At 34.5% G+C, this 230,686-nt stretch carries 228 protein-coding genes, 5 pseudogenes, 2 riboswitches and 4 other annotated features (2 of these 239 running past the window's edge); of the genes and pseudogenes, 56 read left to right on the top strand and 177 right to left on the bottom strand.

The annotated features are described in order from the left end of the window. From AC0ONG_RS08015 to AC0ONG_RS07990, 6 genes are all read right to left on the bottom strand, one after another. A protein-coding gene (locus tag AC0ONG_RS08015; protein WP_000382788.1) for a branched-chain amino acid ABC transporter permease crosses the window boundary here: on the bottom strand, window positions 1-606 show its 5' portion. The gene continues 255 nt to the left of window position 1, outside the view; only the first 606 of its 861 coding nucleotides appear in the window; the start codon lies at window positions 604-606; its stop codon lies beyond the left edge, outside the window. Window positions 607-627: 21 nt separating this feature from the next. Then, window positions 628-1,329 (bottom strand): ABC transporter ATP-binding protein, encoded by a 702-nt coding sequence (locus AC0ONG_RS08010; protein ID WP_001196715.1) that lies wholly within the window; start codon window positions 1,327-1,329, stop codon window positions 628-630. Further along, a complete protein-coding gene (locus AC0ONG_RS08005) occupies window positions 1,307-2,080 on the bottom strand; it encodes an ABC transporter ATP-binding protein (protein ID WP_000149309.1) in 774 nt (257 codons plus the stop codon). Before AC0ONG_RS08005 ends, AC0ONG_RS08010 begins: the two co-directional genes overlap by 23 nt. 90 nt (window positions 2,081-2,170) lie before the next feature. Further along, a complete protein-coding gene (locus AC0ONG_RS08000) occupies window positions 2,171-3,388 on the bottom strand; it encodes a substrate-binding domain-containing protein (RefSeq protein ID WP_000061996.1) in 1,218 nt (405 codons plus the stop codon). A gap of 263 nt (window positions 3,389-3,651) precedes the next feature. Continuing rightward, complete coding sequence (locus AC0ONG_RS07995) at window positions 3,652-4,575, bottom strand: CobW family GTP-binding protein (RefSeq protein ID WP_001044926.1); 924 nt, start codon at window positions 4,573-4,575, stop codon at window positions 3,652-3,654. Between the two features lie 106 nt (window positions 4,576-4,681). Next, window positions 4,682-6,118, bottom strand: coding sequence for a flavin monoamine oxidase family protein (locus AC0ONG_RS07990; protein ID WP_000528028.1), 1,437 nt, complete (start codon window positions 6,116-6,118; stop codon window positions 4,682-4,684). A gap of 200 nt (window positions 6,119-6,318) precedes the next feature. On the opposite strand from AC0ONG_RS07990, the gene AC0ONG_RS07985 reads away from it, so the two are divergent. Next, the gene (locus AC0ONG_RS07985; protein WP_000715322.1) at window positions 6,319-7,263 is read left to right on the top strand and encodes an L-lactate dehydrogenase; all 945 of its coding nucleotides are present in this window, start codon (window positions 6,319-6,321) and stop codon (window positions 7,261-7,263) included. A gap of 88 nt (window positions 7,264-7,351) precedes the next feature. Here the strand turns inward: AC0ONG_RS07985 and AC0ONG_RS07980 are convergent, their stop codons facing one another. The 7 genes from AC0ONG_RS07980 to AC0ONG_RS07950 all read right to left on the bottom strand — a co-directional run bounded on the left by AC0ONG_RS07980 (window position 7,352) and on the right by AC0ONG_RS07950 (window position 13,331). After that, the gene (locus AC0ONG_RS07980) at window positions 7,352-8,365 is read right to left on the bottom strand and encodes an AI-2E family transporter (RefSeq protein ID WP_001006602.1); all 1,014 of its coding nucleotides are present in this window, start codon (window positions 8,363-8,365) and stop codon (window positions 7,352-7,354) included. 182 nt (window positions 8,366-8,547) lie between these two features. Then, window positions 8,548-10,158 (bottom strand): amidase family protein, encoded by a 1,611-nt coding sequence (locus AC0ONG_RS07975; RefSeq protein WP_127725751.1) that lies wholly within the window; start codon window positions 10,156-10,158, stop codon window positions 8,548-8,550. Between the two features lie 111 nt (window positions 10,159-10,269). Then, window positions 10,270-10,401, bottom strand: coding sequence for a hypothetical protein (locus AC0ONG_RS07970; RefSeq protein ID WP_000997344.1), 132 nt, complete (start codon window positions 10,399-10,401; stop codon window positions 10,270-10,272). Between the two features lie 126 nt (window positions 10,402-10,527). Next, entirely contained in the window at window positions 10,528-11,130 is a 603-nt protein-coding gene (locus AC0ONG_RS07965) for a nitroreductase family protein (protein WP_001277013.1), read from the bottom strand. Window positions 11,131-11,187: 57 nt separating this feature from the next. Next, window positions 11,188-11,838 carry a DsbA family oxidoreductase gene (locus AC0ONG_RS07960; RefSeq protein WP_000216666.1) on the bottom strand — a complete coding sequence of 217 codons (651 nt, stop codon included), beginning with the start codon at window positions 11,836-11,838 and terminating at the stop codon, window positions 11,188-11,190. Window positions 11,839-11,909: 71 nt separating this feature from the next. Beyond that, window positions 11,910-12,341: an Rrf2 family transcriptional regulator gene (locus AC0ONG_RS07955; RefSeq protein WP_000704085.1), complete on the bottom strand. Its 432-nt coding sequence runs from the start codon at window positions 12,339-12,341 to the stop codon at window positions 11,910-11,912. 120 nt (window positions 12,342-12,461) lie between these two features. Then, window positions 12,462-13,331: a LysR family transcriptional regulator gene (locus tag AC0ONG_RS07950; protein WP_000156761.1), complete on the bottom strand. Its 870-nt coding sequence runs from the start codon at window positions 13,329-13,331 to the stop codon at window positions 12,462-12,464. Between the two features lie 97 nt (window positions 13,332-13,428). Here AC0ONG_RS07950 and AC0ONG_RS07945 point away from each other — a divergent pair, with 97 nt between their 5' ends. Continuing rightward, the gene (locus tag AC0ONG_RS07945; RefSeq protein ID WP_127725750.1) at window positions 13,429-14,334 is read left to right on the top strand and encodes a DMT family transporter; all 906 of its coding nucleotides are present in this window, start codon (window positions 13,429-13,431) and stop codon (window positions 14,332-14,334) included. Between the two features lie 42 nt (window positions 14,335-14,376). On the opposite strand, the gene AC0ONG_RS07940 is transcribed toward AC0ONG_RS07945, so the two are convergent. The 5 genes from AC0ONG_RS07940 to AC0ONG_RS07920 all read right to left on the bottom strand — a co-directional run bounded on the left by AC0ONG_RS07940 (window position 14,377) and on the right by AC0ONG_RS07920 (window position 19,803). After that, entirely contained in the window at window positions 14,377-14,997 is a 621-nt protein-coding gene (locus AC0ONG_RS07940; protein WP_000821388.1) for a YcnI family copper-binding membrane protein, read from the bottom strand. Between the two features lie 34 nt (window positions 14,998-15,031). Next, window positions 15,032-16,681, bottom strand: a complete 1,650-nt coding sequence (locus tag AC0ONG_RS07935; RefSeq protein WP_002083252.1) for a copper resistance CopC/CopD family protein — start codon at window positions 16,679-16,681, stop codon at window positions 15,032-15,034. A 329-nt stretch (window positions 16,682-17,010) separates the two neighbouring features. Continuing rightward, on the bottom strand, window positions 17,011-17,430 hold the full coding sequence (locus AC0ONG_RS07930; protein ID WP_000750851.1) for a VOC family protein: 420 nt from the start codon (window positions 17,428-17,430) through the stop codon (window positions 17,011-17,013). A gap of 83 nt (window positions 17,431-17,513) precedes the next feature. Next, window positions 17,514-18,872: a branched-chain amino acid transport system II carrier protein gene (gene brnQ, locus AC0ONG_RS07925; RefSeq protein WP_001284783.1), complete on the bottom strand. Its 1,359-nt coding sequence runs from the start codon at window positions 18,870-18,872 to the stop codon at window positions 17,514-17,516. Between the two features lie 238 nt (window positions 18,873-19,110). After that, window positions 19,111-19,803: an FMN-dependent NADH-azoreductase gene (locus AC0ONG_RS07920; RefSeq protein ID WP_000522502.1), complete on the bottom strand. Its 693-nt coding sequence runs from the start codon at window positions 19,801-19,803 to the stop codon at window positions 19,111-19,113. A gap of 293 nt (window positions 19,804-20,096) precedes the next feature. Here AC0ONG_RS07920 and AC0ONG_RS07915 point away from each other — a divergent pair, with 293 nt between their 5' ends. Continuing rightward, window positions 20,097-21,062, top strand: coding sequence for an arsenic resistance protein (locus tag AC0ONG_RS07915; protein WP_000103813.1), 966 nt, complete (start codon window positions 20,097-20,099; stop codon window positions 21,060-21,062). 204 nt (window positions 21,063-21,266) lie between these two features. Here the strand turns inward: AC0ONG_RS07915 and AC0ONG_RS07910 are convergent, their stop codons facing one another. Together AC0ONG_RS07910 and topB are read right to left on the bottom strand one after the other, a co-directional pair. Further along, window positions 21,267-22,514 (bottom strand): DUF4153 domain-containing protein, encoded by a 1,248-nt coding sequence (locus AC0ONG_RS07910; protein ID WP_474203549.1) that lies wholly within the window; start codon window positions 22,512-22,514, stop codon window positions 21,267-21,269. A gap of 205 nt (window positions 22,515-22,719) precedes the next feature. Continuing rightward, window positions 22,720-24,864: a DNA topoisomerase III gene (gene topB, locus AC0ONG_RS07905; protein ID WP_127725749.1), complete on the bottom strand. Its 2,145-nt coding sequence runs from the start codon at window positions 24,862-24,864 to the stop codon at window positions 22,720-22,722. 333 nt (window positions 24,865-25,197) lie between these two features. Here topB and AC0ONG_RS07900 point away from each other — a divergent pair, with 333 nt between their 5' ends. Then, on the top strand, window positions 25,198-25,737 hold the full coding sequence (locus tag AC0ONG_RS07900) for a hypothetical protein (RefSeq protein WP_000458542.1): 540 nt from the start codon (window positions 25,198-25,200) through the stop codon (window positions 25,735-25,737). 51 nt (window positions 25,738-25,788) lie between these two features. On the opposite strand, the gene AC0ONG_RS07895 is transcribed toward AC0ONG_RS07900, so the two are convergent. Continuing rightward, complete coding sequence (locus AC0ONG_RS07895) at window positions 25,789-27,429, bottom strand: multicopper oxidase family protein (protein WP_000820011.1); 1,641 nt, start codon at window positions 27,427-27,429, stop codon at window positions 25,789-25,791. 356 nt (window positions 27,430-27,785) lie between these two features. On the opposite strand from AC0ONG_RS07895, the gene AC0ONG_RS07890 reads away from it, so the two are divergent. Continuing rightward, window positions 27,786-28,421 (top strand): pentapeptide repeat-containing protein, encoded by a 636-nt coding sequence (locus tag AC0ONG_RS07890; protein WP_000687269.1) that lies wholly within the window; start codon window positions 27,786-27,788, stop codon window positions 28,419-28,421. 95 nt (window positions 28,422-28,516) lie between these two features. On the opposite strand, the gene AC0ONG_RS07885 is transcribed toward AC0ONG_RS07890, so the two are convergent. After that, window positions 28,517-29,800 (bottom strand): aminopeptidase P family protein, encoded by a 1,284-nt coding sequence (locus tag AC0ONG_RS07885; RefSeq protein WP_000842963.1) that lies wholly within the window; start codon window positions 29,798-29,800, stop codon window positions 28,517-28,519. A gap of 189 nt (window positions 29,801-29,989) precedes the next feature. Here AC0ONG_RS07885 and AC0ONG_RS07880 point away from each other — a divergent pair, with 189 nt between their 5' ends. Beyond that, window positions 29,990-30,220 (top strand): DUF896 domain-containing protein, encoded by a 231-nt coding sequence (locus AC0ONG_RS07880; RefSeq protein ID WP_001179614.1) that lies wholly within the window; start codon window positions 29,990-29,992, stop codon window positions 30,218-30,220. A gap of 47 nt (window positions 30,221-30,267) precedes the next feature. On the opposite strand, the gene AC0ONG_RS07875 is transcribed toward AC0ONG_RS07880, so the two are convergent. The 13 genes and pseudogenes from AC0ONG_RS07875 to AC0ONG_RS07815 form a co-directional block, all read right to left on the bottom strand. Continuing rightward, complete coding sequence (locus AC0ONG_RS07875) at window positions 30,268-30,747, bottom strand: CcdC family protein (protein WP_000561074.1); 480 nt, start codon at window positions 30,745-30,747, stop codon at window positions 30,268-30,270. Window positions 30,748-30,762: 15 nt separating this feature from the next. Next, window positions 30,763-31,158, bottom strand: a complete 396-nt coding sequence (locus tag AC0ONG_RS07870; RefSeq protein WP_000794056.1) for a DUF2871 domain-containing protein — start codon at window positions 31,156-31,158, stop codon at window positions 30,763-30,765. 104 nt (window positions 31,159-31,262) lie between these two features. Beyond that, window positions 31,263-31,406: pseudogene (locus AC0ONG_RS07865) on the bottom strand (transposase); the annotation flags it as partial. Between the two features lie 260 nt (window positions 31,407-31,666). Next, a complete protein-coding gene (locus tag AC0ONG_RS07860) occupies window positions 31,667-32,281 on the bottom strand; it encodes an immunity protein Imm33 domain-containing protein (protein ID WP_000849723.1) in 615 nt (204 codons plus the stop codon). Next, complete coding sequence (locus AC0ONG_RS07855; protein ID WP_000056137.1) at window positions 32,265-33,884, bottom strand: T7SS effector LXG polymorphic toxin; 1,620 nt, start codon at window positions 33,882-33,884, stop codon at window positions 32,265-32,267. Before AC0ONG_RS07855 ends, AC0ONG_RS07860 begins: the two co-directional genes overlap by 17 nt. After that, a complete protein-coding gene (locus AC0ONG_RS07850) occupies window positions 33,881-34,243 on the bottom strand; it encodes a DUF3958 family protein (protein WP_063675222.1) in 363 nt (120 codons plus the stop codon). The genes AC0ONG_RS07855 and AC0ONG_RS07850 overlap by 4 nt, the downstream gene beginning before the upstream one ends. 40 nt (window positions 34,244-34,283) lie before the next feature. Next, entirely contained in the window at window positions 34,284-34,559 is a 276-nt protein-coding gene (locus tag AC0ONG_RS07845; protein ID WP_016082052.1) for a TIGR04197 family type VII secretion effector, read from the bottom strand. A 348-nt stretch (window positions 34,560-34,907) separates the two neighbouring features. Next, window positions 34,908-35,303, bottom strand: coding sequence for a cytidine deaminase (locus AC0ONG_RS07840; protein WP_079245343.1), 396 nt, complete (start codon window positions 35,301-35,303; stop codon window positions 34,908-34,910). A 32-nt stretch (window positions 35,304-35,335) separates the two neighbouring features. After that, window positions 35,336-36,637, bottom strand: a complete 1,302-nt coding sequence (locus AC0ONG_RS07835; RefSeq protein ID WP_001983022.1) for a pyrimidine-nucleoside phosphorylase — start codon at window positions 36,635-36,637, stop codon at window positions 35,336-35,338. A gap of 36 nt (window positions 36,638-36,673) precedes the next feature. Beyond that, on the bottom strand, window positions 36,674-37,855 hold the full coding sequence (locus AC0ONG_RS07830; RefSeq protein WP_000876177.1) for a NupC/NupG family nucleoside CNT transporter: 1,182 nt from the start codon (window positions 37,853-37,855) through the stop codon (window positions 36,674-36,676). A 99-nt stretch (window positions 37,856-37,954) separates the two neighbouring features. Continuing rightward, complete coding sequence (gene deoC, locus AC0ONG_RS07825; protein WP_001017441.1) at window positions 37,955-38,626, bottom strand: deoxyribose-phosphate aldolase; 672 nt, start codon at window positions 38,624-38,626, stop codon at window positions 37,955-37,957. A gap of 306 nt (window positions 38,627-38,932) precedes the next feature. Further along, window positions 38,933-39,880, bottom strand: coding sequence for a sugar-binding transcriptional regulator (locus tag AC0ONG_RS07820; RefSeq protein ID WP_000409784.1), 948 nt, complete (start codon window positions 39,878-39,880; stop codon window positions 38,933-38,935). A gap of 263 nt (window positions 39,881-40,143) precedes the next feature. Then, on the bottom strand, window positions 40,144-40,734 hold the full coding sequence (locus AC0ONG_RS07815) for a TetR/AcrR family transcriptional regulator (RefSeq protein WP_000169651.1): 591 nt from the start codon (window positions 40,732-40,734) through the stop codon (window positions 40,144-40,146). A gap of 639 nt (window positions 40,735-41,373) precedes the next feature. Here AC0ONG_RS07815 and AC0ONG_RS07810 point away from each other — a divergent pair. Continuing rightward, window positions 41,374-42,027 (top strand): CPBP family intramembrane glutamic endopeptidase, encoded by a 654-nt coding sequence (locus tag AC0ONG_RS07810; protein WP_001009305.1) that lies wholly within the window; start codon window positions 41,374-41,376, stop codon window positions 42,025-42,027. Between the two features lie 91 nt (window positions 42,028-42,118). Next, window positions 42,119-42,430: a heavy metal-binding domain-containing protein gene (locus tag AC0ONG_RS07805; RefSeq protein ID WP_000637518.1), complete on the top strand. Its 312-nt coding sequence runs from the start codon at window positions 42,119-42,121 to the stop codon at window positions 42,428-42,430. A gap of 306 nt (window positions 42,431-42,736) precedes the next feature. Here AC0ONG_RS07805 and AC0ONG_RS07800 read toward each other — a convergent pair whose 3' ends face one another. From AC0ONG_RS07800 to AC0ONG_RS07765, 8 genes are all read right to left on the bottom strand, one after another. Next, window positions 42,737-43,360, bottom strand: a complete 624-nt coding sequence (locus tag AC0ONG_RS07800; protein ID WP_001071938.1) for a GNAT family N-acetyltransferase — start codon at window positions 43,358-43,360, stop codon at window positions 42,737-42,739. A gap of 62 nt (window positions 43,361-43,422) precedes the next feature. Then, on the bottom strand, window positions 43,423-44,007 hold the full coding sequence (locus AC0ONG_RS07795; protein WP_000710979.1) for a TetR/AcrR family transcriptional regulator: 585 nt from the start codon (window positions 44,005-44,007) through the stop codon (window positions 43,423-43,425). A 405-nt stretch (window positions 44,008-44,412) separates the two neighbouring features. After that, window positions 44,413-45,783, bottom strand: coding sequence for an alpha/beta hydrolase family protein (locus AC0ONG_RS07790; protein WP_136996478.1), 1,371 nt, complete (start codon window positions 45,781-45,783; stop codon window positions 44,413-44,415). 146 nt (window positions 45,784-45,929) lie between these two features. Continuing rightward, complete coding sequence (locus AC0ONG_RS07785; RefSeq protein ID WP_000141970.1) at window positions 45,930-47,159, bottom strand: aminopeptidase; 1,230 nt, start codon at window positions 47,157-47,159, stop codon at window positions 45,930-45,932. Window positions 47,160-47,782: 623 nt separating this feature from the next. After that, window positions 47,783-48,862: a non-hemolytic enterotoxin NHE subunit C gene (gene nheC / locus AC0ONG_RS07780; RefSeq protein ID WP_001171999.1), complete on the bottom strand. Its 1,080-nt coding sequence runs from the start codon at window positions 48,860-48,862 to the stop codon at window positions 47,783-47,785. A 107-nt stretch (window positions 48,863-48,969) separates the two neighbouring features. Next, on the bottom strand, window positions 48,970-50,178 hold the full coding sequence (nheB, locus tag AC0ONG_RS07775; protein WP_000162968.1) for a non-hemolytic enterotoxin NHE subunit B: 1,209 nt from the start codon (window positions 50,176-50,178) through the stop codon (window positions 48,970-48,972). A gap of 37 nt (window positions 50,179-50,215) precedes the next feature. Beyond that, window positions 50,216-51,376, bottom strand: a complete 1,161-nt coding sequence (gene nheA, locus AC0ONG_RS07770) for a non-hemolytic enterotoxin NHE subunit A (protein ID WP_000751828.1) — start codon at window positions 51,374-51,376, stop codon at window positions 50,216-50,218. Window positions 51,377-51,974: 598 nt separating this feature from the next. Beyond that, on the bottom strand, window positions 51,975-53,801 hold the full coding sequence (locus AC0ONG_RS07765) for an APC family permease (RefSeq protein ID WP_000254886.1): 1,827 nt from the start codon (window positions 53,799-53,801) through the stop codon (window positions 51,975-51,977). Between the two features lie 144 nt (window positions 53,802-53,945). Next, window positions 53,946-54,092, bottom strand: a riboswitch (cyclic di-AMP (ydaO/yuaA leader). 140 nt (window positions 54,093-54,232) lie between these two features. Between AC0ONG_RS07765 and AC0ONG_RS07760 the strand changes: the two genes are divergently transcribed. Next, window positions 54,233-54,361 (top strand): hypothetical protein, encoded by a 129-nt coding sequence (locus tag AC0ONG_RS07760; RefSeq protein WP_000031873.1) that lies wholly within the window; start codon window positions 54,233-54,235, stop codon window positions 54,359-54,361. Window positions 54,362-54,425: 64 nt separating this feature from the next. Here AC0ONG_RS07760 and panE read toward each other — a convergent pair whose 3' ends face one another. Next, a complete protein-coding gene (gene panE, locus AC0ONG_RS07755) occupies window positions 54,426-55,370 on the bottom strand; it encodes a 2-dehydropantoate 2-reductase (RefSeq protein ID WP_001221905.1) in 945 nt (314 codons plus the stop codon). Window positions 55,371-55,545: 175 nt separating this feature from the next. On the opposite strand from panE, the gene AC0ONG_RS07750 reads away from it, so the two are divergent. Then, window positions 55,546-57,021, top strand: coding sequence for a hypothetical protein (locus tag AC0ONG_RS07750; RefSeq protein WP_000387459.1), 1,476 nt, complete (start codon window positions 55,546-55,548; stop codon window positions 57,019-57,021). A 157-nt stretch (window positions 57,022-57,178) separates the two neighbouring features. On the opposite strand, the gene trhO is transcribed toward AC0ONG_RS07750, so the two are convergent. Next, window positions 57,179-58,138, bottom strand: a complete 960-nt coding sequence (trhO, locus tag AC0ONG_RS07745) for an oxygen-dependent tRNA uridine(34) hydroxylase TrhO (RefSeq protein WP_000246235.1) — start codon at window positions 58,136-58,138, stop codon at window positions 57,179-57,181. A gap of 479 nt (window positions 58,139-58,617) precedes the next feature. Here trhO and AC0ONG_RS07740 point away from each other — a divergent pair, with 479 nt between their 5' ends. Next, window positions 58,618-59,913: an Nramp family divalent metal transporter gene (locus AC0ONG_RS07740; protein ID WP_001030674.1), complete on the top strand. Its 1,296-nt coding sequence runs from the start codon at window positions 58,618-58,620 to the stop codon at window positions 59,911-59,913. A 60-nt stretch (window positions 59,914-59,973) separates the two neighbouring features. On the opposite strand, the gene AC0ONG_RS07735 is transcribed toward AC0ONG_RS07740, so the two are convergent. From AC0ONG_RS07735 to AC0ONG_RS07725, 3 genes are all read right to left on the bottom strand, one after another. Next, complete coding sequence (locus AC0ONG_RS07735) at window positions 59,974-60,834, bottom strand: M23 family metallopeptidase (protein WP_000265527.1); 861 nt, start codon at window positions 60,832-60,834, stop codon at window positions 59,974-59,976. Window positions 60,835-60,905: 71 nt separating this feature from the next. Continuing rightward, window positions 60,906-62,006 (bottom strand): HAMP domain-containing sensor histidine kinase, encoded by a 1,101-nt coding sequence (locus tag AC0ONG_RS07730; RefSeq protein WP_114365417.1) that lies wholly within the window; start codon window positions 62,004-62,006, stop codon window positions 60,906-60,908. After that, the gene (locus AC0ONG_RS07725; RefSeq protein ID WP_000414529.1) at window positions 61,972-62,670 is read right to left on the bottom strand and encodes a response regulator transcription factor; all 699 of its coding nucleotides are present in this window, start codon (window positions 62,668-62,670) and stop codon (window positions 61,972-61,974) included. Before AC0ONG_RS07725 ends, AC0ONG_RS07730 begins: the two co-directional genes overlap by 35 nt. Before the next feature lie 142 nt (window positions 62,671-62,812). Here AC0ONG_RS07725 and AC0ONG_RS07720 point away from each other — a divergent pair, with 142 nt between their 5' ends. Continuing rightward, window positions 62,813-63,343 carry a GNAT family N-acetyltransferase gene (locus AC0ONG_RS07720; RefSeq protein ID WP_000483974.1) on the top strand — a complete coding sequence of 177 codons (531 nt, stop codon included), beginning with the start codon at window positions 62,813-62,815 and terminating at the stop codon, window positions 63,341-63,343. Window positions 63,344-63,394: 51 nt separating this feature from the next. On the opposite strand, the gene AC0ONG_RS07715 is transcribed toward AC0ONG_RS07720, so the two are convergent. The 8 genes and pseudogenes from AC0ONG_RS07715 to AC0ONG_RS07680 all read right to left on the bottom strand — a co-directional run bounded on the left by AC0ONG_RS07715 (window position 63,395) and on the right by AC0ONG_RS07680 (window position 71,577). Continuing rightward, window positions 63,395-65,023 (bottom strand): peptide ABC transporter substrate-binding protein, encoded by a 1,629-nt coding sequence (locus AC0ONG_RS07715; protein ID WP_000823502.1) that lies wholly within the window; start codon window positions 65,021-65,023, stop codon window positions 63,395-63,397. Between the two features lie 155 nt (window positions 65,024-65,178). After that, on the bottom strand, window positions 65,179-66,504 hold the full coding sequence (locus tag AC0ONG_RS07710; protein ID WP_002083246.1) for a bifunctional S-methyl-5'-thioadenosine deaminase/S-adenosylhomocysteine deaminase: 1,326 nt from the start codon (window positions 66,502-66,504) through the stop codon (window positions 65,179-65,181). A 53-nt stretch (window positions 66,505-66,557) separates the two neighbouring features. After that, on the bottom strand, window positions 66,558-66,917 hold the full coding sequence (locus AC0ONG_RS07705; RefSeq protein WP_000342908.1) for a YunG family protein: 360 nt from the start codon (window positions 66,915-66,917) through the stop codon (window positions 66,558-66,560). Between the two features lie 27 nt (window positions 66,918-66,944). Continuing rightward, a pseudogene (locus AC0ONG_RS07700) lies at window positions 66,945-67,388 on the bottom strand (GNAT family N-acetyltransferase). Between the two features lie 237 nt (window positions 67,389-67,625). Then, on the bottom strand, window positions 67,626-69,140 hold the full coding sequence (locus AC0ONG_RS07695; RefSeq protein ID WP_000429791.1) for an acetyl-CoA hydrolase/transferase family protein: 1,515 nt from the start codon (window positions 69,138-69,140) through the stop codon (window positions 67,626-67,628). A 127-nt stretch (window positions 69,141-69,267) separates the two neighbouring features. Then, complete coding sequence (locus AC0ONG_RS07690) at window positions 69,268-69,912, bottom strand: LytTR family DNA-binding domain-containing protein (RefSeq protein WP_000389698.1); 645 nt, start codon at window positions 69,910-69,912, stop codon at window positions 69,268-69,270. Between the two features lie 81 nt (window positions 69,913-69,993). After that, window positions 69,994-70,599 (bottom strand): pentapeptide repeat-containing protein, encoded by a 606-nt coding sequence (locus AC0ONG_RS07685; protein WP_136996480.1) that lies wholly within the window; start codon window positions 70,597-70,599, stop codon window positions 69,994-69,996. A gap of 54 nt (window positions 70,600-70,653) precedes the next feature. After that, window positions 70,654-71,577 (bottom strand): alpha/beta hydrolase, encoded by a 924-nt coding sequence (locus AC0ONG_RS07680; RefSeq protein WP_136996481.1) that lies wholly within the window; start codon window positions 71,575-71,577, stop codon window positions 70,654-70,656. Window positions 71,578-71,782: 205 nt separating this feature from the next. Here AC0ONG_RS07680 and AC0ONG_RS07675 point away from each other — a divergent pair, with 205 nt between their 5' ends. Beyond that, complete coding sequence (locus AC0ONG_RS07675) at window positions 71,783-72,544, top strand: DODA-type extradiol aromatic ring-opening family dioxygenase (protein ID WP_474203548.1); 762 nt, start codon at window positions 71,783-71,785, stop codon at window positions 72,542-72,544. A 52-nt stretch (window positions 72,545-72,596) separates the two neighbouring features. Here the strand turns inward: AC0ONG_RS07675 and AC0ONG_RS07670 are convergent, their stop codons facing one another. From AC0ONG_RS07670 to AC0ONG_RS07660, 3 genes are all read right to left on the bottom strand, one after another. After that, window positions 72,597-73,811, bottom strand: a complete 1,215-nt coding sequence (locus AC0ONG_RS07670; protein ID WP_000179292.1) for a multidrug efflux MFS transporter — start codon at window positions 73,809-73,811, stop codon at window positions 72,597-72,599. 167 nt (window positions 73,812-73,978) lie between these two features. Continuing rightward, window positions 73,979-74,830: a GNAT family N-acetyltransferase gene (locus AC0ONG_RS07665; protein ID WP_000393443.1), complete on the bottom strand. Its 852-nt coding sequence runs from the start codon at window positions 74,828-74,830 to the stop codon at window positions 73,979-73,981. An 18-nt stretch (window positions 74,831-74,848) separates the two neighbouring features. Then, complete coding sequence (locus AC0ONG_RS07660; protein ID WP_000236050.1) at window positions 74,849-75,565, bottom strand: DUF554 domain-containing protein; 717 nt, start codon at window positions 75,563-75,565, stop codon at window positions 74,849-74,851. A gap of 218 nt (window positions 75,566-75,783) precedes the next feature. On the opposite strand from AC0ONG_RS07660, the gene AC0ONG_RS07655 reads away from it, so the two are divergent. Further along, complete coding sequence (locus tag AC0ONG_RS07655) at window positions 75,784-76,887, top strand: CapA family protein (RefSeq protein ID WP_000854497.1); 1,104 nt, start codon at window positions 75,784-75,786, stop codon at window positions 76,885-76,887. A gap of 52 nt (window positions 76,888-76,939) precedes the next feature. Continuing rightward, window positions 76,940-77,167 carry a hypothetical protein gene (locus tag AC0ONG_RS07650; RefSeq protein WP_000910225.1) on the top strand — a complete coding sequence of 76 codons (228 nt, stop codon included), beginning with the start codon at window positions 76,940-76,942 and terminating at the stop codon, window positions 77,165-77,167. Between the two features lie 90 nt (window positions 77,168-77,257). Here the strand turns inward: AC0ONG_RS07650 and ilvA are convergent, their stop codons facing one another. Genes ilvA through ilvE form a run of 6 tightly spaced genes read right to left on the bottom strand, consistent with a single transcriptional unit; the run spans window position 77,258 to window position 84,158 of the window. Further along, entirely contained in the window at window positions 77,258-78,520 is a 1,263-nt protein-coding gene (gene ilvA / locus AC0ONG_RS07645) for a threonine ammonia-lyase IlvA (protein ID WP_000250342.1), read from the bottom strand. Between the two features lie 31 nt (window positions 78,521-78,551). Then, the gene (gene ilvD / locus AC0ONG_RS07640; protein WP_001255822.1) at window positions 78,552-80,225 is read right to left on the bottom strand and encodes a dihydroxy-acid dehydratase; all 1,674 of its coding nucleotides are present in this window, start codon (window positions 80,223-80,225) and stop codon (window positions 78,552-78,554) included. A gap of 46 nt (window positions 80,226-80,271) precedes the next feature. After that, on the bottom strand, window positions 80,272-81,279 hold the full coding sequence (ilvC, locus tag AC0ONG_RS07635) for a ketol-acid reductoisomerase (RefSeq protein ID WP_000861150.1): 1,008 nt from the start codon (window positions 81,277-81,279) through the stop codon (window positions 80,272-80,274). Window positions 81,280-81,293: 14 nt separating this feature from the next. Then, on the bottom strand, window positions 81,294-81,524 hold the full coding sequence (locus tag AC0ONG_RS07630; RefSeq protein ID WP_000019916.1) for an ACT domain-containing protein: 231 nt from the start codon (window positions 81,522-81,524) through the stop codon (window positions 81,294-81,296). Continuing rightward, entirely contained in the window at window positions 81,521-83,236 is a 1,716-nt protein-coding gene (gene ilvB, locus AC0ONG_RS07625; RefSeq protein WP_000813469.1) for an acetolactate synthase large subunit, read from the bottom strand. The genes AC0ONG_RS07630 and ilvB overlap by 4 nt, the downstream gene beginning before the upstream one ends. A 22-nt stretch (window positions 83,237-83,258) precedes the next feature. Next, window positions 83,259-84,158: a branched-chain-amino-acid transaminase gene (gene ilvE, locus AC0ONG_RS07620; protein WP_000528163.1), complete on the bottom strand. Its 900-nt coding sequence runs from the start codon at window positions 84,156-84,158 to the stop codon at window positions 83,259-83,261. A gap of 151 nt (window positions 84,159-84,309) precedes the next feature. After that, window positions 84,310-84,549: a binding site (T-box leader), on the bottom strand. Between the two features lie 67 nt (window positions 84,550-84,616). Beyond that, window positions 84,617-84,862 (bottom strand) — a binding site (T-box leader). A gap of 224 nt (window positions 84,863-85,086) precedes the next feature. Here ilvE and AC0ONG_RS07615 point away from each other — a divergent pair. Then, on the top strand, window positions 85,087-85,845 hold the full coding sequence (locus AC0ONG_RS07615) for an SDR family oxidoreductase (RefSeq protein WP_000911802.1): 759 nt from the start codon (window positions 85,087-85,089) through the stop codon (window positions 85,843-85,845). 90 nt (window positions 85,846-85,935) lie between these two features. Beyond that, window positions 85,936-86,472, top strand: a complete 537-nt coding sequence (gene msrA, locus AC0ONG_RS07610) for a peptide-methionine (S)-S-oxide reductase MsrA (protein WP_001291896.1) — start codon at window positions 85,936-85,938, stop codon at window positions 86,470-86,472. 163 nt (window positions 86,473-86,635) lie between these two features. On the opposite strand, the gene AC0ONG_RS07605 is transcribed toward msrA, so the two are convergent. From AC0ONG_RS07605 to AC0ONG_RS07585, 5 genes are all read right to left on the bottom strand, one after another. Next, window positions 86,636-86,836, bottom strand: coding sequence for a hypothetical protein (locus AC0ONG_RS07605; protein WP_000919316.1), 201 nt, complete (start codon window positions 86,834-86,836; stop codon window positions 86,636-86,638). A 222-nt stretch (window positions 86,837-87,058) separates the two neighbouring features. Continuing rightward, complete coding sequence (locus AC0ONG_RS07600) at window positions 87,059-87,946, bottom strand: RCC1 domain-containing protein (RefSeq protein ID WP_136996485.1); 888 nt, start codon at window positions 87,944-87,946, stop codon at window positions 87,059-87,061. Window positions 87,947-88,088: 142 nt separating this feature from the next. After that, complete coding sequence (locus AC0ONG_RS07595) at window positions 88,089-88,730, bottom strand: FusB/FusC family EF-G-binding protein (protein WP_000387066.1); 642 nt, start codon at window positions 88,728-88,730, stop codon at window positions 88,089-88,091. Window positions 88,731-88,840: 110 nt separating this feature from the next. Next, a complete protein-coding gene (locus AC0ONG_RS07590; RefSeq protein WP_001015968.1) occupies window positions 88,841-89,527 on the bottom strand; it encodes a DUF421 domain-containing protein in 687 nt (228 codons plus the stop codon). A 178-nt stretch (window positions 89,528-89,705) separates the two neighbouring features. Next, window positions 89,706-89,969 carry a CD3324 family protein gene (locus AC0ONG_RS07585; RefSeq protein ID WP_000878325.1) on the bottom strand — a complete coding sequence of 88 codons (264 nt, stop codon included), beginning with the start codon at window positions 89,967-89,969 and terminating at the stop codon, window positions 89,706-89,708. A 324-nt stretch (window positions 89,970-90,293) separates the two neighbouring features. On the opposite strand from AC0ONG_RS07585, the gene AC0ONG_RS07580 reads away from it, so the two are divergent. Beyond that, window positions 90,294-90,998, top strand: coding sequence for a polysaccharide deacetylase family protein (locus AC0ONG_RS07580; protein ID WP_001227581.1), 705 nt, complete (start codon window positions 90,294-90,296; stop codon window positions 90,996-90,998). 43 nt (window positions 90,999-91,041) lie between these two features. Here the strand turns inward: AC0ONG_RS07580 and AC0ONG_RS07575 are convergent, their stop codons facing one another. The 7 genes from AC0ONG_RS07575 to hflX form a co-directional block, all read right to left on the bottom strand. Then, window positions 91,042-92,379 (bottom strand): sodium-dependent transporter, encoded by a 1,338-nt coding sequence (locus AC0ONG_RS07575; RefSeq protein WP_001088185.1) that lies wholly within the window; start codon window positions 92,377-92,379, stop codon window positions 91,042-91,044. Window positions 92,380-92,677: 298 nt separating this feature from the next. After that, window positions 92,678-92,900 (bottom strand) — a binding site (T-box leader). 244 nt (window positions 92,901-93,144) lie between these two features. After that, on the bottom strand, window positions 93,145-93,720 hold the full coding sequence (locus AC0ONG_RS07570; protein ID WP_000505549.1) for a hypothetical protein: 576 nt from the start codon (window positions 93,718-93,720) through the stop codon (window positions 93,145-93,147). Between the two features lie 23 nt (window positions 93,721-93,743). Next, entirely contained in the window at window positions 93,744-94,571 is an 828-nt protein-coding gene (locus AC0ONG_RS07565; RefSeq protein ID WP_000523177.1) for a DUF4037 domain-containing protein, read from the bottom strand. 92 nt (window positions 94,572-94,663) lie between these two features. Beyond that, window positions 94,664-95,176, bottom strand: a complete 513-nt coding sequence (locus tag AC0ONG_RS07560) for a GNAT family N-acetyltransferase (protein ID WP_127725742.1) — start codon at window positions 95,174-95,176, stop codon at window positions 94,664-94,666. Window positions 95,177-95,254: 78 nt separating this feature from the next. Further along, window positions 95,255-96,172 (bottom strand): cysteine synthase A, encoded by a 918-nt coding sequence (cysK, locus tag AC0ONG_RS07555; protein ID WP_000762276.1) that lies wholly within the window; start codon window positions 96,170-96,172, stop codon window positions 95,255-95,257. A gap of 10 nt (window positions 96,173-96,182) precedes the next feature. Further along, the gene (locus tag AC0ONG_RS07550; RefSeq protein WP_001149399.1) at window positions 96,183-97,394 is read right to left on the bottom strand and encodes an MFS transporter; all 1,212 of its coding nucleotides are present in this window, start codon (window positions 97,392-97,394) and stop codon (window positions 96,183-96,185) included. A 211-nt stretch (window positions 97,395-97,605) separates the two neighbouring features. Next, window positions 97,606-98,865 carry a GTPase HflX gene (hflX, locus tag AC0ONG_RS07545; protein ID WP_016077874.1) on the bottom strand — a complete coding sequence of 420 codons (1,260 nt, stop codon included), beginning with the start codon at window positions 98,863-98,865 and terminating at the stop codon, window positions 97,606-97,608. A gap of 685 nt (window positions 98,866-99,550) precedes the next feature. Between hflX and AC0ONG_RS07540 the strand changes: the two genes are divergently transcribed. Further along, window positions 99,551-100,537 carry a ketoacyl-ACP synthase III gene (locus AC0ONG_RS07540; RefSeq protein ID WP_016098209.1) on the top strand — a complete coding sequence of 329 codons (987 nt, stop codon included), beginning with the start codon at window positions 99,551-99,553 and terminating at the stop codon, window positions 100,535-100,537. Window positions 100,538-100,583: 46 nt separating this feature from the next. On the opposite strand, the gene AC0ONG_RS07535 is transcribed toward AC0ONG_RS07540, so the two are convergent. The 4 genes from AC0ONG_RS07535 to AC0ONG_RS07520 all read right to left on the bottom strand — a co-directional run bounded on the left by AC0ONG_RS07535 (window position 100,584) and on the right by AC0ONG_RS07520 (window position 105,347). Further along, entirely contained in the window at window positions 100,584-101,858 is a 1,275-nt protein-coding gene (locus AC0ONG_RS07535) for an MFS transporter (protein WP_127725740.1), read from the bottom strand. A gap of 208 nt (window positions 101,859-102,066) precedes the next feature. After that, window positions 102,067-103,815, bottom strand: a complete 1,749-nt coding sequence (locus AC0ONG_RS07530; protein WP_474203547.1) for an MFS transporter — start codon at window positions 103,813-103,815, stop codon at window positions 102,067-102,069. 36 nt (window positions 103,816-103,851) lie between these two features. After that, complete coding sequence (locus AC0ONG_RS07525) at window positions 103,852-104,391, bottom strand: PadR family transcriptional regulator (protein ID WP_000678344.1); 540 nt, start codon at window positions 104,389-104,391, stop codon at window positions 103,852-103,854. 152 nt (window positions 104,392-104,543) lie between these two features. Beyond that, on the bottom strand, window positions 104,544-105,347 hold the full coding sequence (locus AC0ONG_RS07520; RefSeq protein WP_127725738.1) for a polyphosphate kinase 2 family protein: 804 nt from the start codon (window positions 105,345-105,347) through the stop codon (window positions 104,544-104,546). Window positions 105,348-105,750: 403 nt separating this feature from the next. Between AC0ONG_RS07520 and AC0ONG_RS07515 the strand changes: the two genes are divergently transcribed. Beyond that, complete coding sequence (locus AC0ONG_RS07515) at window positions 105,751-106,215, top strand: hypothetical protein (RefSeq protein WP_000823339.1); 465 nt, start codon at window positions 105,751-105,753, stop codon at window positions 106,213-106,215. 214 nt (window positions 106,216-106,429) lie between these two features. On the opposite strand, the gene AC0ONG_RS07510 is transcribed toward AC0ONG_RS07515, so the two are convergent. Then, entirely contained in the window at window positions 106,430-107,692 is a 1,263-nt protein-coding gene (locus AC0ONG_RS07510; RefSeq protein ID WP_001161166.1) for an MFS transporter, read from the bottom strand. Window positions 107,693-107,829: 137 nt separating this feature from the next. Between AC0ONG_RS07510 and AC0ONG_RS07505 the strand changes: the two genes are divergently transcribed. After that, the gene (locus AC0ONG_RS07505) at window positions 107,830-108,315 is read left to right on the top strand and encodes an 8-oxo-dGTP diphosphatase (RefSeq protein WP_001130579.1); all 486 of its coding nucleotides are present in this window, start codon (window positions 107,830-107,832) and stop codon (window positions 108,313-108,315) included. Between the two features lie 36 nt (window positions 108,316-108,351). Here AC0ONG_RS07505 and AC0ONG_RS07500 read toward each other — a convergent pair whose 3' ends face one another. The 3 genes from AC0ONG_RS07500 to AC0ONG_RS07490 are packed head-to-tail and all read right to left on the bottom strand — an operon-like array spanning window position 108,352 to window position 111,501. Further along, a complete protein-coding gene (locus AC0ONG_RS07500; RefSeq protein ID WP_016098205.1) occupies window positions 108,352-109,971 on the bottom strand; it encodes a YndJ family protein in 1,620 nt (539 codons plus the stop codon). Window positions 109,972-109,976: 5 nt separating this feature from the next. Continuing rightward, window positions 109,977-110,588 carry a DUF4166 domain-containing protein gene (locus AC0ONG_RS07495; protein WP_000002624.1) on the bottom strand — a complete coding sequence of 204 codons (612 nt, stop codon included), beginning with the start codon at window positions 110,586-110,588 and terminating at the stop codon, window positions 109,977-109,979. A gap of 4 nt (window positions 110,589-110,592) precedes the next feature. Continuing rightward, complete coding sequence (locus tag AC0ONG_RS07490) at window positions 110,593-111,501, bottom strand: DoxX-like family protein (RefSeq protein ID WP_000823949.1); 909 nt, start codon at window positions 111,499-111,501, stop codon at window positions 110,593-110,595. A gap of 193 nt (window positions 111,502-111,694) precedes the next feature. After that, window positions 111,695-111,881: riboswitch (Lysine riboswitch) on the top strand. Between the two features lie 203 nt (window positions 111,882-112,084). On the opposite strand from AC0ONG_RS07490, the gene AC0ONG_RS07485 reads away from it, so the two are divergent. Next, a complete protein-coding gene (locus tag AC0ONG_RS07485) occupies window positions 112,085-113,314 on the top strand; it encodes an aspartate kinase (protein ID WP_000448034.1) in 1,230 nt (409 codons plus the stop codon). Between the two features lie 229 nt (window positions 113,315-113,543). After that, window positions 113,544-113,996 (top strand): VOC family protein, encoded by a 453-nt coding sequence (locus tag AC0ONG_RS07480; protein ID WP_001107268.1) that lies wholly within the window; start codon window positions 113,544-113,546, stop codon window positions 113,994-113,996. Between the two features lie 62 nt (window positions 113,997-114,058). On the opposite strand, the gene asnA is transcribed toward AC0ONG_RS07480, so the two are convergent. Next, window positions 114,059-115,042, bottom strand: a complete 984-nt coding sequence (gene asnA / locus AC0ONG_RS07475; protein WP_000284912.1) for an aspartate--ammonia ligase — start codon at window positions 115,040-115,042, stop codon at window positions 114,059-114,061. 70 nt (window positions 115,043-115,112) lie between these two features. Beyond that, window positions 115,113-115,371 (bottom strand) — a binding site (T-box leader). A gap of 406 nt (window positions 115,372-115,777) precedes the next feature. Between asnA and AC0ONG_RS07470 the strand changes: the two genes are divergently transcribed. Further along, window positions 115,778-115,912 carry a DUF3934 domain-containing protein gene (locus tag AC0ONG_RS07470; protein ID WP_000047588.1) on the top strand — a complete coding sequence of 45 codons (135 nt, stop codon included), beginning with the start codon at window positions 115,778-115,780 and terminating at the stop codon, window positions 115,910-115,912. 101 nt (window positions 115,913-116,013) lie between these two features. Here AC0ONG_RS07470 and AC0ONG_RS07465 read toward each other — a convergent pair whose 3' ends face one another. The 6 genes from AC0ONG_RS07465 to AC0ONG_RS07440 form a co-directional block, all read right to left on the bottom strand. Beyond that, window positions 116,014-119,208 carry a DEAD/DEAH box helicase gene (locus tag AC0ONG_RS07465; RefSeq protein ID WP_136996489.1) on the bottom strand — a complete coding sequence of 1,065 codons (3,195 nt, stop codon included), beginning with the start codon at window positions 119,206-119,208 and terminating at the stop codon, window positions 116,014-116,016. Between the two features lie 118 nt (window positions 119,209-119,326). After that, window positions 119,327-120,259, bottom strand: a complete 933-nt coding sequence (locus AC0ONG_RS07460) for a response regulator (RefSeq protein ID WP_000500302.1) — start codon at window positions 120,257-120,259, stop codon at window positions 119,327-119,329. Between the two features lie 2 nt (window positions 120,260-120,261). Then, window positions 120,262-121,560: a sensor histidine kinase gene (locus tag AC0ONG_RS07455; RefSeq protein WP_074595886.1), complete on the bottom strand. Its 1,299-nt coding sequence runs from the start codon at window positions 121,558-121,560 to the stop codon at window positions 120,262-120,264. Between the two features lie 64 nt (window positions 121,561-121,624). After that, window positions 121,625-123,337 (bottom strand): oxaloacetate-decarboxylating malate dehydrogenase, encoded by a 1,713-nt coding sequence (gene malS / locus AC0ONG_RS07450; protein ID WP_016117558.1) that lies wholly within the window; start codon window positions 123,335-123,337, stop codon window positions 121,625-121,627. Window positions 123,338-123,411: 74 nt separating this feature from the next. Then, a complete protein-coding gene (aspA, locus tag AC0ONG_RS07445; protein ID WP_000224190.1) occupies window positions 123,412-124,851 on the bottom strand; it encodes an aspartate ammonia-lyase in 1,440 nt (479 codons plus the stop codon). 24 nt (window positions 124,852-124,875) lie between these two features. Continuing rightward, complete coding sequence (locus AC0ONG_RS07440) at window positions 124,876-126,147, bottom strand: cation:dicarboxylate symporter family transporter (protein WP_000713291.1); 1,272 nt, start codon at window positions 126,145-126,147, stop codon at window positions 124,876-124,878. A gap of 376 nt (window positions 126,148-126,523) precedes the next feature. Between AC0ONG_RS07440 and pyrH the strand changes: the two genes are divergently transcribed. Next, the gene (gene pyrH, locus AC0ONG_RS07435; protein ID WP_001248060.1) at window positions 126,524-127,267 is read left to right on the top strand and encodes a UMP kinase; all 744 of its coding nucleotides are present in this window, start codon (window positions 126,524-126,526) and stop codon (window positions 127,265-127,267) included. A gap of 54 nt (window positions 127,268-127,321) precedes the next feature. On the opposite strand, the gene AC0ONG_RS07430 is transcribed toward pyrH, so the two are convergent. The 6 genes from AC0ONG_RS07430 to AC0ONG_RS07405 form a co-directional block, all read right to left on the bottom strand. Then, entirely contained in the window at window positions 127,322-128,533 is a 1,212-nt protein-coding gene (locus AC0ONG_RS07430) for a phospholipase D-like domain-containing protein (RefSeq protein WP_000591942.1), read from the bottom strand. Between the two features lie 110 nt (window positions 128,534-128,643). Continuing rightward, window positions 128,644-129,789, bottom strand: a complete 1,146-nt coding sequence (locus AC0ONG_RS07425; protein WP_000651861.1) for an ABC transporter permease — start codon at window positions 129,787-129,789, stop codon at window positions 128,644-128,646. Window position 129,790: 1 nt separating this feature from the next. Then, complete coding sequence (locus tag AC0ONG_RS07420) at window positions 129,791-130,900, bottom strand: ABC transporter permease (RefSeq protein WP_474203546.1); 1,110 nt, start codon at window positions 130,898-130,900, stop codon at window positions 129,791-129,793. 37 nt (window positions 130,901-130,937) lie between these two features. Further along, entirely contained in the window at window positions 130,938-131,876 is a 939-nt protein-coding gene (locus AC0ONG_RS07415) for an ABC transporter ATP-binding protein (protein ID WP_098829746.1), read from the bottom strand. 136 nt (window positions 131,877-132,012) lie between these two features. Next, on the bottom strand, window positions 132,013-133,113 hold the full coding sequence (locus tag AC0ONG_RS07410; protein ID WP_016077885.1) for a sensor histidine kinase: 1,101 nt from the start codon (window positions 133,111-133,113) through the stop codon (window positions 132,013-132,015). A 4-nt stretch (window positions 133,114-133,117) separates the two neighbouring features. After that, on the bottom strand, window positions 133,118-133,756 hold the full coding sequence (locus AC0ONG_RS07405) for a response regulator transcription factor (protein ID WP_000694093.1): 639 nt from the start codon (window positions 133,754-133,756) through the stop codon (window positions 133,118-133,120). Between the two features lie 283 nt (window positions 133,757-134,039). Between AC0ONG_RS07405 and AC0ONG_RS07400 the strand changes: the two genes are divergently transcribed. Genes AC0ONG_RS07400 through exsE form a run of 4 tightly spaced genes read left to right on the top strand, consistent with a single transcriptional unit; the run spans window position 134,040 to window position 136,978 of the window. After that, complete coding sequence (locus AC0ONG_RS07400; RefSeq protein ID WP_001195483.1) at window positions 134,040-134,522, top strand: RNA polymerase sigma factor; 483 nt, start codon at window positions 134,040-134,042, stop codon at window positions 134,520-134,522. Then, window positions 134,519-134,962, top strand: a complete 444-nt coding sequence (locus AC0ONG_RS07395) for a hypothetical protein (protein ID WP_000972351.1) — start codon at window positions 134,519-134,521, stop codon at window positions 134,960-134,962. Before AC0ONG_RS07400 ends, AC0ONG_RS07395 begins: the two co-directional genes overlap by 4 nt. Then, the gene (locus AC0ONG_RS07390; RefSeq protein WP_001039098.1) at window positions 134,955-136,025 is read left to right on the top strand and encodes a hypothetical protein; all 1,071 of its coding nucleotides are present in this window, start codon (window positions 134,955-134,957) and stop codon (window positions 136,023-136,025) included. Before AC0ONG_RS07395 ends, AC0ONG_RS07390 begins: the two co-directional genes overlap by 8 nt. After that, window positions 136,022-136,978: an exosporium protein ExsE gene (gene exsE / locus AC0ONG_RS07385; RefSeq protein WP_001261414.1), complete on the top strand. Its 957-nt coding sequence runs from the start codon at window positions 136,022-136,024 to the stop codon at window positions 136,976-136,978. The genes AC0ONG_RS07390 and exsE overlap by 4 nt, the downstream gene beginning before the upstream one ends. Before the next feature lie 32 nt (window positions 136,979-137,010). On the opposite strand, the gene AC0ONG_RS07380 is transcribed toward exsE, so the two are convergent. Both AC0ONG_RS07380 and AC0ONG_RS07375 read right to left on the bottom strand, forming a co-directional pair. Further along, the gene (locus AC0ONG_RS07380) at window positions 137,011-138,258 is read right to left on the bottom strand and encodes a DUF445 domain-containing protein (protein WP_000058309.1); all 1,248 of its coding nucleotides are present in this window, start codon (window positions 138,256-138,258) and stop codon (window positions 137,011-137,013) included. 154 nt (window positions 138,259-138,412) lie between these two features. Continuing rightward, window positions 138,413-139,744 carry a D-serine ammonia-lyase gene (locus AC0ONG_RS07375; RefSeq protein WP_000658546.1) on the bottom strand — a complete coding sequence of 444 codons (1,332 nt, stop codon included), beginning with the start codon at window positions 139,742-139,744 and terminating at the stop codon, window positions 138,413-138,415. Window positions 139,745-139,894: 150 nt separating this feature from the next. Between AC0ONG_RS07375 and AC0ONG_RS07370 the strand changes: the two genes are divergently transcribed. Next, window positions 139,895-140,440 carry a helix-turn-helix domain-containing protein gene (locus AC0ONG_RS07370; RefSeq protein WP_000427637.1) on the top strand — a complete coding sequence of 182 codons (546 nt, stop codon included), beginning with the start codon at window positions 139,895-139,897 and terminating at the stop codon, window positions 140,438-140,440. A 39-nt stretch (window positions 140,441-140,479) separates the two neighbouring features. Here AC0ONG_RS07370 and AC0ONG_RS07365 read toward each other — a convergent pair whose 3' ends face one another. Further along, window positions 140,480-140,656, bottom strand: coding sequence for a hypothetical protein (locus AC0ONG_RS07365; protein WP_003309331.1), 177 nt, complete (start codon window positions 140,654-140,656; stop codon window positions 140,480-140,482). Between the two features lie 143 nt (window positions 140,657-140,799). Between AC0ONG_RS07365 and AC0ONG_RS07360 the strand changes: the two are divergent. Together AC0ONG_RS07360 and AC0ONG_RS07355 are read left to right on the top strand one after the other, a co-directional pair. Further along, window positions 140,800-141,894, top strand: a pseudogene (locus AC0ONG_RS07360) (response regulator aspartate phosphatase). Then, on the top strand, window positions 141,894-142,031 hold the full coding sequence (locus AC0ONG_RS07355) for a hypothetical protein (protein ID WP_000724012.1): 138 nt from the start codon (window positions 141,894-141,896) through the stop codon (window positions 142,029-142,031). Before AC0ONG_RS07360 ends, AC0ONG_RS07355 begins: the two are co-directional and overlap by 1 nt. 123 nt (window positions 142,032-142,154) lie before the next feature. Here the strand turns inward: AC0ONG_RS07355 and AC0ONG_RS07350 are convergent, their stop codons facing one another. The 6 genes from AC0ONG_RS07350 to AC0ONG_RS07325 all read right to left on the bottom strand — a co-directional run bounded on the left by AC0ONG_RS07350 (window position 142,155) and on the right by AC0ONG_RS07325 (window position 145,930). After that, a complete protein-coding gene (locus AC0ONG_RS07350; RefSeq protein ID WP_000454851.1) occupies window positions 142,155-142,835 on the bottom strand; it encodes a prolipoprotein diacylglyceryl transferase family protein in 681 nt (226 codons plus the stop codon). Window positions 142,836-142,852: 17 nt separating this feature from the next. Next, on the bottom strand, window positions 142,853-143,407 hold the full coding sequence (locus AC0ONG_RS07345) for a TlpA family protein disulfide reductase (RefSeq protein ID WP_000733184.1): 555 nt from the start codon (window positions 143,405-143,407) through the stop codon (window positions 142,853-142,855). An 18-nt stretch (window positions 143,408-143,425) separates the two neighbouring features. Further along, window positions 143,426-144,139 carry a cytochrome c-type biogenesis protein CcdA gene (gene ccdA, locus AC0ONG_RS07340; RefSeq protein WP_000990435.1) on the bottom strand — a complete coding sequence of 238 codons (714 nt, stop codon included), beginning with the start codon at window positions 144,137-144,139 and terminating at the stop codon, window positions 143,426-143,428. A gap of 54 nt (window positions 144,140-144,193) precedes the next feature. After that, complete coding sequence (locus AC0ONG_RS07335) at window positions 144,194-145,006, bottom strand: M56 family metallopeptidase (protein ID WP_016077887.1); 813 nt, start codon at window positions 145,004-145,006, stop codon at window positions 144,194-144,196. Between the two features lie 4 nt (window positions 145,007-145,010). Next, window positions 145,011-145,424 (bottom strand): BlaI/MecI/CopY family transcriptional regulator, encoded by a 414-nt coding sequence (locus AC0ONG_RS07330; RefSeq protein WP_000495050.1) that lies wholly within the window; start codon window positions 145,422-145,424, stop codon window positions 145,011-145,013. A 110-nt stretch (window positions 145,425-145,534) separates the two neighbouring features. Next, a complete protein-coding gene (locus tag AC0ONG_RS07325; RefSeq protein WP_000347524.1) occupies window positions 145,535-145,930 on the bottom strand; it encodes a DUF3942 family protein in 396 nt (131 codons plus the stop codon). 392 nt (window positions 145,931-146,322) lie between these two features. On the opposite strand from AC0ONG_RS07325, the gene AC0ONG_RS07320 reads away from it, so the two are divergent. Then, a complete protein-coding gene (locus tag AC0ONG_RS07320) occupies window positions 146,323-147,021 on the top strand; it encodes a peptidase E (RefSeq protein ID WP_000762125.1) in 699 nt (232 codons plus the stop codon). A gap of 57 nt (window positions 147,022-147,078) precedes the next feature. On the opposite strand, the gene AC0ONG_RS07315 is transcribed toward AC0ONG_RS07320, so the two are convergent. Continuing rightward, window positions 147,079-148,488: an MATE family efflux transporter gene (locus AC0ONG_RS07315; RefSeq protein WP_000804121.1), complete on the bottom strand. Its 1,410-nt coding sequence runs from the start codon at window positions 148,486-148,488 to the stop codon at window positions 147,079-147,081. A gap of 97 nt (window positions 148,489-148,585) precedes the next feature. Next, window positions 148,586-149,350, bottom strand: a complete 765-nt coding sequence (locus AC0ONG_RS07310; RefSeq protein WP_000014491.1) for a DUF2087 domain-containing protein — start codon at window positions 149,348-149,350, stop codon at window positions 148,586-148,588. 213 nt (window positions 149,351-149,563) lie between these two features. Between AC0ONG_RS07310 and AC0ONG_RS07305 the strand changes: the two genes are divergently transcribed. After that, on the top strand, window positions 149,564-149,797 hold the full coding sequence (locus AC0ONG_RS07305; RefSeq protein WP_002083208.1) for a hypothetical protein: 234 nt from the start codon (window positions 149,564-149,566) through the stop codon (window positions 149,795-149,797). A gap of 342 nt (window positions 149,798-150,139) precedes the next feature. Continuing rightward, entirely contained in the window at window positions 150,140-150,562 is a 423-nt protein-coding gene (locus AC0ONG_RS07300) for a PH domain-containing protein (protein WP_000669083.1), read from the top strand. Window positions 150,563-150,657: 95 nt separating this feature from the next. Here AC0ONG_RS07300 and fumC read toward each other — a convergent pair whose 3' ends face one another. Further along, window positions 150,658-152,046 carry a class II fumarate hydratase gene (gene fumC / locus AC0ONG_RS07295; protein ID WP_000456611.1) on the bottom strand — a complete coding sequence of 463 codons (1,389 nt, stop codon included), beginning with the start codon at window positions 152,044-152,046 and terminating at the stop codon, window positions 150,658-150,660. Between the two features lie 191 nt (window positions 152,047-152,237). On the opposite strand from fumC, the gene AC0ONG_RS07290 reads away from it, so the two are divergent. After that, a complete protein-coding gene (locus AC0ONG_RS07290) occupies window positions 152,238-152,948 on the top strand; it encodes an SDR family NAD(P)-dependent oxidoreductase (RefSeq protein ID WP_000759560.1) in 711 nt (236 codons plus the stop codon). 16 nt (window positions 152,949-152,964) lie between these two features. Then, window positions 152,965-153,345: a MerR family transcriptional regulator gene (locus AC0ONG_RS07285; RefSeq protein ID WP_000291857.1), complete on the top strand. Its 381-nt coding sequence runs from the start codon at window positions 152,965-152,967 to the stop codon at window positions 153,343-153,345. Window positions 153,346-153,384: 39 nt separating this feature from the next. On the opposite strand, the gene nhaC is transcribed toward AC0ONG_RS07285, so the two are convergent. The 4 genes from nhaC to AC0ONG_RS07265 form a co-directional block, all read right to left on the bottom strand. Continuing rightward, window positions 153,385-154,788 (bottom strand): Na+/H+ antiporter NhaC, encoded by a 1,404-nt coding sequence (gene nhaC, locus AC0ONG_RS07280; protein ID WP_000843986.1) that lies wholly within the window; start codon window positions 154,786-154,788, stop codon window positions 153,385-153,387. Window positions 154,789-155,251: 463 nt separating this feature from the next. Then, window positions 155,252-155,911, bottom strand: coding sequence for a class I SAM-dependent methyltransferase (locus tag AC0ONG_RS07275; protein ID WP_001104666.1), 660 nt, complete (start codon window positions 155,909-155,911; stop codon window positions 155,252-155,254). A gap of 112 nt (window positions 155,912-156,023) precedes the next feature. Then, complete coding sequence (locus tag AC0ONG_RS07270) at window positions 156,024-156,908, bottom strand: TIGR03943 family putative permease subunit (protein WP_000409942.1); 885 nt, start codon at window positions 156,906-156,908, stop codon at window positions 156,024-156,026. Between the two features lie 13 nt (window positions 156,909-156,921). Next, a complete protein-coding gene (locus tag AC0ONG_RS07265) occupies window positions 156,922-157,914 on the bottom strand; it encodes a permease (RefSeq protein WP_003277678.1) in 993 nt (330 codons plus the stop codon). Window positions 157,915-158,082: 168 nt separating this feature from the next. On the opposite strand from AC0ONG_RS07265, the pseudogene AC0ONG_RS07260 reads away from it, so the two are divergent. Beyond that, window positions 158,083-159,270: pseudogene (locus AC0ONG_RS07260) on the top strand (GTP-binding protein). 35 nt (window positions 159,271-159,305) lie between these two features. Here the strand turns inward: AC0ONG_RS07260 and AC0ONG_RS07255 are convergent. Beyond that, window positions 159,306-159,536, bottom strand: a complete 231-nt coding sequence (locus AC0ONG_RS07255; RefSeq protein WP_102981840.1) for a DUF3784 domain-containing protein — start codon at window positions 159,534-159,536, stop codon at window positions 159,306-159,308. Window positions 159,537-159,544: 8 nt separating this feature from the next. Between AC0ONG_RS07255 and AC0ONG_RS07250 the strand changes: the two are divergent. Next, a pseudogene (locus AC0ONG_RS07250) lies at window positions 159,545-159,643 on the top strand (GntR family transcriptional regulator); the annotation flags it as partial. Window positions 159,644-159,716: 73 nt separating this feature from the next. Here AC0ONG_RS07250 and fbpA read toward each other — a convergent pair. Both fbpA and AC0ONG_RS07240 read right to left on the bottom strand, forming a co-directional pair. Beyond that, the gene (fbpA, locus tag AC0ONG_RS07245; RefSeq protein ID WP_000098300.1) at window positions 159,717-159,887 is read right to left on the bottom strand and encodes a Fur-regulated basic protein FbpA; all 171 of its coding nucleotides are present in this window, start codon (window positions 159,885-159,887) and stop codon (window positions 159,717-159,719) included. A gap of 193 nt (window positions 159,888-160,080) precedes the next feature. Continuing rightward, entirely contained in the window at window positions 160,081-160,980 is a 900-nt protein-coding gene (locus tag AC0ONG_RS07240) for a cation diffusion facilitator family transporter (protein ID WP_000510030.1), read from the bottom strand. Between the two features lie 211 nt (window positions 160,981-161,191). Here AC0ONG_RS07240 and AC0ONG_RS07235 point away from each other — a divergent pair, with 211 nt between their 5' ends. Continuing rightward, window positions 161,192-162,265 carry a WD40/YVTN/BNR-like repeat-containing protein gene (locus AC0ONG_RS07235; protein ID WP_000825316.1) on the top strand — a complete coding sequence of 358 codons (1,074 nt, stop codon included), beginning with the start codon at window positions 161,192-161,194 and terminating at the stop codon, window positions 162,263-162,265. A 41-nt stretch (window positions 162,266-162,306) separates the two neighbouring features. Here AC0ONG_RS07235 and AC0ONG_RS07230 read toward each other — a convergent pair whose 3' ends face one another. Next, on the bottom strand, window positions 162,307-163,413 hold the full coding sequence (locus AC0ONG_RS07230; protein ID WP_000653118.1) for a DUF4179 domain-containing protein: 1,107 nt from the start codon (window positions 163,411-163,413) through the stop codon (window positions 162,307-162,309). Next, on the bottom strand, window positions 163,410-163,976 hold the full coding sequence (locus tag AC0ONG_RS07225; protein WP_000840029.1) for a sigma-70 family RNA polymerase sigma factor: 567 nt from the start codon (window positions 163,974-163,976) through the stop codon (window positions 163,410-163,412). The genes AC0ONG_RS07230 and AC0ONG_RS07225 overlap by 4 nt, the downstream gene beginning before the upstream one ends. Window positions 163,977-164,237: 261 nt before the next feature. On the opposite strand from AC0ONG_RS07225, the gene asnB reads away from it, so the two are divergent. Further along, on the top strand, window positions 164,238-166,061 hold the full coding sequence (gene asnB, locus AC0ONG_RS07220; protein ID WP_033668884.1) for an asparagine synthase (glutamine-hydrolyzing): 1,824 nt from the start codon (window positions 164,238-164,240) through the stop codon (window positions 166,059-166,061). A 42-nt stretch (window positions 166,062-166,103) separates the two neighbouring features. On the opposite strand, the gene AC0ONG_RS07215 is transcribed toward asnB, so the two are convergent. Continuing rightward, a complete protein-coding gene (locus tag AC0ONG_RS07215; RefSeq protein ID WP_002083203.1) occupies window positions 166,104-166,931 on the bottom strand; it encodes a PP2C family serine/threonine-protein phosphatase in 828 nt (275 codons plus the stop codon). Window positions 166,932-167,052: 121 nt separating this feature from the next. On the opposite strand from AC0ONG_RS07215, the gene AC0ONG_RS07210 reads away from it, so the two are divergent. The 3 genes from AC0ONG_RS07210 to AC0ONG_RS07200 are packed head-to-tail and all read left to right on the top strand — an operon-like array spanning window position 167,053 to window position 168,669. Beyond that, window positions 167,053-167,463 (top strand): MarR family winged helix-turn-helix transcriptional regulator, encoded by a 411-nt coding sequence (locus tag AC0ONG_RS07210; protein ID WP_001059787.1) that lies wholly within the window; start codon window positions 167,053-167,055, stop codon window positions 167,461-167,463. Then, a complete protein-coding gene (locus AC0ONG_RS07205; RefSeq protein ID WP_000545623.1) occupies window positions 167,447-167,776 on the top strand; it encodes a DUF3147 family protein in 330 nt (109 codons plus the stop codon). Before AC0ONG_RS07210 ends, AC0ONG_RS07205 begins: the two co-directional genes overlap by 17 nt. Beyond that, window positions 167,737-168,669: an alpha/beta fold hydrolase gene (locus tag AC0ONG_RS07200; RefSeq protein ID WP_002083200.1), complete on the top strand. Its 933-nt coding sequence runs from the start codon at window positions 167,737-167,739 to the stop codon at window positions 168,667-168,669. The genes AC0ONG_RS07205 and AC0ONG_RS07200 overlap by 40 nt, the downstream gene beginning before the upstream one ends. Window positions 168,670-168,690: 21 nt before the next feature. Here the strand turns inward: AC0ONG_RS07200 and AC0ONG_RS07195 are convergent, their stop codons facing one another. The 6 genes from AC0ONG_RS07195 to AC0ONG_RS07170 form a co-directional block, all read right to left on the bottom strand. Further along, window positions 168,691-169,062, bottom strand: coding sequence for a hypothetical protein (locus AC0ONG_RS07195; protein ID WP_000461779.1), 372 nt, complete (start codon window positions 169,060-169,062; stop codon window positions 168,691-168,693). A gap of 89 nt (window positions 169,063-169,151) precedes the next feature. Then, complete coding sequence (locus AC0ONG_RS07190; protein ID WP_000208260.1) at window positions 169,152-169,727, bottom strand: histidine phosphatase family protein; 576 nt, start codon at window positions 169,725-169,727, stop codon at window positions 169,152-169,154. A 152-nt stretch (window positions 169,728-169,879) separates the two neighbouring features. After that, window positions 169,880-170,509, bottom strand: a complete 630-nt coding sequence (locus AC0ONG_RS07185) for a DUF3885 domain-containing protein (protein WP_000894372.1) — start codon at window positions 170,507-170,509, stop codon at window positions 169,880-169,882. Window positions 170,510-170,577: 68 nt separating this feature from the next. Next, window positions 170,578-171,669: a serine hydrolase gene (locus AC0ONG_RS07180; RefSeq protein WP_016077891.1), complete on the bottom strand. Its 1,092-nt coding sequence runs from the start codon at window positions 171,667-171,669 to the stop codon at window positions 170,578-170,580. Between the two features lie 239 nt (window positions 171,670-171,908). Next, on the bottom strand, window positions 171,909-172,070 hold the full coding sequence (locus tag AC0ONG_RS07175; RefSeq protein ID WP_000108702.1) for a hypothetical protein: 162 nt from the start codon (window positions 172,068-172,070) through the stop codon (window positions 171,909-171,911). A gap of 65 nt (window positions 172,071-172,135) precedes the next feature. Next, a complete protein-coding gene (locus tag AC0ONG_RS07170) occupies window positions 172,136-172,252 on the bottom strand; it encodes a hypothetical protein (RefSeq protein WP_002011946.1) in 117 nt (38 codons plus the stop codon). Window positions 172,253-172,292: 40 nt separating this feature from the next. Here AC0ONG_RS07170 and AC0ONG_RS07165 point away from each other — a divergent pair, with 40 nt between their 5' ends. Both AC0ONG_RS07165 and AC0ONG_RS07160 read left to right on the top strand, forming a co-directional pair. Then, complete coding sequence (locus tag AC0ONG_RS07165; protein WP_000214590.1) at window positions 172,293-172,739, top strand: YfmQ family protein; 447 nt, start codon at window positions 172,293-172,295, stop codon at window positions 172,737-172,739. Between the two features lie 267 nt (window positions 172,740-173,006). Further along, window positions 173,007-174,455, top strand: a complete 1,449-nt coding sequence (locus AC0ONG_RS07160) for a serine hydrolase domain-containing protein (RefSeq protein WP_474203545.1) — start codon at window positions 173,007-173,009, stop codon at window positions 174,453-174,455. Between the two features lie 285 nt (window positions 174,456-174,740). On the opposite strand, the gene AC0ONG_RS07155 is transcribed toward AC0ONG_RS07160, so the two are convergent. The 5 genes from AC0ONG_RS07155 to AC0ONG_RS07135 are packed head-to-tail and all read right to left on the bottom strand — an operon-like array spanning window position 174,741 to window position 180,532. Next, entirely contained in the window at window positions 174,741-175,574 is an 834-nt protein-coding gene (locus AC0ONG_RS07155) for a hypothetical protein (RefSeq protein WP_016077893.1), read from the bottom strand. A 20-nt stretch (window positions 175,575-175,594) separates the two neighbouring features. Next, a complete protein-coding gene (locus tag AC0ONG_RS07150) occupies window positions 175,595-176,857 on the bottom strand; it encodes an MBL fold metallo-hydrolase (protein ID WP_474203544.1) in 1,263 nt (420 codons plus the stop codon). Beyond that, entirely contained in the window at window positions 176,854-178,524 is a 1,671-nt protein-coding gene (locus tag AC0ONG_RS07145; protein ID WP_000248135.1) for an ABC transporter permease, read from the bottom strand. Before AC0ONG_RS07145 ends, AC0ONG_RS07150 begins: the two co-directional genes overlap by 4 nt. A gap of 12 nt (window positions 178,525-178,536) precedes the next feature. Continuing rightward, complete coding sequence (locus AC0ONG_RS07140; protein WP_016077894.1) at window positions 178,537-179,562, bottom strand: ABC transporter substrate-binding protein; 1,026 nt, start codon at window positions 179,560-179,562, stop codon at window positions 178,537-178,539. Beyond that, on the bottom strand, window positions 179,540-180,532 hold the full coding sequence (locus AC0ONG_RS07135) for an ABC transporter ATP-binding protein (RefSeq protein ID WP_016077895.1): 993 nt from the start codon (window positions 180,530-180,532) through the stop codon (window positions 179,540-179,542). Before AC0ONG_RS07135 ends, AC0ONG_RS07140 begins: the two co-directional genes overlap by 23 nt. 162 nt (window positions 180,533-180,694) lie before the next feature. Between AC0ONG_RS07135 and AC0ONG_RS07130 the strand changes: the two genes are divergently transcribed. Next, window positions 180,695-181,588, top strand: a complete 894-nt coding sequence (locus AC0ONG_RS07130; protein WP_136996984.1) for a LysR family transcriptional regulator — start codon at window positions 180,695-180,697, stop codon at window positions 181,586-181,588. 40 nt (window positions 181,589-181,628) lie between these two features. On the opposite strand, the gene AC0ONG_RS07125 is transcribed toward AC0ONG_RS07130, so the two are convergent. Beyond that, the gene (locus AC0ONG_RS07125; RefSeq protein ID WP_000736417.1) at window positions 181,629-182,153 is read right to left on the bottom strand and encodes a DUF4398 domain-containing protein; all 525 of its coding nucleotides are present in this window, start codon (window positions 182,151-182,153) and stop codon (window positions 181,629-181,631) included. A gap of 118 nt (window positions 182,154-182,271) precedes the next feature. Then, window positions 182,272-183,540 carry an MFS transporter gene (locus tag AC0ONG_RS07120; protein WP_016077896.1) on the bottom strand — a complete coding sequence of 423 codons (1,269 nt, stop codon included), beginning with the start codon at window positions 183,538-183,540 and terminating at the stop codon, window positions 182,272-182,274. A 119-nt stretch (window positions 183,541-183,659) separates the two neighbouring features. Between AC0ONG_RS07120 and AC0ONG_RS07115 the strand changes: the two genes are divergently transcribed. The 5 genes from AC0ONG_RS07115 (at window position 183,660) to AC0ONG_RS07095 (ending at window position 188,556) form a co-directional block, all read left to right on the top strand. Beyond that, window positions 183,660-184,874, top strand: coding sequence for a helix-turn-helix domain-containing protein (locus tag AC0ONG_RS07115; protein WP_000212346.1), 1,215 nt, complete (start codon window positions 183,660-183,662; stop codon window positions 184,872-184,874). Between the two features lie 66 nt (window positions 184,875-184,940). Beyond that, complete coding sequence (locus tag AC0ONG_RS07110; protein WP_001025734.1) at window positions 184,941-185,120, top strand: H-type small acid-soluble spore protein; 180 nt, start codon at window positions 184,941-184,943, stop codon at window positions 185,118-185,120. Window positions 185,121-185,337: 217 nt separating this feature from the next. Beyond that, complete coding sequence (locus AC0ONG_RS07105) at window positions 185,338-187,563, top strand: glycosyltransferase (protein ID WP_136996985.1); 2,226 nt, start codon at window positions 185,338-185,340, stop codon at window positions 187,561-187,563. A gap of 70 nt (window positions 187,564-187,633) precedes the next feature. Then, a complete protein-coding gene (locus AC0ONG_RS07100; protein WP_000799455.1) occupies window positions 187,634-187,969 on the top strand; it encodes an antibiotic biosynthesis monooxygenase family protein in 336 nt (111 codons plus the stop codon). A 2-nt stretch (window positions 187,970-187,971) separates the two neighbouring features. Beyond that, a complete protein-coding gene (locus AC0ONG_RS07095) occupies window positions 187,972-188,556 on the top strand; it encodes a dienelactone hydrolase family protein (protein WP_000660112.1) in 585 nt (194 codons plus the stop codon). 79 nt (window positions 188,557-188,635) lie between these two features. On the opposite strand, the gene AC0ONG_RS07090 is transcribed toward AC0ONG_RS07095, so the two are convergent. The 18 genes from AC0ONG_RS07090 to AC0ONG_RS07005 all read right to left on the bottom strand — a co-directional run bounded on the left by AC0ONG_RS07090 (window position 188,636) and on the right by AC0ONG_RS07005 (window position 202,963). Then, window positions 188,636-188,806, bottom strand: coding sequence for a DUF3951 domain-containing protein (locus tag AC0ONG_RS07090; protein WP_000602229.1), 171 nt, complete (start codon window positions 188,804-188,806; stop codon window positions 188,636-188,638). A gap of 62 nt (window positions 188,807-188,868) precedes the next feature. After that, the gene (locus AC0ONG_RS07085; RefSeq protein WP_000425944.1) at window positions 188,869-189,180 is read right to left on the bottom strand and encodes an AzlD domain-containing protein; all 312 of its coding nucleotides are present in this window, start codon (window positions 189,178-189,180) and stop codon (window positions 188,869-188,871) included. After that, the gene (locus tag AC0ONG_RS07080) at window positions 189,171-189,896 is read right to left on the bottom strand and encodes an AzlC family ABC transporter permease (protein WP_000030479.1); all 726 of its coding nucleotides are present in this window, start codon (window positions 189,894-189,896) and stop codon (window positions 189,171-189,173) included. Before AC0ONG_RS07080 ends, AC0ONG_RS07085 begins: the two co-directional genes overlap by 10 nt. Further along, a complete protein-coding gene (locus AC0ONG_RS07075; RefSeq protein WP_000343356.1) occupies window positions 189,889-190,725 on the bottom strand; it encodes a TrmB family transcriptional regulator in 837 nt (278 codons plus the stop codon). The genes AC0ONG_RS07080 and AC0ONG_RS07075 overlap by 8 nt, the downstream gene beginning before the upstream one ends. A gap of 17 nt (window positions 190,726-190,742) precedes the next feature. Further along, on the bottom strand, window positions 190,743-191,453 hold the full coding sequence (locus AC0ONG_RS07070) for an alanyl-tRNA editing protein (RefSeq protein WP_000844967.1): 711 nt from the start codon (window positions 191,451-191,453) through the stop codon (window positions 190,743-190,745). 138 nt (window positions 191,454-191,591) lie between these two features. Then, window positions 191,592-192,890 carry an NtaA/DmoA family FMN-dependent monooxygenase gene (locus AC0ONG_RS07065; protein ID WP_136996987.1) on the bottom strand — a complete coding sequence of 433 codons (1,299 nt, stop codon included), beginning with the start codon at window positions 192,888-192,890 and terminating at the stop codon, window positions 191,592-191,594. Window positions 192,891-193,059: 169 nt separating this feature from the next. Then, entirely contained in the window at window positions 193,060-193,833 is a 774-nt protein-coding gene (locus tag AC0ONG_RS07060; RefSeq protein ID WP_001013934.1) for a flagellar basal-body rod protein FlgG, read from the bottom strand. 42 nt (window positions 193,834-193,875) lie between these two features. Further along, complete coding sequence (gene flhF, locus AC0ONG_RS07055) at window positions 193,876-195,186, bottom strand: flagellar biosynthesis protein FlhF (protein WP_000446178.1); 1,311 nt, start codon at window positions 195,184-195,186, stop codon at window positions 193,876-193,878. 14 nt (window positions 195,187-195,200) lie between these two features. Next, the gene (gene flhA, locus AC0ONG_RS07050; protein WP_016077898.1) at window positions 195,201-197,267 is read right to left on the bottom strand and encodes a flagellar biosynthesis protein FlhA; all 2,067 of its coding nucleotides are present in this window, start codon (window positions 197,265-197,267) and stop codon (window positions 195,201-195,203) included. 23 nt (window positions 197,268-197,290) lie between these two features. Further along, complete coding sequence (flhB, locus tag AC0ONG_RS07045; protein ID WP_001040120.1) at window positions 197,291-198,337, bottom strand: flagellar type III secretion system protein FlhB; 1,047 nt, start codon at window positions 198,335-198,337, stop codon at window positions 197,291-197,293. Between the two features lie 10 nt (window positions 198,338-198,347). Further along, window positions 198,348-199,109, bottom strand: a complete 762-nt coding sequence (locus AC0ONG_RS07040; protein ID WP_001055718.1) for a flagellar biosynthetic protein FliR — start codon at window positions 199,107-199,109, stop codon at window positions 198,348-198,350. 15 nt (window positions 199,110-199,124) lie between these two features. Then, window positions 199,125-199,400 (bottom strand): flagellar biosynthetic protein FliQ, encoded by a 276-nt coding sequence (locus AC0ONG_RS07035; protein WP_001098080.1) that lies wholly within the window; start codon window positions 199,398-199,400, stop codon window positions 199,125-199,127. Window positions 199,401-199,433: 33 nt separating this feature from the next. Continuing rightward, window positions 199,434-200,192, bottom strand: a complete 759-nt coding sequence (locus AC0ONG_RS07030) for a flagellar type III secretion system pore protein FliP (protein ID WP_001220582.1) — start codon at window positions 200,190-200,192, stop codon at window positions 199,434-199,436. Beyond that, entirely contained in the window at window positions 200,189-200,509 is a 321-nt protein-coding gene (locus tag AC0ONG_RS07025; protein WP_000121178.1) for a hypothetical protein, read from the bottom strand. Before AC0ONG_RS07025 ends, AC0ONG_RS07030 begins: the two co-directional genes overlap by 4 nt. A gap of 12 nt (window positions 200,510-200,521) precedes the next feature. Next, window positions 200,522-200,881, bottom strand: a complete 360-nt coding sequence (gene fliN / locus AC0ONG_RS07020; protein WP_000680010.1) for a flagellar motor switch protein FliN — start codon at window positions 200,879-200,881, stop codon at window positions 200,522-200,524. Window positions 200,882-200,891: 10 nt separating this feature from the next. Next, window positions 200,892-201,878: a flagellar motor switch protein FliM gene (fliM, locus tag AC0ONG_RS07015; RefSeq protein ID WP_000012361.1), complete on the bottom strand. Its 987-nt coding sequence runs from the start codon at window positions 201,876-201,878 to the stop codon at window positions 200,892-200,894. Window positions 201,879-201,892: 14 nt separating this feature from the next. Next, a complete protein-coding gene (locus tag AC0ONG_RS07010; RefSeq protein WP_000775712.1) occupies window positions 201,893-202,117 on the bottom strand; it encodes a flagellar motor switch protein FliN in 225 nt (74 codons plus the stop codon). Between the two features lie 60 nt (window positions 202,118-202,177). Continuing rightward, a complete protein-coding gene (locus tag AC0ONG_RS07005; RefSeq protein WP_136996989.1) occupies window positions 202,178-202,963 on the bottom strand; it encodes a lytic transglycosylase domain-containing protein in 786 nt (261 codons plus the stop codon). 257 nt (window positions 202,964-203,220) lie between these two features. Between AC0ONG_RS07005 and AC0ONG_RS07000 the strand changes: the two genes are divergently transcribed. Together AC0ONG_RS07000 and AC0ONG_RS06995 are read left to right on the top strand one after the other, a co-directional pair. Then, a complete protein-coding gene (locus AC0ONG_RS07000) occupies window positions 203,221-204,342 on the top strand; it encodes a flagellin N-terminal helical domain-containing protein (RefSeq protein ID WP_016077900.1) in 1,122 nt (373 codons plus the stop codon). Window positions 204,343-204,598: 256 nt separating this feature from the next. Next, complete coding sequence (locus AC0ONG_RS06995; RefSeq protein WP_136996991.1) at window positions 204,599-205,399, top strand: flagellin N-terminal helical domain-containing protein; 801 nt, start codon at window positions 204,599-204,601, stop codon at window positions 205,397-205,399. A 95-nt stretch (window positions 205,400-205,494) separates the two neighbouring features. Here the strand turns inward: AC0ONG_RS06995 and AC0ONG_RS06990 are convergent, their stop codons facing one another. The 22 genes from AC0ONG_RS06990 to AC0ONG_RS06885 form a co-directional block, all read right to left on the bottom strand. Then, entirely contained in the window at window positions 205,495-206,442 is a 948-nt protein-coding gene (locus AC0ONG_RS06990; RefSeq protein WP_136997003.1) for a DNA-binding domain-containing protein, read from the bottom strand. Between the two features lie 740 nt (window positions 206,443-207,182). Then, window positions 207,183-208,091 (bottom strand): chemotaxis protein, encoded by a 909-nt coding sequence (locus tag AC0ONG_RS06985; protein WP_000075943.1) that lies wholly within the window; start codon window positions 208,089-208,091, stop codon window positions 207,183-207,185. A 123-nt stretch (window positions 208,092-208,214) separates the two neighbouring features. Then, on the bottom strand, window positions 208,215-208,700 hold the full coding sequence (locus AC0ONG_RS06980) for a hypothetical protein (protein WP_016077903.1): 486 nt from the start codon (window positions 208,698-208,700) through the stop codon (window positions 208,215-208,217). 298 nt (window positions 208,701-208,998) lie between these two features. After that, window positions 208,999-209,334 (bottom strand): DUF3964 family protein, encoded by a 336-nt coding sequence (locus AC0ONG_RS06975; protein WP_000198167.1) that lies wholly within the window; start codon window positions 209,332-209,334, stop codon window positions 208,999-209,001. 49 nt (window positions 209,335-209,383) lie between these two features. Next, window positions 209,384-210,607 carry a flagellar hook protein FlgE gene (locus tag AC0ONG_RS06970; protein WP_000588324.1) on the bottom strand — a complete coding sequence of 408 codons (1,224 nt, stop codon included), beginning with the start codon at window positions 210,605-210,607 and terminating at the stop codon, window positions 209,384-209,386. A 16-nt stretch (window positions 210,608-210,623) separates the two neighbouring features. Then, the gene (locus tag AC0ONG_RS06965; RefSeq protein WP_001143485.1) at window positions 210,624-211,202 is read right to left on the bottom strand and encodes a flagellar hook assembly protein FlgD; all 579 of its coding nucleotides are present in this window, start codon (window positions 211,200-211,202) and stop codon (window positions 210,624-210,626) included. A gap of 3 nt (window positions 211,203-211,205) precedes the next feature. Further along, on the bottom strand, window positions 211,206-212,315 hold the full coding sequence (locus AC0ONG_RS06960) for a flagellar hook-length control protein FliK (RefSeq protein ID WP_016077905.1): 1,110 nt from the start codon (window positions 212,313-212,315) through the stop codon (window positions 211,206-211,208). A 10-nt stretch (window positions 212,316-212,325) separates the two neighbouring features. Continuing rightward, window positions 212,326-212,736 carry a hypothetical protein gene (locus AC0ONG_RS06955; RefSeq protein ID WP_000360855.1) on the bottom strand — a complete coding sequence of 137 codons (411 nt, stop codon included), beginning with the start codon at window positions 212,734-212,736 and terminating at the stop codon, window positions 212,326-212,328. Window positions 212,737-212,852: 116 nt separating this feature from the next. After that, on the bottom strand, window positions 212,853-214,157 hold the full coding sequence (fliI, locus tag AC0ONG_RS06950) for a flagellar protein export ATPase FliI (RefSeq protein WP_061666845.1): 1,305 nt from the start codon (window positions 214,155-214,157) through the stop codon (window positions 212,853-212,855). Continuing rightward, on the bottom strand, window positions 214,154-214,843 hold the full coding sequence (locus AC0ONG_RS06945; protein ID WP_000051697.1) for a FliH/SctL family protein: 690 nt from the start codon (window positions 214,841-214,843) through the stop codon (window positions 214,154-214,156). Before AC0ONG_RS06945 ends, fliI begins: the two co-directional genes overlap by 4 nt. After that, window positions 214,830-215,834 (bottom strand): flagellar motor switch protein FliG, encoded by a 1,005-nt coding sequence (gene fliG / locus AC0ONG_RS06940; RefSeq protein ID WP_000883364.1) that lies wholly within the window; start codon window positions 215,832-215,834, stop codon window positions 214,830-214,832. The genes AC0ONG_RS06945 and fliG overlap by 14 nt, the downstream gene beginning before the upstream one ends. 13 nt (window positions 215,835-215,847) lie before the next feature. Beyond that, the gene (fliF, locus tag AC0ONG_RS06935) at window positions 215,848-217,425 is read right to left on the bottom strand and encodes a flagellar basal-body MS-ring/collar protein FliF (RefSeq protein ID WP_086397926.1); all 1,578 of its coding nucleotides are present in this window, start codon (window positions 217,423-217,425) and stop codon (window positions 215,848-215,850) included. Window positions 217,426-217,447: 22 nt separating this feature from the next. Further along, on the bottom strand, window positions 217,448-217,747 hold the full coding sequence (gene fliE, locus AC0ONG_RS06930) for a flagellar hook-basal body complex protein FliE (RefSeq protein WP_000701672.1): 300 nt from the start codon (window positions 217,745-217,747) through the stop codon (window positions 217,448-217,450). Window positions 217,748-217,763: 16 nt separating this feature from the next. Beyond that, window positions 217,764-218,177, bottom strand: a complete 414-nt coding sequence (flgC, locus tag AC0ONG_RS06925; protein ID WP_000484685.1) for a flagellar basal body rod protein FlgC — start codon at window positions 218,175-218,177, stop codon at window positions 217,764-217,766. Between the two features lie 21 nt (window positions 218,178-218,198). Further along, on the bottom strand, window positions 218,199-218,606 hold the full coding sequence (flgB, locus tag AC0ONG_RS06920; protein ID WP_016077909.1) for a flagellar basal body rod protein FlgB: 408 nt from the start codon (window positions 218,604-218,606) through the stop codon (window positions 218,199-218,201). A 367-nt stretch (window positions 218,607-218,973) separates the two neighbouring features. Then, window positions 218,974-219,246: a hypothetical protein gene (locus tag AC0ONG_RS06915; RefSeq protein ID WP_001058090.1), complete on the bottom strand. Its 273-nt coding sequence runs from the start codon at window positions 219,244-219,246 to the stop codon at window positions 218,974-218,976. After that, a complete protein-coding gene (locus AC0ONG_RS06910; RefSeq protein ID WP_016077910.1) occupies window positions 219,236-219,604 on the bottom strand; it encodes a flagellar export chaperone FliS in 369 nt (122 codons plus the stop codon). Before AC0ONG_RS06910 ends, AC0ONG_RS06915 begins: the two co-directional genes overlap by 11 nt. 22 nt (window positions 219,605-219,626) lie before the next feature. Continuing rightward, on the bottom strand, window positions 219,627-221,006 hold the full coding sequence (locus AC0ONG_RS06905; RefSeq protein ID WP_016077911.1) for a flagellar hook-associated protein 2: 1,380 nt from the start codon (window positions 221,004-221,006) through the stop codon (window positions 219,627-219,629). A 19-nt stretch (window positions 221,007-221,025) separates the two neighbouring features. Then, entirely contained in the window at window positions 221,026-221,889 is an 864-nt protein-coding gene (locus tag AC0ONG_RS06900) for a flagellar hook-associated protein 3 (protein ID WP_105434182.1), read from the bottom strand. 41 nt (window positions 221,890-221,930) lie between these two features. Beyond that, window positions 221,931-223,229 (bottom strand): flagellar hook-associated protein FlgK, encoded by a 1,299-nt coding sequence (gene flgK, locus AC0ONG_RS06895; protein ID WP_136996993.1) that lies wholly within the window; start codon window positions 223,227-223,229, stop codon window positions 221,931-221,933. A gap of 17 nt (window positions 223,230-223,246) precedes the next feature. Further along, complete coding sequence (locus tag AC0ONG_RS06890; protein ID WP_098506782.1) at window positions 223,247-223,699, bottom strand: hypothetical protein; 453 nt, start codon at window positions 223,697-223,699, stop codon at window positions 223,247-223,249. Window positions 223,700-223,714: 15 nt separating this feature from the next. Then, on the bottom strand, window positions 223,715-224,179 hold the full coding sequence (locus AC0ONG_RS06885; RefSeq protein WP_000946323.1) for a YaaR family protein: 465 nt from the start codon (window positions 224,177-224,179) through the stop codon (window positions 223,715-223,717). A gap of 143 nt (window positions 224,180-224,322) precedes the next feature. On the opposite strand from AC0ONG_RS06885, the gene AC0ONG_RS06880 reads away from it, so the two are divergent. Then, entirely contained in the window at window positions 224,323-224,820 is a 498-nt protein-coding gene (locus AC0ONG_RS06880) for a flagellar motor switch protein FliG (protein ID WP_136996995.1), read from the top strand. Window positions 224,821-224,859: 39 nt separating this feature from the next. After that, window positions 224,860-225,642: a protein-glutamate O-methyltransferase CheR gene (cheR, locus tag AC0ONG_RS06875; protein ID WP_044783890.1), complete on the top strand. Its 783-nt coding sequence runs from the start codon at window positions 224,860-224,862 to the stop codon at window positions 225,640-225,642. A 30-nt stretch (window positions 225,643-225,672) separates the two neighbouring features. Here cheR and AC0ONG_RS06870 read toward each other — a convergent pair whose 3' ends face one another. The 4 genes from AC0ONG_RS06870 to AC0ONG_RS06855 form a co-directional block, all read right to left on the bottom strand. Continuing rightward, entirely contained in the window at window positions 225,673-226,389 is a 717-nt protein-coding gene (locus AC0ONG_RS06870; protein ID WP_000403964.1) for a hypothetical protein, read from the bottom strand. A gap of 27 nt (window positions 226,390-226,416) precedes the next feature. Continuing rightward, the gene (locus tag AC0ONG_RS06865) at window positions 226,417-227,829 is read right to left on the bottom strand and encodes a transglycosylase (RefSeq protein ID WP_136996996.1); all 1,413 of its coding nucleotides are present in this window, start codon (window positions 227,827-227,829) and stop codon (window positions 226,417-226,419) included. Between the two features lie 29 nt (window positions 227,830-227,858). Continuing rightward, window positions 227,859-229,496, bottom strand: coding sequence for a flagellar motor switch protein (locus AC0ONG_RS06860; protein WP_001115006.1), 1,638 nt, complete (start codon window positions 229,494-229,496; stop codon window positions 227,859-227,861). A 173-nt stretch (window positions 229,497-229,669) separates the two neighbouring features. Next, window positions 229,670-230,686 carry the 3' portion of a chemotaxis protein CheA gene (locus tag AC0ONG_RS06855; RefSeq protein ID WP_001192626.1) on the bottom strand. Its footprint extends 987 nt past the window's final position, so only the last 1,017 of its 2,004 coding nucleotides appear in the window; its start codon lies beyond the right edge, outside the window; it ends in the stop codon at window positions 229,670-229,672.

The following is a 230,686-nucleotide window of genomic DNA, read 5'->3' as shown; positions in this document are numbered from 1 at the left end:
TCCCAAAGCTGCCATCCCTGCTCCTAATAAAAAGACGAAAGAAAATATCGCTTTTACATTAATACCAAGCGCTTGAACCATTTCTTTATCCATTACACCAGCACGGATCATAAGACCTATCTTCGTCTTTTTGAGTAATAATAGTAGTGCAATGTAAATAATTATCCCAATCAAAATAACGAATAGACGATATTTAATTAATATAATACCTCCGGATGTAAAACTTCCTTGTAACCATAACGGTAATTTTGCACTAATAGGGTTTGGCCCCCAAAATATTTTAATACACTCACTAAGAACGAGCATTCCTCCAAGCGTAACGAGCAGCTGTCGAACATGATTTCCATATACCGGTCTAATAAGAAACCTTTCTAAAATAAATCCTAGGAACATTCCCATGGCTACTGCTCCAACTAAAGCTAATATATAACTTCCTGTCATATTAAATAACCAAACACCTGTAAATGCTCCCCATGCAAATAAACCACCGTGTGCAAAGTTTAAAACGCTCATTAGACCGAAAATAAGTGAAAGACCTGATGCTAACAAAAAAATGAGCATCCCTGTTGAAATCCCATTTACAAATAAATTTATTAACACATCCATCCTTTTCACCTCGGATTCATGTTAAGAGATTCCTAAATATTTATGACACATTTCCTTATCCTTTTTTAATTCATTCATAAAACCGTTATGAACAATTCGTCCGTTATCCATAATGTAAAAATAATCGCCAATTTGACTAGCCATCATAAAATTTTGCTCAACAAGTAAAACTGTTGTTTTCTCTTTCATCTTCAAAATAGCTACCATTAATTTCTCCACCATTATCGGGGATAGCCCTTTGCTCGGTTCATCAATAAGTAATAATCCATCACTATTAATAAACGCTCTTGAAATAGCCAACATTTGCTTTTGCCCTCCGCTCAAGAGCCCACTTTTCTTATTCCAAAACTGCTTTAAATCCGGAAATAGTTCCAGCATCCACTCTATTTTCCCTTCTACTTCTTCACCTTTTCCCCTAGCAAGAGCGAATGTTTCTTCTACTGTCAAATCATGAAAAATACCTTGATTTTCTGGTACATACCCTATTCCTTTCCTTGAAATTAAATGTGTAGGTAATCCACTTACTTTTGCACTATCATAATAAATTTGACCATCTGTAATCCGGTGAAACCCCATAACTGAACGTAATGTCGTTGTTTTCCCTGCCCCGTTTCTACCAAACAGTACAGTAATCGTCCCTTTCTCAACAGTAAGAGATACTCCTTGCAAAATATGAAACTGATCTAAATACGTTTCTATATTATTCACTTGTAATAGTGCCACTATATAATCCCCCTAAATAAGCACTTTGTACACGCTCATCTTTCATAATTTCTTCTGGCAATCCTTCAGCCAATAACTCTCCATGAAATAAAACGATAAGATGATCTGACAAACCTAGTATCATATCCATTTTGTGTTCGATAAGTACAATTGTGCTCTCTGGATGTTTCTTAATATTTTCAATCACTTGTAATATAGCAGGGACTTCCTCAACCGAAATACCTGCCGTCGGCTCATCAAGTAATAACACATCCGTTTTTAAAGCTAATAACATCGCAAGTTCTAGCTTTCTTTTCTCTCCATGTGCCAAATCTTTCGCTAATACGTTCTCTTTCTCGTGAAGTAATACTGTTTTTAAGAAACGTCTCGCCTCTCCAACTTGTTGCTTTAATTTTGCTGGATTCGGGAAAAAGCTATAGTAATCTTGTACGAATGATTGAACACTTAAACGGACATTTTCAAGTACCGTTAATTCTGGGAATATGTTTGTAAGCTGAAAAGAGCGACCGATTCCTAAGCGTGTTCGATCTGAAATCGATAGTTTTGTAATATCTTGCCCTTTAAAATACACTTCACCTGTTGTGGGTGAAATCTGTCCACTTAGTAAATTAAATAATGTTGTCTTCCCCGCACCATTTGGCCCGATAATAGAAATGAGTTTTCCTTTTTGGACAGTTAAATTTACATCTTTAATAACATGATCTTCACCAAAAGATACGCTAAGATTTTTCGTCTCTAACAAATGTGTCACGAAATCCCCTCCCTTTAAAGCCGTGAGTATGAAAGAAATATGTATAAAGAGGGTCCCCCCTCTTTATACAAAAACAACAGAAAATTCAGTCTATTTATTTTGAACTGGTGGTTCTGTTTCTTTCATCGTTAATTCTCGCTCTAACACTGGCACCGGATAATCAACACCGTCTTGCTTTTTCAATGTGATAGAATACAGTGTCTGCATCGCTTGGTGATCCTTCTCTCTAAACTTCATCTTTCCTTTTGGTGTATCAAATTCCATTCCTTCCATTTTCTTAATCAAGGTATCTACATCTGTATCACCTTTTGTTTTCTTTAAGGCTTCTACAATAGAAATTGCTGCTGACATTCCTCCCGCTGTAAACAAATCTGGCACTGCACCATTAAAACGTTTTTTATGCTCTTCAACTAGCCAATCATTCACTTTATTTTTTGGAAGTGTGTGATAATATACAGAAAAACCTTGCATACCTACTAATGCATCCATTGTTTTTAATGCTGGTATATCTGGCGCACCTGTAGAAATTTTAATACCTTGCGCTTCCACATTCATATCTTTCAACTGTTTCCAAGGTGAATTTGCCCCTGCCCAAACGATAAATAAATAATCTGGTTTTGAACTAATGATATTTTGAATATTCGCTGTAAAATCTGTTGAATTTGTATCCGCGTATTGCTCATTCACAATGTTCGCACCTAATTTTTTCGCACCCGCTTTAAATGCAGCAATCCCTTCACGACCAAAAGCGTTATCTGGGGCAAATGTCGCAATCTTTACATCTTTTTTCGCAATTGCTGCTGCTCCTGCAATCGCATCTTGTGAGGAACTTCTTCCAGTTCTAAAAATATATTTATTCCAGTTCTTCCCGGTAATACTATCCGCAACTGCCGGTTCTACAACCATAATCTTTTCATATTCTTCTGCCAGTGGTAAAACCGCTAACGTATCACTTGAACTAGACGATCCAACTAAAAAATCAACTTTCTCTTCTTCTAATAACTTCGTAGCTTTCTTCACTGCTACATCCGCTTTCGTTTCTGTATCTTCTACAACAAACTTAATCTTTTTCCCATCTACTTTCCCAGTCCCACCAGTTGCATAGTCTAACCCTAATTCAAATCCGTTCACTGTTTGTTTTCCATACGATTCTAGCGGTCCTGTTAAAGAAGCAAGGACTCCTACCTTAATCGTTTTTTCATCTTCTGTACTTGTTTTCTTTCCTGAACAAGCTGCCGTTATTAATAACGAACCTAAAACACAACCAGTAAACATTGTCTTTAGCCACTTACGTTTTTTCATCGACATTGTGATCCTCCCCATACTTTACTTTCTGATAGAATCAAACACGCCAAAATCCCCTGTCCGTAATCATGACTAACTAATACGATAGATAATGGAAAACTCTTGTAGTACCCTCTACATTCGGCACAAATATATAATCACCTTCCTATGTAATGGAAACGGACATACAATCAATATATATTCTGCAATCCAATTGAAAATACTGTTTCATTTTAGTAATGGCCATACAAAAAGACTAACTTATTTTTTAAGTTAGTCTTTTCACCTTAATTAGAGTTAAGTTCTACTTTCTCTAACCCTTCAGCCAATCGTTTCTTATCTATTCCTTCTCCAATTACTACTAAGTTTGTTGGGAAACCGAAATCTTGTTCCAGTAAAGTCGGTACTCCGAACGAATATTGGAATAGGTGAGGGTATTTATCTCCATGGAATTTCACAAAGCCTTTCACTCGATAAATACTATCTGGTAAATTCGAAAGCCATTCATATAATTTGTCTTGATCAATCGGTTTCGTAAATTGATACGTCATCGTTTGTATATGTAAATGCTGTTTAACGTGTAGTGTCTCATGTTCCTCATCATTTGGAAATTCTGCTTCTTCTATATCTTTTAAAGATATATTACAATACTTTGTCTCATACATTTTCGCATGATCATTTATTGTCTTTACTTCTTCAAGTACTATGTTCTTATCTTCATCTGTTAGTAAATCTGCTTTATTAACAAGAATGTGACTACCAAATTTCAGTTGCTCATGCAATAGCTGTTGTACATTTGCACTTAATATACTTTTGTTTAACCACCTTACTGCATCTAAAACGACTACAATTGATTTCACTTCCAGGAAAGGAGCTAAAATTGGCGAGACACACGCGTCTAACACTTCAATTGGATGCGCAACACCTGTCGTTTCTATATAAATGACATCTGGTCTTTCTTGTTGGTATAACGAATGTAATTGTATTTCAAGCTCTTCTTTTAACGTACAACAAATACAGCCTTTAAGAAGTTCTCTTAAAACATTCTCTTTTCCAATAATATCTGTATCTACCGAGTATTCACCAATTTCATTCATTAATACTGCAACTTTTCTATTCTTCTTTTTCTCTGCTAACAATAAATTTTGTAATAATGTTGATTTTCCACTACCTAAAAAACCACCTAATATATGAATCTCCACTTTATTCATTCAACCGACCATCCATTTCTTTATTTCAAATGTATTCAAAGCGTAATAATTACGATTTATATTTATCATTTTATTAAAAGAATGACCATTTGTAAATATAAGAGATTCACTGCTCATTTACTTCATATGCAACTCTAACTCCAGACTCAATTGCTCCTTGCATCCATCCATGTGTTAATGTCGTATGCTCTCCTGCAAAGTGTACTTTTCCAGATGGTGGTGTAATATACGGAAATAACTCGAGCTCTTGGCCTGGTTCAAAAGCTGTAAATGCACCGCAAGAATACGGATTTTTACTCCAGCTAAAAGATGTTCCAGTGACAAACTCACTATAGACGATGTCACCGTATATTTCCGCTAAATTTTTTAATGCGTAACGAATACGATCTCTCTGGGGGAGACTATCCCATGTTAACGCCTCATCTGCCCACGTATAACTAGCCAACACAACAGCTGGTCCTGGAGTATGAATGCCATAACTCGGATAGTATGTAAACCGTATCGGTAAATCAGTAATAGATTTCCCACCACACTGTCCCGCTTTCTCCCAAAATCTACTTTTAAACTCTATTGCAATTTTAGTTGCAGCAATATAATTTAATTCACGAATTGCTCTTCTTTTAAAATAAGAGAATAAATAGTATGGCTGAACTTCTACAAATCTTAACGCTGAAAACGGAATTGTAATAATAGCAAAATCACTTGTTATTGTAAATTGCTCTAACGTTTGCTCATGGTTTCCTTGTAACATTACTTTATTATCTTCTTGTATGATTTTATCAACCTTATACGGCATTAAAATATGCTCTCTTAATTGTGGTAAGAATGCATTCGATAACTTATCCATTCCACCAGTTATTTCATAATATTTCGTTGTTGAAGTAAAGAAGATCATTTCACGTAATACTTCAATTAAGGACATTCCCATATAAGCTTCCATATCAAGAAGTACCCCGATTATATCTATTGCAACATCTGAATAATACTCCATTAAAAATGAACCAAGCGAATACGTTTTATACTTTTTTTCAACAATAAGCCAGTTTTTATCAGGTTCCTTCTTAATATAATTTAGTATTGGTTCTAATACCTCAATCATTAACTCTTCTGCCGTTTTTCCTCTTTCTTTATCCAAAACCGGATATTCAAGTACACTTGGATCATTTTCAAACACATTCAATCTCGTTTGAATGTTATTCGTGTAAATGATATCTGCAAAAGTTTTATTTATAAAAAGGTTTAAAGGTAGTTTAAATTTATAAATATACGCTAAGGTTAACTTATGGGTATCAGGGATTCTCATCGGTCCCGCATTAAAATATAAACCCACACTAAATGGTTCCCGAATCGTATACACCCTGCCACCTATTCTGTTATTTGCTTCTATAATCGTTACTTCGTGCCCAGCCTCTTTTAATAAAGAACCTGCAACTAATCCAGAAATCCCTGCACCGGCAATGGTAATCCGTTTTGGGTTATTCTTTTTAACAAGCCCTGCATGAATAATATGAAGCATTTCTTCCATTGTTAATGGGTTCCCCATGCCATTTCCCCTTTTACAAAGGATTTTACTGAATTATATTCAGTTACCTTCATTCCTATGTTTTGGGCAAGGAATTACACGGATACATTTTCAAATACTTGAATATCTTTTATAAAATGTAATAAACTAGATATGATTCTATAGAAGTAAGACGTATTATCTTACATAACAAAACCAATGAAATTGCGAGGAATTTTGAAATGAAAAAAGGTATTAACCGTGTTGTATTAGTAGGAACAGGAGCAGTTGGATGTAGTTATGCTTACTGCATGATTAACCAAGCCGTAGCTGAAGAATTTGTTTTAGTCGATGTAAATGAGGCAAAAGCTGAAGGAGAAGCAATGGATTTAAGTCATGCTGTTCCATTCGCACCAGCTCCAACTAGAGTATGGAAAGGCAGCTACGAAGATTGTAAAGATGCTGACCTTGTAGTTATTACAGCTGGATTACCACAAAAACCAGGCGAAACACGTTTAGATTTAGTTGAGAAAAACGCTAAAATCTTTAAACAAATCGTTCGCAGTATTATGGATAGCGGATTTGATGGCATCTTCTTAATCGCAACAAACCCTGTAGATATTTTAACTTACGTAACTTGGAAAGAATCTGGTTTACCGAAAGAACGTGTAATCGGTTCTGGTACAACGCTTGATTCTGCTCGTTTCCGCTATATGTTAGGTGAGTACTTCGATATTGGTCCACACAACATTCACGCTTATATTATCGGAGAACACGGCGATACTGAACTTCCTGTTTGGAGTCATGTTTCCGTTGGTATCCAAAAACTACAAACACTGCTTGAAAAAGACAACACGTATAATCAAGAAGATTTAGACAAAATTTTCATAAACGTCCGTGATGCAGCTTACCATATTATTGAGCGTAAAGGCGCAACTTATTATGGTATCGGTATGTCACTTCTACGTGTTACAAAAGCAATTTTAAACGACGAAAATAGTGTATTAACTGTATCAGCTTACTTAGAAGGTCAATATGGTCAAAAAGATGTTTATATCGGGGTGCCTGCTGTTTTAAATCGCGGCGGTGTTCGTGAAATTTTAGAGGTTGAATTAAGTGAAGAAGAAGAATTAAAATTCGATCACTCTGTTCAAGTATTAAAAGAAACAATGGCTCCGGTTCTTTAATTAAGATAAAAAAGCAATCCAATTTATTTTGGATTGCTTTTTTATCTTAATTATCCCCTATGACCTTTTAATGATTTTCTATCATTTCTTATTTTTTAGTCGCATCCTCATTATTTATATCAAGTACATCTAATAAAAAGATAAAGATTGGTATCCCGATAATAAGCCCCCATATTCCGAGGAAATGCTCTGAGAAGATGAGAATCATAAATGTATAAAAGATTGGTAAATTTGTTTTTGCAGACATAAACTTCGGATTTAAAAAATAACTTTCAAGAGCGTGGATTACTGTTATGAACACGAGTATGTATACTACGTACATAACTCCGCCTACGTTGTAAGCAATGATACAAAGTGGAAACAAAGAAATAATCACACCTGCAACAGGAATCAACCCTAGTAAGAAAACCATAACAGCTAATACAAGTAGCTGTGGAAATCCTAAAACAATTAATGCAATGACAGTAAGAATACAATTTACAACGGCAATTAAAAACTGAGCTTCAATTACTTTTCCGAACGATCTTGCAAATCTTTCACCAAAATATGCAATTTCCTCATAAAAGATTTTTAACTTACTATCTTTAAACTTAGATGTAAATGTAATAATACGCTCTTTTTCTAATAAGAAAAATAAGCTTAAAATTAGAGATAATAATATTTGTAAACTTACCTTCCCTATATTTGCTATTGATTGATATATAACATCTACACCTTGTTCTATATATTTTGATACTTCCATCCCATTAATTGTCGAAAGTACATATTTAACGATTTCATTATCAGGTGGATTTTGAAAAAACAGTTTAAATTGATAAATTAATTGTGAAATTTGTATCGTCAGCACAGGTAAATATTTATATAACGTTGTGCCTATAAAGGAAACTAGTATTATATACAAACATGCAATAACAATTTTCCGGTTTACTTTCAATTTTCTTGAAATAAAACGTTGAAATCGATCCATTAAAAACGTCAGTATAAACGTAATTAATATTAAATTGATCATACTTTTTAATGCATATAATACAAGCGCTACTATTATTAAAACGAGAAACCGTTGAAACCCTCTACTTCGAAAAAAACTCTTTACTTCATTCATTAAAAATTAACCTCCCCCTTCAATGGATGGAAATTGAATATATTACATTTTATGAACTCCTATAGACAATCTTTCTTACTAATTAAGAAGAATCCTTTTTTTCTTTTCATATTGTTAGATTCGTTTAACTGGAATCCACCAACATATTTCGGTGGACTCCAGTTATTTTTCATATAATCTTTTTATAAACTAGGTGATTTTCTATTTTTAGACTGCTGTTCATACGCATATCCCATATTGAAAAGCTCTCTTTCACCAAACTGTTTCCCTACAAACACTACACCGATTGGTTCTCCATTTTTATCATATCCAGCAGGAACCGCTAATTCCGGATAACCAGCTACAGCTGATAGAAGAACTTCATCGTTATTAATCATAACTAGAGCATCCAAACCTTGTTCTACTAAATACCTATCTAGCTCTTTTTTTGCATTTGCTTGACTCGTTTGTACTACGTTTTCGAACTCTTCTTTCGTTATAGCAGATTTTTCAGACCCCTCAATTAATGTTTGTCCGTACTTTATTCGTCTTTTACTATCCTTTTTATTAAACGCTAAAATCTCTTCTAACGATTTTACCGGTACATTCTTTTGCTGTGAAAGATAGTCGTTTACATTATGCTTGAACTCATATTCTGAAGTTTGCAAATTATCTACACCCCCATTGTTTAACTGAATATAATCAGTCAATATTGCACCTGCATCTTGAAGGTCTTTTTTTATTTTTTCTGCTACTGTTTTTCTATTTTCATCTTGTTGGTCTACAGAAAAAAGAAGCCCTATCTTTTTCCCTTTTAATCCATCTATTGATAAATCCTTTGTATAATTAATTCTTTCTATATCTTTCATTTTTTCTGTCATAACATCTTTTTCGTCATAACCTATCATTGCATTAAATAACGTTGCTGCATCTTTTACTGTTCTTGCCATAGGTCCTGCTGTATCAAGAGTTTCAGCTAATGGAATAATTCCTGTTCTACTTACCATACCTAAAGATGGACGTAACCCAACTACTGATTGCTGCGCCGCTGGTGCAACAATCGATCCCGTCGTTTCTGTTCCAATTGCAAGCGGCGCAAAATCCGCCGCAACTACTGTAGCAGATCCTGAACTTGATCCTGAAGTATCGAATGTAATCGGACCGTACGGGTTTAAATTTTGTCCTTTTTTCCCGCTATACCCGCTTGGCATTGTAAAAGATAAATAGTTCGCCCACTCAGACATATTCGCTTTTCCTAAAACAAATGCTCCTTCTTCTTTCAACTGCTTCACAATTGTTGCGTCTTGATCTGCAATCCAATCTTTTAATACATAAGTTCCTGCACTAGTCGGCATCACTTTTTCCGTCTGTACATTATCTTTTACAACGACAGGAATACCATATAAATTCGAATTTTTGTTTCTACCCCGCTCTTGATCTAACTTTCTTGCTTCTTCCATCGCATTAGGATTTATCTCTGTAACAGAATTTAATGTTATTCCATTTTGATCATGTTCTTGTATTCTAAAGAGATAAATACTCGTTAATTCTTCATATGACAACTTTCCATCATCAATCATTTTTTGAAGCTCATCTACAGTCGCATTTACGACTTCTTTTTCTTTTATCTTTACATTTTCTATATTGATTCCTTTAAGCTGATTATGTATCGGTTGTAGCACTCTTTCTTTATCATATACAATACGCTCAGGTTCCTTTGGAAAATAATTTTTATACACGTAATATCCGCCGGCACACGCTAATAAGACAATGCCTCCAGTGATAGACAGCGTTACCTTTACCCATTTCTTCATGTTGCTTCCTCCACTCTATAAGATGCTTAGCTATACAAAAAAGAGAGTTACCTTTTACTTAACTCTCTCCAATCAAAATGCTAAATGAAAAAATGAAAGATTTCAATCTAATTACTTCTTTTTTTGCATTTGCTTTGCTAACATTTCTTTCACTTGATTATACGTTAATCCTGAATTTTTATTTAAACGCTTTACTTCCTCAACATCAGTACCTACCACTGTATACTTTTTCTCATCATTCATTTTTCTAATTCCCTTCTCACCGGATTATTTCTTATATTTCTTCCCTAAATGCACATAAATTAACACCACTACAAAAAAGGAAGCTGTTTTTCAGCACAGCTTCCTTCTCGTTACATATTGTATTTCTTAATAAAATTTCACTACATCTTCAGTAGGCAAGAACGTTCTTTCTGCTGGTTGTTCGTTTGGTTCACCAAATGGCATTTGACCTACTAAGCTCCACTCTGCTGGAATGTTCCAAGTTTCTTTCACTTCAGCATCTACGATTGGGTTGTAATGTTGTAATGACGCTCCAATTCCTTCAGCAGATAATAGCATCCACACAGTATGTTGTAACATCGCATTTCCTTGATGAGACCAGAATGGGAACTGATCTTTATATAATGGCGCATTTTCTTGCATTTTTTGTACAGTTGCTTGATCTTCAAAGAATAGAACTGTTCCTACACCTGCATGGAAGCCTTTTAGTCTTTCTACAGTCGCTTCAAAGTTTTCTGCTGGTACGCGAGCTCTTAGTGTTTCTTTAACAATATCCCAAAACTTTTCATGCTCTCCATCCATTAATACAACCATACGACCACTTTGCATATTGAAAGATGTTGGTGCGTGTAAAGCTGTTTTTAACACTTCTTCAATTCTTTCTTTCGTAATTGCATCGTTTTTTGCTACTTTACGAATTGAACGGCGATTCACAATTGCTTCTTTTAAGTTTGTTGTAGTTGCTGACATTTTAATTCCTCCAAATGTTTGTTTTATAATTTATTTTGTTATTTCATAACAAGCGAATTAGCAATATCCATCGGTATTACATTGCATACCTTCAAATGAATTTGTTTTATCCTTTTCAATTTCTTTATCAATGACCCTTTCTAGTGTTTCTTTACTAGCAAGCCCTTGAATGACTTCATCTCCAATCATGACAGTTGGAACAGCCATAATATTCGCTTCATCATATGCGTGTTGAATTGCTTCTTGATGCTTTTCTTTATATTTACGAATTACTAAAGCATCTTTAAATTCCGCCTCAGGAAGTCCTACTTCTACCGCTAATTTTGTTAACACATCAATATCTTCAATGTTTTGCTCTTCTTGGAAAAATGCTGTGAATACGCGGTGATGATACTCATTACCTAGTCCACGTTCTTTCGCAAATTGACATCCTTCGAAAGCTAAATGTGTATATGGATGTGGTGAAACACGTGGCAAGCGCATATCAATTCCTAACTTCTTCGCTGTCGGAAGAATGAAAGCATCCCATGAACCTAATTTTTCTGGTTCATTCCATGGATCTATTTTTGAATATGGACTTGGACGTAATTCAAATGGCATCCATTCAATCTCTACATCTTTCTCTTTCGCTACCTCATCTAATGGACCTTTTGCTAAAAAACAAAACGGACATATAAAATCTGAGTATACTTTCATTTTTACAGTCATAACTTTTACACCTTACCTTTATTGTTGTAATCAAATCAGTTACATTAATGACAAAAAAATATAAATAGGATTTAAGCATTCATTTTTTCTTGCAAAGTTTCAAACAACTGCCCCATTGTAATATTTCTCAAAACTTCTTCCATCGCGGATTGTGCTTGAATTAAAATAATTTCTAACACCGCTTGAATATTCGCCCCAATTGGACAATCTGGATTCGGTTGCTCGTGAATATGAAATAGCTTGTCTTCTTCGACTACGTTCACTGCATGATACACATCTAACAATGTGATTTCATATAAATCCTTTAGTAATCCCGCGCCACCCGGTCCACGATTTACGTAAACAAAGCCAGCTTGTTTCAAGTACGACATGATTTTACGAATGACTACTGGATTTGTATTGACACTCTCAGCCATATAGTCTGAAGTACAAAGTGAAGATGGATTGTTTTTCAAAATAGATAAAATATGAACAGCTATGGAAAAGCGGCTACTAATTTTCATCGTAATCACCACCTCGATGTAATCATTATAGTTACAACTAAAAAATAAGTCAATCCTTTTCATAGATTTTTTATAAGTAAATTAAAAAGTGTCCCATTATGATATATGAGACACCTCTTTTTATTCTGCAAATAGCGATTGAAATTCTTCAATAAATAGCTGCACAGCGATTGAAGAATCCTTTAATGAAGGAACAGCTAAAGCAATTTCTCTCCATACTTGTGGTTCCAATTCTCTCGTTTGCACATTTTTTGGTAAATTCGTTAAAGATAATTCAGCTAATATTGCAATGCCCAATCCTTCTTGAATCATATTTAAAGCTGTAGTAACTGTCGAAATTACATATTCAGCCCGAAGTGGTACGTTTGCTTGTTTAAACATATCAATAATGGGTGGTTCGTATCCACCCTTACATAATATGATCGGTTCATTCTCTAAATCACAAATTGTAAGAGCGTCCTTCTTACAGAGAGGATGATCCTCTCTTAAGATAGCAACCATTTTCCCCTTCGTTAATGGAACAATCTCCATATCTTTATTAGGCAAAATAACAATTCCTATATCAATAACCCTCGATACTAACCAATCTTCAACTTCTTTAATCGTTCCTTCACAAAGAACGACTTCTAAGTTCGGATACTTCTCCTTAAAAAGGTTTATCATTTTGGGTAAGAAATGTGCAGAAGCGCTCGGAAAACTCCCAATTCGAATCGTCCCAACTTCGTGCCCTTTCTCCATCGCAACTTCTTGTTCAATCTTCTCTACACCGTTCAAAATCTCTCTAATATGTACAAGAATTCTGTTTCCTACATCCGTAACAATTAATCCTTTTCGTTTATCACGTATAAGAATCGTAACTCCTATCTCTGACTCAATACTTGAAATCGCATGACTAACAGCTGGCTGCGTCATATTTAACACCCGAGCTGCCTTCGTAAAACTACCTAACTCAACGGTTTTTATTAATACTTGCAGTTGTGTAATGGTCATAACTAATCACTTATACTCCCCATAAAAAAGATTCATTTTATTTATTACAGTCGATATCATATCATAGTGAAATGAATAACAACAAGGAGGTCTTACCGTGACACAGCTTTCTCGAACTAAGACGGCCATAATCCTTACCTTTCTCGTTTTCATGTGGGGAATCAATTGGCCTTTATCTAAGTTTGCCCTGCATTATACACCACCCGTTTTATTTGCAGGCGTTCGAACTTTAATTGGAGGATTCATTTTACTCCTTTTCGCATTACCGAAATACAAAGAGTTACACTTAAAAGAAACTTGGCATTTATACGTTATTTCTTCTTTACTTAACATCATTATATTTTACGGATTACAAACTGTAGGCCTTCAATATATGCCAGCTGGGTTATTTTCCGCCATTGTATTTCTACAACCTGTTTTACTCGGCATTTTCTCATGGATTTGGCTTGAAGAATCTATGTACAGCTTAAAAATTTTTGGGCTTGTTCTTGGATTTATTGGCGTGGGTGTCATTAGCTCTAGTAGTTTAACTGGACATATCTCTATTATCGGAATCCTTCTCGCGATAGGATGCGCTATTGGCTGGGCACTTGGAACAGTATTTATTAAGAAGACTGGGCACCGCGTTAATTCCATTTGGATGGTAACACTTCAGCTCATTATTGGCGGGCTTTGCTTAATTGGATTTGGTTCAGAGTTTGAAAGCTGGTCTAGTATCGCTTGGAGTATACCATTTGTTAGCGTACTTCTCTTTATTTCGTTCTTCGTTATTGCAATGGGGTGGCTTGCATACTTCACACTTGTTGGAGCTGGTGAAGCAAGTAAAGTTGGGGCTTATACATTCCTCATTCCACTAATCGCTATTATTGTAAGTTCAATTTTCTTACATGAGGCCATTACAATGAGCTTATTTATTGGGCTATTATTTATTGTTGTGAGCATTTGTTTTGTAAATATAAAACCAAAAGCACTTGCTATAAGGCAGCAAGTTGAATTGAAATAAACGTAAGAAAGAGCCTACTGTTTGTAGGCTCTTTCTTACGTCTTACTTTTTACGACGTACTACAAAAACACACGCACCAACCGACGATACAATCGCCAAAATAGATAAGACAATCGCTATTACTTGCATATTACTAGTGCCTTCATTCTTTTCTACACTAGACACTTCACCATGTTCTCCTGTTAATGACGTACCTTTTGCAATTGTAGTAAGTGAATGTGGTTTTTCAGCTTTTTCATCGCCTGTCCATTCAACAATTTCTCCATCTTTATATTGTTGATATGCGTCCCAAGCTATTTTTTGCTCTTTATCCGGATTTTTAGCGACGAAAGTAAATCGTTGGAATTGACCGGTTAAAATCCCTTCTCCTGTCGCTTCCCATACTACAGTTTTCACTTTTCCAGCACTATCTTTTTGCGCTTCCACTTTCCACCCTGGCACTGGCTCATACTGTTGAAACTCAACGCCAGACGGTATTTTTAGTGTGACTTTTGTTGTTGCTATATTTTTTTCAACTGGTACCTTTATTGTGTAAGTCTCCCATGAATTAACATCAGAAGTTTCTGGCTTTACCGTCACATGAGCACTAACAGGTAACGAAAAGATTCCCATTGCAATTATTGTTGCGATCATTGTTGTTCCTAATTTTTTTATACGTTTCATTTTCTATTAACTCCCTTTCATCTATAACGCCTCTTTATCTGCCACCTACAATAAATTTATAATCTGTATCGAAGCTATCCAGAGATTTTGTTAATCCATGAACATGTATATTCCAGTTTCCTGTCATGTTAATATACATACCTTCTGCTTCATATTCTCCCGGTGAAACTGCTGAAACTTTAAATGAACCTTTTCCCATATTCATATCTAATGATTGAGTAGTTAAAATAATTTGCTCCATATCAGTAACAGGTTGTCCGTTTTCATCCTTTAAAGTAATATGAAATGTATTTTGTCCTACTTTATTAGGACTTACATGTAAAGTAAGTTCATACCCATTATCCAGTTGCTTACTTTCTGTAAAAGGTCCAGTAGGAGGCATCGGTGGTGTTTGTACGTTTGTCATAAAAGCTACAATGACAAAAATGATAATTCCGATGATAAACTCTACTTTCACCGTAGCGCCTAATCCCTTCTGCGCTCTCATTTTCCCTTTCACATAATGTACAATTCCCAATATCCCCATGAAAATGAATAAAAGTATTTTTGCTAATAAAGCTAATCCATACTTCGTATCAAATAAAGAGTGGATTGTTGGAATAAAAAATGTACTGTTAAAAAGACCTGTTATTAAAATCACGATGACAGCACCTGTTGCCCACGGTGAAAAACGCTTAATCATATCCCAATACATACTCCACTTGTCATCCTCTTTACGTAAAAGAAGAATAATGGATGATAGACCGCCAATCCATAATGAAGCTGCAAATAAATGCAGAAAATCCATAACGACAGCAATCTCTTTAAACTTCAAACCATATGCATGACTATTAAAGGCTTTCATAACAAGTATCCCGATAAACAATACTATTGGAATACTCCATACTTTAAACGACGATAGCTTCCCACACTTCATCGCAAAATACGTAACAATTATAAGTGAACTAATAAGAACCATTTGAGTAATCCATACATATCCAAAAACAGAAAGCTGTAACGTTTCTTTTAAGAGTAAAGGATTGAATGCTTCTAGCCATGAAACATCTGCATTTATTTTTGCTTGTAGTGGTAGATTGAATAACAAGCTAATAAATATCCCAAATAAGGAAATCCATATTATGTTCTTACTCCTTGATCGAACCGAGGTTGCATTCCCTTTATACATAATAAGATTAAAGAATAGCACTCCTATAAATAGTGAGAAACTTGTATATAGAACCCCACGTTCCATAATCATATCTATTTGCGGGACATACCCCATCTCTTCTACTTGTACATCATCTGCTCCCGCTTCCGCTGACCCAATTCGGAACGGAATAACTCCTTGAATTGGATGTCCATCAGCTGAAATCACTTTCCACTGAATAGAGTAGAGTCCGTTTTTCAGATTTTCTTTTAACCCTGCTTCTAATAGTTTTTTGTTTTTTTTATCAATATGAGCATCTTTCAAATCGACCCTTTTACCTGATGTATCCCTCACGTACAATGTATTAAAACTTGAAACTTGTATGTCCTCATCGAATTCGATTTTCACAACAGATGGTGCCTTCTTCAAAGTTTCATTTTCAACAGGGTTTGATTTCACAACGTACGCATGAGCAGATGTACTTTTCGGTATCGATATGATAAGCACACATGCAATTAATAACCATGTCCCTAACTTTCTCATTACTTTCACAATCACTTCACTTCTTTCTTACTCATCGCTATACTTCCATTCCTTTAACTTTCCAAGTTTGATTATCGGGCGAAATATTAACCTTATTAAATATAATCTTCTATACAGTATAACTATTTATTTCTCTCTCACCTCTAAACTTCCAATATAATAGTAACTACCTTCATAGATACTACTTACATTTTTAAAGTCGATTGTTATTATATCATAAAATATATTTACGTAAGTTCCTGAAGAAGAAAAGTTATCGTGAATCATTTGTGAAGAAAGTGTGAAATACATAAATAAAAAGGTATTACGTTATTACGTAACACCTTTTAAAAAATATCCCTCTTCTATTTCTCTTCCGGATAATCACAATACTCTATGATTGTTCCCTCTGTATCCGCTGGGTTAAGATAGATTAATCTTCTGCCGTGTTTATTAATTCGAAGTGTATGCTTTAACGTTCGAATACCTTGTTCTTTCAATTCCTCTAAAGCCACATCTAAATCATCTACTCGATACGCAACGTGATGAACACCTTTACCTTTTTGTTTAATAAAACGGGCAATTGGAGATGTCGTATTATTCGTCGGTGCAAGTAATTCAATTCTATCTCCATCCACTTCAAGAATGGCTACTTCGCTTTCCACACCAGGAGCTTCACTTACGTAACGATCTATTAAAGTTCCTAGTAACACATTTTCATAAAAACGTATCGTACTATCTATATCACGAACTGCGATTCCGATATGATCAATTGTTTTTTTCATTTTATTTCCCCTACTACTTTATTTTTTCTCATTATTAATAGTAACAAAAAAAGCTATAGAAACAAGTCTATAACTTTTTTTATTTAACCTATTTTCTTATCTGCTCTAGTTGCTGGTTGAACTTGGTTTTTCACTTTTAAAATGCTAATGCCATATCCGATAAATCCACCGATAATCGCTGGGAAGATCCAGCCTAGTCCTACTTCCTGCATCGGAAGGAATTTAGTGAACACTTGGCTTACTACTTCAATGTTAACTCCAGCTGCACTTAATCCATCGAATAAGCTGATGATAAATGTTACGATCAAGCTTACTTGATAAACTTCCGCTCTTCCTTTAAATAATGAATGGAAGAATGTTAAGAAAATCAATACGATTGCTAGTGGATAAATTGCTGTTAATACTGGAACAGAAACTGCGATTAATTGTGTTAATCCTACGTTTGCAACAATGGCACTAAATACACAGAGCGTGATTGCAATTGCTTTGTAAGGAACATTTGGGAATAACTTATGGAAGAATGAAGAACATGCTGATACAAGTCCCACACTAGTTGTTAAACACGCTACTGTAATCATTAATCCTAATAATACTCCGCCGTATGATCCAAAATAGTAGTTAGAAACTTTCGCTAATACTTCTCCACCGTTCTCTAAATGTCCAAGCTTTGCAACACTTGAAGCACCCATATAAGAAAGAGCTGTATAGATAATTGCTAAAATAGATGCTGCAATTATGGTCGCTTTTGCACAAACGACCATAATTTGTGTTTTCGTTTTTGCACCTTTTTCTTTAATTGCATTAATGATAATAATCCCGAATACGAATGATGCGAGCGTATCCATCGTTAAGTATCCTTCTTGGAATCCTTTAAAGAATGCATGTGATGTATAAGCTTCCACTGGTGCTTGCATATCTCCAATCGGATGTATAAAAGCAACGATTACTAAAATACCGATGAAAGTCAACTTAATTGGCGTTAAAATTTTTCCAACAATATCGACAATTTTCGCGGGATTTAGCGAAAAAAAACAAGTGATGCTAAAGAATATAATTGTGAAAAGAATTAAAGGTGTAGAACCTACTCCCTCTGGCATAAACGGCTTAAGACCAATTTCATAAGATACATTTCCTGTTCTCGGTATTGCAAATAACGGACCGATCGCTAAGTATAAAACTGTTGTAAACACAATCCCGAACACTGGGTGAGCGCGACTTGCTAATGACTGCAAATCATCTTTACCTGAAAAACCAAATGCTAGTACACCTAGTAATGGTAGTCCAACACCAGTTACTAAAAATCCAGCGTTAGCAATCCATACATTCTCTCCTGCTGATTGACCAAGCATCGCTGGGAAAATTAAATTTCCCGCTCCAAAAAATAGTGCAAATAACATTAATCCAATAACTACTATGAACGAAAACGGTACTTTATTCGCCATAATATAACCCCCATTCAAATTTCCTTATCTCATTTTCCAATTTTAACTAATTGAATTTTCTGAATATTTAATTTAAGTATCAACTATTCTTGAACTCATTATAGTTTGCTATATAATATTTTGCAATACTATTTTCGAACTTTTCTTTTATTTTATAAATATACATTTTTTAACATGAAAAATAGACTAAAAAACCAACATGGTCATCCATGTTGGTTTTTCCATTTACTATCATGAATTAAAATTTCGCTGCTACTTTTTTAACGTTTTCTAGACCTTCTTCAACAATTTGTTGTGAACGATCTGGATATTGATTGTGCCCTTCAATTACAACTGTCTCTGGATTTGTAATTCCCCAGAATCCAAGTACAGTTGTTACGTAATTAACTGCCATTTCCATAGGAGCCATTTGTTCTGAAGAGTAATCTGAACCACGAGCACCTAACACAACTACTTTTTTACCACCAACTAAACCTTCTGGGCCATTTGCTGTATATTTAAACGTTTTTCCAGCTTGAGATAAGTATGAAATATATGTGATTAATGGTGCTGGTACTGTAAAGTTCCATAATGGGAATGCAAATACAACCTTATCAGCTTCTAAAAACTGATTTAAATATTGATCTACTGTAGCAACTGCCTTCTCTTCTTCAGCTGTTAACTCCATGCCTTGGCTACGTTTATATCCACCTGAAATCGCGATATTTCCGTAATAAGGAAGATCTAATGCAAATAAATCTAATTCCGTAATTTCTGTATTTGGATTTGCTTCTTTATAAGTACTTACAAATGTTTCATACATTTTTGAACTAACTGCTTGCTCCGCTGGACGATCGTTTGCTTTTACAAATAATACTTTTGACATTTTTTTATTCCCCTCTACATTCTTATTTTCTTCTTTTTTACCAAATAACGAGCTAAATAATCCCATTTTCTTCACCTAAACTTTCTTATCATATTCATTATTCATCATCATAAAAATTCTTATTCTAATAAAAAGTTCCAATTGATACCTTAAGTAAAGCCAATCAAAACTTTTTGTTATTTAATTACCTTATGTAAGTGATTGTAATATAGCAACTTACTTTAGTCAAGTAACTTTTAATAAAAAACAAAATCTCAATTTAAAAATATTAACTAAAATACAATTGAACACCAAATACATCTTTATTACTTGTATAATAAACTTAGAGAGGAAAATTCATATATAGAAAGGATTTATTCATGAGCACTATAGAAAAGATTCAAACTTTTATTATTCTTTTTGCTGTTACATGCGGCATCGTACTCGGACAATTTAATATGATACATACGTATTCAGACAAGTTTATTGTTCCCTTCTTATTTTTTATGCTATATGGATTATTCCTCAGCATCCCATTAAAAGAAATAAAAAACGGATTTCGCAATTTAAAATTTGCTGGAACAAGTCTTACTATTAACTTCTTATGGACACCTTTACTCGCTTGGGGGTTAGGGGCACTATTTCTTTCAGATCATCCAGCACTTTGGGTTGGATTTATAATGTTAATGGTTACTCCATGCACAGATTGGTACTTAATCTTTACTGAAATAGCGAAAGGAAATGTAGCACTTTCTACTGCAATTTTACCTGTAAATTTAATTTTGCAAGTTCTACTCCTTCCAATTTATTTATTTTTATTTGCTGGTGTCATGAAAACTGTAGCGGTTTTTGTTTTAGTAGAAAGTATTGTTATCGTAATCGTCTTACCATTTATACTTGCACACGCTACAAAATTCATTATGAATAAAATGAAAAAAGCTGAAACTCTCGAGAATAAACTCATTCCGTTTTTCAGCTCTGCTCAAATTGTATTTTTAAGTTTAGCAATAGTAGCGATGTTTGCATCACAAGGTAAATATTTACTGCAAAATATGAATGTCGTTTTATTATTACTCGTTCCTGTTCTATTGTTCTTCATCATTAATTTTTTACTAGGACAATTTATCGGGCGCATGATGCATTTATCTTACAAAGATACAGTAAGTCTAAGCTTAACAACGTTAGCAAGAAACTCACCTGTTGCACTCGCTATCGCTGTGACCGCTTTTCCAGATGAGCCTCTTATCGCACTTGCACTCGTTATTGGACCATTGATTGAGTTACCAGTACTAGCTGGTGTGTCACAAGTTTTGTTGCTTATTAAGAAAAAACGGCAATACGCATAATAAAAAACGTCCCATTTTGGGACGTTTTTTATTATGGAAAGATTACATACAACACTTATTTCTTATTTATCATTACAAATGAAATTACCGAAACTACAAACATAATAATACCAATTATAATAAAGTGAAACTTTAATCATTGGGGGTTTTGTTCATCCCCCAATGATTATTAGCCCTCACCACTCCCGCATTAACAGATCCTTTCTAATTAAAAATGATAGGAAACGTAAATATGACGAAAGCTGCCCAAAGTCCGTATATTGGCAAATACTTCGTAACGGCATCTTGGATAGCTTTTGGTCCTGATTTATTTTGCAAGAAACGCATATAGGAAAACATAATCCAAATTAGATTTGCCCAGATCAGTATGTTTACACCTAAAACAGCTAGTCTATTAGGTGTAATCCCGTAAGAAGAAAGTCTAAATACGATGGCTGACAATGCAACAGTATCAATAATAAGTGCCAGAACAATTAAGGCAAAATTTATATAATCTGAAATACTCTTTTTCTCGTCTGAGTCACTCTCAACGATAGAAAATATAGTAACAGCCAATACACCAAGCAGTATTCCGTTGAAGGCCATTAGGAAATTGCGATCCAAGAATGGATTTTTCCCGACCAAAATTACCGTTATAAGATAGATAAGCAAGGTAATCAGGACGAGAGGACTAAAAATTTTAGATATGTATGGTGTAATATTTTTAGCAAGCTTAAGATTCATTGATACTAAGTATGCAGTCACAATAGCGAGAGCCGCTGCTCCAAATAAAACAACATTACTAAAATAGAATTCTCCTATATCTAAGTCAACAAAGCTAAATAAACGCATGGTGAATATTGCTAGTATCATTCCGCTCACTGCCATGCTCCCGTAGAGAAGACAATATTCTAAATTAAATTTAATATAGGCTAATCTTGTACTGCCTTTTGAATATTCATTTCCTGTAAATGCAAGCCCTACTAAGACCCATAAAAATATAGGAAGATGTAAATACGCAAGGATGGTACTGTCTTTATAATTTATTGGCAACGTATTAAGATACACCCCGGAAACTAGGAATAACGCTATAAGGGAATAAATAATACTTTTTTCCGGCTTATTATTGTAAACAAAATAAGCAGCAATAAAGGGAATTACACCAAAAGCCAAATTAATTGGAGCAATTGCTTCCTGCTCAACAAAGTGGAAAATGATTCTAGTGCTTATGCCGGCCAGAATAGCTAAAAGGCCCATGAATAAGAAACCTTTTTGAAACAAAGATGTTTTTTCTTTATTTACTTTCTCCTTAAAATGCAACCTTTCATACCAAGCACCTAGAATTTGAGAATCAGGGTTTTGGTCCCATGCTTGTGAGAATGCTTTTTTAAAAGCTTTCGGATCTTTTCTATACATCTTCTCCAACTCATGGGGGTTATCCATATGTTTAACAATCAAATTGTTAATGTTCATAGTTATACCTCCTCTAATTTTAAAAATAAGGTTGTTACCTTTTAACAAAAGCACCTCACTCATTTATTATGATTTTGATTTTAATACAAAATTTATCGTTTTACAATAAAAAATTATTATTTAAAGGATTTTTTTTATCGTTAAATTTTATATAAAAGAAAAAACAAAAGAGCATGACATAAAACTGTCATGCTCTTTTAACAAATTAATTCTCAAATACAAAATTAATCTTATTATCTTTCCACTCTAATTTCGCATCAAACGTTTTCTCGCCCTTTTTAAAGCCTTTAATTAAATCAGTCTTTTCACCTTTTAAGAGCTTTGTCATATTCTTTTGCGAAATTGTTTTACTTAATATCTTCTTTGAAATGGTGAAATCACATTGCGTTGTATTATAGTTAGAACAACCGTAAAACGTTGTCTTATCAATTACATCGCCATCACATTTTTTACAGCTACCAACCTTTTTACCCGTTGTAAATTTCGATCCTTTTCGTTCAATCGATTCAACATGTAGTCCCGTGAAATCCCACTTCTCAGACATTTCCACTGCGTCTTCAATAATTTTAGCTGATAGCTTTTTCGTCTGTTCCATAAATGTAGCTGGTGAAGCTGTACCTTCACCAATTTCCGCAAGACGTTGTTCCCATTTCGCAGTCATTTCCGGTGAAGCTAGTATTTTGTCACCAATTGCGGTAATTAATACTTTTCCTTTATCAGTCGCATACACTTGGTTTTTCTTTACATCTATATATTTACGGTCTTTCAGCATCGTAATAATACCCGCGCGGGTCGCTTCCGTACCTAAACCTTCTGTTTTCTTCAATACCTTCTCTAGCTCTTCATTCTCTAAATACTTACCGGCTGTTTTCATTAACGTAATAAGTTGTCCTTCTGTATAACGCTTCGGTGGCTGTGTTTTTCCTTCTTTCACTTTCACCTTTACAACTTTTCCTTCTTCACCTTCAGCTACAATTGGAAGAATGGTTTCGTCATCTTTATCGTCTTGGAAAATAACTTTACGCCAACCTTCTTGAATTTGCTGTTTTCCTTTCGAAATGAACGCAGCACGTTCGTCTACAAGAGTTGTAATCGTTGTATAGTCAAAAATCGCTACTTCATAATGCGCCGCAATTAGTCTTCTTACGATCATATCGTAAATTTTCTTTTCATCACCTGATAGTTTGCTTGGATTTGTAACTTGCTCTGTCGGTATGATCGCGTAGTGATCTGTTACTTTCTTTTCATTTACATAACGCTTATTGTTCATAATGGATTCAACCGGAGCCGGTAATAAACCTTTATATTCATCAAACTGACTTAACTTCTGTAAAATATCAGGGAAAGTCGCTGCTTCTCCTTGAGTAACATAGTTAGAATCTGAACGTGGATAAGAAACAATCCCTTTTTGATAGAGTGCTTGCGTTATATCAAGCGTCTTTTTCGGTGAAAACTTAAAGGCTTTATTTGCCGTTGCTTGCAGTGATGATAAGTTGAATAAAAGCGGCGGCTGAAACTCTTTACGCTCCGTTTTCATTTCCTTCACAACAGCCGGTTTCCCTTGGCAAAATGCCGCAATTTTATTCGCCATATCAGGGTCTTTTAAGCGGGATTCATTATCCTTCTCCCATTTCCCGTCATATTTCTTTCCTTCTATATTAAAGGTTGCAAACACTTCCCAGAAAGGCTCTGACTTAAAGTTTTCAATTTCTTTCTCACGCTTTACAATCAATGCTAACGTTGGTGTTTGGACACGACCAGCAGAAAATACATCATTCATTCCTTTTTTCTTTAACAAAATACTAAACACACGTGATGCATTCATGCCAACAACCCAGTCAGCACAAGATCTTGTGTATGCTTCGTAATACGTATTAATTGTATCTGATTCATCAAGTAAATTTTTAAACCCTTGATAAATTGCTTGCTTCGTTAAAGACGAAATCCATAGACGCTTCATCGGCTTTTGCACGTTACAAAGATTAATAATATTTCGTACGATCAGTTCCCCTTCACGCCCAGCATCGCCTGCGTGAATAATTTCTGTTACCTGTGGATTATGTAACAGCTGTTTCACAACGTTAAATTGCTTATACTTTGACTTTGTAACTTCAAATTGAAAACGCTCTGGAATCATCGGTAACGTATTAAGTGACCATTTTTTCCACTCTGCGTGATAATGCTCTGGATTACATAACTGCGTCAAATGACCAATTGCCCATGTACAGTACGCTCCATTTGGAAATAACTCATTCGCTTCTACTTCTAAATATCCATCTTTCCGGCGATATTTAAACTGTGAAACAAGAGCCAACCCTTGATCTGGTTTCTCGGCAATAATTAATTTCATTTTATAACTCCCTATCTGTATTCCAGTGTTACTTTCATTGTATATATGTTTAGAAGCGATGATAAAACAACAATCTTATTTATCATTCGCGGTTTGTCTCGCAAATGTGAGACCTATAATATTATACGCTTATTCTTTATGGCTTCACAATAGAAACTCATAATATAACAATTTCTTTCACATGCTTACAATTAAAAAAGACGCCCTAAAAAATCAAGCGTTCCTTTGCTTACATCTATGAAATTGTGCAGATAATATGCAGATATTAATAAGCATAAGTACTCTCCATATAAACATATGATGAAATGAACGATAGGACAAGGAGGTATCATAATGTTTGCTTATACGTTAACTACCTTAACACTTTGCTGTACCTCGATTCTTATTACATCCTATATTTCTAAACGTAAGGGTACCCTAATGGAGTATATGGTATTTATTATGTCTTTTAGTATGAGTATCGGTTTAAGTATTGGTTTTTATTTAGGCATTCTCTTTAAGGGGGAATTACTATATTCTACTTTACTTGCTATTTTAATTAGTGGTTTTATCGGTTTTTTAGTGGGTCTACGTTTTCACCTATATACTGCTTTAGAAGGAATGTTCTCTGGATTAATGGCAAGTATGATGGGAGCAATGATTACAGAAATGTTAAACGCTCAACAAGCTCATAGTATATTGTTCATTAGCCTTTTACTTACTATAACGATTACTATGTCCTGTGTGATTCAATTGTTATCGGAGAACTTTTCTACTTTTATCCAACAGCGTTTTTTGTTATTACTTTCAATTAGTGTAGTAATTATCGTTGCCGTATTCGCGACATTCCCAGATCATACTCCTGCACCTGGGCATAATCAACATATACATTAGTACTTGCAACAAAAATGAATAAGCAGCTATCCATAGGATAACTGCTTCCTATTATTCTGGCTTATTAGGAATGTTTTGGTTTGGAACATAGTCAGATTTATAATCTGTATAGTTCACTTCCGTTACCATCCCTGCTGAAGCATGATGTAGGTCGTGACAGTGGAACATCCACTCACCGGGATTGTCTGCTACAAAGGCTACTTCATATTCTTCTCCTGGTTTTAAGTTCAATGTATCTTTTACAATTGGAGAACCTTTTATCGGTTTTCCATCTTTACTCAACACCTGAAAGAAGTGCCCGTGTAAATGCATTGGGTGATCATCCATTTTAGAACGATTTACCAACTTCACTTTTACTAAATCACCCTTTTTTACTTGAATTGGGTCAATATCCGGAAATACCTTTCCGTTAATTGTATATACCATTTCATTTCCATTCATTTGCGTATTTAAGTCCATATTATATGTGGCAGTATACTCTTGATTTAACGTGAAACTACCTAATTTTTTAGTACCATATTTCATTATATCTACTTTCGGTAATTTTTCTTTTTCGTCTGCTTTATCTTTCATCTCTTTGCTGCCATCATATTCAATAACAGCTTTCATTCCTTTTGCACCTTTATTTTTCGAATGGTCTTCAACATACCATTTCCCAGTTTTATTAGCAGTAAATTCAATATCATAACGTTCGCCCGGTGCGATTGAAATTACTTTATCCTTTATAACTTTTGGATCGTTTATTGGTTGACCATCTGTCGCAATTACTTTTATATCATGACCGTGAACATGTATATCATGTGATAGATAACCAGCATTAACGAGTCGAAAACGAACTTTATCTCCCTTATTCACTTTCAATGGCACTACTAAATCACCGCTTTTTCCATTGATTGTGAATAAATCATACATACTCATATCATGACCTTCCATCTTCATATTTCCATGGTCCATTCCTTCCATATTACTAGAGTCTTTTTGATCACTGCCCACGTCCATACCAGAATGATCCATGCCGTTCTTATCATCATTCTTTTCCTCATTTTCATTACCTTTAGATTTATTACCTATTTGCCCTTTTGTCATTTCTTTTAACTGCTTATTCATTTCTTCTTTATCTGTAACCCATTCATCCAACATTAATGTGTAATCTTTATCATATTTTTCCTTTGTATCTTCTACAATGAGCGCTCCATACAAACCTCTATCTAATTGATTTACAGAATCTTGATGCGAGTGATACCAGTACGTTCCTGGTACGTTCGCTTCAAATTCGTAAGTGAAACTTTTTCCTGGTTCAACTGCATCTTGTGTCACGCCTGGAATTCCATCCATGTTATTTGGGACAGGATATCCATGCCAATGAATAGATACTGGTGCAGATAATTCATTTTTTAATGTCACTTTCACCTTTTCACCTTTTTTCACCCGAATTTCTGGACCAGGAGATGATCCATTAAATGTCCAGACTGGAACAATAACACCGTTACTTAACTTTTGCTTTTCTTCTTTCGCTATTAAAGTAACTTCTGGTCCTTTTTCAACCTTCAATGGTTTTGTAGCTGTTTCAGTCTGTATTGTTTTTTTATCTTTCATATTTTTATGATCATTTGTTGTATTTGTGGCCAAAGAACATGCAGCAATTAAAAATATTACAGAGACCGTAACAGCTTTTAATACAAATCGCTTCATGGAAAATCCCTCCTTTTTCAAAATCATTATAGAAGTTGATTTTCAAGAAAATAAGGAGATGTAATTAGATTTTACGTAAGCTAATTGGAAGATTACTAAAAGTGGAGACATTACAAGAGGCGAATATTTTAGAAATACAAAATGCTTTCCTTGTAGCGACTATATTAGCCGTTCTCGTATTTGTTTTGACGTTATTTCTTAAGAAACAATAACACTTCTATTATTAAATAAGAAAAATGTAGCTAAAATGCTCTTCACAAAAGAACTTAGATTTTTGTATAATAAGAACTAATGTTCTTCACAGACAATAGACTCAAATTACACAAATATATCAAATAGAAGAGGATTGATATACGATGAAAATTGATAGACCAAAAATTTCACCAGAGTTATCTTCAAAGAATTTTCAAGATATTTTTTATGAAGAAGATCCAACATTGGAAGTGTGTGAAATTATAGACTCCACTTTCGAAAATGAATCTGTAGATAGAGTACGATTATATGATGCGGTGATAAAAAACTGTAAGTTTACTAATACAGACTTTAGCAATATTGATATTACAGATGTTTGTTTTGAAAACTGTGATTTATCAAATGTTAATTTAAGCAATTCTTCTGTTCACAGAGTCGAATTTAAAAACAGTAAATTAATCGGAGTAAATTTCACAGAATCTAGCTTAGGAAATGTTAAATTTGAGAATTCAATTTTGAATTTAGCGGCATTTGGAAATTCCAAACTAGAAAAAATCATCTTCAATGAAACTTCATTAAATATTGCAGATTTTTTTGACTGTAAACTTAAAAAAGTTGAATTCCAATTATGTAGTCTTGATGAAGCTAATTTTGATCAGACATCACTGAAGGGGATAGATATTAGTTCTTCTAGCTTTGATACGCTTACAGTTTCAGTGAACGATTTAAGAGGATGTAAAGTATCAACATATCAAGCTGTTCAGTTTGCAACTTTATTAGGATTAATAATTAAAGATTAGTATTTCGAAGATAAAAGAACCCTATCCCGAATCATGGATTTTTTAATTGTCCGCCATTCGAGATAAAGTTCAAATAAATTAGTGATGACTTTTTATTATTTAACTACAGCTTGGTTTCCTTTTACATGTTCATTATTTATACTCATAAATTCTTCAATTTCTTCAACTTCTCTAATGATATCTTTTGACAAGTTTTCATACCCGTCTTTCGTTACAAGAATATCATCTTCTATTCGAATACCAATTGACTCTTCCTCAATATAAAGACCTGGTTCAATTGTTATAACCATACCTTCTTCTAACACTCTATCTTTATATGTTCCTACATCATGTGTATCTAAACCAAGGAAATGGCTGACACCATGATAATAGTATTTTGATAACTCTTCATCTTCTTGAATTAAACCAATTGCTTTACACTCTTCTGCCAGTACCTTTTTTGTATGCTCATTTAATGCAGCGAACTTTAATCCTGGCTTAATAATCTCTGTTGTTTCTTTTAATGCTTTTAATACAATATTATAAATTTGTTTTTGGCGACTAGAGAATGTTCCATTTTCCGGGAATGTATAACTAATATCAGCGTTATAGTAGTCTTTTTGAGCGCCTAAATCTAGCAATACTAAATCACCATTTTGAATTTGTGCATCATTATCTTCATAATGAAGAACTGTAGCATTTTTCCCACTCGCCAAAATTGTATTGAATGCATGGTGCTTAATGCCAGATGATTTCAGTGTAAAATCAAATTGTGCTTCTAATTCATACTCCATCATGTCTGCTTTTGCATGCTTAAGTACGTTGTAAATACCGTCTTTCGTTATAGCAATCGCTTCTTTAATAATTTCAATTTCTTCTTCTGTTTTAAATACTCGTAATTCACAAATGTTCGGATATACATTACCAATTGTTACGTGTGGGTATTTTTCTCTTACATGTTTAGCAAATGCTAATGTTTTTGTCTCCATACCATTCCACTCACGACTTTCTATATCTAAATATAGATGCTTCGCATTTTCTGTAAAAAGTATATTTGACATTGTCTTTTCAAAGCTATCTAAATATACAACTTTCTTTATACCTGAAATTCCCTCTGCTTCTTCGCTAGAAACTGTTTTCCCAACCCATTTTTCCATTACTGGATCTGATTTTTCAATGAAAAGTGTCTCTTCTACACTATTCCCAAACTTTTTCAGCATAAAAATAACATTTGGTTCACCGATTCCCGTTAAGTAGTAAAAATTACGATTCGGTACAAATTTATAATGTGCATCGGCTGACATATGAGGTGCTTGTCCAGCAAATAAAATCGTAATGGATTCCTCTGGTAATGTGTTTGCTAATCGTTCTCTATTTTGAGCAAAAAATGTTGATTTCATAATAATCCCCCTAGCGTTTTATGTATAATTGTGAAACTAATTATTCAATACACTTCATTCTATTATTGTTATAATTTTTCGTCAATTTTTAACTAAATTTTAGATAGTATTGACACAGACAACTAAACAAGTTACAATAACTATAAATTAGTAAGTTACTAATTTAAATTTAAATAAGAGGTGAACAAAATGCAAAACATTTTATTCCGTATTAACGAATTGTCAAAAAAAGAAAAAGCAACTGGATTAACAGTTGATGAAAAACAAGAACAACAAATGTTGCGTCAAAACTATACACAAACATTTCGTGGAAGCTTAGATTCCATTTTATTAAACACAAAAATTGTTGATCAAAATGGTCTTAACGTTACACCAGCCGCATTACAAGATGCTCAAATACGTTTAAAATTAAGCAAATGAGTTCCGCGCTAAAGAATTTTAATAAAACATAAACAGAGCTGGATTTCCTATATAGAAATTCCAGCTCTGTTTATTGTCTTTTCTAATTTAGTAAACGAGCGATACATCGCAATTCTCCACGACACAATCATCGCAAATGCAAGTAAGAAAAACATTCCGCTTAACTCTGCCAAATCAATTGATTGGCTTAAATATGACTTTAATGCCACGCGTACAGCTAATAAGCCTACTAAAATGAATATGAATGCTTTTGACGGTTTCATAAATATATGTTCGCCTTTTATTTCGAACTTAGTTGTTTTAATAAGAAAAATAGAGAAAATAAGCCCTATACTAATTGCCTCGACTATTTCTAACGATGTTAATCGAAACTCTGGTAAAAAGTACATCATCGCGCCTGTACTCATAAAAATTGGCGGCAATATAATTTTCTTTTTCGTTACCGGCTTTTTCGCTGCTTTAAAACGTAGAAACATTACCCCAACAGCCATACAAACTGCTACGACACTTGATAAAAGTGCTATCATACTTTCCACTCCTATCTATTTAAATGACTTTTTTAACAAAACCATAAACCAAATGAGCCCTACACTTATAATAACGTGACCTACCCCAGCCATATGGCTTAAACCGTTAAAGTCAGTTCCGTTTACTTGTAATAGACCTCTAAATAGCATTGTTGCAATATTAAAAATTAATCCTACATTATAAACAATAAACCATGCACGAAAGCTCTTTGTTTCTTGTACATGAAACACTTTACATAAAGCGAAAGCAATTAAAAAAAATAAGAAACCAAGCACTAGTACATGTGTATGTACTAATTGCAACATTGTGGATCCTTTAATTCCTTGTGCTTTCGAATACTCTCTTGCAAATACTCCTGATAATAAACCGATAATTAAGTAAATGAATGATGCATTATATAAATTCTTCATTTTATTCCTCCTATTGTAAACTTTCCATATTCGCTACAATCATTTTACGGAAAGTTTATGAACGGAATATGAATAAAATATTACATCCTATTTTCAAATAAAAAACCATTTTGTTTATATTGGTTTACCCATTTCAAAATTACGGTGTCTCTTATATCAATAGCTTTACTAATTTCTCGGTAACTTTCATTTCCGTTCAAATAACGTTGAACGATGTATATTTTTTCATCAGTTGTGAATTTAACCATAGAAAAACTGCACCTCCAATTGTTAGACTGTGTCTAACAATTGGAGGTGCAGTTTTTAATGGTGGGATGCTCTTTTATAATTTATTCATTATTGATTATTTTCCATCCTGTAAGTTTCTAGTTTAATTTAAACCATTGCTTCAGTTTCTATAATTACTAAAATTACCCTTTTCTCATAACCGTCTAATATTCCTAGAATTTCCGGGATTTTTGAGTTCATGCGGTTAAGCCCTCTCAATTATTTTAGAACTTAACTAATCTCAGTTTGCAACTCCATTCCAAACATCGACATCATTATCATCTAAAATGGCTTTGATTTTATCTTTCTCAAAAACTACCAGATATTCATAAGGTAAGGCTAAAACTTGAATAATTGAAGGTCTAATTTTTAGTAGCTGATATGCGTAATATGCTTCTAATTCACCGTCAGTTTCTTCTGTTTCATCGACAGGACCGATATACCAACCAGAATCACCTTTATCACAATCCCTAGCTCTTTGTAAATAAACCTCATCTAGTTGTAACACATTTTTTGAAGTCACTATTTTATCGCTAAACTTTATTGTTTCACCGTCAATATTTAACTGACGTAAACAATGTACTTGTTCTAATTGCACCCATAAAGCAATTGTTAGATCATCTGTAGTATCCTTAAATGGATTTTTTGTATAATCTGGGGCAATAATGTGATACCCATCTTCACGTTTGGATAGAACAAAAATAGACCAACCAACTTGCATAGAAAATCTATCAACTAATTTATTATCTTCTACTTTAGTTAGCAAATACAATAACTTTTCTATCTGGGGGCCTAAATGTTCTTCTGCTGTAGCTATTATCTTTTTACCACCTATATTTTTAACTATTGTTTTCAATGGGTTGTAACCTCTCTTTTATTGATTTTTTCAAAGCTTCTCTAGCCACTGCTTCACGTTCTAACATTTCTAGTCTTATAATTTCCGGAACCTTACCGTATTTAGGGTGCCCCGGCCATGTACTCCAATCTTTTGCATTCTTAGAAGCATTTGTTGGTTTTCCAAGTCCAACAAAGTTTACATCCATATTAAGCACTTCTATTTGTTGTTCTCTCGGTAATAGGTCAAAACCTTCCATGTCCGTTATTTCTTTCATTGAAACAATGTGGTCAGCTTCAAGTTTTTCCACTTCATAACCATATACAGGGTCAATTTTGGGTACATCTGTATTTACGCTTTTTCTTATCCTATTATTGGGTGTTCTCTTTCTTAAATCTTTATATTCCTCTTTTGAAACCGCAAATTGATTTAATAAGTCTTTCGCTTCTTGGTATGCCCCACCAAGTTCATATTTTATAGAACTTCCTCCAACATCAGCATAAGCCAAACGGTTTCCAGTGTTCAACTTAAAATCAGTTAATACATTTCTATATGCAGCAGAATTAGTCATAAACGACTTTCCTTTTGCTAGGTTGCCAGCGATTGCTAACTTCCCTGCTTGTCCTGCTTTACTAAGACCTTTATCACCAATAAAACCTGTTAATAATGATGCTACACCATAGGCAGCATAGTGCTCTCTACTTTCCATATCTCCGTTCCAGAAATCATTAATGAATGAATCTGATAAAGTATTCCATGCAGCAGGAAGTGTTTCTTTATAATTAATAATTGCATCTCGCATGTTTAACCACGTTTCTTTATCGCCTAAAGCTACGAATCCTTCCCATGCATCTACAGCACCATCTACAAAACCTGTAGAAATACCAGTCCATGCATCACTTAGATCCTTTTTCTCTCTTTCCCAAGCCTTTTCGAAGTCAGATTTAGGCGAAATTTTACCGCACATTGCACCTTCTTCAATTGAATTATCAGCCTGACGATTCCTATCTTCTGTAATCGCCTGGATAGAAGTCGTCCACTCCATATTCAATCCTTGTGTACTAAATATACCACTTGCAGGACTAAAACCTTTTCCACTTTGTACTTCTGCAAGACCTGTAGCAATACTAGTAGCTAATTGAATTGCTGTAGCATAGTTATTGCTAGACGTTTGATTAAATTCATGTAGATGGTCTAACTTTTCTTGAAGTTTTTTCCTCATGACAGTAAAAAGATTTGCCATAGCGTCTATACCTGGTATTGGCATAGTTTGAGTAATGGCTTCCATACTTGCTTTCATTCGGTCAATCTCTCGAATTTGTTCTAATATTTCTTGTTCAATTACATCTGCCTGAGCTACTTGTGATTGAAATTGACTTGGAAATGCATCGTTCTGACGGATTAATTCTTCACATAAGTATATGATTCCTTGTGCTAAAGGGCGAAAGGTTTCTGCGAAAAATGCTTTTGCACTATCGTAAGTTTGCCCTTGTAGAACGGTATCACTTGTAAAAGCATCAATCGATTGAATGGCTTGTTCCATACCTTGAATGGTAGCTGTACATACAGCATTCATGCTTTGAGTTTGGCTTTGTACTTCTCCCAAATACATATTTAAACTCATGCATTGACCTCCCTTGCTAATTGTTGTTGCTGGTAGGATAGGTCGTTTTCTGAATCACTAAGGTCTCGTCTTTCTTTAAGTAATGTTTCTTTTTGATTTTCTAATTTAAATGTAAGTTTTCGCTCAATGTGTTGTGCTTCTTGACGGATATTTATAAAGAAATGAGATAACTCTTTATCGTTGTGCCAAGTTTCTAAAATACGGTTAAATAAGCGGTTGCTTCGATTTTTCAATTCGTGAAAATCAGCTTCCGCTTGTTCCTGAGTTCGAAGCGCGGATTGATTTCGGTCCTGTTCTTCAAATACACTTCGTAATTTTTGATTTAACTGTTTAATTTGGTTTTTGATATCTCGATCCATTTTTTCCTCCTACCGTTTTATCTTTACGAAGGTGGTCATATTAGCGGAAAGTATTGTGAAGCTCGTGATCCATTCTCTCAAACTCTTTGGCTACCGAATGAATATTATCGACCGCTTGTTGAAAGACGGTGGAAAATTGTTTCGTCAAATCTAAAACTTGTTGGTTCGCTTCTTGTGCTTTTGAATTAACTGAAAGCGTAGTACGTGTCGCCTTTTTTATAGAACGATTTGTTGCGTTTTGGATTGTATCTGAAGCTGCCCTCATTTGCGTTGCGATTTGTGTAGCGCTTTGAAAATTACTTTGAAATTGTCCCATCGTATAAACCCCTTCTATACTTAATAGAGCATGAAAATTATACCATATTAGTATAGATTTTTATATTGATAGAGAACCTTTGTTGGTAGGGCATTTTTTAGAGTACGAAAGGTAATTCAATTATAAAAATAGCCTATCATCTTTTAATATTAATTGGGAATTTATATTGTACTTACACTACATTAATATTTAATATTTATTTTTTAAAATTTCACATGTGGTAAAATAATAAATTGATGAAAAAGGGGACGAAATATCAGTAAATAATTCACCGCAATATAAAGTAAAAAACTGCACCTCCAATTGTTATTCGTGTCTAACAACTGGAGGTGCAGTTCACTTTTCAACTTATTTTAAATCTTCTATTGAGAAAGCACCTGGAAGTAATTGCTCAACAGTCACTTCCTTTTCATCACCTTTTACATTCGTTAGTAAAACTTGCATTTTCGGTTCACAGAATTCAGCAATTACTTGTCTACAAGCACCACATGGTGAAATCGGTCCGTCTGTTTCGCCTGTAATAACTAAGTAACTAAAGTCACGCTCCCCTTCTGATACTGCTTTAAAGATCGCTGTTCTTTCTGCGCAGTTACATAGACCGTAAGAAGCATTTTCTATATTACAACCAGTATAGATTTTACCTTCTTTCGTAACTAATGCTGCACCAACAGGAAATTTTGAATACGGAATATATGCTTTTGCTAACATCTTATTTGCTTCTTCAATATATTTTTTCTTATCCATATTATTTCCCCCTAAAAATAATGTAATGATGATTAGTCAGTAATAACTGTATGAACTAATTTAGGAGCCACTGCTGTTTCAGCGATAGAAATGTTCTCATAGATTTTTGCTTTTACATCTTCTACATTTTCACGGTTTGCATAGATTGTTACGAATGGCTCGCCTTCTTTTACTGCATCGCCAACTTTTTTACGTAACATTAATCCTACCGCTAAATCGATTTCATCTTCTTTTGTCGCGCGGCCAGCACCTAGTAACATAGCTGCGATACCGATTTCATCTGCAACAATGTTAGAAATAACACCTGAAGTTTTTGCAGGTACATCAATTACATACTTAGCTTGTGGCATTTTTTCTGGATTGTCTACAATCGAGCTGTCTCCGCCTTGATTGCTTAAGAACTCTTTAAATTTCTCAGTTGCTTTTCCGTTTTTCATCACTTCAATTAGCATTTCACGAGCTTCTTCTAACGTATTTGCTTTTTTCGCAAGTACGACCATTTGGCTACCTAATACAAGTACTAATTCTGTTAAATCTTCTGGACCTTCACCTTTTAACGTGTCAATCGCTTCTTTTACTTCTAGAGCGTTACCAATCGCAAAACCAAGCGGTTGTGACATGTCCGAAATAACAGCCATAGTTTGACGTCCTACATTATTTCCGATACGTACCATTGCATGTGCTAATTCTTTTGCATCTTCTTCTGTTTTCATAAATGCACCAGCACCTGTTTTTACATCAAGTACAATTGCGTCAGCACCAGCTGCAATTTTTTTACTCATAATTGAACTTGCGATTAAAGGAATTGAGTTAACAGTTCCTGTTACGTCGCGTAATGCATAAATCTTTTTATCTGCAGGTGTTAAGTTTCCTGTTTGTCCAATAACAGCTACTTTGTCACGGTTTACAATATCAATGAATTGTTCTTTCGTAATTTCAACGTGGAATCCTTCTACCGCTTCTAATTTATCAATTGTTCCGCCTGTATGTCCTAAACCACGACCAGACATTTTTGCTACTGGTACATCTAAAGCAGCAACTAATGGTCCTAATACTAAAGTTGTTGTATCACCAACACCGCCAGTTGAATGTTTGTCTACTTTAATTCCTTCAATTGCTGATAAGTCGATCGTTTCTCCAGACTCAACCATCGCCATCGTTAAATCTGCACGTTCGCGATCTGTCATATCTTTAAAGAAGATTGCCATTGCAAGCGCACTCACTTGATAATCAGGAATACTTCCGTCTGTATATCCATTAATAAAGAATTTGATTTCTTCAGTCGTTAGTTCTTTGCCGTCACGTTTTTTTGCGATAATATCTACCATTCTCATTACAATCACCATTCCTTTTTATATTATATGAATCTATTAAAATAATAAGCCAACGATTGTTGCTGATAAGAAACTTACTAACGTTGCACCGAATAGTAATTTCAAACCAAATCTTGCGACTACATTCCCTTGCTTTTCATTTAAGCTCTTAACTGCACCTGCAATAATTCCAATTGAAGAGAAGTTTGCAAATGAAACTAAGAATACAGATATAATTGCTGTCGTTCTATCTGAGAAATTAAAGTTTCCTTGTGCTAAATCTGTCATTGCGACAAATTCATTTGATACTAATTTTGTTGCCATAATATTTCCGGCATTAACTGCTTCATGCCAAGGTACACCCATAATAAATGCAAATGGTGCAAATGCATAACCAAGAATTTCTTGGAATGAAATACCGATTACACCTTTAAATACTGCATTAATGAATGCGATAAGAGCAACGAAACCGACTAACATAGCTGCTACTGTAATCGCAACTTTAAATCCATCAATAATGTATTCCCCTAATACTTCAAAGAAGGTCTTTTTCTCTTCTTCTTGTACTTCTAACATATCTTCTTCCTCAGTAACTTCATACGGGTTAATGATAGAAGCGATGATGAAGCCACCGAATAAGTTAAGCACTAAAGCGGTTACAACATATTGTGGTTTTAATAACACCATATATGATCCAACGATAGACATAGAAACTGTAGACATTGCCGATGCACATAATGTATACATTCTTTTCTCTGGCAATAACCCTAGTTGTTTCTTAACTGATATAAATACTTCAGATTGTCCTAAAATCGCAGAAGCAACAGCATTATATGATTCTAGTTTCCCCATTCCATTTACTTTACTTAATGCTAGACCGATAGATTTCACAATAATAGGTAATACTTTAATATGTTGCAAAATACCGATTAAGGCTGATATAAATACGATTGGCATTAATACACTTAAAAAGAACGAAAACTCTTTTTGATTTACTAATCCACCAAATACGAAATTCACACCGTCAGCGGCATATTTTAATAACTCTCCAAAACCATCTGCTATTCCGCTAATTAATATATTCCCTATACTTGTATTTAATAATAGAAACCCCAAAATGAATTGTAATATAACCATCGTTATGATTGGACGATATTTGACTTTCTTTCTATCATTACTAGCAAGCCAAGCGATACCTAAAATCAATACGAGGCCAAAAACACCGATTAAGTATTTCATAAGCCGTTTCCTCCCATTCGTATCCGCTTACATTTTCTTTAATTGTTAAAGCAATAGATATACTTTAAACGTATATCTATTGCTTTAACCTTTTATCGATTAGTAGTTATCTGTAGCACCTTTTGCATCATTTAATACGATTGCAACACTAGCACTTGCTCCAACGCGAGAAGCTCCAGCAGCTACCATTTTATCTGCATCTTCACGTGTACGAACACCGCCAGATGCTTTTACACCAACGTTTGGTCCTACTGTTTTACGCATTAATGCGATATCTTCAGCAGTTGCTCCGCCAGTTGAGAATCCAGTTGAAGTTTTTACGAAGTCAGCACCAGCTTTTACTGATAATTCACAAGCGCGTACTTTTTCTTCATCTGTTAATAGACAAGTTTCAATGATTACTTTTACAAGAGCTTTTCCTTTTGCTGCTTGTACTACTTCATAAATATCTTTTTCAACAAGTTCGTTGTCGCCATCTTTTAAAGCGCCTACGTTGATTACCATATCAACTTCAGTTGCACCTTTTGCGATAGCATCTTTTGTTTCAAATGCTTTTGTTTCAGTAGTGCTTGCTCCTAATGGGAAACCGATTACAGTACAAACGTCTACATCATGTCCAGCTAGTTCATCAGCCGCTAATTTTACCCATGTTGGGTTAATACAAACAGAAGCGAATTTATATTCCTTTGCTTCTTCGATTACTTTCATAACATCTTCTTTAGTAGTATTAGCTTTTAAAATTGTATGGTCAATTAACTTTGCAATGTTCATTATCTTCACTCCTCATATCTTTTAACAACTTCATTCTAACTCTTAGTTGAACAAATGTAAATACACTTTTGAAATTTTGTTCATTCTTTTTTAAAAGGAATTTTCTTGTAGTAAATAAAGCGCATTCTAACTAAGAAACAATTCCTATTTAAAATCAAAACTTTTATATTAACAATGGTAGTATGTATCTCCATATCCATAATTATTTTTAAAAAGGCAATTTGTGTTCAAAAAAACACCTATCATTCATACATAACAAAATAAAAGGCGTTCTCAAAATTAACATTTTGAGAACGCCTTTTATTTCTAATCTTTTTGATAATGTAACAATTCTTTTGCTGTATGCTGATCGATAATTAATACATTTGCATACCCGCCACGTAACGCACCATCAATTGCTTTTATTTTTCTATTACCACCTGCAACTAAAATAGAGCGTTTCTTTAATTTCAGTTCCTCTAACTCAATTCCAATGGTCCGCTTATTAATTTCTTCACTACTAATATTTCCGTCTCCATCAAAGAAACGTGAACAAATGTCACCGACCGATTGTTTTTTGAGTAAACTTGTTTCCTCCTTATCGAAATAACCTAATCGGAATAATAGCGCTTCATCTCGCACTGTTCCTACAGTAAAAATTGCAATATTCGCTTGCTTCCCCATTTCGATAATGTGATGAATATGTCGATCCTGCTCTACTAATTCTTTTGTCACTGCATTATCAAATATAACTGGAAGAGGTAGATTTCTTGGCGTCGTTTGAAAAGCATCTGCAAATAAAGCTATCGTTTCATTCGCATATGTATTTACACTTGAATGACTAATACCACCTTTTAGCTGGACAACCTCTACCCCTTTTACATGTTGCGGTACGATTTTTCTAGCGATTTCATACATAGTCATTCCCCAGCTTACACCAACAATATCACCATTTTTAACTGTCTTTTCCATATACTCAGCAGCATATTTACTTATATACTCTGTAATCGTTGCATATTCCGGTACTGGAGAAAATACAACATGTGCCTCTAACAAGTTGTATTTTTCTTTCAGTAAATTCCCAACGTTATCTAAATCCGCAAATGGATCGGCGATGCTAATTTGAACAAACCCTTTTTCTTTCGCGTACTTTAACAATCTAGAAATCGTCGGTCTTGAAATATTTAATTTGTTAGCAATTTCTTGCTGACTATAATCTGATTGATAATATAATCTTGCAACTTCAACGCTTAATTGTTGTTTATCTTTTTCCATAGTAACTCATTACAAATCCCTTCCTGTATTTCCCTTTCGTTACAAGCATTATACAGCTTTATGCAAAAAAATTCGACTACCGAATTTTATCTAACTGAACTTATATTCCACTTATTATATACAATGAAACCGTTCAATAAGAAACATAAACCATCGTCTAAAAACTATTCAAATACCCCTTATAAACAGAAGATACTGGTTATAAGGGGTATGTATTCAATTTAATTTTATAAAAATTGGATGAAAACAATGCAAGTTCCCACTTATTTAGAATAAGTGAAAAGATGATGTTTTATTTGTTCAATAAAATAATGATGGTGTATATTATCGTTAGATACTCGACTTGCCATAATAGCCCCCTCCATTGAAGATGCAAGAAAGGAAGCAAGTGATATAACCTCTATATCTTCTTTAAGTTCTTGTTTCTCTATTCCTTCTTTTATGAGAGAAGCCATTAACATTACTGTATCATCATAACCTTTTGCTGCTGCTTTTTGTAATTCTGGAAATACTCCAGTACTTTCAATTGCGCTATTAAGTAATGGACAGCCTCCAGCAATAGGAGGATTATTAGCTGCATCTTGATATACAAGGAAAATTGCAAGGATTTTATCGATTGCTGTCTTTTTATTTTCCATTGCTTTATGAAAATGACTCCACATAATCTCACCACTTTTGTCGTAGGCAGCAAGGACAATTTCTTCTTTACTTTTGAATCTACGATAAATAGATCCTTTAGGTAGTTCAGTAGCTGTCATTATATCCTGGATGGATGTGCGAGTTATCCCATTAGTATTAAATAAATATAAAGATGTTTCAATAATTTTTTCTTTAACCTTATCAACTTTAGTCATGCTTTGTAATCCTCCTAATAAAAACGAGCTTAATATTCCAGGTGATATTTACCATCTATTTTCTTGAATTTTTTTGTAAGTATAAAGAAGTTTGGAGCGAAAATATCTTATCAACCCCTATATTATGTGAACCTCAAACAATACAGTTTGAAAAGAGATTAATCAAATTGTATTATCTATATCATTCAAATGAATTTTCTGTCAAAATTAACATGACCAATTATTTAATTCAGTCATGTTATACAACTAATTTCACCTAACTTCGTAGTAGGTGTAAAAATATATAGTTAAATTTAACGTATAGACATATGATTATTATATATAATTTTGATTAATATGTTTAGCTAAAGTGTTTGAACTATCCCCACTTTCACTTCATTCTATAAAAGGGTAATCATTAATGATTACTGGAATTAAATTGTACCAAAGAAACTGAGATATAAATATATTTGCTTTTTTTCCATTTGGATTTTGTTAATACTTTATAAAAAGGGTTTAAAAAACTAGAAACTTATAGTATCATTAGGTTCCGGACCGAACCGTCCGGTTTATAATCTTATATAAATATATTTAGAAGGAGAACGTTATGCAGAGAGAAAAATCAAAAATTATAGGTAATTTAATTATGGGGGCAATACAGTGAACTTTATAAAAATGAATAAAAAAGAAATCATTATGCTCATAATCTTTACAATGTTTGTACCATTTCAAATTGGCTTGTACATATTATTTGGCATATCACTTTTAGCTAATGTCAATTTAGTTGAATCAGAATTTGTTCTTAGTGCCATCGGTTTTACTGTACCTGCTATTGTAGGAATCATTTTCTTTAGGAAAGAAATTATTGAAAGTTTTACTTATTTTAAAGAGAAGACAATTTTGAAAATAGTAAGTATTCCTATGGTAGTTTTATTTACGGTAATTGTGGAACAGTGTGTTATGCGTTTTCTAGCAACTGGTCAACCAGAGAACCAAGAGCAGCTCCTTGAAACGGGTGCGGAGGTACCTCTTGTATTTACATTGCTTGTATTTGGTATTCTGGGTCCAATACTTGAAGAAATTGTGTTTCGTCACATATTAATAAATCGTTTTTCTTACCATATTGGTACTGCTATTGCATCTATCATTTCGATTATGATTTTTACACTTCTTCATACGAACCAACTTTCGGATATTGCTATTTATTTACCTGGATCGTTGATACTTACTGCGGCTTATCTTATTTCTAAAAGATCCATTGCATATGTTATAGCGATACACATGTTAAACAATTGCCTTGGTTTCATTCTGTAAGAAACTAGACTTGTTTCTGGTGCCAAAAATACTTTTTCTATGGCATAAGAAAGCTAATCAAAAATTATAAGATATTAGGAGAGTGTCAGTCATGATTGTAACAACAACTTCTGGAATTCAAGGTAAAGAGATTATTGAGTATATTGATATTGTAAATGGTGAAGCTATTATGGGTGCAAATATTGTCCGCGATGTATTCGCTTCCGTTCGTGATGTTGTCGGTGGCCGTGTTGGTGCTTATGAAAGTAAGCTAAAAGACGCTCGTGATATTGCAATGGGCGAAATGAAAGAACTTGCAAAAGAAAAAGGTGCGAACGCTATCGTTGGTATTGACGTAGATTACGAAGTTGTTCGTGATGGAATGTTAATGGTTGCTGTCAGTGGTACAGCTGTACGTATATAAGTAAATAAAAAAAACGGTTCCCCTTGGAATTTATACTTTGAGGGGAAATCCTGGTTCTGTTGCAGATTTTAAAGAATAATAAGAGATGTTGGTAAATCATTGTACGTCGAAAAACACAGTTTGAGTGTAAACTGTGTTTTTTTATATAGAGGCCCCATCCCATCACTATCAAGCTAAAATTTTTTAGTGCCTCCAGAACGAAATTTTGTATTAACTTGTAACAAAAAGTTCATTTTTATTTTGTTGATAATTCAGAATATTTCGGTTGATAGGTATGTGGCAGTACCCTGATACGGTACAAATTTTTTATAAACGGTTGTAAGATTCTACGTTTTTGACCATTCTGTACAACGATAACTTTGGTTTATTAATTTCGCCTGTAATCTGGTAGCCTATCCTCTGATACAATTTAATGGCAAGTTGATTCTCTTTCTTTACCGTCAGAGAGCATTTGGCAAAGCCTTGCAGGGAAGCTTGTTCCTCGGCAAACTTAAGTAGTCTGGTACCTATCCCTAGTCCTCGACTTTCGGGCAATAAGGCAATTGTTCCGATGTGAAACTCGTCATCTTCTCCCTCCTTCAAGGTAAACATGGAATAAAGCATTTTGATATTCAAAATGTTATAAATAACAAAACCCAGCTTTCGGAATGAAAGCAGCTGTTTAAAAGTGGACCAGGCAAGACGGTTTAAAACGGGTATGGGATAGCAAGTAATCATCCCTAAAGTTTTCCCGTCCATTTGAGCTTCATAAGCGTATTGATGACTAAAACGGTTGTTCTCCTGCCGCCAGAGCTTACAAAATGTCCCTTCGACTGTGTTCTTCTCCTCAGATCCTGCAAGTGGAAACGCCATGTATTCCAATGCCATTACATTTAACTGGGCGCCGACCATGGATTGATGAACAGCCTTTACAATAGAGATTTGATTCATTTCCCAGTCCTCCTTTTCGCTTTCTGTATTATTGATATTAATTATCATGGATTTGAATCAGTTCACTTACCTCTCAAATCATCCTTAGCTTTAAAACCATAATAAAATGTATTTAAAACAAGCTCTGCAGCAGATTTTTTAGCCACATTTCCTTCATGTACCTGTTCCCAAGTATGGAAAAGCAGAGCATAAAGCGTATTCAAAATCCATTCGCTGCTAACCGTTTGCTGAAAATAACCTCTTTGTTGTAACAGCTCAATAACGCGTCGTAAGGGTTCCCTCAGCTTCTCTTCTGCTTCACCTAATTCTTTGTTGTTAAATACAGATGCATCATGACCTAGAAAATAGATTTTGTCACCTAAAGGGATTAACGCTTCAATGAGTTCCGGGATATAGTTTTCGCTTCTTTCCTCATCCAGTGGAATCTGGTTTACAGTATCACTTACCAGTTGTATAGCCCGATGGCCTAAGAACAGCATCAATTTCTCCCTGCTTTCGACGTAGCGATGGAGTGTAGCAATTCCAATTCCCGCATATTCCGCAATTTCATTCATCGAAGCAGTAGGATTTTCAACAAGCAATATAGTAGCCGAATCAAGAATTGCATTAAATCTCGCTTCCTTCAACGCTGACAAGTCTTTCTTCATCGTCAATCTCTCCCTTTTTCTGTATAAATTCGTCATTTTTGATAGAAAAATATATCATTTGATATTATAATAAACAATCTCAAATAAAGTGTCCAGATGCTGAATGTAGCTTTTCAAAAAGAATTATATTACTGAAACTGATAGTACTTTGAATGTTTCATTTTTAGCATTTCATTATTTAGATAACGATGAAGAAATTAAATTATTTAATGTAATAAATACAAGAACCAAAGGAAATGGTTCGAATCGCTTTCTTAGTAGAGAAATTGATTACCTTATCTAGGTTTTTTAAACTATTTTTCATGACGCATTAATACTTATAGTAATTTTTCTACTTTTATTAAATCCGGTTGCACTTCATTTAATTACTGAATATTTTATAATGAAGCTTCTTTCTGCATAAAGTTATCGGTTTACTTTCAAATTCACTTCCGGGTATTTGGTCATCAGCCTTTTAAGGGTTGAGCCGTCATCCTTCTGTTTTACATACTGGTCAAAAAATGCCAGGCTGAATTCGTTGATAATACGATGAACTTCCTTTGGGTTTTCACCTGGGCTCTGCAACAGAGGGGAGAACAAATGTAAATCAGTGAGGCTTGTATGATCCGTATGAGGTATGACCATTGACATACCACCACCAGCTAACCCACGTCCATATCGCTCCCTCACTTCATAGGGATCTGCTTCATCAGGCTCTTCTGCACTCATGAGTAGAAATGGTTTTCCAATTCCACTTTCAGGAAAGATTTCTCCATACAATGTACCATCCATATTGATAGCTGCTTTGACACGAGAATCTTTTGCAAGTATTTGTGCTGCGGTAGCTCCACCGTAAGAGTGACCAAACATTCCAATTCGCGAAGTATCCATTCTTCCTGTAAAGAAGCCGATCTCATCGTTTTGATTAAGTTTCTCTATCTGATTAAGGACAAAGCTGACATCTTCCTCCCATAATTTTATGTGGCTATCCCCTTCATCAGTTAAATTGATGGGCTGTACGTAAGCAGTTCGACCATCTGGAAAGACGGTAGCTGCAGCATCAAAGGTATGATCGATACTTAGAACAATATATCCTTGACTAGCCAACTCCTCAACTTGAAACGTGTTTTGATTACGAAAACCATTAAAACCATGAGAGAAAAGTAATATGGGATAATGATTCTCTGAATCTGAGAGTTGTAAATCCATAAACGAATGAGATTTTACCAATTCCATGTGGCTGAATGCAAATGCAGGAATGGACAATGTTTTTTCCAATCCCTTGGAAAGCTCATTTATGTTACGAATATAAAGTTCTGGATCCCCTTTACTTTTTTCAGCTGTAGGATACCAAATTTGCACCATCAGTTCGCGCCGATCGGTTGGATTTTTCGAATATGGTTCATTTCTCTGATGATCAATCCAATGATATACCTTCGTACCGATCCTATGTGGGCCGGTTGGTTCTTCAAATGAAAATACTGGCATAAGTAAGGGTAGCGCCACTGCTACAGACAAATAGATACATAGCAACGAGGTCTTAACTATGAATATACCCCAACTTCTACAGCCCTTTTTCCGCCCAGTTAATAAATAGCATAAAATTAAGATAACTGGGGATACATATGCCGGAATCATCTGCCACCTAAAACCTTCTGCCAATAACTGAACTGTAACCATTACAACGGCAATCAAAGTAGCTAATTTAGACCACTTTTTCGTTTCTCTGCCTATTAACAGTATCCAACTCAATAGACTAAAATTCACTACTATCAAAACAACTTCCCAGAAATTCATTGGCCTATCTCCTTTGAATGTATTTTACTTCTAATTAAAGAGGTAGTTTTCAGCCTAAGCAAAAGCAGATGAACCCCCTATATAGTTGCACCAATTATGCTTAGTAACCGTTTCATCCACTCTACTCCTTTCTTCAAATTAAAAACTTAAAATGCCCAGCTACCTTTACGGAAAATTGGTTCTACAGTTCCATCTGGTAGAATACCGTCGATGTCCATCTCACTGCTGCCAATCATAAAATCCTCATGTGTTACTGAAATATTTGCACCTAACGTTTCAAGCTGATCGTTTTCTAAATCTCTTCCATCCTCTAAGCAAGTTGGATAAGCTTTACCAATCGCTAAATGGTTCGATGCATTTTCATCAAACAATGTATTAAAATATAAAATTCCCGATGCTGAAATTGGTGATTCATTTGGTACAAGTGCTATCTCACCTAAATAGCACGAGCCTTCATCCACATTAATAAGCTCCTGTAATAAATCATGTCCTACCTGTGCTTCAGCTTTAACAATTTTTCCTTCTTCAAATGTCAGTTTAAAGCCGTCGATAATATTCCCTTGATAAACTAATGGTTTTGTATTGCTTACATAGCCATTTACACCTTGTTTCATCGGTAACGTATAAACCTCTTCGGTCGGCATATTAGCCATAAAGATAGTATCATCAGGAGTTTTACCACCTCCAGTAATCCATTTATGCTGTGGTGCTAATGCAATTGTTAAATCAGTACCTGGCGCTGTATAGTGAAGCTTTATATATTTTTTATTGTTCAGTAGGACCGCACGAGATTCTAAATTTTTTACATGTTCACGCCATTTTTCAATAGCACTGCCTTCACCAATACGAACAGCTTTAAAAATAGCCTCCCATAATGCTGGTACTTGATCCTCAGCTGCTAAATCCGGGAACACCTTCGATGCCCACTTTGGTGAAGGAACTGCTACCATAGACCAAGCTACTGAATCCTTCATTACGGCGTTGCGATTGTTGCTCAGAGCAGCTCCTGCTACCTTTTGATAGGTAGCTAGACGATTAGATGAAATACCTGTAAATTTATCAGGATCTGTAGCATCTATCATTAATAATGCTCCTTTACATTCGATCAGCTCATCATTCATTTTGACTATCCACTCTGGGAAGCGATTAAATTCTTCATCTGAGGCATAATCAAAGTAAGCACGTTCCATTTCTTCATCCGAGAAATTAACATGAACACGCCCTGCCCCAGCCTTATAAGCCTCTTTCACAACTATACGGGCGAAATCCAATGCATCCACTGATGTATTGACTAATAAGTATTGCCCTGGTTGAATATTCACACCGATTTTCACCGTAAGTTCTGCATATGCTTGTAATTTTTCTTCAAAAGTCATATTATTTACCTCACTTTTATCAAATTGGTTTTGAATTCCCATCACTAACTTGCTTTCATACCATACTTTCTGAACAGGTTTTCTCAGAATTTTTCTTGCCTATTTTTTATGTTTTTCATCAAGACATGATAACAACTAATGGCTATTTTCTACTACTCATATATTTAATTTCTAAACTTTGATTCAATTAATATTGGTTTGTTTTTAAAAAAAATCTAATCAAAGGGCATCAAACACTACATAAAGTTATAGAGTTCTTTATTGTGAAAGCTCACTCATTTCTTCCCAATCTTTTCAATGTGGTTGCACCTAAAGGCTTACCATCAATGGGGCGTTTAACATTCTCAATCACTCCTTTATCTTTACAAAAGCATTTTTGATAGATAAATATATCATTTGACATAAGATTAAATCATTTTAAACGAATTATCAAGCCGTAAAATTTAATTTTTAAAAAATTCGGTAAAAAACCTATGTGAAAATGGATTCTATCAAAGGGAGCGATAACAAAAAGATTTTTTATACACACATGGATAAAACACATGAAAACTTATATATAAAATTACAAGTTCAACTCTCACAAAAAAACGGAATAAAAATAAACAGCGGAACTAGCCCACTGTTTACTTTGCCACACCTTCATGTAATTTTTCTGTATAATCCTTTACATCTTTCCAGCTATCTTTCGCTGTATGTAAATCTTCTTTTATAAACGTAAACTCTTCCGGACTAATTCCTTTTACGTTTTGTAGTAAATTATTATATTTTGCACCTACTGTATACCATTGGTTTGATATGTTTTGTAGTGCTGTAATTGCTGCATCAATTGTTTCCGTCATGTTTGTTGTTTTATTTTTTACATCAGTCAAAATTACGATTTCTGCTTGTGCTCCTGAAATTCTATCTTTTAAATTAGCTATCTCTCTTTCTGCATTTGCGATATCTTTTTTTGCAACCGCAATCATCGGCCCGCCAGCAAGACATGTTATTAGCGCTACGCAAAGTACGCCACCAGCAATGACCATATCATTACTCTTTTTAATCGAATCGTTATATGTATTTATTTGTTGCTCTAGAGCTGGAATACCAGCATTCGTACTTGCCAATATCGCTGTTAACTGATTTGTATCCTCTTTGAAACTATTTGTATCTTTCGCCATTCTATCGCGAAAAGCTTTCAAATTTCCTAATAATCCATCTACCTCATTTTGATTCTTTACAATATCCGCATACAACTTTTCTAAATCCGCTTTTAATTTTCCGCTATCCTTTTGGTCAATCGCTATTAACATGTCGTTATAATACGATTGAAAAGTATTATTGTAATTTATAATATTTTGATCCGTTTTCATAATTTGAGGCTTCATATTATTTAACCAATATGCTGCATTAATTTTTGCATCTCTTTGATGCTGAATCATATTCCCTTTAAATTCACTATTAATCGAACTTATTTTACTTAAATCCGTCTCTTGTTGATTTTGAATTAATTTTGCATATGAATCCATTGCAAATATACTCGATGTCGTTTGTGCCATTACATCTTGGAATCCAGCTGGTCCAAGAGAATAGTTTTTCACATTTTCTTGTAGTACCTTTACATTTTGTTCTGCTGCAAAAGGATGTAAAGGAGATACGTTACTCGTTGCCACCCCAGCAATCATTACCGCTAAAAGACATTTTTTATAAAATCTTTTCTGCATACTTTTCACCTATTTTCTTTATAAGAGTATAAAAAGCTCCTGCTCACAACTGAACAGGAGCTTCAAATCATTCATCAACACTTAACGCTCTAACGATTCGTATTCAATTATGCTTTTTTCGTATCTACTACTTTAATATCTTCAGCATAAATCTTTTCTGCATAGTCTTTAATATTTTTCCAGCTATCTTTCGCAATGTTTAAATCTTCTTTAATGAAAACAAGGTCGTTTGGACTAATTGAATCCACATTTTGAAGTAAAGAATTATATTTTGATCCCATTGTGTACCATTGGTTTGAAATATTTTGTAACGCTGTAATTGCAGTATCAATTGTATTTGTTAAATACTCTGTTTGTGTTTTAATGTTCGTTAATCCAGCTACTTCTAATTGCGCAGTTGTAACTTGTCCTGTTATCTTTTGAATTTCTGCTTGTGCATTATCAAGCTCTTTCTTCGCTAATACGATTCCAGCTGTACCACCGCCTACAGCTGCTGCACCACCTGCAATTAATGCTACTCCTAGCGGTGTTCCTGCGCCCGTAGCAATAACTACTGCACCACCGATAATTGCAATTGGTCCTAGAGCTGTCGCAACAGATGAACCGATAATAATTGCATTATATTTACTAATTGCTTCATTGTACGTTGTAATTTGATTTTGTAATAGCGGAATTCCTGCATCTTGACTAGCTAATATAGATGTAATTTGATTTGCATCACCCTTGAAGTTTTGCGTATCCGAAGTCATTTTATTTCGGAATTTCTTCAAGTCTTCTACTAACTGATCCACTTGTGCTTTATTTTCATTAATACTACTTGATAATCTAGTTAAGCCTTTCGTAAGAGTCGCTTTATCCTTTGCATCAACTGCAGCAACTAAAGTATCATAATAGTTTTGGAATTTCGTATTGTAGTTAATGATATTTTGATTCGTTGAAATAAGCTGTGGTTTTAATACATCTAACCATTGCTTCGCATTTCCTCTAGCTGTATCTTGGTGCTGAATTACTTTCCCTTTTAAAGCCGCATCAACAGACGATACATTTCCAAAGTTAACATTACCTTGTTTAATAATTGTTAAAGCGTACAGATCCATTACTAAAGCATTTGAACCTGTTCTTTCCATTGCATCTTTTAGGCCTTCTGGTCCTAATGAATATTCTTCATAGTCATTATAAGCTTTTGCTACCGCATGAACTGGAGCTTGTTTCACTGTACTTTCAGCTGCATACGTATGAGCCGGCATAATATTTCCTGCTGCAAATACTGCCATAAGTGCTGATAGAGCCATTACTTTATAAGGTTTTTTTGTCATTTTTCTTCTCTCCCTATATCGCTAATTATTTTTCTGTTTAATGTACTTCAACGTTTGTAACGTAATCTTCAAATTGATTTGTTTGCTTATTCATTTCATCACTTACTTTTTTAATTTGATTGAAATGTTTTTGAAGTAAACTACTGTCTGTATACGTGCCTTCTTCGACATTTGTTTGAATTTGAATCATATTATTATTTAAAACTTTCCAATCCGTTAATAACGTTTCTAAAGTTGTAATTTGACGATCAATTAATTCTGTAAAGCTATTTACTTGATCTTCAACGAATGTAATTTGAGTCGCCTCTGCTTCAGTTTGTGATAACTTTTGAATAAGTGGCAATAACTCCTTTTGCTTTTGTTGAATGCGAAGAGCTGCTTCCCTCGTTTGACTATCTGCAGCATTTACAATTTCATTACTTAAAGTACCGATAGAAACAAAATCGATTGTTTTCGTTTGTGCAGTTTGATTTGTGATTGTAAATACTTGTTTACCAATATTAATAGAACCTTTAATGATTTCTTGAGGTCTATTCAAAATAGTAGTTAATTCAGCTTGAATTTCACCTTGAATTCTTTTAATATCTTCTCTTAATTTCACAATATCTCCACTTGATCCTTGCAGTGTTTTTATTGCTTCATCGGCTTTAATTGATAAGTTGTTACTATCTTTGTCTAATACTGTTTTAAATCGATTTAACTCTAATAAATCTTGCTCCATACTCTCTTGGATGCTTTGTACTTGCAATTGTAATTTTCCATATGCACTCATAAAATCTGCTTTTGCTTGCTGATCTTCATTTACGTTTCCTGCTAATTCATAGAGCTTACTATAATAGCTATTAAATCTAGTGCTGTATCTCATCATCTCTTGATTTAAGTCAATTAGCTTCGGATTATATTCATCAATCCATTCTCGTACATTCGCCTTTGCAAACTTTTGATGATTCGTTAAGCTACTCATCGCATTTACCTTAATATCTGGCTGTTGTAAAATAATTAATCCGTATGCTTGAATAAGCGGTGATTGTGATCCTAACATTCTAATTGAATTGGATAATGTATTTGGAGCAATTACATTTTGTGCATATACTGTTTTCACTTCCGTTTGCCCCTCCTTAGCGTAAGCGCTTACAGGAATGAAGCAACTCGTAGATACTGCTGTAACCAATAACCCTGTAATTAAAGTCTTTTTCACTTTAACTCCTCCTATGTATTAGCAACTATTACTATCGCATTTTATTATTCTATTTTCTTACCTATAATTTGAGATGGTTAAAATAGAGAACGTTCTCACCGCGATCCATGTACGAACCACCTCTCTCGTATTGCTACAGTACTTACTTATCATCACAAAACATTTTATTATTTTTCATATGTGTTTAGTATGAATAATATTGTATAAATTTTCTATTTCATCGAAATCCCCACATTCACACAGTGAATATATTACATAAAAATATTATTCATTTTAAACTAAACAACATACGTAAATATGAAATTTCGTTTTGTTTTCATATATGTTTTGTACTGTAAGGTCATTTAAACACAGCTGTTTATATAACGTAAAGAAGTATTTTCATTCCCTTTATTTTCAAGCTTTCGTGTCCTTATTTCAAAATATAATCCGATTCACTTTATAGATTGAAATATCTACATATCACAACAGAAAACACTACTTGAAAATAACTGATAAAATTATATAAATATAATTTTCGAGCCCATATGCAATTATGCATAGCATATACACAAAAAGGATAGCTTCATTTTCACGAAGCTATCCTAAAAAAATCTTCTTATTTTTTCAAATGATATGGAACTGTCGTAATAACAACATTTCTTTTATAAAGTAAATACGCACGTATGAGTAAACTGGATTGATTATGAAGAATGTTATGCCAACCTTTTTTTGGAATGAACTGTGGTATAACGACCGTAACGCGGTAATTCGATTCACTTGCCTTATATTGCACTGTATCGATGAACTTCGTTAGCGGCTGGATAATACTTCTATAATGAGAATGTAATGTAACAAGCCTAACTTCAGGTTGCCACTTTTTCCATTTCTCTTCAAATTTCTTTTCCTCTTCCCTGTCAAAAGCAACATATACAGCAATAACTTGATCTGCCGAAAGAGCCTTAGCATAGTTCAATGAATTTTCTACTACGTGAGTCATACCAGCTACCGGAACGACGATTACATTTCCCTTAATCGGAACAAGTGGTTCACAAGTTTTTAAACTTAACTGATCACCTACCGCATCATAGTGCTTCTTAATTCTGTGGAATAAGAATATGATTGCAGGTAAGAAAATAAGTATCGACCAAACTTGTGCAAATTTAGTTAAAAAGAACATGCTCATTACGATAAAACTAATAACTGCACCAATTAAATTAACCGTTAATCTTAAAGCCCATCCTTCAGGTTTTTCCCGAAGCCATTTTAATACCATCCCTGTTTGAGAAAGTGTAAATGGAATAAATACACCTACTGCATATAGTGGAATTAAATGTTCTGTTTGTCCTTGGAAAGCTACAATTAAAATAATCGAAGCAACTCCAAGTATAATAATACCGTTTGAGTAACCTAAACGGTCTCCTCTAATCGTAAACATTCTCGGTATGAATTTATCTTTTGCAAGGTTAACCGCTAATAAAGGAAATGCAGAATAGCCTGTATTAGCAGCGAGAATTAATATTAAAGCTGTTGTACCTTGTATGAAATAGTACATGAAATTACGTCCAAATGTTTGTTCAGCAATTTGAGAAACAACTGTTACTTCTTTACTCGGAGTCACTCCGTAATAATAAGCTAAAAATACAATTCCTGAAAATAACACAGCAAGTAATGCACCCATTGCAAGCAATGTTTTTGCAGCATTGTTTGGCGCAGGATCTTTAAAGTTCGGAATTGCATTTGAAATTGCTTCAACACCTGTTAAAGCAGAACTACCTGATGCAAATGCTCTTAGTAATAAAAATAAACTAATTCCTGCAACTGGTGTTCCAATCGGCGCATGTAAAGTAGGTGAAACATGACCAGTTAAAATATTATATATGCCCACACCAATTAATATAAATAGTGCTAAAACGAATAAATAAACAGGATATGCTAGCACGGAAGCTGATTCCGTTACTCCTCTTAAATTTAATATCGTAATTAATATAACAAATATAACCGCAATAATTACGTTATGTGCATGTAAGCTAGGAAACGCAGAAGTAATTGCATCTGTACCCGCGGACACACTTACCGCAACAGTTAAAATATAGTCAACTAATAAAGATCCTCCAGCAATTAAGCCTGGATTCATCCCTAAATTTTCTTTTGATACAACATACGCTCCCCCGCCATGCGGATAAGCAAAAATAATTTGACGATAAGATAAAATAAGGGCTGTCAATAATACTAATACCCCAACAGCGATCGGAATGGAATACCAATAGGCGATCGCTCCAACACCTGCTAAAGCAATTAAAATTTGCTCTGGACCGTAAGCAACTGATGACAATGCGTCAGAAGATAAAATAGCTAAAGCTTTCGTTTTATTAAGCTTTTGTTCTCCAAGCTCCGTTGATTTTAACGGTCTTCCAATTAAAAATCTTTTAATAGATGAAACCAATGCTGTCCACTCTCCAATAATTTTGTACGAACTTTTCTGCTTGTTACAGCCAGTAAACTATTTCTTCAGAAAACAAAAAATGTCTACAAGCCATAGCGAAATAGACTTGTAGACATTATTTTTTTTGTCGCACAAGCTCCACCTTCCTTCTCAATATAACGCTTACGAGGTTAGCTGTCGGATTCGGGCCTATGAGTAGCCCTACCTTTTTCAAGGATTCACCCCATCGGATTATGTACTAATCCGTAAAAACGGGTCCCCCGTACCATGCGGTTTCAGCGATTTAGAAAATTGAAACTGTGGATTATAATACTCCTTTATTTTCAAAAAGTAAACAAAAATTTTTAATAAGAAAAAAATTAAAATGATTGCGCATAATCCGCTGAGAAATATACATAATGAATACTAAAAAATCCACAAAGGAGACCCATATGTCTAAAGAAAAGAAGCCTATTTTTTCCGATTCATATTTAGATGCAGTAGCAAATGAAATTAATCAGTTATATGGTAAACGTGAACAGGAAATAAATTTGACAGATAGAACGAAAAGAAATAAATGATTTGTCATACAAAAAAATAAAAAAGATAGCAATACACTTATATATTGCTATCTTTTTTATTTTTTCATACATCTAATTCTATTACAGATTTGTTAAAGGTCATCTCTTCATACACCTTTAAATTTTGATATATAGTTCCTAATAATGGTGCCGCTATAGAAAATTTCTCTGCTACATCCAGTAAATATCCTTGCAAGTGCTTCCCTTCAATAAATGAACCCTTTTCCATATCACGCTGCATCGATGACTTCATATCATACGAAATTTTATCAATCGTTTTCATATGTTCCTGGGCAATATTTTCCTTTACTGGAGCTCCTAATACTCTCATGATTTGTACAGATTCCTCAAACACATTACGGATAAAATCACGGCCGCCTTCACTTTCACGGATTGGTCCAATTGGTGCACGCATTAACGTTGTCACACCTGACATTACAGTAATAAATAAATATTTATGCCACATATCTTGCGTAATATTTTCACTTAAAACAAAACTAGACTTCGTACCTGCAAATGCTTTAGAAATATGCTTTACTCTCTCTGAATTTTGAGACTTAATTTCTCCAAACACAAGTCTGTTGGCAGCACTAGTTTGTACAATTTCTCCTTGATCGTTTAACGTCGTCTCGATAAAGCATAAACCGCCAATTACTTTTTCTTCGCCGAATTCTTTTTGTAGTAGTGATAAATGAGCGATACCATTTAACAATGGAATGATTACAGTATTTTCGCCAACAAACGGCTTCAAATCTTGAATAGCCTCGTTTAAGTGATACGCTTTTGTTGAAAATAAAATGACATCAAATGGAGAAGTTCTCTCTTCTTTCGTTATTAATTTCGGTTGGAAGGAAAAATCCCCGTTAACACTTCGGATTACAAGTCCTCTTTCCTCTAATTGTTTTTTCCGTTTACTACGAACAAGAAATGTAACATCTTCTCCCTTTTCGACTAATCTGCCACCAAAAAACCCTCCGACTCCACCAGCGCCTAATACTAAAATCCGCATACAGCATCCCCCTTTTCAAAATACAATTTTACAACTTTTAGTATACATAACATTATACATGTCCTCTGCTAAATAAGCTGAATTTTCACTCTCAATTGAGTATAAAACAGTGGTTATTTTCAAATAAATTTGGGCATGTTGTTTCTATAGCATATATGGAAAGGAAACAATGTAGATGGAGGCAATACAAACAATTGAGGAAAAAGGTGTAGCAACAGCTATATTCCAATTTATATTCCCGTTTTCGTTTAAAACTGGATATGAACAAAATATGTTCCCTTTCTTACAAAAAAACGATTTTCGTCCTTTTCGGCTCGATCATCTCGATGATGAAAATACATATTATGGGGAGTTTAAAGTTTCACATCAAAATATGGAAGCATACTATCTCTCATTTACAAATAAAATTCTCTTTCCTCACTCAGAGCATCAAAAGGGCTTGCAACGTTATTCAAAAGATCTTAACTTAACTGGACATTTAACAACAAACCTTATTTCAATTCCATTCAAGATACACTCTATTGATGTAACACTTTGTCCTTATGAACTTGGCTTCTTAACAATTCGAACAGAAGTAAACACTGCTCCAAACATGACTTTATCTGAAGCAATCGAATTCGCAGATCGCTTCCGTGTACTTGAAACTAAAACTGATACAAATGAGTCTATTTGTATTGAATGTAACGGAAAAAAGTATTCCCAAGTTGAAAAATTCATTTTTGGTTATTTATTTCATGGCGTAACTGATTTCTTTGAAAAGAAGAGATTAAGAAGTTCATACTTTCAAACCTTCCCTTTCTTTGAAGACCAGAGAATGTACGTCCAAACTTTATTGTCACTAAAAGAAGGTATGGAACTTAATGAAGTGGATGTTTATCGTACTTCCAGTCTTTCCGGATTAACAAGTGATGGTAAGCCATATGTGAGTGCAAGTAACCTTCCTTACATTCATAACTATTTAAAAAAACACGCTTACCAGAGATGGGCTCCAAATCGTTATTTCATTATGGAAGAACATATTTTTACATGTGTAACAAATGAAGGAGAACGCGAAATCGATAAACTTGCTAGTCAAATGTACGGAGAATTTTATTACGCTTTATTATTAAACCTATTCCATAAAATTGTTTTATTAAAAATGGCAAACGCCTATGCTGAGCTAAATATTGAACAAGATACTAATGAAATAGAGAAATTAATTTATTCGATTAATTCGTTCACTGCTAATTATTTTTCTTTAGAATTAGTATCTCAATCACAAAGTGAAGATATTTTCTTCCGCTTAAGAAAACTTTTTAATATTGAGGTTTTATACTCGAACGCGAAACAAAATCTTGATAGTTTGTTTAAATATCAAGAAAATGTCGCCTCAAAAAAAGATAGTCTCTTATTATTAATTTTAACGCTCTACTCTGTAGTAGGCCAAATGTTAGGGTTTACTATGATCGATCTTCTAAGAAACACCGATTCAAACAAAATATCGTCACCTCTTGAATTTTTCGCTCTATTAATTGCGATTAGCGGCATTGTCATTTCACTTATTTTAGGGGCTCAAGGGTTATACCAATGGGCTGTGCAGCACAAAAGAAGAAAAGCATGGGTAAAACAAACTGTACTGTCTGCTGTAAAAGAAAAAGAGGATAAAAATTAAAGAAGGTTATTTCCAAATATGTGGTATGCTGCAGTAAATGAAATTTTTATCAGCGATTTTTCAAATATATCGAATTACCGACAAATGACAGAACCGTATAACAAAAAAGGTACTCCAAAATAAAGCTTGGAGTACCTTTTTATTATACGAATTCAGCTTACTTCCCTGCTTCGATTTTCTCTAATGCAGCAGCTACTTGCTCTTCCGTTAATTCATGTTGTATTACGTAGCGGTTACGTGGACTTACACGACATTTATGAGAACATGCACGTAAATATTTCGCTTCGTTTTCTTCAGAACATAAAATTTTCTTATTACATTCTGGATTTGAACAGTTTACATAGCGCTCACATGGTTCACCTGTAAAGTGGTCTTTACCAACGATAACATGTTCTTTTTGATTTACTGGTACAGCGATACGCTCATCAAACACGTAACATTGTCCATCCCAAAGCTCACCTTGTACTTCTGGGTCTTTTCCGTACGTTACAATTCCGCCGTGAAGCTGACTTACATCTTCATAACCTTCACGAACTAACCAACCTGAGAATTTCTCACAACGAATTCCGCCTGTACAATAAGTTAAAATCTTTTTACCTTCAAGTGTTTCTTTGTTTTCTCTAATCCAATCTGGTAATTCACGGAATGATTCAATATCAGGTTTAATCGCACCTTTGAAGTGTCCTAAATCAAATTCATAATCATTTCGTGCATCAATGATAACTGTATCTTCTTGTTTCATTGCCTCATAAAAATCTTTTGGCTCTAAATACTTCCCAGTTATTTCGTGTGGGTTAATGTCATCTTCTAGACGAAGTGTAACTAATTCTGGACGAGGACGTACGTGCATTTTCTTGAATGCATGCCCTTCTTCTTCATCTATTTTAAATACGATACCATCAAAACGTGGATCATTGTTCATTGCTTCCATGTATTTTTCTGTTTGCTCTACAGTTCCAGAACAAGTTCCGTTAATACCTTCTTTTGCTACAAGAATTCTTCCTTTTAATTCAAGTGAATTACAAAATTCTAAATGCTCTGCCGCGAATTCTTCTGGATTTTCAATTGTTGTGTACATGTAATATAGTAATACTCTGTATGGTTTTGTAGTTGCCAATGTATTTCTACCACCTATCTAATTTTTAAAATCATGTATAAGTTAACGTTCATATCAAAACATATATAATAAGAAAATGAATCCCATTTTCTTTTCTTTATACTATTTTCTATCAGTTAACAAAAATAAAAAAACAAGATTACACATCAAAACACTATGGTTATGTTGTAATCCCAATATATTATATATCATACAAATGCAATTCCATCAATTAATATGCTGTATTATCGGCTTTATGTTCACATAAATTTCAAAAACAGCCCTTTAATTCACTATGTTTCCCCATGTCATCACACCATAAACTCCCAATTCATTTTACATTATCACACCATCCATTGCATAAAGGCATATAATTTGCATTAAGGAAACTTTCGTGTTCAAATGAAATTATCACATAACATATTTAAATGTATTGAAATAATGAGTAAGAATAAATACAATAATTTCATCAAGTTAACATTTTAAAGGGGAAAACTACTATGAATAAAGATATAACAAAAGATGAACATCTCCCTTCTGAAAGTACAACTGTACAATCAGCTCACTTAGCTTTAAGTGGAGAAACAAAAGGCTGGAAAAGACTGTTACCATTTTTAGGGCCCGCTTTTATCGCGTCCGTTGCTTATATTGATCCTGGCAACTTTGCTACAAATATCGCAGCTGGTTCACAATATGGATATTTACTATTATGGGTTATATTCGCTTCTAACTTAATGGCTGTATTAATCCAAACTTTATCGGCTAAATTAGGAATTGCTACAGGAAACAATTTACCCGAAATAGCTCGTGAAAACTTTCCAAAGCCTGTGTCTATCGGCTTATGGATACAAGGTGAACTCGTTATTATGGCTACAGATTTAGCTGAATTTATCGGGGCAGCACTCGGATTGTATTTATTATTTGGAATACCTATGTTACCAGCTGCTTTAATTACAGCAGTCGGATCATTTATTATTCTTGAGTTTCAACGCAGAGGATTTCGCTCACTAGAAGCTATTATTACAGGGATGATCTTTATTGTAGTAATAGCATTTGGGATCCAAGTTTTTTATGCAAAACCAGAATTAAGTCCCCTTCTTTCAGGACTATTTATTCCGAAATTCCAAGGTGTAGACAGTATATTACTTGCAGCAGGGATTTTAGGTGCGACAGTTATGCCGCATGCAATATACTTGCATTCTGCATTAACACAACGCCGCGTGGTTGGAACAACTGACGAACAAAAGAAAAAGATTTTTCGTTTCGAATTTATCGATATTATTATTGCAATGGTTATCGCTGGAGCAATTAATGCAAGTATGTTAATTGTAGCAGCTGCACTATTCTTTAAAAACGGTATGCACGTTGAAGATTTAGATGTTGCTTACACTCAATTTACCAACTTAGTAGGTCCTGTATCGGCTGCATTATTTGGGATTGGACTTTTATCAGCAGGTTTATCAAGCTCTTCTGTCGGTACAATGTCAGGTGATATTATTATGCAAGGATTCATTCGCATGCATATTCCGTTATATTTACGTCGATTTATTACAATGATTCCACCACTAGTTATTATCGCTTTAGGTGTAAATCCAACTTACGCTCTCGTTATGAGTCAAGTTGTCTTATCATTTGGTATTGCATTTGCACTAGTGCCACTTATTATGTTTACAAGTAATAAAAAGATTATGGGTGCACTCGTTAACCACCGTATAACAACATTTATCGCATGGATAATTGCAGCACTCGTTATCATTTTAAATATTTTCTTACTGTATCAAACGTTTGTAGGGTAATGAAAAAAGGGTATTCCAATTTTAATTTGGAATACCCTTTTTGGATGAAATGATTTTCTTCTACTTACCACTTATGTATGTCCCTCTTTCCGGCATCATGACACCATTTTCAGTTCGAAAGTAAAGTGGCAATCCTTCCGCAAAAAACATATTTACTTTGGACGGATCCTGCCTTTGATGATGAATATGTAAATGCGGCTCACTTGAACTTCCGGAGTTACCGACTTGAGCAAGAACCTCTCCTTCATTTACATGTTGGTCTTCCCTCACTTTAATTGAGCCTTTCTTTAAATGGGCAAGAATCAAAAATGTCCCTGATTCATCTAGTCGTAAATAAATATGATTCCCCGCCATCGACTGAAAATCATCCTCTCCTGGAACTACATCTTTTTCATCATTATTAATAGATACAACTGTTCCAGAAGCTGGTGCCATTACTTCTGCTCCATATATTCCATAATCCTCTAACATACTACTTTTCACTTCAGCAGGCGGCATAAGGATATCATATGCCCACCTTTCATTTGGTTTTATAACGTGATAGTTCGTTTCTAACCGATCACCGCCCCAACCTATCAATGCTCGTTCATTCAAAGGAACACGAACTACTGCTTTAGGACTCATCGATTGTATATCTGCTGGATAAGCAATTCTACCTATATTAGCAAACCAACCGACAGGCCAAGCTCCAATGATAGAAAACAGAATAATTAAAAGTAGCGTTCTATCTATCCGCTTTCTAAAAATGCCGTTCAAAAAAAACATTATTACTGATCCTATTAAGAGAAAAACTGAAATTACACTAAAAGCCTGTATACACCACCAAACAAAGACTGATGTAACACCATTAGCTACATAAATTAAACTCCAACTTATAATTAAAAAAGGAACTATAATTACTAATAAAAATTTCTTCCACATGTCGTATCCCTACTCTCATATCCTTTTTCTCAATGATACAAAGTAAAAATTACGACATATGAAAGAAATACTTACGACTTTCTTACTTTTTTATACTGCGGTAATTTTACAGTAAAAACTGTTTCTTTATCGTTACTACGTACAGTTATATCCCCTTGATGGAGCTGTGCTATACTTTTCGAAATTGCAAGTCCTATTCCTTTCCCACCCGTATGAGAGCTACGTGATTTTTCACTACGATAAAATTTCTCAAAAACGTAAGGAAGGTCCTCTTTCGGAATGCATTGTCCAAAATTTTTAATTTCTACTTCAACATTCATTGTTTTATTGGAAATTCCAATTGCAATTTCCTTTCCATCTTTTCCATACATAATACTATTACCTATTACATTTTCAAATAGTCTCACTATAAGTGCCACATCAACTTCTACATGTAGCACTTCATCACTTTTAATATAAAAGCTCATATTGGCATCATCTAATTGTGGTACAAAGTCAATCATGATTTGTTCAATTAATGCTTTCATATCTATTTCATCTTTATGTAATTCAATCTCTCTATAATTTATTTGACAGTATTCTAATAAATCATCTACTTGATTTTTTAATTCATAACTTTTTCGCTTTAATATACTTACATACTCTTCACATTCTTCTCCATTTGAATGAAGTTTATTTCCTAACAGGTCCGCATAACCTATTAAAGATGTTACTGGCGTTCGTAAGTCATGAGAAATATTACTAATCATTTCATTTTTCATTTCCTGTGATTTTTTTTCATTCTCAATAGACTCTTTTAAACTTTTCGCCATTCTATTAACATTTGCCGCTAGTTCACCAATCTCATCGCTTTTCGAAATAGGTATATGTATTTCAAAATTACCATCACTTATTTTCTTCACGTTCTTATTAATTTGAGATAATCTTTTCATCATCGTTTTTGTCATGAATGCAAAGTATGTTGTAGTAAAAATCAAAAAAACTATAAAATATAAAAATGAATATTTTTCCTCTAACGCAGTAACATGACTATATATATTTCCAATTACAATTTGAAACGCTATTATACTTACAGTTGCTAACAAAATGCTACATATGAATGCAATAAAAAACTTAGCTCTAATGCCTTGTAATGATTTAATCTTCAATTTTATATCCGACTCCCCAAACATTTTGAATAAACTTCGGCTCTTTTGGATTCTCTTCAATTTTATTTCTTAATCTTGCAATATGAACCATTACTGTATTATTACTTTCATAGGCTCTTTCTTTCCAAACGCTCTCATATATTTCTTCAATAGTGAACACACGATTCTTTGCAGCGGCCATTAAGTACAAAATATCATATTCAGTTTTCGTAAGATTCATTGTTTCTCCATATAACATTACTGTTCTCGACACTTCATCTATTTCTAAACCTCTAATATTTATTTTCTTTTCCATTACTTGAACAGCATTTTGGTTGAAATATGTATACCTTCTTAATTGAGCTTTCACTCTTGCGATAAATTCAATTGTACTGAACGGCTTCACAATATAATCATCTGCCCCAGTACTAAATCCAATTACCTTATCTACATCCGATGATTTCGCGCTTAAAAACATAATTGGTAAACTATGTTTCTCTCTAACCCTTCTACAAAGTTCTATACCATCCATTTGAGGCATCATAATATCCAAAATAGCAAGTTGAATACTGTTATTATTTATTATTTCTAAAGCCTCTTCTCCGTTATGAGCACTAAAAACTTTAAAACCTTCTTGCATTAGATTCACTTTTATAAATTGAACAATATCTTGATCATCATCTACAATTAAAATTGAATTTTTCTCCATATACAAACCTCTTTTTGAAATATATTCCACAATCAATTTTATCATAAATTAAAACCTTACTCCCCTCTTGAATAATCTTTATTTTCAGACTAGATTATATAATAACAACACATTCTAGTTTCAAAAGAAATGGAGTGAAAGCATGTTTCCTATATTGAAAACAGACCGACTCATTTTAAGAGAACTTACCGAAGAAGATGCACCGCGTATACTACAATGCTTTTCTAATACTAATGTACTGCGCTATTATGGCCAAAAACCGTTACAAGATGTTGATCAAGTGAAACAAATCATTCATAACTTTAAGCTCAGTTACAATGCAAGAAACGGTATAAAATGGGGAATCGAATTAAAAGACAAGAAAGAACTCATCGGTACCATTGGTTTTCACGATTGGTCTTCTGAGCATAAACGAGCCAATATAAGTTATGCCTTTTTACCTGAACACTGGGGAAAAGGATATGCGACTGAAGCTGTTTCTGAGGTTATATCATACGGTTTCCATACGATTCATTTAAAGCGGATCGGGGCAATTGTATTTCTTGAAAATGAAGCTTCCAATAAAGTACTATTAAAATTAGGCTTTGAAAAAGAAGGCGTTCTAAAAAATTATATGTATCAAGATGATATCCCATATGATACGAATTTTTACGCTTTATTAAAATCGGTTTAATAGAATTCATGTGTAAAAAACCTTACTTTTAAAAAGTAAGGTTTTTTGTATTTATTCATTAGCAATATAAGCATTCTTATAAGTATAAACACCACCAAATTGATGTTTTTCAATCCCTTTTACATACTCCTTTTGTACATACGCTGAGCCAATATGATAAAGCGGCGCCACCGCAGCATCTTCTAATAATACCTGCTCGGCTTCTCGCAACGCTTCCCATCGTTTTTCCCTATCTAGTACAAAATCCGTTTTCGCTTTCTTTATTAATTCATCGTAACGAACATTAGAATAATTCATTTTATTATTCGGATTCCCTGTCGTAAATAACTCTAAATAACTAATTGGGTCTTTATAGTCAGGTCCCCAATTTGCCATAGTTATATCGTAATCACCTGTTTGTTCTAACTGTAATTTTTGCTTAAATGGCTGTTGTTTAATTTGTATCGTTAATCCATGCAAATACTTTTCTAAGTCACCTTTTATATATTCTGCCATACGTTTTGCGTTATCTTGTTCAAATGTTAGAAACTCAAGGTTTACTTCGCCTACTCCAAGTTCTTTTTTCGCTTCTTCCCAAATCTTTTTCGCCTTTTGTAAGTCATATAGAGAAAGATCTCCGTTTTCTTTTCTAAAATCTTTGCCAGTCTCTTCATTTACATGACCAACTGGTACAAGTCCACTTGCAGGTTTTGCTCCGTTATTAATAAAGTGAGCAACGAAATCATCTTTATTTAACGCTAATGAAATAGATTGACGCACCTTTTTATTTGCTAACGCGGTATTTTTTTCATTAAAACGAAGCATAGCAATTCCAGGATCACTCGACATATGTAATTCCTTATTCCCCTTATACTTGTCTACAACTTGCGAATTAATAGGTACCCGGTCCAAATCTCCGGCTTCATATAAATTTACAGCTGTCATTGTATCCTTCACGATATGAAAGTTTATTTCGTCTAGTTTCACTTTCTTTTGATCCCAATATGTAGCATTTTTCTTTAATTGAAACTCTTGTTCATGCTTCCATTTTTCTAATACAAATGGACCGTTATATATGAGATTACTAGGTTCCAATGCATAATTGTTTCCTTGTTCTTTCAAAAATGATTCATGCTGTGGTAAATATATAGGTAATGCTAACAACTGTAAAAAATACGGAATTGGCTGTTCTAGTTCAACTTCTAACTTATAATCATTTATAACCGTAACTCCAAGTTCATCTAGAGACATTGCTCCCTTATTAATCTCTTTCGCATTTTTTACATAAAAGAGCATGGACGCATATTGAGATGCTGTTTCAGGGTTAATTGCACGTTTCCACGCAAACATAAAATCATTTGCTGTTACATTATCCCCATTTGACCATTTTGCATCTTTACGCAAGTCAAATGTATATTTCTTACCATCTTCACTTCTTTTAAACGATTTTGCTATGGCTGGAGTAGGCTGATCTTGATCATTTAATACATATAACCCTTCAAATATATTCTGCATAACGTGCGCTGATGTACCATCTGTTGTTTTCACAGTGTCCAGAGAAGGAATTTCTTCTGATACTGTTACATTTAACACTTGTTTTTTAACCTCTATGTCACTTTTATCCGCTTTATTATTACAAGCTGTTAATAATAAAGATGTAACAAGTGCCATTACCATTAAATGGCTCTTTTTTCGCTTCATGAGTTGTTCTCCTTAAATATAAAATATTATAAAGCGTAATATATTATAGCAGAAATATGAACAGAAAGATGCGACATTCTTTTGAATATTTATTCGTTCGAGAAAAAAGCTATCCTTTTAAAAAAGGATAGCTTTTTCAACTGCCACATAATTATCTATCTTTGTAAACCTCGTTTATAACGACTCGCTTCAAATATAATACGCTCTTCATCTAACGTTTTACATTCGCCATTCCAAACGACACGCTTTCCGTTAATAATTACATCGCTTATATCTTTTCCACTAGCTGCATATACCAGGTGCGATAACACTTCATCTGCTGGTTGTAAATGCGGCTTATTAGATGGGTCAATCGTAATAAAATCAGCACACTTTCCAACCTCAAGTGATCCTGTTTGTTTCATCCCGATTACTTCAGCAGCTCCTTTAGTCGCAAGTGTAAGAGCTGTTTCAACTGGTAACGCTGTTGCATCTTGGTGAATACCTTTTTGTAGTAAAGTCGCTATGCGCATTTCTTCAAACATATCTAAATTGTTGTTAGATGCCACACTATCTGTTGCAATTCCTACTTTCATTCCTGCCTCTAGCATCGCTTTTACATTTGCTATACCAGAACCTAGTTTTAAATTACTATTTGGGTTATGTGCTACTCGAACATCATGTTCTGCTAAAAATGCACGCTCATTTTCATTTAATACTACACCGTGTGCAATAACTGTTGGGCGTTTAAACAACCCGCAACTTGCTGCATATTCTACTGGACGTTTCCCGTACTGCGCTTCAATATCACGTACTTCACGCTCTGTTTCCGAAAGATGAATATGAACCATCGTTTGATTTTCTACTGCAATACGAGCGCACTCTTCTAACAGTTCTGCACTACATGTATATGGACTATGCGGTGCAACCATCGTAGTTAACATGCCACTTTCGTTATAGTAACGCTTCACATATTTCTCAGCTTCTTCGATTGCTTTCTTTTCATCGTCTTTCGTTCCGAAGCTAAATAAAGTTCTTGAAACAGCAGCTCGCATCCCACTCTTTGATACCGTTTCCATAATTGCATCTTGATCTACTCCAATTGGATTAAACATGTCAGAGAATGATGTTGTACCACTTTTCACCATTTCAAGTAATCCTAATTCCGTACTAGCAACCGCAAGCTCTGGAGTAAACTGACTTTCAAGTGGCCAAATTCTCGTCTCCAGCCATGGTTGTAATAACATATCATCGCCAATACCCCTTAAGAGACTCATTACAACGTGTGTATGTGTATTTACAAGCCCTGGTAAAACCCACTTTCCTTTCATGTCAATTACTTCATCTACTGCAAAATCATTAGCGAATTCTCCGCTCTTTACATCTATAATTTGATCATTTTCTACAATGATATATCCATTTTCTATCACTTCGTTTTGTTCATTCATCGTTACAATTGTAGCGTTTACATAAGTTGTTTTCAAAAGTATTTCCCCTTTCAACTCTATGAAGTTCCCTTTAATAAGTTACCACCATTATAGTAACTTATTAAAGATTAAGAGTCAAAAGATAATTTTAATTCTTTTGTTATTTTTTCCTTCAAAATGCTATATTGCTTTTCATTTGTATCTGCAAATGCTTCTTCCCGATTTGACTTTTCATCCATATAATTCAATTTCCCATTGAATTGAGTCTCTGTAAAATCAAATCTCTGCCCATCTATAAAGTTATAAAAGTGCCATACCTCTCTTACTTTTGTCTTTTTAATTTCTCCTCCGTATATGTCTTGAACGACAAGAGCTGTAACACCACATTGTCCCTTTGCTGGATTTTCAATTGTCCACTTTGAACTTGTTTCAATCGACCACGATTTTATTAGTGCTTCATATATTCTTTTTTCCTTTACATCATCCATTCTAATCTTCCCCTACTATTAATAGTTTTACACATCATATTTCAAAAGAGGCAGTAAACGACCCTTAAAGACAGTTGATGGTGTCTCTCCTATTAACTGTGCTCCCATTTTTAAGTAATATCCTTTTGCATTCGGATCACTATCAATTGTAAAGCTTTTTATTCCTAGTTCCTTTGCTTACTCTATTACAAACTTCCACATTATTTTTCCATACCCCTTTCCTTTGTAACGAGGATGAATGTATAAGAAATCGAGAGCTTTATCGTTATGTAAAAATGAGAAAAACCCAATCTTCGTATTATCGTTTTCTAAAACATATACAAAATTATTTTTTATGTACTCTTCCGTAATTGTTAAATCTTCCTTACAGGCAAGTATGAATTCTTCACTATAATTCCACGTTGCTTTTGAATGTAGTGCGAATTCACTTAATTCATTTGCTTCACTTAATAACGCTTCTCTTATCTTCATGATTCTTTTTCCTCACTTTCAATATGTAAACTACTAAATTGATTCGGAAAGCACTTCAAAAAACCTTTTATTCCCATAAATTAGAAATTACTTTTATAAATCTTTATTATAATCAGTACGATTTTTAACAATTTATTTAAAGAAAAAGAACGCCATCCCTAAAAGTCGGCGTTCTCTTTTTCTAAAATTTAATCTTCAAGCTCACTCATTCGTTTTACTATTTCGTACGATACACACCTATACAGTTTCTACTACCGCTTCAAGCATTGTTCCATTTTTAGCATAGTTCGTATGCCAAGAAAAAGCTTTTTCTAAAACATGAGGAGTTTGTCCACCTCTTGTTTGTGCTTCTTCGTAATAAGCTCTTAGCTGGTCACGATACATTGGATGTACACAATTCTCAATAATTAGTTCCACTCTTTCTCTTGGCGCTAATCCTCTTAGGTCAGCATACCCTTGTTCAGTGACGATAACATCTACATCATGTTCCGTATGATCTACATGAGAAACGAAAGGAACGATACTTGAAATGTTACCACCTTTTGCAATTGATTTCGTAACAAATATAGCTAGACGTGCATTTCTCGCAAAATCACCAGAACCACCAATACCATTCATCATCTTTGTACCTAAAACGTGAGTAGAGTTAACATTTCCGTATATATCTAATTCTAAAGCAGTATTAATCGAGATTAATCCGAGGCGGCGAATGATTTCAGGGTGATTAGAAATCTCTTGTGGGCGCATCATTAATTTGTCTCGGTATTTTTCAAAGTTAGAAAATACTTGTTGCATTTTCTCTTCAGAAAGCGTGATCGAGCAGCAGGAAGCGAAATTAACTTTCCCAGCGTCCATTAGATCAAAGACCGCATCTTGTAAAACTTCAGAATACACTTCTAAATCTTCAAACTCCGAATCTAGCATGCCGTGCAATACTGCATTGGCAACTGAACCAATTCCCGATTGTAACGGTGCTAAACTCTTTGTTAATCGGCCTACTTTAACTTCTTCTCGAAGGAACTCTATTAAATGTTGTGCCATAATGACAGTTTCTTCATCTGGAGGAACAATTGTCGATGGTGAATCCAGTTGATTCGTAAACACAATCCCCTTCACTTTTTCAGGATTTATCGGGATACCAATTGTTCCAATTCGATCATCCGTTTTTACGAGCGGAATTGGAAGTCTTACCCCTTGTTTACCTGGTTCATATAAATCATGCAGTCCCTCTAATTGCGTAGATTGAGCCATATTCATTTCAATGATAATAGACTTAGCATGTAAGGAAAATGCTAAGGAATTTCCAATTGAAGTGGTTGGAATAATCATACCATCTTCAGTAATCGCAACCGCTTCCAAAATAGCAACATCTATATCCATAACGTCAGCACGGAGTAACTCTGCTGTATGAGATAAGTGCTGATCCACAAATAAAAAGTCTCCGTTATTAATTCCTTTTCGCATAGTTGCATCGGCTTGGAAAGGCAATCTTTTCCCTAAAATCCCTGCCTCAGCAAATAATTTATCTACATCCGAACCTAAGGAAGCCCCTGTATAAACATTTACTTTAAAAGATTTATCATTCTTAACTCGATTTACAAGTGCAAATGGAACTGCTTTTACATCACCAGCACGTGTAAATCCACTTAAACCTAAAGTCATTCCACTTTCAATCCATGAAGCTGCTTCTTCGGGTGTAACTACGCGATCTTTTAATCGTTGATCCCTAATTCTATCTAAATTATTTTCCATATGTAATCCCTCTCTTAATGAATATTCATAATTATTTTACACATTAACACCATCAAAATAGGGGTTTTCTTACACAATGCCGAAAATTCAGATAAAACAGCGGATCTAGGTTCTAAAGCAGAAAATTTTAGAATCCTAGAAGCTTACGAAAATAGCTAGCGTATGACTGACTCACTGGTACCCTCTCTCCGTTATCCATAGAAAGTACAAAAGTAGAATGCGTATCAGGATAAATCGCTTTAATATGATTAACATTTACAATAAAGGAACGGTGGCATCTAATAAAGGAATCTTTCGGCAACAAGTATTCGAATTCTTGTAGCGAGTACTTATGTGTTCCTGTTAACTCTTCTGAATTCACATACGTCTTTTTATCTTTAGCTTCTAAATACATGACCTTTGAAAAAGGAACCGGAACCCATCCGTCTGTTGTTTTTAAAGTAACGACTGACTTACCATCCGTTAAAGCTGGATAAATTGCCGTCACGCAACCTTCAATCTTGCCATTATTTGAAAATGGTACCGCCATTCCATGATAAGGAATACCGAAAATATCTCGGTTAATAAACTCAGAGGCTTTTTGCTTCGTTACCATTGCTTTATGAGCAATCGTCCCTTCCTTAATAGGGTCCCCAGCGCTAATCTTTAAATCAATTCGTTTACTTGGCCGATAGTAAATATATTCTTTCGTATTCGAAACGGCAATTGATATTTCATCTGAAAATAATTCCCCAACTACATCTAGTAGTATACCTAATGTTTTATCTTCCATAGTATGAGCACCTCATTCACTATTATACTACTATTATGATTTAAAAAACCGTTCAGCAATTTGAACGGTTTTTTAAACAATTTAGTTTACCTTAGCCCCATAACATCTAGCTACCGCAACTGCCTGTGCTATATCTAATTTTACATTTTTCAAATTAAAGCTTGTAAAGTCAATTCTATCAACTATCGCTCCCTTTAAATTTGCACCGCTAAGTTTCGCCTTACCTAATTGTGCACCGGTTAAATCCGCTTCACGTAAATCTGCTTTTTCTAAATTACATTCATATAGGTCCGCTTCCATGAAACGTATACCCTTTAACATTTGTTTACTTAAGTTCGCAAACCTTAAATTCGTATATGACCAATCACCCGATATGATAGTTATTCCGTCTAAATTCGCTTCTTCAAAATCAGAGCCAGTCATTTTACATTCTTCAAACTTCGATACGAATAAATTCGCACCAACAAACTTACAATTCGCAAATGTAGTTCCTTGATGAATAGAAGCGTTAAAAAGAGCACCGGTAAAATCACATTCTATGAAGTTACAATTTTCAGTAGAAACTTCCGATGCATCTATCCCTCTAAAACGGCATTTTATGAATGTACTATTCTTCAATTCCTCTTCCTTAATCCAAACATCTTGAAAATCTATTTCTACATATTCTTTATTAACAAATTCACTCATAACTATTCCTCCAGCTCCTTAAAGAAACCTCACTTCAAAAAGTGAGGTTTCTTCTCATACAATATGCTTATCTAACCAAGAAATCAAATCTTGAAATACTTCATCTTTATTTACTTCATGGAACATTTCATGTCTGCCATTTTCATATAAATGCAGCGTTACATCTGTCACGCCGCATTTTTTATAATTTTCATATACTTCTTTTACACCTTTCCCCATATCCCCAACAGGATCACGATCTCCTGAAAAAATATGTATCGGAAGGTTTTTCGGTGTTTTTTTGAACTCTTCTAGTTTATTTACTTCTAATACACCAGAAAATAATTCTCGATAAAAACTCGTTGTACAAATGAATCCACATAATGGGTCCGCAATATATTTATCTACTTGACTGTTATCTGAAGATAACCAATCAAATTTTGTACGATTTGGTTTAAAGTGTGAATTGAAGTTTCCGAAAGATAAAAAATTTAACATTGGACTTTTCGTTTTTTCCCCGCGTAATTTCATCTCAATTGTCGCTACTTTATGACCGATACTCCCTAAAATCCCTGGATTTCCACCAGTTCCTGAAATAAGGACTCCATCATATAATTCACCTTTCAGTTGTACAGCACGTCTTGATAAAAAAGAACCCATACTATGTCCAAGTAAAAATAACGGGCATGTCTGCTCTTTTCTTATCGTTTCTGATACAAAAATAACATCAGAAACAGCCTCATTCCAACCTACATTTGGTTTAAAATGACCATAATCTTCTTCTCTTTTCACTGTTTTCCCATGACCTTTATGATCATGTGCATAAACACCATACCCTGCTTTTAATAACGCAGCAATAAAGTCTGTATAAACACCTGCATGTTCTGTCATACCATGTGCAATTTGAATAATCCCTCGCGGATCTCTTTCTGGTAGCCACTTACGTAAATAAATTTCCGATCCATCCAATGCCGTAACGAAACTTTCCTGTACGTTCATTTCGTCAGCCCCCAACTCTATTATGTATATCAAAAAATGAATATCCATTCATTATTCTTATTATGTATTATATGCAATTGCTTTCATTATGACAAATGCCGCACTTTTCCAATTAGCTCAATAACTATTATGTTGACGAATTTGAAATAAAATTATATAGTTACTTACATAAAGTAATTATTATATTTTTTGGGAGGTTTCTATTATGATGCCATCATTATTTTTAGCACACGGATCACCGATGCTTGCTATTCAAGATACAGACTATACAAGGTTTTTAAAAACACTTGGAGCAACATATAAACCGAAAGCGATTATTATTTTCACTGCTCATTGGGAAAGTGAAGCATTAACGATTTCTTCATCAGATAACGAATATGAAACAATTTATGATTTTGGAGGTTTTCCTCCTGAGTTATACGAAATCAAATATCGTGCGAAAGGTTCTTCTAACATTGCATCTATGTTAGAAACAAAATTTAAAAACAAAGGTATTCCAGTCCATCATAATATGACGAGAGGTTTAGATCATGGCTCATGGGCTCTTCTGCACCGCATGTATCCAGAAGCAAATATTCCTGTCGTCCAAATTTCAGTCAATCCATTCCTTCCTGCAAAAGAGCAATTTAAGATTGGAGAAGCACTTAAAGGGCTTGGACAAGAAGATATTTTAATAATCGGTAGCGGTGTTACTGTTCATAACTTACGAGCTTTGAAATGGAATCAAACGACACCCGAACAATGGGCAATTGAATTTGATGATTGGATTATTAAACATATGCAGACTACTGATAAAGATGCATTATTTAATTGGGAGAACAATGCCCCTCATGCACAATTAGCAGTACCAAGAGCAGAGCATTTTGTTCCTTTATTTATCGCTATGGGAAGCGGTGAAAATAACGGTGAAGTCATTCACCGCAGTTATGAGATGGGTACATTAAGTTATCTTTGTCTTCAATTTTAAAGAAAAGGATGAAGCAATCGTTGCTTCATCCTCTTCTTTTTCATTCACTTAGTTAACTAACTTCCAAATGTCGTTTCTCTGATACCTCTTCGTTCTTATTATGAAAATAAACCCAAATGCACGCAATAAATAATAGTGATGATGTAGAGAAGAAAACATATTGGAAGCCCGCATGTGCTGCAATTTGTCCACCAAGTACTGGTCCAATCATATTTCCTAAAAACTGAAACGATTGATTATATCCAAATATTCGTCCCGTTACATGGGTTGGTGTATGTTGTTTTAGTAGAGTTTGTACGGAAGGTAATAATCCTGCTTGTGCGATACCTAATAAAAATCGAAGAATTAATAGTTGCCAAGCTGAGGTTACAAATGCTTGCGGGATAAAAATAATTCCTGCAGCAAACAACGCTACAACTAACGTTTTTTGAGGACCAATTTGATCTGATAATCTACCTAGCTTAGGAGCTGCCATAATAATAGCTAAACCTGTCGCAGACATGACTGCACCTGCAATCATTTCAATATGAGCTGTTCCTGGGCCTTCTAAATTCTTTACATACAATGTAATAATAGGTTGAATTGACATGTTCGCAAGTTGAATAATAAATGTTGTTACAAATAAACTAATAATTAAATGCTTTGCTGGAACCATCGTCCATACTTTTTTCTGTTGTACTTTTTTTGCTTGAGCGGAGTGATTCTCTTCATGTAGGAAGAAAAAAACGATGAGAAAAGAAAGGAATAAAAAAGCTCCTGTAACAAGAAAAACATGGCGCATTCCAATTAACTCCGACAAATAACCACCAAGTAATGGGCCAAGTAAAGAACCGCTCACGCCCCCAGTTGAAATTGTAGAAATTGCCCAACCTGAATGCTCTTTCGGAGTTTCTGCTGCAATAAATGTCATCGCCGTTGAAAGGAAACCAGATACCGCTCCCATCAAAAATCTTAGTGCGACTAGTTGATACACATCCGTTACAAACCCCATAAGCGTCATAATAATCGCCATACCAAGGCTCGCACGAATAAGCATCAATTTCCGTCCATGTATATCACCAAGCTTTCCCCATATTGGTGATACGATCGCACCCATTAAAAATGTTATACCAAATGCAAGTCCCGACCACTGTGCAATACTAGAAGTGCCAGTTACTCCTAATTCCTCAATATAAAAAGATAAAAAAGGAATTACTAAACTCATACCGGCTGCAGTGGTAAAACAACCTAGCCAACAAATCATCAAATTTCGTTTCCAGCTGGCCATTTTCACACCTTCTTTCTTTAGATACCCATTCTACACCCTTTCTTGTAAAAAGTTTAGTAATTTGCTTTATTTGTAAAATTTACTACAAAACCCGCTATTTTCTAGTGAAAATCACTACATCTCTACATTATTTTCATAAAAAAAACAACTCCCATATATGGAGTTGGTTAATTACTCTCTACCGGTATTAAACGTGCATTACAACATCGCTCATAAAACTCAACCGGACCTGCTTGTCCAATAATTGCGTATTCATATCCTTCTTTCTTCATACTATGTAAACAACGATATAACAATTGCTTCCCTACACCATTCACACGATTTTTTTTCGCTGTGCCCATTGGACCAAACAATCCCTTCTTTCCTCTCACTACATCATAACAAGCGAAACCTACTATCACTTCTTCTTGTTCTGCTATATAAATAGGTAAATTATCTTTATATGTACGAAATCCATACTCTATTGAATGTAACCAACGTTCACCAAATTCCTCTTTAACAAAACTTGCTAATTTTTCAAAATCAGAAGGGCTAGCCTTTCTAACAGTACAAATTAAATGATTATAAGTAGGAACAAAACATTTTAGATCGACCGCTAAATCTCTTGGCTCAGCTATAATACGTAATATATCTTTTTTTATTTGTACATTTCCAATAAACGTATCTACATGAAATAGTGCATATATAACATGTCCTTCATTCATTATTACTTGCTGGAAACGTTCCATACGTTTCTTCGCTATTTGTAAAATTTCTAGCACCTTATAAGATACCTTATATTGTCCTATTTTTTCATACTCTTGATACGGTGAATCGTATTGTTTTCGTATTGAAAGTTTTTCTGAAAAATCTATCCCCACTTTACGGAACAAATACATATACAACTCGCTACAAACTCCAGTACCTTCTTTACACATACCGATAAACAGATGAGCTGGTTGAATGATATTACTTTCTGCCTCTTCTGCTGCAATCTTCAATATGTTATGAACACGTTTTGTAAATTTATACTCCTCCATATGTATCTCCACCCCCTATTACTTTACTAGTAAACCGTAACCATAAATAAGTGAAACGATTATTCCAACTACCAATATACCTGGCAATAAATTTGCCACCTTAATTTTAATAACACCAAGTAAGTTCAATCCAATAGCGGCTATCATAATACCACCTGTAGCTGTCATTTCCACTATAAATTGATTCATTAATTCTTTCGGGACCAAACTATTAATTTGTGTTGCAAAAACCGCGATCCCTCCTTCGTATAAAATAACTGGAATCGCCGAAAATACTACACCAATTCCTAAAGTTGTCGTTAATATAATAGAAATAAATCCATCGATAATCGCCTTTGTAAATAAAATATCATGATTGCCGCGAATCCCGCTGTCGAGTGCACCAAGTATGCCCATCGCACCTATTGCAAAAATTAAAGTAGCAGTTACAAAGCCTTCTGATATGCTCCCTTTCCCTTTTGATCCAACTTTATTTTCTAGCCAATCTCCTAACAGTTTTAACTTTCTCTCTAATTGTAGCCATTCCCCGATGACGGTACCAATCACTAAACTTAGTATGACAACAAGAAAATTTTCACTTTTCAATGCCATTTGAAGCCCAAGCACAGTAACCGCTAAACCGATTGCATGCATAATTGTTCCCTTCATACTTTCTGGAATCCTACTAAATAATTTACCTAGTAAAGTACCAAATATAATACAAATCCCATTTACAACTGCTCCTAATATAACCATTTCTTATTCTTCACCCTTCGAATTCTTTATTTCTATATTTTGGTTTATACATTGATTTACAGGTTATCTATATGTTAACTTAATATTGAGAATATTAACAAATGTTTTCCACAACATAAACCGCAATTTTTTTTGTAGTAATACATAATGTGAAACTTTAATTAACGTGAGTTTTATTGCCCACAAATTGCGGTATAAATTCAAAAGGGACGGTATTTATGAAAACTTTACTAAAACGATTTCTGTTAATAGCCTTTTGCATTACACCAATTGTTTTATTAATTAACTACTCTTTTACTTCAAAAGCGAAAGACAAACCCGATTTGCAAAACAAATCTAGTAAAACCGCTTCAACAAGTGAAAAGAAAATAGAAGACCCGGAAATTACACTCACTTTCTCTGGTGATACAATGTTCGATTGGCAATTACGTCCTGTAATCGAAAAAAATGGGGCTGATTATCCATTCCAACATGTAAAAGAAGAAATAACAAAAGCTGATATTTCTTTCGTTAATTTAGAGTCAGCATTTACAACGAGAGAAAAGAAAGCTCCTGGACAACTGTTTTGGATTAAAAGTGATCCATCCACGCTACAATCTATAAAAAACACTGGATATGACATCGTAAATATCGGAAATAACCATACACTTGATTATGGGCAAGATGGATTATTAGACACGATTTCTCACGTAGAAAAATTAAAATTCCCTTATATCGGAGCCGGAAAAAATGCAAAAGATGCATATACAGCACGAGAAATGACTGTAAAAGGGAAAAAGTTCAAATTTCTTTCCTTCGTTCGATTTATGCCTGATACGAACTGGGTAGCTGGTAACAATAAACCTGGTGTTGCAAACGGATATGATTTAAATCTCGTAACAAAAACAATTAAAGAGCAAAAACAAGATGCAGACTATTTAATCGTCTATATGCATTGGGGCGTTGAAAAATCAAATCGTCCGGTAGAATACCAAAAACAATATGTACCTAAAATGGTTGAAGCAGGAGCTAACGCAATTGTCGGAAGCCATCCACATTGGTTACAAGGGTTTGAGTATTATAATAAAGTTCCTATCGCTTACTCATTAGGTAACTTTTTATTCCCGAGTTATGTGAATGGGAAAAGCGCCGAAACTGGCGTATTAACTTTAACTTTTAAAGGAAAGGATGTACAAATGTCATTCAATCCTTACATCATTCGTAACAACCAAGTTTCCCCTGTAAATGTGGAAGAAAAGAAAAAAGCTCTTCAATATTTACAAACAATTTCAACTGATGTAGAAATTGATGCTACAGGGAAAATAAAAAACAAACGAAACTAGACAGCTCAAGATCTATTTCTCTGTAACATACATTACAGAATAGGTGATGAACATGCTGAAAGACTTATTAGAAAATGTAAGTTTGTTAGAGAATATTTATAAAATATCTATAGCCGTTCTACTTTTATGTTCAATTTTCTCTGTTAGACTTCTAAAAAAAATAAAACGCGAACGAAAACTTACTACCTTTGAATTTACTATGTATGTAATCATTCGTATTGCGATACTCTTTTGGTTAACTAGCTTTATCCTTCTTGAATATGGAAAATATTTAGTTTAACTATAAAAAGATAGATACAAGTAGCGTTTCTACTGCTTATATCTATCTTTTTTATTTCTAGTAAAACCGTATGTTATCCCTTTCCTTCTATTAAATAAGTAAATCAAACAAAATAGGATTTTTATTAAGCTCCATAAATTGAATATTATTTTCTTTAAAGCGAGTAATTAATTGCTCATAATCTTCTTTATGTTTCAACTCTACGCCGACTAACGCTGGACCATTTTCTTTATTATGTTTCTTAATGTATTCAAAGCGCGTAATATCATCTTCTGGTCCTAATCCTTTATCAAGAAATTCTCTTAGCGCACCTGAACGTTGCGGGAATTCAATAATGAAGTAATGTTTTAATCCTTCGTAAATGAGCGAACGTTCTTTCATTTCTTGCATTCTATCAATATCGTTATTTCCACCACTTAGCGTGCATACAACTGTTTTACCCTTTATTTCATCTCTATATAAATCAAGCGCTGCAATAGATAGTGCACCAGCCGGTTCAGCTACAATTGCATTTTTCTTATACAGTTCTAAAATCGTCGTACAAACTTTTCCCTCTGGTACTAAAACAATGTCATCAATTACATCTTTACAAGTTTCAAATGTTAACTTTCCTACTTTTTTAACAGCTGCCCCATCAACAAAACTATCTATTTTCTCTAATGCGACATTTTCATTTTGAAGAAAAGCCTCTTTCATAGATGCAGCTCCCATCGGCTCTACACCAATAACCTTTGTAGCAGGACTAACACCTTTCACATATGTACCAACACCTGATGCTAACCCACCACCGCCGATTGCCGTAAAGATATAGTCAACCGATTTCTCCATATCATGCATAATTTCAACTGCAACTGTCCCTTGACCAGCAACTACATACGGATCATCAAACGGATGAACGAACGTCATTCTATTTTCTTCACAATAGCGCTGCGCTTCTTGGAAAGAGCTATCAAATGTATCACCAACTAATACGATTTCCGCAAAATCACCACCGAAAAATTGTACTTGTGATACTTTTTGTTTAGGTGTTGTCGTCGGCATGAAGATTTTTGACGCAATCTTCAATAAATTACACGTATAAGCAACTCCTTGCGCATGATTACCAGCGCTCGCGCATACAACACCGTTTTGTAATTGTTCTTTCGATAAACTTTGAATTAAATTGTACGCACCACGAATTTTGAAAGAGCGAATCAATTGTAAGTCTTCTCGTTTTACATAAACGTCACAATCATATTTCTCAGATAAAACTGTATCACGTTGTAACGGTGTTTTAATAACGATATCTTTCATGCAATTATGAGCCATTAAGATATCTTCAATTTTCACTCTCTCCTTTACCTTCTGCACCATTATATATCATCCTTATCTCTTTTAAATTGGCTCAATCAAAATCCGGGATTTTTAGAACTGCACCTGTATTCGCCGATGTTACCATCTGTGCATAACGTCCAAGCCAGCCAGTTTTCACTTTCGCTTCTGGTCGTTTCCATTCTTTTTTACGCTTATCTAATTCTTCATCACTAACTCTTACTTCTAGCAAGCGTTCTTCAACATCAATACATACAATATCCCCTTGTTCAAGAAGTGCAATCGTTCCACCCGCAGCTGCTTCTGGTGAAATATGTCCTACTGAAATACCACGTGAAGCACCCGAGAAACGACCATCCGTTAATAGCGCAACATCTGCACCTAATCCCATTCCAGCAATCGCTGAAGTTGGCGCTAACATCTCTGGCATACCAGGGCCACCTCTTGGTCCTTCATAGCGAATAACAACTACATCGCCTTTCTTCACTTTTCCAAGCATAATGCCCGCAAGCGCCTCATCTTGTGAATTAAAAATAACGCAAGGTCCTTCAAAACGCTTTACCTCTGTTGCACCGCTTTTAATAACCGCTCCATCTTTCGCAAGGTTTCCTTTTAATATACGTAATCCCCCTTCTTCACTATGAGGGTTTTCGAGAGAATGAATAACTTCCTTATCTTTAATCTCTGCATGAGCAATGTTTTCTCTTAACGTCTGCCCGGTAGCCGTTATTCGGTCTAGATGAAGCACCCCTTCTTTTCGGCTCATCTCTTTCAAAATTGCACTAATCCCGCCCGCTCGATCAATATCTTCCATGTGCCAATTGGAAGCAGGGCTTACTTTACATAAATGTGGTACACGTCTTGAAACGGCATCAATGCGATTCATATCGTAATCTAAACCCGCTTCTTGTGCGAGAGCTAATGTGTGCAATACTGTATTCGTTGATCCACCCATTGCCATATCAAGCGCGAACGCATCATCAATCGCTTCTTCCGTTACGATGTCTCTCGGTTTAATATCTCTTTCAATTAAAATTTTTAATTTCTCTGCTGCTTGTTTAATTAACTCTTCACGTCTTGGATCAATTGCTAAAATACTCCCGTTACCAGGAAGAGCTAAACCTAACACTTCACATAAACAGTTCATAGAGTTCGCCGTAAACATTCCGGAACAAGAACCACAAGATGGACAGCCATGATCTTCAATATCCTTTAATTCTTCTTCTGAAATTTTCCCAGATTGATAAGCTCCTACTCCTTCAAAAACAGAACTTAAATCGACAACTTCTCCTTTAGATGTTTTTCCTGCTGCCATCGGGCCGCCTGAAACAAACACAGTCGGAATGTTAATACGTAGTGCAGCCATCATCATACCAGGTGTAATTTTGTCACAATTTGGGATACAAATCATGCCGTCAAACCAGTGTGCATTTACAACCGTTTCTACTGAATCTGCAATAATTTCACGACTCGGAAGAGAATAACGCATACCGATATGTCCCATCGCAATACCATCGTCAACTCCAATCGTATTGAATTCGAATGGTACCATACCTGCCGCGCGAACTGCCTCTTTTACAAGTTTCCCAAACTCGTTCAAGTGCTTATGCCCTGGAATAATTTCAATAAAAGAATTACAAATCGCTATGAAAGGTTTATCAAAATCTTCATCTTTCAAACCAGTTGCTTTTAATAAACTACGGTGCGGCGCTTTATCAAAACCTTTTTTAATCATGTCACTTCTCATCTTGTCAAATCCCCTCTTACGTATTTTTCACTTACAATCACTTACTCTATTTTTTCACTAATTCTTTCGGTGCATGAATCCAGCTCATCATTTCACGAAGCTCTGCCCCTACTTTTTCTAACTGATGATTTCGCTCTGCTTTTTTCATCGCATTATACGTTGGACGCCCTGCTTGATTTTCTAAAATCCATTTCTTCGCAAATTCACCTTGCTGAATTTCTGTCAAAACTCGTTTCATTTCTTTCTTCGTTTCATCTGTAACAATTCTCGATCCTGTTACATAATCTCCGAACTCTGCCGTATCTGAAATAGAATGGCGCATGTTCGTTAAACCGCCTTCGTACATTAAATCAACAATTAACTTTAATTCATGTAAACATTCAAAGTATGCAATTTCAGGTCGATATCCACCTTCTGTTAATGTTTCAAAACCAGCTTTCACAAGCGCAGTTACCCCGCCGCAAAGCACTGCTTGCTCTCCGAATAAATCCGTCTCTGTTTCTTCTTGGAATGTCGTTTCAATTACGCCTGCACGTGTACAGCCTACACCTTTTGCATACGCAAGAGCTAAACTTAATGCTGTTCCTGTTGCATCTTGATGTACTGCCACTAATGCCGGAACACCATTTCCTTCTTGAAATACACGACGAACGAGGTGACCTGGACTTTTTGGCGCGACCATCGCTACATCTACGTAACTTGGCGGGTTAATTTGTCCGAAGTGAATATTAAATCCATGTGAGAAAAGTAACATTTGTCCTTCACGAAGATTCTCTTCTACCTCTGCTTTATACACATAAGCTTGCTGTTCATCTGGCAATAACATTTGTACAACTTGTGCGGTTCGAACCGCTTCTGAAACAGACATTACTTCAAATCCATCTGCTTTCGCTACTTCATACGACTTACCAGGACGAACACCAACTACAACTTCTACACCAGAATCACGTAAATTTTGTGCTTGCGCATGACCTTGTGATCCATAACCAACTACTGCAACAGTTTTTCCTTGTAATAACTCTACATTTGCATCTTTCTCATAATATGTTTTCATATTCCATACACTCCTTATAATTTATTTACTTGCAGTACATCAATTAATTTTTTCAACTGACTAACAAGTAATGTCGCTTCATTTTCAGTACAAACTGCTGTGAGTTTCATTTCAGAAACACCACTTGTATCTCTTTCATTTAAATGTAAAGAAGAAATATAATAACCACGCCGAGCAAAAATCCCACTTATACGTAATAAGACGCTTGGCTCGTTATGAATAACGAGTGAAAAAGTATGACTCATTCTTCCCACCTCTTCATAATCATTTCGTTATTCCCTTTGTTTGGCGGAACCATCGGAAATACGTTTTCACCTTCTTCTACACAAAAATCAACTACGGCAGGACCTTCATGAGCAAATGCTTCTAACATCACTTGTTTCGCCTCTGTTGAATTTGTCGCTCTTAATCCCTTCACTCCATAAGCTTCTGCCACTTTCACAAAATCTGGCGATCCAATTTTTGATTCTGATAAACGATTTTCATAAAACATTTCTTGCCATTGCCTTACCATCCCTAAAAATTTGTTATTTATGATAAATACTTTTACAGGGATGTTATTTTCAGCAATTGTTTGTAGTTCTTGAATGTTCATTTGAAAAGAAGCATCACCTGCAATACAAATGACAAGTTCTTCTTTTTTAGCTAGCTGAGCACCAATTGCTGCTGGAAAACCAAACCCCATCGTTCCTAATCCTCCAGAGGTAAGGAACGTCCGAGGTTTTCTTGCTTTATAGAAGTGAGCAGCCCACATTTGATGCTGTCCTACTTCTGTTGTGACAATCGCTTCACCATTCGTTAATTCACTTACTAAGTTGATCACATGCTGTGGTTTTAACTCAGATTCTTTTTGCTTATAAGAAAGTGGATATTCTTCTTTCCATGCCTTTACTTTCTGAAGCCATTCGTCTGTTTGTGTATAAATAGACATATGTAACAACATGTGTAACGCTTTTTTCACATCACCAACAATGGGATGCTCTACAGTTACATTTTTATGAAACTCAGAAGGATCAATATCAATATGTACTTTTTTCGAGTGCGGAGAAAAAAGTTCTAATTTTCCTGTTACACGATCATCGAAGCGAACACCTAATGCAAGTAGTAAATCACATTCTGTTACCGCCATATTAGCAGCGTATGTCCCATGCATACCAAGCATCCCTAAAAACAATGGATCTCCCGGTGGATATGCACCAAGTCCCATTAAAGTTGAAACGACTGGAATACGGTTCTCCCTTACGAATTCAAAAAGTTCATCGGATCCACCTGAATGAATGACACCTCCCCCAATATAAAGAAGCGGACGCTTTGATTTTGAAATTGCTTTAGCTACCTCTCTAAGTTTCATACTGTCTGGTACAAGTTCTGGTTTGTACCCCGGAATATCAACTTCTTCATTAAAGAAACTGGTGACTTTTGCATTTTGAACATCTTTTGGAATATCGATTAATACTGGTCCCGGGCGTCCGCTTTCGGCGATGTAAAAAGCTTCTTGCACAATTCGTGATACATGATTTACATCACGAACTTGGTAATTATGCTTCGTAACAGGTACTGTAATTCCGACAACATCCGCTTCTTGAAATCCATCTTTACCAATTAAAGGCGTTGCAACTTGGCCGGTAATGACAACTAAAGGAATCGAATCCATATAAGCGTCTGCTAAGCCGGTAACTAAATTTGTCGCCCCTGGGCCAGAGGTAGCAAAGACTACCCCGACCTTTCCAGAAGCTCTCGCATATCCTTCAGCCGCATGAATGGCAGCTTGTTCATGACGAGTTAAAACATGTTTCAAACCACTTTCGTATAACGCATCGTATACTGGTAAGATCGCTCCGCCTGGATAGCCGAAAACGGTCGTTACACCCAATTTTTTCAAACATTGAATCACGTGCCCAGCGCCTGTCATTTCTTCACACTGTAACTTCTCATACGCTGTATACTGCTGCTTCATTTCAATTAACTCCTCTCCTTATTTATGCTAAGCTTTCCGTCAGCCCGGGAACACGTACTCCTCTTTCTCTCGTTAATTTTTTAAATTCTTCGGTCAATTGTTTCGTTACACTTCCTGGTTTCCCATCTCCAATTTCTCTCGAATCAACTTTTACAACTGGAATTAACTCCGCTGCTGTTCCTGTTAAAAATACTTCATCCGCTACATATACATCATGGCGAGTGAATGGTCTTTCCTCACATGGAATACTCAGTCGTTCACATAGCTCGATAACACTATTTCTCGTAATACCTTCTAATGCTCCTAAATAGGATGGTGGGGTTAATACTTTTCCATCTTTCACAACGAAAACATTATCGCCAGAACCTTCACAAACATATCCTTGTTGATTTAACATAAGAGCCTCTAACACTCCTGCTTGTGCCGCTTCAATTTTTACAAGTACGTTATTTAAGTAGTTCATTGACTTAATGCGTGGATCTAATGCATCTGGCGTATTACGTCTTGATGCAACAGATACAACGCTTAATCCATTATCGTAAAATTCCTGAGGGAATAACTTTAATTGTTCTGCAATGATAATAACGCTCGGTTTCACACAACTTCTAGGGTCGAGCCCTAAGTCACCTTTTCCTCGTGAAACAATTAAACGAATGTAAGCATCCGCATACTCATTTTTTTGCAACGTTTGTAAAACTGCTTCTTCCATTTCGTCAACTGTCAGTGGGACTGTAAGTAAAATAGATTTTGCCGATTCATATAATCGTTTTACATGTTCTTTTAAACAAAATACATTTCCTCCGTAACTACGAATCCCTTCAAATACACCGTCTCCGTATAAAAAGCCATGATCATATACTGAAACAACTGCCTTTTCTTTTTCTACAAATTCCCCATTCATGTAAATGTACTGGTTTCCCATCTCACATCGCTCCTCTTTTTTTCTCTATTTTTTGCAATCTATTTCTACATCGATTGCTGAGATGAGTATTTTTAACAGAATATTCAGTATATAAATATTAAAAATATACTCGTCTCAACAATCGATTACTTACATACTTGTAGCAATCCATTGCTGAGACGAGGGAATCGTGGTACCACTCAGCTTCCTTACACTTCTCACGAAATATAAGCTCTGCAAGTCCAATTAGACTTTTGTTTTTCTATCGGGAACAAACCCGCTACTTTTTACTAATTTTCAAAAGTAGTGCTCCGAGGTGATTTTCAATGAGTGCATTGTTACCACCCTCACAGCCTCGGGGCAGCTCTCTGAAACAATCTTTATCATTTACTCTCCTCTTCCACGCATTCTCTTATTCTATTTTCTAAAATAAAAACTCTCGCCTCAGCAATCAACTACTACAATTTAGTAGCTTTGATTGCTGAGGCGAGAGTTTCGCGTTACCACTCAGCTTCCTTATACTTCTCGCGAAATATAAGCTTCGTAGGTCCAATTAGACCCCCGTCCTTTTACCGGAGACGATGCCGCCGCCCTCTACTCAGTTTCCCTTTCGCAAGCGATGCTCCGAGGTGATCTTCAATGATTTGATTGTTACTACTCTCGCAGCCTTGGAGTAGCTCTCTGAAACGATCATAATCATCTACTTTCCTCTTCTTTGCATATACAACATATAAAGTTAGAAAATTTTTAATTAACTTTTATTTGTTACACGTATTATAGGACGTTGTTCTTTTCTTTGTCAACATGTTTTTTCAAAAAAAATCTAAATTCATTCTATTTATTTTTTCTCAAATCAAAATTGGAATGAATTACTTACATACACTCATATATTGCTTAAGTATGTTTGCACTACTACATAAAGAAAAATTTATGAGGAGATGAGAAAACTATGTTAAAAGGGAAAGTAGCGTTAGTTACAGGAGCAAGCCGAGGAATTGGACGAGCGATCGCTAAACGTTTAGCAAATGACGGTGCATTGGTTGCTGTTCATTACGGTAATCGAAAAGATGACGCTGAAGAAACTGTTCATGAAATTCAATCAAATGGTGGCCAAGCTTTTTCTATCGGCGCAAATTTAGAATCCTTACATGGTGTAGAAAACCTTTATAAAGCTTTAGATACTGAATTACAAAAGCGCACTGGTGAAACACAATTTGATATTTTAATAAACAATGCTGGCATTGGTCCTGGTGCTTTTATTGAAGAAACGACTGAACAATTTTTTGATAGAATGTTTTCAGTAAATGCAAAAGCACCATTCTTTATCATTCAACAAGCACTGCCACGTTTACGTGACAATAGCCGAATTATTAATATTTCATCCGCTGCGACCCGCATTTCTTTACCTGATTTTGTTGCATATAGTATGACGAAAGGCGCTATTAATACAATGACTTTTACACTAGCAAAACAGCTTGGAGCACGAGGAATAACGGTGAATGCAATACTTCCAGGATTTATTAAAACAGATATGAATGCAGAACTCTTGAGCGACCCGATGATGAAGCAGTACGCTACTACTATTTCCGCTTTCAATCGCTTAGGTGAAGTAGAAGACATTGCCGATACTGCTGCATTCCTTGCTTCTCCAGACAGCCGCTGGGTAACTGGACAATTAATTGATGTGAGCGGAGGATCTTGTTTATAAAAAACATATATTTTCAAATCTTTTTTATTGCGCAATAAAACAATTTATATAATACTATATAAAACATATACATTTAGGAGGATTACAGCAATGTCCGAAAAAACATACGAACTCGCAACCTTCGCAGGCGGTTGCTTTTGGTGCATGGTAAAACCATTTGATGAACTTCCTGGTATTCATAAAGTACTTTCTGGCTATGCAGGAGGTCATGTAGAAAACCCAACATATGAACAAGTAAAAGTTGGAACATCTGGACATTTAGAAGTTGTTCAAATTACATTCGATCCTTCTATTTTTCCTTATCAGAAATTACTAGACTTATATTGGCCACAAATCGATCCCACTGATGATGGCGGACAATTTTTTGACCGTGGTCCATCTTATCGTACCGCTATTTTTTATCATAACGAAACACAAAAAGGGCTTGCTGAAAAATCAAAACAAGCTCTTACAGAAAGCGGTATGTTTAAAGATCCAATCGTGACTGAAATTCGTCCTGCTGCACCTTTTTACGCAGCAGAGGAATACCACCAACATTTCTATAAAAAGAATCCAGAGAAATATGCTACTGAGCAAAAGGAATCTGGTCGTGAAGACTTTATTAAAGAAAATTGGCAAAAAAAATAATAAAAACGCATCGTGCTTTTTTAGTACGATGCATTTTTATTTTTGATAAAAGTACCATACAATTAATAGAACAATTGCTGTTAGTGACCAAAGTACTATCTCGTTTTTTACGCTATTCTTTTTCTTAGTCATTTCATTCCCTCCTAATAACAATTAAACATATTCAAGTTTTTCTTTGTTTAATTGTCCACCTTATATACGTGAATACATCCTTACAAATTCTAATAGCAAGATCACCAATAATTCCGATTGCAATTGAAATTACTAACATCTGTCCAAAACTAAAAGAATTTGTGTACGTTATGTAGAGAACGATACATATAAGTAAAACATCCGGTAAAGAAAGTAAAAACCTTTTAAGCATTCCTTTATCTCCTCTATACTTTATTTATATCTTCTACTGTAATTTTGAAAGAAAGTTTGTTCAAAAATTCCATTTAGACCCTCATTTTACGAAAAATAATAAGAATCCCTTTTTAAAAGAGATTCTTATTCAACAGATTTAAGTTTAATTATTTTCTACATATCCTATTCCATAATTACTCCTAAAATAGAATAATATTACTAATCATTTATTGTAAATTGACTATTTGCCAGGCAACCGAATGTCGCGCCAGCTACCTACATCGCATTGGCCAAATTCATTATTACCTACCGCGACCACCGTGCCGTCTGATTTTAGTCCGACTGTATGTGCACAACCAGCCGCTATCGCTACAATATCGCGCCAATCGCTTACGTTACATTGACCATACTCATTCCAGCCCACTGCCACCACGGTACCGTCTAATTTTAGTCCGATTGTATGATTCGGACCAGCCGCTATTGCTACAATATCTATCCAGCCACTTACATCACACTGGTTATGTTTACCATTCCCCACTGCTGTCACCGTACCGTCTCGTTTAAGACCAACAGTATGAAGATACCCAGCCTTGACCGATACAATACCTCGCCAGCTACTTACATTGCATTGACCATATCGATTATTCCCCACAGTCGTCAATGTGCCGTCCAATTTAAGACCGACTGTATGCCAGTCACCCGCTGTGACTGCCACAATATCTTGCCAACTGCTTACATTGCATTCTCCTTCTTTATTTCGGCCCACCGCTACTACCGTGCCATCCGATTTAAGACCAATAGTACGACGCCACCCTGCCGCAACCGCTACAATATTATGCCAATCGTTTACATCACATTGTTCATGCTTATTCCAACCCACTGCTATCGCAATATTGTCACATGTAAGACCGATTGTATGAGCATTACCTGTGTTCGTCGCCATATGAACATTGCCTGCTGCAACTGCTTCAATATCTCGCCAGCCACATACATTGCATTCTCCTTCTTTACTCCGGCCCACCGCTACTACCGTGCCATCCGATTTAAGACCAACAGTATGACCACGCCCCGCCGCTATCGTATCTTTTGGCCATCGCTTCAATTTTTCTTTCGGTAAAATGTAATCCATGTTTTACCTCCTTGCATATAAGCAACTGTATCATAATAGATATTTTTATCAAATTTCATTATAAATCTACATTTACAAAGAAAGCTTATTTTACTTCTTCAAAAAATAAAAACCTCCAGTTTAAATACTAGAGGTTTTCTCGTTATTTCTTCAAGCGGTCAATAAAATCGTTCAATTTATCTAGCGATTTCATATTCAGATTGCAAGCTACACCATCTTTGCAAATGTAGTTTCCCTTTTTAACGAAAGTTCCTGGTACATCACCTTTAATTTCAACTAAAAACATCCCTACTTCTTCATGCCCATGACATAATGAACAAATACTTTTTTTATTTAAACTTTGGAACGTTCCTTGCAGACCAACAAACTTATTTTTATCATTTTTCGCTATAATAAATTTCCTGCTTGATCCTTTGTCAATCCAGCTTAAATAAGATAATTCTTTCATATCCAGTTCTTCCATATCGGGAAGTTTTAGCTTTTTTGCTTTAGGAAATAATTTTTTTAATGTTTGTGCTGTAACTTCTTGAAACGGAATTACATACGGATTTATTTTCATTAAAAATGATTCTGCATCTTCTCTATTTTGAACTGTTAATACCGTATCAATTAACTCTTTCTGTTCATCGGTTAAATTCTCAAATACATGTATTATCTTTTCAATCGCAAGTGATTTTAACGCTTGAATTACACCTCTATCGTTTGCCGTTGCATGCCCGTTTGCTAAAATATAAGCTTGTGATTTTATAAAATTATATTGATCACTTCTAATAAACGCTTCCATCTTTATCACTCCATACAAATTGTTGATCTAGTTTTATTGTATACAATGATTACGTTTTTTGATATGTAAAAGATAACTTAGAAACAAACATTACATATATCACTTATTCTCTACCGCTGCATTTCCTGACAAAAGAAGCCATCATCTGTTTTCCATTCCGCATATAATACGTCTTCAAATTTAGTAATTCCTTTTTGCTTAATTTGTTTATAAAGCCATCCTTCATCAAATCCCGCTTCCCTCAAATTATCCTTAACTACTTTTCCATCACTAATTAATGAAATTGGTAAGTATACAGGCTTATGTTTTAAACTTAAATCATTTATAGTAGGAGATTCGTATTTACTTTTTTTCAGAACGCTTATGTTTCCGTTAGGCTCCAATATCATATATTCAACTTCTCGGATTGAAAATATATCTTTTTGTTGTCTTAACATTTGTTGTAATTGGTTAATGTCCAAATGATTTGATTTTAATTGTTCTCTATCAATATGCCCATTACGAATGATAATAGAAGGGTATCCTTCAAAGAACTTTCTTGTCCTTCTAAATTTTTGTGTTATTACTTCTATTGCGTAAATTAATATTACCCATACAAACACAGCGTATAAAATAGACCATACTCTCACCTCAGGATCATATACAGTGTTTCCAACTAGTTCTCCGATTACAATCGCAGAAATAAAATCAAAAGGGGTTAGCTGTGATATTTGTGTTTTCCCTAATATTTTAGTAGCAATTAATAAAACAAAAAAACCAACAAAAAGTTCTATCGTTATTTGTCCAAGATGATTCATATGTGTTCACCTTTCTGTAATATGAAATATAACGTTTTTATTCCTATTCACATTTCTATACAATACTATTGCGATTCATTTTTTCTATTATCATGCCCATTCACACCCTATATATCCAATACATACAAAGCAAAAAGAGTCTAGTTCAAAATAATATTTGAACTAGACTCTTTTATGCTCATTTAGAATACACAATCTTTTTAATCGTTTCCCCAGAAAGAAAATATTCTTCTGCAAGTTGATGAATAGCAATCCCACTTTTAAACGCTTCTTTAATTGCTTTATTTCTTTCATCTAGTTGTTTTCTTCCGCCAGATCGTGTACCCCATTTATAATGTTTCGTTTCTTGTTTCGGAATGTAAATTGTTTCACCTTGTATATACTTTTGAATTTCAGTAATTAAACTCTCTGGTAAAACAGCATTAGCTTTTACGTATTTCATTTCTGCTCGCCCCTTATTTTTTATGGTTCATTTCAATAAGGTGCAAAGCCAAATATAAAAAATGATACGAGCTCATATAGGCGATTGTATATTACTTGTCTACCTCACGCAAAGTATCGCCATTTCCATACTTGGCTTTGCATGAGACGTTGCAGTGTCTGGCAATTGAATTATAATCGCCATATAAACACCTCCTAATATACCTTTTGCATTTTATTATATGATAAAATCCCTCTCCTTGCATCTTCATACTTTTTCAGCAATAAATAATTAATTTTGATATAATACTTTTTATTGAATCAAAAATCATTGTGAGGTTACGTTATGAGGAAAAAAATTATCATTACAATCGTTACACTATTCTTTATTATCACGGCATTATTCGGAACATACAAATTGATGAACGCAAGAAGCTTTCAATTATTTGGAGATTTAACACAACGCGTAGAAACAAATGAAAAAGTGATCGCTTTAACTTTTGATGATGGCCCTACTAACAATGTAAAACAAATATTACCGTTACTAGATAAATACAACGCTAAAGCTACTTTCTTTTTAATTGGAAATGAATTAGAGAAAAGTCTATCATTAGGAGAAGCTATCGCGCAATCTGGGCACCAGCTTGGAAACCATACATATTCTCATAAAAGAATGATTTTCAAAACACCTTCTTTTATTAAAGATGAAATAGAAAAAACGAATTCATTAATCCGCCAAACAGGATTTACAGACGAAATTGATTTTAGACCGCCTAACGGAAAAAAATTAATTGGACTACCCTATTATTTAAATAAAAATAATATTGAAACGATTATATGGGATCTTGAGCCCGATACTTTTTATAAATCTGCGGCTGATAAAATTAAATATGTTAATAAAAATGTAAAACCAGGTTCTATCATTTTACTGCATTCTATGTATGATGAGTCTGATGACAATTTAAAAACGATTGAAGGTATTTTAGATTCTTTATCTAAGAAGGGCTATCAGTTCGTAACAGTAAATGAATTGCAAAAAAGAGCAAAATAAAAAGAAAGGTAGCGTATCTTTGTATGATACGCCACCTTTCTTTTTATATAATGCCAAGTACATTTAAGAATACGATAATAATCGCAATTGGTGCGATAAAGCGAAGTAAGAATAACCATAATACGAATAGTTTATAACCTTTATTTTTACTTACACCTAGCTCTTTCATTAATACATCTTTCTTCATTTTTAAAGGAACAAAGATAGAAACTAATAATACACCAAGTGGCATTAATACGTTACTTACTGCATAGTCCGCTAAATCAAAGACTGTCTTTCCGAAAATCTTCAGATCACTTAATATACCGAATGATAATGCTGATGGTACCCCAACAACGAAGATTAATAACCCTACGATTAAGGCCATTTTTTCACGTTTCCCTTTACCTTTTGATGTTAACGACGCAACACTAATTTCTAACATCGAAATTGCTGATGTAATCGTAGCGAAGAAGAATAGTAATAAGAAAACGATGAAGAATAATTTTCCGAATGCCATTTTACTGAAAATAGCTGGCAATACGATAAATAATAGTCCTGGTCCTTGAGATGGTTCCATTCCGAATGCGAACACAACTGGGAAAATTGCAAGTCCTGCAAGTAATGTAATAACAAGAGTTAATGCTACGATAGAAAATGCTGAACGTGGTAAGCTTTCTTCTTTCGGTAAGTACGAGCTATACGTTACCATAACGGCTACCCCGACAGATAACGAGAAGAACGATTGCCCCATTGCGTATAAAATAACTTCTGATGTTACATGTGAGAAATCAGGTTGTAAGAAGAAACGAACTCCTTCTCCAGCACCATCTAATGTAAGTGCACGAACGATTAATACAAAGAATAAAACGAATAGTGCTGGCATGAAATATTTATTTACTTTTTCAACACCATTTTGTACACCTTTACTTACGATGAAAATAGTAATAAGAATGAATAATAGCTGTGATCCAACTGCTAAATATGGATTGGAAATGATTTCACCAAACGTAGCTTCGTATGCTCCATTTCCTTCCCATAGTCTACCTGTAATTGCATTCCATAAATATAATAAAATCCAGCCTCCTACAACACTGTAAAAAGAAAGTAATATGAAACATGTTACAATTCCTAATTTACCTAACCAAGGCCATAACGTTTTAGGAGCAATCTCTCTATATGCATCAACAGCCTCTTTTTGTGTACTTCTTCCAATAACAAATTCAGCTAATAATAGCGGTAAACCAATTAATAATGTGAAACCGATGAAAATTAGGAAGAACGCTCCGCCTCCTCCAATGCCGGCCATATATGGGAATTTCCAAATCGCCCCAAGACCAATTGCCGAACCTGCTGCAGCTAATACGAAACCTAATTTCGATGTCCATTGCTGTGAATTCATTTATTAATCTCCTCTCTGTCTCTTTTTCTTTGTTACAATTCGGTATTTATATTGTTCTATCAATACTCTTTTCTAATACGTTCACTTCCTCCCTAATAATAAAAAACGCCCCTACGTAAATACGTAGGGACGACAAAAATATCGCGGTACCACCCTAGTTGTGAAGAATACTAAGAAACCACCTAAATAAAAATGCCCCTACGCAAAAACGTAGGGACGATAAAATATCGCGGTACCACCCTAGTTATGAAGCCACACCAAAGTTAGGACCTAAATAAAAAACGTCCCTACGTAAATACGTAGGGACGATAAATATCGCGGTACCACCCTAGTTGTGAAACAATCTTCACCACTTTATTTGATAACGGTATAAACTACCGTCTTTCATTTCCTCATAATGCGAGATTTATGAAAGATGCTCCAGGACGAACTTCATGAATAATCTATATACTGATTCACACCAACCATCAGCTCTCTGAAATAGGGAGATATTCACTACTATACCCTTTCATTGCCCAAATATTATTTTCCGAATTGATTACTATCATTTTTATCACACATTAAAAATAGTGTCAACTTATATTTTGAATTTTTATGTATTACAATCTATTTAAAAATTTGAAATATAAGTTTTAGTTTAGAAAACAAGTAGATTAGTACATAACGAATTCTAACAGGCAATAGAAAAAGAATTACGTATTATTGATACTTATTCCAGAAGAAAAATCATCTAGAAACATAACCTATCTCTATCTGTATTAGTTTTTAAGAGTTTGATGGATACCAAGAAAATTTCGCATCACTATCCAGTGGTCTATTTTTCGTTTCTTCTTTAATTACACGAAACCATTCATTTAAAATTTGAGTTTTGGGCAATTGAGCAGCAAGGTTATCTTCCCAAATTATATGTGAGAACCAGGCTTTCGTTTCCCATTCAAACTGCAATTGTGCGAACGAAATTATAGGGTGATCAGCTTCACGAAATTGCTCATTTACTGCATTTGAAACTTCTGGAGCTTGCGGTAACAACTCGTTCTGAATTCTATTTCTTATCGTCACATTTTCTAGCTGATCCCAGAAATACAATTGCCCATTTATTTGATAAAAAATATCAAATGAAGCCTCACCTTTCTTCAAATTCAATAATACGAAAGCACGTTCCACATCATTGTCAGCCGCCTTTACAGCATTAACAATTATATTTTGTGCCATTGATACCCAGTAACTAGTCGCTTCCTCTACCGGTGATTCAACATACAATTCTTCACTTAATTCATGAAGAGTGGCTTCTTGCTCATTTACTTTTTCAACTTTTTTAAAAAACCTATTAAAAAAACCCATAACTTCCCCCTTATTACTGTTTTCTATTTCACAAAATAAAAAATAGATTTTTCTTGCTCATCCACATTTACTCCTGGCGCGTATGTATGAACTTGTTGCAACACTTCTTCTATTAGCAACTCTAACTCCTGCACACTATTTTCTGGATTCCCTATTAATGTGTCCGCCATACGTTCATATAATTTTTCAGGTTTAATAGTCATTCGTTCCACATTATTAGGCATCCATTTAAACGCTGGATGATGTACGTACATTTTATTCAAACCAAATAAAACACCGAATACGTTCCTTTGTACTTCGCAAATAACGTCATAAAGCATAAGCCAATCTTTCCGTTTTAAAAGCGCCTTTCGATTGTGCCAACGATTACTTAACCATAGATTTTCTGAAATCATCCGTTTTACTAGTTCATCTGGATATGCCGCTACTTTTTCTTTTAATTCATTCACTTTCCCTTCTCCATACAAACTAACACCATCATGAACGGATGATACAATACATTGTTTTTCATAACTTATATCATATTGATCCACCACATCCGAAATCACTTTCTCTACTGTCTCTGTTAAAAAGTTACTAATCTCTAATTTAATTCCCTCTTTCGTTAAATACGTTTCCGACCATTCTTCTTCCTCATACGGATGATACGATAATATTTTCCCATCAATATGATAAATAGGGGCCCTACGATCCTCATCTTCCGGCGGTGTTGACCATAAAATATGTAATTCTATATCTGAATGTTCATCTTCAAGCTTTCTAGCTACTGAACCCGCTAAAATAATGGCTTCTACTTTCGGATTTTTCCTATAAATCTCTGACATCTCTATCGCTTTCTCTTTTAATCCCATTTCATTTCCCCCTAAAATTGCAGTAATCCCCTATATTCCATTTATCTATTTCGATATTACAGCTTGCATTACCTTTTCAAATTCCTACTGCATCATATTTCTATCCAAAAGCGCTGAATAACTTCACCAGTACGAGAAGAAACTATTTCATTTTCTAACACACCGCCGACCTTTTGAATCGTTTTAGCAGAACCGATATTGGATTTATCGCAAGTTATTAATACTTTCTGCAATCCTAATTTTTGCGCTTCAGCTAATGCAAGCTTTAGTTGTTTCGTAGCGTAACCGTGGCGACGTTTATTCGGATGGACACTATATCCAATATGACCGCTTTCCCGTAATAATTCTGGATTTAATCTATGTCTAATATTCACAAAACCTATAAGTTCTCCTTTTTCAAAACTTAAAAACTGACTAGATGGCATTCGATTAGCTAGTAAATTTTCTCCTAATTCTTGTTTACTCACTTTTTCAAACCATTCATCAAGAGAATCAAAGTTTTGTAAAGAACTACTTCCATATGGTTGTTCCCCTGAGTGTAAAAACGCGTGTCTATACGCTGTAATATGCTCACTATATTCATGGGTTGGTTTTAATAGTTTCATTGTTCTTCTCCCCCTCTTTATTCCATAAAACAAACACCTTAATAGCAGTTATTCACTATTAAGGTGTTTCTATCCTTTTTATTCAAATAACCCCATACTCAAATAACGTTCACCTGTATCAGGCGCAATACATAAAACTTTTTTACCAACGCCTAGGCGTTTCGCTATCATGATTGCAGCGTAAACAGATGCTCCAGAAGACGGACCAACTAATAATCCCTCTTGTCTAGCTAAGTTTCTCATTGTCGTTAAAGCCTCTTCGTCTGCAATTTGAATAATTTCGTTATACACTTCTGTATTTAAGTTTTTCGGGATAAACCCTGGGCTTGTTCCTACTAGTTTATGAGGACCTGGTACACCACCTGATAAAACGGGAGATCCTTTCGGTTCCACTACTGCAATATATAAGTTTGGTAATTTCTCTTTTAACGTTTCACCAGTCCCTGTAATCGTTCCGCCTGTTCCTGCCGTTGCAACAAAGGCGTCAAGCTCTCTATCCATTTGTTCATAAATTTCAAGCGCAGTCGTATAGCGGTGAATATTCGGATTAGCTGGGTTTTCAAATTGTTGCGGAATAAAACTATTCGGTATTTGCTTTTGCAATTCTAACGCCTTCGCAATTGCTCCTGGCATTCTTTGTTCTGCTGGTGTTAAAACTACTTCTGCTCCGTATGCTTTCAATAAATTAATACGCTCTTTTGACATATTATCTGGCATAATTAAAATCGCTTTATACCCTTTAGCTGCTGCATTCATCGCTAAACCAATCCCTGTATTCCCGCTTGTCGGTTCAATGATTGTATCTCCTGGTTTGATGAGACCATTTTCTTCTGCAACGTGAAGTAAATTATAAGCAGCACGGTCTTTCACACTGCGCGATGGATTAAACATTTCTAGTTTCACATACACATCTGCTGCGTCTTCCGGAATAAATTTAGATAATCGGACGACAGGTGTATCGCCTATTAATTCTGTTACGTTTTCACATAATTTCATAGCGCATCCCCTATTCTATCGTTTTCTTATCACTTGGCAGTAACCATGAAGTGAGTCCAATTAATGGTAGACAACTACATAATAGCATAATAAATTGCAGGCTATATATATCTGCTAATTTCCCAAGAACTACTGCACCTAATGCTCCAAGTCCAAACGCAAGACCTACGATTAATCCTGACACCATTCCCACTTTTCCAGGTACAAGCTCTTGTGCATATACAACAATTACACTAAAACTACTTGAACTAATAAAACCGATACATAAAAATAACGGTACGACCCACACAAGTGAGACATGTGGTAATAACAGTGCAAGTGGCGCTGAACCTAACATTGAAAATACGATGATATTTTTCTTACCAAATCGATCTGCTAACGGTCCTCCGAAGAAAGTTCCTAACACACCAGCAATCATAAATGCGAATACGAAATACTGGGCATTTTTTATAGATAAACCGTAATGCTCTATTAAGTAAAATTGATAGAAATTCCCGATACCAGCACCGTACCAAGAGCGTACAAAAGTAAGAAAAACAAGAAGTATAATAACGAATTTAATGTGTGTACTTACAATTGCATTTTCCGCCTCAAGCGCAGCCCTCTTCTTCCTTCTTACAGCGCCGGTTGCTAATTCATTTTTGTACCAATTCGATACGAAAATTAATAATACAATTCCTACTGCTGCAAATGCTGTAAAACCTAATGAACCAATTTGACCGAGTGGAACGAAAATTAGCGCTGTAAAAATAGGAGCTAAGGAATTCCCCGTGTTTCCCCCAACTTGATAAATCGCTTGCGCTAACCCTCGTTTTGCACCTGCCGCCATATACGCAACACGAGCGCCTTCTGGATGAAAAACTGCGGAACCTAAACCAATAAATAAAACAGAAATAATAACAATAATAAAGTTTGGTGCAAACGCGAGTCCAATCATTCCAAGCATGCTTGAAAACATACCGAGTGGTAATAAAAATGGTGATGGCTTCTTATCTGAATACATACCAAACACCGGTTGCATAATCGATGACGTCATATTTAAAGCAAACGCAATCCACCCTACTTGCATATAGGATAAATTCATCGTTTTTTCCAAAATAGGAAACAACGCCGGCACAACTGCTTGCATCGAATCATTTAAAAAATGCCCAAAGCTAATCGCAAATAAAATTCGATATATTGTCGGTGTTTCTACAGTTTTTTTGTGTGAAACTGCCTGCATATGTGAATCTCCCCTTTCTGTACAAAATATATATTTATTACAGTAGGTGTAATAAATTCTGACTTTTGAAACATTTCTATTCTATACTGCTTTCATTTCTTTTTCCAGAAATATAACTTAACTCCCGTCATTGGCTTGCATCCTTGTAACTTTCAGCGGTAAAACAGTACAAAAAAAGACAACCCAATCACATACTGGGTTGCCTCTTACATTAAATTGCAAAATGCTTATACTTCTCGTAATCACTCGTCTTACATTCTATTTCTAATTTGGTACCTTCGTTTTCGTAACTCGTAGATAAAACGTGTGCATGATTATTGAAATACGAAACTACCTGTCCTTGATCATACGGAATTAACATTTCACATTTCGTATATTCTTTATAAATATGGGAACGAACCATTTCTACAAGCTCTTCAATTCCAACATGTTTCTTCGCAGATAAATACACGCGGTCTTCTTGTACTTTCGGAATTTCAACATCCACCATATCTGATTTGTTATAGGCATAGATTGTTGGAATATTTTCTACTCCAATTTTCTTTAACGTTTCATTTGTAATATCAATTAATTGTTCATAATTTGGATTTGCGTAATCTACAACATGAATAAGTAAGTCTGCTTCCGCTACTTCTTCTAATGTTGAACGGAACGCCTTCACAAGATGATGTGGTAATTTACTTACAAATCCAACTGTATCTGTTAATAAGAATGATTTATTATCTGGCAAATCAATATTTCGTACAGATGTTTCTAACGTCGCAAATAACATATCTTTTTCAAATACTTGTTTTTCTTCTGTACCATTATAAATTTCAAGCATTGCATTCATCGTCGTAGACTTTCCTGCATTCGTATAACCTACTAATGCTACTACAGGTATTTCAGTTTTCTTACGTTGCTTTCGCTGCGTTTGACGCTGGGCAACGAGCGCTTCTAAATCTTTATTTAAAACTGAAATTTGTTCTTCAATTTTACGACGATCTAACTCTAACTTCTTCTCACCGACACCTTTATTTTTCGTACCAACGCCGCCGCTCTGTCTTCCTAACGATTCACGAAGACCGATTAAACGAGGCATCATGTACTGAAGGTGTGCTACTTCTACTTGTAGCTGTGCTTCTTTCGTTTTCGCACGTTGCGCAAAAATATCTAAAATTAAAATGGTACGATCAATTACCTTACAATCTAAATCCTCTTCTAAATTTCGAATTTGTGAAGGAGATAATTCATCATTAAAGATGACCATATTCGCATCTATTTCTTTTACATACGCTGCTACTTCTTCAATCTTTCCTTTTCCGATATAATGCGACGGATTTACTCGTTGTAAATTTTGCGTTACTTGCCCAATTACCTCTACATCACAAGCTTCCGCAAGATTTGTTAACTCTTCCATCGAATATGCAAAATCACCTTCATTACCTAAATTTACTCCAACTAAAACTGCTCTTTGTAATACTTCTTCCATATATTTATTCCTCCATTTCGATTACGTAAAATAAAAAACACAGGTCGCTGCCTGTGTTTTCGTAAACGGATAAGGGTTCACCAAAGAAATAGAAGAAAGCTATGCTTTCATCCTATCTCATAGTCAAAAAGTCCCAAGATTATATACGTATCCACAATAAGTGTTCACCTATACAATCCCATTCTATTTATAAAGGCAAAACAAAAAGAGGGCGTATTCGTCCCTCCCTCTTTTTCACATATAAGCTTAATAAAGGGTTCCTTTAAAATAGGCAGACCAATCCCGTTCACTCTGTACACAGACAGAGCCTTTGAGCGCTATTCAATTATTGGCACAAAGTATTGAGACGTAATCTGATTAAGATCAAAGGAAGCCCCTCCGTTCATTTTAAGTTACATAAAGTGTAGCATAAGTAATTCGCCTTCACAAGGTTTAACAACCTATATCACGCTAAAGAAAATCTTTATATTTTTACTTTAATCGTCATTTTTTGCGAGTTTTTCTCACAATAAAAATAACAAAAGCAATTATCAATTTTAGAAACTTCTCTTATATTATTTTTACAACACTCGATAAATCCCTTCATAGTAAGTTAAGTCGTTCAATACACCAAAAATCTATATTGACATTTTTATAACCTGATATCAGTATCAGGTTATAAAAATAAAAATTAGGAGATGTTCCTATGCATTCTAAATCTCGTATTACTGCAATTGGTACTTATGTTCCAGATCAAATATTGTCTAATAACAATTTAGAAAAGATGGTCCATACGAATGATGAATGGATTGTACAAAGAACAGGAATTAGTGAAAGAAGAATCGCTAGCGAAGAAGAATACTCCTCAAACTTAGCCATTAAAGCGATTGAAAATTTATGTACAACATATAAGAAAAACTTAGAAGATGTCGACTGTATCATTGTCGCTACTACTACTACTGCTGATTACGTTTTTCCTAGTGTTGCTTGCCAAATACAACAATACTTCAACATACCTCATACAATAGCTTTTGATTTAAATGTAACTTGTGCTGGTTTTACATATGGACTACACGTCGGTAATAGCTTAATCACTTCTGGATCACATAAAAAAGTACTTGTCGTAGCGACAGAGACATTATCTAAAGTTACTGATTATACCGATAGAACGACCTGTATTTTATTCGGTGATGGTGCTGGAGCTATTTTATTAGAAAGAGATGAAAACACCCAAAGCTTTATCGCTGCTCACATGGGAACAAACGGTAATGGCGGCATTCATCTATACAGAACAAACTTATCTACTACTATGAATGGCACACCACTGCAAACAAATGAAAAAATCGTTCAAAATGGAAGAGAAGTATATAAATGGGCAACACACACAGTGCCAAAAGGCATAAAAAATTTATTACATACCGCAAATATGCAAGTAGATGATATAGACTGGTTCATACCCCACAGCGCTAACTTACGAATGGTCGAATCTATTTGCGAAAAATCTCAAATTCCAATACAAAAAACATTAACGAGCGTGGAATATATGGGGAATACCTCTTCAGTCACCATTCCACTCGCTCTAGATTTAGCTATAAAAGAAGGGAAGTTAAATAATGGAGACACACTTTTACTATACGGATTCGGTGGTGGTCTTACACATTTAGGGCTTATTGTAGAGTGGAATTTAATTTAAGTGTATAAAAAGAGGCTCTAGTCAGTAACTAGAACCTCTTTTTCATTTAATTTCTTGCCCCTTTTCGAGACCATATCACAACAGGAATAAGTAATAACGCTAACACGCCTCCAGCCAATGACAATACCGCATAACTTGAATTCGCTACTACCATACCTGACATCGCTCCACCAGAAGCTCCAGCTAGCGCAATAAAAACATCTATTTTCCCTTGTGTTTTAGCACGTGTAGACGGTGTTGTGGAATCAACGATTTGTGCTGTACCACTTATCAATCCGAGGTTCCATCCTAGCCCAAGTAAAGAAAGAGCAACGATTAATAATAATAAAGAATCACTTGGCGCTATCGCAGCTATGACACCCGCTGCAAGTAAAATCACTCCACCAGCTATACTCATTGTAGTTCGGCCAATTTTATCAATTAACATTCCTGTAACGAAAGATGGAAGATACATTGCACCTACATGAAAACCTATCACAAGTCCTACTGCACTTAAACCGTGACCGTGGTGTCCCATATGAACTGGCGTCATCGTCATAATCGCAACCATCACTATTTGCGTAAGTATCATTACGATTGCTCCAACTGTAATACCTCGTTTATTTTCTTTCGCTTCTTCTGTTATTGGTTGCCCTTTATATGTATGTTCCTGTTTATATCTTTCTATTATGTTAGCAATAATTAACGGATCTGGACGAAGCATAACAAAAAGAACTAGACCCGCCAGTATAAATGCTGCTGCCGATAGTATGAACGGACCTGCAAGTTTAGGAACTCCAATTGAATGAGCAAAACTTCCCATTACCCCTACTAAATTTGGTCCTGCAACTGCACCGAAAGTCGTCATTACCATCGTAATACTAACAGCCGTTGCTCTCTGCTTCTTATCTGCTAAATCTGTACCTGCATAACGAGCTTGTAGATTCGTGGCTGTACCGGCACCATATATGAGTAAAGAAATAAGTAAAAGAATAATACTATTTGTTAAAGCTGCCATTACAACACCAATTGCTCCAAATCCACCTACTATAAACCCTGTTGCAAGACCTATCCGGCGTCCATATCGTTGCGAAAGCTTCCCTACTATGAAAGCTGCTAATGCCGATCCCAATGTAAACATAGCAGTTGGTAATCCTGCAAATGCATCTGTTCCAAGCATTTGCTGCGCAAGAAGTGCTCCCACTGTAATACCAGCAGCTAGTCCTGCACCGCCAAACATTTGTGAAATGCTGACGATTATTAACGTTCGTTTGTATAGTTTTTGTTGCTCTTCTTCTGTGTACACATGATTATCTATTAAAGCCCCTGCCTTATCTAGCAATTCCCCATCCTCCTTTTAAAATTAAGCCCTCTTGTTAATGTACTATGTATAACGTTACATATTCAATGGCATTTTCCATTCATCCCTTTCATTCTAAAAAACTTTCTAATCATACTCGACTTATCCCATGCTATATTAAAAATACTACTATTCACAATATGCAAGGAGGAAACAATGAAAAAAACAGGCTGCTATAGCCTGTTTTTCTTTACGCTTCTTCTACTAATCTTCCCCTTCTCTTTTTACTCAAAGCTTTCCCTTCCCAAAACAACAAACTTACGAAAGCACAAATTAAAATAATTGGCACACTTGCTTTATATAAATCTGTAAAACTCATAGCCATCTGATTCTTGGCATAATGATTCACATCATTTGAAAATGTGAGTACCTCTTTCTTTATACTTTCCTCTTGTTTTTCAACTTCTTTTGTCACTTGCCTCATAACTTCTTCTCTTTTTACATCTCTATATTCTACTGGAACTTCTCTTAATATTTCATCCGTCTTGTCGCGAATCAATTCTTCCTTTTTCTCTTTACTTAATCCTATTGTCATTGCATTTTGTTTCTTATTTATATTCGACTCTAAACTTTGATTCTCTATTTTCTCTTTAGTCATTTGTAAAATTTCAGTTTGCTCAGCACTATTCACATGAATATTACGCACCTTTTCTTCTGCATAACGATATACTTTTTCTTTATTTACAGTTAAATTGTGAGTTAAGTTAGAGACAAATATTGCAACCGCCAATACAATTCCAACTTGTCGTAACATTGATACAACACTTTGAGAAGCAGTTAACAGTTCTCCTTCAAACGAAGACGCACTTAAAACTGTAATTGGCCCCACTACTAAACCATATCCAACACCTAATATCATACACGGAATAATAATTTCTATATTTGTTGAATGAACATCAATCATTTGCAACCAATAGTAGGAAAGCCCCATAACAAGAAATCCTGACAAAATAATAGTTACTTTTCCGAGTTTTTTAATTAAAGTTGCTGCAACTGGTGAGACAAAAAATATCATTGCTGAAATAGGTGTCACTAAAAAAGCCGCTTCAATTTCCGTTCGACCTTGTAGTTTCGTCAAGAACGTTGGAAGCAATACAGTAACTCCAATTAAAAATAAATTACTTAATATAACAACGATCGACGCTCCGACAAACATTCGATTTTGAAATAACTTTAAATTCACCATTGGATTATGAATCTTTCGTTCTACTAAAACAAATAGAATAAGAGAAATAGTGCTAATTGCATAACAAGACAAAGCAATATTACTTTGCCATCCCCATGTATTACCTTTTACTAATATGAGAGTAAATGAAAAAATTGCTGTACTACTTAATAGTAGTCCTACCCAATCTATTTTTGAGATAATACGTTCTTCATTTTTTATTTGCAGCATAATGCAGCATAAAATGATTCCAAGAATACAAATTGGAACATTTACGAAGAACACCCATCTCCAACCGAAATTTTGTGTAATAATTCCACCTATCACTGGTCCCATAGCAGCTGACAATCCTTGTGTTACTCCTAAAATCGCAAGCGCAACATGCCTCTTAGCTAATGGCATAGCTGATACACCAATTACCATACTTGTTGGAAATAAAATCGCTGCCCCAATGCTTTGTATAAAACGAGAAAAAATAAGAAAATCACCTGTATTAGCAAAAGCGCAAAGTACCGATCCACCACCAAAAATCACCAGACCAAGAACATACATCTTTGCTTTTCCAAAGATATCAGCTATCCGCCCTAACGGAATGGCAAGTACTGCAATCGTCATTGTATAAACATTTAATACCCAAGACATCTTTTCTAATGAAGTATTTACACTCGATTGTATTGCTGGTAAAGCTATATTCATAATTGTCGTATCAATCATACAAAGAAAGATACCTAGACACATTAAAAAGACAATCTTAATACCCTTTGATTGTTCCATCTTTATATACCCCTTTATTTATTGTGAACGCGTTTTTCATTCTTCTGTTTTATTGTTTTCTTCCGCCTCTAACTCTTCTAATTTTTTCTTCAAAGTCTCTACTTGTGCACTATACGATGCAATACCTACATCTAGTGAAATTTCTTCGACGAAAGTAATACCTACTCTCCACTTTTCATATTTCAATCGAAGATCTGCAATGTACGCTTCTTTTCTTTCAATTTCATCTTTAATCCATTTTTTTATCGTCACATCATCACTATAGTTGCCAAAATACATTCTCATTAAAAAATCCGAACGTAAAACATCCTTCTCTACAGGCGTCTGCATATATTGATAAAACTCTTCACGTCCTTCATCTGTAATAAAGTACATTTTCTTATTCGGTTTCCCCTCTTGCATGACAACCTCTTTTTTTATTTTCCCCTCATTCTCCAATTGTCGTAACGTTGGATAAATCATTCCAAAACTTCCATCAAAAAAGTGGGTAAATACGTCTTCAAAAACAATTTTAATATCGTAACCAGACATTTCTTTTCCCATTAATAAACCTAAAACAACATCTCTTCCCTTCAAAGTAAAACCCCCACATATTATATAATCAATATTCATATTAACAATGTTAATATGATTATTGATTATATACCTTATTCTGTTAATTGTAAAATGTTTCTAAATAAAAAAGCCCCATAATTTGGTTTTACCAATTCACAGGGCCATTTTCTTATTTACTCCTTCACACCTACATCTTGCAAAACTTCAATATCCTCTTTCATTTCATAATAATAAGAAGGCAATTCTATACTATGTTCTAAGAAATAATCCTCTATGAATGAAATAATGATTTTTAAAGTTTTCACACGGGCATACAATTTATCGTTACTTTCAATAATATGCCACTTCGCATTTGGCTTACTTGTTCTTTCAAACATGTCTTCCATCGCTTCAACATACTCATCCCATTTTTCACGATTACGCCAATCTTCATCTGTAATTTTCCATCTTTTCAAAGGATTTTTCTCTCTATCGTTAAATCTCTTTAACTGTTCCTCTTTACTTATATGGTAGAAGAACTTCCCTATTATGTAATGGTCATCTGTTAGTAGTTTTTCAAAATCATTAATCTCATCATATGCTCTCATCCACTCTTCCTTTGTAGCAAAACCTTCAACACGCTCAACTAACACACGACCGTACCATGAGCGATCAAAAATGGTAATTTGCCCGTACTGTGGAATTTTGCGCCAGAAACGTTGCAAATAATGGTAACGTTTTTCATGAGGTGCAGGCGCTCCAATTGGATCTACTTGGAACCCACGTGGGTCAAGATGTTCCGTCACCCGCTTAATTGCCCCACCTTTACCAGCCGCATCCCATCCTTCCATAACAAGCATAACCGCGATTTTTTCTTCTTTCAAAATTTGTTGTAATGCTAATAAGCGCCTTTGATATTTTTCGAGTTTCTTGTTGTACTTAGATTTTGATTCAATTTTTTTCGTTAAATCTACTTTAGCAAGATGTCCATTTTCCATAAAACAAATCCCCCTTGTTGTATGACAATGTTATTTTAACATATTTTTGGTAATTTTTTCATATCCTAAAAAGCTGTGTAGGAACATCTCTACACAGCTTCCTTCTCTAATTTCACATCTACAAGCACATTTAACTACATTAAAATAAATAATTTATACGGAACTCTTAGTATATTCTTTTTTTAAAACGTAAAAATAGCCCTTTTAAAAAGGGCAGTAATCTAAGTATAGAAAAAACAAATTTATTCTTTCTTACTACATACGTAATTATGCCAGCTATAAGAGTAGTGAATAAGATATTGATTCACTACTCACAATACTCACTTTACATTATATGGTATATTTACTCGTAAAAAGAAGATAATAACAAGTAAATCCATTAAAGAATGGGAGCTCTCAAAAAATGAAACGAAAAATATTAACTCTCTTTACGCTTATATGTTTAGCACTACCAATGCAAGCTAGTGCTTACACATTTCAGTCACTACCGATTGCGTCAAAGTCTAAACAATGGTATGTCGAAATTGATAAATCTCATAACTCAAACAAGCAAGCAATCCAGCCAAAGCAAGGTGTATTTGATACGTATAGTTTACTCGTAAAAAACATCGGTCATGATGTATCAAACGTATCTGTGGAAATACTTGATAACAATCCTACCTCTAAGGCTACCTTTAAACCTACTACACCTAATGAAAATATTTCTAAAAGTCATACAAGCTTTGAGTACATGGTATTCCCATTAGACTTTAATAGTCATAATTTTAAAGTTGTGATCACTTGGGAAGAAAAGAATTTCTCTTATAACGGCCATCCGGTAAATGAAGGTAAAAAAATGAAACAAACATTTGTATTTAGTGAAGAATAAGTCCTAATTTCTTTAGGGCTTATTCTTCTTTTTTGAAACCTGCTTGTATCGCTTCCGTCACTTCTTTTGTGATTTCTAATTTTGTTGCTTCGATACTAATTTTTTGCGCCAAATATGTATGGAAGGCTTTTCATTACAAAGTTGTTTTATTAATACTGGTTGATTATATGCTAGGTTATTTTCTATATAGGTCTAGCCCTCTTTTCCCATATAATCAATTAAATCGACGAATACTCGGTACAGACAATGCTATTCCAATTGTTAAAATTACTAAACTAGCTAGTGTTATAATAGTTATCTCGCCACCTATGACAGTAGCTAACCAGCCTACAACTACATACCCTAATGGCAATAAAGCAAAAGAACCCAACATATCAAGACTTGCCACTCTTCCGAATGCTTCTTCTGGTACAAGTTCCTGTAAACTCGTTTCCCAAATGAGTCCAAATATCATCATGCCAAATCCTTCAATTGCCATTAAGAATATTAAAGCGGGTGCCCAAGAAATGAATGGCATAATTAATAAAGCAATACCACTCATTAAAACACCTCCATAAGCCAGTAATCCTCTCTTATGCCACCGCTCTTTCCCACCAAATATTAATGCAGCAATTACAGCCCCACCACCAGAAAAGGCCATGCCAAGTCCATACACGTAAGCTTCAAAATGATGATGAACATTAAATAACCACGGAATTAATACGACGATAATGCCGGCATAACAAATATTTATAAAAGAAAAAACTAAAATTGTAATCCACAGCCACGGATGACTTTTTAAAACTAATACACCTTCCATAAACTCTTGTTTGTAATTAAGCTTACTCTTTTCAATGGGTTTTACTTTTTCAAACTTAATTTCTTTTAAAAATAATAAACATAAAAATGATAATAAGTACGTTACTGCATCTAGTCCGAAACCTATCCCTGCAGACGCAACCGATACGATTAACCCACCAAGTGCTGGTCCAATTAATCGTATACCTTGATTACTCATTTGAGTGAGTGCGTTAGCTGCATTACGAATTTCAGGAACGAATACTTTCGCCCTTACAGCAGAATATGCTGGTTGGAATATCCCTTCCATAAGTCCGTATAAGGCAACGAGAATGTATAAAACTGTAATTGTTAATAAATCCATAAATATAAGCGATGCAAGTAATAGCATTAATATACAGCGGAGTATATCCGTAAATAACATTAATTTAAACCGATCAATTCGGTCTACAATTAAACCTGCAAACGGTAAAGCGAGAATATTAGGTAGCATGTACATTGCCATTGTCATTCCCATCACAACTGTTGAGCCAATTAATGAATACACAACAACTGGGAGTATGACCATAGTTATCGAACTACCTAAGGCCGAGAGTAATTGTCCAATCCATAAAAATTTAAAGTGTGGTGATACTTTAACCGGTAATAATAATTTACCAACATAACCTAAACTTTTCTCCTTTTGTATTTCTCCTTGCATGTCTCTTCCCTCTTTTCGAATGACTATAGAATTTATAATTTATAACTTAAAATTTATAATATTCAATTTATAATTATATAAGAAACAATTATGTTATGGTAAAATTATCAAAAAAATATAAAGGAGAATACATCATTATGCCTCTAAATTCACATAACATCGAACACCAGATCTATACAATGTGTATGATCCAACGTAACAATGAAGTTTTACTCATAAAACGCCCCAACCATCGAGGTTTCCCTGGCTACATCGCTCCTGGCGGCAAAGTAGATTTCCCCGAAAGTATCGTTCAAGCCGCTATAAGAGAAGTAAAAGAGGAAACTGGATTACTTGTTTCGAATTTAACTTTTAAAGGATTAGATGAATATGTAAATCCGAAAGGTAATGTTCGGTACATGGTATTTAACTACTGGACAGACTCATTTGAAGGTGAACTTCTTTTAAACCCTCCTGAGGGCGAATTATTATGGATACCAATCGATACAGCACTACATCTTCCTATGCAAGATTGGTTTAAAGAGAGATTCCCATTATTTTTTGAAACAGGCACTTTTGAAATTCAACGTGTTTGGGATAACGAGCTAAATAAACAAATTTCTATGACAATTACCCATACATAAAAAAAGCTTGGAAACCTGTCCAAGCCTTTCTTACTTCTAAGTAATTTTTTCAATCTTATAATGAATATGTAAAAATTTAAGTCCAAATATCCACATGCTATGATGAGCTGTTAACATTTTATCCTTATCCTCTGTAATGACGAAAGTCTCTGCTAACGGTAAACGGATTGTTAAGAACCGAGTATGTAAATAAATACCCTCATCTCCCTGACCATTTTCTCTTAACTTACTAGTAATGATTAAATCATGAATATCATTATATATTTTCAAAATACCAGTCATATTCGAATAAGGTAAAGGTAAGGCGATATTCATATATGTCTCATTCTTATTTGTATGCTTTGAATAAAGAGCTACAAAAATAGATTCACCTGCTTCATTTTTCCTTAGCCAAGCCCTTACATTCTCTCTTCCATCTTTCTCATCTATTACATTAATGATAGAGCCATGCATCGTTTCCCAATTGCCGCCCATCCCTAAATGTATTTGTCCCACACGCTTACTCATTTTCTCATAACAAAATGCAAATGGGCGGAACCAACGAGCCCATTTAATATTTGATTGCAACTCATACTCTGTTGTATTTTCATAAAAACGAATAATACTTAAAGGTACCTTCGTCACGTCAAATGACTCACTATGAAAATCAGTTATTTGATCAACTAAACCGTTGTATTCCTTACTGCCTACTAAATTGCCGCTATATAAAAAAGCCTCACCAATTGCCACACTTCCTCTTAATTTACTCATTGGTTTCCCATAGTATTTATAATTCGGAACACTCTTTTCGATCATCCAGCCGACAAATGCCGGTAACGCTACTCCAATTCCATTGACAACACCATGAATCCAAACCATTTGAGCAATTGTAATCGTCATTACATGCTTCAAATTCCCGTATGAGTATATAAGTGAGAACATAATTGTAACCATGAGTGTACTAGACGAAACGATTAGTAGAATCTTTGCACTGATAGCATTAAATTTTGCTCTCCAAACGTAAAATCCATACCCATAAATCGCACATAAATATAGAAACACTGCAAAAAATTCAAATATTCTCGAGTATGTAATTCCTATTGCGACTGTCATAGGTGAAATCATGATGATAAACATAATAACATCATATACTTTACTTCTCTTTTCTCTTTTTCTCCCTATTAAACCAGCTGATAATGGCAATAGAAACGCCGAATAATGAAAATGTGCAGCTGTGAGTAAAACAATGTCAGAGCTAAACTGCATAATTGAAAGTTTTGCTACTGAAGCAAAAAACCAAAAACCACCTAAAAACAAATAAATAAACGCACTATCTATGGCGGTCTCTTCTAACGGCTTCCATCCTCTTTCTAGCAATCTACTTACACCAAATAACGCAACAATTCCTGTATATACAAACCAAACTAGCGCAAATACATAGTGATTTGTGACGAAAGCTAGCATTGCACAAATTGCTGCAATTGGATATAAAAACGATACGAATTTATAAAATAATAAATACGAGCCATCTCTTTTTCTTTTATCAATAATACAAAGTGACATTGGTATAAATAATAAAACAGATAATAATATAATTGCTTCAACAGGATTTATATTCGACCGCTCACATAATAGAAAAACAACATAACCAGCAAGCCCAAATATTATATTTTTCATATCGTTTATTTCCTTTCCACAAATGTTCCCTTATATGAAAAAAGCGAGCCAATTAACGGGTTTCGTACTTGTACATGAATTCGAAAACACTGTAGTGTTGCATCATAACTTTCAACAATTTTTGCTTCACCATACAAGAATTTTGGCAACGGAATTTTTCTTCCAAACATATAAAACCATTGTTTCTTTGAAGTAATATGCATTGCCCCTAACTCATCGATATGAAAATGTAGTGTAGAAACGAGTAAATGTGGTTCGCCAAAATAATCTACAATTTCATTTTCGTTTTCATCCAATTGCATAACTGCGTTAAAATATCTTTTCTTATTATGAAAATAAAAAGTACGGTTCCACCTTACTAATTCTTGTCCATATTCATCTCGCTCAGCTATGTTTTGTATCGTAAATGGAATTTCCTCTCCTCGTTCCGAGAAAAATATTCGAAACTTCGATGCAATTTTTAATATGAATTTTACGAAAAAAGAACCACCGTAAATTTCATCCATCTTTCCTTCCCCTGTAAAACTATTTTCTTCTGTAATCGCATAACGCTTCTGCAATTCAGGATGAAGATTTTTATAGATATCCCCTAATAATCGTTCATACATATTAGCCATACACTTATCCCTTTCTCGTCCTCTTGCAATTTTTCGCGCTTGGTAAATCGAAACTATTTATATAACCGACAATTGATAACCCCATTAAAAGAACATTTAATGTAATCGGATTAAACGGTCCTGTAAAGCTTGCGATATTCGTAAATCCTGCCGCTAACGTTAAAACTAGTAATACAATAATATGCAGTATAAATAATTTTCGTTTTGTTAGTGGCAACAGCCATACGACACCGAAAATTATTTCTAACCCCCCAATTATTTTAAGTATACATACACTACTTTCATTTGAACCGATTAATAAAGAAAGCATCTTTACTTCTTCTGAATGAGTAAACAGTAGTTTTGGCACTATCCCTTGATATATCCATACAAAAGCAAATAAAGAACATACGAGCCAATACGTCATTGTTCTTCTAATTAGTAACCTAGGATGAAGCCCCTTTTCTAACCATAATTTTAAGGCATCAAAACTCCAAGCAGTCGCCCAACCTAATAACGGACGAAAAATATAGGAATCTATTACATTTCCTATACGACCAAATCTTGTATCATAATCATATTGTGTCTCAAAATGGATGTATTCTTTATTGGGCGTATACTTCCAATAACCACGTCCTATTTGAATAAGAGATAATGTATTATCCGTCCAAAATTTTAAAGAAGAAATTCTTTCACCAGTTTCTTTTCTTATTTCACCTATTGATTCCCCTTCTCCAACTATTTCAAGCCCAAATCCAATCTTTGTTTTATACAAAAACTTCTGTGGTTCTCCTTCTTTTTTCTCTAAATACGAAATTTCAGTAAAGCGAGCATCCCACTCTGTATGTATATCTGGTTCTTGCGTATATTCCCATAATTTTTCCATCGTCGTGTTCATTTTTGTCGCAACATAAATAGGCTGTTTCCTTTTCATTCTCCCCACCTCCTATGCACTATAAGTTTAATGTACATGCAATGAATTTATTTTGCTACATTTTTCACAAACTTCCTCATAAAAAAGAAAGAATTTTTAAAATATATATAAAACACTTGATTCCACGAAAAATTTAAATTATTATAAAACAAATGTTACCAACAACTTCATAAATCAAACACTCTCGCCTAAAACGTGAGATAGAGGTTGCGATACTTATGAGTATTCTAATGGAGACACAGAGATGTCTATGAACTTAGATGAAAGGAAGTATTGCCGAAATTGATAAATTTCTCTGCATTTATCAATTGGGGCTGTTTTCGAATAGAAACAGAACTGTCATATGTACAGACGTGTACGTATGAAGAGCTATCTACAAAAAAGAGATATCATTTTTTTATGATATTCCTTTTTTGGCGGTTTTTTTATTAGCTCCGTTTTCTGTTTCCCTTTTCCTGTAACAGCACCATCCTCACTTATTTGAGATGGTGTTTTTTGTTTGTCTTTCTGGTAACTACAGGAGTATTGGGATTTATATATTTCCTAATCTATTCTTAAAAATAGACGAAAGAAGGAATTTGTAATGGAAACAATTGTTCAAAAATTTGGTGGCACTTCTGTCGGAAGCGTCGAACGCATTCAACATGTAGCAAATTTAATTATTGAAGAATATGAACGAGGTCATAGCATTGTCTCTGTCGTTTCAGCAATGGGAAAAAGCACAGATGAACTTGTCGCACTCGCTAACGCTATCACAGAAAATCCAAGTAAACGTGAAATGGATATGCTTCTATCTACAGGAGAACAAGTAACTATTTCATTATTAACAATGGCACTGCAAGCAAAAGGCTATCATGCAATTTCATTAACAGGGTGGCAAGCAGGTATTACGACAGAATCTGTACATAGTAGTGCACGGATTACTGACATTCATACAGATCGTATTCAATCTTATCTTGCTGAAGGCACGATTGTTATCGTAGCTGGTTTCCAAGGTATAAGTGTAGAAAATGAAATTACAACGCTTGGCCGTGGTGGTTCTGATACGACTGCTGTCGCACTAGCCGCTGCACTTAAAGCAAAAAAATGTGATATTTATACGGATGTGACAGGCGTATATACGACGGACCCACGAGTTGTAAAAGATGCTTACAAATTAGATGAAATTTCTTATGACGAAATGTTAGAGCTTGCTAATCTCGGTGCTGGCGTATTACACCCGCGCGCTGTTGAGTTTGCTAAAAATCATAACGTAGTTTTAGAAGTTCGCTCAAGTATGGAACAAGAAAACGGAACAATTGTAAAAGGAGAATGTAACATGGAACAACAATCAATCGTTAAAGGTATTGCATTTGAGGATAACATTACACGTGTCACAATTAAAGGACTAGAACAAGGCTCGCTTTCAACAGTTTTCTCTACATTAGCAGCAGCACACATTAATGTAGATATCATCATTCAAAGTATTACAAATGAAGGAACTGTACATCTCTCCTTCTCCATTCACTCGAATGATTTAAGAGAAACTTTAAAAGTTTTGGAACAAAATCAAGAAACTCTTCACTACGAATCTGTAGAACATGAAAATCACTTAGCAAAAGTATCAATCGTAGGATCTGGCATGGTATCTAACCCTGGTGTCGCTGCAAATATGTTCACTACTTTAAAAGAAGAAAATATTCATATCAAAATGGTAAGTACATCAGAAATTAAAGTGTCTGTCGTTATTGACCGCCTTCATTTAGTAACAGGTGTTGAGGCGTTGCATCAATCATTTATGGCGAAAATTGAGCCTTTAGTGCAAATGAGCTAATTTGATATTTTCAGTAACGCTTATAAAAAAATCATATTAATCTACTTCCTTCCTATTAAATAAAATGCTGTTCGTTAACAAGATGCTATATGACATATAAAAAAACACCTTGTCACCTTTTCATATACTATGACAAGGTGTTTTTGACTGAAAGGAATTTGTAACTACTTAGTAGTATAATTATGAGGATGATTAAATAATAAACTTTTATACATAAGGAGATAAGACTATGGCAAAAAACAAATTACTACGAATGGACAATGTCAGCATCGTTGTAGAATCCCTTGATAACGCAATCTCTTTCTTCGAGGAGATTGGCTTGAACCTCGAAGGGCGAGCCACTGTCGAAGGTGAATGGGCTGGTCGCGTAACTGGACTCGGCTCTCAGTGCGTAGAGATTGCTATGATGGTCACTCCAGATGGCCACAGCCGAATTGAACTTTCGCGATTTCTCACCCCACCTACTGTATCAGATCACCGAAATACTCCTGTAAACGCCCTCGGTTATCTACGCGTCATGTTCACCGTTGAAGACATTGACGAAATGGTATCCAGACTCACTAAGCATGGTGCAGAACTCGTTGGCGAAGTAGTTCAATACGAGAACTCGTATCGTCTCTGCTACATTCGTGGAGTCGAAGGAATTTTAATCGGTTTAGCGGAAGAACTCGGTAATAAATAAGCAAGTGACGTTTTATAAAAAAGAAGGAATAGCTCTATATTTAAGCTATTCCCTCACTTCTATTAAAACAGATGAATGTTTTCTTTTTTACAAGCTGCACGTAAATCGTCAGGCCATACAGAAGATTGAACTTCACCGATATGTGCTTTACGTAAGAAGTACATGCACATTCTTGATTGTCCAATGCCACCGCCGATTGTTAATGGTAGTACGTCTTCTAATATACCTTTATGGAAATCATACTCACGTTTGAAGTCTTCACCAGTTTTCGTTAACTGCTCATCAAGTGATTTACTATCAACACGAATTCCCATTGATGATAATTCAAATGAAGATTGTAGTACTGGGTGCCAGAATAAAATATCACCGTTTAATTTCCAATCGTCATAATCAGCCGCGCGTCCATCATGCTTTTCACCTGAACGAAGTGCATCACCAATTCCAATAATAAAGACTGCACCGTGTTCTTTCGCAATTGCGTGTTCACGATCTTTCGGTGTTAATTCTGGATATTTATCTTCTAGTTCTTGAGAAGTAATGAAAACAATCTCTTCTGGTAAATACTTTCCAAGGAACGGATATTTTTCAAATAAGTGATCTTCTAAATCTTTGAATATTCCATAAATTGTTTGTACTGTTTTTTGTAAGTAATCGACAGTACGCCATTCTTTTTGAACGATTTTTTCCCAATCCCATTGGTCAACATAAATGGAATGCGTTGCATCAAGTTCTTCATCACGACGAATCGCGTTCATGTTTGTATATAAACCTTCACCAGCTTCGTATCCGTATTCATGTAATGCAAATCGTTTCCATTTCGCTAGTGAATGAACAATTTCTAATTCTTCTCCTGAATGTAACATATCAAATTCAATTGGGCGTTCTACACCGTTCAGGTGATCGTTTAATCCTGATTTTTTCGTTACGAATAATGGTGCAGATACGCGGAATAGTTCAAGGCGTTTTGCTAATTGGTCCTCGAAAAATGTTTTAACTTCCTTAATTGCGATTTGAGTCTCTCTTACTGTCATTAATGATTGATACATGGTGGTTTCCTCCTAAAATGTTTGGATGTTGTGAAAAGAAGCCAACAAAAAAAGCCCTTCTTTCCCAAAAAACTGGGACGAAAGGCTTTGGTTCCGCGGTACCACCCAAATTAGCAACAGAGGTTGCTCACTTATACAGTACGGAGATAAAATATCTCGATACTGTTCTTCTTGTAACGGCGAAGTTCCCGGCTAAGTCTACTTTCCTATAAAGGATTTCGGTTAGCAACTCCAGGAGGTTCTTCATAATAGGCTTCGTATCAGGCTCACACCACCCCTGACTCGCTTAAACTACGTCCTACTACTACTCGTCCTTTCATAGTCGTTTTGTTGTCACATCTCTGAAACATTTTATTAATGATTATTCTATACAAAAAATAAAGAAAGTCAACAAAAAGTTTTAAAATGTTTTTCAATTCTTTATTTTACGGCTTTATTGATTGTTGTTAATTTAACATCTTTACTTTTTCTGCCTCGTCAATCCAAAAAATGTTTCACTGATCGAAACTAACGTATACACAACAATTAATGTGATCGTTCGGAATATAGAATCCGCAGTATTTCTTATTATTTTCATTTTCTTTATAATTCCTTTCAGTTTACTTGCAATTTCATGATATACTATAGCATTCAAGCAGTTTATTTTTACTTAAAGTAATCATAGTCATTTATAAAGAGTATTTTCTAAATCATTGACTATTATCAAATAAGATTTTTATATAACGGAGTGATCATATGAGTAAAACGAAAGCAAAACCGAAAAAAGGTGTAGGACAAGGTACAGGAAGTAAAGGATGGAACCGTTGGCAATCAAGTGCAAAGAAAAAGGCAGCTGCCAAACCATACAAAAGTAAAGGTACAAAGAAGTAATTTAAATAACATTTGATTTCTTTACTTTGTACAAAACAAAATATAATTATTACAACAAAAAAGCTATGCCCTCATCAATTTGAAGGCATAGCTTTTTTATATTAAATCATTAAAATATCTCGAATTTCTTCCTCTGTGATTGAGGACAATTTCTCTTCTCCCGGCTCAATCACTTCAGCGATTAAATTTTTCTTACTTTCTTGCAGTTCATGCATTTTCTCCTCAATTGTTCCCTGAGCTACTAGCTTTATAACTTGCACTGTATTTTTTTGTCCCATTCGATACGCTCTATCGGCCGCTTGTTGTTCAACAGCTGGATTCCACCATAAATCATATAATATTACTGTATCTGCACCAGTTAAATTAAGTCCGGTACCACCAGCTTTTAAAGAAATGAGAAATAGCTCTCCTTCTCCTTCGTTAAACCGATCGCACAGCTCTACACGTTCCTGCGCTGGTGTACTCCCGTCTAAATAAAAGTATGGAATTGCTTGTCGATTTAACTCACGACCAATAATAGAAAGCATCTTCGTAAATTGAGAAAAAATTAATATTCTCTTCCCTGTACTTCTACATTCCTCTAGAATCTCTAACAGTTGTTCAAATTTAGCTGAACTTCCTTTGTAATCATCAACAAATAAAGCGGGATGACAACAAATTTGTCGCAATCTCGTTAAACCAGCTAAAATTCTAATTTTATTTTTACGTAACGTGTCTTTGTCTAAATGCTTTAACGTTTCTTCCCTTAACTTCGCTAAATAAGCAGCATAGAGACTCTTTTGATCGGGTAATAACTCCGATGATTGTAAGTGCTCTATTTTCTCTGGCAACTCATTTAATACGTCCCCTTTTAACCGTCTTAATACGAATGGTTTCACTCGCTTCGCTATATCTTCACGCCTTAAATCACCGAACTCTTTTCTTCCTGGTAATAATTCCGGGAAAACGACATGGAAGATAGACCATAGCTCTTCTAATGAATTTTCTACAGGTGTCCCCGTTAGTCCGAAACGGTATTCAGCTTGAATTGTTTTCACAGCTCTTGCCGTTTGTGTTGTAGGGTTTTTAAACGCCTGTGCTTCATCAAGAAATAGTGTATGAAATGGTCTTGCATATAATCTTATATCTCTTCTCAGTAATGGATATGACGTAATTATGACATCAAATTCCGCTATATCTTTCAAAATCTTCCGGCGCTCTGCTTGGTTTCCATCTGCAATAACCGCTCTAATATGCGGGGCGAATTTTTTCAATTCACTAAACCAATTATAAACAAGAGATGATGGTGAAACGACTAATATAGGCAGCTTCTTTTCTCGAATCTCAGGCAAAACAGAATCTATAAAAGCAATGCTTTGCAACGTTTTTCCAAGTCCCATATCATCTGCCAAAATACCGCCAAAACGGTAATAAGCAAGTGTTTTCATCCATTCGAACCCATATACTTGATACTTTCTCATTTCTGCATTTAAAGTATTTGGCACAGCAAACTTTAATTTTTTCGGATTTTGAATGTTTTCTACTAACTCTTGAACAGAATCATCCACACTTAAAACATTGCCTTCATGAAGTCCATTCATCCATTTTACACTCCGAATAAGCGGAACATTTACCTCTTCTCCATGTAAAAATTCTTTCCGAATACCTGATTCTTTTATAAACTGATTAATTTCATTAAACTCTTTACTCTCTAGCGATAAAAAAGAACCGTTCGCCAATCGATAATACTTACGTTTCTCTTCAAGGGCCGCTAATACATCTTTAATTTCTGCTTCTGGTATTCCTTTTATATCAAAACGAAATGACAACCAATCAATTCTTTCTTTTCTTCTCACTCTAATAAGAGGAACTACATCCCCTTTACTAATTCGCAATTTAATTGCTGTCGTCGCATAAATATCAACTAAACCTTTTAATGTTGGCACGACGTGATATAAAAAGTTATACTCAGCTTCTTCATTATGCATAAAGTAACCGCCTTCTGTTTTTGCAAAGGCACTTTCACTCATAATGTCTAAAATCTCTTTTTCCTTTTTCTCATCACGATTAAAAACAGACGGCTGTCCATCCTCTTCTAGCGGATTAATCATGACGTTCCCATAGTGAAATTCAAGACCTGCTAATAAGCGATTTTTCACGCGGTCTAAATACAATTTCGCTTTTAGCGAAGGTGTTTCAACACGATCCGATATTACTTCATCAATGTGTACAGTTCCGAGCTTCATTAATCCTGGTACAACTTTCCCGACGAAATGTTCCATCTTACTTTCTGGAATATAAAACTGATTACTATTTGAGCGACTTATCATCTTTTGTAATTCAATAAGTCGCATACAATCTTCAATGTGTAAGTGATATAATTTCCCATCGTAAAGTGCATTGTTATACATATCCATAACTCGTACACGATTTAGACCATCTATATGAAGTGTAAATCCGCCATTATTTCCCTTTGTAAATTCAAAGTGTAACGGCAACAAACCTTTTGAAACTTGTAATCCCTGAAACAGTTGTTCATTTTGTTTCAGCTGTACATATTCAACTTTAGAAAGTGAAGAGAGCATATCTTTCCATGAAGCTGGTGGTATGAATATCATACTTTCATCTTGTTTCGCATGTACTTCTAGCGCATCCTCATACATTTTTTCGTTATGATACATTTTAATGAGCTGCTGGATAATCGCATCCGTTTCTTGTTTAAAACTATGTACATCTGGCGTATATGTAAATTCATTTGAACAATGAAAAGACTCTCTTTTCTCCACCTTAGAAAGAAATTCTCTAATATGATTTATGAAATACACTTTGGCAAGTTTCAATTGAATTCCAAGTAGAGCTCCACCACTTCTCGTAGCTACTGGTGTACATATAAACTCAACATCTAATATTTCGCGTGTATCAAAACGGTGTTGTTTACTTTTTGGCCTCAGTGGTTTGTCCGCAAACAGCTGAAACATACCACTTGTCAATTGATCGTTTCTGTTACTAGTGGAGCTCATTCCACCTGTTTGTTGATTATAGTTTATTTGTATTAATACTGCTGCAACATGTTGACAGTACGTTTGAAAAGACGCTAATGAAGGACAACTACATTTTGCAACAACATCACCCTTTTTGGCTTTTGCTACTGTAACATGGAAATCCTCGTTCCCTTTTACTGTCGCCTCACAAATTTCTTTATTTTCATCGTACTGATCTATTATCACTTTATTTGATTTATAATAGGCTTCACCTCTTTTATATGAGGTCTCTCCGCACACTTCTTTAATAATCGATTTATTCAATGTGAAACTCATCGCTTTGACACTTCCTTAATATAAAACCATTTTCTCTTACTTAACATTTTACATGCTCCACGAGAAAATATAAAATGTTGATTTAACAAAAGAAGATGCTTATTTATAAGCATCTTCTTCACTCTATCTCCATCAACCTCTTCGCCTCAAAATACAATACTTGAATAAACTTCTTCGTATTAATTCGCGTATGACCAGAAGATGCGAGTTCATCTTTCGTCATTTCTGTCATCCGTTTTCTAACTACGGTAAAATCGAAAAATTTTGGAGCATAGCTTTCAAATTTTGGATTTGAAAAGTCTGTTAATCCTAAAGAAGCCAAATGATTTAACGACTGATAAATAGCTCGACGTACTCTTTGTTCAGACGCTTTTTTCTCTTTATCAATATCCGCCTCTAAAGCTAAATCCCCTAATTTTCTTATCGTAATATGATGGAAAATTTCTTTTAACGCAGGAAAGCCAAACTCAAATGTCTGTGCCTTTTCTTGACCATATAAATATTCCAGCATACTAAGTAAATCTTTACTTCCATTCTCTCCCGCAATACCGAGTTCTGATAGTAAAAAGCGCCCTAAATCCCCTATCTTTTTTCCTTCTTGCACTGGTTCAGTACGCAATTGCGGTTTTTCCCACTGAAACACGTTATTCAATGATTTTTGAATATCGTGTATAGAACGCTCCAATCTAATACGCTCCATCACTTTGCGTACAACCGATACAACTTCGATTTTATTTAATGGTTTTGTAATATAATATTCTACACCAAGTGTATATGCCTCACCTATAAGCTGCTTCGATTCCACTTGAGAAATCATAATGATTTTCCCCGTGAAAGTTGACGCAATGTGACGAACTGTTTCAATTCCGTCCCTCATCGGCATCAACAAATCAATAAATAAAATATCTACTTTTTTAAAATTTAGTTGATCCGCCTCAATAAAAGCTCCGTCATCCGCCTCACCAATTACTTCTCCAAGATCTCCATCTTCAATAATTTGCGAAAGCATCGAACGGAAAACTTCATCATCGTCTACGATATAATAAAACAAATCTATTCCCCTTCCCGCTTTAAACTACCCTCCGGTAAACAAACGATAAACTTACATCCTCTTTTATTTTCTCGGCCTTCTAATCTCACTTCTCCGCCTAGCTCTGTTACCATTTCATTTATGTAAGAAAGCCCAATACCAGTTGACGGCGTTCCCGTTTGATCATACTTGGAAGTAAACCCTGGCTTAAATACTAATTTCTTATACTTTTGTGCAATACCAGGTCCATCGTCAATTACTTCAAAAAATATATGTTGATCTCTTTTATATAGCTTAATAATAACGACACCTTTATCTTCAATTGCTTCAACTGCATTTGCAGCGAGGTTATTAAAAATTGATAGAACTGTATACACGTGATATGCAGCATGCTCACCTTCTATATGTTTAGAAAAACGTATATCCTTTTCTAGCATTTCAGCATACTTCTCGTTTATTCTAACAATCATTTCTGCTAACTCATGTCCTTCTACATATTCAGCCACATTTTTATCTAATAACAGTTTAGATAATCCTGCAAATATCCTTTGATTATCCTTTTTTATTTCATGCACTTCTCCCGCTATTTTCAATGCTGTTTTACTACTTGAATCAGCGCTTACTTGTAAATTTCGATATAGTTGATATGCTTCTTGTGTAATTAACTCCGCATTTTGTAACGTCTTTTTCAAATGAACAGATTCCACATATAAATTAGAAAGATGCATTAACATATTTTCATTTTCTTTTCGAACTTGCGATTCTTTTAATTTCGTTTCATATAAATTCATCATATTTAAAAAACCAAGTGCAAAGAAACTACGAAAAATAGCAATAATGATGAGTTTATTTACTTCAGAAATCGTTATTATTGTACCTAGTACTAACATGTGATAAAACGCAAGTTCTGACATACTTGCAACAATTTCAATTGAAATTCCAAGGCATCCAATAATGATTGGTTTCTGATGGAACTTATTTACCCTGCAAAGCGAAAAAAAACTGCCATAAATAAAATAATAGAAGAACACAGGATAACGCAAATAAAATGATTCTGTCATATGAAATGAACCTTGCATGATCCAGTCAAGACATACTCGGAATAAGACTACAGATATACCAACAAGAATACCTGCAACTCCTGCTGGTACTCTTCTTAAAAATAATAATAAAAAGAAGAATAGCGGTGTACCGAAGCTAACTCGAAACGTATCATTAAAGGGATGAAAGTTCAGCTCCCCAGCAATCGGAACAACGACCATTAATATAATTAAAAGGGACATATCTTTCTTCCATAATTGATTCCAATTCAAAGGTGACACTTCCTATACTTTTTTTCAGTAGTAAAAGCGAAAGCCCGCTTATTGTTATAAACGGGCTTTTTTTCTATATTCTAACCTTTTCTACCGCTTTTATTTGGCGATACTCTGGCTTCCACATTGCTTCTTTCACTGCCATCTTGATATCGTTATCACTTAAGTTCACTCTTGCAACACCTTCTGCAACTGCAACTTTAGCTACTTCAATTGCAACCATTTCTGAGATATTACGTAATTCTTCGACCTCTGGTAAAATAGGTGCTCCTGGCTGACTTGTATCTACCATACTTGCAACTGCTTCAGCTGCTGCTGCGAACATTCCATCCGTCATGACGCTTGCTCGTACTACAATTGTTCCAAGACCAAGACCTGGGAAAATAAGTGCATTATTTGATTGTCCAATCACATACGTTACACCGTTATATGTAACTGGTTCAAATGGACTTCCTGTTGCAACTAACGCTCTTCCTTCTGTCCACTCGATTAAATCTGCTGGTTTTGCTTCAGCAAGTGGCGTCGGATTCGACATTGGTAAAATAATTGGTCTTTCTACGTGAGAAGCCATTTCTTTAATAATCTCTTCTTTAAATGCACCTGCAACAGTAGATGTGCCAATTAAAATTGTCGGTTTTACATGTTTCACAACTTCAGCAAGTCCGATCACATCATTTTGCTTCCACTCACTTACTTCTGCTTCTTTTCTTGCGTACGGAATTTGGAAATCAAGAAGATCTTCCATATTATCTGTAACTAACCCGTTACGATCAATACACCAGAAACGCTTATATGATTCTTCTTCAGATACGCCTACGCGGACCATCGCATCTCTAACTTGATCTGCGATACCGATTCCAGCCGTACCAGCACCAAATACAACAACGCGGTGTTCACTTAGCGGTACACCAGAAGCTTTCACTGCCGATAATACTGCCGCAAGTGAAACTGCACCTGTACCTTGAATATCATCATTAAACGTACAAACATCATGACGATATTTATCTAAAATTTTTCGTGCGTTACGAGAGCTAAAGTCTTCCCAATGTAAAAGTGCTTTCGGGAATTGTTTGTTTACCGCTTGTACAAACGTATCAATAAATTCATCGTAAGCTTCACCTGTTATACGAGGGTGACGATTTCCAATATAAAATGGATTGTTTAATAGCTCCTCACGGTTTGTACCTACATCTAAAATTACCGGTAATACACGACTAGGATCGATTCCAACTGCAGCAGTGTAAACAGCTAATTTTCCGATTGCGATGTTAATACCACCAACGCCCCAGTCACCAATTCCTAATATGCCTTCTCCATCTGTTACAACGACTAAATCAATGTTCTCAGCTGTTGCACCGATATTCGTGAATGCTTCTTCGATACCTGATGGATCGTTAATTGATAAATAAACACCACGTGGTTTACGATATTCATGACTATATCTTTGAATTGCTACACCGACAGTTGGTGTATATACAATCGGTAACATTTCACGTAAATGATCTGTTAATATACGATAAAATAATACTTCATTTCGATCATGTAACGCAGTTAAGTATACATTCTTTAATAAATCATCCGGCTGAGAACTAAATTGTTCGTATGCTCGGCGTGCCTGTTCTTCTAACGTTAAAACCGCTGGCGGTAATAACCCTTTTAAACCTAACTCTTCTCTTTCATTTTGTGTGAAAGCTACCCCTTTATTTAAAAGTGGTGTTGATAATACTTCTGCTCCTCTTAATGTTGTTTCTAATGCACCATTAGAAGCTACTGTAAACTTGCTCATAACATCCCTACCTCTATTCATATATAGCATTTCTATATTGTAAACAAAAAAGAGGGGATTGTCCCCCTCTTCTTTTAATTTTTCTTTAAAAGAGTTGCTCCTGCAATCCCTGGGTGTGTCATTTCGAATGGATCTAGAATTAACTCTAAGTCTTCTTGTGACAATACACCATTTTTCACACAAAGTTCTCGAACGGATTGGCCTGTTGCAATTGCTTCTTTCGCAACGCGAGCTGCTGCTTCATAACCGATATGAGGGTTCACGGCTGTAATAATTCCTACACTTTTCTCAACATACTCTTTTAAGCGATCTTCATTCGCTTCAATTCCTTTTAAGCAATTATCTGTAAAGGCACGGAAACCGTTATTCATAATGCTAATCGATTGAAGTAAGTTGAAAACAAGTACTGGTTCCATAACGTTTAATTCTAATTGTCCTGCTTCTGAAGCAAGGCAAATTGTATGGTCATTACCAATTACTTGGAACGCAATTTGATTAATTACTTCTGGCATAACAGGGTTTACTTTCCCTGGCATAATAGATGAACCTGGTTGACGAGCTGGTAACATAATTTCCGCTAAACCAACACGCGGACCTGATGCCATTAAGCGAAGGTCATTCGCAATTTTAGACATATTCATCATACATACTTTAAGCGCTGCAGATACTTCAGTATAAGCATCCGTATTTTGCGTCGCATCTACTAAATCTTCTGCACCAACAAGCGGTAATTCACTAATTGCAGCTAAATGTTTTACAACTGCTTCAATATATTCTGGATCTGCATTTAAGCCTGTACCAACTGCAGTTGCTCCCATGTTCACTTCATATAAGTGTTGACGTGATTGCTGAATGCGTTTCATATCACGTTCAAGTACACGTGAGTACGCTTTAAATTCTTGTCCAAGGCGAATTGGCACAGCGTCTTGTAAATGTGTACGTCCCATTTTAATCACATGATCGAACTGTTCGGCTTTTAATTCAAATACATCATGCATATAACCCATCGTTTGTAATAAGCCTTCTAATGCATTTAACGTTGCGATATGAATCGCCGTTGGGAATGCATCATTTGTTGATTGCGCCATATTTACATGACTATTTGGACTAATATAATGATAGTCTCCCTTTTCCATTCCTAATAATTCAAGAGCACGATTGGCAATGACTTCATTTGCATTCATGTTCATTGAAGTACCCGCTCCGCCTTGGATTGGATCTACGATGAAATGATCATGCCATTTTCCATCAAGAATTTCTTGAGCAGCTTCTGCGATCGCACCGCCCTTGTTTAATTCCAATCTTCCTACATCTGTATTCGCAAGCGCTGCTGCTTTTTTTACAACTGCGAACGCTTTAATTAAACCTTCATGGATTTTGTATCCTGTAATTGGGAAGTTTTCAACTGCACGCATTGTTTGTACGCCGTAGTATGCATAGTTTGGTACTTCTTTTTCACCTAAAAAATCTTTTTCAATTCGAACACCATTTTTAACTTCAGTTAATGTTGCCATGATTATTCACTCCTTAACGATTTCTTATGCTGCTTTTGTTTCTTTGACTGTTTCTACATATTGTTTTGCTTTCTCATTATCGAATTCGCCTTCCCACTTCGACATAACAATGGCCGCTAATGCATTTCCTAATACATTGACAGATGAGCGAATCATATCTAAAATGCGGTCAATTCCCGCAATTAATGCGATACCTTCTAGTGGTAACCCCATTGAACCTAACGTTGCTAATACAACAACGAACGATGCACCTGGAACTCCCGCCATACCTTTAGATGTTAACATGAGAACGAATAATAACGTTATTTGCTCCGTTAGTGACATGTGCACACCGTACATTTGTGCAACAAACAATGCCGCTAACGCTTGATAAATAGCCGATCCAGTCAAGTTAAATGTATAACCTGTCGGAATTACGAAAGAGGCAACTGCCTTTGGACAACCGAACTCTTCCATTTTTCTCATTATATTAGGTAAAACAGCTTCTGAACTTGCTGTCGTAAATGAAAGAATCAATTCTTCTTTTAAAATTTTTATTAATGTAAAAATGTTTACTCCAACCATTCGTGCATTAATACCTAATACAATCACAACGAATAGTATAACAGTTACGTATACAGCTAGCACTAGTTTTCCTAGCGGAAGTAGTGTTGCTACACCAAATTTTGCAACCGTAACGGCAATTAATGCGAATACACCAAATGGTGCAAATTTCATAACTTGATTTGTAACCCAAAACATGGCTTCGAGTACGCCTTCAAAAAAGTTAAAGACAGGCTTTCCTTTTTCCCCAATTGCCGCAACTCCTAAGCCGAATAATACTGAGAAGAATATAATCGGTAATAGGTCACCTTGTGCAATCGATTCAAATACGTTTTTCGGTACAATGTGAACAATTGTCTCAGCAAAACCTTTCTTCTCTGTTGCATCTGCAGTTTGTTTATAAGAAGAAATATCACTTTGCTGTAAATTACTCATATCAACACCAGTACCTGGTTGGAATATATTCGCTGCAAGTAATCCCATTAAAATAGCAATCGTCGTAATAATTTCGAAATAAAGAATTGTCTTACCACCCAGTTTCCCAAGCTTCTTCATATCTCCTACACCAGCTACTGCAACAATTAATGCTGAAATAACAATTGGTACTACAATCATCTTAATTAAGTGAATAAATATATCCCCAATTGGTGTGATATAAGAAATCGCCGTTTTATTGCCATAAAAGACTGCCCCTACTACAATCCCTAAAACAAGCGCTACAAAAATTTGTGTTGCCAATCCGAATTTTTTCATTTATGTTCATCCCCTTCATGCGAACGCTTTCAATTTGAATTTATAAAAGCTACTTACACATCTTATAAGCGAACCTACAAAATCATACAAAAACCTACAAGTTCGTCACAAAAAATTCAAATATTTTTCTTCTTTTTTTCATTGACACCATTTTGTTAAAAAACGATAAAATAAACTTGATAAGTAATCAGATTGTTTCGTATAATCAAAAAGATATATACTTAAAAAAAATCGAAATGAAAAGGAGTGGATGTTATGAGAAACTATACAAAGAAATTCGTCCTATCTTCTTCTTTTCTTTTTCATTTTCTTAAAAAGGAACAAAGGCATTCGCCTTTGTTCCTTTTTTATTGCGATCTATATAGGGGGAATAGTTATGAGACCATATAAACGTGTCTTAATTAAATTAAGCGGCGGTGCACTTGCCGATCAAACTGGAAATAGCTTTAACTCCAAACGATTAGAACATATCGCAAACGAAATTTTATCCATTGTTGATTTAGGTATCGAAGTATCCATCGTCATCGGTGGCGGTAACATTTTTAGAGGTCATCTAGCTGAAGAATGGGGAATTGATCGCGTAGAAGCTGATAATATCGGTACGTTAGGTACAATTATTAACAGCTTAATGCTTCGCGGTGTTTTAACAAGTAAAACAAATAGAGAAGTGCGCGTTATGACTTCCATTCCATTTAATGCAGTAGCTGAACCATACATTCGTTTGCGTGCAGTCCACCATTTAGATAACGGTTATATCGTTATCTTTGGAGGCGGAAACGGGCAACCGTTCGTGACGACAGATTATCCAAGCGTACAAAGAGCTATTGAAATGAATAGTGATGCCATATTAGTCGCAAAACAAGGTGTCGACGGCGTTTTTACAAGTGATCCAAAGCATAACAAATCAGCAAAAATGTACAGCAAACTAAACTATAATGATGTTGTTAGACAAAATATACAAGTCATGGATCAAGCAGCATTACTGCTTGCCCGAGACTACAATTTACCAGCACATGTCTTTAACTTTGATGAGCCTGGAGTGATGAAACGAATTTGTTTAGGGGAGCATGTAGGGACGTTGATTAATGATGATGCTTCATTGCTGGTGCATGAAAAATAATGATTTCCCACCAAAAAAGGGTGTCTTTTGTAGGCACCCTTTCCTAATTCATCATCACAAATAGAAGTCAACCAATCCCGCTACTTTCTCCTTACAACGCTCCCAAAAAGATAACTTTTCAAAAAACTCTTTCGTCATTTCTTTCGAATCATGAAAATCCTCTGTTAACGCCTTATTAACTTGTTCTACAATAGGACCACCATAAATATAAAAATTCATTTCATCATTTATATTGAAGCTACGCGAAGTAAAGTTTGTTGTACCTATAACAGTTAACTCATTATCAATCAGCATTAACTTTCCATGAAACATTCCTTTTTTATACCCATATACAGTAATCCCATTATTAACAGCCTGACGTATGTATGGATACGCCGCTTCTTTTATAAGAGGTAGATCTGGTTTATATGACCAAAGTATTTTTACTGTAACACCACGCTTTTGCGCCGCGATTAAAGCATTCATAGATTCTTTATTTTTCGCTATAAAATACGGCGTTGCAATTACAATTGAGTGCTGAGCTTGTTTTATGAGCTCTATATATTTCTCAGCAACGTAATGGCCATTGTAACTAGTCATAGTATGTAATGTATTCCCTTTGCTAGCCTTATTCGTACTTCTCTTTATATCTTCTTTCGTATCTCGCTTCCAATCTAAAGCGAATTGCTCCTCTAAATCTTTTGCTCCTTCTCCTTTAAGCCGTACATGATAATCACGCCAATATCCAAATCGCTTATCTTTCCCCAAGTACTCATCTCCTATATTAAATCCGCCTGTATAGCCAATTTCTCCATCAATCGTCGTAATACGGCGATGATTACGATGATGTAGGGAATAAAACCCGAATGGTAATTCCTGTTTTCTACTATATGTAAAATGCACGCCACTTTCCTGTAATTCTTTTTTCACCTTTCTTTCAAATGATAAATCGTTAAGTAAATCGACAGATAAATATACGTTTACTCCTTCTCTCGCCTTCTCTTTTAATAAGTTTAAAAAAGTATGGCTACTTTTATCATCCGACAAAATGAAAAAGTACGTGTAAATAGATTGCTTCGCCTCTCTTATATCAGTAAATAACTGTTTATAAAATGACTTTCCTTCTACATATAATTGAAAATCACTATAATGAGGAGCGTACTCTGTCGGCATATTTTTCCCGACTTCCATTTTTCTTCCGAGCGTAACGTCAATATGCATCCAAATTAAAACAAAAACGAAAATAGTAATTACAATAGAAGTAACTCGCAATATTTTTTTAATCATTTTGATTTCCTTCCGCTCATTTTCTTTCCACCTTTCTATTTTGTCATTCAAATTTAGATTTCATGCTTCATACAAAAAAGGATGCGACTTAACGTCACACCCTTTTCATATTAAACAAAGTTTCTCGCATCATTATTTCTTCCAAACTTATAAATAGCAATTAAGAAGAATGCTACTGCAAAGGCAAATAAGATTAAAATATTTAAATACAAATCTGAAATTGGAATTCCTTGTTGTAGTTTTGATACTGTGTCTAATAGCCATCTCTGCGGAAGAAAATCAGCTACTTTTTGTACCGCTTTTGGCATAATGTCATAAGGAAAATAACATCCAGCCAGTAAACATGTCGGTACAATAATCATATTTTGCAGTGCATTTGCTGATGCTGAGTTTTTCGAAAAAGCGACAAGGACTAACGATATTCCAATCGCTATTAAAGCAAATAGCATGAGTACACCAATCATCACTATGAAAGGCATATTGATATTTATATGAAAAATATTCGTTAGGAATAAGATTGTAATCAGAATTTGTACTGTTAATAGCAGCATATTTACCCCGACATTAGATAATATGAATTTCTTCCCATCTATCGGCGTTGATAAGAGTCTAAAATACGTTCTATTTTCTTTTTCTTTTAAAATATAACCTGATAAGTTCGCTGCTGAAAATAGCATAAACATAATAAGGTAACCCATCGTTTGGTTTGTCATATCTTTATTTTTCGAAGTATCTTCTAGCGTCTCAGTTTTCATTTTAAATGAACCTTTTTGATATCCTGCGTACATAGTATCAAATGCACTTTGATCTGTTCCTGCTACTTTACTAATAGCTGCTACATTATCAATATAATTGTATAAATATGATTTTATAAATCCTGTTACTTGATCACCTTTAATCGATGAAATTTCAATATGATTTGGTTTCCCTTCTCGAACACTTTTTGAAAAACCAGAATCTAATGTAATAACTCCATCAAGTTTTTTGGAAGTGAGTTTATCTTCTACTTCAGATTCTTTAATTTTACTTACCTTTACATGATTTAATCCTTCTAAAAATTTCACCGTATCATTTGCTATAGATTGATTTTCTTTATTAATAACCCCGATATTTAACGTCCCTTGCCCCATATTCCCATACATCGAGAAGGAGATTAGTGTTCCAATTATCGGCAAACTAATAATAATGAATAACCCTTTTTTATTTTTCAAAAGTACAGATAACGTTTTTTGTATGAGCCATAAAATATCTTTCATACTATAGCCCCTCCCGTCTACGTAATGCAATCATTGCAATTAATAAAAAGAGTGCTGAAATGCCAAGGTTTAAACATATTACCGGTAGTGCTGCTCCTACATCATTTGCATAAATAATTTTCATAACAGCTGTGTTTGCCCACGTTAATGGTGATAAATTCGTAACGAAATTTTCTTCTATTACGAAATATGCACCACCAAAAATAGAGGATAATTGCACAATAACCATAATAATTGCTCTAGATGATTCCGGTGTTTTTGTAATATATCCAATTCCTAAACCGAAGCTAATTGCTAGAAAAATTTGTGTTAATAAAATAAGAAATATGATTCCAAGATGGTCGCCCCAATTCGCTTGAAAAACAAATTTACTAAATAACATGACGAGTAATATGCACAGAGCATTTGCTACTAGGCTACCAAGTACTTTTCCAATGAATATTTCAGCCTTACTTATAGGTGCAGCAATGAGACGATCTCCTGTTTTACGTATTCGTTCTCCTCGAATTAAAGAACTCGCTCCCATCGCAGCATATAGTGCAATCATCGTTGTCATTACAACCGCGTAGTAATCCATAGAACCTGGTTTTTTCGCAGCTTGTAAAGATGTTTCTTTTATATAATCATTATGATTTCCGCTTGAAAAAACTGTGCTCACCTTACTAGGATCTACTTTTGCAACTTCGGCCGCTACATTGTACTTATCAACAAATGTTGTAAGCATGCCTTCCACAATACTTCCCTCAACACTACTTTTGTCACTTCCATAAAATTTTGCACCATCTTTATTTAACTCTACATAAGCAGCATATTTATTTTGCTTCACTTCTTCTTTCCCATCTATACCTTCGGAAGCTTTTTTAAAATGAATACCCGATTTATCGACTTCTTTCGTAAATGCTTCGAACGATTGAGAAAATGTGCTACTCGCTTCATCTTTGTAGAGCACTTGTATATCTTTAATCGCTTGACTATCGCTATCAAATGCATTCGTTAACGCTGTTCCTAACACAAGCATAAGTACAACCGGAAATGCTAACATAAAAACTAAAGTTCTTACGTCTCTGAAATCTCTTTTAATATGCATAACTGCAATATTGAAGATGTTCAATTGATGAACCTCCCTTTACCTTTTCTTCATTTACCTTTTATTTATCTCGTAAGTTTCTTCCAGTCAACGTAAGGAATACTGTTTCTAAGTTCGGGGCCTGCTCCTCTACCGAACGAATTTCAATATCATGATTAATGAAGTGCTGAATAATTTTATTTAAATTGTTTACTCCTGCATCCGAGTTTACTTTAATTACGTTCTCTTCAATTTGAACAGCTTTCACACCGTTTATCTCTTTTAACTTTTTTACATCTAAATTTTCTACTGACTTCACTTCAACCCAAATATCTTTCGTATCAGTAATAATCGCTTTTAACTGTTCTTTCGTACCTTCTGCAATTACTTTACCGTGATCTACAATTGCTATTTTCGTACAAATCTCTTCTACTTCTTCCATGTAGTGGCTCGTGTAAATAATGGTACTTCCCATTTCATTTAATTTTCGAACAGACTGGAGAATATAGTTTCTTGACTGTGGATCAATTCCCACTGTCGGCTCATCCATAATAATTAACTTCGGTCTATGAGCGATCGCACAAGCGATATTCAATCTTCGTTTCATCCCGCCAGAAAAGTTTTTCGGATAACTTTTATGTTTATTACTAAGCCCCACAAACTGAAGCGCTTCCTCTACTCTTGCTTTTAGCTCTGCTCCTCTTAAACCGTACAATCCAGCAAAGAATTTCACATTTTCATAGGCAGTTAACTCTTCATAAATCGCAATATCTTGCGGAACGATACCGATATTCATCTTCGCAAATCGATTATGTTTTTTTATATTTTTTCCTAATATGCTAATTTCACCTTCATTACTTCTTAACAACCCAGCAATCATATTTATCGTTGTACTTTTACCAGCACCATTTGATCCTAAAAAGCCAAATATCTCTCCTTCTTTAATAGATAAAGACATATTATCTACCGCGATGAAATCACCAAATTTTTTCGTTAAATTTTTAATTTCTAATGTATTCATCATTTCACCCCTATTTCGGTTTCTCTGCTTTTAGTATAAACAAAAAAAATGAACCTGCTCAGTGCAGAAGTTCATTCTTTTCACATGAGATTATTCACTTTTTTCATATGAGATGGTTCATCTTCGTCCCATTCTCTTATATCGGCAACAACATCGTCACTGAAAAACCACTTGTTCCATCTACAATAATTTTCCCATTTACAGACGCTGTTCGCTCCTCCATCCCCATAATACCGAGACCTTTCTTAACAAGAGCTGCGCCTTTTCCGTTATCCTTCACTTGCACCTTAACCATCTTATTAAGTACATGAATATCTATAGAAATAACTGTCGCATCAGCATATTTCATCGCATTTGTTAGTGCCTCGGTAACATTTTCACCAATAATTTTCCACTGAATGGGAGAAATCATATCTAAGTTTCCCTTATATACGAAAGGAATGTTTACATCATGCTTACTAGCAAACTCCTCTATGAATAATTTCATACGGTGAATGCCAATTTGCTCAGTTGGTGGCTTCATATTTTTTAATGTAATGCGAATACTTTCAATTCCATCTTTTGAAATATGAATTGCATTTTGTAATAACTCCGCAGATTTTTCTTTATCTATCCCCATTAATCTCTTTGCAGCTTCCATTTGAATTAATGCACCTGTCATCGAGTGACCAATTTTATCATGAATTTCTTGTGATAACCGATTTCTCTCTTCTAGCTTAAATGTGTATTCTGATTGTCTTATGTACTCTTTATTTTCATGTAAGTTTTTCGTAAGTCGTTGCATATCTTTTCGCATCTTATCATTTTGCGATTCAAGCTTTACTACACGTGATATATATCGATCTGCCATAGTTAAAACGAGAAAAGAAAATGCAACAATTAATCCATAAGTCATTCGAATGCTTTCATCTGTAATTGTAATTGGAAGCATCATAATAACAAAGCGTGACCAATTCTTGTCTATGTAATGGAATGTAATTTCGTATAAATTCAAAGGTAAAAACAAAATAAAAAACGGATGAACCCTCCATGTTAATAACATAACTACACTAATTGAAATACAAATCAATATTTTTTTGTACGTATCTTTTTTTAATATAGAGATTAGCACGTTTACAGAAAGATATAAAAGCAAAGCAAATATAACCCATGGTAAGTTCGTAACATTTGAATGTATGTAACTGAACACAATATATATAAAGACAATTAATTTACTTACAGTTAACCAAAATTCCATATCATTAATCTACTTTCCCTGTTAAGTAGTAAATCGCAATTTGTGTGCGATGTTCAAGTCCCGTTTTCCCTAAAACTGATGTAATATAATTTGCGATTGTTCCTTCAGATATAAAAAGCTGTTTCGAAATTTCTTTATTTGAGAAACCTTTTGCAATTAATGCGATAATACTAAGCTCTCTTTCAGTAAAAAGACTTTTATCTATTTTACATTCTTCCTCTTTACTTTCCATTAAATTGGACTTAATTTTATCGAGAACTACATCTTGCATAACAGTTTGGCCATTATATACCCCTTTTATTGCATCACGAATACGCTCCGGATCGTTATTTTTTAATAAATACCCTTTCGCTCCGTTTTTTACTGCATCCAAAATATATTCATCATCATCAAACGTCGTTAAAATAAGCGGTTTTGTTTTCGTCTCTTCACAAATAAACTTCGTCGCCTCTACACCGTTCATATTTGGCATACGAACATCCAAAAGAGCAATATCAACTTCATGCTTTTTACAATATGCTACAGCTTCTTCTCCATCATTTACTGTATCTACCACTTCGAACTCTTCATATGTATTTAAAATAATTTTCATGCCTTCTCTAATAAAAGAATTATCGTCTGCTATTAATATTTTAATTTTCATGTTTGTTAGTATGGACCTTCCTCCTACTAACATTCACATCCTTTCTCCGTATAACATTTCCTACTTGCTCATTATATACTTCTGCTTACCATTTTTTCACACTTTTTTCATCTAGCTCTTCTGCAAAAAATATATTATTCTTTTTTTACAAAATGTGTAGGGTGACTTATCATTCTTTACGTCTATATAATAGAATGCGTCAAAAAGGAGGGAGAGACCCATTGAGGAAAAACAATTAATTGAAAAAGCACAACAAGGAAGCGAACATGCTTTTCGTATCCTCGTGCAAACATATCGTCATTATATTTTTCAAGTTATCTTTTCTATTGTAAGACATGAAGAAGATGCGAAAGATGTTACACAAGAAGTATTCGTAAAAATTCACGCCTCTCTCCCAAATTATCAATTTCGCGGATTAAAAACGTGGATGGCACGTATTGCCACCAATCACGCTATTGATTATAAGAGGAAGAAAGCTCGAGAAAGTGAAGAACTCTCCTTATGTAAAGAAAATGAGGAAAATATACAGTCCTCTCATAATATTGAGGCTTTATTATTGACGAAAGAGCAGAAATTACTCATTGCTCAAAAACTGAGAGAACTTCCTGAAAATTACCGTGACGTCGTTCTCGCACATTACTTACAAGAAAAAAGCTATCAAGAAATTGCTTTACAGGAAAACATTGAAGTAAAAACAGTCGAAATGAAACTGTATCGGGCAAGAAAATGGATTAAAAAACATTGGAAGGAGGAAGAGTTTCTATGATGCATTATTCAAAAGAAGATTGGCGCAATTATACATTAGATTTTATAGAAAGCAATGAACGTGAATCTATGGAAGAACATCTTTATGAATGTGATCATTGTTTAGCACTTTATATGGAAAGTATTGATGAACAACATGAAAACCTTCCAATGATAAATGATGATTCATTTACGAACGAAGTTATGACGCAAATTAATTTTGAAACACTACAGTCTAATGAAAATATAAAAACAACCTCACTAAAGCGCACGATCATTCACTACATAATTGCGACTGCGGCTACAATTATTTTTATGGTAAGTGGTTTATTTCAGTATATTTTTACAGCGACATCAAATTTAGAGAAATCTTCAAAACATAACGAGTCTTCTATCTCACAACAAATTGTAAACAAATCGGTAGACACATCGAAAAAGGACGGAGGTTCAAAGCATGAATAAAAATCCCTTTTTAGCACTTGTATTAGGGCTAATTCCTGGGCTTGGACATTTATATTTAAAGAAATTTGGACGGTTTATTTTATATAGCGGAGGGGCTGTATTTCTATTTATCTTTGCAGCATTTTGTACAATAGCATTAGGAGCCCGTGATATTGCTTTTCTTTCTCTATTTTTACTAGTCGTGTTATGGGCAATCAATTTATTAGATTTAGTTATCACTATTATTAATCAATCGAAAAAACAAGCTGCCGGAGAATTCATAGAATCCTCTAAAGAGAGCGAACGATTTTATATCATTCTCTTATCCATCATCCCTGGACTTGGCCATTTTCAATTAGGACTTATGCAACGCGGACTTACATTTTTAGTAGCTTGCACAGGAATCGGAAGTATGATCATTTTCGTTGCACTTTTAACATCGCAAGAAAGTTTTCTTATCTTCCTTATTACATTACCTGTTTTATGGATTTACAATTTCTTTGACGTTGTTCAGCAACTCCAGAAAAAAGAACGTGGCGAGCAATTAGATGATCGTACTATTTTCGAAGAGTTTGAAGAGCACCGCGAGCAAGGAAAGAAAAATAAAACATTTGCTTCTATTTTAGCGATGTTCCCCGGAGCAGGTCATATGTATTTAGGCTTACAACGCCGTGGTCTTCAGCTTATGGCAGCCTTTTTACTATCTATTTATTTACTCGACTTATTAAGACTTTCTGCGTTTTTATTTTTAGTGCCAATCATTTGGTTCTATAGCTTTTTTGATGCTTTACAGCAAACAGCAAAATACGGAAAAGAACGAGTACAAGACGAACCCATTATCGATTATTTTATAAATCATCAAAGATGGATTGGTATCGGATTAATTACACTCGGTGTTTATTATTTATTAGATCAAACAGTCCTTCCTATTTTGAATGATTATTTTGTAACTATATTTAATATTCATCTTAGTGAACTATATTATCGCTATTTCCAAACATCTATCGTTGCGCTCCTTTTAATTGGCGGCGGCTTTAAATTGTTACTTGGAAATAAAGAAAACAAAGGTGGGACAAGCGAATGAGGACTTGGCGTGTTGGAACATTCTCAATGGGGCTTTCTATTATATCGTTAGGATGCTTTTTACTATTTTCAGTCGTAAAAGGAATTCAAGTATTAGATACACTAACTGCATGGTGGCCAGTTTTACTTATCATACTTGGAGCTGAAGTTTTACTATACCTTCTATTTTCTAAAAAGGAACAATCATTTATTAAATATGATATTTTCAGCATTTTCTTTATCGGCGTTTTAGGAAGCGTCGGAATTGCTTTTTACTGTTTATTATCAACTGGATTACTAGAAGAATTTCGTCATTCTATTAACACAACGAGACAAACGAGTAATATTCCAGACGGACAATTTGATATACCTGAATCTATCAAAAAAATTGTAGTAGATGCAGGGCATCAGCCTCTAACGATAGAGGGAAATAATACAAATCAAATTCACCTTTTGGGAACTTATGAAATGACGACGAAAGCAAATGAAAAACTCAATTTAAAACAAGATGATTTCCTTTCAGTTCAAACGGCTGGAGAAACGATGTATATCAATTTAAAATCATTACCTGTTCAACATACGTTATTTAGTTCAGCACCACAAGTGAAACCAACGCTTGTTCTTCCACAAAATAAAAATGTGGAAATCCGTGCTTCAAATAACGAACTATCTCTTTATCCAGGTCAATTACAAAATAATTGGTTTGTACAAGAAAGCTCAAGAGTGTCTGTCCATCTTGCAAAAGAGAGTGATGTTTCTTTAACAGCAGTAACGAATCAAAAAGAAACACACGGAAGCACACCTTGGGAACAAGTAGAAGATTTAACAAAAAAAGAAAATACTTCTTCAGAAGAACATCCAGAATTAAACAACCAAGAACATTGGTATAAAAATTCAATTAAAACTGGAAATGGCACGCACAAGTTAAATATTGAGAAAACTTATAATTTAAATATGAGCGTTATTGAAAAATAAGAAAAACCTTCCGCAATTGCGGAAGGTTTTTCTTATATAATCGCTTTAATTCCTTCTAACACTAATCCAATCATAAATCCGCAAACCGCCCCGTTCACTCGGATCCACTGCAAATCTTTACCGACATTATTTTCAATCATTTCGATTAACGTTTTATCGTCTAACTTATCAAGGTTTTCTTGTACAAGCTTACCAATTTTCGAATGGTTCTTCTCAATAAGATTCACAACTTGTTTTTGTAACCAATCTTCTATTTTTTGAACTGTCTGTTCATCTTCTTTTATTTTATTCATTTGTTTTTGTAAAAATGGAATAACATATTGATTAGCAAATTCTTCATTATTTACAAAAGCAACTGCTCTTTGTTGTACTTGCTCTAGCATCTCTTTTATTTTGTCAGTAGCATTCCAATTCGCAATCCACTTTTCTTTCCAATTTTCTAATTCCTGTAATAAAGCTTCATTTTCTTTTACATTGATAATTTCTTGACGAATCTTCGCTAATATAAGTTGTCTTGTGCTATTATCAGCCTCTTGTAAGCTGTTAATATTACTAATGATAAACTTCTGCAAAATACCGCCAATTTTATCTTCATCTACAATATTCATAAATGATTTCAAAGTAAACTGCAAGAATCCATCTACTTTTATATTTTCCATCGCCTTCATACCTAAGCTACCGAGCTGGTAACGAGCTTCATCTTGCGCTGTCCAATCTTTTACCTTCACTAATATGTAATCAAGTGTCTTTTCATCATATTCTTGCACAACTAATTGATCAACAAGCACTTGTAAAATATTACTTGTATTGATTGTATGTAAATATGTTTTTAATTCTTTTTCAATAATAACAGCTAACTTTTCTGTATCTATTGTAACAATTGCTTTCTCTGCAATCGTTACAATCCCCTTTTTCACAGCATCAGACTGCATTTCTCTCTCAGCAATTTGCAGTACCATTTGTGCTAACTGCATCTCTTTTACTTTATTCGTAATACTTTCTTTCGTTAGCCATTCATTTTCTAACGTATGAATGAGCCCTTTCGTTACCCGTTTACGGTTTTTAGGTAACAAAGCTGTATGCGGAATTGGTATTCCCATCGGATGACGGAATAAAGCAGTAACCGCAAACCAATCCGCAAGTCCCCCAACCAATCCAGCTTCAAATCCACCTTGTATAATCTCTCCAGCTACCGTTCCTTGAAAAGGGATAGAAGCCGCAAAGCCGACACCCATAACCCCAAGCGAAATACCCGCTATATATTTAGTCTGTAATGACATCGTATACACATCCTCTTATTATGTAAAATAAAGCTTTTTTGTTATATTTATTCAATATTAGTTATCCTTTATATATACTATAAAGAACTATTGTGAAAATAACAAAGATTTTTATGTACATGAAAAAATGAGGCTACAACTAGCCTCATTTTTCTTATATCGTTAATTCCAAACCTTTCCTATAATATTCATTCATTACATCTTTAGGAACCATGCTTCCACCCGTTCCCCACACAATATGAGTACCTTTTTTCACTTTCTCTGTTAACTGTTGCTTTTGTAAATACTCATCTTCTTTACACACTTTCACTGGCCCTATCATACCTGCTAGTGCAGAAGGCTCTAAATAAATATTCTCCGTATCAGCTAGTTCTTTTAACAATCTATATAACTCTTCATCGTTTACTGTATAATTTCCACTTAAAAATGGTTCCATCGTTTTCCCGACAAATCCAGACGGTCTTCCTACCGCAAGTCCATCCGCATCTGTTACATTATCAATTCCGATATCTTGAACGGCAATTTTGTCATGAAGGCCTGTCATTAAGCCGAGTAACATACATGGTGAGTGTGTTGGCTCTGCAAAGAAACAATGAACGTTGTCTTTATACAATAACTTTAAACCGAATGCTACTCCGCCAGGTCCTCCTCCTACTCCGCACGGAAGGTAAACAAATAAAGGGTGATCTTCATCTACTACAACCTCTAACTCTTCTAATTGCTTTTGTAATCGTGATGCTGCTACTGAGTATCCTAAAAATAGATCATGTGAGTTTTCATCGTCTACAAAATAACAGCTAGGATCCGCATCTGCCTGTCGTCTTCCTTCTTCTACTGCTTTGCTATAATCATCTTCATATTCAATAACGTTTACACCTTTACTTCTTAATAAACTTTTCTTCCATTCTTTTGCGTCTGCTGACATATGAACAGTTACATTAAAACCTAGATTCGCACTCATAATTCCTATGCTAAGTCCTAAATTCCCTGTAGAACCTACCGCAATTGAATACTTCGAGAAAAACTCTCTACATGTATCACTATCTAAAATGGAATAATCATCTTCTTCTGTTAACATTCCGTGCTGCAATGCTAGTTGCTCAGCATGTTTCAACACTTCATAAATGCCACCTCTAGCTTTAATTGATCCTGATATCGGGAGATGACTATCACATTTTAATAATAATTCTCCTAAAATAGGTTGCTTGTAATTTGTCTCTAAAGCTTCTTTCATAGAAGGTATTTTTACTAAAGGTGATTCGATTATGCCGTTAGTCCCTTTCGTTTCAGGAAAAACTTTCGCAATATATGGCGCAAAACGCTTTAATCTCTCTTCCGCATCTTTTACATTCTCTTCATTAAGTGGTGAATCTTTTATTGCCCTTTCATACTTTTCTATGTGTGGGTTTATCCAAAATACTTCTTTTGTTGCAATAAGTTTATTCACTAATGGGTATTCTGCTTGTAATGCCCCTATTTCTTTCATTTTGTTTCCTCCTTATATCCTTGTAGCTCACCATATAATAAATTATAATTAAATTAATTTTAATATAGTTTAACACAAATCGTTCACTTTAGTTAATTTTAATTTAATTTATTTAAATATAATTTAATAACCCTTGAGGAGATTTTCATTATGGAAAATATAGATATTGGTAAAAAAATTGAAAAACAAAGAAAAGAAAAAGGTTTAACTAGTAAAGAACTAGCAAAGATGGCCGATATTACACCATCTATGTTAAGTCAAATTGAGCGTGGGTCGGCTAACCCTTCTATTCAAACATTAAAAGTGCTTGCTAAAGCTCTTGATGTGCCAACATTTAGCTTTTTACTTGAAGATACAAATACAGACGATTTAATTGTACGTTCCCATAAACGAAAGAAAATGATTATCGATAATTTATCATATGAAATGCTTTCACCTGATTTCACTGGAAATTTAGCAACAGCAATTATGACCGTCCCGCCTAATACAGCTTCATCAGAAAATGTGCTAGAACATAAAGGAGAAGAATTAGCATTTGTCTTAGATGGGAAAATCACATTATATTTAAACGAGGAAGAATACGTATTAGAAACTGGTGACAGTGTAAAGATACCTGCTTATTTAAAGCATAAATGGGTGAATCATTTTGAAAAAAACGCGATAGTTTTATTTTCTGTTACTCCGCCGATTTTTTAATGTATAAATAAAAACAGGATGGTTCTTATAAAATGCGGATTATCCTGTTTTTATTAAATAAGAAAGTGAAATTTTTGTTAAAAACTTAACAGTTGGACCCAATCCGAACAATCCTCCTAAAAACATATTTACAACTGAAACTATCCCTCCCATTGATGCTAACGTATCATGAGTCAGATTCATCCCACCACTACCAGAGGCACTTGTAATATTCACATAAAAATAAGAAATACGTAAAAATTAATTGATTTTTCAGAATTTTTTTGAAAAATATGGTAAAATCACTCTTATACTTCTTCTATTTTGTTATTATAGAAATAATTAAATTAGGATACTTTTATCGGATGGGGGAATATATAATGAGTTTGTTATTAAAAGGGCATGAACAGATTGTCAACGAATTAAACATTTTATATCAAGTAATGGTAGCGGAGCAATTAATTGAAGCGAAACAATTAAAAGAAAAAATAGAGAAACAGATTAATAAAATTGAAGCTGATTAAAATCTATCGCTTTACTACTCCCTACTAAACTTTAAATATAAGGTCCTAACCGATTGGACAAACATTAAGTATGATACTTTTAGTCAAATTGTTCGTTTAGACAATCCAATAACTGAAGACTTTATTACTTATTATTATCACTTTTTTAAAGCTGAACATGCTACCATTATTGGAAATTATGATGAAGCAAAAAAAGAATACGAAAAAGCTGAATCCCTTTTAAAACATGTACCAGGCGAACTAGAAGAAGCTGAATATAAATATAAATTTGCTATATTTAATCACCATACAAACAAACCACTTACAGCAATCAATTATGCAAATCAAGCTAAAGAGATTTTCTCAAAATATCCACGTTATGAAATTAAAATAGCTCTATGCGAAAACATTTTAGGCTCATGTTCTGTTTATTTAAAACAATTCGAACAAGCCGAAGAGAACTATAATTCAGCAATCAATATTTTACAAAAGCTGAAAGACGATACACTAATCTTAAAAGTTCGAAATAACTTAGGTTGGCTCTACTCTTCTCAAAATCTATCAACCCTTGCTATTAGACATCTTACAATAGTTACAAACAAATTACCTAAACACCTAAAAGCCAATTTTCTACAAGCCAAAGAACATTTTATTTTAAATGAAAAAGAACTTGCAAACCATTGGGTTCAAAAAGGCTTAGAAATTTGTAATGAATTAAATAATCAAGAATATAAACACCATTTCACTATCTTAAAAACACAACACACTGGTATTCTAGACGACTTAGAAAACGCAATCATTGCAGGCACTACATATTTTAACAGTAAAGAATTATACGATTATGCACAAGAATATTACGAATTATTAGCAGTAGAATTTCATAAAGTGAATAAAATAGAGAAATCTCAAAAATATTTTTTCAAAACTTACGAAGCAAAACAAAAATTATTAACTAAGGAGGCACTAAGATAATGAAAAAGATTAGTTTAGCTATTTTAACCTTTACATGCATACTTGCTTTTGGATTTAATAATTTTACTGAAAGTCAACAAGCAAAACAACTTCCAAAATGGGATACAGATAAACAAGAAACACATGCAGACCTATAGAAACCTAAAAACCCCTAATAAAGGGGTTTTTAGATTTCTACAATATAATGATTTAGCATATGATGAAGAAATATGCTTATAAAAGATAGCCATACACAGATACTCTCTGTACATGGCTATTTTTTATTTTTTCGACACTAACAAAATCCCTAAACTAATAATACAAAAGCTCATTATTTGCTGTGCTGATAGACCAAACAGAACCGAATTTTGTTCACTAACAAGCGAAATAATGATTTGAGCAAACCCCTCAATAATTAGAAAAACACTTATATTCTTTCCATTTCCAAGCCTTTCATTTTTCATCCATAAAAAGCCCATTATACAAAGAGCAAGGATGATCTCATATACGAAAATAGGGTGATATAAAAGTTTAGATTCATATATTTTTATTCCCCATGGTAGTGTCGTTTGTGCGCCTACTTCATGATGTAATAGAAAATAAAAGATAATACTCACACACAGACTAAAAGGCAATACATCAAGTAAAATACGAAGCGAAAATTGCTCCTTTTTACTTTTCCAAACAATGTATACACTCGCAATTACGCATCCTACTACAATATGTTGCATACTCCCAACAGCTAATATTGCTTGCACTGGCGCCCCAAAAGCCCATACAGGATTTAAAATTACTGGCGCAAACTTCCATACAAATACGATGATAAGAAAAGCATTTGTTACGGCATCCATCATTTTTTCATATGATACATTTTGATGCCTCATCTTTCGTTTCATCAACATAAATCCAAATAGACTTCCAATTATAAGAGATATGGGTTGTAGCCTCACGATCCACTCCATCGTCACGAAATCTCCTTTTAATTCTCAATCAATTTCTTAAATTTCTTTTCTAATTGATCTGGTGGTAATACACCTCGTACATGATCTACTATGATTCCATCTTTATTAACAAAAAATGTCGTCGGTAAAGAGAATACTTTATAATCTAGTCCAGCTACTCCGTCCATATCTAGTAGAACAGGAAACTCAAACCCATAGCGATTAGCAAATGCGCTTGCTTCTTGTACTGGGTCACTAACAGTTGCATTCACCGCAAAAATTTCAACATCCTTTTTATATTTATCATACATATGAACTAAGTCAGGTGCCTCCATTTCACACGGCCCACACCATGATGCCCAAAAATTAATAATATACGGTTTTCCCTTGGCATCATTTAACGACTGCAACTTTCCGTCTAATCCTTTTAATGTGATGCCAGGTGCTTTAAAACCTACTTGTGGTAATACTTCTTTCTCTTGTAACTCTGCTTGCTTTGCTTTTCTTTCCTTTTCTTCTTTCTTTGAATTATAAAAGTTAACCCCCGCCCAAACGAGAGCACCTACTAGTATAATAGCAATTAGTTTCTTCACTTTTCTTCCTCCTCATTTTTAAAAGCCTGTAAATCCACCGAATAGACGAATAAAGAATGCTGTAATTTTCGTCATTTGATTTGTATACAATAAAATACCTGTTACAATCATCATTCCACCGCCAATTTTCATCATGACATTCGCATATGTAACAATCCATTTTACCTTCCCAATAAAGAATGCCATCACGAAAAATGGAACCGCAAACCCAAGAGTATACGCTGTAATATAAAGAAGTGCCCCTTCAGGATTCGTCGCGCCAAGCATGAGTACAGCTGAAAATATCGGTCCAACACATGGCGTCCAACCCGCTGCATATGTCATACCGACTAAAATCGAGCGAATATATCCAGTCGATTTACTTCTATACTGCACCTTTTTCTCTGCCATAAGCCACTTAGGCTGAAACAAGCCCGTCATAAATAGCCCCATTAAAACAATAAAAATCCCACCAATTTGTTGAATCAATTTTTGGTTAGATGAAAATGTTATTCCAATCCAGCTTACCGATAAACCTAACGCGTAAAATATAACCGAAAATCCGATCATAAAAAATATGGTATGTATAATCGCTGATTTTTGCATAATCCCACGATTTTCTTTTAAATCTTGGATAGACACACCTGTAATATAAGATAAATAAGATGGATATAACGGTAAAGAGCACGGTGATATAAATGACAATACTCCCGCCCCAGCCACAAGCCAAATTGTTAAATCTGCTGCATTCATTTTATTCCCCCTAAAACACTACAATAAGTAGTGTTTATTCTTAAAAAAAAGAGGCTATATGCACTCTCCGACAATAAGTACAACCGACATACAGAATAAACCTACTGTTACATATACCGAATTCGTATGTAACGGAATAGTAAGCTTAACAACCTTTTCATTTAACACTTGCTCGATTCGTAAATTTATTGCTGTTTTTGCAAATGAAGCGGTAACACATCGATTTTCCATTGTCTTTATTTTAATTAATTTTAATAACGCGCTACCTAACTCAAATGAAGATTCCATTTTTTGCATCGCATATTTATCAGCAGCTAGCTCCTGATACGTATGATATCGCTGTAACAACCCTTTTAATATCGGGATGTACATCATTCCTTCTGCTAATAACGTAAAACAAAATAATTTTAGCGGATCCCAATTCTTTTGATGATATTCTTCATGGAAAATAATTGCATCAATTTCTTCATCTGAAAACGTCTGAAGCAAACCTTCCGACATGACAACTTTCGGACGGAATAATCCAATTGTAAATGCCACAACTTCCGTAGTCGGCAATATATATATTTGTTTTCCTTTTCGGATGAAAGGGATAAGTACTTTTTGTAATTTTTTACTATAGAAAAATTGTCGCCAAATTCTTTTGCACACGATTAATATAGTAAGTAATAATAATCCAGCGATTATAATACGAATCAGCGATAATTCTTTCATATGTTTTTCTAACTGGAACAAGCAAAAATTTGAAAGAAAGAACATCTTATTTTGAAACAGAAATGGATATGTAACGTAATACACTAACATACTGAAAAAGAGGGTACTAACAATTACTGCTAACAATACGATTTTACGCATTTGCCATTTCATTTCATTAATCCTCTTTTTTTAACTGACTCAATTTGTCTTCTAACTTTTTTATTAAAGTCGGATCAGCCTGCTCTAACTCATCTAACATATGATTTACAACTAAATCTCCAAATTCCCCCATCAATTCCTGTGTCATTTTCTTCGTTTGCTTGGATAAGAATTCTTCTTTTGTTTGTACAGCACGATATATGCCACTTCTTTTTACAATCTGTTTTTCTAAGTGTAACTTCTCTACTAACCTGTTCATAACTGTCATAACAGTGTTAAAATTCACAGGCGATTCTTCACTTAATTTCTGCTGCACTTCTTTAATCGTAATACCTTTGTTAGACCAAACAATCTCCATAATTTTCGCTTCAAGCGGTCCAAAGAAATGATTTAACCCGTGCTCATTTAATTTATAGTTTTGAGTAAACATAGTATGACTCCTTTCACACTACGAATTGTAGTACAAATTAAATAAAAGGTCAAACACGAATGAGATACACTAAAATTCACTACTTATAAATACGTACGCCATTCCATTAATTATAAGCCTAACTTATCTCCAAATGTATCAAAAAGATACTGCTCTAATATTTGTACACTAAACTTCTCATTACGCCCAAGTGCAAATAATTCCCGATCTTTCGCTACGATAGTATCTAACGGAATAGCTACATTATCCACTATTTTTGTAATTTCAATTATATTACTTTTTACATTTACTTCTGTTTTAAATTCAACATTTTCTAACACTATATGTGAACGTCTTCCTGATGCAAAAAAAGTAAAATTAGGATTTTTAACAACGCCAATTTCAGTCTCTAACGCATATAAATAGTGAAAAATTACATCTCTGTGCCCATCTTTTATTATTTTTTCATCCTTCTCATCGTCTAAGTATTCTTTCAGCTTCGTTGTAAATTCAAATCGAAAATCCACTTTTTTCACGCTCCTTCTTTGTATTTCATATTAAATAAATATATTGAAATAATTTTACCATATTGTAATACAACTTCCTATTAAAAGTAAAAACTGTTTTGGAAAATCGCTATTATTTCCGATTTCCTTTTAAAATATAAATATAAATTCAATATGAATTAATACTTCATTATATCTATTTAAACATATTTTTTCCATTTTTTGAAACATTAGTATGAAATATTATATATCAATGAATGGTTTCTAATTCACTGATATATATAATCAGTGTTTTCTTTACTATTCCGATATACTTAAGCTACATTTTCTAATTATTGATTACATTACAGAAGGAATGTAACTCTCTTCTATCGAATTTTTATATAACAAAAATGATTAGGTGGTGCTTTACTATGAAATTAGCTGTCATTGGTGGCGGTGATTTACAAGATTCAAATCACTTGCCTATTAATGAACGCCTTATAGAATTAACAAATAAACAGTATCCAAAAGTATTGTTTATTCCAACGGCAAGTCATGATGATGAAAGCTATATAAAATTATTTTTAGACACGTTTGAAAAACAATTACATTGTGAAGTACAAATTTTACGTACTACAACAGATTCACCTTCTAAGTATGAAATAGACGAGATGATTCATTCAGCCGATTTAATTTATCTAGGTGGCGGGAATTATATTCACATGTTTACGCAATGGAAAGAACATAGACTCGATGAAAAATTATTATTGGCTCTGCAACAAGGAACACTTATTGCTGGTTATAGCGCTGGTGCTATGTGTTGGTTCACGTCTAGTATCCGATCAGATTATGAAGGTTCTGGTTATATAGAGAGTAACGGATGGGGGATTGTTAATAAAAGATTTTGTCCACATTATAATCAATTAAATAGAATGAACGCCTTCCATTCCTTTTTACAAAATCATCAAGGGAATATAGAAGGAATTGCACTGGAGGATAATTGCGCTTTATATATTACAGAGGAATCCTTTGAGATTATCGGTGAACCAGAAAAAGCGTGGGAGTTTTATATGAGTGATAAAACACTCATTAGACAACATTTTGATATAACTTTAAAAAGCTATTTGTAAACCTGCACCTACAAAAAAATGTCCCTAAGTCAAATAACTTAGAGACATTTTTTCTATTTAACTAACTAATCGTGTAATTCGTTTCTTTTGCCATGAAAGCTTATAATATGCATACTGTAGTATTAAGCTGACAATAAATGCTGCTGGATACCCGATCCAGATCCCTTCTATTCCAAGACTTGTATGGTAAGAAAGATAATATGCTACGGGTACTTCCACAAGCCAAATTGAAACAACTCCAATAACAGTTGGCCAAAGTACTGTACCACTCGCTCGCATTGTCGCACTAATAATTTGTGCATGACCGAAAATTAAATAACTCCATAACGTAATCATAACTAAGCTATGAGCAATTTCAATTGTTGTTTGACTCGTTAAAAATAGTGATAAAATGTCTCTTGAGAATAAGTAAATAAGAGCTATTAACACACCACCGATGACGTAGTTCATAATAATTCCGACCTTCACAACTTTCTGCAATCGATCAAATTGATTCGCCCCAATTGATTGTGCTGCAAAAATAGAAACTGTAATACCAAGGCTAACTGCTGGCATTTGTACATAACTTGCAACTTGATTCACAACTCCGTAAGCAGCTGTTGCATCCGAACCGTAACGATTTACAAACGCGATTACAGCAATTTCAGATAATGAAACTAATATCATATTAATACTCGCTGGAATACCGAGCCTTAGCAATAGCTTTAATAACTCCCCATCCATTCGAAGGTATTTTCTAACCGTGCTATCTAGTTGTAATGGGTGATTTTTCTTCTTTAAATACAAGAGCATGACAATAAACGTAATAACTGTAGATATAACAGAGGCATAGGCTGCTCCATACACATCTAATTTCGGAGCTCCTAACCATCCAAAAATAAGAATTGGTAATAAGATCATATTTAGCGCTGTACTTACAATTAAAAAGTAAAATGGCGTTTTAGAATCTCCTGTACCTCTCATAAATGTTGTGTATGCGAAATATAAAAATAATACTGGCATCGATATAAATAAAATTCGTGCATAATGTACACTTATTTCAATAATATTTTCTGGCGTTCCCATTAGACGCATAATATCCATCGCAAAAATACTGCCTATTATCGCCAACACAACTCCAATAATAAAGGTAAATGTCAGCGTCGTACCAACGATAGCTTTTAAACGATCTTCGTTTTTAGCACCAAACGCCTGACCAATTAAAATAGAGCTTCCTGAACCGATACCAATTACAAATGAAACGAGCAAGAAAAATAATGGGAAGAATGCTGATATAGCCGCTAAATCATTAACTCCAAGCCATCTTCCTACTACTACCATACCAAATAATTGTCCAACTGATTGTAGTACATTACTTAATAATAATGGTACTAAAAACATCGACATCGATTTCCAAATCGGTTTACTCTCACTTTCCAACTTATGTGACTCCGCACCTTCTTTATTGTTATCTGCAGGTGGTTTCAAATTTCATTTCTCCTTTTATTAAAAATCAATTTTCAATATCTATCTCTTTGTATAGTTGTTATAATACTGTGCTTCTATTCACTTTCTTTTCGTATGATTATAACTTCACCCAATATTGACTTCCATCGGCTGTTCGATCTAAAAATCCATACTCGATTAAATATCTTCTTAAAGTTACGAAATCAGGGTATACATTTTCTATCACTGTATTTACTTCTTTTTCAGTATACTTTTTATTACTATCAAACTTCTTTACTAAATGACGTAATATAATTAATTTACGCTTTTGTTTTTTCGGAAATTTAGAAAGAGGTCCATCTAATCCTTCTGTAAAATGAGCTTTTAATACTTCATCATTTTCTTCTTCCGTAATATTGTATCGATCATCCACCATCGTTGCTGTTCTATGAATTGGTACAAATTTCGTTTGTACTTTTGATTTTTCTTCTGATAATTCCATTAGAGCTAAAAATACTTTTGCTTGCTTCATTTTCTCTCGCAGTGTAAATCGATGATTACGAATTGTTGATGTACTTCCGCCATCCAACTCTTTTACAATTTCTTTATCATTCAGTCCCATATGGAAAAACTGAACCATTTTCTTTTGTAAATCCGTTAAACCAGTAAATTTCTTATCCATATTTAACAAATAATCAAACATAGACGTATGCTCATTTTGAATATGCAATCGGACGAACTTCTCTGCTTCATACAAAACTTGATTATCTTGATAAATAACACCTTTAATAAATGTTTCACCACAAGCTAAGCAAATGTACTCCTCTTTTTCTCCATCAAACACATACCCTTTCTTTAATTCCTCTATTGACGCATCCCAAAACTTCTCTGAAATACCACTCATACTAAACACTCCTTCAAAATGTTTATTCAAAAACCAAACAAATCACTATAACGTTTATTATCACTTCACCATCTTATCATAACACAAACAAACATTTCAACATTTCGTTTACCCATTTTACAAACTTTTATAAAAACATCTACCGAAAGGGTTTAATACAACGAAAAGCGAATATGTTTATACAAATTCATTTTATAGGATGTAAAATAGAACATGGATATTCTTCAAGACTCTTGGTTTACCGTTAAGCAAATTGCACAGAATACATATGCGATTAGTGAATATGGAACCGGTATTCATCCATTACAAAACTTCAGTATTCAATTTCAACTACAAAAAAGATGTTTCCGTATAAGAAAACACCTTTTACTTTTTATCCCACATTTAAGGGCAGTAAGACTCCCACATCAAAATTCAGCGGAAGCAAAGAAGTTAAATGAGGGCTAATAATCAGTTGATTAAAGTTTCAATTTATATATTCTATTTACAGTCTCTACTAAAACCTTACTTGCTTGTACAAATGTATGCTTTCGATTTCTATCTTCAACAAATTTATTAGCACAACTACTCATAATCATCATACAACTAATTATGACTAACACTATCTTTCTATTCTTGTAAGTCACTTCATGTCACTCCACTATTACAAAACTTCTTTTGAATTTATCCTATCAAGAAATTTTACATGAATAATAAAACGTGTGAATATGCAATTCTGCATATTCACACGTTTTATCACAATGTTATGATTTAATTTAGTTAAAGAACAAGTATACCGAGGTGACTAACTTGAAATTTAAAGCGAAAAAAAATCCATTCCACGTCATTTTCATTACATTATTTCTAATTATTTTTTTCGTTTCGTTATTCTTCCAAAATGAAAATTCTATTTTTTTCACTCTCATGATGCTATTAAATATCGTGAATCTTTCTTCATTCTATTTCTCTCACTACAACGTAACGGAATCATCTCTTGTTGTAAAACACGGTTTCATACTTCGTACTGAAATCCCATTTAAAGACATTCGCCATATTAAGTACTCTGGCAAAAAACTTCGTTCAAAAAAATGGACTAGGCAACAATTAGAAATTAATTATAATTTATTTGACTCAGTGACCACTTTCGTACCACAAGAAGAAGAAAAATTCATTTCACTCTTAAAAGAGAACTGCCCACAGATGAAAGTAATGAATACGCCTGCTAACAAATAATATATTTTGAAGCTTGCAGTATTGCAAGTAGATGAAACATAAAAATGAACATCAAAAAAGCCAAGATTCTATACTAAGAACCTTGGCTTTTTCTATTACTCTTTTGGAGCAATCATTTTCTTTGGATCTACAATTTCATCAAATTGCCCTTCTGTTAGTAGCCCAGATTGCAATGCTGCTTCTTTTAAAGTTAATCCTTCTTTATGAGCATGCTTCGCAATTTTCGCTGCATTTTCATATCCGATATGTGGGTTTAGCGCTGTTACAAGCATTAGTGAACGATTCACATTTTCATTAATTACTTCTTCATCTGCTTCAATACCAACTGCACAATTGTCATTAAACGAAACAATTGCATCCGCTAATAAGTGAGCTGATTGTAAGAAGTTATAAGCAATAACAGGTTTAAATACGTTTAACTCAAAGTTACCTTGGCTCGCAGCAAATCCGATTGTTGCATCATTCCCCATCACTTGCGCTACAACCATCGTTAATGCTTCACTTTGCGTTGGATTTACTTTACCTGGCATAATAGAGCTTCCTGGTTCATTGGCTGGAATAATAATTTCTCCAAGACCACTACGTGGACCACTTGCAAGCCAACGTACATCGTTAGCGATCTTCATTAGATCTGCAGCTAATGCTTTTAATGCACCGTGAGTATATACAACTTCATCATGGCTCGTTAATGCATGGAACTTATTTGGTGCAGAAACAAATTGTTTACCTGTAAATTGACTAATTTCCTCTGATACCATCTCACCAAATTTAGGATGAGCATTAATACCTGTTCCAACCGCAGTTCCACCAATTGCTAACTCTTTCATATATGTATTGCTCTCTGCAATCATACGCTCTGTTTTTTCAAGCATACGGTGCCATCCGCTAATTTCTTGCCCTAAAGTTAACGGTGTTGCATCTTGTAAATGTGTACGACCAATTTTTATAATATGTTCAAATGCAGTTACTTTTTCTGCTAAAGTTCCTTTTAATTTCCTGATTGCTGGTAATACGTGATTTTCTACTGCGATTACACAAGCTACATGGAGCGCCGTTGGAAATGTATCATTTGAACTTTGTGACATGTTCACATCATCATTTGGATGAATATGTACGTCAGATCCATTCTCTTTCAAAATTTGATTCCCACGATTTGCAATTACTTCATTCACATTCATGTTTGACTGTGTACCACTACCTGTTTGCCATACGACAAGCGGAAAATGTTCATTCCATTTCCCTGCAATCACTTCATCAGCAGCTTCTACAATTGCTTCTGCTTTTTCTTCTGATAGCTTTCCTAATTTTTGATTGCTAAGCGCTGCACTCTTCTTTAAAATTGCAAATGCTTTTACAATTTCAAGCGGCATTTGCTCTGTTCCAATTGGAAAGTTTTCTTTACTACGTTGTGTTTGTGCTGCCCATAATTTATCAGCTGGAACTTTTATTTCTCCTAATGTATCTCTTTCAATTCTGTACTCCATGTTTTCATCCCCTTGAAAATATAATACCTACATCTCTTATAATAACAGACTTTTTCTTAAATGATAAGAATTCTCACTCTTATATATAGATATTTTATATTTATTTTAAAAAATTCCTCTTGACCTAAACTTAAGTTTAGGCTGTATCCTTTCCATTGTAACCTACTATAACACTACTGGAGGAATTCAATATGAAAAAATATGCTTTTATAACAGGTGCGAATAAAGGAATTGGATATGAACTTGTTCGTCAATTAGCAGAAAAAAATTATCACGTATTTTTAGGTGCTCGTAATGAACAACTTGGACAACAAGCCGTAGACTCTTTAAATGTTTCAAACGTTTCCTATATTCAAGTAGATATTTCAAATTCACAATCCATTCAAGAAGCAACAAAGAAAATTCACGAAACGACTGACCATTTACATTTATTAATTAATAACGCAGGCATTGCATTAGACTTCAATACGCTACCTAGTGAATTAAATATTGAAACTTTACGCCAAGGATTTGAAGTTAACTTTTTTGGAACTTTCCAAATGATACAAGCCTTTTTACCATTATTAAAGAATTCAAGCAACAGTAAAATACTAAATGTAACAACTGACATGGCCTCACTAACAATGTTTGCTAATGGTGAAACACATCCAATCAATACACTAGGATATAATTCTTCCAAAACTGCTATTAATGCTTTAACATTAGCTTTTAGTAAAGAATTTGCTACTAACGGTCCAGAAGTATTTGGGATAACTCCTGGTTTTACAACTACTGATCTTAATGGAAATTCCCCTGGTGGCCATACAACTATTGAAAGTGCTAAAATTATTATTAAATATGCATTAAGTGAAACAAACTATAATGGTAAAATACTAAATAAAAATGGCATTATACCTTGGTAACAAAAGGATGAATGATATGTATTATACAATTGGGCAAGTCGCCAAAATGCAACACTTAACTATTTCTCAAATACGTTATTATGATAAACAAGGACTGTTCCCTTTTCTGCAAAGAAATGAAAAAGGAGATCGAGCTTTTGATGAAGAAGCACTCAAATACTTAGAAATGATTTTGTGTTTAAAAAACACTGGTATGCCTATTCAAAAAATAAAACAATTTATCGACTGGTCTATGGAAGGAGAATCTACCATCTTTCAACGGTTGGAATTAATGAAACAACAAGAGACCAATGTCTTACAGCTCATCCAAGACACTGAAAAAAACTTAAAAAAGATACAACAAAAAATTGCTAAATATGAGAATGAAGTAACTTCAGCAGATGCTATTACAAAATAAAAAATCACCTTCTACATATTGTAGAAGGTGATTTTTATTTTATGATGCTTGCTTTCCTTTATCTGCATCATCTACATACCAGATGAATTTGCCTGTATATCCGTAAATAACTGCTAAAATTAACGATACGAAGCTTAACCACATAAACGGAACGTATGAGAACGTTGCTACACCTAAAATACCCGCCATAAAAATACCATTATCAGACCATGGAACCATACCTGAAGTTAACGTTCCACCTACTTCTGAGTTACGCGCTAATACACGACGGTCTATTTTTAATTTATCATAGCTATCTTCCATAATTTTTGGTGTTAAAATTAGTGATACATACATCGCACAACCAAATATATTAGCTAAGAATGCCACGATTAATGTAGACAATGTTACATTACCTGCAGAATTTAATTTCTTCTCAAATTTTGATACGATTACTTTTAAAACACCTAGTTTTTCAAGTAATCCACCAAATCCTAAACCGAAAATAATAACAGCTACTGAGCCAAGCATGCCGTTAATTCCACCACGGTTTAATAACTTGTCAACAAACTCAACACCAGATTGAATTGAGAATCCGTTATAAGCTGTTCCAATCGCCTCTCCAAAGTTCATCCCTTGGAAAAGAGTTGCCCAAATTGCACCAATTAAAGCTCCCATTGCAATTGTTGGCATAGACGGTTTCTTCATCGCTAATAGAACGATAACAATGACCGCTGGAATAAGCATCCATATTTTAATATCAAATTGCTTTAATAAAGCTTCTTTTAAAAATTCTACTCGATTCAAATCTACATTATCGCCGCCATACATCCAACCAGCTACAGTAAACATAATACTAGTAATAATATAAGCTGGAACATCTAATACGAGCATAGCTCGAACGTGAGCAATAACATCTACTTTCGCCATAGAAGCTGCAAGAACTGTGCTATCAGAAAGTGGTGATAATTTGTCGCCGAAATAAGCTCCTGAAAGAACTGCACCAGCAACAAGCGGAAGTGGTAAACCAAGTCCTTCACCAATCGCCATCATAGCAATACCTGCTGTTCCCACTGTTCCCCAAGACGTTCCTGTTGCGATAGAAGTTATAGAACAAATAATTAATGTTGCTAATAGGAATATGCTAGGGTGAATAAATTCTAATCCATAATAGATTAATGTTGGTACTACCCCACCAGCAATCCACGTTCCAATTAAAGCACCTACTGCAACTAAAATCAGTATTGCTTCTAATCCGTTAGAAATCCCTTTCGTAATTGCATCTTGCAATTCTTGATAACGAAATCCTAATCTTAATCCAAGCGCAATTACTAAAAACCATGAAATAAATAGCGCTAATTGAATTGGGAGATCAAAAATCGTTTGGAAGGAAAAGACAACAGCAAGAAATAGTAATAAAAGAACTATGATTTCTAGCATCGATGGTAATCTTACACTTTTCATTTTTTTCTCTCCTTACAAGTCGATAACATGACGTATGTCGTCTTACATGTATGTAATATACAATTAGCGAAGACAAAACAAAATTTTCATATTATTTCGATTTATTTTTCCAGTATAATATATTCACAACCCTTTCTATTGTAAAAGTAGATTACGTTTTTCGCAATGAAAAATATAAAAAATGTTGTATTTTTATTTATCCCGATATTTTCGGCCAATAAGACCTCCGCCTTAAAATTCAGTAAGCGCAAAGCACTTAGATAAGAAATTAACTACTGTAAAATTCCGAATTGATATGAACGTATTAAAGCTTCACTTTATTTACAAAGAACAATCCCATACTAACTTTTTTAATATTTGCTGCAACAAAACTTTTTACAACTATCTTCACTTTTTAATTAACACCATTATTTTCTACACAAAAAATAGGGCACACATCATTAAAATGATGCATGCCCTATCTTTATTTATACATATTTTGTATTTCTTCTTTATTTTTAAGTATTTCCTCAAACTTATCACTACAACCCTTCGGAAATAACACTCCCAGTCCATATGAATGCGCAAATTGAAAATGAGGGTACTTCGCTTTTACCTCATCCCAAAACTGATATACGCCGAAATCACCACTTCTAACTTCAATATCATGAAATAATACAATACCGTTTTTCGCGACTTTCGGTAGCCATGTGTTATAATCGTGAGAAACAGCTTCATACGTATGATAGCCATCAATATGCAAAAGATTTATCGTTTCATCTTGAAACTGGTCTACAGCATCATCAAAAGTAGATCGAATTAAATTTCCTATATTAAGGTAGTTATCGCTCACTACTTTTTCTACTATTTGAAAAACCCCTTCTCCATATGGACCTGTATGCCCATCTCCAGCCCAAGTATCTACTGCAAAGCATTTAGTCGATAACCCTCCATCTTTTACTCCCTGACAAAAACTGAAGAAAGAAGCACCTAGATGTGTACCTAACTCAACTAAAGTTTCTGGTTTTTCAAATCTTACTAAGTCATATGCAAAATCTAAATGTCCACTCCACGCAGATTGTGACCGAATAATAGGACTAAATGTTTCAAATTCAAATGATGGTTTATGAGTAACCCAGTTCATCGCATAACTCCTTCTGCACATATTTTTAACAAACCAAATTACTCTTATCTTTATTTTTTTATCGCCATGATTATGATTCTATTTCATGAAAATATGAAGAATTTATTCTTTTCTATTGAGGTAAAGCGTCATATACATATGGTTCAGTTGGCTTATCAATTTTCTCGATTTTGTTTACTTTTACAAGTGGAAAGACTGTTCCTTTATATGTCGTTTCATCTAATAATCCTGTTATTTTCACCCATGTTTCTTTTGGAATTTTCCCAACGTTTTTCCCGGTAACAATCATCCCCCAGACTGATGCATCCGCAATACAACAAGTTATGCCATATCGAGCCACTACTGCTTTATTACCCGTCACATCCTTATCATTATATATAAACCCTGAGAATATAATTTCTTTCCCTTTAAACCCTTTTACATCTTGACCAATTATACTCATTGTTTGAACATAATCCTTATCCTCTACTTGTAGTTTATGCTGTCCTAACATACTTTTTACTACTTGCTCTTCCGTTTCATAAGTCGTTGATAAATTTGATGTTTCATCTGGATCATCGAATACCTCTCGCCCATCAAAATCATCCTGTTTCCCCTCTTTTTCGTTCCCTTCCATACTTCTCGCCTGTACACTTTGATTCATACCCCTTTTTCCTGCTAAACTTCCATCAATTGTTACATTTCCAAATAGAAAAGCACTAATAATCGGAACAACAAATAAAACATATACAAAGAAACTTTTCATCCCTGATTTTAATGCTGTATGATGCTTACAACAATTACAATCATCCTCTTTTTCTCCCCCATCTCTCCAAACTTGTAAAGAACCAAGAAGTAAAATCACTACAAAAGCTATATACGTAAATTTAATCATTTTTGGAGCGATAAAATTATAAATATTCCCTGTTACAAGTAGTTTAAATAAGAGCATTGCTAAACCAATTAAAATAATGCCACGAATATAGCGATGATATGCCTTCTGCTCCTCTTTCTCCATTCTTTCTCACCTCCTATAACATTATAATTTGCAGGATGGTATACACAGATACAATGACAATTCCCATTAAAAAGAATACAAATTTCTTTTGAAAATATGCAAATAGCATTAACGTATTTTTCATATCAAGCATCGGCCCAAACACAAGAAATGCGAGAAGTGCCTTTACTGAGAAAACATGTCCAAAAGATGCCGCTATAAAAGCATCGGCTGCAGAGCAAATTGATAAAACATAACCAAATCCCATCATAATAAAGGGGGCAATTACTTCGTTATGTGCTACTGCATCCAGTACATTCCGATCAAAAAACGTTTGAAATACACTTGCTAAAAAAGCACCAATCAATAAATACTTACCAGTATCAAAAAACTCATCTACAGTGTGATTCATAACATCCTTCCAACTCTTTTTTTTGCTTGTTTGAACTGAAACCTCTACGTCTTTTAAAACATTTCTTTGGCGATAGCAATAATACACAATTAGACCTATGAATAGAGCAACTAAAATTGTTATCCCAAAGCGTGCATATACAACATAATCATTTTTTTGAAACGCATATACAGTAGATAAAAAAACGACTGGATTCATAATGGGTGCACTCAGTAAAATAACAATGCCTACATGAAGTGGTAACCCCTTTTGAATGAGCCTTCTTACAATTGGTATAATGACACATTCACACATTGGAAAAAGAACTCCCACAAATACTGCTGGAATCATTGCAACAATCGGAGATTTCGGCATTACTTTTTGAATCATATCTTCCGTCACAAACACTTGAATAAATGAAGAAACAATTACCCCTAATAAAATAAAGGGTATTGCTTCAAAAATGATACTTAAAAATACTGTATTCACATTCAACCATTCCTGTGGTATATTTTTGTGCAAATTTGCTAGACTTGTAAAATCTACAAAAAATAATAAAAAGAGAAACATAGCGATAAGAGCTATGCCTACTAATTCTTTTGAAACTCTATTAAAGACCAAGCTTCTCGCCTCCATTTTATTTATATGTAAACATGTGCTTGTCCAAATGCTTCATACTACAGCACAAATTTTATAGTCTATTTCTATTCTCAAATCGTAATCATTATGATTTATTATTGATTTTTCTTTTTCCATCGTTTAATATAAAACGTAATCATTACGATTTAAAAGGGAGATCATTTCATGAAAAAAGTACCTATCACTGTATTAAGTGGGTTTTTAGGATCTGGAAAAACTACCTTACTACATCACATTTTGACTAATAAGAACAACTTAAAAGTAGCTGTTATCGTTAATGATATGAGCGAAGTAAACATTGATGCATCTCTTATAAAAAAGGCTGGTTTTTCACGTACGGAAGAGAAATTAGTAGAAATTCAAAATGGTTGCATCTGCTGTACACTACGAGAAGATTTAATGATAGAAGTGGATCGTCTTGTTGAAAATGGTGATATTGACTATATTATTATTGAATCTTCTGGTATAAGTGAGCCTATTCCAGTTGCTCAAACGTTTACTTATACAGACGAAGTTCTTAACATTGATTTAACGAGAAATTGTCGCCTCGATACGATGGTTACAGTTGTAGATGCAAATAGGTTTTGGGATGATTTTGCAGATGGAGAAAGTTTATTAGAGTGAAAACAAGCAATCGATGAGAATGATACCCGGGAAGTTATTGATTTATTAATAGATCAAATTGAGTTTGCAAACGTAATTATTCTTAATAAAATAGATTTGCTAGAAAAAGAAGATGTGATAGAGCTTCATCATTTACTAAAAAAATTAAATCCTAATGCAAAAGTTCTTAAATCTTCGTTTAGCAAAGTACCATTACAAGAAATTTTAAACACAAATCTATTTAATTATGAAGAAGCCAGTCAATCGGCCGGCTGGATACAAGAATTAAATAGTGAACATCATACACCGGAAACGGAAGAATACGGTATCAATTCCTTTGTTTACCGTCGCAAATATCCTTTCCATCCCGAGCGCCTTATGAATTGGCTAGAAAAATGGCCTTTAGATGTTGTAAGAGCGAAAGGATTCTTCTGGCTCGCATCTCGTAATAATATGATAGGGCTTCTATCTCAAGCAGGTTCCTCTATTACAATTCAAGGAGCCGGTGAATGGATAGCCGCATTACCTGAAACTGAAAGAAATCAAATGATTGCAGAAGAACCAGAAGTATTAAAAAACTGGGACGAGCGATATGGAGATCGAATAACTGAGCTCGTATTTATCGGTATTGATATGAATCGTTCTGTGATTGAACAATCATTAGATGATTGTCTATTAACAGAAAAGGAAATGGAACAAAAGTGGAATACATTTATTGATCCTATTCCGGCTTTTACTTATACTTCATAATAATTAATAAAAGGCTTCAGTAGAATGAAGCCTTTTTATTTTATAGCACTCTTATTTAATAGGTTTGCTTTAATTATAAATACAACTGTACCTAAAACAATTAATATAGTATATATGTTACCAACTACATCACCTATTTTTTCTAAGCCAAGCGGTAATATTATAGTAGCAACTCCGACTATATAAGAAAATGCTCCTGAAAGCTTCACTAATTTATTTTTATCTCCAACAAACGTTTCTTCTTGATATCCTGCTAACAAAAACAACCTCTAAAGAACAGCACCCTATTATTCAAGCGCTACAAAAACAAGATGAAAAACAAATGGAACAAATGATGTCTCAAAACTGGCTCCGTCCCATGAAAGAAATATAAAAAATGATTTCTATGAAATAATAAAGCTGGCTACACAAAAGTGTAACCAGCTCCTTATTTACTAATCTATGTGCTATGCCTGAATATTTGCGTAATCCTCAATATCTTCATACTCTTTTTCTAATTCCTCTAAAGACAGCTCGTATAATTGTCGGTCACGAATTTTAAACACACCTGCTCCAATTAACTCATCAATTAAATGCCTCTTACGATTTTCAACAGCAAAACGGAGTTGACTACTCATCTTTAAAAAAACTCCTTTCCACGATCATTGAAAATGATAATCTTTATCAATTACCACTTTTGATTATAAAAGATGACTCTTTATAAGTAAAGTAATTTCATGAAATATTTACCTGACAAAGTATTTGTGGCCACATTATATATATGTATGCCGTGCGAAAAATGTTATGACACATTTTCTTATCCTTTTTCTTTCATACTTTGCAGGTTGTCTCACTATGATTAAATTCACCATCTATTTCTACTTGAATGGTGACATGTTCTACATGAAACTTCTCCTTTAATACATCCGTAGCCTCTTTTAATACATTTTGCGTTTCATCACCTTTAATAATCAAATGGCAAGTTAATACTTGAAAATCAGATGTGACAGACCATATGTGCAAATCATGAACTTCTTTTACAACCGTAATATTTAATAATGTACTTTTTACCTCTTCAACATTTATGTGCTGGGGTGCACCTTCCATTAATATATGGACGGTATCACGTGTTACACGCCATCCACTAATAATGACTAAAATAGACACAAGAATACTAGCAATCGCATCAGCAACCGTCCATCCGAAAAATTTAATACATAGCGCTGCAATAATCGCTCCGACTGATCCTAATAGATCGCCTAATACGTGGAGGAAAGCACTTCTTAAATTCAAGTTCCCCTTCACATCTCCGCCTCTCATTAATATCCAAGCTGATAAAATATTAATAAGCAGACCAAGTACAGCAATAATGAGCATCCCATTACTAGCAATCTCAACTGGTTCTTTAAAACGGCGGATTGCTTCAATAAAAATGTATACCGAAATGACAATAAGAACGACACCGTTACATAATGCTGCTAACATTTCGACTCGCTTATATCCATATGTTTTCGCAGTTGTTGCTGTTTTTTCTCCGAGCTTAAACGCAAGTAAACTTAAGGCTAAAGATACCGCATCACTTAACATATGCCCCGCGTCAGATAATAGTGCTAAGCTATTTGTTACAAATCCACCAACAACTTCTGCAATCATAAAACTTGTTGTTAGTAGGAAGGCAATTAGTAACGCCTTTTTATTTTTTGAATGACCATGATCATGCGAATGTCCCATACGAATACTCCTTTAAGTACAATATCTGTATGTTAGTATGAAACAAACTCCCCATCTTTATCCCGAATTGACTGATTGTAAACGCCCGCTTCCTCTGTATACACACTTCGCTTCTTTTTAAACAATCCCTTTTTCTCAAATAAAACAAGACTACTTCTTTTTTATTTTCATATTGTTTACTAATGAAAGAATTTTTAAGGAGGTTACTAAAATGAAACGTTTATTTCTCTGTATGGAACGTGAACTTGTTGTAGTGAAAGAACAATATGATGACTATGAAACGACTTACCACTTACAAAATATGCAACCTACCTGTATCGCTGTTGATCCATTTCAAAAAAATCGTGTATATTGCGGAACATTTGGACGAGGTCTATGGTTAAGTGACGATAGCGGGGATTCATGGAGACCAATTGGAGATTCTTATCGTTACTTTGATTTTCCTAAAGAAGATGGTATTTTGCACTCCTCTATCACTTCCATAACAATAAGCTCAAATGAACAAGTTAACGGATATGGTGTCGTTTATGTTGGCACAGAACCGAGCGCTTTATTCCGCTCTGAAAATGGTGGTGAAACGTGGACTGAACTTAAAAATATGAAATCATTATTATCTTCTTATACGTGGGCATTTCCGCCTAGACCTTTTACCCATCACGTACGCTGGATTACAGTTGATCCAAACAACCCTAATACAATACACGTTTCAATCGAAGCTGGTGCTGTTATTCAAAGTAATGATAAAGGGCATACATGGATCGATAAAAAATTCGGTGCCCCTATCGATGCTCATCAATTACTTATGCACCCTGAAGCACCAAATCGCCTTTATGCATCATGTGGTGACGGATTTATGGGCGGACCTGATCGTGCATATCTTGAAAGTTATAACAATGGAAACAGCTGGATCTCATGCAGTGAAGGACTTGAACATCATTATTTATACAGCATGGCTATCGATCCCGCTGATTGCAATACGATTCTCGTTTCAGCTGCACCGAGTGCTGATCTCGCTCATCACCATATTCCTTATGAATCTTATATTTATCGAAAAACGAAAGATACTCCTTTCCAGCAAGTACAACAAGGACTACCATCCGCAATCGGTACAGTCATTTCGATGTTTGCGACAAACAAGGCAGAACCACATACGTTTTACACGTTAAATAACAACGGCGTGTTTCAATCCAATGATAGCGGCGAATCGTGGGAACAACTAAACATTCCGTGGAAAGATGAGTATAAAACGCAGCATCCACATGCGTTACTCGTAACTAGTTTTTAGCGAAAAGAGAGACTGCCTAATGTTTTTAGGCAGTCTCTCTTCTATTTCTTTAAATCAATTACGATATCATCTAGAACAATATCTTTACTCTTCGCTTCTTTTTTCGGCACTTCAATTTTCTTCTCTTTTCCATTCACATACTCCACTCCACCATGATTTTCAGGTGTATGCACTCGCAAATTCACATGAGGCGTAACGATAAGCTTTGTAGCATTTTTATTCAATTTTTGGAATGTAGTACTCCAACTACTTTTATGTGGTTCTGCTACTGTACCCGTTCCGCCATTTCCTTCACCAGCGTATTGATTTCCTAAATCATCTTTTATTTCTAGCTCAACATCTGCACTATCCCATATGCGCCTTAATGCCTTAGATTCTTCCTGATTATAAAAAACGATAAATGACATAGGTGTTACTTCCATTTTGTCTATATTTACTTTTATACCTTCTTTTTCGGAAATCCCATTAACTTTTATATCCTTACTATCCATCGCCTTTAAAGTAAGAGCAAAATTCCAATTCCCTTTTATTGATTTTTTTTCTTCGTACATATTAATTGATTCCATATTCCATCTAACATTTGCAACGTCCATTCTTTTACTACCAAGATCACTTGTTGTAGTCATACCTACATATTTTTTATCTCCTACTTTCGTAGTTTTAGAACTTCCAGCCGCACCATTAGACATGCTTACTTGCGGGGAACCAAATATGCTCGGATGCTCTCCTAAATCTTTTTCACTTTCGATAGAATACGTTATCGTTACAGTTCTCCCATCAAACACAGCATCATTAATTGTAACCTTAACCCCATTACTCTCTCTCGTCATATTCAATTCAGTCGAAAACTCTTTATAATTTTCATGTAGCCCTGTTCTACCATTATCTAAAAATCGGAATATATCTCCTACTATAGGAAGACCTCCAGCATAGGTTGGAAAACCAATACCAAGTGTTGCAACTGATAATCCTACTAAAATAGATGCAGCAGCGACACCTTTTTTCCAACTTTTCATCTTTTTCTTCGTACGTATCGATTGTTTTACATTACGCTTCACTTTTTCTTTTTCAATTTCAGAAGCCTCAATTTCCTCTAGTTCTTTTTCATCTATATCAATATCATTTAATAGTTCATAAATGTCTTTCATATTGCACTACCTCCAAAACTAATTTTCGTAGCATTTTGTTGTAGTTTCTTTTTCCCCCGGTACACTCGATTATCAATTGCTGCCCGAGTTAATCCTAACTTGTCACCTATTTCCTCTGTCTTCATACCAAGTAAATATTTCATAATGAATACCTTTTGATCTAACGGTTCTAATTGATTAATGAGCTTCAATAATTCTTCCCTATCTTCCATAACGATTAATTCGTCTTCTGCTGATTTTTCTGTACTGATATGAAACTCATCTGAAATAATTTCTACTTTTTTAGTCGCTTTTCGGTAATAATCAATTGCTTTAAACTTTGCAATCGCTGCAATCCACTTTTTAAAATCACTCGGCTCTCCATGGAATTTATTTGCGTTATTCCAAATGGAAAGAAATATATCGTTTATACATTCCTCTATGAGTCCATCATTTTGAATTGGAAGTAGAACTTTATGCGTGATCCCCTTTATGAGTGGTAAGTATGTATCGACAACAAATTCTAACGCGCCTTCTTTTTGCCGCTGTAATCTTTTTATAAAATTTTTCTCATTTGATTTCATGTAGCGATTCCCCTTATTGTTTTGTAAAAGCTTTTACACCCTATATAACGTCTGAAGAAATTTTTTCTCTCATCTTTTTTATTTTTTGTATGTAATGGAATACTTCCCCTTAGCCATTGTCTCACATGACTATGCGTTCAAAGAAAATTTTCTCAAGTCTACAATTTAATTCATGTAGTACACTATTTATATAGTCATTCTTTAATTTGGTGTACATTTTATTTCATTAATATATTTTTAAAATTAGGAGATGAGATGTGTATGTGTGGAATTACAGGTTGGGTAAATTGGAATAAGGATCTCTCCAATGAACATGTTATTTTAGAAAAGATGGCAAATAGTATCCAGCATCGTGGTCCTGATGCTGAAGGATTTTGGTTTTCACCTCGCGCGGCCTTTGCACACCGACGTTTAATTGTTATTGATCCAGAAGGCGGGACGCAGCCGCAGACATTTCGTGCTGGTGATTATACGTATGCTCTTACTTATAATGGAGAAATTTATAATTTCCGTGAACTGAGAGAGCAACTTCAAAAATGTGGTCATACATTTGAAACCCATTCAGATACAGAAGTATTACTACATGCTTATTTAGAATGGAAAGAAGACTGCGTACGACATTTAAACGGAATTTTCGCTTTTGCATTATGGGATGAACAGAAGCAACAATTGTTTTTAGCACGAGATCATTTAGGTGTAAAACCGCTCTTTTTTACAGAAAGAAATGGCAGTATTATTTTCGGCTCTGAAATTAAAGCATTATTAGCGCATCCATCTGTCCCTGCTGAAATTGATGCGGATGGAATAAATGAAATATTTGGATTAGGCTTATTTCGCACTCCAGGATGTGGTGTGTTTAAGCATATTCAAGAAGTACGTGCTGGACATTCTATAACATTTACACGTCATAAAAAAGTAGTTACGAAGTATTGGAATTTAGAAAGTAAGATCCATACAGACTCTATAGAAGATACATCTTCGCATATTTTATCTATTTTACAAGATACAGTAAAAAGACAATTAATTGCCGATGTTCCTCTCGTTTGTATGTTATCAGGCGGATTAGACTCTAGCGGTATTACTGCACTTGCAGGTAAAGAATTTGCAGAGGAGCACGAAACACTTCACACGTATTCAATCGACTTTTTAAATAGCGCCAAAGATTTCGAGCTGACATTTGCTCGCACTGGCTTAGACGCTCCTTGGGTAAAACGTGTTTCCGAACATGTAGGGACATCGCATCATGACATTATTGTGAATGCTGAAGAATTAGCAAATCACTTATTCGTTCCCCTCCATGCGAAAGATTTGCCAAGTGCAGGCGAAATGGAAACTTCACTATATTTACTATTTTGCGAAATGAAAAAAGATGCAACCGTAGCTTTATCTGGTGAATCGGCTGATGAAGTATTCGGGGGATATCCTTGGTTTCATCAAGAAGAACTACTTTATGTAGATAAGTTTCCATGGTTAACAAACTGGAAAAACACATCTTCTCTATTATTAAACGAAGTAACAAAGCAATGTAATCCTGAACATTATATCAATAAAAGATTCCATGAAGCTGTTCATGAAGTACCTACTCTTGAAGGGGAAAGTAAAAAATCCGCGAAACAACGCCAAATGTTTTATTTATTTTTAACGAGATTCCTTCCTTTCTTACTTGACCGTAAAGATCGTATGAGTATGGCTGTTGGTTTTGAAGTTCGTGTACCGTTTTGCGATTATAGATTAGTTGAATATTTATGGAATGTTCCTTTCAACATAAAAAGTATTGATAATATTGAAAAAGGCATTTTACGTAGAGCACTACATCCAGCTTTACCTGACGATGTACGCAATAGAAGAAAAAGCGCTTATCCAACTTCACAAGATCCACACTACTTAAAAACAATCCGTAATTTAACACTTGATATGTGTAGCAATAAAAACAATCCTATTTTCTCACTTATTAACCATTCCATCTTACTTTCAATTGCTGATCAAAGTAATAAAGAGATTAACAATTTTGAGGCAAGAAGTGCCATGGAGTATATGCTACAAGTAAATGAATGGTTGAAAACATATCATATTCATATTGCTTAACAAAAAAGAGTTCAAGGATAAAAACCTTGAACTCCTTTTATATTAATTAGCACATTGTTTATTATCAGTATCAATAGACCATCCAATAATCGTGGCACAATCTCTACCTTTCCACTGCAATACATTTGTTAATACGGGCTCAATCTGCAAGCAACTTCCGTCGTGTAATATTTCTACTAAAGATTGATCATCATCAAACCTTCGTTTGTCACACTCTAAAATACCATCTGTTGCCATTACAATGTGATTCATTCCTTTTTCTAATCCTCTTACACCTGACGTAAAGCAAGGTGTATTTGCTGCAAAAATATTTTTCCTACCAATATATTCGTAATTTTTCCGTTTATTTAATCGTCCTTTTCCATTTTTCGTTTTCTCAGAATGGAATAAATACGCGAAACAATCACCAACTGATAACCAATATAAAAATTCGCCTTTTCGTAAACAAATTAAGCAAGCGAGTTCCTCATCATCTTGATCACATTTTTTAATAAATAACTCATCTGTAAATAACGCTAATAAGTACATATGTGTATGATGAAAAGCTAAATGTATTGGATATGAGAATAACTCTTTTAGTTTTTCTTTTCTTGCCGAAATCGCTTCTATTATATAATCTATATTTTTTGTTTTGTGATGTGTATCAAAAATCATAACAAATTCAAATTGTAATTCAGGATCCCACCAAGCAAGCACCGCATCTCCTCGTTCATATGCATCACTCTCTTGATTCCCCCCATATACGCCGACTGAAAGAGGACCACATTTTTCAACATGTATTTCATCTACATACATCTGTTCATGACTAATCCATTTGAATGTATTCACAGCTATCATCCTCTCTCTTGCTAAATGTATACCTTTACACATAGATTACCTTATATTTCAATAAAAATAAACTTTTTCAACATTTTTTATCCAAATAAAAGGATTTTATTTCTAAAATAACGAATATATCTTACTATACGATATAAAAAGGGGATTTATTATTATGAACAACATTAATCAACATTGGGAGAGCATTTATTATCACTTACGATACGAATACGAGGACAACCTTTCCCACCAAGCAATTCGTATTTTACAAATCGTTTCTCGTGAGAAAGATATAACAATTGGAAAAGTCGCTACTGAGCTTAGTCTTTCTCATAACACAGCGTCTGAACACATAAAGCGCCTTATTCAAAAGGGCTTCATCGTTAAAGAGAGAAATAAACAAGATGAAAGAGTGGTAAACCTTACATTAACAATTGAAGGGATTGAAGTATTAGAAAAACATACTTTACTGGATAAAGAAAAGATAAAAATATTAGAATCACAGTTATCAAAAGAAGAACAACAATTAATTGAAAAAGCATTTTCGTTATTAGCGAAGGAGGCAAAATATGCATTTCCTCGTTAAAGTAATCGTTTCGGCACTTATTATCGGCGTTATCACTGAAGTTGCTAAACATTTCAGTACGATAGGTGGCTTTATTGCTGCCCTTCCACTCGTTAGTTTACTTAGTCTATTTTGGATTTCATTCGAAGGCGGGAATAAACAAGAATTAAGTCAATTTGCTTTAGGGGTATTATATGGATTCCCCGCATCAGCACTACTATTATTTATCGTCTATATTGGTTTAAAAAATTCATTTACACTTAGTACATCTGTCCTACTCGGTATAGGTGTTTGGTGTATCGTTTTTGCTTGTCAAAAATTATTTCAAGCTTAGGAGGAATTAACATTCATAAATTTGTAGAAATAATGGGGCAAAATATAGAAGTACATATAAAAGGAAGTGGTAAACAAACTGTAGTCATTCAAACCGGAATGAGTTGCTCATTTTATGATTGGTTTCCTATTATAGAAAAGCTTTCAGAGTACTTTACAGTCGTTTCATACCATCGCCCAGGTTACGGAAAAAGTGATGTAGGCCATCAGCCGCGTACAATAAGGCAAGTTACAAAAGAGCTACATATGTTACTAAACAAACTAGCTATTCAAGAGCCATTTATTCTAATCGGTCATTCCTACGGAGGATTATGTGCACAACATTTTGCGATGTTACATGAAGATAAGCTGCAAGCACTTATTTTAGTTGATTCTACTTCGATGAACTTACACCGTTTAGATGAACTTCATTTACCAATTTCTGATCAAACTGATTCTGATGATGTTTGGTTTCAAAAATATAATATGTATTCCAAAATGGATGTAGACACACTTTATAATGAACTAAAATCTATGCTCGCCAATCAATCAAAACAGCAAATTGAATTCTCTACCTCCGCCTCATTATATAAAGCGACAGCTTCTGAACTATCTGAGTGGAAAAACTGTGCTCTCTCACTAAAAGAGCTATGTAAAACATTAGAAATACCATTAATCGTTATCGGTAGAGATCCTCAATATTCTATTACTCAATTGACTAATGGTGGCATGCCAAAAGAGGAAGCAACACAACTTGAAGCAATGTGGCAAGAACTAATTCATGAACAATTACACCTCTCAACTAACAGCCACTATATTCTTGCCCAACATGCTAGTCACGGTATAGAAAATGATCGACCAGATATTATTATTGAAGCAATTCATTTCTTACAAATCAAAAAAGGAAGCAACTAAAGCTGCTTCCTTACTTATCTTCTATTCATAATCTTCTTCATCATCGATTTCTTCGTAATATGAACTACCATTACTTACATATATAGGGCCATTCGCAACATCAATACGTAGTACCCACGCCCATGGCACAGCTAAACGTTTATGTATCGCTCGCCAAAAGCTCATTGATTTTCTTTCGTACTCCTGGAACTCCTGAAGTAACTCTTTGTAGGAGGAACCGTCTAACTGAATATTTGCTTCTAACAAACGAGAATGAGCATAGTACTGTAACTCTAGTTCAGCAGCAATTTCCATTTCTTCTTCCGTTGCCATACCAATAATTGTTCCATCTTCTGGTGCAATTTCATATACGTTTTGAACTTCAATAAGCCCTTCTTTCTCTTTCTCAAACATGTAAACAGCCTCCTTTAACATATATTTTTTATGTTACAAAGTCATACTTCTACAATAACTTCTCTGTTTCCTCTTTTTTTGATAAACTTTTACAAAATATTTAACCGATGACCTGTTTTCTCTATTCTTTCAGCAGAAATGAAGCGATTTTTATCAAAATTTAATTTATACACATCAGGCATATGAAGTGTTTTCCAAAACTCAAAATCATATTTCGAATTAAAATAATTCATTAGTAATACCATAATATTCCCATGCGTACCTATTACAATGTTCTTACCTTCATATTGTTTTAATATATTTTGCATACATATTACAGCGCGCCTTTGTGCGACATCACTCGATTCTCCGCCTTCGTATGCAAAACTCCAATCTTTCCACACATTCTGCATAGCAACATTAAAATCTGCTACTGGCTCTGTACTCAATAATCTTTCACGCAAATCTTCTTCTGTTTGTATTAATAATTTATATGTATTCGCAATTCCTTGTACAGTTTGGATCGCTCTTTTGTACGGACTAGAAATAACAACATCAATATGTTTATCTTTTAATAAATGCGTTACATTCTCTGCATCACAGTGCCCTTTTTCAGATAAAGGTCGTTCCCTTTCTTCTTTTGTATATGTAGAGTGGGCATGGCGAACGAAATAGATTGTCGTCATTTATTCATCTCCCTTTTCCGTTTTTATCCAAATTCAATACATTACCATCAAATCCCTTTACCTTTATTATAAGTACTGTCAAATTTAAATGTTGATTTTCATATTAATAAAAGGGAAACACCTCATATGGTATTTCCCTCAATTAAAATAGACTACATCCAATTAAATACTTTATCAATTTTATTTCTATCGTATTCTAATATCCAATCATTATATGTATTATAAATATCCCTAATTGTATCAGGAGAGATAGCTAATACATCACAACCTCTATCATCATAAACGTGAAATATAGTATTCTTGTTAACATTTATAAAATACACCCTATGAAAAATACTCGGTTTTATTCCCATATCTTGATTACAAATTGCTTTTAGCATAGGAATGTATGTAAAGTCAGAGATTTCACATTTCAAAGTATATCTATGTGTTTTATATGCTCCATCTTCATCTTCATCTGGAAAAACATAAGGGATTGTATTTTTCTGTAACTTAAACAAATCGGACTTCTCTTTGACATACTTAGAAAAGATATTCAATTTCTGTTTGAAAGTTTCACCGTTTGCATGGTCATTTACATCCACTACAATATAAATATCATCTTTTGTTGAATGTAAAGACTGAAATAAAGTAATCGTCCTTTTATAAACGCCTTCTAAATATAGACAATTTTCATAAATGTTATTACAATCATAGTCCACACCTAATCTAAAACGAATACCAATATCCCAATTATAAAATAGAGGTGGTCTAAGTTCTAAATTCGGAAACGTTTCAAGCATATACTCATTCAACCTCATCTCAATACCTACCTTTAATAGCATGTTGTTTACATAATAAAATTATTTCATTATAATTTATTTCTAAACTCTTCATCTGTTATAGCATCTTGAATAAAATAATTTATATTATTTCTCAGCTTTTGATATACAGCTTGATTTTCTATATCGTTAAACATAATGACAGCTTCTATCTTATTACCTTTCTTATCTGTACTATACAAACTTTTGGTCAATACGAATGCGGTAGATCCACCTTTTTGCCCCGCAAATTCTAACTTACTATTATTAACTGTTCCTTTGAAAATATTCTCGATTTCTTCTTGCATTAATTTAGGAAAATAATTTCTACTATTTATTTTTTCCATTATACTCATATAATCTTTAGCGTTTGCACTCACTAATCGATCTGACCAAATTCGCTGAAATTCCATATCTACCTTTAATGGAATTTCACGTTTTTTCCATTCTTCTTCATCTTTCATCCATTCATGAATTTGTAACACATGTTTATTATACTCATCTTTTGACATGTTACGTAACGTTTTTAATGACTGATTTTCTGGCACATGAAGTTCTTTTTCTACGTATCCTCTCATATATAGTGCAGCCGTATAAGAAGTGAACTTATCATGACTAGTAAGCTCTAACTCTTTTATACTTTCATTTACTCTTTCTATTCCAAGCTTATCTAACAAATATGTTGTATTTGCATTAGAACTATAATGAATCATTCCTTTAGCGACTTCTTCTAAAGCGATTTGTCTATTTTTCACTAATTCTCTCACTTTGGCATCTTCTAACCAGGTAGGATGCGCTCCACCATCAGTATTTTTAACGTAATATTTTTCTAGCTCCTGCAATGAAATTTGTTCATCTCGACTTATTTTTCCTTCTGACACTTGCTTAGCAAATTCAACTGCTATTACGATTTTTGCCGTACTCGCTAATGGCAATTTTTTATTTTCATTTATAGATGTTAATACCTCACCATTTTTTCTAATCAGTAATGAACATGTCTCATCGTCTTTATGTTCTTTTATATACGTTAATACGTAATCAGAATCTTTTTTTGACAAATAATACTTCATTATGACAAAGAAAACTATAACTGCTACTATGATCACTCCTGCAACAATTCCTATAATCTTTAATATGTTCACAATGTACCTCCTCTAACAAATTTCCTTCTATATCATAATTATACCGAACTAAATTACAAAATTATACAAAATAGAATAACTCTTCCTACACATAAAGAATTATTATTTTATTTCACACTGTATTGCACGAAAAAAATCTCATGAATATGTCTAACATTCACATAACAAAAAAACATGCTTTCATGATGAGAGCATGTTTTGTGATATTCTTCACATTGTTTCGTTAAAAAATTATCTTTTTATTTACCATGATGTAACATTAAATCACTAAGTTCTTCTTCAATGTGATTTAATTTCGCAACGCTTTCTTTCCATTTATGAATATAACGTGAAACCCCAACAAAAAACAAAACAATAATTGTGGAAAGAATAATACCATATACGATTGCTACAGTACTCATAGTTACACTTCCTTATAATTAGTAATGTGGTTATTAGTTATATTTTTATTATAAACCTTTTTCTTTTAAAATACTTCAATTTCAACTTTTTGTAACAAAATTGATTTTTCTAATATTTCATTCGTAAAAATGGCATATTTTTCACAAATTATACAAAACTTCACCATATGTACTATTACCATATGAGTTATATTATTAAATAGAATAAAGGGGATGATTACTATGACGACTTGGTTTATTGTAATGTTAGTTGTATTTGGGGCATTTAAAATTATCGTTTCTAGCCTTCCTAACACTGTTATTGAATCCATTATTAGCAAGTACGAAACACATCCAAAACTTGAAGAAGAGAATGTGACTATTACAATTCACGGAAATAACGTAGAAGGCGAACAGAAATCAAAAATTATTCATGATTTTAACGAAGGTTTATTTTTAGATCGCTATTATGCACCACCCCATAATGAAGGCACTCCTTTAATTATCAATGCAAAACGTGGTAAAAAAGATTTCACATTTTATATTTACAGTCATGAAGAGCATGTTGATGTTGTAAAACAATATAAAAAGAAGGTAGTTGCTTATAGTTTACGCTCTAAAAATCTTCAAAATAGTGATATGTTCGTGTCAGCTGATTTGTATAGTGATAATAAAGTTATTGAATTTTGACTAAAAAAGATAAGAGGCTTACTACATTCTATATGCAGCAAGCCTCTTTAAAGTTGTTTCAAATTATATCCATCTGCTTATGTAATGCTTAAAAAATGAATAATACAGTTGTTTACTTCTTATTGAACTAACGCCCCCGTTAGTTTAAGTGTAACTCTTCACAATTATTTCATATTATATAGGTAAATAGAAAGATAAATTAGAATTTAGTTTATAGTTATAAAAATAAGTTATTTATATCCTTATAATTCTTCAAAAGGAGAGTGTATGAAAAAGACTATTGTTTTTGTATTAACTATATTTATATTATTCCCAGGATTCGCAACACAAAGTTATGCGTTGTCAGATTCGAAATCTGAGGCAATACAAGCATTGCTAGATGATGCCCGTCGTACATCAGGTGTGCCTGGAATGTCAATCTCAATACTTGCTGATGGTGAAGTGTTCTACTTTTCTTCTGGGTATGCGGATCTTGAAAAGGGATTGTCTGCAAGTGAAAATACACTCTATGAGTTGGCCTCGGTGAGTAAAGCTTTTACTGGTATGGGGATTTTGCTATTGGAAGAGCAAGGGCTGCTATCAATGACTGACCCTATCCAAAAATATTTACCTTGGTTTACGTTAAAGTATCAAGGTAAACCTGTTGATATGCAAAACCTTACACTAAATAACTTTCTTCACCATACCAGCGGCCTAACAAATATTAGATATATTCAAAATATTCCACAAGGTAATACGCCTGATATGTTGCAAAAGACCGTGGAAAAGCTGGTAGATGCAGAATTGGCGTTCTCTCCCGGTGAACAATATAACTATGGAACCGTTAATTATGACGTATTGGGTTTGGTTATTGAGATTGTATCACGACAAAGCTATGAAGACTTTATGAAGGAACAGGTATTTATACCCTTAGGTCTTCACCAGACGTATGTTTATAAAGAAGATGCTCAAGCCACTGGACAGTTAGCACAGGGCTACCGTTCTTCCTTTTTTATAACAACTCCATTTAACGCTCCGGATTATGCTGGGAATAAACCTGCCGGCTATATCATTTCTAATACAAAAGATATGGCGCGTTGGATGGGCATACAGATGGGTATTGTGCAGGACATACCCGAAATATTTCACAGGGCTATCGAAAAATCACATAGGGGTGATATGTCTGTTTCGGCTGTCAATGATATGTATTATGCGGCAGGTTGGTCGGTAAACGCCGAACAAACGTTTATAGAACACACTGGGGGTAATCCAAATTTTAGTACCGAAGTAGCCATACTGCCAAATGAAAGAACAGCCATCTGCTTACTGAGCAACGGCGCAAATACCAATATAAACCTGGTACTAAAAGTTAAAAATATATTAAACGGCAATCTAACTCAGTCATATGAGATAAGCGGCACACAGCTTTTGGACATCATTTTGTCGTCTACCACAATTATTCTTTGCCTATTAGCCGTTCTGTTATTTTTCTTAGGATTAAGAAAAAGGAAAACGAATGAGCAGCAGCCAATGACAAAAAAGAGAACAATCGTAACAATTATTTTCCTAATCGCTACGATTGCCCAGTGTATAATGTTTTTTGCCTTCGATTGGTCAACGATACTTATTTGGCAAACATATAGTGTTCTTACAGCTTTAATTTCGTCAACATTATTAACAGCAAGCATTACTTGGTTTGTATATACTCACCGATTAGATGCCTCGGTCCGAAAATAAGTATAATGTTAAGTAAATAAATCCTAATTTATCGATATTTTTAATTTAAAAAACAGAAGACACCTCGGTGTCTTCTTTAATGTCATCGACACTTCTCCTAGTTAAACCCACTTGCTATTTCTTCCACTAACCTGCCTCGTTAGTAGAAGAAGGATTTTTAAACAACTATATTATTTTTTAAATGACTTTATTGTAAATTAAACAACTTTATTATCTCTGTACATGATTTAGCTTAATACTCATATATAAAAAGGAATCCATGGCATATGGATTCCTTTTTACTATTTACTGAAAAATAAGCTCTGTCTTCAAACTATCTTTCGGTAACAACCAGCCTTTTTTCTCTAAACTCGCCATTAATAATTCCCTTTGTTTTGTCGCAATACTTTCTTCATTTGTTTTAAATGACACTTCTATTACGAAGTCATCTTCTAATTTCCCAGTATTACTTAATGGCCAAATTTCAATATTTGCTTTTATGTTTTCAAACTCTCCTGTATATCGCTTCATTAATACAGGACCGTAAATACGGGAATTCTTTAACATCTCTTCTCCCCAATTTGTATACAACCATTTGTTCATTTTCCCTGGTAATTTTTCTATTAACATGTTTTGAGCAGCTTGTTCATTTGGTAAATCAAGTATCCCATATCCTTTAGCACTGTAGCTTTTCTTATTTGAAATGCTTAATGTTTTCTTCTCAAATCCCCAATCTATTTCCGCCTCATAACTATCCGTATTACTATCGAATCCTTCTTTTTTAGCTACTTCTAGTGCATCTTGAATTACACCATTTTGAATAGGATATCTTTTTTTATATGTTAGTTCAAAATCTTTACTAAATTCTTTCTTTCGAATTCTAGCAAACCAACCTTCATCACTTAAACTTTTATTTGCAGTATCTAAAAATTGTACTTGTATTCTTTCATATTTTGTACCAGCCTGGAAATGTTCTAGCACCTCTTGCTTCATCTCTTTGTTATAACCTAATACTTGTTCTGGCTTCAATAATAACTTTACTTCAAAACTAGGTTTCATTGGACTAGCAGCAAACCCTTCCTTAACGTTATAAAGAAAACAACAAAAGAAAATACTTACGAATACAAATACTTTTTTCATATACCTATCCCCTTTACATTTTAAATGACTTCTATACGTTCCATTGCAAGTGAATATACATTTTCATATCCTGCTGTACTTAGCTTTTGTTGTAATCGATCCGTATCCTCTTTCAAAGCATGCACTAGCACCGTATGTTCTGGTAATAATGTATTTAACATCTCTTTAACGTCTTTTATACTTTGGTGAACTTTATACGGAACTCGCTTCACCCTACATGTACTCCTTACATGTTCTTTCATAACTCTTTCTGCAAAACTCCCTTTCGCAATATGCCCAGTAAAAATAACGGAATTACGTTTTTCATTCCGAAGCTGTTCATAGCATAACTGTGCTCGTTTCGTTTGCATATTCGCATCACTCATTACAACTATTCCATAACTATTTTGCATACTAATGTCATTATCCATCACTATTATGTTTCTTTTTAAACTCTCCATAATCCATTTAAGTTCTTCATTATTTTTTATCCAATCTTTATATATGAACATCTCTTCAAATCCAGCCAAAATTTCTTTATCTACTATAAGCGGAAATTCTTTATATCGTTCATATAAATACAATACTATATCTTGCGCCCTACCAAGTTGTGGCAGCGGTAGCAATGCTATTCCTTTATTCTGCATAACTCGCTCAATTTCTGCACATAGATCATCTAATCTTTCATTTTGCGAAACATCATCTGTGTGGTAAGCGGCATCTACAATTGCAACTTTTATATTGTGGCCCAATTTCTCAGGTAAATTAGCTCGTAGTATATTAGACTCTGCTGAATAATCGCCGGAATAGAACACGTATGTATTACACAAATCAACTAAAAACCAAACAGCTCCTAATACATGCCCACTATATCCCCACTGAAACCGCAATGTAGGAGTAATTTGTATCCATTCATTTGGATTACTAATCTCATCAATACATACATAATTTAAATCTTTTATGTGTTGGTCGATATAAGGTAAATTCCACCCTTGCATCACATTATAGTTTCTCCATTTTTCATAATATAACGGCAGTTGCTCCTTCGTATAACGAGTCGTCCAAATTTTTTTCTTATATCCATACTTCGCTAATAAAGGTAAACCCATCGTATGATCTTCATGAATATGTGATAAAAATACCGCATCTAAAAATGGAACAGCTTCTCTCTCTATTTCTGGATAACTCTTCTCATATGATCGATTAATACCACAATCAAATAATATTTTCGTCTCTTTATTTTTTACAAAATAGCAGGAGCGACCGTATTCTCCTGCCCCACCCCATACTTCTATCCTCATCATGCTACCCCTTTTCGCTTTTGCTCCATATGTTGTAGCAGTAATAAGCACATTGTTGTAAGTCCAACAGAAACAACGGCCATCGCCATGCCTATAGATACTTCACCCTGTTCAAATTGAGCAAAAATAAACGTTGCTGACGTTTCTACTGATGGAGGTAATACGAGAAGCGATGCTACTAACTCTCTTATCGAAATTGTAAATGTCATCGCCCATCCAGCAAGAATGCCTGGGATAATAAGAGGCAATATTATTTTTCTAAAAATATAAATATAATTTCCCGAAAAAACACTTCCTGCCTGCATGAGAGAATCATCAATTTGTCCGAGTGATGATTTTACATATTGCACCGTGTAAGGTAAAAACAGCACAACATACGTTACGATAACCATGACTGGTGTATTGTAAATTGACAGGGGCATATATGGTGAATTCCAAAATAGAATAAGACCTACAACCATAACGATTCCTGGTACCATATTGGGTAACATACCGCACATATCGAGCCATTTTTCAGAGTTTTTTTTCCCCTTTCGAATCATAAGTGCCAAAAAGACTCCAATCATTACCGCAATAATCGCTGTTACGAGTGAAAAAAGAAAACTATTCCATAAAGCCTCTAATCCCGGAGATCCCATTGTAAACAATGCCTCATAATGGCTTGTTGTAAAGTTATTTACATGTAAACCGCCGCCTCTTAATTTTGACAAAGAAGCAATCAGTATAGAAAAGTATGGAATTCCAATTGATACGATTAATAAACCAATTACATACATCCATGCTACAACGCGCGTAAATATAGACAAAGTATATCTTTTAGATTTCACACCTTTTCCACTAACCATTGCATATGAATACTTTCGATTCAATACATTTTGCATATACCAAATGAGCATACAAGCACTAAGTAATAAAGAAGATAATGCTGTTGCACTACTAAAATCAATTGGCCAACTCGAAATAAATTTATGGATTTCTGATGTTAACACGTGGAATCCTATTCTACGTCCGAATGTAGCCGGTGTTCCAAATTCAGCAATCGTCTTTACGAAAATGAGTAAAGCACCCATTACATAACTTGATACTAATAACGGCAATATTATTTTTCTTAAACGATAGAGAAAACTTCCGCCATGAACTGCTGCAGCTTCTTCTTTACTACTCCCAATCTGAAGTAACGTGTTTTTCAGCATGAAATAAAGGAATGGGAATAAATGCAGACTCATAATTAAGACCATACCTCCTAAACTAAAAAACGATGATGAAACTGTCTTTAGCATCGGAAAAAATTGTTCAAAATAGCCGTTAGGTTGCATGAACAAAATCCAGCCCATTGATCCAATATACGGCGGTGTCATAAATGGAATCATAAAAACAATATCTAACTTACTATACTTTCCTACATCTGTTTTGCTCATAATAAACGCCAATGGAAATGCAAATATTGTAGCTCCTATTACAACGAGTACACCTAGAAGCATCGAGTTTAGAAAAATCCCAGCTAATCCACCACTCTGCATCACTTCAAAAGGCTTTAAAAAGTTCCAGCTGCTATTTTCATATATACTAGAAAATAAAATGAGAAAAAGCGGAATGACGATTAACATCGCCACAAGTAATAACGCTACCGTCATTCCAACTTGTCTTACTGATATGAATCGATTTACCATGGAATCACCATCTTATTGAAATACTTTCTTAAATTGTTTTCCTATTTCATCTTGCTCTTTCTCAACTGTTTTCCAATCAATATTTAATACTGGAATCTCTTCTACATTCGGTCTATTTTCAGCTTTTATATCTGTTCTACCTGGCAATAAATACGCTTTAGCAACTTGTTTTTGCACATCATCTGATAATAAATAATCAATAAACTCTTTTGCACCCTCTACATTTTTACTATCCTTCATAATCCCCGCTGCACGTGGGCTAATAACTGTTCCGCTTTTTGGATATACAATATCAACAGGTTCACCCTTTGCTTTTGCGCTATACGTCATATAATCAACACCCGCAATGACCATATCTTTCGCACCTGTTACAACTGGGTCTAACGCTTCCTGATTTGCTCCTGCTACTGTAACTTCATTTTTCTTAAGCTGCTCAAATAAATTCCATCCATCTTGTCCATTCTTTTTCACGTATCCTGTTACAAAGTCTAAAGCTGAACCTGAAAGTGCTGGATCTGGAAGATTCACTTTTCCTTTCCATTCCCCTTTCGTTATATCGCTCCAATCTTCAGGCGCTGTCTTCACATTTTTTGTATTGTACACAATCCCTAATGCTGAAGCACTATACCCGAAATAATGTCCTTTATCATCTGACCATTCAGAACGCAGCTTATCAGCTTGTTTCGCTTCTTTATAAGCTAACGTTTGACCCTCTTTCTTTAATCCTTCCATCGCTGGTAATGATGCAAGTACGACTACATCAACGACTGGATTTTTCTTTTCAGCTTCCATTCTCGCTAAAATCTTACCTGTTGTTCCTTGAAACATTTCTACTTTTATACCTGTTTTCTTTTCAAAGTCTTTTTGAATTTTTTCTGCTAACCCTTTTGGCCCTGCACTATATACAACAATTTTCTTTTCATTCGTATTTTTACTTTTTGCATCTGCATTGCCTGTCTTTGAACTACACCCTGTTACTACAGCCGAAAATAATAAAGTACATACAAATAAAGACTTAAGCGAACTGAATTTCTTCATACGATTCTCCCCCTATATGATGAATACATTTTTTTGGCACATATAACGATACTGGTTTACCGATGCTTAATTTACTATTGTGATAAGCTGTCCATATTCCGAGTGCCCCCATGTTTACTTTTATTTCATACCGTTCTCCTACATATGTAACGTGCTTAATTTCACCTGTATACATTTCGCACACTTCATTTTTCGTCCAGTTCACATGCTCTGGACGAACCATTTTTTTACCCTCTACAAGCCAATTCGCCTTACCAACAAATTTGGCAACAAATTCATGAGACGGTTTCACATAAATATCTTCCGGTGTTCCTTTTTGTAATACTTCTCCTTGTTTCATGACAATAATTTGGTCTGACATTGACATTGCTTCTGTTTGATCGTGAGTGACATACAGTGCAGTTAAACCAATGGAATGAACGATATCCATAAGCTCTATTCTCATTTCTTCTCGCAAAATTGCATCGAGTGCACTTAGCGGTTCATCAAATAAAATAAAATGAGGTTTTGTTACAATTGCTCTAGCGAATGCGACACGTTGTTGCTGTCCACCAGAAAGTTCGTGTGGATATCTTTTCTCCATACCTTGCAGGCGAACTCGCTTTATCGCATCTTCTACTTTTTCTCGTAAATGATTTGTTTGCTTTGTAGCCCTTAAACCAAATGCAACATTGTCAAAAACAGTCATGTGCGGCCATAAAGCAAAATCTTGAAATACCATACCGATATTCCGTTCATGAGGAGATGTCTTTATCTTTTTTGCAGCAGAATACATGCACTGGTCTCCAAAATATATTTCTCCCTTATCCGGTTCTTCAAGCCCTGCTATCATTCTAAGTAAAGTCGTTTTCCCACACCCCGAAGGTCCTAAAAGTGTAGTGAATTCACCTTGTTTCATTACAATCTGCAACGGCTTTAACGCCTGTGTTTTTCCAAATGTCTTTTCTAATCCACTAATTGTAATATCCATTGCTTCACCTCTCTCCCCTCATTCTTAACCTGCTTTCATTCTATATGGAAGATTTATACTGAATGTTAATGTACTGTAAAGATTAAATTAAAAAACTTCTAATAAACTATTTATTTCTATAGATTTTTTCTATAGTTAAAATAAAAAAGGCGGCAATTCATAATGAATCTCTTAAAATTAGAAATTGTAGTACTTATTAAGAAATACAAAAAGCTTACAATTGTTGCAGAAAAACTTGGCGTTAAACAACCAACTATTACATTTCATATAAAAAGCTTAGAAGAAGAACTCGGTGTGTCTTTATTCGAATTACGTTCTGGAAGGTATTTCTTAACAGAGGCTGGTGAGGCTTTGCACCATTATGCTTCTAAAATAGATGCACTTATGAAAGAAGCTAGACGTGTCACGCAAGAGTTTAAAGATTTTAATAAAGGTGCTATAACAATCGGCGCTAGTTATGTACCAGCGACTTATCTTTTGCCAGAAGTCGTTCATGAATTTCAATGTGAATTTCCCAATATAAAAATAACGCTACTAGTTAAAACAGCCCCTGAAATTCGAATGATGCTACAAAATCACGAAATCGATCTTGGGATAATTTCCGCTGCTCCATTTGATGAACCACTTTTAAAACAAACGAATATAATACCTGATACACTTGTTCTTGCCTTTTCCAAAGAACATCATTTTTCAAAGAAAGAAAATGTATCGTTACAAAATATCGAAAAGGAACGCATACTATTGCATCGTAATCCATCTACAACGAGAGATTTACTTACAAAATGGATGTCAGTTCATAACATTACATTCCAATCAGAAATTGAATTAGACTCATTAGAAACAATGAAACAAATTTTAAAATATGGTAATGGAATTGCCTTTATTTCTAAACTTGCTATTGAGCAAGAAATACAACGAAATGAGCTATGCTATATACCAATCCCAGAATTTGAATTTCAGCGTAATATTTATACGATTCATCATGAGGACAGATGGAATTCTAAAATCATTTCTTTTTTACTACAGAGCATCCATTCATTTGCAAAAAAAAATTAAAAGGCTGTCGTTATGCACGACAGCCTTTTACACTATAAATCTATTTATTTTTCTTTGCCTCAATTTTTGCTTGCGCCTCTTCAGCCTTATCTAATGCTTCTGATACTTTCTTCTCTTTTTCTTTCACTTCATCTATACTATCGACAGCTTTAATAATTTTATCGATTCCTTCTTCTTCTACCTTTCTACGCTTTGCTACTCTTTCATTCACTTTCTCTTCTACATCTTTTGCTTTTTGAAGCATATTCTCTGCATTTGATGTTACAGCTTTTTCAAGTGCATCATCTTTTTTCTTTTGTAACACTTCATTTGCAATGTCTTTCGCTTCTAAATACTTACCGTCTTTTAATGCTGTTGCCCCGTGATCCATTTTCTCAGCAACTTCTTTATATGATTTCGCTTCATTTCCTGATTTCTCTTTTTCTGCTTTTTCGAACCACATTGTTGCATCACTATACTTTTCATCTTTCAATGATTGCATACCTGTTTCAATATATGTGTCATAATTGCTACATCCAGCCATTACGATTAATAGAAAAAGCATAACAAAACTTAATTTTTTCATGCTGTTGTCTCCTTTTCTTTGCAAGCTCACTTTACTTTAACATACATGAAAAAGAGTTTCAAAAACTAAAATACTAATTTAGTCATTTTTATAATGATAAGTCAAATTTTTATTATTTTTAAGCGGACACATCTACTTGTTTTTTCGCCATATGTTGCTTTACTCCAACTAATACAACTAACAATAACCCTCCGCCTATTGTCATCATAACAATGCTAGTTGGCAACATATCTAATAGTAGTCCATATACAATCATACCAAGTGGTGCGATTGCAGTCGCAATTGTTTCAAGTAGGCCAAACACACGCCCTAGGTAGCTCGGACCTGTCGTTTTTTGCATATGTACTTGCATTGGAATGTTTACAATCATAATTGCTATACCAGTTAACATCATAAAAGCAATATAGTAAATAAAACTTGCTACTTTTGGAATGACAACTAACAACGGAAAGACTGTACATAAACTTAAACCTGCAAACAAAAACAGTCCAGTATAAATAGAACGAAACGGATTATTCAATTCTTTACGCACTGATAAAGCAATCGCTCCCATTAGCATCCCGACTGCTAACATTCCCTCTACAGTACCGAGTTGCTTTGAAGATAAATGCAATGTATGGACGATAATGTACGGAAGTGCAACTGTTAGACCACACGCAAAAAAGTTTACCCACAATGCTATTTTCATTAAACCATATATTTCACGTTGTCTTTTTACATATAAAAAACCTTCTTTTATACTCGTCAAGAAATGCTCTGTACTTTCAGCCACTTCTTTTTTATATAAATCAAATACGATAAATAATTGCAAAATAACCGCTAAAAAGAACGTAATGCTATTTAATAGGAAAAACGATTTAATTGAAAAGAAACCATATACAACTCCGCCAATAATCGGTCCTAAAATATTTGATAAAGAAGCCGCCGTTTGATTTAAAGCACTCGCTTTTTGAATACGTCCTTCATCTACTAAACTCGGAATAGACGAAGTTAATGCAACAGAATAAAAACTTGCACAAATTGATAATAATGCTGCTGAAATATAAATAAAAAGAAGTGATGGCCCAAATATAGTAGCAAGAATAAACATACTAAGCATCGTTAAACTACTTAATAAATCAGTACCAATGACAAGCCATTTTCGATTCACACGGTCTGCTACAGCACCAGCAATTGGGCCACAGATCATCCTTGGAAGTGATCCGCAAACGAGCGTAATTGCAAACCCCATCCCTGAACCAGTAGTCTTTAATACATATAACCCCATTGCGAACGTATAAATACCTGCGCCTAATAAAGACGTCATTTTTCCAATCATCATTAAAATGATATTTCTAGTTGCAATCTTCATTCTTGAATCATGTTGTCCTATACTTATATCTCCCATTTTTGACTCTCTCCCCTTAAAAGTTAAATTGTGTTAAACTTATTATATAATCAACTTTCCAATTTTCACAACAAAAAGTTAAATACAATTAAACTTTTTAAATATAAAGGAGCAATTATATGGCAACTCTCGGTGAAAAAATTAAAGCATTACGAAAAGAAAAAAAGCTTACGCAAACAGCACTGGCAGGTTCGGAACTGACAAAAAGTATGCTTAGTCAAATTGAAAATGGAAAAGCTACACCTTCTATGAAAACATTACAATATATTGCGGAAAAACTTGAATGTGAAACGAGCTTTTTATTAGAAGAAGATGAAGAAGAAATTGTGGAACTCATTCAAAAAATGGAGCCATTAATAAAATCAAATAAATGCGATGAAGTATACAAGACTTTACTACCTATCGTTCAAAAAGAACTACCCCTTACTTTAAACACAGCACGTTTATATAAACAGTTCATAACTGGAGCGGCCATTATGAACGATTACAATATTGAATATTACGTTGAAACAGCTGTTTCTATATTTGAAAAATATACTTTGTATCGTGAAAGTACTGAAACGAAACTACTGTTTTACTATATGCTCTACAAACGGAAAAAATATAAAGAATGTTTACAGTTGATTAGCAGAATTCGCGATGAATATAAAACGAAAAATTTAGAAATGGATCTTATTACACATATACAATTATATTTAAAAGAAGCAATTATTTTACTCGCATATGGTAATTATGAAAAATGTGAAAAAATCATTTTAGATGCACTTGCATTTTCAAAAAAACATCAAGTGTATTATAAAACAGATGAATTTTACCGTATTTTATCTTATCAAAAAATCATTACAACCGATAAAGAACGATATTTATATTACATAAAAAAATCGGAGCAATTTGCCATTTTTACAGAAGATACTTTATCCGCTGCAAATATAGATATATTAAAAGCTTATTACTACAATACCGTTACGAATGAATATACAATTGCATTAGAACATTTAGAACAATTCCGAGAAAAACTAAAAGATGTACCGATTTTTCAAGACGATGGATTGTATTATCTTGAAAAAGGAAAATCTCTGTATGGTTTAAAACGTTACGAGGAAGCTTTGGAAACATTAAAACGTGCTAACATTCCAGATTATATGAGTCATCCACTTGATCAGTCATGGTTATTAACAGCTGGATCATATCGTGCCCTGTGTCATATAGAACTTCAAGATAAAACGGCTGCTCTGAAAGAAGCAAAAGAAGCAGTTCAAACGATGGATGGTTATCCTAATTCCATCTTTTCTTCATTTATTAAAGAAACGTTACAAATAATACAAAAACTTTAAGAATGTCTCAAAATGGTATATTATTCCTCTTTTTTAGCAAAGATAATAATGATGGGAGGAATATAAATGAATATACAACGTGCAATAGAGCTTTCTGTGTCAGCGGAACAAGCCAATGTCAGTTTTCAAGGCATGCCTGTTATGATTCAACACGTCGATGAAAGCAATGAAACCGCCCGCATATATGAAGTAAAAAACCCAGGACGCGAATTAACTGTTCCAGTTAATAGCTTAGAGGAAATATAAGAAATGCCACTTCTCTTTTGAAGTGGCATTTTTCTTATGAATCAAAAATACAACTATTATTTCTTCTAATTTTTTAAGCTTATAATAAGAAAATGTAAATTTTATACTCTAACCCTATATTTTGTGATATTTTATACTCTGGAAATAATTAAATCTTTATAGATGAATAATATAAATTTTTTTCTATTTCCCACTCTATACATAAAGGAGGAATTGTATGAGCCTCTCTATATACGAAGGTTTAGGTATTATTTTTTTCGTAATCATTATTACTTACGCCCTTGCACACAAATATTTATGGTCAAAAAAATTACTTATTATTCTATTTCTCATTTGTAATGCTATTTATCTTATTTGGCGAACTTTTTATTCGTTACCAACTATTAATCTCATAAGTATTATCGCTGGTATTATATTGTTAATTACAGAATGGGCTGGTTACTTACAATCTATCGTTTTTAGCATTGTTTCATGGAAACCATATAAACGGAAAGAAGTACCATTATCCACTTTTGAAAAACTACCTACTGTCGACATATTTATTGCCACTTACAATGAACCGATCGATTTGTTAAAACGTACTGTAGCTGGTTGTACGTTGATTACTTATCCGAAAGAGTTACTAAACATTTATATTTGTGACGACGGGCGCCGTGAAAGTGTAAAGCAACTTGCGGCAGATTTTTCTGTTCATCACATAACTCGCACCGAAAACAAGCATGCAAAAGCTGGAAATTTAAATCATGCGATGCTTCATTCAAAAGGTGATATTATCGTAACAATGGATGCCGATATGATACCACGAGCTAACTTTTTAGAGCGAACGATTGGATATTTTTCTAAAAATAATGTTGTATTCGTTCAAGCACCACAAGTTTTTTATAATGCTGATCCTTTCCAATATAATTTGTTTTTTGAAGATAACATCGCCAATGAACAAGATTTCTTTATGCGCCAGTTAGAAGAAGGGAAAGATCGCTTTAATGCTACGATGTATGTTGGTAGTAACGCCCTATTTCGCCGCACCGCGCTTGAAGAAATTGGAGGATTTGCGACTGGAGTTATTACTGAAGATATGGCAACTGGTATGCTACTACAAGCTAACAAATGGGAGACTATATTTGTCAATGAAACACTAGCTGTTGGATTATCCCCAGAAACATTTAGTGATTTATTAAAACAACGGGACCGCTGGTGTAGAGGGAACATTCAAGTCGTAAAAAAATGGAATCCTTTCACTATAAAAGGATTATCTTTTATGCAGCGTCTTTTATATGCAGATGGAATTCATTATTGGTTTTTCGGTGTTTATAAAATGATATTTTTATTAGCACCGCTATTATTTTTAGTATTTGATATTTATAGTTTAGAAATTAATTTCATGCACTTATTTATGTTCTGGGCACCTGCCTTTTTAACATCACAGCTTATTTTCAAAGCTGTTTCTAATAAAAAACGAACAACTACGTGGAGTCATGTGTACGAAGTTGCTATGGCTCCTTATATGGGATTTGCTATTTTATCAGAAATTTTCTTACGTAAAAAGTTTCAATTTCATGTGACAAGAAAGGGAGTTCAAAATAATACAAGGCATTTTTTATGGATTGCAAGCATCCCTCATCTCATATTACTCATTTTAACAATTATTGCACTTATTCGAGCAACACTTATGCTCTTATACCCTGAGCAATATTATATTGAAAGAGAGAGCTTATATATTAACATTTTCTGGTTACTATACAACGGGATAGCTATTGTCACTTCACTATTTGTAGCATTTGAAAGACCGCGTTTTCGAAATTCAGAACGTTTCGTAGTAAATTTACCAGGTACTTTATATGCCGAAGATATGATCATTTCTTGCAATATCCTTGATATTAGTGAAACGGGGGCACGTTTTGAATTAGATTCCTCCATTCCATTTGAAACTTTATCAAGTCTATCTTCCTATATGCTATCTTTTGGCGAGGTAGAAAAGATTTATAGTACAAAAAAATGGATTCGGAGACAAGAAAGTTCTGTACAAGTTGGTGTATCATTTGATGATGTATCCCATGAGCAATATTGTAAACTCATTCTTCATCTATTTAGTAAACCGGTTAATGACCGGGTGGAAAAGGTGTACGATAAAGCATTTCTTACACTAGCAATTGCATCTTTCATAAAAAACACAAAAAAAGCACCAAGACAATTTCGCAGGCAACATATACGTGAGCAACTGATGTCTCCTGGAACATTGCATATGAATGGGATGCCGATTGAAGTGACCATTATCGACTATAGTACAGGTGGGTGCCAAGTACAAACGAACATCCCTCTTGTGATTGACCAAATTATACAAGTAACAATGGAAGAACGTAATATTCAAAAGAAAAATGCACAAGTGTGTTGGATTCAAAAAAAGGGTCGTAAAATATATGCTGGATTAAAATTCACAGCGTAAAAAAGAAAAGAAGCGTCGTGCTTCTTTTCTTTTTTACATGCTAAAATACTTATTAAAGGGGGGAATGTATATGAAAAATACTTCACAAAAAATGAGTCATTATTATGCCGTGATATTCACTTCTAATTTATCAAATGATACAACAGACTATAATACCGTTGCCGAAACAATGGAGGAACTTGCAAAGCAACAACCTGGATTTTTAGGTGTAGAAAGTGCACGAGGTAATTCTGGGCTCGGAATAACAATTTCTTATTGGGAATCACTTGATGCAATTGAAAATTGGAAGAAGAACGCCTTACATAAAGAAGCGAAAAAAAGAGGTCGTGAGCAATGGTATGAAAACTTCCATCTGCGTATTTGCCTTGTTGAGAAAGAATTTAAGTTTCAAAGAGGCACAATATAACTATGAAGGAAAAATTAGCTCTCGTTATTGTTCATGAAATATATGGTGTGAACGACCATATGCATCACGTTACCGAGCAATTTACTTCATCTCATATTGACGTATTCTGTCCTAATCTTCTGCACTTACAACACGCATTTCATTATCGTGATGAAGAAAAAGCATATGAACATTTTGTAAATCATATTGGATTTAATGATGGAAAAGACCAAATTGAAGCATTCATCAATACCCTTTCAAGCAATTATACACATATTGGACTTATCGGCTTTAGTGTTGGAGCTACCATCTCATGGCTATGTAGTAACAATCCGAAAATAGATTTTATCATCGGATGTTACGGTTCTCGTATACGCGACTATGTTCACATAAAGCCTACATGCGCTACACTACTTATATTTCCTGAAAAAGAAGCTAGTTTTTCAGTATCCTCTTTAATTCAAACATTGCAGCAACAAAAAAATCCTTTACTAGAAATACAACAACTACACGGTGAACATGGATTTCTAAATCCGTACACTGAAAAATATAACGGGCACTCTACAAAACAAGCATACAATGTAATAGATTCATTTCTTGTAAAGTGAAACTTTATTAGTTCTTTATTTGGGTTATTGTTGTTAGTTATTTCGGGGATGTAATAGAAGAAGGAAGAAAAGCCAACATTCAACTTTTCTTCCTTCTATCTTTACCTTTAGCTTTCACTGTCACTGATTCACAAGGTGTATAATATATTTGAGGTGTCGCCTTATCAACAAACATCATAAACGTAATAAAGCCGATAATAAAGAAAATAAACAACGTTAACAAAATTGCTCCTATCGTTAAAAGTATCATAACACCACCCCTATATTTTTCATGTTATTACACCTTTCGCTATTATATGAGCGTAATCCTTTTTAGAAAAAGAAACGTAACAAAATAATCACAACCACTCCCGTTAATACTGTACCTAATAAACTACGAGTATATATCGCTACAAGAAATGTGGGAATTGCTGCGATAAGGTAATCCCACTGCATCGTCTCATGCATAAATAAAACTTGTGCTAAAAGCGCTGCTAATATCGCAATTGGTATGTAATTTAACCATTTTAAACCCCAGTCAGGAATTTGTAGTTTGCTAAATACGAGTAGAGGTAAAATACGTGGCACGAGTGTAACAGCTCCTGCTGCTAGTAAAAGTAATAATACATCTAATCTCATTTCCATTTTTCAATCACCACTCCAATCGTCGCAGCTAGTAAGGTTGCGATAATAACCGCTATACTATCTGGCATAAATAGGTGTGAAACGTATGCGATGATAATCGCTACAATTGCAACACTTAAATGAATTGCTAGTTTTGGTTTACTACTTATGAGCTGAAGAACAAATAATCCAATAAACATCGCTGGTAATGCATAATCCATCCCGTATGTATGTGGATCTGGTATCCACTCACCAAACAGTCCACCAATAATAGTAGCAAGAATCCAATTTAAATACGCTGTTACGTTAAGCCCGATCATCCATCTTTCACCTAAATATCCTTTTTGCGCCGCGTGTTGCACTGCAACGCCGAAAGTTTCATCTGTAATTTGCGAACCGATGATTAAGTTTTTAAATAGAGGAATTTTCGTAAAGTACGGCGCGAGTGCAGCACTCATAAGAAGGTGGCGCAAGTTAACAAAAAATACAGTAAAAATAATTGCGGAAGCAGGAGCACCGGCTGCATACATACCAGCTAATATAAATTGGGCAGAACCTGCATAAATTAAAGTGGACATAAATGCAATTTCAATGATAGAAAAACCTGCTGTTTTTGCAATTACACCAGCTGCTATACCGATGCTCAAGTAACCAAATACAGTTGGTAAACAATCTTTTACTCCTTGCTGAAATGTATCATCGCTCTGCAAAGCTACATGTGCCTGAGCTTTACTCATCTCTATCATCCTCCATTCCTTCTAAAGTTCGTTTTCCTGTTACGACATGAACTAAATCTATATTTTCACGCCATAACGTATCTAACTTATCAGCTCCAAATTCCTTCGTGATTTCTTCAACCATAATATCGTGCCGCACATACTCTGTAGCAACGAGAACTAGCGCTGGGTCATACGTTGTAACGGCCCATGAAGTGCTATCATTTGAGAAGTTCGCAATTAATACTTCCTCTCCATCACGCGCAATAACAGTTAAATGACCACCCATTCTCTTTTCAACAACGTGAGGCGTCATATAATTATGGTGAAACGTCGCTCCTATTTTTGTTTCTGGAGCTCCAAATAAGATTGAAAATATATGTACGCCTTCCTCTTCCTTTTGATAAATGTATGGCTCAATTTCATGCACTTGATCTTCCCATACAGAAATCCATAATTCTTCCTTTGCCCTATTAATTATATTGCATATTTCTTTTAAAACACGATCATTTGAGCGAATATGCGAAATTACATCTATTTGTCGCTCTTGTTCTAAACAATTTAATTTCTCATCTAAAAATTCAAAGGACTTTTCAAAGTCTTTTCGCATTCGATTCATTAATTCGGTAGCTGGTACTGGTACATATTTAACTGGTTCAGAAGGTACAATATGCACTGCTCCTTTATCCATTAACTTACCGAGTACCTCGTAAATCATAGAACGAGGTACTCCTGTTTGTTTACTCACTTCATAGCCAGTTACTGGGGAATGTTTTAACAATCCAATATACGCTTTACATTCATATTGGGAAAATCCTAACTTTTGTAATTCCTTTATAATTTCATCCATCGGTAACCCCTCACAATCTAAATCGCTCTTACTTCAAAACGGCGATTTTGCTTCCCTTTACTTTTTACTTTATCAATAACAAGTGTTCCTATTTCACTCGTATTTTTCACATGTGTGCCTCCACAAGCTTGTTCGTCTAAGTTTTCAATTGTAACAATGCGGATTTCTTGGATAGTAGTTGGCAGGAGATTTATTGCTGTTTTAATCATTCCTACAGCATTTTCTGCTTCTTCGCGGCTCATATAACGAGTGGAAATTTCTTTATTTTGCTTAATAAGTTTATTCACTTCCTCAACAATTTCTTCTACTTCCACGCTCGATAACTCTTGTAACTCATTAAAATCGATACGTGCTTTATCAGGATAAATTTGATTTCCGGTGCATAGAGCTCCATACTTTTCATAAACTACAGCTCCGATAAGATGCAGTAAAGAGTGATGACGCATTAAATTATGACGTCTTTCCCAATTAATCTCTAATTTAACTGGACCTAATTTTACTTGAGCTTCATCTTTTATATAGTGAACTATTTCTCCCTGCTCCTTCTTTACTTTTTCAACTTCAAATACAGACCCATCTTGTACAATGACACCCGTATCACATTCCTGTCCTCCACCAGTTGGATAAAAAACTGTTTCTTTTACAAATACTTTATTCCCTTCCACTCTTATCACTTCTGTCTCGCAACTCGTTTTGTATGCATCTTCTAAATATAATGCCGTTTTCATACTCTCACCTCTTTAGTAGTTATAGTTATACCTACTAATATAAAAAATAATATTCATACAGTCAACTTATATTTCAGAATTTTTAATTTTAAATAAAAAAAGCCTTTTATAATAAGGCTTTTTTCTACATGCTATTATTTATTTTAACTGTAAAGTATTTAACATGTTTCCCGCCAAATGCTCCCGTAAAGTAGAACCTGTATACTCTTCCCTAAATACTCCCGCCTTCACAAATAAAGGAATGACTTCACTAAAGAATAGATTTAGTGACTTGGGAGATCCTCCTGGAATAGCAATAAATCCATCTAACGCTCCGGCCTCAAACCTATCCATAATTTGCTTCGCAACGTCTTTTGGTGTACCAACCGCAACCCAATGAGCCGATCCAACAACTTCTGGTCGCTCTAGTATTTGTTCAACTGTTGGTTCATTTTTAATAATGAAATGCCGTAATAATTCTGCATGTGTTTTACTACGTACAGTTTGATCCCGACTTGGCAGCATCTCTTCCGTAATTTTACTTTCTAGCGGAATCCCTCTCGCATCTAATCCGAGAACCATTTCAAGTAACGCATATCTCTTCTCTTTTGTGAGATGTTGATGAGCTTGTCTATGCATTTCTAGCGCCTCTTCATATGTATCACCTATAAAGAAATATAATCCAGGTAATACGCGTATAGCATCTTGCTTCCGGCCATGCTGTTCTGCTCTTCTTCTTAAATCTTGACGAAGTTCAATACCTGACTCTACATCTGGCGTTGCAGCAAAAATTGCATCTGCAACAGAAGCAGCAAAATTCCGACCAGACTCTGAAGCACCGGCTTGAAATAATGGCATTTCTCCTGATATATGCTGTGGGATATTCAGCGGACCTTTTACCTCAAAATATTCACCACTATGTTCAATTGGCTTGGCCATCTCTCTAATAACTTCAGTGTTATCTATTTTCAACACTTCATAAGGATGACTCCTCCAAAGTTTTCTTACTAACTCTGTACATTCTGCTGCTTTCGCATATCTCTCCTCAGATGATGGCATCCCTTCCTCACCAAAGTTTTCAGCACCGTCAATTGATGTAACAATATTCCACCCTACTCGGCCGTTACTAATCCAGTGTAACGATTGTAATTGCCTTGCTAATATATATGGTGGATAAAATGAAGTTGAAGCGGTTGTAACGACTCCAATTTTTTCAGTTGCGTACGCAATAGCAGTAAACAATAATGTTGGGTCTAAAATTACATTCCCTTTATTTCTAGCAATTAAATCTGGGTGGGCCACTAAATAATCGGCTTTAAAAACAAAATCTAACTTAGCCTTTTCTGCCTGTAGTGCCAACTCTACTTGCTCATCAATTCCGGAATTAAACTCATTCTCTTGTTCTTTCTTTCTAGAAATTAAACATAATCCAATGCAAAGTTGATTCTTTTTAGACATCTTCACACCATCCCCTTATTTTTAATTCACTTAGTTAAACAAATGTTGCTGTCATTATGAAATTCTATTCTTATGAAAATAGATAAAATGATATTGATAATCATTATCATTTTATGATGTAACTGTAATAAAAGCAATAACAAAAAAGACTCCCACTTTTGGAAGTCTTTTATCTCAATATTTCATTCGCTTCTTTTTCATAAATTTTATCAAATGACGTCATAACACGCTGTGATGCTTGAATCATTTTTTGATCCGTCATAAGATCTGCCATCTCTTTCGTCATATCAACATTTGAATTTTCTAGCATATGATTTTTTACTATTCCTGTTCCGTTCGGTAAATTAGCAATGTTTCCTTCTGCTAGTGTAAAGCTTTTGTTTTCACGTTGCACGAGACGAGCATTCGTTTCGGCATCTACTGTTTTTGTTTGTAAACGAGCAATATTATTTTGTGTTACTTCATCATATAATGTACCGTCTGCTTGTACAGCAACCTTTGCTCCTTCTGGAATACGAATACGCTCATTATTCTCTCCCATTACGAAAGCACCTGAAGATGTTTGTAAATAACGATCACTATTTAATGTGAAACTACCATCTCTCGTTAAAAACGTTTCATCATTTTTAGAAGTAACGAAAAATGATGTTGTGCCGGCCGCGCCGTCATCTAAAAAGAAATCTGTAGCACTATTTGTCATTTGTATATTTCCTTGTACTAAATTCACATGTGTTGCAGCTGGTACTACAGCGTAATCGACCGAACCGATATTTGTTACCGCCCCATCTCCTCGGCGATATGTGTCTTGTACATCAAATACTTTAGACGTCATATTTTCTGCTTTAAATCCTGTCGTTTGAGCATTTGCAACGTTATTCGAATGAACATTAATACGCTGCATGTAATTCATCATACCCATAGAACCTATATAAAGACCGTTCATACTCGTTTGAATAAGGCAAGCGCCTTATTCTTCACCTCTTTTCTACGATGTTTGTAACATTTGTTTCGCTAAATGTTCAGCTGTAGCGATATGTATATTTTTCTTTATATCTTGTCCGTCTGTCATTAATACAATAGGAGCTGATGATACTGCTGGAATTTTCAACAATTCACCACTACTTGCTGTTTCATCAAATTTTGTAAACACAATACCATCTATATGAATATCTTTAAAGTTTGTAATGATTTCAATCATATCTTTACTTTTCATCGAAGCTGATAACGTTAAACAAATATAATCTGGTTCTACTTGTCCCATCGTTTCAATCATTTCTTCCACTGTTTCTGACGTACGATAATTTTTTCCGGCTGTATCAATTAAAATATAATCGACGCGTGCTTCTTCTTTAAAGTACGTAAGCGCTCTTGTCATTGCAGCCTCATCACGCACAGCAATTACTTCCGATCCAATTGTCTTTACGTTATCTTGCAATTGCTGCACTGTCCCTATGCGAGAATGATCTGTCGTTATAAAACCAACTGTTTTGTTCTTACCGTGAAATTGCCATGCCATTTTCGCGAGTGTCGTCGTTTTACCAACGCCAGTTGGACCGATTAATGCGATTGTTTGTACTTCTTTTTCAAAGACGTTTTCCGTATTAAAATGAGATTTCATATCTTCCAATATGTACCTGATAACTTCTTCTTCTGTAATCATCGTTGCATTTTCAAACTTTATTTTTAACTTTTCAGCATATGCATAAATGAAATATTGTTCTACATCGTTTTGTTCTAGCATCCGAATTACTTTTTGAATAATAAACGGTACAGATTCTTGATTTTCTTTCTTTGGAGCTACTTCTTCTTTCTTTACCTGAACGACTTGTTTCACAACTTTTTTCTTTTTCGTTACTTCCGCTTCTTTCGTCGGTTTCACAACGACAATTCCTTTTTCGAACAGCTTTAATAGTTTCTCTTTTTTTCTTGCCCATTCTTCACTATTTCCTGTTTGCATTGCCGCGTATGACATAGAAGTCGTTACGTTTTCTAAATTGTGCAGTACTGATTGAATTCCATTCGCCTTCACAATTTGTTCTGAAGGATCATTCACAACATCCATTAACTGTTCATGAAATTGAGCTGTACCTTCATTCACTTCTTCCTGTTTTTCTTCTGGAAAAGCAACTAACATTTCATAATCCTTTTTCCAGAAAAACGGTATATTTCGTTTTACACTTTCATCGACAACGTAATAATAATCTGTACCATATTGGTCAAATAACTTTCGATACAATTCATTTTTCGAAGCTGCTTTTATTCGCATTAACGCTTCTTTCTTTTCTGTACTTTCCATTACTTCACCCCCTACTATTCAATATAGGCAATTTGATCCACAACAATTTCTGGTGCTAATTCGCTAATACAAAGTACTTGTGCTTCCACTTGATAACGTTCTAGCAGTCTTACGATCGCAAATCTAAAATCTTTTCTACGTGTTAATAACACTGGTTCTCTTCCCATTAAACGTGCTTGCTTAAAGACGCGCTGCACTTGCTCAACGACACGTGTTTCTAAATCTAAATCCCAGTTTAATAAGTAACCTTGATATGAATTATTCACAACATCCGCATCTAACTCAATTGAATCAGAGAAGAGCGCTGCATATATTTTTCCGTCCGGATTTTTCGCATTTTCACAAATAACTTTTGAAATACATTCACGAACAAATGATGTCACACCGTCAACGTGGTTTTGATAAATTTCTTTGCCGTCAATAATACCTTCAATAATTGTTGGTAAATCACGAATAGAAATACCTTCTTTTAGAAGTTGTTTAATAACATTTTGAACGAGTGATAAATCAATTTCTTTCTTCTTAATCTCTTCTAATAGAACGCCATTATCATTTTCAAGCGAGTTAATTAAGTCTTTTACATGTTGACGCTGAATTAATTCATGAAGATTACGTCTAACGACAACATCTAAATGTGTAATTAATATGCTAAGTGGCTCTAACACTTGATAGCCTTTCATTTGTGCATCTTGCACCATATGCTCTAAAATCCAATATCCATCTTCACCGAAAATTGGATCTTTAGCTGGCTCTGCATCTAAATCAGCCATTACGTTCGGTGTTTTCAGTGCTAATAAATAACCTGATTTTAAAACACCTTCAGCCGCCTTAGCACCTTTAATTCGAATAATGTAACGTCCGCGTGGTCTAAAGCTCGTATTATCTTTAAAGTTAATTCCAGGAACGTTAATACCAAGGTCAGTAATAATCGACTTCCGCATAAGAACAACTTTATCACGAGCTGTTTCCCCGTTAATTTTCTGCTTTACAAGTGCTGCTAAATCTAAACCGAGTTCTACAATAATCGGATATTTATCCGTAAATACTCCGAATGAATCTTCCACTTGTTGCAGTTGCTCATCTTCGCCTTGAATCATTTCTAATTCTTTTTGAAGCTCGTCTTCTTTTTCTTTCTTTATTCGATTTTTATTACGAATGCCTAAGAAGATAATCGTTCCACCAACGAGTGCGAATGGTAGAAACGGTAGCGGAGTAAAAATACCCATTGAGATAAATAAACCACCTAGTGCATATACAACGACTTCATGCGCTAATAACTCTTTAAAGATACCTTCTGTTACTGTATCCGGTGAGCCGTCAAATACACGCGTTACGATAATACCTGTTGAAATTGCAAGCATTAATGAACCGATTTGGTTTACGATTCCGTCACCGACAGTTAACTGTGTATAATGAAGAGCTGCATCTGCAAAGCTCATTCCTTGCTGCATCATGCCGACAATTAAACCGAAAATAATGTTTACGAATAAAATGACAATCCCGAAAATAACGTCCCCTTTAATGAACTTTCCGGCACCATCCATCGCCCCGTAAAACTCTGTTTCCATATTTAATTTTTTTCGTTTTGCCTGTGCATCTTTTTCTGAAATAATACGCTGGTTTAAATCAGCATCGATAGACATTTGTTTCCCCGGTAAAGAATCAAGTGTAAAACGAGCTGCTACTTCAGCTGTACGAGATGCACCGTTTGCAACGATAAACTGGAATATGATTAATACTGTAAAAATAACGATACCAATTAATAAGTTTCCGCCAATTACGAACTGGCCGAACTCTTCAATAACATGACCTGCATTTCCATCTGTCAAAATCGCTCGCGTCGTCGAAACGTTAATCGATACGCGGAAAATCCCGATTAATAACAACATCGTTGGAAATGACTTTAATTCATCCCACTCGTTAATACTTGTCGCTCGCATATAAATAAGCACTGACATACTTAGTAGAAAAACGATAATGATATCAAGTATAAATGGTGGAAGTGGAATTAAGAGCGCCACTACGAATGACGCTGCTAAAAAGATAGAAAAATAGGTTCTTGCAGACTCTATCTTAAACAAAGAGATCTCCTCCAAACGCGCTATTACACTTCAAGTTCGTTCGTCTGAATTAAATAGCGCATAACTTCAATTACAGCTACGTATAAATCTTCTGGAATCGTCTCATCTTCCTCGACTTGATAATATAAAGAACGAGCAAGCGGACGGTTTTCCACCATTGGTATTTCTTGTTCACGGGCAAGCGTTCGTATATATAATGCGAGCTCATCTTCCCCTTTTGCAACGACAATTGGTGCTGCATCAACGTGTTTATTGTAACGAAGTACAACCGAAATATGAGTCGGGTTGTTTACAATAAACGTTGCGCCATCCATCTTCTTCGCAATTGTTCCTTGCAAGATCGCATGCATAAAGTTTTTTCGTTTCCCTTTTACTTGCGGGTCCCCTTCATTATCTTTATGCTCCCTTTTTACTTCTTCTTTTTTCATCTTAATATCTTGTTCGTACTCCCATTTTTGATAAATGAAATCAATAATAGAAAGAATGATTAAAATAATTAAAATGGCTAAAAAGATAAATTTAATTTGGCTAATAATTTCAGTAAGTGACGCTGTCCAGTTAAATCCAATCATACTAACAATCTTCTCTAAATTCTTTTTAAAGAGAACGTACGAAACGTAACCGATTAATCCCATGTAAAACAGTGATTTCAAAATATCTACTAAACTTTTACGACTAAACAATCTCGTAAAATAGTTTTTCGGATTAATACGTGACGCTTTCGGTTTAATGACTTTAGAAGAAAATAGGAAGCCGACTTGAATCATATAATTGAATAAATGAAAAGCATATACGAGTATTAATATCGGAGCCGATACTTTCAGTAATAAAATCCCCATTAAATAAAAATACTCGGTTGAATCTGTATTTTTTCCAATTTGATCAAACAGCACCGCTACGGAATTTGCAATCTCATAACCTAGCCAATCTCCGAAGAAATAAACGACAACTGCTAATACGAGAATGGAAAATAAATTATTTAAATCTTTACTCCGGGCAATATTCCCTTCTTCACGCGATTTTTTACGCTTCTGCGGGGTGGCCTTTTCTGTTTTATTATCCTTTGCCATGCGCGTCCCCCTACTTCGTTAAGAAAAAGTTAAATAGTTTCGTATATTCTTCAAGTAATACATCCGTCATATTTTTAAACACATAACCGAGCATCGGTACACTCATCGCAATAAACAAAATACCACATGTAATTTTAATTACGTATGCATTCATAAAAACGTTTAATTGCGGAGCGTTTTTTGCAATTAAAATTAGAACAAAATTAATGATGAATAAACTTCCCATAAGCGGCAGAGCAATTTCAACCGCTGATGTGATCGCAAATAATAACGTTGCGAGTAGACTATCTAAAAAACTAGTCGTCAACAATTTTGAAATCGCCTCTGTATATTGAAACGACTTTAAAATAGTGGCAACGAAATAGTTAATGCCGCCAAGTGAAATAAAAATAATGAGAAAAAATATATCAAAAATGGTTGATAGTAAAGTAGACTGTGAGCCTGCATTTACATCAAACAAACTTGCTTGTGATAAACCAATATCAAAGTCTAAAATATGCCCTGCCATTTTCGGAATGTTCCACAGCATTTCTACAATTTTTGAAAGTGATAATCCAATTACAATTTGCGTTCCTGCATAAGCTGCAACGTCCCAAACTGTCTTGATGTGAGAGACATCCACTTGATCGGCCACTGTAATTGAAAGAGCAAGTCCAACTGTAACCTTCGCCATTGCTGGAATGGATCGGCCTGAGAAAAACGGTAAAAAATATAAAAATGAAGTAATGCGACAAAACGCAAAAAACGTCGCCGCCCATAATTCCATATTCATTTCAGTTCACCTATCTTAGTACGAACGCAATAGCGATGGGATTTTATCAAATAAATCTAAAATAAGCATCGTTAACTCTTGGAACATCCACGGACCTAAAATGATAATAACGAGCACAATACTCGCCATTTTCGGTAAAAACGTCAGCGTTTGCTCTTGAATTTGCATCATTGCCATAATAACCGCGATAATAATAACGACAATCAGACTTACAACGGCAATCGGCATTAAAATCATAACCCCTTTATAAAAAAAGGTTTGGAAAATATCTATAATTGGTGACGTATTCATTTATATGACTCCTATCACATAGCATCAAACGCTTCAGGCGACCGTCTTAAACATAATATCGACAATTTTTGTATATCCACCTAAATATACGAAAACGAGTATTTTAAACGGTAAACTTAAAATCATCGGCGGTACCATCATCATCCCGAGGTACATTAAAAGTGTACTAATAATCAAATCTATAAATACAAACGCTAAATAAATGAACATCCCTGTTAGTAAACCTTTTTGAATTTGCGTTAACGTAAAGGATGGTACAAGTGTAAATAAGGAAAGATCTTTCAAATCTTTCGGCAACTCTTCTCCGCGTACTTTCAGCATCATTTTCAAATCATGCTTATACGTATGCTTTGACATATATTCTTTCATAATAGGAGCTGTCGTTTCCGCAGCTTGGCTTACTGTTATTTTCTCTTTCGTCATCGGATCCCACACATCGCTCTTCAGTTGCCCGAGTACAGGCTGCATCGTAAAGAGTGATAAAAATAATGCAAGTCCAACAAGCACTTGGTTTGGTGGTAAATTCATTACCCCAAGTCCTTGACGTGTAATCCCAAGAACGATCATAAAATAAGTAAAATGTGTAAATAATAGAACGATAGAAGAAGATAATGATAAAAGGGTAACGAGCGCAAATAGTTGTACACTTGAATTACTCGTAAACTCTTTTCCATTTTCGAAATTAATAAAACCGTTCGGGGCCGCATACGCTGGATTTACAAAAATAATTGAAAAAACGATAGAAAATACGAAAATAACGGCTAATAATGATAACTGTTTCTTTATTCTCATGATGGATCCTCTACTTTTTTCGTTTCAGTCTTCACCGCGTCTTCTAGTGCTTGTTGAAACTGATTTCCTGTTCCGGTTAATTGCACAGACTGCACACCGTTATTACTAATAACAGTGAACACTTGCTTTCCGTCCACTTCAAATAAAAAGGCACTCGTTTGATGATTTAAATACACGCCGTCTTTTACTTGAATATGGCCATTTTCACCCTGCTTAAAAAACTGCTGTTTGCGCGTCTTTTTTGTCATATAATATGCACCGTAACCGAGCGCACCAAACAGTAAAACGACTTGAAATAAGGTCGTCATATACGACATATGACTCCTCCTCTACTCTTTATCTTGCATTTGACTTTGCGCTTTCATAAGCGCCGCTTGTTTCTTGTCAGCTTCAATTTCAGAAATGATAATACCGAATTTCTCGTCCATTACGATTGCTTCACCGATGCCGACTTTCATATTACTTAAATACACATCTACTTTATGTCCTAAGTTTTTCTCTACTTCAAGAACATCGCCAACTTTTAACTGCTTTACATCACCAAGCGTAATAGATGACTTTCCAAGCTTTACACCAAGTTCAATCGAAATATCTGAAACAGTATCGATATGTGCTTTGCCTGCTTCATTTCGCTTTCCTGCAAAATCTTCTAATCCCATTAATGACACAGGAGATACTTCATGCTTCATATGGATCCTCCTACTCTACAAAACTTTTAAATAGGAGCGCCTTACGCGTTCCATCTTTTCCAATAAAACAATTAAATTTATGCTTTCCATCTACATAACCAAGTAATTCATCCGAAACTTTCGTATGAAGCGGAATAATATCGCCTTCTTCAATTTGTTCAATCTCACTCATTGTCATTTTCTGCTCACCAATCGCAACGTGAACAGGTTTGTACACTTGATTTACTTTCACTTCCACTTCAGACGTATACTTCCTACGTTTATCCGAAGAATGTTCGACAATATTTTCAGACGTTAACTTATCCATAATTTCTTCAACAGATAAGAACGGAATCCCGATACGCACCGTCGTATTCCAAAAATCTGTTTTCATATTTACATTAAGTAATGAAATGATATCGCTCGCTGTCGTAATCTTTAGTGCATTCGGATCTGTTTCCGTCGTTACAAATTTCGGTTCAATCGCAACAACACTTTCGAATGATTGCTCCAAATTTTTACAAAGAAGCAAGAATATATTATCAAGCGTTAAAAACTCAAATGCTGTTAACGGTCTGCGCATCGTAAAGTTACGCTTACTATCTCCGCCAAGCCAACATTCATGAATATAAATAACGAATGCTAAATCAATCTCAATAACAATTTCTCCAAGCTCTGGTAAACCGAGATCAATTACGCAATATAAATAATAATCTTTCGGCATTTTCTCCACATACTCACTCGTAAATGGAACTTGCTCAACTGTTGAAGGCTCTAGTTCAATTGGAATACGCATACGCGCTGATAACGTCTGTGACGTCTGTTTTCCAAACGTAGAAGCAATCGCTTGCAAACTACGTAAATGCTCAACACCGAACTTCTCTGGTCTATTAAAATCATACTCTTGAAATTTCTCTTGCTTTCCTGCTTCTTGTGCGAAAGCTGGCATTTCCTCGCCTTCATTTACCGCCTTCAGCAGGGCATCAATTTGCTCTTGGCTTAATTTTTCGCCACTCATGACAATCCCCTTCCCTACCTTTTCAATTCAACGATTTCAACGTACATCTTCCCATTCTTCGTCAAAATCTTTCCGGTTCCAATCTCTTCATTCTCAAGCATAAGACGCACCGTATTTTTCGTTGAATTTTCAAGACGATACAATGTACCTTTCGTAATATGAAGCAGATCTTCAATTTTCTTTTTCGTATTTCCGATTTCAAAATAAATTGTTAACGGAATATCATCTTGTAATTTCAAATCTAGCCAACTCCCATATCATGTTCACGAAAATTTCATGTTCTCTCTATATGAAACTTCTTATTTTGAAACGTCGATATTTAATATTTTTTTAATATATCCTTGCGTTTCTTTAAATGGCGGTACGCCTCCGTACTTTCTCACATTGCCAGGACCAGCATTATAAGAAGCAAGTGCCAATACTAAGTCGCCGTTATTTTTCTTTAAATAACCGCTTAACTCTTTCACGCCACCTTCAATACTTTCAGCTGGTGAAAAGGGATTCTTCACACCCATCTCCTTCACATTCGCTGGCATAAGCTGCATAAGACCCATCGCACCGGCATGTGACACCGTTTTCGGATTAAAATTAGACTCTACTTCAATCATTTTTTGAATTAACGTTTTTGGAATTCCATATGTACGGCTAGTGCGATCAATAATATCCTCATACTTCCCTTCATTGGAAGAACGTATTTTTTGAATATTATACTTCTTCGTTAATTCCCACGTATCAGCAGCCTTATTTTTCGTTTCTGGGAAACGTCGTTCAAACTCTTTTTGCGCAACTTGCACTTCATCTGCTTTCTTCGTTTCAGCCTTTTCTTCAGGCTTACTCGCTTCCTCTACTTTATTAATAGTTTCTACGGGTTTATTAACAACCGCTTCTATTTTCGTAGATTGTACCGGCTGACTCATATCTTCTACTTTTGCCGGCTGCGTAGTTTCTTTCGTCTCCTTCGCAGGCTCACTCTGCAACTTCTCTTGAAAACGACTACTAACAAATGCTTGTGGACTACTTAGCTTTTGCTGAATTTGTCCTTTCTTATATGCAAGCACTTCTTTTACTATATTTCCAATTATCATAATATCACCTTTTCGGTAAACAAAGATAATCTAATATTAGAGTTTTTTTTTAAAGTTTGCAATAATCCTTTTAATAATTATGTAATAAAAAAATGAATATATTGTTAAACTGTTATTTTTTTATATTTATTAATTCGAATTTTTAGTTGACACCCGTTGTAGCAAGGATTACAATAAATCTCGAAATTGATTTTTTCGCATATTACCGTTTTTCAATTTGCAGAAAAGTCAATATAAAAAAATGGGGGTTTCTTAACATGAGAATTAATACAAACATTAACAGCATGCGTACTCAAGAGTACATGCGCCAAAACCAAGCTAAAATGAGCAACGCTATGGACCGTTTATCAAGCGGTAAACGTATCAACAACGCTTCTGACGATGCAGCAGGTCTTGCAATCGCAACTCGTATGCGTGCACGTGAAAGCGGATTAGGTGTTGCAGCTAACAACACACAAGACGGTATGTCTTTAATCCGTACAGCTGACTCAGCTTTAAACTCTGTATCTAACATCTTACTTCGTATGCGTGACATCGCTAACCAATCTGCGAACGGTACGAACACTGGCGATAACCAAAAAGCATTAGATAAAGAATTTTCTGCATTAAAAGAACAAATCGATTACATTTCTAAAAACACAGAGTTTAACGATAAGAAATTATTAAATGGTGATAACAAATCTATTGCTATTCAAACTCTAGATAACGCTGATACAGCTAAACAAATCAATATCAATCTAGCTGATTCATCTACTAAAGCTTTAAATATTGATACATTATCAATTGCAGGAACTACTGATAAAACAATCACTATTACAGCAAAAGACCTTACTGACAATAAAGCAACCCTTGATGCTTTAAAAACAGCTAAAGCTGACTTAGCTAAATTAGATGATAAATCTGATCAAGCTACTATTGACAAAGCGGTTGATGCGTTTAAAACAGCATTTAATAACGTTGATAAAAACTTACTGTCTGACAAGGCAATCGAAGGTATTACAGACAAAATGACTGCTTTTGATGGTACACATACAGCGGCTGCGGCAATCGGAACTGCTTATACTGAACCTACTGCAGGTGATATTACAAAATCTGCACCAAACGCTTCTGGCGCAATCAAATCAATTGATGCTGCATTAGAAACAATCGCTTCTAACCGTGCAACTCTAGGTGCTACATTAAACCGTCTTGACTTTAACGTAAATAACCTAAAGAGCCAATCTTCTTCTATGGCTTCAGCTGCTTCTCAAATCGAAGACGCTGACATGGCGAAAGAAATGTCTGAAATGACTAAGTTCAAAATCTTGAACGAAGCTGGTATCAGCATGCTTTCTCAAGCAAACCAAACTCCACAAATGGTTTCTAAATTATTACAATAAGCCATTTGAGTTAGTTTCCTGAATAAACCTCTCTGCTTGCGGAGAGGTTTATTTTTTTCTATATAGATGAATTATTTGTAAGATCTTTCTTTTTTAGGTAGGAGAGAGCATCCGCGTGGCGTAGAAGCGGTCAGTGCCTATCTCTATCCCTTCTCATGTTAAAACACAACTAGAAGATAAGCATAAAGTTCCTTTTTCTTTTTATAGCTGTTTATTGGCTTTAAGACCATATATGAATCAATAAGGAGTGTCTATTATGCGTATTGGTACGAATTTTTTGAGTATGAACGCTAGGCAATCGCTATACGAGAATGAAAAACGTATGAATGTGGCAATGGAGCATTTGGCGACCGGTAAGAAGTTGAATCATGCTTCTGATAATCCAGCGAATGTTGCGATTGTGACTCGTATGTATGCGAGAGCAAGTGGTATGCGCGTGGCGATTCGTAATAATGAGGATGCGATATCGATGCTTCGCACAGCCGAAGCTGCCCTTCAAACTGTGACAAATATTTTACAGCGTATGCGTGATTTAGCCGTTCAATCCGCAAACGGTACAAATTCAAATAAAAACCGTGATTCACTGAATAAAGAGTTTCAGTCTTTAACAGAACAAATTGGCTATATTGGCGAGACGACTGAGTTTAATGATTTATCCGTATTTGACGGTCAAAACCGCCCAGTTACATTAGACGATATCGGTCATACAATAAATATGACGAAACATATTCCCCCTTCCCCTACACAACATGACATCAAGATTTCAACAGAACAAGAAGCAAGAGCTGCAATTCGTAAAATTGAAGAGGCTTTACAAAATGTATCACTTCATCGTGCCGACCTTGGCTCTATGATAAATCGTTTACAGTTCAATATTGAAAATTTAAATAGCCAAAGTATGGCGTTAACAGATACTGCATCTCGAATTGAAGATGCGGATATGGCGCAGGAAATGAGCGATTTTTTAAAGTTTAAATTGTTAACTGAAGTTGCACTTAGTATGGTTTCACAAGCGAATCAAATTCCGCAAATGGTTTCTAAGTTACTACAATCGTAAAAATTCATCTTCCATCTTTGGAACGATTCCATACAAAACAAAAGGGAAATACATATAAACTATGTATCTCCCTTTTATTTTGTACCCAAATTTTATTACTGTGTTACCGTCATAACTTGTCCACTACGGTCAACCATAATTTTCATTTTACCGTCTTGTGCATTATATAGACCTAGTTTATGTAATTCCATTTTACAATCTTGTACGAAAGTTGGTAATTTACGTATTTGATCAATATCAGAACTTGTAATGAAATGAATTAAAAGCTGCGTCATACCTTTAATATCTTGTACAAGCTCTTCTTTCTCTCGTTTTAGCCTTTCATTTTCCAGTTGTAACGACTGCAATTCACCTTCTAGACTACGTGTATTCTTTGCTTCTCTAGAACGCCCTGCTGCCATGCTAGAAAGCTTATAAATACCTTCCATAAACTGATGTAGTTCGTCTTCTTTCCTTTCACTACATTGATTAATTGTTTCAAAGTTATCAACGATACCAGATATAACTGTTACAAGATTTTTTTCATCCTCTTTATGCTGGATTTCTTCTTTTAATTCGTACTCGTTTTCTTGTTTTCTTGCAACGATTGTCTCTTTTACTGGTATATATTTTCGCTTTCGTCCTGGTTTTTGTTTTTCAATATTTTCAAACGGTATTTCACGTTTTTTCAATTTATAATACGTATTTTGCAATTGACTTTCTGTTTTCGGAAAAAGATTTAGTTCATTTTTACTTACGTATTTTGAAATATTTAAAATGTTTAAACCGTGACGCTGACAAAATTGATACACTTCATACAGTAGCTCTAGTTCAGATTTCAGCCATGTAATTGCTGATTTTTCGTACGCTCGCATCCCGCCATTTTTTTCTATATCTATTTGAAATAATACCATTCTATTATGTAAATCAACTAATTCTTCATACTTTACTTGGAATTCTTTTTCTATTTTTTTTAATTCCACCTCTAGTTGCATATCGTTCATTTTATTATTTGACATGTTTTGTAAAAGACCTAATACATTAATTGCTGTGTGGTGATACATAATCTGTGCCACTCCCCCTCATCCTTTCACAATTCTCATCTGACTCCCATGTCTTTTAAGAAAATAGCAATTTTTACATATCCATATTATAACAGTTCGAAATTATCTGTCAAATAATTAACATACAAAAATGTATAGAAAGTATAAAAATTTGGAAAATGTTTTTTTATTAATATGTAAAATTGCATATTAATTACATTTAATTATATTATATGGTATTTTGAATATTTTTTCACCGAAAAAATTTGCGTTACCACGAAATGTTACTAAAATAATCCCGAAAATACGCTCGCTTATATTTTTAAATCAAAAATCTCTAAATAAAGATTATTCACATATACAGCGTCAAACACCCAAGAAACCTTTCATTTTTTTGCCTGTTTAAAGTATAGAATACTAAAAAGGAACTAACCAATGCTTACACATGGCTAATTCCTTCCTCTGTCTAACAGAATAGAGTTATAAACCCAGTCTTCCAATCCTCAATCGAAGTCTCACTTCTTCTTACCTAAAACTACTTCATACCTCTGAACTCACATCGCATGAGACTCTATTAATCACTGAAAACTTCCTTACATAAGTAGTTCCTCTATTCCTACTAAATAGAAAAATGTTATACACCAGCTCTTCTACTTACCTATAACCACTCTATATTTCTGGTCTCAACATCGCATAGGGCTCTATTAAGCACGATCGCTCAACACTTGGCTAGAGCTTCTATTCCGGCTAAAAAGAAGCTTTTAAAGCACTAACTTATCAACTAAACCAATTAGCTCTTGAATATCTGGCTTACTTACTTGAGCATTTGCTCCTACAGCTTCACCTTTATGGAATAATTCATTTGTAATTAATGAAGAGAAAATAATAACTGGTAAACGATTCATTACTTCACTATCCTTAACCACTTTCGTTAAATGATGTCCATCCATTTTTGGCATTTCAATATCCGTAATTAGCAAGTGAATATGTTCAAACATTTTCTCGCCTTGCTCTTTCGCTAATTTTTCAATTTGCGCTAACGCTTCTGCACCATTGCTGAAGAAGTTCATTTTCGTATATCCAGCTGATGATAATGTTTCTTCTAATATTTGGCGAAGCATCGCTGAATCTTCTGCAATATAAATTACTTTTTCAGCTCGGTCTGTTTTTTGTTCTAACCCTGCAATTGATTTATTGTCATAACCAGTACCGCTAATTTCACATACAATTTTTTCATAATCTAATAGCAAGATGATTTTTCCATCTAGTTTTACAATACCAGATGTCGTTTCTTCTAGTCCCATAGATAATGAAGCTGGTTCATCAATTTGTTCCCACGAAATACGTTGAATACGATGCACTTCATCAACGCGGAAAATAACTTTCATTTGGTTTAATTCTGAGATGATAAATTTCGTTTGATCAAGCGGCTTTGTTGACTTTAAATTAAGAGCCATTGCCAAGTTAATAACAGGTAAAATTTCACCGCGTACTTGAACAACACCTTCAACTGCATGATGAGATTCTGGCACAGTTGTAACAGGGAATGGATTAATGATTTCACGTACTTTCATTACATTAATACTAAATAGGTTTTCACCAACAGTGTACGTAACAATCTCTAATTCATTTGTTCCGCTTTCTAATAAAATACTTTGTGCTTGTGACATAAAGGTGTCGCTCCCCTTCCATTAATTCCGTATATCTAATTATTAAGCTTTATAAAAGCGAAAAAGTCAACTACCTATATAAAAAATATAGATAGTCGAACGATTCATTTTATTAAAAAACAATTAATCTTGTATAAACGAAGCAAGTGCCTCTAATAACACTTCTTGTGCTCCTACAATTTCCGTCGGCATTGCTTCCCATTTTTTCGAAAGCTCCGTCTCTACTCTTATTCTCAGCTCAGAATTCATTTCTGCTAGCACATATTCTTTCGTTGCTATATCAACATCAAGTAGCGCGAGTGCATATAATTCCGGGTCATTTATTTTTTCGAATAATCGTTTTAATACCACCGGTGCTATATGTTTTAATTTTTCAATATGAATTTCCTTATCCGAAAATAGTAACTCATATTGAATAAACGTAACATTTTCTTTAATCACTTTAAAATAGCAATTATTTTTTTTATCATTCACAAAATAACCGTTTGGATCGGCAATAACACTCTCTACTTTACGGATTAAATCTGGCAAACTATTCGCCGCCATTACAGTCCGCTGCTCAACCTCACTCGGCGAAATGAATGTAACGCGATACTTATTTTGCGCCATCCTCCTCACCTCTCCTTTTATAAAAATCTATCATCACATACTATCCAGAAGGCACTGGCCTACTATGAGATGATTATCTCATCTCCAACTATCTCAGTACGCCTCCATAGCTCTATTCTTACAACTAGGAGCTCTTCTGGATCATAACTGTTTATCTTGCTTACCTCTTCTTATACTACCCTAGTAACTCTTCATACCTCTGTCCTTACACACCAGTCGAGTCCCTATTAGGCACTAACCGCTCCAAAACAACGCTGGGTCCTCTCGTCAACCCTAAAAAGAGCTTTTAAGATCTTTTTTAAGAACTTTTCAATAACTCTATGTTATTAAACCAAAACGCTATTTGCTGATCCGTAATATTTGGCAACATAACAAAAAACTCACGACACTTCATCTCATCCTTAAACAGTTGATACTTCCAAACGCTATCGCTACCAACACTTATGAAATAAAACTCATGGATACGGCCAATGATTGCTTGTTTTTCGCCAAATGAATACGGAGGCACTTGCTTAATTTCAAATTGATCTGGTAAATATACATGCTCTTCTCGTTCTATTTTTAATACTTGCTCGGCAAGTTCACGTTTATTTTCGAAAAAAGGCAATTGTAAAATTCGCTCTTGTCTTGTCATACGAATAAAAAACCCTTTCTACTCCATTACATTTTTTCCATGCGATATATTATCGAATTAAGTTTACAACTTCATTTAATACTTCATCTGAAACTTTAATTACTTTCGCATTTCCTTGGAATCCGCGTTGGTATAACATTAAGTCAACGAACTCTACAGATAAATCTACGTTTGCACCTTCTTGTGCACCACCGCGTACTTTACCTGCACCATTTTGACCAGATGCACCAAGTGCTAAAATACCTGTTGTATTCGTCGCTGTATAGTTACCATTACCTGTTTTCATTAGTCCGCCTTCGTTCGGGAACATCGCAACAGCTAATTGACCAGCTGATTTCATACTTCCATCAGAATATTTTACCATTACATATCCACCGTCAGCAATGAAGCAATCTTTAACCGTCGCTGCTGCTCTACCATCTACGTCTGTTACTGATAATGTTTTATCTGTTGGATGATTTGTTAAATGACTTAAGTCTAATTTTATAGAGCCGCCATCAAATGGAATATTGGCTCCTTGCTCTTTCGGATTTGGATTTCCAACAGCATCAAATGTCATATTACCACCTGCACCTTGAACATCTTTAAACTCTGTTTCTTTTTTCGAGTCATTGCGCATTTGTACTTTATATGTATAATTATGTTCACTTGTTTGTTTAAACTCTACACGCATTGTCCATGTATTCCCCGCATTATCATATACTGGTAAATCTTGTGTGATTTGTTTTTCACCAGTTGGAATATTACCTTTAATTGTCCCTTTCGATGTTCGAATACCACCAATTGCTGTTCCCATTGGAATTTGCAACGGTCCTGGAATTCCAGATAAATCAACCTCACCAGTTGCCTCATTCGCAGGGTATGCAAACACGTATTGACCTTCAGTATTCGTAATATAGTAATCTGAAGATATCCCAAACGTACCTTTACGAGTAAATTCCATATTTCCGCCCTTTGAATCACCTACAACGAAGAAACCATTACCTTCCATTGCTGCTTGTGTTTTGCCACCTGTTAACGTAATTGTACCATCACTATAATCCGTAACCGTACCACTCATTTTCACACCGTTACCAATACTTTTCGGATTCGTTCCTGCGTATTTACCGTCACCTTTTGCACCAATCGAATTGTTATATAGTAAATCATCAAACATTGCTTTTTGTTTTTTATAACCTACTGTTTGTGCATTGGCAATATTATTTGAAGTTACACTTAATGCATTTTGTGTTGCATTCATTCCTGTAATACTTGTATATAACGCTTTAATCATAACGTATGGACACTCCTTATGAATTTGTAGTTTTTACTTCTTCAGTTACTTTTTGATCGTCTTTCTTTGCGTCTTCTGGGTTCGTTTCCCCAATTGGTTTATCAGACACTCTCTCAACGAAACGAAGAGATACAACCTTATTATTAATAACGAGCTGTACATCGTTATTTTCCGCAAGGCGAACCGTTTCTACTTGACCGGTTACTTTGTTTCCGTCACCGTCAACACCTCTTACGTATTTACCTAAAAACTTCATTCCACCATCAAGTGCTGTTGAATACATCGTTGATTGCAGCTTATCTACTGCTTTCGTCATATTCTGTACTTGTTCCATAAGAGATAACTGTGCTGTCTGATTCATCATTTGATTCATATCCATCGCATTAAATGGATCTTGATGTTGGAAACTTGATAAAAACAATTTTAGGAAATCATCTTTCCCCATTACCCCAGGAGTCTTTTGCGCTCCTGCAGAAACTCCATTACTTTGTTGCACTGGCGATTGTACACCATTAACAGGTACATTACTTTTTTGCGCTCCTGTTTGTAACGGAATATGATTTGTACTCGTTGTATTTAATCCAACTGTTGGCACGCTTTATTCCTCCAATAATCCCGCAAATTCTGTTGATTGTTGTTTTTCATGATTTGTATTTGCTAATTTCTGTTTTTGCCTTTGCTCTTGTTCTCGCTGTTCTTTACGATTTTCATCTTTATCTGAATAGCTAATTTGAATATTGATTTCTTTTTCTTTTAACTTTAATTTCAATTCATCAAAAATGATTTCAACACGTTTTTTCGCATCGTGTTTTTCCATTTCTACGTGAACGTCAATTTGATCTCCGTGTTTTTTCATAAACACTGTTAATGTACCAAGTTTTTCTGGATTTAACTGGAATAAAACACGTTCTTGTTTCACTACAAATTTTTGCAGCGCTTCTACTTGCGCTTCCATTTTCTTTCCTAAGTCAGGTAATGACACTTTCTCAGCACCACTATTTGATTTCCCTACTTGTTCGGTACTCGTCGTTTTATTTAATAACTCTGCACCTGTAGAGCTCGAATCATTTAATGCATCAACCTCTGGCAACTCTACCTTTGCATCATCGCTCTCACCTTTCGGAAGATCTACGTCTTTAAACTCTTCTTGTTTCTTTGCAATATTACAAGTTTCTGTTTCTACAACCTTCAATGCTTGCATCATTTGCTCCGGCATCTTCATTTTGTCTAATACCATTTGCATTGTATCTTCTAAACATATAGCATTTTTGATATTCATATTTGAAAGAAGTTCTTGTAATTGTTGTAATTCAGCTGCAGGTAATTCATTAAGTTTAATATTGCCGTATTCTTTATATAGCTCTTGTATTTTTTGTATGTATTGATATAACAATTCCGGCTGCACATGTAATTGCTCAATTGCAACCATTTGCTCAGATACAGCTAATAACAACTGTTCTGTCTCTTTTTTTTCTTCTTTCTTTACAATTGGTTCTTCTTTCGTTACCGATGGTTTAGAAAGGTTATATTCTTTTTTCTCTTCTTTTGGTGCTTCTTCTCGTTTCGTTTTCTCCGTTTTCGGCTGCTTTTTATTTTCGATTCTCATCGTACGATCGAATGAAGAATCTTCATTTTTTGATTGTATTTCTAGCCCTTTTTCTTTTTGCGGAGGTAAACTTTGTTGCACCGGTAATACAGACTGTATCACTACATTCACCTCATCCATTCATACACATTTTCAAATCCAGAAGCATTTTTTCTTCCAGCTTTTCTTGTGCTTTCGCAAGCTTTTTGCAATCTTCTTGATACATCTCATCAATGACACGTTCTTTTTCTTTTACTTGCTCTAAAAGGCTTTCATTTTTTTGAATAAAACCTTCTGTTTTTTTAATTTTTCGATTCCATTCTTCTATTCTTTCAGGTGAAAACGTATGTGAAGAAAGCATGCCAGCCATAATACGTTGCCCAGTTTGTACGACTTTACTACGCGATTTCACAACATATAAATCATATTCTTTTTTTTGTTCTATTTTTCTTTTTTCAGCTGTTAATTCATACACTTCTTTTAAAATATGTTCTTTTTCTTGATTTATTTGCAATTTTATTGTGTCGTACTGCTGTTTATCCACCTGTTTTCATAGCCCCTTCCTATTATAACGTTCTCTTTTTCTATTATATAGTTTTTTTCCAAAAAAATCTGTGAAATATTAAAAAACAAAAAAATAAGACCTCTTGGGCAGAGGCCTTATACTATATGGTGTATCGCTTCAACGATATCATCAAATTGGAAACTATCCGATCGGCCTTGCTTTAAAAATGTATTTATGCCTTCTACTTTATTTTTACATTCAAAAATATAAGCATTTTCTTCATTTTCTTGAATCGTTCCTAACTTAAAATACAATTCATTTTCTTTATAAATTGATAAAATTTTCCTCATTTCATTTGCAAGTTGCCAATGATGTGGCGACACGATTTCTTCCATAATCCTACTTACTGAATCTAATACTGAAATTGCAGGGTAATGACTAAGCGTTGCAAGCTCACGCTTTAATACAATATGTCCATCTAAAATACCACGTGCTAAATCTGGTACAGGACCATTTAAATCGTCCCCATCAACAAGCACCGTATAAATACCTGTTATAGATCCCTTTTGCGTTTTTCCGGACCGCTCTAACAGCTTCTTCATATAACTTTCCATTAACAGTGTTTTACCACCAATCGGTAGCTCTTTTACAGCAATATCCACGCTTCTACGGGCATCGGCAAAACGAGTAACAGAGTCCATCATAAGTAATACGTTATTGCCTTGATCACGGAAGTATTCAGCAATAGACGTTGCGAGTTTCGCTGCACGAAGTTGCATAAGGTGACTTTCATCTGACGTCGCTACAACAACGACGCTTTTTCGCATCCCTTCCTCGCCTAACTCTTTTCGAATAAAGTCTTTTACTTCCCGGCCACGTTCTCCTACTAAACTAATAACGTTTATATCAGCTTTTGCATTTTTTGCTATCATTCCAAGTAAAGTTGATTTACCAACACCTGACCCAGCAAAAATACCAATCTTTTGACCGATACCAATTGTTAGCATAGAATCAATTGATTTTATTCCTGTTTCAAATACATCAGTAATCTCTTCACGTTCAAATGCATGTATAGGCGGCGCATCTAATTTTATTTTCTGTAATGGCACGTTTTCAGCGTCCTCATTTAACACTTCACCATTTGCACTTAACACTTTTCCGAGTAAGTGATTACCACGTGGTACAACAACATCTTCTGAAATTAATGTCACTGAATCTCCATAACATACTTTTTCTGTCTGTTCAAATGGAAGTAGCATATTATTTTCTTTTTCAATGGCAATCACTTCACATAAGACCTTATGTTCTCCAACGAAGCAAACATCTCCAATCTTCGCTTTCGGCCCTTTTGCTACGAAAAACTGTTCTTGTACACTATGAACTTTGCCTACTTTCGTATACAGTGGTGTTTCAATGAACTTATTCCATTTTTCGTTCTCATTCATTAACAGACGGCTCATACATTTTGCTCCTCAAATAGCTTCTCTTCTTCCCATTTCTGACGAAGTTTCGCAAATATAGGTGCAAATTTAAATTCAAAGAACTCTTTCTCTTCTTCCAGAACAAATTCACCAAACTGCAGGGAGAAATCATATTTCCATTCTACTAATTGTAGTAACCAATATTCTTTCGTATTTTCCTTCTCTTCTTGAATACGTTCAAACGTTTCTGGATGTACTGTAATGATTAATTTTTCAAACGAAGTTGGCAATGTTTGCACGATGCCAGTTAAAATAGGTAACACATCAAGCAATCGTGAATCTACCGCTTGATTCACGATTTTTTCTGCTAGATGAAAAGATTGATCCCATAATAACTCTGTCCATTCATATGCTGTTTCTTGTTGTTCTTTTTGAAACTGCACACGCGCTGCTTCCATCTGTTCCATTTGTTCATGAATATGCATTTGAAATTGTTCTTTATCTTGTAATAACTGCTGACGCTCTCGTTCTAGCATTTGCTGCTCTTGCCTTAGCTGATTCATTTCCATATGTAATGATTCTTGCTGGGCGCGAAGTTCTGCATGATCAGCTTGTAATTCTTCCTCTTCTATTTGAACTGAAGCTGGTTTTGGGAATTGTAATTCATACGTTTCTTCAGAAAAAGAAACAGAATTCTTCGGAATTCTGTTTTTAAATAAGGACATCCTCTTCACCTCTTTGAACGATAATTCTTCCTTCTTTCTCTAGCTTTTTCACTGTACCAGTGATCGTTTGCTGTGCTTTTTCAGCATCCGTCATCTTAAGCGGTCCTAAGCCATCTAATTCTTCTAGAATCATCTCTTTACGGTTTGAAGACATACATGTAAATAGTTTCTCTTTAATTTCTTCTTTTGCAATTTTAAGTGCTTTCGCAAGAACACCGTTATCTGTAATTTCTTCTAATACACGGCGAAGCGCAAGATCTTCAAGACCAAGTAAGTCTTCAAAGACAAACATATTTTCTTTAATTTTCTCAGATAACTCATAATCGACTTCATCCAGCTTTTGAAAGACTGTTTTTTCAACACCACGTGAAACATTATTTAAAATGTTTACGATTGTTTTCAAACCATCAGTTTTATTAATTGCACTGAATGCCATATTATTTAATTTCGATTTTAACAACTCACCAATTTGATTAATTAATTCACCATCAACTTGTTCTAACTTCGCAATACCCATTACCGTCTCTACTCGTTTATGATCTGGCAATCTCTCAATTAATTGAGACGCAAGCTGCGGTTTAATATAAGAAGCGATAATTGCAATTGTTTGTGGTGACTCATCATTAAGCACTGTAAGAAGTGGCTCTAAATCTGTAAGTGAATTTAAGAATTCAAATGGATTATCTTTGTTATACCAAAGGTCTTCCAATAATTTTTCCAGTTCGTCTTCTGGCATGTTTTTAAATATGCGACGAATGTATTCTTTATCTGGAGTGACTAAGTTCAATTCTTTTACATTTAGTTCATATAAGAACTCTCCTAGTACATTTTCTAACGTTTCTGGTTTATATACACGAAACTTCGCGATTTCACGAAGTAATACTTCTTTTTCCTCAGCTGTCATATATTCAATGACTTTTGCTGCCACCCCTTCTTCTAATGTACGAATAAGGATGGCAGCTTTTTCTTTGGAGGAGATTTCATCTAACATCGTTGTTCCTCCCTTACTGTCCGTTTAGCCATTTTTTAATTACTTTTGCAGTACCTTCTACATGTTCTTTCGTAGCATCCTGCACTTGTTCATCTAACGTTGGTTCTTTCGGTTCTTCTGGTTCAGGTTTTGGCTCTGGCACTATTTTTTCTTCAGGAATTTCCAAGATACTTTCATTACTTGCAGCAACTTCATCTTCTGCTAAGTATTCTTCATATTCCTCTTCTTCTTCTTTCTTTCTCTTACGTCTTGCTAATAAGAACCATACTAGACCACCGATCGCTAATAAGCCGGCTGTAATTCCACCGAATAACCACCAGTTCATGCCACTTTTTTCTGGCTCTTTCTCTTTTTCGACTTTCGGCTGATCGAACTGAACAGTTACAACGTTAACTTGACCATTTATAAAGTTACCGTTCGGATCAGCTTGAAGTCCTGCCGCTGTTCCGATTGCTTCTTTAAAAGTTGTCATATCCATTCTACGTTTTACTAGCGTATCATTATCTACCCATACAACAACATTTGTTTTCGTTAATTCTGGGTGTTTCTTAATTGTTTCAACTGTTTTATCTATTTCATAGTTTTCGATTTTGTTACCATTTTTATTATCATAGACAACTTTACCATTTTGATTATTGTTCGTACCGTAGTTTGGCACTTCACCGTTCGCTGTAATACCAGCACCTTGCTTCGGATCTGCCCCTTCTTGCGCAGTAGAGCTTTCCTCTTGCTCTTGTTTACTACGAAGTACACCTTTATCACCATATTTCTCTGACTGACGTGTAACTTCATCGTAGTTTACAGATACTTTCGTATTCACTTTATATTCATTCGGTTTAAACATCGTCATTAACGTTGCATCAATATCTTGTTTTAATTTACCTTCAAGTTGGTGCTGCATCTCTACTTCTTTCTCATAAGAAGAAGAACTACTAGAATGTGCTTCATCTGTCCCTTTTGAGATAACACCTTTTTTACTATCAATAACGCTTACTTCTTCTGCCTTTACACCAGGAACTGCTGCACTTATCATTTGCTGTATACCTGCAACTTGATCAGCTGTTAACAATTGGCCACGCTTCACCCCAATTGTAATCGCCGCTGTTCCTTTTGCTTTTTCTTCATCAAAAATTGTCTCTTTTTCAGGCAATGTAATTTGAACATTTGCCGTTTCAACTGTCGCAAAGTTTCTTACAATATCTTGCTCCAATTGCTTCTTCGTACCGACAATTTGCTTCATTTTTTTATCTTGCTCACTTGAACCGAGCGAGCTTTCTAATAAAATTTCCTCACCGCTTTTAGAATTAAACGGTAAGCCCATCCCATTCATTTCTTTTCGAACCCATGGAGCATCATTCTTTTGCACACGAATCGAACCATCGGCCGCTAATTGATAATCGACACCTAACTTCGATAATTCTGCTGTAATCTCTTGTTTATCTGTATCATTTAAATTTTGATATACAACAACATATTTATCTGGCAAGGTGAAGTATAAAAGTGCTCCTGTTACAATCGCTAAAAGCGCAGCACCAATTACTAACTTATGCCACGTTTTTAACGATTGGATAACATTTTTCATCTTTTCCATTTAAACACACCCGTCCACTTTCCTAAATTTGCATATTAATTAGTGACTTATAATTTTCAATAAGATTATCACGTACGAGAGCAGCTGTTTTCATTTGAGACTCAGCTTTCTTTTGCTGAATTAAAACGTCATGTGTTTCTCCTACCCCTTTAGTTAGTAAATCATATACTGCTGTTTGCGCATTGTTTTGCGTTTGATTCATATCTTCCAATAAATCAATAAACTTTTTCCCCTCAACTACAGATGTTTGAGAAGTTTTCGGTGCACCAATTGACTGAATTGCTCCAAATGGTTGTGTATGTAACATTGGTTGGATTTTCATATTACTATCTTCCCCCTTATCCTCGGCCGATTTCTAAATCTTTATCAAGCATTTTTTTATTCGCATTTAATACACTCGTATTTGCTTCATACATTTTTTGAGCAACCATAACATTCGTCATTTCAGCAGTTACATCAATATTTGGATAACGTACATATCCTTCTTCATTTGCGTGCGGATGCGTCGGATCATACACTAAATTTTCCGTTTTGTCTGCTTCAATACTTTTTATCTTTACTCCGTTAGTAGGAGCCCCATCTAGCATACTTGCAAAACTATTGTTTGATTCTAGCACCACACTACGACGCTCATATAAATCTGTCCCCGGAGCCGCCGTCGTATTTGCATTTACAATATTGTTAGAAGTAACTTCCATCCACTTTCTCGCTGTCGTTAGCCCTGAGCCACTTGCATTTATTGCCTGAAACATCCGTTGTCTCTCCTTCTACCTTTAACGTCCGCGTGCCGCTTGGTTAATTGCATATTGTGTATTAATTGCGTTAATTGAAATACCGTATAACTGATTTGTTTTCATTAAATCTAGCATTTCTGTCGTTACATCCACACTATTTCCGTCTTTATTCGTTTGCATTGATTTTGTTTGAATCTTTGCATATGTATTTTTCGTATTTACTGTCGGCAAGTGCATTTCATTCGTTTGATATAAATCTGGATTACTCTTTAAATCAGCCGCATTGTTTTTATATAATGCACTACTTTTATTCATCTGCTCAGCAAATGTTACATCTTGTGCTTTATAGCCAGGTGTATTTGCATTTGCAATATTACTAGAAACAGTATTTCGTTTCGTCACTAAATAATTCATATAATGGCTTACATCACTCACTAAATCTGGCATATTCCACACCCTTTCTTTTCTAAATTAATAATCCACTGATAGAAGTTTCACTTCATTATTTATTTTCTTATATGCATTTATTAAAATATTTACTTTTATGTACCCCTACATATTTTATTCCATTTTTCCATTGTTGTCTTTAGAAAAATACAAAAATATAAAAAAGAATGCAAAAAACTGTATACACACAGTAATCTATACAACATTTCAATATACGAACTATAAACTAAAGTCCATTTTTCTATTATTTAGATTACTATTATTTTTCATCACAGTCATAAAATGAAACCTCAATCAGCGGAGTTCTTTATGTAAACGAAGGAATAGACCCCCTTTTAAAAGGGGAATCTGTTTCCAAACGTTATTATTAATATTTACCGTAAAATGAATTAGCCTTCATTCGTCCATCATTTGTCATAATCATTTCTTCCAAAATCTTTTGCTTATCCCGAATATGCTGTGCTGCCTTAATAATAAATGGGCTTACTTCTGCTGCAACTTGCGTACGCGTTTCTTCATCCAATGTCATCATCCAGCGATTTAACATCTCACTCTTCTCAGCAAACTCTCTGTCTGACACTTGCAATTCACCGATTTCATTAAAACAGCTGACAAACGTCCGATAAATATCATTGTTCATTTTCAAGTGCTCCGCGGTAACCGTCTATTAAATCTTGTAACACTTTCACAATTGCATCAATATCTTTCGCTTCACGCGTTACTTTCATCGTTTGAATTTGAATGCTAATCCAATCGTATAAACCATATAAGCTATCATATAAATCTTTCGTAATTTCAGGATTCAATTGAAGTTTTAATTCTTCAAAAATACGTTCTAACTTTTCAAGAAGTGCGTCCCCTTCTTGTAAGTTAAAAGTATGTAAAAGTTCTTCTAAATTACGAAACTCTACAATACATCTTTCATAAATAAAAATTGTATTTTTAATCGGATTACTCGTCATAATATCATTTTGCATATAACGTTGCCATGCTTGCATATGATCACTTCCTCAACTTTCATTAATCATCACTTTTTTGTTTTGTCATTGCTTTAATTGTTTTTAGTTGGCTATCAAGCGCCGCCAATGTACTTTCTAGCTTTTGATACTTCTTCACAATTTCATCTTGCTTTTGCAAGTTTTGCGTCTCAATATCTTTAATCTTTTTATCTAAATCACTTACACGTGAATCAATGTTTTTAACTCTCTCGCCGACTACGCCTTTATCACCGAATAGTTTATCAAGCGGTTCTTCCATCATTTTTCCTAAACCGTTAGAACTAAAGAAAAATTGCTTAGCTGCATCTGGCTTCTCTTTTAATGCTTTCGTTAACTTTTCGTCATCAATTTCCATCGTTCCATCTTGCTTTAATTGAATACCAAATGTGAATAAATAATTACCATCTTGAGAAAATGTTACGACATTGTTCATCGCTTGACGTACACTTTGCATAATAGCTTGACCTTGGAAAGCTCCACCTTTTCCAGCAAAGATATCTACTGTAGAAACAGCTTTATTATAATCAGCTACCATTTTTTTAATAACATTCGATGCATCTGTTACGTTTGAGTCATTTACTGTAAATTTTAGGTCTATACCTTTTGTTTTGGGATCTGTTGTTGTACCAGCATCTGGCGCTCCTTCTACTTTCGGCTCAGTTACCTTTAACAACTCAATTTTTACACCAGGAAGAGCTTCAATTGTATTAGTAGAACTTTCATCTGTAATACCATTAATACTATATTTAGCATTTTGTGCTTCATTGATTGTATTGAGCGCTTTGCCATCCGCGTTAGCTAAACCAATATCTTGAAATAGCGTAGATGTGTTCGCCTCAAACTTAATCTGTCCATCTGTTCCCTCTTTTTTCGAGGTCATGAAAATTTTATTTCCAAGTGTATAAGCTGATACGCCATAATCTCCATCATTAATCTTATTAATTAAATCTTTATATGTCATATCTGTTGTTACTTTTAATTCTTTACCGCCTAGTTTTAATGTTTCATCTTTAGGAAGCTTTGCATTTATATCTTTAATTTCATTAGAAGCTATTTGATGACGTTGCGCGAGCTGTGTAATTGTCATATTAAAAGTTCCTGCAATTGCACCACCATCAGCTTTTACATTAATATAACCGTCTTGTGATGTTGTTACTTTTTTCTCATTCCCTTTAAAAGCCGCTAAGTTTTTAAAAGTTTGTGTGAACGAGCTAAATTCTGATTTCAAACTTGTATATAACAATTTATCATTTGTAAGGTCGTTCTTTTCTTTCGTATACGGTGTCTTTTTCATATCTAACGCATTCATTTCTAATTCAACGAAGTGAGAAGTATCGATCATATTATTTCCAAGATTCCAAATCTGTTGTCTACCACCAATGCCTGTCATCGTTCCTGCCATATTTATCACTCCTTATTGTTTACATATAATCTAAAATACTCGTTTTACTCATCGTACTAACCGCTTTAAGCGTCGCTTCATACGTTGCATTTATATATGCCAAGTCAGAAATTGCGACCGCTAAATCAACATCCTCAATTTCTTTACGGTTTTCTTGAAGCGCTAAGTTTTGCTCGCTTAAAATTGTTTTAAACGTCTCCATTGTGTTCATTGTTGAACCAACTTCAGTTGTACGGTTAATGATGCCATCTAAGTTTTTCTTATTTTCTCCTAGTAACGGTTGTAACGCTTTTTGGTCACCTTTTTGCATCGCTTCGCTCATCTGTTTTAACGTTTTTATAACCGGGGATAATAATGCTTCTCCGTTACGGAATGCCTTTAATTCATAACCGTCATTTAGTTGCCAGTTCACATCATTTTGTCCACCTTGATACGTACCATCTTCTGTAAATGGTGGCTTCTCTGCGCTATCCCCACCGAAAATATAACGACCTTGCTCTTTCGTATTCGCTAAATATACAACTTGTTTTAAAATTTGATCAATCTCTGCACCGATGGCTTTCAATTCTTTTTCACCATTTTGCTCACTTATTGCCCGCAACATTAATTGATCTGCTCTTGTTAAAGATTTAAAAACACCTTGTAAAGTATTTTCAGTTTGTGTTAATACATTTTTAGAATCCGCTAAATCTTTTTGCATTTGTTCAATATTCGCCAACGAATGTTGAATCGCAAATGATTTACTTGCTGCTAGTGGATCTTCACTCATAAGAAGATTTTTCTTCCCTGAAGTTACTTGGTTTCTATGGTATTGTTGTTGCACATTCAAATCCATTAACTGATTCTTTGCCCAGTTTGCATTTTGAAATGTAGATACTCTCATTTCTATCTCCTCCTTATATATTTCCAATCAATTACTATCACTTATCGAATAATCGAAAATAGACTATCAAACACTTCATTCATCGTAGTAATAGCTTTAGAGTTTGCGACGAAGTATTTTTGGAAGGCCATTAAATTTACCATTTCCTCTTCCATATTTACCCCTTCGACGCTCATCTTTTCTTGCTGAATGCCTTCTAATAAGTCCCCATGAATTTTTTGATAACCATTTACTGCACTTTTATCAGATGCAACACGAACTATAAATTGGTCTAATGCTTGTTTATAAGAAAGACCTTCTTTATAATCTCCATCTGTAATTGCTGCTAGTTTATTTGCTGTTTCAGCAGATATTTTCATTTTCGAAATATCTTTTTGGAATTCTGGATTTAACTTCATATCTTTCGCATGATCTCCAACGAAGAAATCTTTTCCCATCACTGTATTCACTTGATTTTTCATCGAACTCATTAAGTCTTCAAGATTTTTTTTATACTCAACAATCTTCGCTTTCGTATCAATCGCTGATTTTATCGCCCCGCTAGTTACGGAGATTTCTGAACCGTAAATCTCAACTGACATTGGGTCTTTTTCTTTATTTAATTGAAGTGGATATGTATCTTGTCCATTTACTGTTAAAACACCATTCATTCTAACACTCGCGATATTAGGATTCATAGATTCATAAGATACTTCTATATTTGCATACTTAGACATCTCTGTAACGATACGATCTCGTTCATCTAAAAGTTGATTCGGCACTTGTGTACCTGCTTGTCCAATTTTATGATTCGCTTCTGCTAAACTAGCAGCAAGACGATTAAATTCATTAACATGCGCTTCAATATCTTCTGCCGTTTGTGCTTCCACTGTATCTAAGTTTTTCGCAAGACGATTCACTTGACTTGTGAACTTCCCAGTTTCAGAAATTAATGTATCGTAGTAGTTTGGTTGTTCTGGATTTTTTGCCACTTCACGAAAGGCATTAAAGAAACCGTCCATTAAACTAGATAATGAATTCTTTCCTGTCGTTCCAACCATAGACTCTACACGTGATAAAGTCGAATTCATGTAGTTATAGTAAGAGAGCTGAGATAATTGATCATTAAACTGCTTCGTCTTTACCTCATCAGTAATACGGTCAACACCTAGCGTTTGTACACCGTAACCAATTCTCTGTTCTGGCGTATGACCATTGCTTGCTCCAACAGATCCGTAATTCACCATTTGACGCACATAACCCGGTGTATGAATGTTAGACAAGTTTTGTTTCGTTGTTTGTAACCCCATTTGAGCCGCTAACATGCCTGATAGCGGTGTATTATAATCAGATAATCTCATAAAGCTTCACTTCTCCTTTACAATAGTTCGTTCATAAAGATTTGCGAATTATTGTTTCGCTCTAAGTTATATTCAGAAACAGAATCCACAATACTTTCTGTAGTTTTTAATAGTACGTTTAAGTAATATTGATTTTTCAAAAGAATCATTTTTACATTCTCTTCTAATCCAATTACGTTTTTTTGTAATTCTTCCATTTTTTCAATTTCTTCTTGAGAAAAATACGAAAATAACGCACTTACACGAAACGATTCAACTCCTTGTTCTTTACAGAAATGAACAACCATTTCTTCAAATGAGCTTGATAACCCTTTTAAACCATCAATGTACTGCAATTGCTCTACTTGTAACTTTTGAACTGCATTTACATTTTTATTTTTTAAATTCTCATATATTTGCTCTCCAAGCGCTTGAATATTTTCATACGCTTTTTGAATAATAACGAGTTTTTCATATAATTGTATGTACATATAGCTTCCTTCCTTTTACAAGACTAAATTCACAATTAAACCATGGATTTCTCCAATTTGATTTAACATTTCTAAATGTCCTGTTTTCGTATTAATTAAATTCATAACATCTTCTAATTCATTCAATCCCATTTCTGCCTGTTTCACAATCGTCATTTTCTGTGAATATCCGTAACGTGGGTGACGAGACATGACATCTTTATACTGCAATACATTATCAACGTAAAAATTCAAAAATGATTTTACTGTATTTTTGTATTCCATTACATTATCAAGCGTTAATTCCATTTCAATTTTCTCTTTAATTTCTCCAATATTATCGACAAACGCTTCCATTTGTTCTAGCAATTTATCTTTTTTCGGATCTGCATGCAAATTATCCGAAAATGCAAGTCCTGTCCTGACATTTGCTTCTTTCGGCATTTGAGTAGCAGGCGGTATATGCGATAAAATTGGATTATGCGAGATAGAACGTAGCATATATATCACCTATTTATTTTTTTATTTCTTCCTAAACTTAATCGTAAAATCCAGTTATTTATAATTATACTCTGAACAGTAATATTTTGCAGTTATTTTTTATAAAAGATATGTTACAATTTAGCATGAGGTGGCACAATTCTATGAATATTTTCCTTTGTGGTTCAAATCAATTAACAGCATTAGATCAAGAAGAAATTAAAAAATTTTTAACTGACTATGCTCACAAACATAAAATTTACATATTATGTTATAAATCTATTGAAAATGAGGTTCTTCGTTTTTTCGTTGAGAATGAAAGACTCGCTCAAAATTTATGCCTTTACACGCTGCAACCATTGCAAGCAATAACAGATGAATTTCAAGAAGTCGTTGATTACTTAAAAAAACACGGAGCCGAATATGTTGCTTTCGATCATCCTTCTGACTCCATTTACCGATCAGATTATATGTTTTTTGTTAAACAAATTATTGAAGACACTGATTTAGTTCTCTGTTTTTATAATGGGGACAAACATACATCTGTCATCCCTGTCGATGTTGCAAAAGAAGCAGGTATTGATGCTGTCATTTATGATTTACCAGGATTACATGAAAAGCAAGTGAAAAAAAGCTTTGAACAAAAAATTCGTATGATGTAAAGGGGGCGGCACAATATCATTATTGTGCCCATTGTAAATATGATAATTGAACAAGATTATGATCATTTTATCGCGAGTTTTAAACAACAATTCAATATGGATATCGCTTCGTATAAGCAAGATAGAATGCGCCGTAGAATCGATGCTTTCATTTCGAGAAAAGGCTTTGAAAACTACACTAATTTTTTAAACAAATTACGTGCTGATCAAAATTTATTTTTAAATTTTATTGACTATATTACAATTAACGTTTCAGAGTTTTTTAGAAATAAAGAACGATGGCAAACTTTAGAGTCGAAAGCACTACCTAAATTACTCGAACAAAATAGCGGAAAATTAAAGGTATGGAGTGCCGCTTGCGCTGCTGGTGAAGAACCGTATACACTTTCTTTAATTTTATCAAAGCATCTAGCTCCATTTCGTTTTGAAATTCAAGCAACAGATCTTGATTTTCATATTTTAGAAACTGCAAAACGCGGTCAATATACAGAACGTTCGTTAAAGGAATTACCTAATGATTTGAAAGAACGTCATTTCACAAAAGAGAATGATCTATATTCATTGCATCAAAACATTAAACAAAACGTTACGTTCAAACAGCACGACCTTTTAATGCAGTCATTCGATACAAATTATGATTTGATTATTTGTCGCAACGTAATGATTTATTTTACCGAAGAAGCAAGAGTAAAACTTTATGAAAAATTTAGTCGTTCTTTACGAAAAGGCGGCGTACTATTTGTTGGTAGTACGGAACAAATTTTAACACCCGAACGTTACAATCTTCAGCGGTTCGATACATTCTTCTACGAAAAAATATAAAAAGGTCGTCAGAATAGAGTGACGACCTTTTTACATAACTCGAATTAAAATAATACCGACAATCCATATAAAGAGAAAAAGAAACGTCATAGACCATTTATGTTCTTGCATCGTTTGTTTTAACGCCTGTGACAATTGTGTCATGTTCATTTCCGCAAGCGCTCTCCATACACTTACATCCCGATCTTTAGCAATGCGGTCTGTAACGCTAATTAAAATTGTTTCGTTAGACAATTTCGTTATATAAGCAGTAATAACCGTTACCATCAAATTTATATTTCCTTCTGAAGAATCACTTTCCACTCTAGAAATAAGTGCGCTCACATCTAGTAACGGAATATGTACTTTTCTACCAAATGATAGTTGTACTTCAGCGAAATCATATGTTCCATCTAACAAAGGAAGGTCTTTTATATGCGCCTGCTTAACAAGCCCTTGTAGGCTTCTAATTACTTGTTCAAATATTTTTTCTGTTTGCTTACCTTCTCCAGATAACGTATGTAGCTTTTTAAAAAGTTGTAACACTGTATCCATCTCTTTAGAAAGCATTTCCTTCATAATCTTTCCATCACTTAAACTTGCAAGTAAAATACCTATTTCATTATTTTTCGAAATAATTTTAGACTGTCCAGTAAACACTAAATTGCTACGCTTTCGTTCTTTCTGAATTTCATGCTCCGAAATAGCTGCAGGCTGTTTTAATGGTTGTAGCGTCTTATCTTCAATTGTCGTACGTTTAATCTCCATTTAAGCGCCTCCACTACTATGAAATAATTAGCCCCATTCTTTATTACTCTTTAAAACTAAAAACAGTACGAATAAACCTGACATGATAGTAAACACATCCGAAGCTTGTGCTCCCTGTTCACCTTTTTCTTCTTTCTTGTCTTTTGATTCTTCTTTTTGTTCTTTCTTTTTAGAGGCAACTTGTTTGTTATTTTTCTCTTTTTGGTCCTTCGCCTTATGTACTTCCTTGTTGTCTTCGAACGGCTCTTTTATGACGTAAGTAAATTCCTCTTGCTCTTTCAACGGTTCTTTTATAAACTTATTTACTTTCTCATCTTGCTTCGGAATTTGAACAACTGGTAATTTTTCTTCTGGAAGTGGGTTTTTGACTTTCAAATCCTCTTGCTTCTCATTTTCTTTCTTATCTTCTAATTCATTTTCTAGTTTATTATCTAATTTATCTTCTTTCTCTTTCTCTTTCTCTTCTATCTTTTTGTCATCTTCGTTTTTTGGCGCCAAAATAGAAATGGTATATTCACTTTCCTCAACAAGTTTATTACCTGCTGCATCTATTATCTCTACATGTAATTCGTATGGCCCAGCTGGCAATTCTTCTGTTATTTCAAATACTTTTTGCCAATCCATATCATACTTGTTGTAGTCTAATAAAAACGAAAGTTCTTTATTTTCTTTCCCTTTTAATGTAACGCGCACTTCTTTTACAGCCGATTCTATATCTGACGCTTTTACTCGTATATGTATAGAATCTCCCTGTTTTCGTTCGACTAAGTTCTCTTTTACTTCATCAATTGTAACTTTCTGTAACTTTGGCAATTCTTTATCTATAGTTGGCGTTTCATTTTTAATACGAATGAGCGGGACTTTCACTTCATTTTTTACGATTTCTTCTTTCTCATTCTCTTTGTAACTTTGAACGAGCTGGAGATTCCAATCACCTTGCAAATCAAAATCCTCTGCTTTATAGTTAGCAACCCAGCTCTTCGTTTCTTCATCATACTCAAAAGATAGTATTCTTTCTTGCGCATATTGCTCGCCATTTTTTTGTAACTGCAATATACCTTTCATGCTTTGAATGTTTTTCCCATTTGGTTCTACAGCAATTCGCACTTCTTCGCCAACTTTAAGCTCCGGCTTATCTACTGTAACAATTCCTTGTTCCGTTTCTATCTTTCTTTCACCCAATTGTTTATTTACTACTTCTTGTTGTTCTACTTCTTGTTGTTTTACTTCTTTTTGTTCTACTTCTTTTTGTTTCTCTTCATCTTGCTTCGTTTCCACTTGCTCTGACGATTCTTGAGATTCCTTATTTTCTTCTTGTACATTCACTTCATTTATTTTTTGATCTGACTCAATTTGTTCCTCAGCCTGACTTTGCAAGGGGAAGAACAAGCATACATGTATGCATAGCCAACTCATTAGAAAAAACTTTACGTTTTTCATCTACTAGTTCAAACTCCTATTTCAATGCCTTATAGTGATTTCGTCACTTTTACTCCGAAAAATCCATCTACATTTACAAGTTCACCATACGCCACTAATACATCATTTACATAAATACGAATCGGTTCATCAATATCCTCATCTAGTACAACTGCTTCATTTTCTTGTAAACTTAATATATCTTGAATTGTTTTCACTGTACTTCCAAATACAAATTTCACGTTCATTTCTACATTTTGTAGAATGGACGTGTCCATATATACTGGCTCCATTTGTTTTACTTCTTTAAATTCAATAGGTTGCACAACTGGTTCTACAATTTTTTCTTCTTCAATTTCTTCTGTTGCAATCTCTTCTTCTTCCACCATTGGATACAGAAGTCGCCTTACCATTTCTTTCGCTTCAGAAATCGGCAAAATTTGATACATTTTCGATTGAAGCAGATCGCCAATTTCAAGATTGAACGTAATTTGAACGAGTTCGTCCACTTCCATTGACTCTCCCAAATACTCCATTTCTTCTTTTAACGTTACAAATTTAACATTTGGCGGCGTCATGTCCATTTTTTCTTGGAACATTTCTGACATCGCCGTAGCAGCGTGCCCCATCATTTGGTTCATAATTTCTTTAATACCGCTCAGTTCTAATTCAGTAAGCTCTTTTTCCGGATCAACTTCCCCTGTTCCCATCATCATTAAATCTACCATTGTTAAGGCGACATCTTTCGTAAATACGAATACATTCTCATTCTTTAGCCCTTCAACAAAGTCAACATTTAAAATAACAAATGGCACTGGTACTCCATCATAATGACGAACATTGATTGCTTCCACATTTGGTGTACTAATTGTAACTGGCTGATTTAAAAGCGTTGACAATACTGTTGAAGCGGAACCAATTGAAATATTTGCAATTTCACCAAGCACATCTTTCTCTTCTTGTGTTAAATGCTCTTTTTCAACTTCTTCTACAATCTCAGTTTCCACTACTTCTGCTGTCTCGTCTTTTTCTTCTACTCCACCAGATAATTGCATTAATTTATTTACCATTTGTTTCGCATGCTCAACAGAAACAATTTGTACAAGTTTAGAGTTTACAAGATTATCTATCTTTAAATCAAACGACACTTTAACAATCGTATGATTTCCATCGATTTCAGAGATTTTCTCCATTTCTTCTGATAACTTTACAACTTTAATCGTCGGCGGAGACATATCTACTGTATCTTGGAAGAATTCCGACATAGATGTAGCTGCGAATCCCATCATTTGATTCATCGCTTCTTGTACAGCACTTAGCTCTAATTCACCAAGTTCTTTTCCGTCCTCCACCTCGCCTGTTCCCATCATCATTAAATCAGCAATAGACAATGCAACATCTTGCTTAAGGACAAGAAGGTTTTCCATATCTAATCCTTTTGTAAAGTGAATGTTTAATACAACATGTGGAACTTCGACATCTCTTGAATCATATAAATCTACCAACTCTATGCGAGGAGCAGTAATGCTTACTTGCCTATTTAAAATTGTTGATAATACAGTCGAAGCTGAACCAAATGATATATTTGCAATTTCGCCAAGAATATCGCATTCTTGAGGCGTTAAATGCTCATTTTCTTTTTCTAGCACAATCGTGCTCGTATCCCCTTTTGTGTGTTGCTCAGGCATTTTCCCTGCCTCCTCATTTCTGTTTTTCTATCAAATGATATAAACTCTCATTTGATTTTAGCAAACTTATTATATAAAACGTTAATATGTATTTATTGCCATTATTAGAGTAGTAACGATTAGTCAAAAAGCTCCCCAATTGTATACAAGTGGGGAGCTTTCCTTCATTCCTATTATAAACCTTCTGGGTTTAAAATGAGGACCACTCGTCCATCACCGAGAATCGTCGCACCAGAGAAATAATTAGAACTCTCTGCAAAGAAGTCACCTAATGACTTTAAGACTATTTCTCTTTGACCGATAATTGTGTTTACAATAAGTCCATAGCTGCGATGTGTATTACGAACAATTAACACAGGAACCATTTGACCATCATATGACGCAAACGCCTCATCTACTGTTTTTTCACCAAATACAGTACTTAAATGTTTCACTTCAATAATTTGATTACGATAATTTAACACATCTTTTCCTTGTAAGGATTGGATGTCTTCTTTCTTAATTCGAATTGCTTCAACGATATTTCCAAGAGGTAAAGCATAACGCTTATCATTCGTTTGAATAAGCATAGATTGAATAATAGACAACGTTAACGGAAGTTCAATTCTAAATGTACTTCCCTTTCCTTCCTCAGAATCAATAATTAAATGTCCACCTAAACTATGAATCGTATGTTTTACAACATCTAATCCGACACCGCGTCCAGAAAGATCTGATACAACTTCAGCTGTACTAAATCCTGGTTGGAAAATAAGATCAAACACTTCACGATCTGTTAATCTATTCGCATCTGCTTCAGTTACAACGCCATTTTTAATCGCTTTTTCTAATACTTTCCCTTTATTAATACCGTTTCCATCATCCGTAATTTGAATAACGACATGATTTCCACTATGAAAAGCTTCTAATTTAATAGTACCTGTCTCATTTTTACCTGCATCACGTCGTTTTTCAACAGTTTCAACACCGTGATCGATTGCATTTCGAATTAAATGAACGAGCGGATCACCGATTTCATCAATAACAATTTTATCTACTTCAGTATCTTCACCTGTAATTTGTAAATCGATTTTTTTCCCTAAATCTTTCGCTAACATACGTACCATACGCGGGAAACGATTGAACACAGTTTCAATTGGCACCATACGCATATTTAATAGTACATTTTGAATATCTTTTGAAATATCGCC

It is taken from the genome of Bacillus sp. TCT6 (genome assembly GCF_056033845.1).
Note: the sequence above shows the minus strand (reverse complement) of the source record. Positions and strands in the feature narration are given on the sequence as shown.

Coding starts and splice junctions, on each gene's coding strand:
- AC0ONG_RS08000 (WP_000061996.1), bottom strand. CDS start 3,388: ATGTCGATGAAAAAACGTAAGTGGCTAAAGACAATGTTTACTGGTTGT.
- AC0ONG_RS07995 (WP_001044926.1), bottom strand. CDS start 4,575: ATGAATAAAGTGGAGATTCATATATTAGGTGGTTTTTTAGGTAGTGGA.
- AC0ONG_RS07990 (WP_000528028.1), bottom strand. CDS start 6,118: ATGGGGAACCCATTAACAATGGAAGAAATGCTTCATATTATTCATGCA.
- AC0ONG_RS07985 (WP_000715322.1), top strand. CDS start 6,319: ATGAAAAAAGGTATTAACCGTGTTGTATTAGTAGGAACAGGAGCAGTT.
- AC0ONG_RS07980 (WP_001006602.1), bottom strand. CDS start 8,365: ATGAATGAAGTAAAGAGTTTTTTTCGAAGTAGAGGGTTTCAACGGTTT.
- AC0ONG_RS07975 (WP_127725751.1), bottom strand. CDS start 10,158: ATGAAGAAATGGGTAAAGGTAACGCTGTCTATCACTGGAGGCATTGTC.
- AC0ONG_RS07970 (WP_000997344.1), bottom strand. CDS start 10,401: ATGAATGATGAGAAAAAGTATACAGTGGTAGGTACTGATGTTGAGGAA.
- AC0ONG_RS07965 (WP_001277013.1), bottom strand. CDS start 11,130: ATGTCAGCAACTACAACAAACTTAAAAGAAGCAATTGTGAATCGCCGT.
- AC0ONG_RS07960 (WP_000216666.1), bottom strand. CDS start 11,838: ATGACTGTAAAAATGAAAGTATACTCAGATTTTATATGTCCGTTTTGT.
- AC0ONG_RS07955 (WP_000704085.1), bottom strand. CDS start 12,341: ATGAAAATTAGTAGCCGCTTTTCCATAGCTGTTCATATTTTATCTATT.
- AC0ONG_RS07950 (WP_000156761.1), bottom strand. CDS start 13,331: ATGACCATTACACAACTGCAAGTATTAATAAAAACCGTTGAGTTAGGT.
- AC0ONG_RS07940 (WP_000821388.1), bottom strand. CDS start 14,997: ATGAAACGTATAAAAAAATTAGGAACAACAATGATCGCAACAATAATT.
- AC0ONG_RS07930 (WP_000750851.1), bottom strand. CDS start 17,430: ATGAAAAAAACAATTGATCATATCGGAATCGCAGTTCGTGATATAGAT.
- brnQ (WP_001284783.1), bottom strand. CDS start 18,872: ATGGCGAATAAAGTACCGTTTTCGTTCATAGTAGTTATTGGATTAATG.
- AC0ONG_RS07920 (WP_000522502.1), bottom strand. CDS start 19,803: ATGGGATTATTTAGCTCGTTATTTGGTAAAAAAGAAGAAAATAAGAAT.
- AC0ONG_RS07915 (WP_000103813.1), top strand. CDS start 20,097: ATGAGCACTATAGAAAAGATTCAAACTTTTATTATTCTTTTTGCTGTT.
- AC0ONG_RS07910 (WP_474203549.1), bottom strand. CDS start 22,514: ATGAACATTAACAATTTGATTGTTAAACATATGGATAACCCCCATGAG.
- topB (WP_127725749.1), bottom strand. CDS start 24,864: ATGAAATTAATTATTGCCGAGAAACCAGATCAAGGGTTGGCTCTTGTT.
- AC0ONG_RS07900 (WP_000458542.1), top strand. CDS start 25,198: ATGTTTGCTTATACGTTAACTACCTTAACACTTTGCTGTACCTCGATT.
- AC0ONG_RS07895 (WP_000820011.1), bottom strand. CDS start 27,429: ATGAAGCGATTTGTATTAAAAGCTGTTACGGTCTCTGTAATATTTTTA.
- AC0ONG_RS07890 (WP_000687269.1), top strand. CDS start 27,786: ATGAAAATTGATAGACCAAAAATTTCACCAGAGTTATCTTCAAAGAAT.
- AC0ONG_RS07885 (WP_000842963.1), bottom strand. CDS start 29,800: ATGAAATCAACATTTTTTGCTCAAAATAGAGAACGATTAGCAAACACA.
- AC0ONG_RS07880 (WP_001179614.1), top strand. CDS start 29,990: ATGCAAAACATTTTATTCCGTATTAACGAATTGTCAAAAAAAGAAAAA.
- AC0ONG_RS07875 (WP_000561074.1), bottom strand. CDS start 30,747: ATGATAGCACTTTTATCAAGTGTCGTAGCAGTTTGTATGGCTGTTGGG.
- AC0ONG_RS07870 (WP_000794056.1), bottom strand. CDS start 31,158: ATGAAGAATTTATATAATGCATCATTCATTTACTTAATTATCGGTTTA.
- AC0ONG_RS07855 (WP_000056137.1), bottom strand. CDS start 33,884: ATGAGTTTAAATATGTATTTGGGAGAAGTACAAAGCCAAACTCAAAGC.
- AC0ONG_RS07850 (WP_063675222.1), bottom strand. CDS start 34,243: ATGGATCGAGATATCAAAAACCAAATTAAACAGTTAAATCAAAAATTA.
- AC0ONG_RS07845 (WP_016082052.1), bottom strand. CDS start 34,559: ATGGGACAATTTCAAAGTAATTTTCAAAGCGCTACACAAATCGCAACG.
- AC0ONG_RS07840 (WP_079245343.1), bottom strand. CDS start 35,303: ATGGATAAGAAAAAATATATTGAAGAAGCAAATAAGATGTTAGCAAAA.
- AC0ONG_RS07835 (WP_001983022.1), bottom strand. CDS start 36,637: ATGAGAATGGTAGATATTATCGCAAAAAAACGTGACGGCAAAGAACTA.
- AC0ONG_RS07830 (WP_000876177.1), bottom strand. CDS start 37,855: ATGAAATACTTAATCGGTGTTTTTGGCCTCGTATTGATTTTAGGTATC.
- deoC (WP_001017441.1), bottom strand. CDS start 38,626: ATGAACATTGCAAAGTTAATTGACCATACAATTTTAAAAGCTAATACT.
- AC0ONG_RS07820 (WP_000409784.1), bottom strand. CDS start 39,880: ATGGAAAAAGATAAACAACAATTAAGCGTTGAAGTTGCAAGATTATAT.
- AC0ONG_RS07815 (WP_000169651.1), bottom strand. CDS start 40,734: ATGACTAAAGTTGATAAGGTTAAAGAAAAAATTATTGAAACATCTTTA.
- AC0ONG_RS07805 (WP_000637518.1), top strand. CDS start 42,119: ATGATTGTAACAACAACTTCTGGAATTCAAGGTAAAGAGATTATTGAG.
- AC0ONG_RS07800 (WP_001071938.1), bottom strand. CDS start 43,360: ATGAATCAAATCTCTATTGTAAAGGCTGTTCATCAATCCATGGTCGGC.
- AC0ONG_RS07795 (WP_000710979.1), bottom strand. CDS start 44,007: ATGAAGAAAGACTTGTCAGCGTTGAAGGAAGCGAGATTTAATGCAATT.
- AC0ONG_RS07790 (WP_136996478.1), bottom strand. CDS start 45,783: ATGAATTTCTGGGAAGTTGTTTTGATAGTAGTGAATTTTAGTCTATTG.
- AC0ONG_RS07785 (WP_000141970.1), bottom strand. CDS start 47,159: ATGACTTTTGAAGAAAAATTACAAGCATATGCAGAACTTACGGTGAAA.
- nheC (WP_001171999.1), bottom strand. CDS start 48,862: ATGCAGAAAAGATTTTATAAAAAATGTCTTTTAGCGGTAATGATTGCT.
- nheB (WP_000162968.1), bottom strand. CDS start 50,178: ATGACAAAAAAACCTTATAAAGTAATGGCTCTATCAGCACTTATGGCA.
- AC0ONG_RS07760 (WP_000031873.1), top strand. CDS start 54,233: ATGTCTAAAGAAAAGAAGCCTATTTTTTCCGATTCATATTTAGATGCA.
- panE (WP_001221905.1), bottom strand. CDS start 55,370: ATGCGGATTTTAGTATTAGGCGCTGGTGGAGTCGGAGGGTTTTTTGGT.
- AC0ONG_RS07750 (WP_000387459.1), top strand. CDS start 55,546: ATGGAGGCAATACAAACAATTGAGGAAAAAGGTGTAGCAACAGCTATA.
- AC0ONG_RS07740 (WP_001030674.1), top strand. CDS start 58,618: ATGAATAAAGATATAACAAAAGATGAACATCTCCCTTCTGAAAGTACA.
- AC0ONG_RS07735 (WP_000265527.1), bottom strand. CDS start 60,834: ATGTGGAAGAAATTTTTATTAGTAATTATAGTTCCTTTTTTAATTATA.
- AC0ONG_RS07730 (WP_114365417.1), bottom strand. CDS start 62,006: ATGTTTGGGGAGTCGGATATAAAATTGAAGATTAAATCATTACAAGGC.
- AC0ONG_RS07725 (WP_000414529.1), bottom strand. CDS start 62,670: ATGGAGAAAAATTCAATTTTAATTGTAGATGATGATCAAGATATTGTT.
- AC0ONG_RS07720 (WP_000483974.1), top strand. CDS start 62,813: ATGTTTCCTATATTGAAAACAGACCGACTCATTTTAAGAGAACTTACC.
- AC0ONG_RS07715 (WP_000823502.1), bottom strand. CDS start 65,023: ATGAAGCGAAAAAAGAGCCATTTAATGGTAATGGCACTTGTTACATCT.
- AC0ONG_RS07705 (WP_000342908.1), bottom strand. CDS start 66,917: ATGGATGATGTAAAGGAAAAAAGAATATATGAAGCACTAATAAAATCG.
- AC0ONG_RS07695 (WP_000429791.1), bottom strand. CDS start 69,140: ATGGAAAATAATTTAGATAGAATTAGGGATCAACGATTAAAAGATCGC.
- AC0ONG_RS07690 (WP_000389698.1), bottom strand. CDS start 69,912: ATGGAAGATAAAACATTAGGTATACTACTAGATGTAGTTGGGGAATTA.
- AC0ONG_RS07685 (WP_136996480.1), bottom strand. CDS start 70,599: ATGAGTGAATTTGTTAATAAAGAATATGTAGAAATAGATTTTCAAGAT.
- AC0ONG_RS07680 (WP_136996481.1), bottom strand. CDS start 71,577: ATGAACGTACAGGAAAGTTTCGTTACGGCATTGGATGGATCGGAAATT.
- AC0ONG_RS07675 (WP_474203548.1), top strand. CDS start 71,783: ATGATGCCATCATTATTTTTAGCACACGGATCACCGATGCTTGCTATT.
- AC0ONG_RS07670 (WP_000179292.1), bottom strand. CDS start 73,811: ATGGCCAGCTGGAAACGAAATTTGATGATTTGTTGGCTAGGTTGTTTT.
- AC0ONG_RS07665 (WP_000393443.1), bottom strand. CDS start 74,830: ATGGAGGAGTATAAATTTACAAAACGTGTTCATAACATATTGAAGATT.
- AC0ONG_RS07660 (WP_000236050.1), bottom strand. CDS start 75,565: ATGGTTATATTAGGAGCAGTTGTAAATGGGATTTGTATTATATTTGGT.
- AC0ONG_RS07655 (WP_000854497.1), top strand. CDS start 75,784: ATGAAAACTTTACTAAAACGATTTCTGTTAATAGCCTTTTGCATTACA.
- AC0ONG_RS07650 (WP_000910225.1), top strand. CDS start 76,940: ATGCTGAAAGACTTATTAGAAAATGTAAGTTTGTTAGAGAATATTTAT.
- ilvA (WP_000250342.1), bottom strand. CDS start 78,520: ATGGTGCAGAAGGTAAAGGAGAGAGTGAAAATTGAAGATATCTTAATG.
- ilvD (WP_001255822.1), bottom strand. CDS start 80,225: ATGAGAAGTGACATGATTAAAAAAGGTTTTGATAAAGCGCCGCACCGT.
- ilvC (WP_000861150.1), bottom strand. CDS start 81,279: ATGAAAACATATTATGAGAAAGATGCAAATGTAGAGTTATTACAAGGA.
- AC0ONG_RS07630 (WP_000019916.1), bottom strand. CDS start 81,524: ATGAGTCATACTTTTTCACTCGTTATTCATAACGAGCCAAGCGTCTTA.
- ilvB (WP_000813469.1), bottom strand. CDS start 83,236: ATGAAGCAGCAGTATACAGCGTATGAGAAGTTACAGTGTGAAGAAATG.
- ilvE (WP_000528163.1), bottom strand. CDS start 84,158: ATGGGAAACCAGTACATTTACATGAATGGGGAATTTGTAGAAAAAGAA.
- AC0ONG_RS07615 (WP_000911802.1), top strand. CDS start 85,087: ATGTTAAAAGGGAAAGTAGCGTTAGTTACAGGAGCAAGCCGAGGAATT.
- msrA (WP_001291896.1), top strand. CDS start 85,936: ATGTCCGAAAAAACATACGAACTCGCAACCTTCGCAGGCGGTTGCTTT.
- AC0ONG_RS07605 (WP_000919316.1), bottom strand. CDS start 86,836: ATGCTTAAAAGGTTTTTACTTTCTTTACCGGATGTTTTACTTATATGT.
- AC0ONG_RS07600 (WP_136996485.1), bottom strand. CDS start 87,946: ATGGATTACATTTTACCGAAAGAAAAATTGAAGCGATGGCCAAAAGAT.
- AC0ONG_RS07595 (WP_000387066.1), bottom strand. CDS start 88,730: ATGGAAGCGTTTATTAGAAGTGATCAATATAATTTTATAAAATCACAA.
- AC0ONG_RS07590 (WP_001015968.1), bottom strand. CDS start 89,527: ATGAATCATCTTGGACAAATAACGATAGAACTTTTTGTTGGTTTTTTT.
- AC0ONG_RS07585 (WP_000878325.1), bottom strand. CDS start 89,969: ATGAAATACGTAAAAGCTAATGCTGTTTTACCAGAGAGTTTAATTACT.
- AC0ONG_RS07580 (WP_001227581.1), top strand. CDS start 90,294: ATGAGGAAAAAAATTATCATTACAATCGTTACACTATTCTTTATTATC.
- AC0ONG_RS07575 (WP_001088185.1), bottom strand. CDS start 92,379: ATGAATTCACAGCAATGGACATCGAAATTAGGTTTCGTATTAGCTGCA.
- AC0ONG_RS07570 (WP_000505549.1), bottom strand. CDS start 93,720: ATGGGTTTTTTTAATAGGTTTTTTAAAAAAGTTGAAAAAGTAAATGAG.
- AC0ONG_RS07565 (WP_000523177.1), bottom strand. CDS start 94,571: ATGGGATTAAAAGAGAAAGCGATAGAGATGTCAGAGATTTATAGGAAA.
- AC0ONG_RS07560 (WP_127725742.1), bottom strand. CDS start 95,176: ATGAAACTATTAAAACCAACCCATGAATATAGTGAGCATATTACAGCG.
- cysK (WP_000762276.1), bottom strand. CDS start 96,172: ATGAAATTATGTGAAAACGTAACAGAATTAATAGGCGATACACCTGTC.
- AC0ONG_RS07550 (WP_001149399.1), bottom strand. CDS start 97,394: ATGCAGGCAGTTTCACACAAAAAAACTGTAGAAACACCGACAATATAT.
- hflX (WP_016077874.1), bottom strand. CDS start 98,865: ATGGAAGAAGTATTACAAAGAGCAGTTTTAGTTGGAGTAAATTTAGGT.
- AC0ONG_RS07540 (WP_016098209.1), top strand. CDS start 99,551: ATGCATTCTAAATCTCGTATTACTGCAATTGGTACTTATGTTCCAGAT.
- AC0ONG_RS07530 (WP_474203547.1), bottom strand. CDS start 103,815: ATGGAACAATCAAAGGGTATTAAGATTGTCTTTTTAATGTGTCTAGGT.
- AC0ONG_RS07520 (WP_127725738.1), bottom strand. CDS start 105,347: ATGGAAAATGGACATCTTGCTAAAGTAGATTTAACGAAAAAAATTGAA.
- AC0ONG_RS07515 (WP_000823339.1), top strand. CDS start 105,751: ATGAAACGAAAAATATTAACTCTCTTTACGCTTATATGTTTAGCACTA.
- AC0ONG_RS07510 (WP_001161166.1), bottom strand. CDS start 107,692: ATGCAAGGAGAAATACAAAAGGAGAAAAGTTTAGGTTATGTTGGTAAA.
- AC0ONG_RS07505 (WP_001130579.1), top strand. CDS start 107,830: ATGCCTCTAAATTCACATAACATCGAACACCAGATCTATACAATGTGT.
- AC0ONG_RS07500 (WP_016098205.1), bottom strand. CDS start 109,971: ATGAAAAATATAATATTTGGGCTTGCTGGTTATGTTGTTTTTCTATTA.
- AC0ONG_RS07495 (WP_000002624.1), bottom strand. CDS start 110,588: ATGGCTAATATGTATGAACGATTATTAGGGGATATCTATAAAAATCTT.
- AC0ONG_RS07490 (WP_000823949.1), bottom strand. CDS start 111,501: ATGAAAAGGAAACAGCCTATTTATGTTGCGACAAAAATGAACACGACG.
- AC0ONG_RS07485 (WP_000448034.1), top strand. CDS start 112,085: ATGGAAACAATTGTTCAAAAATTTGGTGGCACTTCTGTCGGAAGCGTC.
- AC0ONG_RS07480 (WP_001107268.1), top strand. CDS start 113,544: ATGGCAAAAAACAAATTACTACGAATGGACAATGTCAGCATCGTTGTA.
- asnA (WP_000284912.1), bottom strand. CDS start 115,042: ATGTATCAATCATTAATGACAGTAAGAGAGACTCAAATCGCAATTAAG.
- AC0ONG_RS07470 (WP_000047588.1), top strand. CDS start 115,778: ATGAGTAAAACGAAAGCAAAACCGAAAAAAGGTGTAGGACAAGGTACA.
- AC0ONG_RS07465 (WP_136996489.1), bottom strand. CDS start 119,208: ATGAGTTTCACATTGAATAAATCGATTATTAAAGAAGTGTGCGGAGAG.
- malS (WP_016117558.1), bottom strand. CDS start 123,337: ATGAGCAAGTTTACAGTAGCTTCTAATGGTGCATTAGAAACAACATTA.
- aspA (WP_000224190.1), bottom strand. CDS start 124,851: ATGGCAACATTAACTGAAGTTAAAAATGGTGTTCGAATTGAAAAAGAT.
- AC0ONG_RS07440 (WP_000713291.1), bottom strand. CDS start 126,147: ATGAAAAAATTCGGATTGGCAACACAAATTTTTGTAGCGCTTGTTTTA.
- pyrH (WP_001248060.1), top strand. CDS start 126,524: ATGAGACCATATAAACGTGTCTTAATTAAATTAAGCGGCGGTGCACTT.
- AC0ONG_RS07430 (WP_000591942.1), bottom strand. CDS start 128,533: ATGATTAAAAAAATATTGCGAGTTACTTCTATTGTAATTACTATTTTC.
- AC0ONG_RS07425 (WP_000651861.1), bottom strand. CDS start 129,789: ATGAAAGATATTTTATGGCTCATACAAAAAACGTTATCTGTACTTTTG.
- AC0ONG_RS07415 (WP_098829746.1), bottom strand. CDS start 131,876: ATGAATACATTAGAAATTAAAAATTTAACGAAAAAATTTGGTGATTTC.
- AC0ONG_RS07410 (WP_016077885.1), bottom strand. CDS start 133,113: ATGGAATTTTGGTTAACTGTAAGTAAATTAATTGTCTTTATATATATT.
- AC0ONG_RS07405 (WP_000694093.1), bottom strand. CDS start 133,756: ATGAAAATTAAAATATTAATAGCAGACGATAATTCTTTTATTAGAGAA.
- AC0ONG_RS07395 (WP_000972351.1), top strand. CDS start 134,519: ATGATGCATTATTCAAAAGAAGATTGGCGCAATTATACATTAGATTTT.
- AC0ONG_RS07390 (WP_001039098.1), top strand. CDS start 134,955: ATGAATAAAAATCCCTTTTTAGCACTTGTATTAGGGCTAATTCCTGGG.
- exsE (WP_001261414.1), top strand. CDS start 136,022: ATGAGGACTTGGCGTGTTGGAACATTCTCAATGGGGCTTTCTATTATA.
- AC0ONG_RS07380 (WP_000058309.1), bottom strand. CDS start 138,258: ATGTCATTACAGACTAAATATATAGCGGGTATTTCGCTTGGGGTTATG.
- AC0ONG_RS07375 (WP_000658546.1), bottom strand. CDS start 139,744: ATGAAAGAAATAGGGGCATTACAAGCAGAATACCCATTAGTGAATAAA.
- AC0ONG_RS07370 (WP_000427637.1), top strand. CDS start 139,895: ATGGAAAATATAGATATTGGTAAAAAAATTGAAAAACAAAGAAAAGAA.
- AC0ONG_RS07355 (WP_000724012.1), top strand. CDS start 141,894: ATGAAAAAGATTAGTTTAGCTATTTTAACCTTTACATGCATACTTGCT.
- AC0ONG_RS07350 (WP_000454851.1), bottom strand. CDS start 142,835: ATGGAGTGGATCGTGAGGCTACAACCCATATCTCTTATAATTGGAAGT.
- ccdA (WP_000990435.1), bottom strand. CDS start 144,139: ATGAATGCAGCAGATTTAACAATTTGGCTTGTGGCTGGGGCGGGAGTA.
- AC0ONG_RS07335 (WP_016077887.1), bottom strand. CDS start 145,006: ATGAAATGGCAAATGCGTAAAATCGTATTGTTAGCAGTAATTGTTAGT.
- AC0ONG_RS07330 (WP_000495050.1), bottom strand. CDS start 145,424: ATGTTTACTCAAAACTATAAATTAAATGAGCACGGGTTAAATCATTTC.
- AC0ONG_RS07320 (WP_000762125.1), top strand. CDS start 146,323: ATGAAATTAGCTGTCATTGGTGGCGGTGATTTACAAGATTCAAATCAC.
- AC0ONG_RS07310 (WP_000014491.1), bottom strand. CDS start 149,350: ATGAGTGGTATTTCAGAGAAGTTTTGGGATGCGTCAATAGAGGAATTA.
- AC0ONG_RS07305 (WP_002083208.1), top strand. CDS start 149,564: ATGGATATTCTTCAAGACTCTTGGTTTACCGTTAAGCAAATTGCACAG.
- fumC (WP_000456611.1), bottom strand. CDS start 152,046: ATGGAGTACAGAATTGAAAGAGATACATTAGGAGAAATAAAAGTTCCA.
- AC0ONG_RS07290 (WP_000759560.1), top strand. CDS start 152,238: ATGAAAAAATATGCTTTTATAACAGGTGCGAATAAAGGAATTGGATAT.
- AC0ONG_RS07285 (WP_000291857.1), top strand. CDS start 152,965: ATGTATTATACAATTGGGCAAGTCGCCAAAATGCAACACTTAACTATT.
- nhaC (WP_000843986.1), bottom strand. CDS start 154,788: ATGAAAAGTGTAAGATTACCATCGATGCTAGAAATCATAGTTCTTTTA.
- AC0ONG_RS07275 (WP_001104666.1), bottom strand. CDS start 155,911: ATGAACTGGGTTACTCATAAACCATCATTTGAATTTGAAACATTTAGT.
- AC0ONG_RS07270 (WP_000409942.1), bottom strand. CDS start 156,908: ATGGAGAAAGAGGAGCAGAAGGCATATCATCGCTATATTCGTGGCATT.
- AC0ONG_RS07265 (WP_003277678.1), bottom strand. CDS start 157,914: ATGGAGGCGAGAAGCTTGGTCTTTAATAGAGTTTCAAAAGAATTAGTA.
- fbpA (WP_000098300.1), bottom strand. CDS start 159,887: ATGAGTAGTCAACTCCGTTTTGCTGTTGAAAATCGTAAGAGGCATTTA.
- AC0ONG_RS07240 (WP_000510030.1), bottom strand. CDS start 160,980: ATGGGACATTCGCATGATCATGGTCATTCAAAAAATAAAAAGGCGTTA.
- AC0ONG_RS07235 (WP_000825316.1), top strand. CDS start 161,192: ATGAAACGTTTATTTCTCTGTATGGAACGTGAACTTGTTGTAGTGAAA.
- AC0ONG_RS07230 (WP_000653118.1), bottom strand. CDS start 163,413: ATGAAAGACATTTATGAACTATTAAATGATATTGATATAGATGAAAAA.
- AC0ONG_RS07225 (WP_000840029.1), bottom strand. CDS start 163,976: ATGAAATCAAATGAGAAAAATTTTATAAAAAGATTACAGCGGCAAAAA.
- asnB (WP_033668884.1), top strand. CDS start 164,238: ATGTGTGGAATTACAGGTTGGGTAAATTGGAATAAGGATCTCTCCAAT.
- AC0ONG_RS07215 (WP_002083203.1), bottom strand. CDS start 166,931: ATGTGTAAAGGTATACATTTAGCAAGAGAGAGGATGATAGCTGTGAAT.
- AC0ONG_RS07210 (WP_001059787.1), top strand. CDS start 167,053: ATGAACAACATTAATCAACATTGGGAGAGCATTTATTATCACTTACGA.
- AC0ONG_RS07205 (WP_000545623.1), top strand. CDS start 167,447: ATGCATTTCCTCGTTAAAGTAATCGTTTCGGCACTTATTATCGGCGTT.
- AC0ONG_RS07195 (WP_000461779.1), bottom strand. CDS start 169,062: ATGTTTGAGAAAGAGAAAGAAGGGCTTATTGAAGTTCAAAACGTATAT.
- AC0ONG_RS07190 (WP_000208260.1), bottom strand. CDS start 169,727: ATGACGACAATCTATTTCGTTCGCCATGCCCACTCTACATATACAAAA.
- AC0ONG_RS07185 (WP_000894372.1), bottom strand. CDS start 170,509: ATGCTTGAAACGTTTCCGAATTTAGAACTTAGACCACCTCTATTTTAT.
- AC0ONG_RS07175 (WP_000108702.1), bottom strand. CDS start 172,070: ATGAGTACTGTAGCAATCGTATATGGTATTATTCTTTCCACAATTATT.
- AC0ONG_RS07170 (WP_002011946.1), bottom strand. CDS start 172,252: ATGGTAATAGTACATATGGTGAAGTTTTGTATAATTTGTGAAAAATAT.
- AC0ONG_RS07165 (WP_000214590.1), top strand. CDS start 172,293: ATGACGACTTGGTTTATTGTAATGTTAGTTGTATTTGGGGCATTTAAA.
- AC0ONG_RS07160 (WP_474203545.1), top strand. CDS start 173,007: ATGAAAAAGACTATTGTTTTTGTATTAACTATATTTATATTATTCCCA.
- AC0ONG_RS07155 (WP_016077893.1), bottom strand. CDS start 175,574: ATGAAAAAAGTATTTGTATTCGTAAGTATTTTCTTTTGTTGTTTTCTT.
- AC0ONG_RS07150 (WP_474203544.1), bottom strand. CDS start 176,857: ATGATGAGGATAGAAGTATGGGGTGGGGCAGGAGAATACGGTCGCTCC.
- AC0ONG_RS07145 (WP_000248135.1), bottom strand. CDS start 178,524: ATGGTAAATCGATTCATATCAGTAAGACAAGTTGGAATGACGGTAGCG.
- AC0ONG_RS07140 (WP_016077894.1), bottom strand. CDS start 179,562: ATGAAGAAATTCAGTTCGCTTAAGTCTTTATTTGTATGTACTTTATTA.
- AC0ONG_RS07135 (WP_016077895.1), bottom strand. CDS start 180,532: ATGGATATTACAATTAGTGGATTAGAAAAGACATTTGGAAAAACACAG.
- AC0ONG_RS07130 (WP_136996984.1), top strand. CDS start 180,695: ATGAATCTCTTAAAATTAGAAATTGTAGTACTTATTAAGAAATACAAA.
- AC0ONG_RS07125 (WP_000736417.1), bottom strand. CDS start 182,153: ATGAAAAAATTAAGTTTTGTTATGCTTTTTCTATTAATCGTAATGGCT.
- AC0ONG_RS07120 (WP_016077896.1), bottom strand. CDS start 183,540: ATGGGAGATATAAGTATAGGACAACATGATTCAAGAATGAAGATTGCA.
- AC0ONG_RS07115 (WP_000212346.1), top strand. CDS start 183,660: ATGGCAACTCTCGGTGAAAAAATTAAAGCATTACGAAAAGAAAAAAAG.
- AC0ONG_RS07110 (WP_001025734.1), top strand. CDS start 184,941: ATGAATATACAACGTGCAATAGAGCTTTCTGTGTCAGCGGAACAAGCC.
- AC0ONG_RS07105 (WP_136996985.1), top strand. CDS start 185,338: ATGAGCCTCTCTATATACGAAGGTTTAGGTATTATTTTTTTCGTAATC.
- AC0ONG_RS07100 (WP_000799455.1), top strand. CDS start 187,634: ATGAAAAATACTTCACAAAAAATGAGTCATTATTATGCCGTGATATTC.
- AC0ONG_RS07095 (WP_000660112.1), top strand. CDS start 187,972: ATGAAGGAAAAATTAGCTCTCGTTATTGTTCATGAAATATATGGTGTG.
- AC0ONG_RS07090 (WP_000602229.1), bottom strand. CDS start 188,806: ATGATACTTTTAACGATAGGAGCAATTTTGTTAACGTTGTTTATTTTC.
- AC0ONG_RS07085 (WP_000425944.1), bottom strand. CDS start 189,180: ATGGAAATGAGATTAGATGTATTATTACTTTTACTAGCAGCAGGAGCT.
- AC0ONG_RS07080 (WP_000030479.1), bottom strand. CDS start 189,896: ATGAGTAAAGCTCAGGCACATGTAGCTTTGCAGAGCGATGATACATTT.
- AC0ONG_RS07075 (WP_000343356.1), bottom strand. CDS start 190,725: ATGGATGAAATTATAAAGGAATTACAAAAGTTAGGATTTTCCCAATAT.
- AC0ONG_RS07070 (WP_000844967.1), bottom strand. CDS start 191,453: ATGAAAACGGCATTATATTTAGAAGATGCATACAAAACGAGTTGCGAG.
- AC0ONG_RS07065 (WP_136996987.1), bottom strand. CDS start 192,890: ATGTCTAAAAAGAATCAACTTTGCATTGGATTATGTTTAATTTCTAGA.
- AC0ONG_RS07060 (WP_001013934.1), bottom strand. CDS start 193,833: ATGAACGGTCTTTATATAGGTTCTATGGGTATGATGAATTACATGCAG.
- flhF (WP_000446178.1), bottom strand. CDS start 195,186: ATGGAAAGTACAGAAAAGAAAGAAGCGTTAATGCGAATAAAAGCAGCT.
- flhB (WP_001040120.1), bottom strand. CDS start 198,337: ATGGCAAAGGATAATAAAACAGAAAAGGCCACCCCGCAGAAGCGTAAA.
- AC0ONG_RS07040 (WP_001055718.1), bottom strand. CDS start 199,109: ATGAATATGGAATTATGGGCGGCGACGTTTTTTGCGTTTTGTCGCATT.
- AC0ONG_RS07035 (WP_001098080.1), bottom strand. CDS start 199,400: ATGAATACGTCACCAATTATAGATATTTTCCAAACCTTTTTTTATAAA.
- AC0ONG_RS07030 (WP_001220582.1), bottom strand. CDS start 200,192: ATGAGAATAAAGAAACAGTTATCATTATTAGCCGTTATTTTCGTATTT.
- AC0ONG_RS07025 (WP_000121178.1), bottom strand. CDS start 200,509: ATGTCGTATATGACGACCTTATTTCAAGTCGTTTTACTGTTTGGTGCG.
- fliN (WP_000680010.1), bottom strand. CDS start 200,881: ATGAAGCATGAAGTATCTCCTGTGTCATTAATGGGATTAGAAGATTTT.
- fliM (WP_000012361.1), bottom strand. CDS start 201,878: ATGAGTGGCGAAAAATTAAGCCAAGAGCAAATTGATGCCCTGCTGAAG.
- AC0ONG_RS07005 (WP_136996989.1), bottom strand. CDS start 202,963: ATGATAATTGGAAATATAGTAAAAGAAGTGCTTGCATATAAGAAAGGA.
- AC0ONG_RS07000 (WP_016077900.1), top strand. CDS start 203,221: ATGAGAATTAATACAAACATTAACAGCATGCGTACTCAAGAGTACATG.
- AC0ONG_RS06995 (WP_136996991.1), top strand. CDS start 204,599: ATGCGTATTGGTACGAATTTTTTGAGTATGAACGCTAGGCAATCGCTA.
- AC0ONG_RS06990 (WP_136997003.1), bottom strand. CDS start 206,442: ATGTATCACCACACAGCAATTAATGTATTAGGTCTTTTACAAAACATG.
- AC0ONG_RS06985 (WP_000075943.1), bottom strand. CDS start 208,091: ATGTCACAAGCACAAAGTATTTTATTAGAAAGCGGAACAAATGAATTA.
- AC0ONG_RS06980 (WP_016077903.1), bottom strand. CDS start 208,700: ATGGCGCAAAATAAGTATCGCGTTACATTCATTTCGCCGAGTGAGGTT.
- AC0ONG_RS06975 (WP_000198167.1), bottom strand. CDS start 209,334: ATGACAAGACAAGAGCGAATTTTACAATTGCCTTTTTTCGAAAATAAA.
- AC0ONG_RS06970 (WP_000588324.1), bottom strand. CDS start 210,607: ATGATTAAAGCGTTATATACAAGTATTACAGGAATGAATGCAACACAA.
- fliI (WP_061666845.1), bottom strand. CDS start 214,157: ATGAGCCGTCTGTTAATGAATGAGAACGAAAAATGGAATAAGTTCATT.
- AC0ONG_RS06945 (WP_000051697.1), bottom strand. CDS start 214,843: ATGTCCTTATTTAAAAACAGAATTCCGAAGAATTCTGTTTCTTTTTCT.
- fliG (WP_000883364.1), bottom strand. CDS start 215,834: ATGTTAGATGAAATCTCCTCCAAAGAAAAAGCTGCCATCCTTATTCGT.
- fliF (WP_086397926.1), bottom strand. CDS start 217,425: ATGGAAAAGATGAAAAATGTTATCCAATCGTTAAAAACGTGGCATAAG.
- fliE (WP_000701672.1), bottom strand. CDS start 217,747: ATGAAAATCCAACCAATGTTACATACACAACCATTTGGAGCAATTCAG.
- flgC (WP_000484685.1), bottom strand. CDS start 218,177: ATGTTTCAGGCAATAAATGCAAGTGGCTCAGGGCTAACGACAGCGAGA.
- flgB (WP_016077909.1), bottom strand. CDS start 218,606: ATGCCAGATTTAGTGAGTGATGTAAGCCATTATATGAATTATTTAGTG.
- AC0ONG_RS06915 (WP_001058090.1), bottom strand. CDS start 219,246: ATGAACAATGATATTTATCGGACGTTTGTCAGCTGTTTTAATGAAATC.
- AC0ONG_RS06910 (WP_016077910.1), bottom strand. CDS start 219,604: ATGCAAGCATGGCAACGTTATATGCAAAATGATATTATGACGAGTAAT.
- AC0ONG_RS06905 (WP_016077911.1), bottom strand. CDS start 221,006: ATGGCAGGAACGATGACAGGCATTGGTGGTAGACAACAGATTTGGAAT.
- AC0ONG_RS06900 (WP_105434182.1), bottom strand. CDS start 221,889: ATGAGAGTATCTACATTTCAAAATGCAAACTGGGCAAAGAATCAGTTA.
- flgK (WP_136996993.1), bottom strand. CDS start 223,229: ATGAGATTATCTGATTATAATACACCGCTATCAGGCATGTTAGCGGCT.
- AC0ONG_RS06890 (WP_098506782.1), bottom strand. CDS start 223,699: ATGTACATACAATTATATGAAAAACTCGTTATTATTCAAAAAGCGTAT.
- AC0ONG_RS06885 (WP_000946323.1), bottom strand. CDS start 224,179: ATGCTACGTTCTATCTCGCATAATCCAATTTTATCGCATATACCGCCT.
- AC0ONG_RS06880 (WP_136996995.1), top strand. CDS start 224,323: ATGAATATTTTCCTTTGTGGTTCAAATCAATTAACAGCATTAGATCAA.
- cheR (WP_044783890.1), top strand. CDS start 224,860: ATGATAATTGAACAAGATTATGATCATTTTATCGCGAGTTTTAAACAA.
- AC0ONG_RS06870 (WP_000403964.1), bottom strand. CDS start 226,389: ATGGAGATTAAACGTACGACAATTGAAGATAAGACGCTACAACCATTA.
- AC0ONG_RS06865 (WP_136996996.1), bottom strand. CDS start 227,829: ATGAAAAACGTAAAGTTTTTTCTAATGAGTTGGCTATGCATACATGTA.
- AC0ONG_RS06860 (WP_001115006.1), bottom strand. CDS start 229,496: ATGCCTGAGCAACACACAAAAGGGGATACGAGCACGATTGTGCTAGAA.